The 230,686-nt window shown below is 64.0% G+C and carries 220 protein-coding genes, 1 tRNA gene and 8 pseudogenes (1 of these 229 cut by a window edge); 124 read left to right on the forward strand and 105 right to left on the reverse strand.

All coding sequences use genetic code 11. From position 1 onward, the window contains the following. A partial coding sequence (locus ASH04_RS26675) for a sugar phosphate nucleotidyltransferase (RefSeq protein ID WP_156394629.1) occupies positions 1–79 on the reverse strand: 79 nt, incomplete at its 3' end. A 116-nt stretch (positions 80–195) separates the two neighbouring features. On the opposite strand from ASH04_RS26675, the pseudogene ASH04_RS27295 reads away from it, so the two are divergent. From ASH04_RS27295 to ASH04_RS19675, 7 genes and pseudogenes are all read left to right on the forward strand, one after another. Further along, positions 196–494: pseudogene (locus ASH04_RS27295) on the forward strand (NAD-dependent epimerase/dehydratase family protein); the annotation flags it as partial. Position 495: 1 nt separating this feature from the next. After that, positions 496–746: pseudogene (locus ASH04_RS27300) on the forward strand (GDP-mannose 4,6-dehydratase); the annotation flags it as partial. 1 nt (position 747) lies between these two features. Then, positions 748–1,077: pseudogene (locus ASH04_RS27305) on the forward strand (dTDP-glucose 4,6-dehydratase); the annotation flags it as partial. A gap of 182 nt (positions 1,078–1,259) precedes the next feature. Then, positions 1,260–2,510 (forward strand): hypothetical protein, encoded by a 1,251-nt coding sequence (locus ASH04_RS19665; protein WP_156394609.1) that lies wholly within the window; start codon positions 1,260–1,262, stop codon positions 2,508–2,510. A gap of 21 nt (positions 2,511–2,531) precedes the next feature. Then, positions 2,532–2,660 (forward strand): annotated as a pseudogene (locus ASH04_RS27600) (GDP-mannose 4,6-dehydratase); the annotation flags it as partial. A 142-nt stretch (positions 2,661–2,802) separates the two neighbouring features. Continuing rightward, positions 2,803–3,303 (forward strand): annotated as a pseudogene (locus ASH04_RS19670) (dTDP-glucose 4,6-dehydratase); the annotation flags it as partial. Positions 3,304–3,638: 335 nt separating this feature from the next. After that, positions 3,639–4,643, forward strand: a complete 1,005-nt coding sequence (locus tag ASH04_RS19675) for a glycosyltransferase (RefSeq protein ID WP_162247550.1) — start codon at positions 3,639–3,641, stop codon at positions 4,641–4,643. Positions 4,644–4,650: 7 nt separating this feature from the next. Here the strand turns inward: ASH04_RS19675 and ASH04_RS19680 are convergent, their stop codons facing one another. From ASH04_RS19680 to ASH04_RS19710, 8 genes and pseudogenes are all read right to left on the reverse strand, one after another. Further along, positions 4,651–5,613, reverse strand: a complete 963-nt coding sequence (locus ASH04_RS19680) for a glycosyltransferase (protein WP_057474312.1) — start codon at positions 5,611–5,613, stop codon at positions 4,651–4,653. Next, entirely contained in the window at positions 5,610–6,881 is a 1,272-nt protein-coding gene (locus ASH04_RS19685; RefSeq protein ID WP_442971213.1) for a glycosyltransferase family 2 protein, read from the reverse strand. The genes ASH04_RS19680 and ASH04_RS19685 overlap by 4 nt, the downstream gene beginning before the upstream one ends. A gap of 138 nt (positions 6,882–7,019) precedes the next feature. After that, positions 7,020–7,454 (reverse strand): annotated as a pseudogene (locus tag ASH04_RS27605) (glycosyltransferase); the annotation flags it as partial. After that, entirely contained in the window at positions 7,454–8,182 is a 729-nt protein-coding gene (locus tag ASH04_RS26800) for a glycosyltransferase family 4 protein (protein WP_162247551.1), read from the reverse strand. The pseudogene ASH04_RS27605 and the gene ASH04_RS26800, both read right to left, overlap by 1 nt. Positions 8,183–8,607: 425 nt before the next feature. Further along, positions 8,608–9,753 carry a glycosyltransferase gene (locus ASH04_RS19695; protein ID WP_082519345.1) on the reverse strand — a complete coding sequence of 382 codons (1,146 nt, stop codon included), beginning with the start codon at positions 9,751–9,753 and terminating at the stop codon, positions 8,608–8,610. Positions 9,754–9,811: 58 nt separating this feature from the next. Continuing rightward, positions 9,812–11,320, reverse strand: a complete 1,509-nt coding sequence (locus tag ASH04_RS19700) for a sugar transferase (protein WP_057474602.1) — start codon at positions 11,318–11,320, stop codon at positions 9,812–9,814. Between the two features lie 491 nt (positions 11,321–11,811). After that, positions 11,812–13,131: a UDP-glucose dehydrogenase family protein gene (locus ASH04_RS19705; RefSeq protein WP_057474315.1), complete on the reverse strand. Its 1,320-nt coding sequence runs from the start codon at positions 13,129–13,131 to the stop codon at positions 11,812–11,814. 370 nt (positions 13,132–13,501) lie between these two features. Continuing rightward, entirely contained in the window at positions 13,502–14,605 is a 1,104-nt protein-coding gene (locus tag ASH04_RS19710) for a glycosyltransferase (RefSeq protein ID WP_057474316.1), read from the reverse strand. 221 nt (positions 14,606–14,826) lie between these two features. Here ASH04_RS19710 and ASH04_RS19715 point away from each other — a divergent pair, with 221 nt between their 5' ends. Next, the gene (locus tag ASH04_RS19715) at positions 14,827–15,396 is read left to right on the forward strand and encodes an acyltransferase (RefSeq protein WP_156394611.1); all 570 of its coding nucleotides are present in this window, start codon (positions 14,827–14,829) and stop codon (positions 15,394–15,396) included. 57 nt (positions 15,397–15,453) lie between these two features. Here the strand turns inward: ASH04_RS19715 and ASH04_RS19720 are convergent, their stop codons facing one another. After that, positions 15,454–16,797 carry a polysaccharide biosynthesis tyrosine autokinase gene (locus tag ASH04_RS19720; RefSeq protein WP_162247552.1) on the reverse strand — a complete coding sequence of 448 codons (1,344 nt, stop codon included), beginning with the start codon at positions 16,795–16,797 and terminating at the stop codon, positions 15,454–15,456. A gap of 219 nt (positions 16,798–17,016) precedes the next feature. Here ASH04_RS19720 and ASH04_RS19725 point away from each other — a divergent pair, with 219 nt between their 5' ends. The 9 genes from ASH04_RS19725 to ASH04_RS19765 are packed head-to-tail and all read left to right on the forward strand — an operon-like array spanning position 17,017 to position 27,101. Then, positions 17,017–18,018, forward strand: coding sequence for a GDP-mannose 4,6-dehydratase (locus tag ASH04_RS19725; protein WP_057474318.1), 1,002 nt, complete (start codon positions 17,017–17,019; stop codon positions 18,016–18,018). Then, entirely contained in the window at positions 18,015–18,989 is a 975-nt protein-coding gene (locus ASH04_RS19730; protein WP_057474319.1) for a GDP-mannose 4,6-dehydratase, read from the forward strand. The genes ASH04_RS19725 and ASH04_RS19730 overlap by 4 nt, the downstream gene beginning before the upstream one ends. Continuing rightward, a complete protein-coding gene (locus ASH04_RS19735) occupies positions 18,986–19,531 on the forward strand; it encodes an acyltransferase (RefSeq protein WP_057474320.1) in 546 nt (181 codons plus the stop codon). Before ASH04_RS19730 ends, ASH04_RS19735 begins: the two co-directional genes overlap by 4 nt. A 17-nt stretch (positions 19,532–19,548) precedes the next feature. After that, positions 19,549–20,631 (forward strand): glycosyltransferase, encoded by a 1,083-nt coding sequence (locus ASH04_RS19740; protein WP_057474321.1) that lies wholly within the window; start codon positions 19,549–19,551, stop codon positions 20,629–20,631. A 2-nt stretch (positions 20,632–20,633) separates the two neighbouring features. Further along, on the forward strand, positions 20,634–21,797 hold the full coding sequence (locus tag ASH04_RS19745) for a lipopolysaccharide biosynthesis protein (protein ID WP_057474322.1): 1,164 nt from the start codon (positions 20,634–20,636) through the stop codon (positions 21,795–21,797). Continuing rightward, complete coding sequence (locus ASH04_RS19750) at positions 21,794–22,897, forward strand: glycosyltransferase (RefSeq protein WP_057474323.1); 1,104 nt, start codon at positions 21,794–21,796, stop codon at positions 22,895–22,897. Before ASH04_RS19745 ends, ASH04_RS19750 begins: the two co-directional genes overlap by 4 nt. Further along, entirely contained in the window at positions 22,879–24,333 is a 1,455-nt protein-coding gene (locus tag ASH04_RS19755; RefSeq protein WP_057474324.1) for an O-antigen ligase family protein, read from the forward strand. Before ASH04_RS19750 ends, ASH04_RS19755 begins: the two co-directional genes overlap by 19 nt. Then, the gene (locus ASH04_RS19760) at positions 24,326–25,576 is read left to right on the forward strand and encodes an acyltransferase family protein (RefSeq protein ID WP_057474325.1); all 1,251 of its coding nucleotides are present in this window, start codon (positions 24,326–24,328) and stop codon (positions 25,574–25,576) included. The genes ASH04_RS19755 and ASH04_RS19760 overlap by 8 nt, the downstream gene beginning before the upstream one ends. Positions 25,577–25,580: 4 nt before the next feature. Further along, positions 25,581–27,101 carry a cellulase family glycosylhydrolase gene (locus ASH04_RS19765; protein WP_057474326.1) on the forward strand — a complete coding sequence of 507 codons (1,521 nt, stop codon included), beginning with the start codon at positions 25,581–25,583 and terminating at the stop codon, positions 27,099–27,101. 60 nt (positions 27,102–27,161) lie between these two features. On the opposite strand, the gene ASH04_RS19770 is transcribed toward ASH04_RS19765, so the two are convergent. Then, complete coding sequence (locus ASH04_RS19770; RefSeq protein WP_235580051.1) at positions 27,162–28,628, reverse strand: sugar transferase; 1,467 nt, start codon at positions 28,626–28,628, stop codon at positions 27,162–27,164. A gap of 347 nt (positions 28,629–28,975) precedes the next feature. Between ASH04_RS19770 and ASH04_RS27315 the strand changes: the two genes are divergently transcribed. The 4 genes from ASH04_RS27315 to ASH04_RS19790 all read left to right on the forward strand — a co-directional run bounded on the left by ASH04_RS27315 (position 28,976) and on the right by ASH04_RS19790 (position 31,691). Continuing rightward, on the forward strand, positions 28,976–29,755 hold the full coding sequence (locus ASH04_RS27315) for a hypothetical protein (RefSeq protein WP_235580052.1): 780 nt from the start codon (positions 28,976–28,978) through the stop codon (positions 29,753–29,755). Between the two features lie 8 nt (positions 29,756–29,763). After that, the gene (locus ASH04_RS19780; protein WP_057474327.1) at positions 29,764–30,978 is read left to right on the forward strand and encodes a hypothetical protein; all 1,215 of its coding nucleotides are present in this window, start codon (positions 29,764–29,766) and stop codon (positions 30,976–30,978) included. After that, positions 30,975–31,340: a hypothetical protein gene (locus ASH04_RS19785; protein ID WP_057474328.1), complete on the forward strand. Its 366-nt coding sequence runs from the start codon at positions 30,975–30,977 to the stop codon at positions 31,338–31,340. Before ASH04_RS19780 ends, ASH04_RS19785 begins: the two co-directional genes overlap by 4 nt. 183 nt (positions 31,341–31,523) lie before the next feature. Continuing rightward, positions 31,524–31,691: a hypothetical protein gene (locus ASH04_RS19790; protein WP_156394612.1), complete on the forward strand. Its 168-nt coding sequence runs from the start codon at positions 31,524–31,526 to the stop codon at positions 31,689–31,691. A 237-nt stretch (positions 31,692–31,928) separates the two neighbouring features. On the opposite strand, the gene ASH04_RS19795 is transcribed toward ASH04_RS19790, so the two are convergent. Beyond that, positions 31,929–33,473: an MFS transporter gene (locus tag ASH04_RS19795; RefSeq protein WP_082519348.1), complete on the reverse strand. Its 1,545-nt coding sequence runs from the start codon at positions 33,471–33,473 to the stop codon at positions 31,929–31,931. A gap of 440 nt (positions 33,474–33,913) precedes the next feature. Between ASH04_RS19795 and ASH04_RS19800 the strand changes: the two genes are divergently transcribed. Next, positions 33,914–34,285 (forward strand): VOC family protein, encoded by a 372-nt coding sequence (locus ASH04_RS19800; protein WP_057474330.1) that lies wholly within the window; start codon positions 33,914–33,916, stop codon positions 34,283–34,285. A 112-nt stretch (positions 34,286–34,397) separates the two neighbouring features. Here the strand turns inward: ASH04_RS19800 and trpS are convergent, their stop codons facing one another. Both trpS and ASH04_RS19810 read right to left on the reverse strand, forming a co-directional pair. Next, positions 34,398–35,444: a tryptophan--tRNA ligase gene (gene trpS / locus ASH04_RS19805; protein WP_057474607.1), complete on the reverse strand. Its 1,047-nt coding sequence runs from the start codon at positions 35,442–35,444 to the stop codon at positions 34,398–34,400. A gap of 748 nt (positions 35,445–36,192) precedes the next feature. Continuing rightward, positions 36,193–37,101 carry an AraC family transcriptional regulator gene (locus tag ASH04_RS19810; protein ID WP_032392177.1) on the reverse strand — a complete coding sequence of 303 codons (909 nt, stop codon included), beginning with the start codon at positions 37,099–37,101 and terminating at the stop codon, positions 36,193–36,195. Positions 37,102–37,274: 173 nt separating this feature from the next. On the opposite strand from ASH04_RS19810, the gene ASH04_RS19815 reads away from it, so the two are divergent. After that, positions 37,275–37,574, forward strand: a complete 300-nt coding sequence (locus ASH04_RS19815; protein ID WP_032406119.1) for a putative quinol monooxygenase — start codon at positions 37,275–37,277, stop codon at positions 37,572–37,574. Between the two features lie 99 nt (positions 37,575–37,673). After that, positions 37,674–38,339 (forward strand): epimerase, encoded by a 666-nt coding sequence (locus ASH04_RS19820; protein ID WP_032392175.1) that lies wholly within the window; start codon positions 37,674–37,676, stop codon positions 38,337–38,339. A 146-nt stretch (positions 38,340–38,485) separates the two neighbouring features. Here ASH04_RS19820 and ASH04_RS19825 read toward each other — a convergent pair whose 3' ends face one another. The 5 genes from ASH04_RS19825 to ASH04_RS19840 form a co-directional block, all read right to left on the reverse strand. Then, positions 38,486–39,709 (reverse strand): IS110 family transposase, encoded by a 1,224-nt coding sequence (locus tag ASH04_RS19825; RefSeq protein ID WP_048317696.1) that lies wholly within the window; start codon positions 39,707–39,709, stop codon positions 38,486–38,488. A gap of 733 nt (positions 39,710–40,442) precedes the next feature. Continuing rightward, positions 40,443–40,577, reverse strand: coding sequence for a hypothetical protein (locus tag ASH04_RS27455; RefSeq protein ID WP_268793684.1), 135 nt, complete (start codon positions 40,575–40,577; stop codon positions 40,443–40,445). Between the two features lie 44 nt (positions 40,578–40,621). Then, positions 40,622–41,209, reverse strand: coding sequence for a hypothetical protein (locus tag ASH04_RS19830; RefSeq protein ID WP_032392173.1), 588 nt, complete (start codon positions 41,207–41,209; stop codon positions 40,622–40,624). A gap of 122 nt (positions 41,210–41,331) precedes the next feature. Further along, the gene (locus ASH04_RS19835) at positions 41,332–42,672 is read right to left on the reverse strand and encodes an alpha/beta fold hydrolase (protein ID WP_057474331.1); all 1,341 of its coding nucleotides are present in this window, start codon (positions 42,670–42,672) and stop codon (positions 41,332–41,334) included. Further along, a complete protein-coding gene (locus ASH04_RS19840) occupies positions 42,669–42,974 on the reverse strand; it encodes a PLD nuclease N-terminal domain-containing protein (protein ID WP_080735694.1) in 306 nt (101 codons plus the stop codon). The genes ASH04_RS19835 and ASH04_RS19840 overlap by 4 nt, the downstream gene beginning before the upstream one ends. 230 nt (positions 42,975–43,204) lie before the next feature. On the opposite strand from ASH04_RS19840, the gene ASH04_RS19845 reads away from it, so the two are divergent. The 3 genes from ASH04_RS19845 to ASH04_RS19855 all read left to right on the forward strand — a co-directional run bounded on the left by ASH04_RS19845 (position 43,205) and on the right by ASH04_RS19855 (position 46,276). Further along, a complete protein-coding gene (locus tag ASH04_RS19845; RefSeq protein ID WP_057474332.1) occupies positions 43,205–44,422 on the forward strand; it encodes a sensor histidine kinase in 1,218 nt (405 codons plus the stop codon). Continuing rightward, positions 44,419–45,063: a response regulator gene (locus tag ASH04_RS19850; protein ID WP_057474333.1), complete on the forward strand. Its 645-nt coding sequence runs from the start codon at positions 44,419–44,421 to the stop codon at positions 45,061–45,063. The genes ASH04_RS19845 and ASH04_RS19850 overlap by 4 nt, the downstream gene beginning before the upstream one ends. A 106-nt stretch (positions 45,064–45,169) precedes the next feature. Beyond that, positions 45,170–46,276, forward strand: coding sequence for a YdcF family protein (locus ASH04_RS19855; RefSeq protein WP_052053515.1), 1,107 nt, complete (start codon positions 45,170–45,172; stop codon positions 46,274–46,276). A 112-nt stretch (positions 46,277–46,388) separates the two neighbouring features. On the opposite strand, the gene ASH04_RS19860 is transcribed toward ASH04_RS19855, so the two are convergent. Next, the gene (locus tag ASH04_RS19860) at positions 46,389–47,606 is read right to left on the reverse strand and encodes an IS110 family transposase (protein ID WP_057474334.1); all 1,218 of its coding nucleotides are present in this window, start codon (positions 47,604–47,606) and stop codon (positions 46,389–46,391) included. Between the two features lie 502 nt (positions 47,607–48,108). Between ASH04_RS19860 and ASH04_RS19865 the strand changes: the two genes are divergently transcribed. Together ASH04_RS19865 and ASH04_RS19875 are read left to right on the forward strand one after the other, a co-directional pair. Next, the gene (locus tag ASH04_RS19865; RefSeq protein WP_139278401.1) at positions 48,109–48,723 is read left to right on the forward strand and encodes a hypothetical protein; all 615 of its coding nucleotides are present in this window, start codon (positions 48,109–48,111) and stop codon (positions 48,721–48,723) included. A gap of 389 nt (positions 48,724–49,112) precedes the next feature. Beyond that, the gene (locus tag ASH04_RS19875) at positions 49,113–49,787 is read left to right on the forward strand and encodes a TetR/AcrR family transcriptional regulator (protein WP_057474336.1); all 675 of its coding nucleotides are present in this window, start codon (positions 49,113–49,115) and stop codon (positions 49,785–49,787) included. Here ASH04_RS19875 and ASH04_RS19880 read toward each other — a convergent pair. Both ASH04_RS19880 and ASH04_RS19885 read right to left on the reverse strand, forming a co-directional pair. Next, a complete protein-coding gene (locus ASH04_RS19880; protein WP_032392167.1) occupies positions 49,771–50,385 on the reverse strand; it encodes a LysE family translocator in 615 nt (204 codons plus the stop codon). The genes ASH04_RS19875 and ASH04_RS19880 overlap by 17 nt on opposite strands. Then, complete coding sequence (locus ASH04_RS19885) at positions 50,382–51,395, reverse strand: redoxin family protein (protein ID WP_200937346.1); 1,014 nt, start codon at positions 51,393–51,395, stop codon at positions 50,382–50,384. The genes ASH04_RS19880 and ASH04_RS19885 overlap by 4 nt, the downstream gene beginning before the upstream one ends. 136 nt (positions 51,396–51,531) lie before the next feature. On the opposite strand from ASH04_RS19885, the gene ASH04_RS19890 reads away from it, so the two are divergent. Then, on the forward strand, positions 51,532–52,686 hold the full coding sequence (locus ASH04_RS19890; RefSeq protein WP_057474337.1) for an FAD-dependent oxidoreductase: 1,155 nt from the start codon (positions 51,532–51,534) through the stop codon (positions 52,684–52,686). Here ASH04_RS19890 and ASH04_RS19895 read toward each other — a convergent pair. Beyond that, positions 52,649–53,512 (reverse strand): helix-turn-helix transcriptional regulator, encoded by an 864-nt coding sequence (locus ASH04_RS19895; protein ID WP_057474338.1) that lies wholly within the window; start codon positions 53,510–53,512, stop codon positions 52,649–52,651. The genes ASH04_RS19890 and ASH04_RS19895 overlap by 38 nt on opposite strands. Before the next feature lie 150 nt (positions 53,513–53,662). Here ASH04_RS19895 and ASH04_RS19900 point away from each other — a divergent pair, with 150 nt between their 5' ends. Next, positions 53,663–54,472, forward strand: coding sequence for an NAD(P)H-dependent oxidoreductase (locus ASH04_RS19900; RefSeq protein ID WP_057474339.1), 810 nt, complete (start codon positions 53,663–53,665; stop codon positions 54,470–54,472). Here ASH04_RS19900 and ASH04_RS19905 read toward each other — a convergent pair. Then, positions 54,444–54,920, reverse strand: coding sequence for a DinB family protein (locus ASH04_RS19905; RefSeq protein WP_057474608.1), 477 nt, complete (start codon positions 54,918–54,920; stop codon positions 54,444–54,446). The genes ASH04_RS19900 and ASH04_RS19905 overlap by 29 nt on opposite strands. 133 nt (positions 54,921–55,053) lie before the next feature. On the opposite strand from ASH04_RS19905, the gene ASH04_RS19910 reads away from it, so the two are divergent. Together ASH04_RS19910 and ASH04_RS19915 are read left to right on the forward strand one after the other, a co-directional pair. Further along, complete coding sequence (locus tag ASH04_RS19910) at positions 55,054–55,476, forward strand: hypothetical protein (protein WP_057474340.1); 423 nt, start codon at positions 55,054–55,056, stop codon at positions 55,474–55,476. Between the two features lie 96 nt (positions 55,477–55,572). Then, the gene (locus tag ASH04_RS19915; protein ID WP_057474341.1) at positions 55,573–56,595 is read left to right on the forward strand and encodes an ABC transporter substrate-binding protein; all 1,023 of its coding nucleotides are present in this window, start codon (positions 55,573–55,575) and stop codon (positions 56,593–56,595) included. On the opposite strand, the gene ASH04_RS19920 is transcribed toward ASH04_RS19915, so the two are convergent. Continuing rightward, positions 56,570–57,853, reverse strand: coding sequence for an MFS transporter (locus ASH04_RS19920; protein ID WP_057474609.1), 1,284 nt, complete (start codon positions 57,851–57,853; stop codon positions 56,570–56,572). The genes ASH04_RS19915 and ASH04_RS19920 overlap by 26 nt on opposite strands. A gap of 239 nt (positions 57,854–58,092) precedes the next feature. Between ASH04_RS19920 and ASH04_RS19925 the strand changes: the two genes are divergently transcribed. Together ASH04_RS19925 and ASH04_RS19930 are read left to right on the forward strand one after the other, a co-directional pair. After that, positions 58,093–58,503 (forward strand): cupin domain-containing protein, encoded by a 411-nt coding sequence (locus ASH04_RS19925; RefSeq protein WP_057474342.1) that lies wholly within the window; start codon positions 58,093–58,095, stop codon positions 58,501–58,503. A 58-nt stretch (positions 58,504–58,561) separates the two neighbouring features. Continuing rightward, positions 58,562–58,870, forward strand: coding sequence for a hypothetical protein (locus tag ASH04_RS19930; protein ID WP_082519350.1), 309 nt, complete (start codon positions 58,562–58,564; stop codon positions 58,868–58,870). On the opposite strand, the gene ASH04_RS19935 is transcribed toward ASH04_RS19930, so the two are convergent. The 5 genes from ASH04_RS19935 to ASH04_RS19950 all read right to left on the reverse strand — a co-directional run bounded on the left by ASH04_RS19935 (position 58,850) and on the right by ASH04_RS19950 (position 63,318). Next, on the reverse strand, positions 58,850–59,455 hold the full coding sequence (locus ASH04_RS19935; RefSeq protein ID WP_156394613.1) for a hypothetical protein: 606 nt from the start codon (positions 59,453–59,455) through the stop codon (positions 58,850–58,852). The two genes, ASH04_RS19930 and ASH04_RS19935, sit on opposite strands and share 21 nt — an antisense overlap. An 84-nt stretch (positions 59,456–59,539) precedes the next feature. Then, a complete protein-coding gene (locus ASH04_RS19940) occupies positions 59,540–60,856 on the reverse strand; it encodes a hypothetical protein (RefSeq protein WP_057474345.1) in 1,317 nt (438 codons plus the stop codon). Continuing rightward, positions 60,853–61,272, reverse strand: a complete 420-nt coding sequence (locus ASH04_RS19945) for a hypothetical protein (protein WP_032406109.1) — start codon at positions 61,270–61,272, stop codon at positions 60,853–60,855. Before ASH04_RS19945 ends, ASH04_RS19940 begins: the two co-directional genes overlap by 4 nt. A gap of 1 nt (position 61,273) precedes the next feature. Beyond that, a complete protein-coding gene (locus ASH04_RS27005; RefSeq protein ID WP_167326471.1) occupies positions 61,274–61,438 on the reverse strand; it encodes a hypothetical protein in 165 nt (54 codons plus the stop codon). Beyond that, a complete protein-coding gene (locus tag ASH04_RS19950; protein ID WP_057474346.1) occupies positions 61,435–63,318 on the reverse strand; it encodes a hypothetical protein in 1,884 nt (627 codons plus the stop codon). The genes ASH04_RS27005 and ASH04_RS19950 overlap by 4 nt, the downstream gene beginning before the upstream one ends. Before the next feature lie 135 nt (positions 63,319–63,453). On the opposite strand from ASH04_RS19950, the gene ASH04_RS19955 reads away from it, so the two are divergent. Further along, on the forward strand, positions 63,454–64,248 hold the full coding sequence (locus ASH04_RS19955) for a hypothetical protein (RefSeq protein WP_156394614.1): 795 nt from the start codon (positions 63,454–63,456) through the stop codon (positions 64,246–64,248). Here ASH04_RS19955 and ASH04_RS19960 read toward each other — a convergent pair whose 3' ends face one another. Next, positions 64,249–64,656, reverse strand: a complete 408-nt coding sequence (locus ASH04_RS19960) for a hypothetical protein (RefSeq protein WP_045841083.1) — start codon at positions 64,654–64,656, stop codon at positions 64,249–64,251. Positions 64,657–64,840: 184 nt separating this feature from the next. On the opposite strand from ASH04_RS19960, the gene ASH04_RS19965 reads away from it, so the two are divergent. Continuing rightward, the gene (locus tag ASH04_RS19965) at positions 64,841–65,980 is read left to right on the forward strand and encodes an alpha/beta fold hydrolase (protein WP_057474348.1); all 1,140 of its coding nucleotides are present in this window, start codon (positions 64,841–64,843) and stop codon (positions 65,978–65,980) included. On the opposite strand, the gene ASH04_RS19970 is transcribed toward ASH04_RS19965, so the two are convergent. Next, positions 65,981–66,523: a MarR family winged helix-turn-helix transcriptional regulator gene (locus tag ASH04_RS19970; RefSeq protein WP_057474349.1), complete on the reverse strand. Its 543-nt coding sequence runs from the start codon at positions 66,521–66,523 to the stop codon at positions 65,981–65,983. A 74-nt stretch (positions 66,524–66,597) separates the two neighbouring features. Here ASH04_RS19970 and ASH04_RS19975 point away from each other — a divergent pair, with 74 nt between their 5' ends. Next, on the forward strand, positions 66,598–67,320 hold the full coding sequence (locus tag ASH04_RS19975) for an SDR family NAD(P)-dependent oxidoreductase (RefSeq protein WP_057474350.1): 723 nt from the start codon (positions 66,598–66,600) through the stop codon (positions 67,318–67,320). Here ASH04_RS19975 and ASH04_RS19980 read toward each other — a convergent pair. Beyond that, positions 67,317–69,080: a 2-isopropylmalate synthase gene (locus ASH04_RS19980; protein ID WP_082519351.1), complete on the reverse strand. Its 1,764-nt coding sequence runs from the start codon at positions 69,078–69,080 to the stop codon at positions 67,317–67,319. The two genes, ASH04_RS19975 and ASH04_RS19980, sit on opposite strands and share 4 nt — an antisense overlap. 51 nt (positions 69,081–69,131) lie before the next feature. Here ASH04_RS19980 and ASH04_RS19985 point away from each other — a divergent pair, with 51 nt between their 5' ends. Both ASH04_RS19985 and ASH04_RS19990 read left to right on the forward strand, forming a co-directional pair. After that, positions 69,132–69,812, forward strand: coding sequence for a FadR/GntR family transcriptional regulator (locus ASH04_RS19985; RefSeq protein ID WP_057474352.1), 681 nt, complete (start codon positions 69,132–69,134; stop codon positions 69,810–69,812). Positions 69,813–69,927: 115 nt separating this feature from the next. Beyond that, a complete protein-coding gene (locus ASH04_RS19990) occupies positions 69,928–70,875 on the forward strand; it encodes a bile acid:sodium symporter family protein (RefSeq protein WP_235580053.1) in 948 nt (315 codons plus the stop codon). Here ASH04_RS19990 and ASH04_RS19995 read toward each other — a convergent pair. After that, positions 70,862–71,242 (reverse strand): VOC family protein, encoded by a 381-nt coding sequence (locus ASH04_RS19995; RefSeq protein WP_032367016.1) that lies wholly within the window; start codon positions 71,240–71,242, stop codon positions 70,862–70,864. The two genes, ASH04_RS19990 and ASH04_RS19995, sit on opposite strands and share 14 nt — an antisense overlap. Positions 71,243–71,284: 42 nt before the next feature. Further along, the gene (locus tag ASH04_RS20000) at positions 71,285–72,355 is read right to left on the reverse strand and encodes an NAD-dependent epimerase/dehydratase family protein (protein WP_057474353.1); all 1,071 of its coding nucleotides are present in this window, start codon (positions 72,353–72,355) and stop codon (positions 71,285–71,287) included. A gap of 105 nt (positions 72,356–72,460) precedes the next feature. On the opposite strand from ASH04_RS20000, the gene ASH04_RS27010 reads away from it, so the two are divergent. The 4 genes from ASH04_RS27010 (at position 72,461) to ASH04_RS20015 (ending at position 76,807) form a co-directional block, all read left to right on the forward strand. Further along, on the forward strand, positions 72,461–72,613 hold the full coding sequence (locus ASH04_RS27010; protein WP_196248994.1) for a hypothetical protein: 153 nt from the start codon (positions 72,461–72,463) through the stop codon (positions 72,611–72,613). A gap of 73 nt (positions 72,614–72,686) precedes the next feature. Further along, positions 72,687–73,739, forward strand: a complete 1,053-nt coding sequence (locus ASH04_RS20005; protein ID WP_032371767.1) for a YihY/virulence factor BrkB family protein — start codon at positions 72,687–72,689, stop codon at positions 73,737–73,739. Positions 73,740–73,953: 214 nt separating this feature from the next. Further along, positions 73,954–74,598: a GAF and ANTAR domain-containing protein gene (locus ASH04_RS20010; protein WP_162247554.1), complete on the forward strand. Its 645-nt coding sequence runs from the start codon at positions 73,954–73,956 to the stop codon at positions 74,596–74,598. A 70-nt stretch (positions 74,599–74,668) separates the two neighbouring features. Next, positions 74,669–76,807, forward strand: a complete 2,139-nt coding sequence (locus ASH04_RS20015; RefSeq protein ID WP_057474354.1) for a catalase — start codon at positions 74,669–74,671, stop codon at positions 76,805–76,807. 2 nt (positions 76,808–76,809) lie between these two features. Here the strand turns inward: ASH04_RS20015 and ASH04_RS27320 are convergent, their stop codons facing one another. From ASH04_RS27320 to ASH04_RS20035, 6 genes and pseudogenes are all read right to left on the reverse strand, one after another. Continuing rightward, positions 76,810–77,025: an ankyrin repeat domain-containing protein gene (locus ASH04_RS27320; protein ID WP_235580054.1), complete on the reverse strand. Its 216-nt coding sequence runs from the start codon at positions 77,023–77,025 to the stop codon at positions 76,810–76,812. 2 nt (positions 77,026–77,027) lie between these two features. After that, entirely contained in the window at positions 77,028–77,216 is a 189-nt protein-coding gene (locus ASH04_RS27325) for a hypothetical protein (RefSeq protein ID WP_235580055.1), read from the reverse strand. A gap of 80 nt (positions 77,217–77,296) precedes the next feature. After that, positions 77,297–77,800, reverse strand: coding sequence for a hypothetical protein (locus tag ASH04_RS20025; protein WP_032392152.1), 504 nt, complete (start codon positions 77,798–77,800; stop codon positions 77,297–77,299). 21 nt (positions 77,801–77,821) lie between these two features. Beyond that, complete coding sequence (locus ASH04_RS20030) at positions 77,822–79,033, reverse strand: GMC family oxidoreductase (protein ID WP_032406097.1); 1,212 nt, start codon at positions 79,031–79,033, stop codon at positions 77,822–77,824. Positions 79,034–79,126: 93 nt separating this feature from the next. Continuing rightward, positions 79,127–79,237, reverse strand: a pseudogene (locus ASH04_RS27610) (NAD(P)-binding protein); the annotation flags it as partial. Further along, positions 79,234–79,926 (reverse strand): carboxymuconolactone decarboxylase family protein, encoded by a 693-nt coding sequence (locus tag ASH04_RS20035; RefSeq protein ID WP_057474355.1) that lies wholly within the window; start codon positions 79,924–79,926, stop codon positions 79,234–79,236. The gene ASH04_RS20035 and the pseudogene ASH04_RS27610, both read right to left, overlap by 4 nt. Before the next feature lie 136 nt (positions 79,927–80,062). Here ASH04_RS20035 and ASH04_RS20040 point away from each other — a divergent pair, with 136 nt between their 5' ends. From ASH04_RS20040 to ASH04_RS20050, 3 genes are all read left to right on the forward strand, one after another. Next, positions 80,063–80,812: a TetR/AcrR family transcriptional regulator gene (locus ASH04_RS20040; RefSeq protein WP_052066810.1), complete on the forward strand. Its 750-nt coding sequence runs from the start codon at positions 80,063–80,065 to the stop codon at positions 80,810–80,812. A 139-nt stretch (positions 80,813–80,951) separates the two neighbouring features. Then, complete coding sequence (locus tag ASH04_RS20045; protein ID WP_235580056.1) at positions 80,952–81,341, forward strand: DUF4234 domain-containing protein; 390 nt, start codon at positions 80,952–80,954, stop codon at positions 81,339–81,341. A gap of 31 nt (positions 81,342–81,372) precedes the next feature. After that, positions 81,373–81,807 (forward strand): GNAT family N-acetyltransferase, encoded by a 435-nt coding sequence (locus ASH04_RS20050; protein WP_032389709.1) that lies wholly within the window; start codon positions 81,373–81,375, stop codon positions 81,805–81,807. Between the two features lie 97 nt (positions 81,808–81,904). On the opposite strand, the gene ASH04_RS20055 is transcribed toward ASH04_RS20050, so the two are convergent. Both ASH04_RS20055 and ASH04_RS20060 read right to left on the reverse strand, forming a co-directional pair. After that, complete coding sequence (locus ASH04_RS20055) at positions 81,905–83,074, reverse strand: MFS transporter (RefSeq protein WP_057474356.1); 1,170 nt, start codon at positions 83,072–83,074, stop codon at positions 81,905–81,907. Further along, positions 83,074–83,913, reverse strand: coding sequence for a MurR/RpiR family transcriptional regulator (locus tag ASH04_RS20060; RefSeq protein ID WP_080731151.1), 840 nt, complete (start codon positions 83,911–83,913; stop codon positions 83,074–83,076). The genes ASH04_RS20055 and ASH04_RS20060 overlap by 1 nt, the downstream gene beginning before the upstream one ends. A gap of 143 nt (positions 83,914–84,056) precedes the next feature. Here ASH04_RS20060 and ASH04_RS20065 point away from each other — a divergent pair, with 143 nt between their 5' ends. From ASH04_RS20065 to ASH04_RS20080, 4 genes are read left to right on the forward strand one after another with little or no spacing between them, the layout of a single operon-like run. Then, on the forward strand, positions 84,057–84,632 hold the full coding sequence (locus tag ASH04_RS20065; RefSeq protein WP_032392149.1) for a tripartite tricarboxylate transporter TctB family protein: 576 nt from the start codon (positions 84,057–84,059) through the stop codon (positions 84,630–84,632). 3 nt (positions 84,633–84,635) lie between these two features. Then, entirely contained in the window at positions 84,636–86,159 is a 1,524-nt protein-coding gene (locus ASH04_RS20070; protein WP_082519354.1) for a tripartite tricarboxylate transporter permease, read from the forward strand. Continuing rightward, complete coding sequence (locus tag ASH04_RS20075; protein ID WP_057474357.1) at positions 86,156–87,148, forward strand: Bug family tripartite tricarboxylate transporter substrate binding protein; 993 nt, start codon at positions 86,156–86,158, stop codon at positions 87,146–87,148. The genes ASH04_RS20070 and ASH04_RS20075 overlap by 4 nt, the downstream gene beginning before the upstream one ends. Positions 87,149–87,171: 23 nt before the next feature. Then, positions 87,172–87,774, forward strand: coding sequence for a methyltransferase (locus ASH04_RS20080; protein WP_032371760.1), 603 nt, complete (start codon positions 87,172–87,174; stop codon positions 87,772–87,774). Positions 87,775–87,891: 117 nt separating this feature from the next. On the opposite strand, the gene ASH04_RS20085 is transcribed toward ASH04_RS20080, so the two are convergent. From ASH04_RS20085 to ASH04_RS20130, 10 genes and pseudogenes are all read right to left on the reverse strand, one after another. Then, entirely contained in the window at positions 87,892–88,224 is a 333-nt protein-coding gene (locus ASH04_RS20085) for a DUF3140 domain-containing protein (protein WP_057474358.1), read from the reverse strand. 140 nt (positions 88,225–88,364) lie between these two features. Next, positions 88,365–89,108: an EAL domain-containing protein gene (locus ASH04_RS20090; RefSeq protein WP_162247555.1), complete on the reverse strand. Its 744-nt coding sequence runs from the start codon at positions 89,106–89,108 to the stop codon at positions 88,365–88,367. Between the two features lie 258 nt (positions 89,109–89,366). Continuing rightward, on the reverse strand, positions 89,367–90,659 hold the full coding sequence (locus ASH04_RS20095; protein ID WP_032406094.1) for a lipase family protein: 1,293 nt from the start codon (positions 90,657–90,659) through the stop codon (positions 89,367–89,369). Between the two features lie 20 nt (positions 90,660–90,679). Beyond that, positions 90,680–92,269: a GMC oxidoreductase gene (locus ASH04_RS20100; RefSeq protein ID WP_057474360.1), complete on the reverse strand. Its 1,590-nt coding sequence runs from the start codon at positions 92,267–92,269 to the stop codon at positions 90,680–90,682. Positions 92,270–92,778: 509 nt separating this feature from the next. Continuing rightward, positions 92,779–92,922 (reverse strand): annotated as a pseudogene (locus ASH04_RS27615) (TetR/AcrR family transcriptional regulator); the annotation flags it as partial. 34 nt (positions 92,923–92,956) lie between these two features. After that, a complete protein-coding gene (locus tag ASH04_RS20110) occupies positions 92,957–93,715 on the reverse strand; it encodes a 1-acyl-sn-glycerol-3-phosphate acyltransferase (RefSeq protein ID WP_057474362.1) in 759 nt (252 codons plus the stop codon). 6 nt (positions 93,716–93,721) lie between these two features. Continuing rightward, positions 93,722–94,114, reverse strand: coding sequence for a hypothetical protein (locus ASH04_RS20115; RefSeq protein ID WP_032392145.1), 393 nt, complete (start codon positions 94,112–94,114; stop codon positions 93,722–93,724). An 8-nt stretch (positions 94,115–94,122) separates the two neighbouring features. Next, on the reverse strand, positions 94,123–95,265 hold the full coding sequence (locus ASH04_RS20120; RefSeq protein WP_057474363.1) for an NAD(P)/FAD-dependent oxidoreductase: 1,143 nt from the start codon (positions 95,263–95,265) through the stop codon (positions 94,123–94,125). Next, positions 95,262–95,459 carry a ferredoxin gene (locus ASH04_RS20125; RefSeq protein WP_032367040.1) on the reverse strand — a complete coding sequence of 66 codons (198 nt, stop codon included), beginning with the start codon at positions 95,457–95,459 and terminating at the stop codon, positions 95,262–95,264. The genes ASH04_RS20120 and ASH04_RS20125 overlap by 4 nt, the downstream gene beginning before the upstream one ends. After that, positions 95,456–96,658 carry a cytochrome P450 gene (locus ASH04_RS20130; protein ID WP_032367041.1) on the reverse strand — a complete coding sequence of 401 codons (1,203 nt, stop codon included), beginning with the start codon at positions 96,656–96,658 and terminating at the stop codon, positions 95,456–95,458. The genes ASH04_RS20125 and ASH04_RS20130 overlap by 4 nt, the downstream gene beginning before the upstream one ends. 157 nt (positions 96,659–96,815) lie before the next feature. Here ASH04_RS20130 and ASH04_RS20135 point away from each other — a divergent pair, with 157 nt between their 5' ends. Then, positions 96,816–97,478: a TetR/AcrR family transcriptional regulator gene (locus ASH04_RS20135; protein WP_032374898.1), complete on the forward strand. Its 663-nt coding sequence runs from the start codon at positions 96,816–96,818 to the stop codon at positions 97,476–97,478. Positions 97,479–97,730: 252 nt separating this feature from the next. Here the strand turns inward: ASH04_RS20135 and ASH04_RS20140 are convergent, their stop codons facing one another. Continuing rightward, on the reverse strand, positions 97,731–98,579 hold the full coding sequence (locus ASH04_RS20140) for a GAF and ANTAR domain-containing protein (RefSeq protein WP_057474364.1): 849 nt from the start codon (positions 98,577–98,579) through the stop codon (positions 97,731–97,733). 174 nt (positions 98,580–98,753) lie between these two features. Between ASH04_RS20140 and ASH04_RS20145 the strand changes: the two genes are divergently transcribed. After that, positions 98,754–99,236, forward strand: coding sequence for a DUF2975 domain-containing protein (locus ASH04_RS20145; RefSeq protein WP_032367043.1), 483 nt, complete (start codon positions 98,754–98,756; stop codon positions 99,234–99,236). Continuing rightward, positions 99,236–99,442, forward strand: a complete 207-nt coding sequence (locus ASH04_RS20150; RefSeq protein WP_027495448.1) for a helix-turn-helix domain-containing protein — start codon at positions 99,236–99,238, stop codon at positions 99,440–99,442. The genes ASH04_RS20145 and ASH04_RS20150 overlap by 1 nt, the downstream gene beginning before the upstream one ends. Positions 99,443–99,454: 12 nt before the next feature. Here ASH04_RS20150 and ASH04_RS20155 read toward each other — a convergent pair whose 3' ends face one another. After that, positions 99,455–101,812 (reverse strand): transketolase-like TK C-terminal-containing protein, encoded by a 2,358-nt coding sequence (locus tag ASH04_RS20155; RefSeq protein WP_057474612.1) that lies wholly within the window; start codon positions 101,810–101,812, stop codon positions 99,455–99,457. A gap of 237 nt (positions 101,813–102,049) precedes the next feature. Beyond that, positions 102,050–102,679 (reverse strand): TetR/AcrR family transcriptional regulator, encoded by a 630-nt coding sequence (locus ASH04_RS20160; protein WP_027495446.1) that lies wholly within the window; start codon positions 102,677–102,679, stop codon positions 102,050–102,052. Positions 102,680–102,797: 118 nt separating this feature from the next. On the opposite strand from ASH04_RS20160, the gene ASH04_RS20165 reads away from it, so the two are divergent. The 3 genes from ASH04_RS20165 to ASH04_RS20175 are packed head-to-tail and all read left to right on the forward strand — an operon-like array spanning position 102,798 to position 105,343. Continuing rightward, positions 102,798–103,778: an SDR family oxidoreductase gene (locus tag ASH04_RS20165; protein ID WP_057474365.1), complete on the forward strand. Its 981-nt coding sequence runs from the start codon at positions 102,798–102,800 to the stop codon at positions 103,776–103,778. After that, positions 103,775–104,560, forward strand: a complete 786-nt coding sequence (locus ASH04_RS20170) for an SDR family NAD(P)-dependent oxidoreductase (protein ID WP_052063097.1) — start codon at positions 103,775–103,777, stop codon at positions 104,558–104,560. The genes ASH04_RS20165 and ASH04_RS20170 overlap by 4 nt, the downstream gene beginning before the upstream one ends. Positions 104,561–104,572: 12 nt before the next feature. Beyond that, entirely contained in the window at positions 104,573–105,343 is a 771-nt protein-coding gene (locus ASH04_RS20175) for a TetR family transcriptional regulator (RefSeq protein WP_057474366.1), read from the forward strand. Here the strand turns inward: ASH04_RS20175 and ASH04_RS20180 are convergent. Further along, positions 105,312–105,971, reverse strand: coding sequence for an enoyl-CoA hydratase/isomerase family protein (locus tag ASH04_RS20180; RefSeq protein WP_057474367.1), 660 nt, complete (start codon positions 105,969–105,971; stop codon positions 105,312–105,314). The two genes, ASH04_RS20175 and ASH04_RS20180, sit on opposite strands and share 32 nt — an antisense overlap. 28 nt (positions 105,972–105,999) lie before the next feature. Then, a complete protein-coding gene (locus ASH04_RS20185) occupies positions 106,000–106,623 on the reverse strand; it encodes a TetR/AcrR family transcriptional regulator (protein ID WP_072692027.1) in 624 nt (207 codons plus the stop codon). A gap of 154 nt (positions 106,624–106,777) precedes the next feature. Between ASH04_RS20185 and ASH04_RS20190 the strand changes: the two genes are divergently transcribed. The 3 genes from ASH04_RS20190 to ASH04_RS20200 are packed head-to-tail and all read left to right on the forward strand — an operon-like array spanning position 106,778 to position 110,138. Continuing rightward, complete coding sequence (locus ASH04_RS20190) at positions 106,778–107,413, forward strand: VOC family protein (protein ID WP_032367048.1); 636 nt, start codon at positions 106,778–106,780, stop codon at positions 107,411–107,413. A 26-nt stretch (positions 107,414–107,439) separates the two neighbouring features. Further along, positions 107,440–108,366 carry a fumarylacetoacetate hydrolase family protein gene (locus ASH04_RS20195; protein ID WP_057474368.1) on the forward strand — a complete coding sequence of 309 codons (927 nt, stop codon included), beginning with the start codon at positions 107,440–107,442 and terminating at the stop codon, positions 108,364–108,366. After that, entirely contained in the window at positions 108,363–110,138 is a 1,776-nt protein-coding gene (locus ASH04_RS20200) for an FAD-dependent monooxygenase (RefSeq protein WP_057474369.1), read from the forward strand. Before ASH04_RS20195 ends, ASH04_RS20200 begins: the two co-directional genes overlap by 4 nt. Before the next feature lie 14 nt (positions 110,139–110,152). Here ASH04_RS20200 and ASH04_RS20205 read toward each other — a convergent pair whose 3' ends face one another. Beyond that, positions 110,153–110,863: a TetR/AcrR family transcriptional regulator gene (locus ASH04_RS20205; RefSeq protein WP_156394616.1), complete on the reverse strand. Its 711-nt coding sequence runs from the start codon at positions 110,861–110,863 to the stop codon at positions 110,153–110,155. Positions 110,864–110,953: 90 nt separating this feature from the next. Next, a complete protein-coding gene (locus tag ASH04_RS20210; protein WP_057474371.1) occupies positions 110,954–112,174 on the reverse strand; it encodes an oxidoreductase in 1,221 nt (406 codons plus the stop codon). Positions 112,175–112,324: 150 nt separating this feature from the next. Here ASH04_RS20210 and ASH04_RS20215 point away from each other — a divergent pair, with 150 nt between their 5' ends. Next, complete coding sequence (locus ASH04_RS20215) at positions 112,325–112,765, forward strand: type II toxin-antitoxin system Rv0910 family toxin (protein ID WP_057474372.1); 441 nt, start codon at positions 112,325–112,327, stop codon at positions 112,763–112,765. Here ASH04_RS20215 and ASH04_RS20220 read toward each other — a convergent pair. Further along, positions 112,752–113,522: a TspO/MBR family protein gene (locus tag ASH04_RS20220; RefSeq protein WP_057474373.1), complete on the reverse strand. Its 771-nt coding sequence runs from the start codon at positions 113,520–113,522 to the stop codon at positions 112,752–112,754. The genes ASH04_RS20215 and ASH04_RS20220 overlap by 14 nt on opposite strands. A gap of 108 nt (positions 113,523–113,630) precedes the next feature. Between ASH04_RS20220 and ASH04_RS20225 the strand changes: the two genes are divergently transcribed. From ASH04_RS20225 to ASH04_RS20235, 3 genes are all read left to right on the forward strand, one after another. Then, positions 113,631–114,848 (forward strand): lipase family protein, encoded by a 1,218-nt coding sequence (locus tag ASH04_RS20225; protein WP_057474374.1) that lies wholly within the window; start codon positions 113,631–113,633, stop codon positions 114,846–114,848. Positions 114,849–114,867: 19 nt separating this feature from the next. Continuing rightward, positions 114,868–115,701 (forward strand): alpha/beta fold hydrolase, encoded by an 834-nt coding sequence (locus ASH04_RS20230; RefSeq protein ID WP_032392133.1) that lies wholly within the window; start codon positions 114,868–114,870, stop codon positions 115,699–115,701. A gap of 84 nt (positions 115,702–115,785) precedes the next feature. Then, a complete protein-coding gene (locus ASH04_RS20235) occupies positions 115,786–116,868 on the forward strand; it encodes a M20 family metallopeptidase (RefSeq protein ID WP_032392132.1) in 1,083 nt (360 codons plus the stop codon). Here the strand turns inward: ASH04_RS20235 and ASH04_RS20240 are convergent. Continuing rightward, entirely contained in the window at positions 116,829–117,854 is a 1,026-nt protein-coding gene (locus tag ASH04_RS20240; RefSeq protein ID WP_027495434.1) for a LacI family DNA-binding transcriptional regulator, read from the reverse strand. The two genes, ASH04_RS20235 and ASH04_RS20240, sit on opposite strands and share 40 nt — an antisense overlap. A 202-nt stretch (positions 117,855–118,056) precedes the next feature. Between ASH04_RS20240 and ASH04_RS20245 the strand changes: the two genes are divergently transcribed. The 8 genes from ASH04_RS20245 to ASH04_RS20280 are packed head-to-tail and all read left to right on the forward strand — an operon-like array spanning position 118,057 to position 125,055. Next, complete coding sequence (locus ASH04_RS20245) at positions 118,057–118,923, forward strand: BtpA/SgcQ family protein (protein ID WP_230073156.1); 867 nt, start codon at positions 118,057–118,059, stop codon at positions 118,921–118,923. A 3-nt stretch (positions 118,924–118,926) separates the two neighbouring features. Beyond that, positions 118,927–119,823, forward strand: coding sequence for a carbohydrate kinase family protein (locus tag ASH04_RS20250; RefSeq protein ID WP_057474375.1), 897 nt, complete (start codon positions 118,927–118,929; stop codon positions 119,821–119,823). Next, complete coding sequence (locus ASH04_RS20255; protein ID WP_032367057.1) at positions 119,820–120,833, forward strand: substrate-binding domain-containing protein; 1,014 nt, start codon at positions 119,820–119,822, stop codon at positions 120,831–120,833. The genes ASH04_RS20250 and ASH04_RS20255 overlap by 4 nt, the downstream gene beginning before the upstream one ends. A gap of 4 nt (positions 120,834–120,837) precedes the next feature. Next, positions 120,838–121,623 carry an ATP-binding cassette domain-containing protein gene (locus ASH04_RS20260; RefSeq protein WP_057474376.1) on the forward strand — a complete coding sequence of 262 codons (786 nt, stop codon included), beginning with the start codon at positions 120,838–120,840 and terminating at the stop codon, positions 121,621–121,623. Further along, entirely contained in the window at positions 121,620–122,654 is a 1,035-nt protein-coding gene (locus ASH04_RS20265; protein WP_032367059.1) for an ABC transporter permease, read from the forward strand. Before ASH04_RS20260 ends, ASH04_RS20265 begins: the two co-directional genes overlap by 4 nt. Further along, positions 122,651–123,676: a phosphotriesterase family protein gene (locus tag ASH04_RS20270; RefSeq protein WP_057474377.1), complete on the forward strand. Its 1,026-nt coding sequence runs from the start codon at positions 122,651–122,653 to the stop codon at positions 123,674–123,676. Before ASH04_RS20265 ends, ASH04_RS20270 begins: the two co-directional genes overlap by 4 nt. Positions 123,677–123,685: 9 nt before the next feature. After that, positions 123,686–124,438, forward strand: coding sequence for a glutamine amidotransferase (locus ASH04_RS20275; protein ID WP_057474378.1), 753 nt, complete (start codon positions 123,686–123,688; stop codon positions 124,436–124,438). Next, positions 124,435–125,055 (forward strand): TenA family protein, encoded by a 621-nt coding sequence (locus ASH04_RS20280; protein ID WP_057474379.1) that lies wholly within the window; start codon positions 124,435–124,437, stop codon positions 125,053–125,055. Before ASH04_RS20275 ends, ASH04_RS20280 begins: the two co-directional genes overlap by 4 nt. Positions 125,056–125,123: 68 nt before the next feature. Here ASH04_RS20280 and ASH04_RS20285 read toward each other — a convergent pair whose 3' ends face one another. The 7 genes from ASH04_RS20285 to ASH04_RS20315 all read right to left on the reverse strand — a co-directional run bounded on the left by ASH04_RS20285 (position 125,124) and on the right by ASH04_RS20315 (position 132,553). Beyond that, positions 125,124–125,564 (reverse strand): Hsp20/alpha crystallin family protein, encoded by a 441-nt coding sequence (locus ASH04_RS20285; RefSeq protein WP_027495425.1) that lies wholly within the window; start codon positions 125,562–125,564, stop codon positions 125,124–125,126. A 175-nt stretch (positions 125,565–125,739) separates the two neighbouring features. Next, positions 125,740–127,137: an MFS transporter gene (locus ASH04_RS20290; protein WP_027495424.1), complete on the reverse strand. Its 1,398-nt coding sequence runs from the start codon at positions 127,135–127,137 to the stop codon at positions 125,740–125,742. Between the two features lie 158 nt (positions 127,138–127,295). Continuing rightward, the gene (gene eda / locus ASH04_RS20295) at positions 127,296–127,955 is read right to left on the reverse strand and encodes a bifunctional 4-hydroxy-2-oxoglutarate aldolase/2-dehydro-3-deoxy-phosphogluconate aldolase (protein WP_057474380.1); all 660 of its coding nucleotides are present in this window, start codon (positions 127,953–127,955) and stop codon (positions 127,296–127,298) included. Further along, positions 127,952–129,364 (reverse strand): mannitol dehydrogenase family protein, encoded by a 1,413-nt coding sequence (locus tag ASH04_RS20300; RefSeq protein ID WP_057474381.1) that lies wholly within the window; start codon positions 129,362–129,364, stop codon positions 127,952–127,954. Before ASH04_RS20300 ends, eda begins: the two co-directional genes overlap by 4 nt. Further along, positions 129,361–130,296, reverse strand: coding sequence for a sugar kinase (locus ASH04_RS20305; RefSeq protein WP_057474613.1), 936 nt, complete (start codon positions 130,294–130,296; stop codon positions 129,361–129,363). The genes ASH04_RS20300 and ASH04_RS20305 overlap by 4 nt, the downstream gene beginning before the upstream one ends. An 8-nt stretch (positions 130,297–130,304) precedes the next feature. Beyond that, a complete protein-coding gene (gene manD, locus ASH04_RS20310) occupies positions 130,305–131,510 on the reverse strand; it encodes a D-mannonate dehydratase ManD (protein ID WP_057474382.1) in 1,206 nt (401 codons plus the stop codon). Further along, positions 131,507–132,553, reverse strand: coding sequence for an alcohol dehydrogenase catalytic domain-containing protein (locus ASH04_RS20315; RefSeq protein ID WP_057474383.1), 1,047 nt, complete (start codon positions 132,551–132,553; stop codon positions 131,507–131,509). Before ASH04_RS20315 ends, manD begins: the two co-directional genes overlap by 4 nt. Positions 132,554–132,672: 119 nt before the next feature. Here ASH04_RS20315 and ASH04_RS20320 point away from each other — a divergent pair, with 119 nt between their 5' ends. Continuing rightward, a complete protein-coding gene (locus tag ASH04_RS20320; RefSeq protein ID WP_032392123.1) occupies positions 132,673–133,386 on the forward strand; it encodes a GntR family transcriptional regulator in 714 nt (237 codons plus the stop codon). 69 nt (positions 133,387–133,455) lie between these two features. On the opposite strand, the gene ASH04_RS20325 is transcribed toward ASH04_RS20320, so the two are convergent. Next, positions 133,456–134,625: a thiolase family protein gene (locus tag ASH04_RS20325; RefSeq protein WP_057474384.1), complete on the reverse strand. Its 1,170-nt coding sequence runs from the start codon at positions 134,623–134,625 to the stop codon at positions 133,456–133,458. A 93-nt stretch (positions 134,626–134,718) separates the two neighbouring features. On the opposite strand from ASH04_RS20325, the gene ASH04_RS20330 reads away from it, so the two are divergent. Further along, on the forward strand, positions 134,719–135,189 hold the full coding sequence (locus tag ASH04_RS20330; protein WP_094621350.1) for a winged helix-turn-helix transcriptional regulator: 471 nt from the start codon (positions 134,719–134,721) through the stop codon (positions 135,187–135,189). 217 nt (positions 135,190–135,406) lie between these two features. Here ASH04_RS20330 and ASH04_RS20340 read toward each other — a convergent pair whose 3' ends face one another. Beyond that, complete coding sequence (locus tag ASH04_RS20340) at positions 135,407–135,997, reverse strand: LysE family translocator (RefSeq protein WP_057474385.1); 591 nt, start codon at positions 135,995–135,997, stop codon at positions 135,407–135,409. Positions 135,998–136,049: 52 nt separating this feature from the next. On the opposite strand from ASH04_RS20340, the gene ASH04_RS20345 reads away from it, so the two are divergent. Continuing rightward, entirely contained in the window at positions 136,050–136,604 is a 555-nt protein-coding gene (locus ASH04_RS20345; protein WP_057474386.1) for a CGNR zinc finger domain-containing protein, read from the forward strand. A gap of 411 nt (positions 136,605–137,015) precedes the next feature. On the opposite strand, the gene ASH04_RS20350 is transcribed toward ASH04_RS20345, so the two are convergent. From ASH04_RS20350 to dcd, 7 genes are all read right to left on the reverse strand, one after another. After that, the gene (locus tag ASH04_RS20350; protein ID WP_032374830.1) at positions 137,016–138,095 is read right to left on the reverse strand and encodes a fused (3R)-hydroxyacyl-ACP dehydratase subunits HadA/HadB; all 1,080 of its coding nucleotides are present in this window, start codon (positions 138,093–138,095) and stop codon (positions 137,016–137,018) included. Positions 138,096–138,178: 83 nt separating this feature from the next. Next, on the reverse strand, positions 138,179–139,147 hold the full coding sequence (locus ASH04_RS20355; RefSeq protein WP_032392118.1) for an Hsp70 family protein: 969 nt from the start codon (positions 139,145–139,147) through the stop codon (positions 138,179–138,181). Between the two features lie 136 nt (positions 139,148–139,283). Further along, the gene (locus ASH04_RS20360) at positions 139,284–139,571 is read right to left on the reverse strand and encodes an ANTAR domain-containing protein (protein WP_057474387.1); all 288 of its coding nucleotides are present in this window, start codon (positions 139,569–139,571) and stop codon (positions 139,284–139,286) included. Between the two features lie 150 nt (positions 139,572–139,721). Then, positions 139,722–140,780 (reverse strand): hypothetical protein, encoded by a 1,059-nt coding sequence (locus ASH04_RS27015; RefSeq protein ID WP_057474388.1) that lies wholly within the window; start codon positions 140,778–140,780, stop codon positions 139,722–139,724. Between the two features lie 84 nt (positions 140,781–140,864). Further along, positions 140,865–142,304, reverse strand: a complete 1,440-nt coding sequence (locus ASH04_RS20370; protein WP_057474614.1) for a CYTH and CHAD domain-containing protein — start codon at positions 142,302–142,304, stop codon at positions 140,865–140,867. 85 nt (positions 142,305–142,389) lie between these two features. Then, positions 142,390–143,928: an Hsp70 family protein gene (locus ASH04_RS20375; RefSeq protein WP_162247556.1), complete on the reverse strand. Its 1,539-nt coding sequence runs from the start codon at positions 143,926–143,928 to the stop codon at positions 142,390–142,392. 105 nt (positions 143,929–144,033) lie between these two features. Next, positions 144,034–144,612: a dCTP deaminase gene (gene dcd / locus ASH04_RS20380; protein WP_027495411.1), complete on the reverse strand. Its 579-nt coding sequence runs from the start codon at positions 144,610–144,612 to the stop codon at positions 144,034–144,036. 140 nt (positions 144,613–144,752) lie between these two features. Between dcd and ASH04_RS26810 the strand changes: the two genes are divergently transcribed. From ASH04_RS26810 to ASH04_RS20405, 5 genes are all read left to right on the forward strand, one after another. Continuing rightward, positions 144,753–145,481 carry a hypothetical protein gene (locus ASH04_RS26810; protein WP_051364987.1) on the forward strand — a complete coding sequence of 243 codons (729 nt, stop codon included), beginning with the start codon at positions 144,753–144,755 and terminating at the stop codon, positions 145,479–145,481. Then, positions 145,478–147,592 (forward strand): Rv1355c family protein, encoded by a 2,115-nt coding sequence (locus ASH04_RS20390; protein WP_162247557.1) that lies wholly within the window; start codon positions 145,478–145,480, stop codon positions 147,590–147,592. The genes ASH04_RS26810 and ASH04_RS20390 overlap by 4 nt, the downstream gene beginning before the upstream one ends. Before the next feature lie 143 nt (positions 147,593–147,735). Beyond that, positions 147,736–149,529: a putative bifunctional diguanylate cyclase/phosphodiesterase gene (locus tag ASH04_RS20395; protein ID WP_057474390.1), complete on the forward strand. Its 1,794-nt coding sequence runs from the start codon at positions 147,736–147,738 to the stop codon at positions 149,527–149,529. Positions 149,530–149,548: 19 nt separating this feature from the next. After that, positions 149,549–149,622: transfer RNA gene (locus ASH04_RS20400), tRNA-Gly, on the forward strand. Positions 149,623–149,810: 188 nt separating this feature from the next. Further along, on the forward strand, positions 149,811–150,785 hold the full coding sequence (locus ASH04_RS20405; RefSeq protein WP_057474616.1) for an esterase/lipase family protein: 975 nt from the start codon (positions 149,811–149,813) through the stop codon (positions 150,783–150,785). Positions 150,786–150,789: 4 nt separating this feature from the next. Here ASH04_RS20405 and ASH04_RS20410 read toward each other — a convergent pair whose 3' ends face one another. Beyond that, entirely contained in the window at positions 150,790–151,977 is a 1,188-nt protein-coding gene (locus tag ASH04_RS20410; protein WP_032367074.1) for a PucR family transcriptional regulator, read from the reverse strand. Positions 151,978–152,201: 224 nt separating this feature from the next. Here ASH04_RS20410 and ASH04_RS20415 point away from each other — a divergent pair, with 224 nt between their 5' ends. From ASH04_RS20415 to ASH04_RS20435, 5 genes are all read left to right on the forward strand, one after another. Continuing rightward, positions 152,202–153,890 (forward strand): aldehyde dehydrogenase family protein, encoded by a 1,689-nt coding sequence (locus ASH04_RS20415; protein WP_235580070.1) that lies wholly within the window; start codon positions 152,202–152,204, stop codon positions 153,888–153,890. A gap of 42 nt (positions 153,891–153,932) precedes the next feature. After that, on the forward strand, positions 153,933–155,519 hold the full coding sequence (locus ASH04_RS20420) for a GMC family oxidoreductase (protein ID WP_057474391.1): 1,587 nt from the start codon (positions 153,933–153,935) through the stop codon (positions 155,517–155,519). A gap of 155 nt (positions 155,520–155,674) precedes the next feature. Next, positions 155,675–156,373, forward strand: coding sequence for a hypothetical protein (locus ASH04_RS20425; RefSeq protein ID WP_032367076.1), 699 nt, complete (start codon positions 155,675–155,677; stop codon positions 156,371–156,373). Positions 156,374–156,474: 101 nt separating this feature from the next. Beyond that, a complete protein-coding gene (locus tag ASH04_RS20430) occupies positions 156,475–156,945 on the forward strand; it encodes a hypothetical protein (protein ID WP_057474392.1) in 471 nt (156 codons plus the stop codon). Further along, the gene (locus ASH04_RS20435) at positions 156,942–157,607 is read left to right on the forward strand and encodes a methyltransferase domain-containing protein (RefSeq protein ID WP_032367078.1); all 666 of its coding nucleotides are present in this window, start codon (positions 156,942–156,944) and stop codon (positions 157,605–157,607) included. The genes ASH04_RS20430 and ASH04_RS20435 overlap by 4 nt, the downstream gene beginning before the upstream one ends. Here the strand turns inward: ASH04_RS20435 and ASH04_RS20440 are convergent. Beyond that, positions 157,594–158,877, reverse strand: a complete 1,284-nt coding sequence (locus ASH04_RS20440; protein ID WP_205912728.1) for a hypothetical protein — start codon at positions 158,875–158,877, stop codon at positions 157,594–157,596. The two genes, ASH04_RS20435 and ASH04_RS20440, sit on opposite strands and share 14 nt — an antisense overlap. A gap of 112 nt (positions 158,878–158,989) precedes the next feature. Between ASH04_RS20440 and ASH04_RS20445 the strand changes: the two genes are divergently transcribed. From ASH04_RS20445 to ASH04_RS27020, 5 genes are all read left to right on the forward strand, one after another. After that, complete coding sequence (locus ASH04_RS20445) at positions 158,990–159,787, forward strand: S-methyl-5'-thioadenosine phosphorylase (protein WP_057474393.1); 798 nt, start codon at positions 158,990–158,992, stop codon at positions 159,785–159,787. Continuing rightward, on the forward strand, positions 159,784–160,842 hold the full coding sequence (locus ASH04_RS20450) for an NAD-dependent epimerase/dehydratase family protein (protein ID WP_032367080.1): 1,059 nt from the start codon (positions 159,784–159,786) through the stop codon (positions 160,840–160,842). The genes ASH04_RS20445 and ASH04_RS20450 overlap by 4 nt, the downstream gene beginning before the upstream one ends. After that, entirely contained in the window at positions 160,796–161,488 is a 693-nt protein-coding gene (locus ASH04_RS20455; protein ID WP_032383143.1) for a glycosyltransferase family 2 protein, read from the forward strand. The genes ASH04_RS20450 and ASH04_RS20455 overlap by 47 nt, the downstream gene beginning before the upstream one ends. Beyond that, positions 161,485–162,141, forward strand: a complete 657-nt coding sequence (locus tag ASH04_RS20460; protein ID WP_057474394.1) for a TIGR04282 family arsenosugar biosynthesis glycosyltransferase — start codon at positions 161,485–161,487, stop codon at positions 162,139–162,141. The genes ASH04_RS20455 and ASH04_RS20460 overlap by 4 nt, the downstream gene beginning before the upstream one ends. 173 nt (positions 162,142–162,314) lie before the next feature. After that, positions 162,315–162,476, forward strand: coding sequence for a hypothetical protein (locus ASH04_RS27020; protein ID WP_167328661.1), 162 nt, complete (start codon positions 162,315–162,317; stop codon positions 162,474–162,476). A 5-nt stretch (positions 162,477–162,481) separates the two neighbouring features. Here ASH04_RS27020 and ASH04_RS20470 read toward each other — a convergent pair whose 3' ends face one another. Next, positions 162,482–162,916, reverse strand: coding sequence for a MarR family winged helix-turn-helix transcriptional regulator (locus ASH04_RS20470; protein WP_057474396.1), 435 nt, complete (start codon positions 162,914–162,916; stop codon positions 162,482–162,484). Between the two features lie 191 nt (positions 162,917–163,107). On the opposite strand from ASH04_RS20470, the gene ASH04_RS20475 reads away from it, so the two are divergent. The 3 genes from ASH04_RS20475 (at position 163,108) to ASH04_RS20485 (ending at position 166,721) form a co-directional block, all read left to right on the forward strand. Continuing rightward, positions 163,108–164,160: a DUF4185 domain-containing protein gene (locus ASH04_RS20475; protein ID WP_057474619.1), complete on the forward strand. Its 1,053-nt coding sequence runs from the start codon at positions 163,108–163,110 to the stop codon at positions 164,158–164,160. A 22-nt stretch (positions 164,161–164,182) separates the two neighbouring features. Further along, complete coding sequence (locus tag ASH04_RS20480) at positions 164,183–164,806, forward strand: class I SAM-dependent methyltransferase (protein ID WP_057474397.1); 624 nt, start codon at positions 164,183–164,185, stop codon at positions 164,804–164,806. A 79-nt stretch (positions 164,807–164,885) separates the two neighbouring features. Further along, positions 164,886–166,721 carry an acyl-CoA dehydrogenase gene (locus ASH04_RS20485; RefSeq protein WP_027495393.1) on the forward strand — a complete coding sequence of 612 codons (1,836 nt, stop codon included), beginning with the start codon at positions 164,886–164,888 and terminating at the stop codon, positions 166,719–166,721. A gap of 347 nt (positions 166,722–167,068) precedes the next feature. On the opposite strand, the gene ASH04_RS26690 is transcribed toward ASH04_RS20485, so the two are convergent. The 4 genes from ASH04_RS26690 to ASH04_RS20505 form a co-directional block, all read right to left on the reverse strand. Continuing rightward, complete coding sequence (locus tag ASH04_RS26690) at positions 167,069–167,659, reverse strand: hypothetical protein (protein WP_156394618.1); 591 nt, start codon at positions 167,657–167,659, stop codon at positions 167,069–167,071. A 967-nt stretch (positions 167,660–168,626) separates the two neighbouring features. After that, positions 168,627–169,118, reverse strand: coding sequence for a flavin reductase family protein (locus ASH04_RS20495; protein ID WP_027495391.1), 492 nt, complete (start codon positions 169,116–169,118; stop codon positions 168,627–168,629). 170 nt (positions 169,119–169,288) lie between these two features. Further along, positions 169,289–171,508 carry a VanW family protein gene (locus ASH04_RS20500; protein ID WP_057474399.1) on the reverse strand — a complete coding sequence of 740 codons (2,220 nt, stop codon included), beginning with the start codon at positions 171,506–171,508 and terminating at the stop codon, positions 169,289–169,291. Between the two features lie 228 nt (positions 171,509–171,736). Next, positions 171,737–173,041, reverse strand: coding sequence for a PucR family transcriptional regulator (locus ASH04_RS20505; protein WP_057474400.1), 1,305 nt, complete (start codon positions 173,039–173,041; stop codon positions 171,737–171,739). Between the two features lie 184 nt (positions 173,042–173,225). Here ASH04_RS20505 and ASH04_RS20510 point away from each other — a divergent pair, with 184 nt between their 5' ends. The 5 genes from ASH04_RS20510 to ASH04_RS20530 are packed head-to-tail and all read left to right on the forward strand — an operon-like array spanning position 173,226 to position 177,989. After that, positions 173,226–174,011, forward strand: coding sequence for an ABC transporter ATP-binding protein (locus ASH04_RS20510; protein ID WP_053068714.1), 786 nt, complete (start codon positions 173,226–173,228; stop codon positions 174,009–174,011). Beyond that, positions 174,001–174,723 (forward strand): ABC transporter ATP-binding protein, encoded by a 723-nt coding sequence (locus ASH04_RS20515; RefSeq protein ID WP_027495389.1) that lies wholly within the window; start codon positions 174,001–174,003, stop codon positions 174,721–174,723. The genes ASH04_RS20510 and ASH04_RS20515 overlap by 11 nt, the downstream gene beginning before the upstream one ends. A 26-nt stretch (positions 174,724–174,749) precedes the next feature. Continuing rightward, entirely contained in the window at positions 174,750–175,628 is an 879-nt protein-coding gene (locus tag ASH04_RS20520) for a branched-chain amino acid ABC transporter permease (RefSeq protein ID WP_027495388.1), read from the forward strand. Position 175,629: 1 nt separating this feature from the next. Continuing rightward, the gene (locus ASH04_RS20525) at positions 175,630–176,673 is read left to right on the forward strand and encodes a branched-chain amino acid ABC transporter permease (RefSeq protein WP_057474401.1); all 1,044 of its coding nucleotides are present in this window, start codon (positions 175,630–175,632) and stop codon (positions 176,671–176,673) included. Continuing rightward, positions 176,670–177,989: an ABC transporter substrate-binding protein gene (locus tag ASH04_RS20530; RefSeq protein ID WP_057474402.1), complete on the forward strand. Its 1,320-nt coding sequence runs from the start codon at positions 176,670–176,672 to the stop codon at positions 177,987–177,989. The genes ASH04_RS20525 and ASH04_RS20530 overlap by 4 nt, the downstream gene beginning before the upstream one ends. 149 nt (positions 177,990–178,138) lie before the next feature. Here the strand turns inward: ASH04_RS20530 and ASH04_RS20535 are convergent, their stop codons facing one another. Further along, the gene (locus tag ASH04_RS20535) at positions 178,139–179,437 is read right to left on the reverse strand and encodes an acetyl-CoA C-acetyltransferase (RefSeq protein WP_032367091.1); all 1,299 of its coding nucleotides are present in this window, start codon (positions 179,435–179,437) and stop codon (positions 178,139–178,141) included. Positions 179,438–179,576: 139 nt separating this feature from the next. Between ASH04_RS20535 and ASH04_RS20540 the strand changes: the two genes are divergently transcribed. Continuing rightward, positions 179,577–180,923: a 3-oxoacyl-ACP reductase gene (locus ASH04_RS20540; protein WP_032367092.1), complete on the forward strand. Its 1,347-nt coding sequence runs from the start codon at positions 179,577–179,579 to the stop codon at positions 180,921–180,923. Beyond that, positions 180,920–181,777 (forward strand): MaoC/PaaZ C-terminal domain-containing protein, encoded by an 858-nt coding sequence (locus ASH04_RS20545; RefSeq protein ID WP_032367093.1) that lies wholly within the window; start codon positions 180,920–180,922, stop codon positions 181,775–181,777. Before ASH04_RS20540 ends, ASH04_RS20545 begins: the two co-directional genes overlap by 4 nt. Before the next feature lie 115 nt (positions 181,778–181,892). Here ASH04_RS20545 and ASH04_RS20550 read toward each other — a convergent pair whose 3' ends face one another. Beyond that, positions 181,893–182,495, reverse strand: a complete 603-nt coding sequence (locus ASH04_RS20550; protein WP_027495382.1) for a TetR/AcrR family transcriptional regulator — start codon at positions 182,493–182,495, stop codon at positions 181,893–181,895. 62 nt (positions 182,496–182,557) lie between these two features. Further along, on the reverse strand, positions 182,558–183,733 hold the full coding sequence (locus ASH04_RS20555; protein WP_057474403.1) for a glycoside hydrolase family 3 N-terminal domain-containing protein: 1,176 nt from the start codon (positions 183,731–183,733) through the stop codon (positions 182,558–182,560). A 154-nt stretch (positions 183,734–183,887) separates the two neighbouring features. On the opposite strand from ASH04_RS20555, the gene ASH04_RS20560 reads away from it, so the two are divergent. The 3 genes from ASH04_RS20560 to ASH04_RS20565 all read left to right on the forward strand — a co-directional run bounded on the left by ASH04_RS20560 (position 183,888) and on the right by ASH04_RS20565 (position 188,899). After that, the gene (locus ASH04_RS20560) at positions 183,888–184,355 is read left to right on the forward strand and encodes a universal stress protein (RefSeq protein ID WP_027495380.1); all 468 of its coding nucleotides are present in this window, start codon (positions 183,888–183,890) and stop codon (positions 184,353–184,355) included. Positions 184,356–184,458: 103 nt separating this feature from the next. Beyond that, the gene (locus ASH04_RS26280) at positions 184,459–184,629 is read left to right on the forward strand and encodes a DUF2613 domain-containing protein (RefSeq protein WP_072692026.1); all 171 of its coding nucleotides are present in this window, start codon (positions 184,459–184,461) and stop codon (positions 184,627–184,629) included. A 22-nt stretch (positions 184,630–184,651) separates the two neighbouring features. After that, the gene (locus ASH04_RS20565; RefSeq protein WP_156394619.1) at positions 184,652–188,899 is read left to right on the forward strand and encodes an alpha-(1->3)-arabinofuranosyltransferase; all 4,248 of its coding nucleotides are present in this window, start codon (positions 184,652–184,654) and stop codon (positions 188,897–188,899) included. Here ASH04_RS20565 and ASH04_RS26285 read toward each other — a convergent pair. After that, complete coding sequence (locus ASH04_RS26285) at positions 188,877–190,022, reverse strand: acyltransferase family protein (protein WP_080733364.1); 1,146 nt, start codon at positions 190,020–190,022, stop codon at positions 188,877–188,879. The genes ASH04_RS20565 and ASH04_RS26285 overlap by 23 nt on opposite strands. A gap of 167 nt (positions 190,023–190,189) precedes the next feature. Here ASH04_RS26285 and ASH04_RS20575 point away from each other — a divergent pair, with 167 nt between their 5' ends. Then, a complete protein-coding gene (locus ASH04_RS20575; RefSeq protein ID WP_027495378.1) occupies positions 190,190–191,314 on the forward strand; it encodes a DUF3068 domain-containing protein in 1,125 nt (374 codons plus the stop codon). 101 nt (positions 191,315–191,415) lie between these two features. On the opposite strand, the gene ASH04_RS20580 is transcribed toward ASH04_RS20575, so the two are convergent. The 3 genes from ASH04_RS20580 to ASH04_RS20590 form a co-directional block, all read right to left on the reverse strand. Then, on the reverse strand, positions 191,416–193,134 hold the full coding sequence (locus ASH04_RS20580; RefSeq protein WP_057474404.1) for a nitrilase-related carbon-nitrogen hydrolase: 1,719 nt from the start codon (positions 193,132–193,134) through the stop codon (positions 191,416–191,418). Then, positions 193,131–194,573 (reverse strand): purine-cytosine permease family protein, encoded by a 1,443-nt coding sequence (locus tag ASH04_RS20585; RefSeq protein WP_052073940.1) that lies wholly within the window; start codon positions 194,571–194,573, stop codon positions 193,131–193,133. Before ASH04_RS20585 ends, ASH04_RS20580 begins: the two co-directional genes overlap by 4 nt. A gap of 169 nt (positions 194,574–194,742) precedes the next feature. Next, complete coding sequence (locus tag ASH04_RS20590; RefSeq protein WP_032367431.1) at positions 194,743–195,180, reverse strand: MarR family winged helix-turn-helix transcriptional regulator; 438 nt, start codon at positions 195,178–195,180, stop codon at positions 194,743–194,745. Positions 195,181–195,284: 104 nt separating this feature from the next. Between ASH04_RS20590 and ASH04_RS20595 the strand changes: the two genes are divergently transcribed. Then, positions 195,285–196,361 (forward strand): substrate-binding domain-containing protein, encoded by a 1,077-nt coding sequence (locus ASH04_RS20595; RefSeq protein WP_032374809.1) that lies wholly within the window; start codon positions 195,285–195,287, stop codon positions 196,359–196,361. Here ASH04_RS20595 and ASH04_RS20600 read toward each other — a convergent pair. Further along, positions 196,342–197,556 (reverse strand): polysaccharide biosynthesis protein, encoded by a 1,215-nt coding sequence (locus tag ASH04_RS20600; RefSeq protein ID WP_200937347.1) that lies wholly within the window; start codon positions 197,554–197,556, stop codon positions 196,342–196,344. The genes ASH04_RS20595 and ASH04_RS20600 overlap by 20 nt on opposite strands. Positions 197,557–197,581: 25 nt before the next feature. On the opposite strand from ASH04_RS20600, the gene ASH04_RS20605 reads away from it, so the two are divergent. Further along, positions 197,582–199,309: a hypothetical protein gene (locus tag ASH04_RS20605; protein ID WP_156394620.1), complete on the forward strand. Its 1,728-nt coding sequence runs from the start codon at positions 197,582–197,584 to the stop codon at positions 199,307–199,309. Here ASH04_RS20605 and ASH04_RS20610 read toward each other — a convergent pair. Continuing rightward, positions 199,244–200,476: a glycosyltransferase family 4 protein gene (locus tag ASH04_RS20610; protein ID WP_032400525.1), complete on the reverse strand. Its 1,233-nt coding sequence runs from the start codon at positions 200,474–200,476 to the stop codon at positions 199,244–199,246. The genes ASH04_RS20605 and ASH04_RS20610 overlap by 66 nt on opposite strands. 95 nt (positions 200,477–200,571) lie before the next feature. On the opposite strand from ASH04_RS20610, the gene ASH04_RS20615 reads away from it, so the two are divergent. Both ASH04_RS20615 and ASH04_RS20620 read left to right on the forward strand, forming a co-directional pair. Next, positions 200,572–201,366, forward strand: a complete 795-nt coding sequence (locus ASH04_RS20615; protein WP_057474406.1) for a class I SAM-dependent methyltransferase — start codon at positions 200,572–200,574, stop codon at positions 201,364–201,366. A gap of 9 nt (positions 201,367–201,375) precedes the next feature. Continuing rightward, positions 201,376–202,254, forward strand: coding sequence for an ROK family protein (locus tag ASH04_RS20620; protein ID WP_032383203.1), 879 nt, complete (start codon positions 201,376–201,378; stop codon positions 202,252–202,254). 66 nt (positions 202,255–202,320) lie between these two features. Here ASH04_RS20620 and ASH04_RS20625 read toward each other — a convergent pair whose 3' ends face one another. The 4 genes from ASH04_RS20625 to ASH04_RS20640 form a co-directional block, all read right to left on the reverse strand. Next, positions 202,321–204,150: a phosphoenolpyruvate carboxykinase (GTP) gene (locus ASH04_RS20625; RefSeq protein ID WP_032392102.1), complete on the reverse strand. Its 1,830-nt coding sequence runs from the start codon at positions 204,148–204,150 to the stop codon at positions 202,321–202,323. Positions 204,151–204,458: 308 nt separating this feature from the next. Then, a complete protein-coding gene (locus tag ASH04_RS20630; protein ID WP_052067115.1) occupies positions 204,459–204,761 on the reverse strand; it encodes a DUF6802 family protein in 303 nt (100 codons plus the stop codon). Positions 204,762–204,819: 58 nt separating this feature from the next. Next, positions 204,820–206,370 carry a hypothetical protein gene (locus ASH04_RS20635; protein WP_057474407.1) on the reverse strand — a complete coding sequence of 517 codons (1,551 nt, stop codon included), beginning with the start codon at positions 206,368–206,370 and terminating at the stop codon, positions 204,820–204,822. Next, a complete protein-coding gene (locus ASH04_RS20640) occupies positions 206,367–207,452 on the reverse strand; it encodes a hypothetical protein (protein ID WP_156394621.1) in 1,086 nt (361 codons plus the stop codon). The genes ASH04_RS20635 and ASH04_RS20640 overlap by 4 nt, the downstream gene beginning before the upstream one ends. Positions 207,453–207,678: 226 nt before the next feature. On the opposite strand from ASH04_RS20640, the gene trmB reads away from it, so the two are divergent. The 3 genes from trmB to ASH04_RS20655 are packed head-to-tail and all read left to right on the forward strand — an operon-like array spanning position 207,679 to position 212,543. Continuing rightward, positions 207,679–208,455, forward strand: a complete 777-nt coding sequence (trmB, locus tag ASH04_RS20645; RefSeq protein WP_370878763.1) for a tRNA (guanosine(46)-N7)-methyltransferase TrmB — start codon at positions 207,679–207,681, stop codon at positions 208,453–208,455. Between the two features lie 14 nt (positions 208,456–208,469). After that, positions 208,470–209,156 (forward strand): NYN domain-containing protein, encoded by a 687-nt coding sequence (locus ASH04_RS20650; RefSeq protein WP_228139387.1) that lies wholly within the window; start codon positions 208,470–208,472, stop codon positions 209,154–209,156. Next, a complete protein-coding gene (locus ASH04_RS20655; protein WP_032392099.1) occupies positions 209,157–212,543 on the forward strand; it encodes an MMPL family transporter in 3,387 nt (1,128 codons plus the stop codon). Positions 212,544–212,662: 119 nt separating this feature from the next. Here the strand turns inward: ASH04_RS20655 and ASH04_RS20660 are convergent, their stop codons facing one another. The 3 genes from ASH04_RS20660 to ASH04_RS20670 all read right to left on the reverse strand — a co-directional run bounded on the left by ASH04_RS20660 (position 212,663) and on the right by ASH04_RS20670 (position 216,436). Next, on the reverse strand, positions 212,663–214,576 hold the full coding sequence (locus tag ASH04_RS20660; protein ID WP_082519360.1) for a DUF2339 domain-containing protein: 1,914 nt from the start codon (positions 214,574–214,576) through the stop codon (positions 212,663–212,665). Positions 214,577–214,651: 75 nt separating this feature from the next. Beyond that, positions 214,652–215,302: a DUF1707 SHOCT-like domain-containing protein gene (locus ASH04_RS20665; RefSeq protein WP_032367103.1), complete on the reverse strand. Its 651-nt coding sequence runs from the start codon at positions 215,300–215,302 to the stop codon at positions 214,652–214,654. Positions 215,303–215,323: 21 nt separating this feature from the next. Beyond that, positions 215,324–216,436 (reverse strand): glycosyltransferase, encoded by a 1,113-nt coding sequence (locus ASH04_RS20670; RefSeq protein ID WP_057474409.1) that lies wholly within the window; start codon positions 216,434–216,436, stop codon positions 215,324–215,326. Between the two features lie 110 nt (positions 216,437–216,546). On the opposite strand from ASH04_RS20670, the gene ASH04_RS20675 reads away from it, so the two are divergent. Then, positions 216,547–216,936, forward strand: coding sequence for a hypothetical protein (locus tag ASH04_RS20675; protein ID WP_027495362.1), 390 nt, complete (start codon positions 216,547–216,549; stop codon positions 216,934–216,936). A gap of 3 nt (positions 216,937–216,939) precedes the next feature. On the opposite strand, the gene ASH04_RS20680 is transcribed toward ASH04_RS20675, so the two are convergent. From ASH04_RS20680 to ASH04_RS20695, 4 genes are read right to left on the reverse strand one after another with little or no spacing between them, the layout of a single operon-like run. Continuing rightward, positions 216,940–217,158, reverse strand: coding sequence for a hypothetical protein (locus tag ASH04_RS20680; RefSeq protein ID WP_032367104.1), 219 nt, complete (start codon positions 217,156–217,158; stop codon positions 216,940–216,942). Between the two features lie 37 nt (positions 217,159–217,195). Beyond that, complete coding sequence (locus ASH04_RS20685) at positions 217,196–217,822, reverse strand: response regulator (protein ID WP_027495360.1); 627 nt, start codon at positions 217,820–217,822, stop codon at positions 217,196–217,198. 35 nt (positions 217,823–217,857) lie between these two features. Continuing rightward, positions 217,858–219,027 carry a MacS family sensor histidine kinase gene (gene macS, locus ASH04_RS20690; protein WP_057474410.1) on the reverse strand — a complete coding sequence of 390 codons (1,170 nt, stop codon included), beginning with the start codon at positions 219,025–219,027 and terminating at the stop codon, positions 217,858–217,860. Continuing rightward, positions 219,014–220,261, reverse strand: coding sequence for an AI-2E family transporter (locus ASH04_RS20695; RefSeq protein WP_371828769.1), 1,248 nt, complete (start codon positions 220,259–220,261; stop codon positions 219,014–219,016). The genes macS and ASH04_RS20695 overlap by 14 nt, the downstream gene beginning before the upstream one ends. 73 nt (positions 220,262–220,334) lie before the next feature. On the opposite strand from ASH04_RS20695, the gene ASH04_RS20700 reads away from it, so the two are divergent. From ASH04_RS20700 to ASH04_RS20755, 12 genes are all read left to right on the forward strand, one after another. After that, positions 220,335–221,810 carry an adenylate/guanylate cyclase domain-containing protein gene (locus ASH04_RS20700; RefSeq protein ID WP_032367437.1) on the forward strand — a complete coding sequence of 492 codons (1,476 nt, stop codon included), beginning with the start codon at positions 220,335–220,337 and terminating at the stop codon, positions 221,808–221,810. 9 nt (positions 221,811–221,819) lie between these two features. Further along, positions 221,820–222,953, forward strand: coding sequence for a TIGR00374 family protein (locus tag ASH04_RS20705; RefSeq protein WP_057474411.1), 1,134 nt, complete (start codon positions 221,820–221,822; stop codon positions 222,951–222,953). A 112-nt stretch (positions 222,954–223,065) separates the two neighbouring features. Beyond that, on the forward strand, positions 223,066–223,617 hold the full coding sequence (locus ASH04_RS20710; protein ID WP_032367108.1) for a YceI family protein: 552 nt from the start codon (positions 223,066–223,068) through the stop codon (positions 223,615–223,617). Positions 223,618–223,860: 243 nt separating this feature from the next. Further along, positions 223,861–224,235 (forward strand): DUF3054 domain-containing protein, encoded by a 375-nt coding sequence (locus ASH04_RS20715; protein WP_057474412.1) that lies wholly within the window; start codon positions 223,861–223,863, stop codon positions 224,233–224,235. A 134-nt stretch (positions 224,236–224,369) separates the two neighbouring features. Next, positions 224,370–225,686, forward strand: coding sequence for a Na+/H+ antiporter NhaA (nhaA, locus tag ASH04_RS20720; RefSeq protein ID WP_032400529.1), 1,317 nt, complete (start codon positions 224,370–224,372; stop codon positions 225,684–225,686). Positions 225,687–225,765: 79 nt separating this feature from the next. Next, a complete protein-coding gene (locus tag ASH04_RS20725; protein WP_057474413.1) occupies positions 225,766–227,019 on the forward strand; it encodes an APC family permease in 1,254 nt (417 codons plus the stop codon). Positions 227,020–227,050: 31 nt separating this feature from the next. After that, positions 227,051–227,416: an ArsR/SmtB family transcription factor gene (locus ASH04_RS20730; protein WP_032374799.1), complete on the forward strand. Its 366-nt coding sequence runs from the start codon at positions 227,051–227,053 to the stop codon at positions 227,414–227,416. Beyond that, positions 227,413–228,501, forward strand: a complete 1,089-nt coding sequence (gene arsB, locus ASH04_RS20735) for an ACR3 family arsenite efflux transporter (protein WP_032374798.1) — start codon at positions 227,413–227,415, stop codon at positions 228,499–228,501. The genes ASH04_RS20730 and arsB overlap by 4 nt, the downstream gene beginning before the upstream one ends. Continuing rightward, complete coding sequence (locus tag ASH04_RS20740; RefSeq protein ID WP_032383195.1) at positions 228,501–228,923, forward strand: arsenate reductase ArsC; 423 nt, start codon at positions 228,501–228,503, stop codon at positions 228,921–228,923. Before arsB ends, ASH04_RS20740 begins: the two co-directional genes overlap by 1 nt. After that, on the forward strand, positions 228,920–229,336 hold the full coding sequence (locus ASH04_RS20745) for an arsenate-mycothiol transferase ArsC (protein ID WP_057474414.1): 417 nt from the start codon (positions 228,920–228,922) through the stop codon (positions 229,334–229,336). Before ASH04_RS20740 ends, ASH04_RS20745 begins: the two co-directional genes overlap by 4 nt. Before the next feature lie 5 nt (positions 229,337–229,341). Next, a complete protein-coding gene (locus ASH04_RS20750; protein ID WP_057474415.1) occupies positions 229,342–230,397 on the forward strand; it encodes an ArsO family NAD(P)H-dependent flavin-containing monooxygenase in 1,056 nt (351 codons plus the stop codon). After that, positions 230,394–230,686, forward strand: partial view of an FAD-dependent oxidoreductase gene (locus ASH04_RS20755; protein ID WP_057474416.1) — the 5' end (the start) only. 1,024 nt of this gene lie beyond the right edge of the window; 293 of the gene's 1,317 nt are visible here — the first part of the coding sequence; the start codon lies at positions 230,394–230,396; its stop codon lies off the right edge, out of view. Before ASH04_RS20750 ends, ASH04_RS20755 begins: the two co-directional genes overlap by 4 nt.

Below are 230,686 nucleotides of genomic sequence, written 5' to 3' on the forward strand. Positions count from 1 at the left end.
GGACCAGCTGTTTGCTCACTCCCATCGTGATCGGATGAAGCCGTGAGCCCGTGCCGCCCGCCAGAATGATTCCCCGCATGAGCCCGAAGTCTTCCAGAGAACGTCGCGGAACGCGCGGTGCAGACGAGTGCACCTCTGTTAGCTCCGGCGCTACGTAGCGTGCTTGACAGGGGGTGCCCGGTACCGTCTTTGTTCATGAGAATTCTTGTCACGGGTGGGGCCGGGTTCATCGGCGCGAACTTCGTCCATCAGACCCTCGCGCAGCGCCCCGACTCCCAGGTCACCGTGCTCGACAAGCTCACCTACGCCGGCAACAAGGCCTCCCTGGACCCCGTCGCCGATCGCATCGACTTCGTGCACGGCGACATCGCCGACGCCGATCTCGTCGACCGACTCGTCCGCGAGACCGATCTCGTCGTCCACTTCGCCGCCGAATCCCACAACGACAACTCGTTGACCGACCCGTGGCCGTTCGTCCACACCAACGTCATCGGNTCTCCACCGACGAGGTCTACGGCGACCTCGAACTCGACGATCCGGCGAGATTCACCGAATCGACCCCGTACAACCCGTCGAGCCCGTACTCCTCGACCAAAGCCTCGAGCGACCTGCTGGTCCGCGCGTGGACCCGCTCGTTCGGGGTCCGCTCCACCATCTCGAACTGCTCCAACAACTACGGCCCGTACCAGCACGTGGAGAAGTTCATCCCGCGTCAGATCACCAACATCCTCAGCGGATCACGCCCCNATCATCGACGGCGGCCGCATCGGCGAGACCTACCTCATCGGAGCCGACGGCGAAGCCAACAACCGCACCGTCCTCGAAGCGATCCTCGAAGAAACCGGCAACGCACCCGATGCCTTCGATTTCGTCACCGACCGCCCCGGCCACGACCTGCGCTACGCCATCGACTCCACCAAACTCCGCACCGAATTGGGTTGGACGCCAACCTATGTCGACTTCCGCGCAGGATTGAAAGCGACCGTCGACTGGTACCGCGACAACGAGCAGTGGTGGCGACCGCAGAAGGACGCCACCGAAGCTGTCTACGCGACGAAAGAATCCGTACTGCCCTAACACCCGCCCACGCCCACCAGACCAAGAATCCACAGAGACTGCAGGGAGGTTCCAAGGCAGGCTGCGGTCTACTGCTTGATCGAGCACCCGACCAAGCCGTTCCGCCAGCAAGCCGTACACCGCTCTCATGTGTCGCACCCACTCGTGTTGTCCATCGGGCAACCGGCAGCCATAGTTAGCAAGTGACTTCCATGGTTCCCAGAAAGGCGCGGCTGCCGTTTGCAGCGCTCCGGGGGCCGGTCCTCTCCCTCGCATCACAGGGCACTGGCGTGGTCCAGCTCGCGCTCATGATTTGGCGAAACGGCGCGAACACTTCGACGGACGCATACTTCTACCTCTGGAACCTTGGTCTCCTGCCAACGCTCACCCTGCTCGTCGGTGTCATGTATCCAATGCTGCTGAGCGAACATCGAATATCCAGACGAGGGGTGGGAATTCTCCGCTGGTCAACTCCCCTTCTGAGCATCGTTTTCGTGGGGGTAGGAGCTGCATGGCTCGAATTGAACGGCAAGCTGGGCATGGACCTGGCACCCATAGTGGCAGCGAGTGCCGCAAACGCCGCAATACAGGCAGTGGTGTGGTTTCGAGCGGTATTTTCAGAAGCCGAAGGCGACCCGCGTTGGATGTCGGGTATCGCTCTGCCCGCCAACGCGCTCGCCGTGCTGACGCTACTGGTCCCCTGGGGCGATCCAGTTCGATCAGTCACAGCGATGCTCATAGCCCTGTTCGTTGGAAACATCTGTTTGTTGCTCACGATGGTCCGCAAAGGGGTCGGTAACACGGCGATGGCGGCAGTTCCAGTGGTGGGGATACGGTCTCGGTCTGGCGCTGGATGGTTCTTCGCACGCTCCGGTATTGGACAAAGTGCAGTCGTGCTGATTCAGTCCACTGCAGTTCTGCTTCCCGCGTCAAATCTGACGATTCTGAGCGTCGCAACCAAGATCGTAGGCGCAGCGTCAGCCACCCTGGTCAATGCCGTAGTACCTACCCTGATCCATCAATCAACCGACTCGCCGGACTCTGGTCGGAAGTTCCTTCAGGTCTTATGGATCGGACTGACGCCAATCGCGCTGCTAGCAAGCCTCATTGCCTGTGTCTGGTATCGCGAATTCCTGGTACCTGTCGTCATCGTAGGTGTATGGCTCGTCTGCGCCACTACCGCAGCCGTTGCGCAGCGGATGACCTTCCGGTTTCTTCCACCAAGCGCTTCCAGACTGACAATGGTGTCTGTCAGCGTGGTGGCGGGAGCTGCAATTGTCTCATCACGAGTGGGCAACTTCGACGTCAACGTATTGCTCGCTGCATACGCGTCCGTGGAGGCATTGAGCGGAGTGCTACTACTTTTCGCGCTCAAGATTCGACTACTGGGATTCTGCACCATGCTTTGTGCCACGTTTCTCGCGGGCGCGTGGATTGGCAGCCTAACCTCCTGAGACCCGTACCGGCCGTACGAAGGCGACCTCGAACTCGACGACCCGGCGAGATTCACCGAATCGACCCCGTACAACCCGTCGAGCCCGTACTCCTCGACCAAAGCCTCGAGCGACCTGCTGGTGCGCGCGTGGACCCGCTCGTTCGGGGTCCGTTCCACCATCTCGAACTGCTCCAACAACTACGGCCCGTACCAGCACGTGGAGAAGTTCATCCCGCGTCAGATCACCAACATCCTCAGCGGATCACGCCCCAAGCTGCGCGTTCAGCGAATGCGCGCGCGTTTGCGGTGANTCCACCATCTCGAACTGCTCCAACAACTACGGCCCGTACCAGCACGTGGAGAAGTTCATCCCGCGTCAGATCACCAACATCCTCAGCGGATCACGCCCCAAGCTCTACGGTGCCGGCCAGAACGTGCGCGACTGGATCCACGTCGACGACCACAACAGCGCCGTCTGGGCCATCATCGACGGTGGCCGCATCGGCGAGACCTACCTCATCGGAGCCGACGGCGAAGCCAACAACCGCACCGTCCTCGAAGCGATCCTCGAAGAGACCGGCCACGAGCCCGATGCCTTCGATTTCGTCACCGACCGCCCCGGCCACGATCTGCGCTACGCCATCGACTCGACCAAACTCCGCACCGAATTGGGTTGGACGCCAACCTATGTCGACTTCCGCGCGGGGTTGAAAGCGACCGTCGACTGGTACCGCGACAACGAGCAGTGGTGGCGACCGCAGAAGGACGCCACCGAGGCCGTCTATGCGACGAAAGAACCCGTTCTGTCCTAATCATCCCCGTAGGCCGTTTTTAGGATTCCCGCAACCTGGCGAGTTTCAGCAATACGTTCGGATGCATTACTGCTCCAAAGTCGAATTATCAACAAAGCCGAACTATCCTCTTGTTTTGGCCGCGACCACCGGAGTCGCGGTTTTGAAACTCGGGAGATGCCTTGTTTACTGACCGTTTAGTCAGGGTGGGGTGGACACAGAGCTACCCTGATGAGGTCCTAGAAACCGACAGAAGGTCAGGTTCTTCGGTTCTCAGAATTTACGAGTCTGTGCGAACCACTCATGTCCACGATCTTCGAACCATGCTCCCCGGGCACTTGCTATACCGCGAGCAGATGTACGACTTCGAGGAGCAACTCACCGAGCACGTCAGCATCGAGCGGGCAAGCAGACTCCAGACAGTCAGGCGAATACTGACCGCGAACGAGCAGTTCATCGAGATCAACGAGCCGTTCATGGTGAGGGCTTGGCCGTCGCTTCTTCTATACACGACTACCGCGAGGGTCTCTCGCAGTGTCCTTCGCAGACGGTTTCAACTGACTACATATGCAATCGAGAACAACTCACCGGTACTGCCCATTCAGGACCTGCTTCCGATTCCGCCAAGTTGGGTGAAATTCGTCGTTCGAGCGATCTGTTCCTACATCGTCAGACCGGTGGATCGAATCGCGTTCGGGACCCCCGGTGCCGCGAGCAACTACCGTCTGTTGGTACCGCAGCTACTGGCGAAAATCGATGTAGCAGAAGCTCTGGAGTTGCCTACGCCATGCACCTGCCATGGCCCTGCTAAGAGCTCGAACCTACTCTTTGTGGGTGAATTTTCGGATCGCAAGGGAATCAGGCAGGCGATGCGTCTGTGGGATCAAGTTTGGGATTGCCCCGACATCACGTTCACGATGATCGGTCAGGGCCCGCTTCTTGACCTCGTACTCGACTGGAGCAGGGCTCACTCCAGAGTCCAAGTAATCGTTGACCCGCCGCGTGAGGAAATCCACTCACATCTGCGTAGGGCGTCAGCCCTGGTTCTTCTTTCCCAGTCGACTCCGCGCTGGCGCGAACAGATCGGCCTTCCGATCATGGAGGGGCTGGCCCATGGCTGTGAAATAATCACCACCGACCAAACTGGCTACGCAGAATGGCTCGGCGCAAATGGTCACACGGTCGTTTCCCAGGACGTGGACTACAGACGACTCGCCGAGGTCATACTGAGCAAGATCCGCTATCCCCGCCCCCCAGCACAAATCATCGCCTCGCTTCCACTCACGAGCCCGCGACACGACTTCGATAGATGGATGAACTCAGCTCGCTCTGACAAGGATTCCGAAGCGACGGGTACTTGATCTTGGCCTAACGGCCGGTCAAGTGGTCCACGGCTGTCAGCACTCGTCCGATATACGCGTCCAGGCTGAAGTGTTCCGTCCAAAACTCCCTGACCTGATCGCTGTTCAGCTGCCCTTCAGCGCATGCGATCAACTGTTCGAGAACCGATGATGACAGATCCAAGTGTGCAACGAATGTTCCGTCCACGTACCCATCCATACCGGTGCATTCCGATGACACCACTGGGAGCCCACACTCCAACGCGCCGACACACACCATATGTCCAGAAGCTCTGGGCTTGTTCAAGATCGGCAAGAATACAACGTCACTCGTACTCATGATTCTGCCGAACTCTTCTGAACTCACCCGCCCAAAGTGTTCGATCTCGGCACGTTCTCCCCGCCACATTCTGCCGCCTGAGCCGTCGGCGATGATGAGCCGTACGCTTCGGTTGTCGGTACGGACTTCGTCGATGAGAGAGTTGATGAGTTCGGCGTCGCGATCCGAGGTACCGCCGATGAATATCGATGGAACTTTCGATGACCTTTTCGCCCTGGGGTACCCAAAAGTGTTGCCGTACAACACGGCGGTGGCCCTGCCACCCTCAGCCACCCATTGCTCCGCTTCGATCTCAGCCGTTGTCACTATTGGGATGTCTTTCAGGGACCGCCTGAGGAGCTTCCAGCTGTTGGTGCCTGGCACCGCATAGAGCCCGGTCACTGCGAAAGCTGACAGTCCTACAGCTCTCAGCGCCACCGCAATCCACGGATTCGCACACAAGAGGCTCTCACTACCGTGTCGCAGTCGCGCTTTGGCGGCGAGCGCAAGGGAGTCCACAGCGATTCCGAAGACCCGTTTCCCGAAGCGCACTCCCGAAGGTGCCGCATGCTCGAACCGAACTATCGAGGTCACGCGACCAGAACGCGCCCATGCCTCATCCACGCGCTCACTGCGTCGCCCCAGGGCGAGCATGGTCAACTCGCTGCTCATGACACCGACCCCAGCCAGCGGCTCCAGCCAGCCACGCTGGCTGCGCGGACCGCATCCGTCTCAGGCTCCTCGGCAGGTTCTTTGCGAGAGAGCGCGTGCTTCACAGCCTCGGACCAAGTTGACGAATACGACTGACCGACAAGAAGCTTGCGGTCAACGCCGGCTAATTCGTCGAGGCTGGTTCCGCCTAAGCCGACGACCGGTGTCCCCCGCTCGAAGCACCGTATGGCCACACCGCTTTGGAAGAATTTCCGATAGGGAATCACGACGACGCTTGCGGCGTCCACGGCATCGTCGAACTCCTGCTCTGACAGAAAACCATCAGTGACGGACCAACCCTTCACTTCAGGCCAGCCTCTGCCCAGTATCTCCAGGTCGACATCCAGGTCTCCGATCGAGACCGCAATCTCCTCGAGCGCCAACAAGTCCCGGTCTGGCTTGTACTGCCCGAGCACCCTTACAACTCGCCGGCCGGAGAACTCCCCACTGCGTCGAATCGGCGCGAGGACTGGATGAGGAAGCACGGTGCTGTCGATGCTCGAAGACTCCGTGACTCTTCTCGCCGCTTCACTGTGGATGATGAATCTATCGCCACCGAACACTCTCGCGAGCCGGATCGAGACTGCGTCGTAGCCGATGGCCCGCACGAGTGGGCTCGGGTCGTGTAGAACGACGAAAGCTCGAGGACCAGCGAGAAGGCGAATCAGCACTGCGTCGAGATAGCCCAAGGCCGGCCATACAACGACAGTGGCGCGGCGTTTCCTGGTCAATCGCGATCGGATCAGTAGACGGAAATAGGCCGAGAGCCACCCCAAACGGGAGCGGCCACCGTGCGAAGGCTCGAACGTCGACAACGTGGTGTTTCCGAGGCCGAGAGCGTTGATCACGTCTGTCAGTTCACGTTCGTAGTGAGCAAGCGCCCCACCGAGTGGGTTGACGATGACGACCCGGCCGCCCGCGGAGTCGCGCACTCGTCTGGCATCGTTCCAGCCCTTGATCATTGAGGAAACGCTGCTCAGGCCCTTCCTGTGCCGCAGGTCGGACAGCGCTCGATGCGCAATGGACCACGGTGTGGCAGCTACGCGACTCACCGGTGTTCCGTTCCATCTCTGAAACAGCTGCATGTTGCGACCGAGGTAGTAGGGCGGAATTCCGCCGGACGACTGCCATACACGCGCCGACGGTATCCACAGGATCTTCCATCCGCGATTTCTCAATGCGACGTGGTGATCGACTTCCTCCATGTACATAAAGAACCGCTCGTCCACCGCCCGGTCCCGCAATGCGGATCGCCTGGTGACCAGGAACGCGCCGTCGAGCCATTCCCTGTCCACCTCCGCATCTGCTTGAGGAGGAAGTTCTGCGGCTCGGTGGAAGTAGTGCCGAGGCAGCCTGAGCGTCGGGGTGAGTAACCCGCCAGCGGACCAGATGAATTCGTCCTCTTCACCGGAAGTCAGCGTCGGGCCAACAATTGCGGCGTCAGGGTTTCGATCCAGCGCTGCGACAAGCGTTGCCACCGAACCCTTTTCGACGCGACACTCGTGAGTGGACACCAGAACGTATTCGTACGGTGCGCCGAGCGAATCTGCATACTCGACGCCCCTGTTGACCGCAGCACCGTAGCCGCGATTCCCCTCGAACAGTAGGTGCACTCCTCCCGGCAGCATTGCCGCAAGTTCGGCACGTCGGTCCAGTTCTTCTCCGTTGTCCACTACGACCACGCGCTCGCTCGGGATTCCGTCATCGATCAACAACGCTACCGTCGACCCGATCGAGTCATAACTCTTGTGGTGCACCACAACCGCCACCACGCTATCGACGCAAGCGCTCGCCGAACTCATCAACAGTTCCCATTTCTACTCTGATTCTCGGTCGAGCAGTCGTTGTTCGTGTGCTGAGATCGATTCATCCATCTGTCCGCCACGACGCGGCCGGACACCTCCGGGAGCGAGGCGATGACCTTGTCGGGGGGTAGCGGCTCCCGCAAGCGGTCGACGATTTCGCCGGCCAGACCTTTGGACAATTCACATGCAGGTATCACCGAATGACCTCGAGCCGCCAGCCAAGTGGCCAGCGCTGTCTCATCGCTGGTCACCACCGTCGCGCCCACAGTCAATGCTTCGAGCATGGGCAGACCGATCTGCTCCCTCCACCGGCCGGCGCGAACCGACGGTGCAACGAGCAGTGCGCTTCCTCCAACGACGCTCGACACTTGGGAGTGCGGCAGCCGGCCGCGGAAATTGCGGCTGCGAGGCCTCTCGGCGCTCCACTGCTCGACCTCGCGGCGCATCGGCCCGTCTCCGACGATGGTGAGGACCGCGTCCGGACAGCGTTGCTCCACCGAGGGCCATGACCTCATCAACACATCGATACCCTTGCGGTGCTCCAAGACACCCACAAAAGAGACCCGGTTGCGGCGGGTCTTTTCCCCGTGTGTGGACTCAGACGTACAGTTCGGCCTTGCCGGTAGGTTCACCACGACCGAATGATCGATGCCGTTCACCAGCGGAATCGACTGATATGTCGCACGCGACCCTTCACTCCCAAAACACAAGCGATCGACGCTCATTCGTATGCAAATTCCTAGTATGAGAACGGACGGCCGCACGAAGCTCTTCGGTACGCTTCGGTCTCCGAACAAGAGATTGCCCGGTTCATTGTTCTCAATTGCATAGGCGACGGTCGACCCTGGCACCCACCTGACGAGTCTGGACGCCTTCCACGCCAGCGCCGCCAACATCGTCTTGGGAAGAAAACGGACCCACAGCGGCTCAGGTAGCTCCAAAGTTGTTGCACGCGTCAGGATTACGCTTCGGAGAAGGCCAAGCAGAGTGACGTGTCGAAATTCGTCAGGTACACCGGTCCCCTCTAAGTCCGCGTTCGTTTCAAGGTAGAGGGTTTCCGCCGACGTCAGGTTCTGGCTCCGTTTCACATGATCAGCTCGGAGCTCTGGAATTATCCGAAGTACTGGCCTCGAGGTACTCATATCGAAAGCTAGCTACCACCGGCGCGATTTACGATCTCGTCGCGATGCGCCACTCCGGGTGTGGTCAATTTGTCCAGCAACGACGCGTACCCGCTGCACACGCCTTCCCACGTGTAGAACTCCTGCGACCGTTGGGAAGACAACGACGCCGACGAGTCCTGCCATTTCCTGTCGGTCATCGCGCGACTGATGGCTGCCGTGATACTGGGAGGGTCCGGCTGTACGAAAGTCCCTGCTTCAGAAAGAACCTCCCTGTTGTAAACAGTGTCACGCGCAACCACTGGAGCGCCGCACGCCATTGCTTGAACAAGCGCTGGATTCGTCCCACCGACGCTGTGACCGTGGAAGTAAGCGCCGGCATGTTGCCATAGCGAAAACAGCTTCTTGTCGTCGCTGACATGACCGAGCCATTGCACGCGAGAAGACTCGTTCGCCAGTTTCGCGGCTGCAAGGTCCATCTCACCGCCGTATCCCGACGAGCCGACGATGACTACGTCCCACTTCTTTCCGAGCTCTCGGGCGGCCTCCAGGAATTCGGGCACTGTGTTCTCTGGTACGAATCGGGCCACGATCAGTACGTATTGCCTGGACCTCAGGCCTTCCACGACCGGAAGGCGGTCGGGTGCGTCCCCGCCGTACGGAATGAACACTCCGTCACGGCCGAAATCGCGACTCCAACGACGCCGGATTTCGTGTGAGTCGCACACCAACTCGGTTGCATACTTTGCTGTCAAGTGTGCTCCGCCGCGGAACACGCGCTTGGCGTTGGTGCCCCACTTTGCTCGCTCCCACTCGATTCCATCGACGTTGACCGCCGTCGGAATCCCGCGTGAGCGGAGCAGTGGAAGCCAATATCCGTTGGCCACATTCATGATCAACGCCACATCGGGCTTGCGACGGGCCGCACTGATTGACGACGACAACCCATAGCTCAGTGTGCTGAGGGACTTGGTTTCGAGCCCCTTGGTCATGACGGAATCAACACGTGGGTCCAGCAGCGGATCGTCGTTCTTCACTGCATCGGGACGACCGTAAACCGTTACGTCCCAGCCGGAGTCGACAAGGTACGGGCTCAGACGCCTGACCAGCGTCTCGAAACCACCATAATAACTCGGATACCCCCGCGTACCGATAATCGCAACTGACTTACTCATCGAACAACTGACCTTTCCGGCACTTGAGCTAGGCGACGAAACCCGAACCTGCGCAGGCTCAATACGCTCCGTCGCTTCCGGCAACCGCCTTCACGGTCTTTGCGATGATCAAAAGATCCCCCACCATCGACCAATTCTCGACATACGAAAGGTCCAGTCGGACAGTCTCTTCCCACGACAGATCGGATCGTCCACTGACCTGCCACAGCCCGGTGACCCCCGGCTTGACCAGCAAGCGGCGACGAACGTCACCGTTGTAGGTTTCCACCTCGCGGCGTAGTGGCGGCCTCGGACCAACGACGCTCATCTCGCGCCTGAGCACGTTGATGAACTGAGGAAGCTCATCGAGGCTGAAGCGACGCAACATCTTGCCGACCGGTGTGACCCGCGGATCGTTCCGCATCTTGAACAGCACCCCACCGGCACCCTCGTTCCGATCGAGCAGATGCGCCACCTGCTGGTCCGCATCCACGGTCATGCTGCGGAACTTGATCATCGAGAACGGCTTTCCGTCGATACCCATCCGCTCCGACTTGTAGAACACCGGTCCACGACTAGTGACCTTCACAGCAATCGCTACTGCAAGTAGCACCGGCGAGATCAACACCAGAACCAGCGCCGCAAACGTCAGATCGAAAGCGACCTTGCTGAATCGTGTCGCACCGTTGTACTGCGGCTTCTCGACGTGAATCAGAGGGAACCCTGCGACTGGCCGCATCACCAAACGAGGGCCGGCAACATCTACGACGCCAGGCGCGACCACCAGGTCGACATTTTTCTTCTCCAGGTCCCAGATCATCTTGCGAATGCCCTTATGGCCGAGGTGTTCGGTGGCCGTCACCGCGACCGTATCGGCACCGCACTCGTCGATTGCAGAGAGGACGTCTCTTTCACTACCTAGTACCGGAATATCTGCACCCTCGACGTGAACGATTCCATCGCTCGGCACCTCGTAGCCGGGCATGCACATCCCCACCACCGCGTAGCCCGAGGACGGCGAACGCTCGAACGACTCGGCCATCGAGACCGCAGCTGAGCGGCTTCCGACGATCAGCACCGACGTCTTGTACTTGTCTTCGCTGCGAAGTCGAGTGACCACCTTTCGCCACAGCCAGCGGCTGACAAGTAACGCCACCAACCCAACCGGTAGCGCGATGGCGAGGTAGAGGCGTGCAAAGTCGATACGGAACAGCAGAGAGATGATGGCGATTACACCGAAGAGCCGGAAGGTGGCTGACACGATGCGGCGATACTCCTCGGCACCGTTGCCGATGACCCGCGTCGAGCGGGTTCGGAAGATTGCGAGAAATGCGATCCAGACGCTCGCCACTGCAACGGAGACACCGGTGTAGATCGCCGAGTTCGCCAGGCCGGTTGTTTCGACCCCTCCGAAGCGAACGATCTGGGCGAGGGCGACGGACAGGACCACGGCCAGCACGTCGGTCACCCGAAGGCGGGCGATGTACTGGCGTTCCCACACATGCCTGGATGTGAGCTTGCGAGTTTTCAACTCCCCGGACCGTGAGGATCCCCAGAGTGAGCGTGGTGCAGCCCCGACAGATGCCACCTGCTCCCCTCCTTCTGCGCTACGGCGATCACCATGGTGGTCGCTGGTCTGTGAATCGAAATCAATCCGGAATGCGACTGGTCTCGAATTGAAATGTTCCCACGCCGCTATCCGAAGCACCATGCGAGCGTCGCAGATCACAGATGAATAACAGCTCCTGATCGGTTTACCACACCTACGCTGACTAGGCGAAACGGATGATAGGAGCTACCCAGTTGTTACCGCCCCGATGTCCAAAAACGTTACACACGAGCGTCATCTGCTCAATTTGGTGACTATTCACAGCGCTCCGTGCTGTTTATCGTGGGGCCCTACCCCTGATAGGCGAGCTTGAGCCACAGAACGAACCTCGACACTTGTTCACGCGGGCAACAACAGGCGAATCGACTTTTATTAAGTGTCAGTTAATTCGGATTACAGATACACGCCGATTAGGCAGCGACCAATTCATTCCATCGAATGAATTGTGCCCTTGACTTGTTTGTCAGTGCTCAGGGACGCCCTAGGCCTCGATAGTTCCACCCCGCCGCCCGCCACTGCTCCGGGTCCAAGCAGTTGCGGCCATCGATCAGCTTCTTACTGCGCACCACGCCGTCCAGGTCGCTGGGGACGAGAGCCTTGAACTCTTTCCACTCCGTCAGCACCAGCACCACGTCTGCACCCTCGCAGGCCTCGAGAGCGGTGTTGTTGTAGGTCAGCGTGGGGAACAGCGCCCGGGAGTTCTCCATGGCCTTCGGGTCGTACACGTTGACCGTTGCCCCCTGCAGCTGGATCTGACCTGCCACGTTCAGAGCCGGTGAATCACGAACGTCGTCGGAGTCGGGCTTGAAGGCCGCACCGAGCACAGCCACCCGGGCACCGAGTAGCGAGCCGCACGCCTCACGGGCCAACTCGACCATGCGGGTGCGTCGTCGCATGTTGATGTTGTCGACCTCGCGGAGGAACGTCAGCGCTTGGTCGGCACCGAGCTCGCCGGCCCTGGCCATGAACGCGCGGATGTCCTTGGGCAGGCAGCCACCGCCGAAGCCGATGCCCGCGTTGAGGAACTTGCGACCGATGCGCTCGTCGTGGCCGATGGCGTCGGCGAGGACGGTGACGTCGGCCCCGGCCGCCTCGCACACCTCTGCGATGGCGTTGATGAACGAAATCTTGGTGGCCAGGAACGCATTGGCCGAGGCTTTGACCAGCTCGGCCGTGGCCAAGTCGGTTACCAGGAACGGAATCTGCTCGTCGAGCAGCTGGGCGTAGACCTCGCGGGCCAACGCCTCCGCGCGACCCGGCCGATCTCGATCGACACCCAGCACGAGACGATCCGGGTGCAGCGTGTCTTTGACGGCGTAGCCCTCGCGAAGGAACTCGGGGTTCCACGCGACCTCGACGTCATCGCCGGCCGGGGCCAGTTCGCGGGCCATGCGGCCGAGCCGCTCGGCGGTACCGACGGGAACTGTGGACTTACCGAAGATCACGGCCGGCTTGGTGAGCAACGGCGCGAGCGTCTCGATGACCGAGTCGACGAATTTCATGTCGGCTGCGAACTCCCCCTTTTTCTGGGGGGTGCCGACACCGAGAAAGTGAACCTCCGCGAAGTCCGCGGCTTCCTGGTAGGACGCGGTGAAGCGCAAGCGACCGGCCGCGATGTTGCGCTGCAGCACCTCTTCGAGACCAGGCTCCCAGAACGGAACCTCGCCGGCTTCGAGCTTCGCGAGCTTGGCCGGGTCCACGTCGACGCCCAGAACCTCGTGGCCGAGTTCGGCCATGCAGGCGGCGTGCGTGGCACCGAGGTAGCCGGTACCGAAGACTGTGATTCGCATGCTGTCCGTTCCCCGTCGGTCTTACTGATGCTTTACAAGCGCATAGTAGACACGGATCGGGCGCGCCGATACTCGAGCCGCGGGCTACCTCACAGGGCCCATTGCACTTTGCAACTGCGCCAGTGGTCTTGGCGTTGATGAGCAAATCACCACTCATCTACCGAGTTTCGACGTGTGAGTAGTCGAGTCGAACGCCTTCGTTCGGTGCAGACAACGTTGACCTGGCTGTCGACACCGAGTAACCATGCTGCGGAACGTGACGCTGCGAAAAGAAGCGAGCGCTTCATAGATGGCCCACCACGTCGACTGCCACCAGATCCGCGTGTCTTCGCTTGCGAGTCCCGCATGGCAATGCTCGTCACGATTGGGGTCAGCTGATAGCCGCCGTGCGTTCGACGCGGTGGTGTTCACGCTCGGCCCGCACGGTGCGCGGCTTCAACTCGACCATCGCGCGTCCGTACAGGTGAGCGAGATTGCGGCCCAAGTTTTCGAGCGATGCGTTGCGGGCGATCTGGCGGCTCGTCATCGACACGTCCTCCCGATAAGCAGGGTCTGCGAAGAACCGCTCGACCGATGAGGCAACGTCCTCGGATTCGGTGCCTGCAAGCGGATACCCGAGCGACTCCATGCTCGGGATGGTGCGGGCGAGCAACGCACACCCGGCATCCGCTGCCTCCAGCGTGGACAGCGGGCCACCCTCCCACGCTGCCGTGTGAAGGTAGAGGTCGGTGATCTCCAGTGCATCCCAGACGTCGGGCGGAGGTAGCCATCCGGTGACTTCGACGCCGGCCGCTTCCAGTGCGAGCCGTCCATCGCCGTCGCCGTCGCCGATCCACATGAAACGAAAGCGTTCGGTGCCCAACCGCCGGGCCACGGCTGCGAAGAAGAATGGATCCTTCTGCGCCATGATTCGGCCGACCATCGTGATGATCGGCTTGGAACTGTTCCGATGCGCTTTGGTGAACGGAACAGGCAGCGCCACTGCGACGTTCTCGACGACCTCGGCATGCATCGACGGCCTCAGAGACAGCCCGATCATTGCCTCTCGCGGAGAAACAGCCATCAACAGCTGCGGGCGCTGTGCGAGCGCCTTCTCGACCATTCTGTACGTGACTGTGCGATAGGCAGACTTTTTCGCCTCCATCACGTAGCAGTGCGGCGTGTAGACAATGCGCACATTTTTGGGGAGAAACGCGCGAAGCACGCCGGCATAGCTCGAATGCAGGTGCACGATGTCGTAGCCACCCTGGTCGACAGCACGTAGTGCTGCTTTGAAGAAATCGATCATACCACCTGAAACATATTCCACGTCAACATCTTCGGGCACCTCGACGGTCTCGTGCCCCGCCCGAAGTCGCAGGACCATCGAGTGCTCGAACTCCGGGGTTCCAATGACGTAATTGACCATCGCGGTGCGCACACCGCCACCGAACGCCTCGGAGACATGAAGAACTCGGAGTAGTCGAGCGGGCATGTTGTCTCCTGCTGGCGGGAGTAGCTCTTTACTTGTTGAACGGTATCGTCGCATCATTACACCAATTGCGCGAGCGTAACGTAGAAATATATTGCAATCCTGATGTCTTTTACTCGCGACATTCGAGTACTCGTTGCTTGTTTTCGGATGCTGTTGTCGGGCAGGGACACTCCTGCCCCACTGTCCGTTAAGGTGCAGAAGATGCCCACGAAAGGACAGCCATGACGAGGTCCCGGGAAAAGATCGTGTTCGACACCGAAACGACATCGGCTCGCGAGCAGATCGGCGAGCGTCTGTTCAATCTTCTGGTTACGCAGATCCCGTCGCACTGGATTCGGCAAAACTGGTTGCGGGCGTTCGGAACTCGGATCGGCAGCAGCTCGTCGATCATGATGGGCACCCGGGTTCACGGCATCCGCAAACTCGTCATCGGAAACAACTGCTCCATCGGCTTCCGTTGCCTACTCGACGCCCGGGGCGGCCTCACCATCGACAATGACGTAGTACTCGCCAGCGACGTTCATGTCGTCGGTGGCCACCACGACGTGCACTCCGACGACTTCAAAGCCCTGTGGTCACCTATTCACATCGAACACCACGCGTGGATTGCCAGTCGCGCGACCGTTACCGACGGAATTCACATCGGCCACGGTGCCGTTGTCGCTGCCTGCGCACTGGTGCGAAACGACGTGGCGCCCATGGAGATAGTGGGCGGTGTACCCGCCTCACACCTGGGAGTCCGCAAGTCCGAACTTCGCTACCACCCTGATTATCGGCCCCTTCTGTATTGAGGCCCAAGGATAGGTGCGGCCAACCGCGCGACTGGCGTCCGCTGGCGAGCCATACAGTCAGCGGTCCGTGCTCTTCGCTCCGACCAGAACCGCACCCAGCACTGTTGCGTCGACCAGTCCCATCTTCTGCGATACCTTCGCCAGGTCGGTCGTTCTGGTTCGCCCACTACGTGCAAGCAGCACGGCCCCGTCGCACGCCGCAGCCAGCAACGCTGCGTCGGTGTAGCGGAGGGCGGCCGGTGAATCGATCAGCACGAAGTCGTACAGGCCGGAAAGGTCCCTAACCAGTGTGCGGAACGTAGGAGTGCTGAGCAGTTCACTGGGGTTGGGAGGAACCACCCCGGCAGGCATCACATGCACGTTCTCGTGCATCGACGTTGCTATCGCCTGTGTCGCGGCTACCTGATGCGCCAATACGCTCGACAGCCCCACATCGGACATCACCCCCAGATGCCGCGCGAGCCGAGCTCCGCGTAGATCGGCGTCCACCAGAATCACCGAATGCCCGGCCTCCCCCAATGCAACTCCGAGACCCACCGTGGTGACAGTCTTTCCAGCACCGTCCTCGGCACTGGTGATCACCATCGAATGTGGAGGATTGCCGGTACCGAGAAACTGCAGATTAGTTCTCAGTTCCCGTAGACCCTCCGACGCCTCGATGTACTTGTCGCCGAACAATACTGGGGTGGCATTCTTCTTCATCTTGACGAACGGGATCGCGCCGACCACAGGGCACAGAACTGCATCACCGAGTCGCGTCCGGTCCTTGACGGAAATGTCGAGGCGGTCGCGAAGCACCGACACGATCAGCCCCAGAAAAAGACCACCGACGAGGCCGATCAGGATATTTCGGCCCCACAGGGGCGAGACTGGGCTCGTCGGCACAAGAGCCGATTGAACGACCGTAGCCGCCGCCGGCGACCCTTCGCCCTCCGAACCCTCCAGCTCGGACACCAATCGACTGGTCTGATCCGCAACGGAATTCGCCAGGTCCGCTGCTCTGTCTGCGTCGGAATCCAGTACCGACAGGTCGAGCAGAACCGAGTCGGGGACCGGAGTAGCAGTCACCCGCTCGATCAGCTCGTCGGCACTCATATTCAAGTCGAGGGTGTCGATCGTTCGCTGCGCCACTTGTTTCCCAGCAGCGAGGCGCGCATAGGACGTGACGCGTTCCTTGGCGAAAAGATTGTTCTGATAGGCCTCGCTCGCCGATGCCCCACCCGCGGCACCGACGAACAATTGTGTCGACGCTTGGTACAGAGGCGTGCTGAGAGCGCTGGCAATGACAGCCCCGAGCACCGCGACGGCGACGGTGACGCCTATCGAAACCCAGCGCGACCGCCAAATCCTCAGGTACTCACGGATGTCCAACGCGTAGCTCTCCTGCCGAATCCTCCACACGTGACACCGGGCGGTACCACCACGGACGAATACTAGATCTTGTTTCACCCCACGCGCAGAACCGACAGCCATTCCGAGGATTGCCGACACCGTCTATGACATTCATTTCGTATGTACCGACTCCTTTTCACACCACGTCGTTCACTGCACGCGAACGACGTGTACGTGAAAAGATAAGCCAGCCGTCGGGGCGGATACATCAGGGCGCGAGAGGCGAGCATGAAGAGTGCGTTGATAACCGGCATCACCGGACAGGATGGGCTGTACCTATCAGAGCTCCTCCATTCCAAGGGATACAAGGTCTACGGTTTGGTACAGGGCCAAAACAATCCAAAGCGAACGTTACTGGAGAAATCGCACCCGTTCGTCGAAATTCTCTCCGGCAACCTGCTCGACCTGTCGTCACTGATGCGCGCCTTCAGCGACGCACAACCCGACGAGGTCTACAACCTCGGCGCCATCTCCTTCGTCGCGTATTCATGGGAGAACGCGCGCCTCACTACCGATGTGACCGCAGGCGGCGTACTCAACGTCCTCGAAGCACTGCGGTTCTACCAGGACAGCTCCAGCAAGCACGTACGGTTCTACCAGGCATCGAGCAGTGAAATGTTCGGCAAAGTCCAACAGGTACCGCAGAACGAACACACCCTGCTCTGGCCCCGCAGCCCCTACGGCGTAGCCAAGGTCTACGGGCACTACATGACCATCAACTACCGCGAATCCTACGGACTGCACGCCAGCTCGGGCATCCTGTTCAACCACGAATCACCCCGCCGCGGACCGGAATTCGTCACCCGCAAAGTCTCGATGGCCGTCGCCCGCATCTCGATGGGACTACAGGAGAACATCGCCCTGGGCAACCTCGACGCCAAACGCGACTGGGGCTTCGCAGGCGACTACGTCGAAGCCATGTGGCTGATGCTCCAACAAGACCACGCCGACGACTACGTCATCTCCACCGGCGAAACCCACTCCATCCGAGAGCTACTCGACCACGCATTCGCCGCAGTAGGCATCGACGACTGGACAGACAAAGTCCACGTCGACCCCGCCTTCATGCGCCCCGCCGAAGTCGACCTTCTGATCGGCGACGCCACCAAAGCACGCAGCGTCCTCGGTTGGAAGCCCACCCTGGATTTCCCGGACCTCGTGGGGCTCATGGTCCGTAGCGATCTGGAACTGCTGCGCGCCGAGCGCGCCGAGGGGCCGGCCCTCCGGTGAGCCCCCGCGCACTCATCACCGGCGTCGCCGGACAGGACGGCAACATTTTGGCCCGGCGACTTACGGAACTCGAATACAAAGTAGTCGGCACCGTGCAGCCGGAAACCGACCACTCGGATATAGACGATATTTGCGGACTTTCCGTCGTCGAAGTCGAACTACGCAACGAAAATGCATGCCGTCGGATTGTTTATGACACCGAACCAGACTTGGTGTTTCATTTTGCCGGAATATCCTCGGTTGCGTATTCATGGAGCCATCCGATCGAGACCACGGCTGTGAACGGACAGTCGATTGTTGCAATCATCGACTCACTACTGGATCTACAGAACACGACCGGCACAGACCGCGTTCTGGTCAATGCCTCGAGCGCAGAGATATTTGCCGGAACCCCGTCCTCTTTGCAGGACGAAAACACAGCTATCGCCCCACTTTCCCCCTATGGAGCAACCAAGGCGTTCAGCCACCACATCGTGCAGATGTATCGCGCCCGGGGCCTGCGGGCCAGCAACGCAATCTTCTACAACCACGAATCCACGCTTCGGCCACATCGTTTCGTGACACGCAAGATCACCGCAACAGCAGCGGCCATTGCGCACGGCCACCAGTCGACTCTGGAACTGGGAAATCTCGATGCTCGTCGCGACTGGGGGTGGGCCCCCGACTACGTGGATGCGGCGCTGCGTATGGCCGGACACGAGACCGGTGGTGACTTCGTCATCGCCACCGGCGAAGCCCATTCTGTACGAGAGTTCGTCGCGGCCGCATTCCATGCCGCGGGGATCGAAGACTGGCACTCCTTCGTCACCACCTCCGACGCGTTCGGCAGGCCCGCGGAGTCTGCGGAAATGGTGGGCGACGCAAGCAAAGCCAAGGCAGAGCTGGGGTGGGAGCCCACCAAACGATTTGCCGATGTCGTCGCCGCGATGGTCGAACACGACCTGGCGCTGATCGAGGGGCAGTTGCGATGACCGATGTCTATGAGAGCAGTCGCAGAACACAGTTCGGCGAGCGGATCTTCAACTGGGCTATCACCCGTATCCCCTCGCATTGGATCCGGCAGACATTTCTCCGGAGGTTCGGAGCCACGATCGGGACCAACACTTCGATCATGATGGGCACGACGGTGCTGGGTATCGATCGCCTCGTGATCGGAGACAACTGTTCCATCGGATTCGACTGCATGCTCGACGCCCGCGGCGGCCTCAGCCTCGAGAACAGTGTGGTGCTGGCGTCCGACGTGCATATCATCACCGGCCAACACCTCGTCCACAGTGACGACTTCGCGATAGAGCTCGGTCCTGTCCGGATCGGCCATCACGCCTGGATCGCCAGCAGGGCCACCATCCTTCAGGGGTTGACCATCGGCGACGGCGCCGTCGTCGGCGGATGTTCACTGGTGCGAAAGTCCGTCGCAGATATGGAGATCGTGGCCGGGATCCCCGCCAAAGTTGTCGGAACCCGCACATCGACTCTGGACTACCACCCTGTCTTTCGACCCCTGCTGTACTGACGAGAAGGCAGAAGATCATGGCTCCCCTCGCCGAGACCCGACTCGTCTACATCGCCCCGTCCGCAGGCCGAAGCGGTGTGGGCGACTATGCCGACGACTTCCTCGATTCGGTCCGCGATCACTTCCTCCAGGTGATCGAGTACCGCATCGCCACCGACGGTGCCGAGACCGTCCGCGACGTCCTCACCAACGTCCGTGCAGTGCGTGCCTCGGTGCTCGCGGCCGAGAAGCGCGGCCCCGTAATCGTGCACTTCGAGCAGAGCGCCGGATCGCTCTCGACGTTCTGGGCCTCGTGGCTCCCCCGCCGTATCCCGGTGACCTCGACGGTTCATGACGCCCCCAACCCGGCGTGGTGGCCGTTCAAGACCAAGCTGCTCTATCGATTTCGGCTACTGCATCACGCCGTGCATTACCCCACCCGCCCCCTGATCGCGGCGCTGCAGCGTCGAGCCACGAGGGGCCGCACCCTGTTCGCGCTCACGAGCGTCGGTGCCGACAACGTGGGCATGCAGATGACCGGTTCCACCGCGGTGGCCTCGCGTATTTTCGTACCGGCGCGCGACGAGCTGCCCCCGCTGGCCGAACGACCTGCCGCCGTGGGCATGTTCGGCCACGTGTACAAGGGCAAAGGATTCGAGCTCATCGGCCGGCTGCGCGAGCAACTCGACGATTCGATCGGAATCGTGGTGGCCGGACGCGGCACCGACACGCTGCCCGCCACCGAGGGCGTGCAGGTTCTGGGCGAGGTCAACGACGAGAAAGAAGATGCCTTTTTCGCCTCCTTCCGCTTCCTGATCGTGCCGTACTCCAAGGACAATCCGTACGGAAAGGTATGGGCCGCATCGAGTGCGGTGTCCCGCTCGTTCGCCTACAACACCCCAATCATCTGTATTCTCGACGGCTCGTTGGTGGAGACCGCGTCCGAAGGCGGGGCGATCGGAGTCGAGGGCGGCATCGACGCCATTGCGGCCAAGGCGAATTCGATAATCTGTGACGAGGACCAGCTTCGTACCAGTGAGGCCGAAGTTCGCACACTAAGGCAGGCCCGCACCATCGACCGGTGCGCGCAACCCTTCCTCCATGCCTGGGCGGACCTGTAGCCATGCCCAGAGTCGTTCCGAACAGCAACATCGTCCGCGCCGGGCTCGCCTCGTTCTGGAGCTACAGCGGACGAGTGTTCGGCCTGCTGTGGACAGCGGCGATGATTCACACTCTCGGTGTCGGCGAATACGGAATCTACGCAATGGGATTCGCCGGTGCAGCACTGCTCAACGCTCCGCTCGACAACGCCTTCTTCGTCCGGTCGCTGCGGGTATCCGAGGACGATTTCCAGCGTGAACGATGCCTGCGTGTGCTGTTCGGTACCGCCATCGCGGCCATCGGGATCGCCGTGTACACCCAGTGGTACGTGGCCGGATTCGCGATTGTCGTCGCCGCAGGCGAGCTGCTGTTCAACACCTTCAAGAGCAGCTACCTGCGGGAGAGCAGACCGGATGTCACCATGCGGTTCGACGCCGCACGACAACTCGTCGCCATCGGCCTCGGTGGCTCGTACCTGTACCTGGCACAGGATCCGCAGCTGTACGTTTCGAGCACGCTGTATCTGTTGCCGTACATCGTGATCTGGTGCGCCACCCTGAGGTTCGTACCGGGACGCGCACCCCAGATGCCGGGCAACCGACGCGAGATCACCCTGCTGTCCTCCGAAGCATTCGCCGCCGCGGCATACGCATCGGGAGACGTCCTCATCATCGGGTACGTTGCCGGATCCGATGCGGCAGGTTATTACTCGGTTGCGATCGTCACCGCCCTGGCCATCGCCTCGATCGGACAGAATTATGCGAACACCTTCGTAAATTCGCTGCGCGATGCGCACGGCCACGTCGATTCCGCTCCCCCGGTGAACAACATCGTGAAGGTCTCGCTGACGACGGCAGCGGCGATGGCAGCCGTGAGCGTCGGAGTGCTGCTGTGGGGAGGCCACGACGACGTCGGCTACGTGGCACTGCTCCTGTCGCTCTTCGTTTTCGGCCGATCGGTCAACTTCGTGTTCACGATGATCCTGTCGCTGCAACATCGAGATGCACTGAGAGTGCGCGCCACAGCCAGTGTGGCGACGCTGAAGGTGGTCTCGGTGTTCATTCTGGCGCATTGGCTCGGTGGGTACGGCGCAGCCATCGCGTGCGTGTATTGCGAGTTCGCCATGCTCGTCGTCTACCGTCGCGCGATCTACGTACACCGTCCCGCGGAGGTGAAACCGTCGTGAAAGCGACCTTCCTGCTGGCGAAGGATCCCAGCCACGAATCCACCGGCGATCTGACCATGGCGAGACTGGTGATGGGCATTGCCGCCGAGTCCTACGACGTCCGGGCCATCTGCCTGTCGACTCGGCCCGAGAGCACGGCCGACGGCTGGCGGCGAGTTCCCAAGGCCGACGCAGATATCAAGACCATCGCCCTGCGCAGCGCTCGCTACCGTAAGAGTCTGGTGCACAGCAGGTTCGACATCGACTCCGTCGTCGCCGCCATCGACGACACCGATTCCGACATCTTCGTCGCTGACCACACCTACATGGCCGAGCCGTTCCTCCGCTCCACCAAGGCCGGCACCATCCCCCTTGCCGTCAGCACAGTCGTCTCCGAGACTCTGGTGTGGAAGGCGACCCGGGGCCTGATCGGAAAGCTCGATTCCACGCGCATCCTGCGCGACGAACTGCGCGTCGCCCGCGGGGCGTACACCGTGGGCACCTACGACGAGGACGAGGCCGAGTTCTACCGACGCGCAGGTATCGCCCGTACACACTGGCTGGATCTGACACTCCCTCCCAAGAAGCAAGTGAACATCGCGAACTCCGGCAATCGATTGGTGTTCTTCGGAGATCGCACCTGGCCTCCGAATCAGGAGGCTTACAAAATTCTGCTGGGCTGGTGGCCGCAGATCTGTGCGGGCATCGACGATGCCGAGCTCTGCATCGTCGGCACGCCCCATCCCGACGCGGCCGATCTCGACCTGCCCGACGGGGTCCGTGATCTCGGATTCGTCGACGATCTGGCCGGCTTCCTCGACACCTGCCGCGCGCTCGTGGCACCGATCGCTACCGGGGGCGGCGTCCGCGTGAAGATTCTCGATGCAGCCAGCCGCGGTCTGCCCGTCGTCGGTACTCCCGCGGCGGTCGGCTCCCTGTCCTCCGCTCTGGGCATCGAGGGCATCGCCGATCCGGCGGTCGCCATCGAACGGTGTCGCGAATTCCTACTGGACCGCTCGGCCGCTGTCGCCGCAGGCCGCGGGCTCTACGAGCGAGGCGAGCAACGTTGGCAGAGCCGGGTGCCGCACGACTCGGTGCACGAATGGCTCAGACCGTGCTGAATCGTGCGGCACTCGGGGCCGTGTTCATGACAGTGGCGTTGCCCCTGGCGCTCGGCATCGGGCTGGGCAGCGGCCAAAAGCTCGGCCTGACTCTCGGGGCCGCGCTCATCGCCGGTCTGGCCGCCGTCACTGTCGCTGTGGTGCAACCACGCTGGTCCTACGTGGGCTTGGCGTTCAGCGCGGGATGTGCGCCCTTCGCTGTGCTCCCAGGCGCGGGTCTACCCATCGCGTTGCTGATGGTTGTAATGGTGTGGATCTCTGCGATGACACATCCGATCGAACTCGGCCCCATCGACCCCGTCGAGATCACCGTGCTGATTCTCATCGCGGCATCCTTCGTTTCGCTGATCGCCACGGCGGTAAGGATGCAGGACATCATCGAGTTCACTCGGTGGCTCGTCGCAATGTCGGTAATTTTCCCACTGCTGCGGTTGCCGAAGGATGATCTACGCCGCTTCGGCCGCGTCTTCGTCTATGGCGTCGGCACCGGATCCGTCTTCGCGCTGGCTATGTTCTTTCTCGACAAGTCCGGCTCGTGGATGAACCACCTCGCCCCGTTCGGATACGGAAACACCGGCATCATCGGTACGCACCTGCGCTTCTACCAGGATGGCATGACGCAGGTCGTGCGGTTGACGGGAACCTACATCGATCCCAACGTCGCCGGGATCTTCACCCTCGTGGGACTGACCCTCGCGTGTGCACTGCTACGCGGTCGGCAGCGAATTGTCTATGCCCTCATCATCGGCGGAGCCTTGGTGATCACTCTGAGCAGAAGTGCCATGTTCTCCGTAGTCGTCGCCGCAGTCGCGTTGCTGATGTTCCAGAAGATGCGGGCCGACAAGCGCATCACGATCATTGCCGGCTGCATCGCCGCGGCCGCTTCCACCCTCGCTGTACCCGCTGTTGCCGATCGAATCTTCGATTCCTTCTCAGCTTCCGATACCGGCACCCGCGCCCGCACCGCAGCCCTCTCGGATTTCCCTGCTGCCATGGAGGGAAACTGGCTTTTCGGCAAGGGCTGGGGAATAGACGAATTCACCAACGAGGTGGCGGGGTACAACGCCAACTACGTCGCGAACTCGCCGCTGGTATCGATCTATCGCGGGGGCATCTTCGTCGGCCTTGCCTTCGTCCTCGTCCTCGTCGCAGGAGCCGTCCTCGCGCACCGAAATGCGCGGAAGGAACCCTGGGAAAGCGGGGTGGCCGGGGCCGGCCTCGTGGGCTTCTCGCTGGTAGGGCTGCAGCTGGACTTTCCCGTCGTCACCAACCCCTCGGTGACGCTCGCATTCGTCGTGTTGCTGACCTTCGTCGCGGCAGATGCTGTGGAACCAACTGACGACTCGAACATCTCAGCGCCACAGCCACTTCCGTTCGTGGATAAACCCGTTGCACCGCCAGCGCCACCGCGAAAGGTGAACAAGCACCATGCCTAAGCACTCACTCGAGCACATGCGTAAGCAGACAGCACCCCATACGCCAGGCTCCGAACCGCCGAAGCAGACATGGCTCAGCGGACTCGAGGGACCTCGTGGGATCGCATGTCTGTCAGTCCTACTGGTGCACGTATCGGCCCATTACGCCCCCAACATCGTCGACACCATTCGCATCGACTTCCTGGGACAAGGGCTGACGTTCTTCTTCGTTCTGTCGGGTTTCTTGCTCTACCTGCCATATGTACGAAAGCTATTCGCGGGCAACACACAACCGTCGACTCGGCGCTACTTCATCGCACGCGTGCGGCGCATCTTTCCGGCATACCTGTTCATTTTCCTGGTCACCAACTTCATCCTGCAGGCCTCGTATGTGGTCAATCCCGTCAGTGTCGGATGGACCACTTCGGACGCCGGAACGGGCATGATCACCAACCCCTTTCATCTGCTGGCTCAACTCACCCTGACCCAGTCCTTCTTCCCGTCGACCTTGCAGACCGGACTGAATCCCTCGTGGTCGTTGACTGTGGAACTGACCTTCTATCTGCTGCTGCCGCTGATGGCAATGGGGACATTCTGGCTCAGCCGCAAGACATCGATATCGACTCTGAGACTGGCGCTGATCGCCCCAGCCGTTCTGATCGTCGTCGGTGCCGTCACCACCTCCGTCGTCATCGCGCTTCAGAATGCCAACCCACAGCTGACACCCCTGGAGCGTTTCTGGGGTCCGAACTGGATCGCCGTTCTATCCCGTAGCTTCCTGGCCCTGGCAGACAACTTCGCCATGGGCATGATCGCGGCCGTCGTGTACGTCGCAATCGGCGGCGGGGCACTCAAGGCGTGGTCGACGATTCGCATCCAATTCGCCCTTGGCATTACCGTGCTCGTCTTTCTGGCAACAGCGCTCTGCTGCTTCGTTGTTGCTCCCCGTGTGATGGCCACGCCGTTCGCGATCGCCTCCGCCGCCCTGGTCTTGCTGATCATCACCCCGCTCGCGCGCGGCGAGCACTCTTCGATTGCCGCAGTGACAGATTGGCGTCCGATCAAGTACGTCGGAACTATCTCGTTGTCGATCTATCTGTGGCACTATCCGGTCATGTTGCTCGCCGAGCGAGCAGATATTCCAGTACCCGCCACCTACTTCGGCGTGCTCTGGAGCTTCGCGGCTCTCTGCGGCGCCACGATCGCCATCGCGAGCCTCACCTACGTGGTGATCGAAAGACCAGCGATGCGATTGTGGGCGTAGCCATATGAGTAGGTCTGGCCGCCAGATCGTTTCACGTCGCCTCTTCATCGGAACGGTGGCCGCCGGGTCAGTGGTGGGTGCCCTGGCTATCGCTGGATTCGATTCACCAACACGGACGCTCAGTCCCGCGGAGAACCCACCCGAGACCGCACCCGTTCCAGTCGGGTATTCCACAGGCTCGAGTTTGCTGTTCGGTGCCACCACAGACGTAGATCGAACACTCGACGTCATAGCCGCCTCGCACGGCACTGTCGTACGCATCGACATCATGTGGCATGTCATACAGCCGAACCCGGCGACATACGACTGGAGCATGGTCGACTACGTGGTCGACGCCGCGCGGACACGCAACCTGAACATCCTCGGCGTCCTCTGGTCGTGTCCGACGTGGGCGGGTTACGGAACTGCTCCCACAGTGACGACCCGGCCCGCGTCCGCCGCCGCATTCGGTGCCTTCGCCGGTACCGTGGCCGGGCGGTACAACGGCCGAATTTCGGCGTACGAGATATGGAACGAGCCCAACGGGCGGCAGTTCTTCGCACCGACGCCCGATGCCGCCTTCTACACGTCGATGGTTCGCGCCGCCTATCCCAAGATCAAGGCAGCAAGTCCGACTGCCACGGTCGTTGCCGGCGCGATGGGGCCAGCCGACAACAGTGACGGCAAAGTGCATGCGATCGAATTTCTGAACCGGATGTACACCGCGGGACTACACGGGCACTTCGATGCACTCTCGTTTCACCCCTACGACTACGCAGCACCATTGGCGATCGGTGCACTCTACGACAATTCTCCGATGCGTCAAATGGTCGAGATGCACTCGATCATGAGACGCTACGGGGATGGAGACAAGAAGATATGGATTACCGAATATGGCGCTCCGACAACAATATTGACGCCACAGCAGCAGTCCGACCTGATCATGAACACGTTGCTGCAATGGACCGAAGTCTCGTATGCAGGTGCCTTCTACATCTATACCGTACGAGACGCGAACTCGAGCAGCAACGATGACGAGGACCGCTTCGGGGTAGTGAACACCGACTACTCCGGCAAGTCTGCCTTGGCCACGGTCGCCACGCTTCAGCTTGCCGGTCTTCCGGCCCGGCAGGAAGCGATACTGTTCGGGGCCAATCGGGACTCACCGCTCGGAGCGCCGATCACGCCGGTCTACGAGATGGGCGGAGGCTTCGCGCAGGAGCATGTCAACGGCACTCGCTTCCTGACCAACAACGGTTGGTTCAGCTCTCCCGTCCCCGTCGGCTCGATTGCGCGCCGTTGGCAGTTGGTGCCCATTGCACCTTTCGCCAACGGAACGCAGGACTTCGACAACCCCGCCGGCTTCCGCGTCTTCAGTCACGCCACTTACGGAACCCACGCCGTCCATGGCGCAATTCTCGCGGCCTGGACAACCGCACACGGTTTCCCCACCACGGACGAGTACCCCTATGCAGACGGCGTTGCCATCGACTTCGTGAACGGGCGAATCGCGTGGTCACCGACGACGGGGACTACTTCTTCCTAGGTCAGCAATAGATGACACGAATAAAACACACCAAGCGGAGGGCAAATGCACCCCGCGCGGTCAGTACGCGCCTTCGCTCTTGGCGACCGCAACCGCTGTCTTCGCGATGATGAGCAAATCGCCTGTCATGGACCAATTCTCGACGTATGAGAGATCCAGACGCACGCTCTCTTCCCACGACAGATCAGATCGGCCACTCACCTGCCACAGCCCGGTGATGCCCGGCTTCACGAGCAATCGTCGCCGCACTTCGCCGTCATAGGTTTCGACTTCACTGCGCAGTGGCGGCCGCGGACCCACCACGCTCATATCGCGCGTGAGGACGTTGACGAACTGCGGTAGCTCGTCGAGGCTGTATTTGCGCATCACCTTGCCGACGGATGTGACGCGGGGGTCGTCACGCATCTTGAACAGCACGCCCGCACCCTCGTTGAGGGCAGCGAGATCCTGCACCCGCTTGTCTGCGCCCTGCACCATGCTGCGGAACTTGATCATCTGGAACGGCCTGCCGTCCATACCCATTCGCTCGGACTTGTAGAAAATCGAGCCCTTGCTGGTGAGCTTGATGATCACGGCGAGGGTGAGCAGAATCGGCGAGATCAACAGCAACACCGACGCGGCGAAGACGAGATCGAAGGCCGTCTTCCCGAATTTTTTGGCCCCGTTGTACTGCGGCTTCTCGACGTGGATGAGCGGGAAGTCCGAGACCGGCCGCATCACCAGTCGCGGGCCGGCGACGTCCATGACGCCGGGAGAGACGACAAGATCGACTTTCTTCTTCTCGAGGTCCCACACCATCTTTCGCAGGCCGTGATGGCCGATGTGCTCGGTTGCCGTCACCGCGACGGTGTCTGCGCCGGAGACCTCGATAGCCTCGACGACGCTGTGTTCGTCCCCCAGCACCGGAATGTCGATGCCGTCGATCGTGAAGGACGCGGCGCTGCTGGGCTCGTAGTTGGGCAGGCAGATGCCGACCACGCTGTAACCCGCTCCGGGAGAACGCTCGAACGACCTCGCCATCGACAACGCCGAACTCTTACTTCCGACGATGAGCACCGCCGTCTGATACTCACCACGCGCACGCTTGCGAGCGACCACCTTGCGCCATCCCCATCGACTCAGCAGCAACCCGATCAGGCCGACGGGAAATGCGATGGCGAGATACAGACGCGCGATGTCGAAGCGAAACAGCAGAGACAGAATTGCCACGGTGCCGAAGAGACGGAACGTGGCCGAGATGATGCGTCGATACTCTTCCGAGCCATTGCCGATGACACGAGGGGAACGGGTGCGGAAGATGGCGAGGAACGTCGGCCACAGGACAGCGAGGGCACCCGATACGCCGATGTAGCCGGCAATCGACCACGGATTGCGAAAGTCGATCTCACCGAAACGGATGATCTGCGCAACCGTCACGGCGAGGAGCACCACGAGCGTGTCGGTGATGCGCAGTCCATCGATGTAGTGCGACTCCCACTCGCGACGCGAGGTCACCTTGCGCAACCGCCGAGCGTCGCGTCGAGACACGACCGATCCCAGCGCGCCCGAGCCGCTGATCGCCAACTGATTCCCCTATGCATCCGCTGTATCGCGCCCTGCGCGATCGACACGACTGCGTGTCACCCCACGGAGCAGACTAGCTGGTCCTACTTGCTTTGTCCTGATGAAGATCGGCAGGTAGACGCAGGTCGTTACATGTTTTTGCGGGATTGCCTCGACGTGTCCGCTACGTTGCAGACGGCTCTCGGAACTCCCACTCGGGAGGTTCCCGCCCATTCATTAGCTCCGAATCGTCAGATCGAAGTCAAGGGTTGTCGGTCGAACGTCGGACCGATACCGAGGTGCTAGCGTGTGGCGACTTCGGGGGGAGCGTTGTGAGTCTGAAAATGCGTCTACTGCGCGTCGCGGCGTTACTGGGACTGTTCTTGGCGGTCGGCTACCTGCTGCCCAAGCTCGGCCCACAAGCACCGAATTCGTACCAGGGCGTCACCGCGCCGACGTCGGAGGCAGCCACAACGCTGCCGCCGACGGGAACCACGACTGCCGCGAAGCCTCCGCCAGGGTTTCCATCCATGGAATTTGCTCCCCCGGAAAACGACGTTCCTGACGGCGACCCGATCCCCATCGACACCAAATACGGCATCCGCTACACAGTGCCGGGAGACTGGCAATTTCAGCGGGGTGGGGTCATGGGGTGGGAGAACGACGAGGAGTCACTGCGCTTCGGCGACTTCGCGGAGTTCGAATACGACTACTGTCCCGAGTTTCGGGACGGAGTCTCGAAGGCAAGCACCGGAATCACCGGCCGTAGCGGAGTGGACGTGCAGACTGCGGCGTTGGAAGTGAGTCGTCGAACTGACATCATTTTTCGGCAGGCCCCCGACGACGACGCCGTTATTCGATACTCGGAGCCCATCAATCTGCAGATCAATGGCGCACCGGCGGTTCGGTACACCGTCACTGCATCGAACCTCCTGCAAGAGTACGACTGCGATCCACCAGCGGCATCCATCGACATTGTTGCAATGCAGGGCTTTTCGAATGCGACCATCGCCGTGTTCATGGTCTTGGCCGAACAACAGACAGACCGGTCGATCTCGCGCGGCACGATCGACGACATCATTGCCAGCCTTTGTCGAACGCCAGGGGATTGAGGATTCGCATGGACGAGAAATTCAGGGCCTTCCCTGAGGAGATTTCCGGCCTCGGACGTCTGGTGTCCGAGATCAGCAGTCAGACGATGAAGTCGTACAAGTACTTCAACGAGAATGCCGTTCCCGATGCGGCCGAGGCGGGAGCACTCCTCGGGACGCTCGTTGCACCCCTGGAGGGCATGAAAGACATCTGGCTCGGCAGGCACGTTCACCTGGCGGTCAATTGCGGAGAACTCGGCAACAATCTCAACACCGCGGCATGGCTGTACTCGGATCAGGACCAAAGAAACTACGAAGCGCTCAATCGACACACCCACGGCCTTCCGGTCGGTATGCCCGGATACGACCCCGGCGACGCGAATCGCGCCGCGACCGGCAGCGTCGACGACTACTCCGACGTCGTCGACTACGGCCGGCCTGAAGGAATCGACTACCCGGCCCCCGCGACCTTCCCCGACGACTTGGCGGCCGTCATCGCCGATGCAGCCGGGTGGCTCGGTGATATCGACAACGCCATCGAGCACCTGATCGGACACAGCCCATTGCAAGAATTGGTCCGCCCGGTCGGCGGAAACTGGAATGACCTCAGGCGACTTGGGGGTGCCTACCGCATAGCCGGCGAGGCGATGGAACACGGCGGCGAAGCACTGGCTGGTGGGACCTCGCGGGTGGATCCGAAATGGAACGGATTGGCAGCCGTGGCCTACAAGGGCTACGCCGCCAAGCAAGTCGAGGCCATGAAGTGGGAGGGTGCGTGCGGGCGCGTAGTCGAAGCCGTCGCAGAACGCGCGTCCGAGGAGATCAGGGAGTCTGCCCACGCGTTGGTCAGGACAGTCCGTGAGATGGTCGAGAAAGAACTGGATCTGACCACCGGCGAGAAAGTCGCAGAATTCTTGGTCAAGAAAGCCGGGATTGCTGGAATCACTTATCAGCTCTATCGCGTCTACGACATTCTCCGCACCGGATACTACCTGGCGATGACGCTCTACGAGTCGATCCGGACGGGCATCGCGGCGCTGAAGGAGTTTCTCACAATCGTCGCCAGCCCCAGCGGCTACATGAACGAGCAGTTCGAGCAGAAGCTCGCACCGGTTACCAAGTGGCTCAACCGAGCAGATCTCGCCAAGGATATCTTCACCACCGCCGATGCGGGCCCGATGTACCACGTACCGCAGGACCCGTACTCGTTGGGCACCGATAAGCAACCCTGGGCAGATGCATGATGGAGTCCGACGATCCCGTTCTGCGCCAAGCACTTCGGAAGATGACCGACATCTTCGACACTATGGCCGAGACCCGCGCCCGCGTCCAGCGCACCCCGCTGCCCTCGTTCGACCAGCCACGCATGGTCGACAGTTCGATGATGTACGACATCGCTTCACTGCCAGGGGCGTCCGCGGAACTGAAGGCCTATGCGGAGCGGGTGGGTGCGGGCGAATGCCGTTGGAACGAAATCGAAACCCTGTCCGTCCCAGTGCCACCGGAAGTCGCCGAGTTGAAGCTCGACCCCATGCTCATCTGGTTCCCCGCATCTGCTCCGTCCACACCCGACGACGAACTGCCCTACAGAATTCCGTGGCAGTAGTTCCTCCTACTCGGCGCTCGGGGACACCCTCCGGTACTCCCACATCCGCTGTCCCAGTTCCCGTTACCCCTCGCCGTAGTAGCGGATCTCGGTCTCGCTGTTGTATACATTTCTCGACCCAGGGACGTAGACCACCGATGCCCGACGCCGCGGGGTATCGGCGTGCACCGCGTCGATCACGGGGTGACTGTGCTCAGCGCCGGGTTGCCCACCATCATGGATTTCGGGCCGGTCTTCGTGCACTCGCTGCGTGACTCCGGAACCGACCCCGCCGACCCCGAACAGAACTTCGGACTGCTGCGGGCAGACTTCACCCACAAATCGGCATTCGACGTGGTGCGCGGGTCGTAGCGCTGCAATTCCCGCTCCACTCTGGGGCCGGTGTCGCGGAATCCCCGCTGCTGAACCGTCGAGTGGAGCGTTCTGTGCGACTACTCTTTCGGCATGCGTCGCGTCGGATCGTCCCTACTTCTGATGGGCGTCGCAGTCGCAGGCGCGTGTATCAACCTGAACCCGTTGTTAGACAGCGATATTGCGAATTAACGGCTGCCTTACCGACCCACAGGGAGCGGGGACCATCCGCAGCCATTACAACTCGATCGACCCCTCGATCGGCCGGCGGGATCGGTGCAGCGGGTGTCGCACTCGAGCTTCGACGGCGGTGCCGCGATCTGACCGCGCCCGGATCATGCCGAGCAACACGAGCGCTGCGGCTACCGCGGTGATGGCGAACCCCGCTACGGTGACTCCGGTTTGGAACGAGGCCGCTTCGTCGGCACTCCACGTTGTGGACGAGATATTGCCCGTGAAGAGCGCCGCAAGGATGGTGCCGGTGACAGCGATCCCGATGCCGGTGGCGACCTGGCTCGACGTATCGACCATGGCGGCACCGATTGTCGTGCGATTCTCCGGAAGGCCGGTCATGACATTGGTACCTGCGACGACACCCACGATGCGCATCCCGACGGCGACGAGAACGAGGGCGAGCGCGATCCAGATATAGCCGAAACGGCTACCCCCGGCGAAGACGGCGAGGCCCAGAACGACCGCCGCCGCGCTGATCCAGGCTGCGTGGTTCATCCCCACCCTGCGCAGGAATGGTGCGACGAGTCGGCCGCTGAAGAGCAACACGATGACCTGAGGGAGCATCCCTATCGATGCGAGAGCCGGCGACCAGCCCCATGCGAACTGCAGCTGAAGGGTGACCATGTAGCCGAGGCCTGCGATTGCCAGACCGGAAGCGGCTTTGTAAGCGAGGCCGCTGGACACGAGCGGGAGGGCCACGAGTTCGAGGTCCAGGAGCGGGAACGTAGCGGTGCGTGCGCGGACGACGAAGAGGACTGCCGCTGCCACGGCACCGGCAGTTGACGCCCATGGCATCCACGAACCTGCGCTCTGTTCGACGAGCAGGGTCGGCGCTACGAGCGCCAGGACGATGGTGGCCGTGCCGAGGAGTGCCCCCACAACGTCGAGAGGGTCGCGGTGCAACTCCTCGGGGAGGTCTTCGGCTACGCCCATGCGGATTCCGATGAATGCAAGGATCGCGATGGGTACGTTCATCAAGAGTAAAACCTGCCAGGGTGCGAAGGCCAGAACGAATCCGCCGACGGTCGGCCCGACCGCCAGTCCCACCAGGCCGACCGTCGAGATGAGGATGAGCGCTCTCACGCGTAGCGGCTCCTCATCGAAGAGTCGGAAAGCCAGCGCCATGGAACCGGGGGTGGTCATCGCCGCAGCGACACCCATGACGGCACGGACTGCGACGAGTTGCTCGGGTGTTGTGACGAGGACGATGGCAGCGCTGGCGACGGCCAGCAGCGTCAGTCCGAGCAGCATCACACGGCGTCGGCCGAATTGGTCTGCGATGGCGCTGAACAGCAGCATCAGTCCGCCGAATACGACCGCGTAGGCACCGGTGACCCACTGGAGCGCGGTGGTCGACGCGTCGAGTTCACGCCCGATGGCGGGAAGAGCAACGTTGAGGATGGAGTTGTCGAGCATCTCGAACAGGAACACAGCCGAAAGGCCGGCTAGAGCTACCGCCGCGGCTTTCAAGGTGTGCGGACGGTGCCGCGGCGAGGGGACGTGCGCCTCGTCAGTATTGTTTGTAGCTCGCTCTTTTTTCGGGCTCATGGCACCTCTCCGGTCAAGGGAGAAGTGGCGGCTCGATGGAGCGGCGTGCGAACGCGGCTGACAGCCAGCGCTTTTACTTCCGGTGCAGTCAAATTAGCAGGCGATCGGGTCAGCAGCAACCGAACATGCCATCTTCACGGACCGCTCGCCTCGGCTCGGCTGACCACGGACTTACCGCCCGCGTTCGCCTTCGATTGCCGAACCGTCACTCAACCACCGCCGACGAGCGCCTGAAGCGGGCACCTCAGACCCCTACAACGTGAAGGGTCTCAATGCGAGAGCACAAGGTGGGCGGAGACGCCCGATGATCGAATACGTGGATGTCGGTGACGCGAATAGTGCTCCCGTTGAATACACTTCGAGCAGGGGCCACCGCGCCCAGAGACAGGGTTGATGCGAGCACCGCCTCGCCGCCCGAACTCTGTGCAAGGAGATCGATAATGAGCGCAACCACCGTGGGCTTCGGCCGCATCGCAGCCACGATTCCCGTCACCGACATACAGCACTCGATCGAGTTCTATCGCGACGTGCTCGGCATGACCGTGACCTTCGCCAACGGCAGCCCGCCCGGATTCGTCATCATGCGGCGAGATGCCGCCGAACTGCATCTGACCTTGGTGAGCGGACACCGAGCTGGAACCTACAACGTTGCGCACCTGATGGTCGAAGATGCAGTGGGCCTCTACGAGCACCTGGTCGAACACCAGGTGCGCATCGTCAAACGTCTGCGCGACGCCGACTACGGACTTCGTGGCTTCGTTTTCTGCGACCCGGACGGGAATCGAATCGACGTCGGGCAGCCCCTCCCGTAGAGGCGGATCGCGTGATTGCCGCTTCGGACCGCCGACGGGCACCTGAAAGTGATCACCTCTAGGTGGGCGACGATGTCAGGGATGATTGTGCGGGGAAAGCGGCGCGCCTCGCTCAGTAGTAGGTGCCCATGACGGTGCGTACTTCGTCCAGGGTCTGCTCTGCTATCTCGTTGGCGCGCTGGTTTCCCTGGCGCACTACCGACTGCACATAGCCGGGATCGGCAGCGAGCTTTGCCCGTCGACGGCGATGTTCCGCAAGGTACGAGTTGACTGCTTCCGTCACAAGGGTTTTCAATGTGCCAGCCCCTGCGGAGCCGATTTCAGCAGCTATCGCGGCCGGTTCTCTGCCCGTGCACAGGCCCGCGACGGTGAGCAGTGCTGACACTCCCGGTCGCGTCTTCGGATCATAGGAGATGTGTCGCTCAGAGTCCGTGGCCGTTCGACGTACTACCTGAGCTGTCTGGTCCGGTGTCATCGACAGCGTGATCGCGTTACCGAAACTCTTCGACATCTTGCGCCCATCGAGGCCTGGAACGTCAGGACTCGCGGTCAGCAGTGCTTGTGGTTCGTCGAACACCGCTCCGTATCGGTCGCTGAAGCGCCGTGCGATGACCCTCTCCATCTCGATGTGAGGGAGTTGGTCCTTACCGACGGGGACTACGTTGGCCTTGCAGAACAAGATATCCGCCGCCTGGTGCACCGGATACGTCAGCAACAGACCGCCCAGGGCGCGGCCACTGGCGGCCAGTTCGGCTTTCACTGTCGGGTTTCGGTGAAGCTCGGCCTCGGTCACCAAGCTCAGGAACGGCAACACCAGTTGATTGAGGGCGGGTACCGCCGAATGTGTGAAGATCGTCGACCTGTCGGGATCGATCCCCGCCGCCATGTTGTCCAAGGCCGCGTCGTGCACGTGCCGTCGCACGTGCCCGATTGCATCGCGGTCCGTAATCACCTGGTAGTCGGCCAAGACGATCATCGTCTCGACACCGAGATCTTGCAGTCGCACGCGTTCTCGGATCGTCCCGAACAGGTGCCCGAGATGCAGTGGCCCGGTGGGCCTTTCCCCGGTCAACGTGCGATACCGGCCCGGATCGGCCGCGACATTCGTGGCGAGCACGTTGCTGCGCTCGACACTGGAGATGTAGGTGTGGGTGCTCATTCGAAGACCTCTCTGCACGAACGGAGCGGGCTGCATCAGCCGCGCGTCTGGTCCGTACGAAAGATCAGCGGGCTGAGATACAGCCCGCAGGACATGGTCGACCGGGCTGCTAGCGCAGCCACCACCAAGCCTGATGAGTGTCGATCACCCCGACAGGCTAGCAAGCTGACCGAAGTAGATCGATCACAGCGTCGACGGCGTGGAGCGCCGCGGCGTTCCATTCGGGGTACGTCCGTAGGGAGGCCGGCACTGCCCGCAGGCGGGATGTAAGACCGTTGGCCGACGCCGGTGGGGTGGCCACCTCCCGGCCGTCAAGATGGTCGGATCTCAATGCGGGAAGCAAATGGATGATGGCACGCTGGAACTTGCAGCCACCGGGAAACTCTAATGCCGATGGATAGCTACTAGCGTCGCAGCAAATCTCGGAGTTTTGGCGCGAGTGTCAAAGCAGCCGCGATGATTTGGGCAGATCTCGGCGCACTCATTGGCTCTGCATCGAGCCGTATCCGCACAGAACGCGGCGCCGACGAACTGTGAGGAGCCGCGTGGCGCGCCTAGACATCGCATGTCTGCAGCCGAGTGCGATGACGGTGTAGGCGTGCCATGCATATTCCGGTGTCCTGCGCCGGTTGAACTCGCCTGAGTGAGCATCGCCCCGGGCGGCACTGATCGCGGCCATGACGACGACCTTCGCTGTCGCAGGTCGTGGCTTCGCCTATCAGCCAACGACATTTGAATCGAGACCGGCTCAGGACAGGTCCGATCGCGGGTCGCGTTGCCGGAATCGACTCGGCGCGAGCCCGGACCAACGTTTGAACGCGACACTGAAAGCACTCTCGGACCGGTAACCGAGCTGCGTTGCGAGTTCGGTTACCGATGACGATCCATCGTCCAGCGACCGTTCGGCCAAGCGCATTCGCCACCTGAACAGATAGGTGAGAGGAGGAACGCCGGCGGTCGTGGTGAACCGGTGGGCGAAGCTGCTCCGCGACATCGCGCACGCCGCAGCAAGTTCGGAGATATGCCAATCTCTGCCCACATCGGCGTGCATGAGCTGCAATGCCGGACGCAACCGGTCATCGGCGGCGGCACGGACCCACCCTGATGGCAGCTCATCCGCCGCTGCCACCCATGCCCGAAGAACCTGCACCAACAGCAACTGCGTCAGCTGAGCCGAGGCAGCCGTGCGACCAGCGCGTTCGTGGGCGAATTCGTCGAAGAGCTCCTCGAGGACCCAGGCCGCAGTCGTCGCCTCGCGCGCTCGACCGTGTAGATGCAGGACGGGTGGGATTGCGTCTCGAAGGAAGTCGTCGGCGGCGTCGAACAACTCGATGTGCGCGGTGACGCAAACGTGGTCGGCGTCGCGATCGATCGGATGAACCGGGTCGTTCTCCCGCAGCTGTACCGGCGATTCATGCAGATCGCTTCCCATGTCGAAAGACGTGCGGCCGTCCACCACCAGAACCTCGCCCGCGTCGACCCTCAGGTCTGCTGGTTCGGAGTCGAGCCGAAACCACAGGGACCCGCGGATGACCCCCAGAATTTTGATCCGTCCCGGGGCCGGGGACCGTACTGCCCACGCACCTGATCCGGAGATACCGCCGGACAGCACGCATCGCGCGTGGGAGATCCGGAGAAGATCGGACATGAGATCCATACACACAATCTAGGACTCTGGCGAAGGTATTGCGGCGTCTCGATGATTCACAATCCAAAGTCTTGACGTCAGACTGGACAGGACCCACTTCTCGCCGATTCGAGCTGCGGCGGGCAGGCACACAGCGCGCCTGACGGTCATCCATCCAGCTCACCGAACAATCGGAGTTCCCCATGGCCTTCACTGTCATCCTGCACGCCCAAGCCAAACCCGGCCGCAGTCACGATGTCGTCGACTTCTACCGCGAGACCTTGGCCGCCACCCGCTCACGGCCCGGCTGCATCGGCGTACGGGTGGTGCGCAGCGCCGACGACGACACCGCATTCGCACTGATCGAGCAATGGGACGACAAACGCGACCAAGAGGCCTATGCCGCATGGCGAGCCGAGACCGGCGGCGAGGTCATGGCGCAATTCGGCGAACTACTCGCCGCACCTCTCAGGATCGAGTTCTACGAAGAGATCAACGCCTGAGCTCGAATCCGCCGGCTCACCGGCATCGGGTTCCCATGCCCGAAACCATCCACAGCAACCGAGCCGACACCACCGCTGACCGTAGGAAAAGGATCCATTGTGCGCATTGTCATCTTCGGAGCCACCGGCATGATCGGGCAAGGAGTACTGGAAGCCTGCCTGCGTGACGAGCAGGTCACCGATGTTCTCGCCGTAGGCCGTACACCCACCGGTCGCGCCCACCTCAAGCTCCGCGAACTTCCCCACGATGACTTCGCCGACTTCACCACCGTTCAGAACGATCTGGTCGGGTTCGACGCCTGCTTCTACTGTCTGGGCACCTCTGCCTTCAAGATGAGTGAGACGCAGTACCGCCGGGTCTCCTACGACTTCCCCCTGGCCGCCGCCCGGGCACTGCTGACCACCGATCCCGATCTCGTCTTCACCTACGTCTCCGGCGTCGGCACCGACAGCACCGGCACGACCCGCATGATGTGGGCGCGCGTCAAGGGCGAGACGGAGAACGCTCTGCTGGCACTGTCACCACGCGCATACATGTTCCGCCCCGCGTTCGTCCTCCCTCTGCCCGGTACAACATCGAAGACTGCGTTGTACGTCGTGCTGTACAAGGTGCTCGGCCCGCTCTACCCCGTGCTGCGGCGAATCGCCCCACGCTACGTCACCACGAGCCTGCAACTGGGTCACGCGATGATTCGAACCGCAGGCGGCGGCATGCCCCGTCATGTGTTGGCCACGGCCCACATCAACCAACTCGCGGCCTCCTGACGCTTACTTAAAAGTCCGCATGGGCGGGCTGCGGCGCAGAATACGAGCAGCAAACCTATTCGGGTGGAGTCCGATCCATCGTCCCTTTCGGTTAGCGACGACTCGTCCTCACTCCTGCGAATGTGCCCACTCGCTCGCGGTTGCATCTATGCAGCCACAGATGCAACCCCGAGCGGGCCACTTGGCCGCCATTCACGTTGGTCACGCAGTAATGCCCAGAGAACGTCGACCAGTCTGCGAGCGAGTGCGATGGTGGCCTGGACGTGTCGTTGGTGTTCGGCGCGTTTACGTTGGTAGAACTCTCGTGACGGTCCTTCTCTTTGCGCACTGCTGAAGGCCGCCATGAAGAGGACGTGTCGTAGTCGTCGGTGGTAGCGCTTGGGACGGTGCAGGATTCCGGTGCGGGTTCCGGAATCGTTGGGAACGGGAGCAAGCCCTGCGTAGGCGGCCAGCTTGGCGGCGGTGCCGAATGCGGCGAGGTCACCCGCGGTGATGGCAAGGAACTCGGCTCCCAGGCGCGCGCCGATACCGGGGACGCTCTCGATGATGTGGGCCTGGTGGTGACTGCGGAAGCGTTCGACGATCTGTTTGTCGAGAGCTTTGATCTCGTGGTCTAGGTCGAGCAGCTGCTCGGCGAGACGAATGACGAGTTGTTCGGTGGTCGATTCTGCTTGTACTGCAACGGTTTGCGCCTCGGCGGCGGCGAGCGCTTTGGTGACCATACCGGGGATTGTCGGCCGTCGGACACCGAGTTCGCGGAGATGGGTACCGATCTCGTCGGTGCCAGCGGTGCGGATCGCGGCTGGAGTGCAGTAGCGAGTGAGCAGGGCCAGTCCGGTGCGGGTGGTGTAGTCGAAGGCACGCTCGAGTTCAGGGAAGATCCGCAGTAGAAGTGCACGGAGTCGGTTGATGCGGGAAACCCACTCCCCCATCAGATCCGCCCGGTAGGCGGTCAATAGTCCGAGTTCGGCGACAACGTCGTCCGGGGTCGTGATCGTGGTCAGGTCGCGGCGTAGGCGAGCCGTTTCGGCGATGACCACGGCGTCTTTGGCGTCGGTTTTGCCTTCACCGGGGAAGGCACCGGTCATGCGGTTGACGACTCGCCCAGGCACGTAGGTGACCGTCTGGTCGGCTGCGACGAGGACAGCGAGAAGCAGAGCTGATTCGGGTGATGTCAGATCCACCGCCCACCGGATCACGGGTGAGCCGTCAGTCGTGCGCGCCTTGTCGAGGAGACGTTCGATGCTGTGTTGGTCGTTGTGGACGCGGACCGACCACAGTTGCCGGCCGGTGTTGTCGATCGCCGCGGCCTGATGGTGAGTCTTACCGATGTCGATACCGATCCACACCGCTTGCGGTTGTGCTGTCACAGAGTCCCTTCCGTCGAAGTGCCCCGACTGGGTGGACGGCTCCGCCGGCATTCCTCTAAGTAGCGACTCTTTCGCAGATACGTGTCTCAATCAGCGGCCGGAGTGTCCGCGACGGACGAGGTGGCCATCCCACCAAAGCCACACCAACGGCGGGTGATTGTCAGCCTCGCCTCGAACGTCGTCGGGCACCTGAAGTGATCACCTCCAGGTGGGGACGATTTTAGAGAGGATCTCAATGCGGGAATGCAAGCAGCGGTGGATCGCTAGACGCGATTCCGTCGACACTGACGTGCGGCTCATCGCGTGGAGCTAGGAGTAGCCCCATGTGCGAAATCTGGTGTCCGAGCAGTCGGGGCAGTAGCGCTCGTCATCGCCGTGAGTCCAGCCGGGCTGGGGTGTTATCGACGTCAATGAAACGTGGCCGCACCCTGTGCACCAGAGACAGTGGACCGGGTCGCTGCCTTGGACACCCTCGACCCGATCGGCTCGTGCAATCGACTTTCCGATCAAGACGGACAGCGCCACCGAACTCAGCAGAAACATTGTCGTGCCCGCTACCGCGGCCGTGATCAACACCCGTTCACCCCTCGTAGCGTTGGACGTCGTTGAGCTCGGTACCGAATCCACTGAGTTCGCCATGGAAGTTCCTGCAAGACTTGGGGGTAACTGGCGGTGGTCGGGATTGCTACGCGGCCTGTGTTCGGATGCTTATGCGCGCTCGGAGTCGGCCGGCTCACGGCGGAGGATTCTCCACGGCGGATCGGCAAGTCGCGATGGCGTGGACGGTCTCCACGACAATGAGGGCGGGGATGGCGAGGGCGAGCACTGCGACGGAGACGACGAACGCGGGTACGAGCACGGTGTACACGGGATCTGCCCTTTCGGCGGCGCATGAGTATGGCGGTCGGTAGGTCAGCGCAGGACTTCGTCGATGAGGGCGGCGGTGGCAGCTCGGGCGCGTGGTTCGCTGATGGCGTCGCCTGCGGTGGCGATGCGGGCTGTGATCACCGCGATGAGCAGATCAGCGATGGTCGTGGGGTCGCGATACGGCGACCGGTGTGTGCGAGCAAGAGCATCGATCAGCTGGTGCCGCAACGGTTCTCGTGTGGCAGCGCGTGCGGCGCGCGCGAAGTCGCGGTCTGTCCACAGCGTGCATGTTGCGCGCAGGATCCGGTCCGCTGCGAGCCGGTCGAGAAAGTCCTTCATGATCGCTGCAGCGTCCCGGTGGCGTTCGACCGCCGCTTCGGGGGCGTAGGCGGCGCGCAGTTGTTCATCGGCAGCGTCGATGACGCCGAGTATCAGTTCGGTTTTGGAGTCGAAGTGAACGTAGACGGCTCCGCGGGTGAGGCCCGTTCCCGTGGTGAGGCCGGTGATGGTCACCGTGCCGTCGATGTTGATCAGATCTGCCGCTGCAGTGAGCAGAGCCCGGCGGGTGCGCGCCGAATCTGACTGTCCGACAGATGATGTGATGCCGATCTTCGACGGTTCTGTGTCGGTCATAGGTTGGATCTCCTATCGGGATCGGCCGGTAATGCCGGTGCGGTGATGATCCGCCACGCTCGGTCACCGAACGTGGCGGACCAGAGCTCCACCGTTGTGGCGGGGCTTGGAGGGGCGAGTCGTTACTGAGTCGGGCAGGTGGCAGCGGGGGTGCGGTCACTGTCGAGGAAGGCGACGATGGCGGCGGAGCATGGACCGAACAGTGCTGATCCGTGATTTCCGTCGTCGGCGGTCATGACGGTCGCGCCGGCGCGCTCGGCGGCGACTGTGGTCCAGCGGTAGGGGGTGACGGTTTCGTCTCGGTGGCCGACCAGCAGGAGCGGGGTGCCGGTATCGGAGACCTCGAACGGAGATCCGGGTGTCGGCCATCCCGAGCACAGACTGGCACCGGGTAGCTCGGAATTGGCCGGAGTGGGAAGCCTGCCGTCGATCGAGAGTCCGACGGCGCGCGTAGCGGAGACGTGGTCGGACCACTGCACGTCTGCGGGTGGGAGTGCATCGAGCGCGTTGCAGATGTACGCGGTGCGCGTCGAGAGCGTGAGCTGGTTCAACGGATCCGTCGGCACCGGCAGCGCCGAGGGTTCGGTGTCTGGTGCCGCATCACCATCGTCGCTCTCGACCTGTTCGGATGGGTCGCCGCCGACGGGTTCTGCATCACGCTCGACCGCGAGGGCTGCCGCGAGGTCGCGGTCCTGCTCTGCTGCAGATGCGCCGAGGTAGACGGTGCTGTCGAGGACCATGGTGGCGAGGTGTTCGGGGAACAGTGTCCGGTAGGCCAGTCCGAGTGCGGTGCCCCAGGACACGCCGAAGTAACTGATCCTCGGAACGCCGAGCGCTGATCTGACCTGCTCGAGATCGGCGGCAGCGGTGGCAACGGTGAAGGTGGACAGCATAGGCCCGTCGATATCGGCGCATGCCCGGTTGGCGGCGGCGATCACGTCGATGTACGCCCGGGCTCGGTCCGCGAGGACCTTCTCCGAAGCCTGTTCGGGTGCACTGTCCGGTGGAGTGAGGGCATCGAGGGCGGTGCATGAGGGCCGGGGACTTGCCCCGGTGCCGCGAACATCGACACCGATGATGTCCCACTCGCTCATTCCGGCGGTGTCGCCGATGAGGGCGGGCATGGATCGACCTTCTATTCCCGGACCTCCGGGGTTCACGAACAGCGTTCCGCGGCTGTGTTCCGACGCGGCAGGCAGACGGCTGATCGCGAGCTCGATCGAGGGGCCACCGAGATCGCTGTAATCGGCAGGCACACTCACCGAGGCGCACTCGAGGCGATCGACTGCGATGGCGTCGGGATACGTCGTCGCGAATGCGGACTCACAGTTGCCCCATGTCACCGCTTCCGAGGTAAAGGTCTCGATAGCGGTCGCAGTGTCGGAGTCGGTGACGCTGCAGGACGACGCTGTCATCACAGTGACGGCGAGGGCAGCGGACACCATGGCTCCTCGCTTCCTCATCGCTGGCCGTCCCGGTGCGCGGCATCGCTGTCGAGGACCGTCAACGCTGAGTTACGGCCCCAGAAGAACCAGCCCAGAGCTCCGAGGAGCGGTAGAGCGATGATGACGAGAATCCACAGAGCCTTCCCGGCTGTGGTGTAGCGCTGCGAACGCAGAATGCTCACCGCAGCGGCGATCCAGAGAATCGCGGCAGCGGCAGCGAGAACGAGCAGAACGATCACCACACCGACGGTGGCCGCCCTGTCGGTGTCGACGCTCTCGGTGGCGGCGACAACGGTGTTGTGCAGGTACGAACGAAGCATGGGCTCGATCCTCGAAGTAGGCAAATATCAACTGTCGAATCTCGATTTTATTGCGCAACAACAGAGTTGAAATCAACCCGTCGCGCGAGATTCGCCTCCTCCTCACGGCGTCGCAGACGCGACACACCCCATCCCCGGGATGTATATCAGGCCGATCGGCTCGTCCGTACGACCGATATTGCCCGGCGCAGCATCGACTGATGCACCTGCTGTGGTGTAACAGTGAAGACATGATCCGCGACCCGCTCCGCCTTCCGAGTGCTTCGCGGCGAACCGCCTACGCCGACTGTGCGGTCGCCGCCGTATGTGTGATCGCCTTACTGCTCGAGACCACCACGGTCGCGGCTCTGGTCGCCGGGTCCATCGCGGCGGGCGCGGCAGCCCTGCGCACTCACCTCCCAACTGTTGCGCTGCCTCTGATCGTGGCATCGGCTCTCACCCAGATCGTCTCCGGTGAGGTGCTGCTGTTGACCTGGATCGCCTTTGCTGCGTCGATCTATTACTGCGCATCTAATCCCAGAGGTGCGCTCAGGTGGGGGTCCGGTGTCGTCGTCGTGGCATTGTGCTGCGCCGCCGGATGGCGGCTGACCGACGCGGTGGCCCCAGGAACAGCGCTGGGACAAAGCTCCGAGGGCGAGATCCTCGTTGCGTGCGTGGTGTTGCTCGCGGCACCGGCGCTGGTGGTGTGGGCGTTCGGGTATGTCGGGTTCCAGCGTCGCACCGCAGTGGCGTCGGAGTTTCGTGCACGCCAACTCGACGCGGACCGCAAACGAGCCGTCGAACGCCTGGGTGTGGAGGAGGAACGCAACAGCATCGCCCGCGACATCCACGACGTCGTCGCCCATTCCCTGACCGTCGTCATCGCCCAGGCAGAAGGCGCGAAGTACTCATTCGACAGCTCACCGGACGCCGCCCGCCGCGCACTGGAGGTCATCGCCCAGACCGGCCGCGCGTCTCTGACCGACGTACGCACCTTTCTCGAGCGGCTGCGACACCGCAACATTCCCACCGACGGACGCAGTTACCGCGAGAGCCGTGACTTCCTCATCACCCAGATTCGAGCCGCCGGAATGAACGTGGAGCACACCTGCACCGGGGAACCCGGCGACATGCCCGCCCTCGTGTCGGTCACCATGTACCGGGTGTTGGCCGAGGCGCTGACCAATGCCCTCAAATACGGCGACCTCACCCAACCGGTGCACGTCGCTGAAAATTGGAGCGCCACAGCACGGTTGACGGTACGCAACGCCGTCGCCGCTTCGCCTCCCACCGTATCGGACACCGCAGCGGTCAGCGATGGAACGGGCATGGGTCTGGCCAACATCACCGAACGTATCGCCCTGGTGCGCGGCACGGTCACCGTCGGTGCCGTACCGGGCGGGTGGGAACTCGATGCCCGCTTCCCGATCGACCGTAGCTTTCATGACGACTCCGAGGGGGAACGATGATCCGGGTAGCGCTCGTCGACGATCAAACTCTCTTTCGCAACGGCATCGCCATGGTCGTCGACAGTCAACCCGACATGACCGTCGTCGCGGAGCTCTCCGACGGGTCAACGGTGACCGACATGGCGCGAGAACACTCCCCCGACGTGGTGGTGATGGATGTGCGGATGCCAGTCGTCGACGGCATCGCCGCGACCTCCGCCCTGCGACGTGAACTGGGACGGGACGGCCCTGCGGTACTGGTACTGACGACTTTCGACATCGAAGAGGCAGCCCTGTCGGCGATCGAAGCCGGTGCCGACGGGTTCATCCTGAAAGATGCCGAGACCGAATTTCTCCTCTCGGCAGTTCGTGCGGTCCATACCGGCTCACAGGTGGTCTCCGCGTCGGCGACTCGCCGCCTGTTCGCCCAACACCGAACCCGCGCCTTGACCCGGCCCGGACCGGAATACGACGCTCTCACCGAACGTGAGCGTGACGTTCTGATCGAGATCGCGCACGGTAAGTCGAACTCCGAGATCAGTCGCGATCTGTTCATCTCCGACGCCACCGTCAAGACACACGTATCGAAACTGCTCGCCAAACTCGACTTGCGGGACCGCATTCAACTCGCGATCTACGTCTACCGCACCAACCTTCTCTGATTCCCAGAATCGACAAAAACCCTCAGGGACGACTGACGTCAGGTCGAGAACAATATTCGCGACTGTCGTTGCTGTTCACTGAAACCCGATACCGAGGAACCGACGCATGCAGACGAACTGGCTCGTTTACCCGACAGCGATGGTGTTCGTGTTGTCGGTTCTGTGCGCTGTTGTCGGAGTGGCCAGAGTGTGGCGTGATGCCCGACGTCCGTCGAACGGCATCTGGATCACGGCAGCGGGTCTTCTGCTGTGGTTGACGGCGGTGATCGCATGCTTGAGCATCGAATCCGCTGATGTGCCGACGTGGTTGATTGCGGCGGTGCTCTACCCCGTGCTCGGAGTGGTCGTACTCTCCCTCGTGCTGGCGGCGTTCCTGATGGTGAACACCATCGTGGTCACCCGCCGGGAACGTCTACATCTCGCAACCCTGGTTCCTTTCGGAATCGGTGCCCTCATAGTCGCCATGCACATTTCGTGGGTTCTTCAGTTCGTCGCGTTGGTCGCAAGTGACACCCCCCAGGGGTGGTGGGTGGTCGTGCTCCTTCCGATCGTGGCGGCTCCGGGACTGGTTCTTCTCTTCGAGCTCGTGGCCTACACGGGATACGCGCTGTTCTACTCCCGGGTCAGAGGAGGGGGTACCGCCGACGTGATCGTGGTCCTGGGCTCCGGCTTGTCCGGGGACCAGGTGACGCCACTCTTGGCGTCCCGATTGGATGCTGGTATCGCTGCTTTCGAGCGCTGCCGTGAAGCTGGATCGGACGCCACCATCGTGGTCTCGGGAGGAAAAGGCTCAGACGAGAGCAGATCCGAGGCTGCGGCGATGGCGGAGTACCTCGAGGACAAGGGGCTGCCCTCCGACCGAATCATCGAAGAATCATCATCGACCACCACCAGAGAAAATCTGGAATACACGGTTGCCCTTCTCGCCGAAAACAACATCCCGTGGACGACGATGGCGATCGCAACCAGCAACTTCCATGTGCTCCGGGCTGTATCGCTCGCGCGAATGCTCGAGATCCCCTCGGTACCTGTCGGCGCTCCCACTGCTGCCTACTACCTACCCAGCGCGTTTCTTCGCGAGTTCGCCGCGACCGTCGTCCACTTCCGTCGAGGCACGACCCTGGCGTCGCTGGCAGTGATGGTCTGCTGGCTGGCACTGTCGTGGTACGCGCTGACGCTCATGAGCGGTGTCCTCGCCGACCAGTCCGTCTGAAGGCCCGATTGCCCACCAGCCCCCCGCCGTCCGATGCTCTGACGTGCCCGACCTCCATTGCTGGCGTAACGAAACAACGTGGCCAGCTGGCTGAATGCCTGACGACACCAGCTCATGCGGCTACCGGTGCAGAGCGGGTGTCCCCACGACTGGGAACGGTACGGGTCCACTCGCGATCATCGCGGATCAACGCCCACACGACGTCGACGAGGCGGCGAGCGAGCGCGATCAAGGCATGGACGGCTGATCGTTTCTCAGTCCGTTTGCGTTGGTAGAACTCTCGTGATGGGCCGTCGCGTTGGGAGCTGTTCAGCGCAGCCATGTAGAACACTTTCCGGAGGCCACGGTGGTAGCGCTGCGGTCTGCGCAATGTGCCGTGACGGTTCCCTGAGTCGTGCGGCACCGGCGCGAGACCGGCGTAGGCGGCGAGTTTGGCGGCTGAGCCGAACGAGGCGAGGTCACCGCCGGTGATCGCGATGAGTTCGGCACCGCTTCGGGTTCCTATGCCGGGTACGGATTCGAGAATGCGTGCGTACCGGTGTCGACTGAAGACCTCAGCGATCTGTTTGTCCAGATCGGTGATCTGCCGGGTGAGCAGGATCAGCGAACTGGCTGCCTGCTGGACCAACGCTGCGGTGGTTGCTTCACCGGCCAGTGCAATGCGCTGCGCCACCGCTGCAGTGCGGGCTGCACCGATCATCTTAGGAATGGTGGGTCGCCGGACCCCGTGGCCGCGCAAGTGATCGTAGATCTCTTTGTCGGAGGCCGCGGTGATCGACGACGGCGTGACGAATTTCGTGACGAACGCCAAACCGGTGAGGGTCGAGTAGTCGAAACACCGCTCCAGACCAGGGAAAATCCGGGTCAACAGGACACGCAGTCGATTGATGCCGCGGGTGCGTTCGGCTACGAGCTCGGTGCGGTGGCCGGCCAGGAGCTCGAGCTCGATCGCGACATCGTCGGGTATTGAAACCGGGGCGAGGTCGGTGCGCAGACGTGCGGTCTGTGCGATGACCACTGCATCGCGTGCGTCGGTCTTGCCTTCACCGGCAAAAGCGCCGGTCATACTGTGGACGACCCTGCCGGGGACGTAGCGCACCTGCTGATGGTGCGAGTGCAGCACTCCACGGAGCAAGGCCGACTCGGGCGCGGTCATGTCGATCGCCCAGACCACCGACTCGACGTCTGCGACTCGGTCGAGCAGTGTCTCGATTTCTGCTTGGTCGTTGCGAATGCGGCGTGACCACAGCACAGCGCCGCTGTCGTCGACTGCGGCGGCGTGATGTGCTTTGCGGCCGACATCGATTCCAACCCAGACCTTTTCGACCATATGCACTCCCTTTCGGACACGTGGGGCTCGTCAGGGCTGTTTCGCCGGCACACCTTTACACAGCGACATAGTTCGCGAACACATCTCAATCAGCGGCCGAAACGACCCGTCACGGTCCGGGGTGGCCTTCCACGCGAAGCCACCGGGGCAGCAGGTGATTGTCGAGCCACGCCCCGGACCGCCGACGAGCGCCTGAAGTGGTTTACCTCAGGTTCCTCCAACGTAAAGGTGATTGTGCGGGAGAGACTGAGATCGGCCAGGCTCGGTGTCGCGGTAGCGTCGAGCATCATCCTCGGCAGGAAACGGGGATCCGGCTTTTGGAAAATTGTGTTGCTCGTTTACTTGTGCCAGGGATTGCACCAGGGTTTACTTGCCATCCTGGAACAAACCGTTGGGTTTACGTCGGTGAGAAAAGCGTGACGGTCGATCCCTCATGAAGGAGTAACCGATGCGGTGTTTCCCGACCCACCGAAGGGTTTGCCGAGCGGTGTTGACTGTGCTGATGACAGTGTCGCTCGGTGTCCTGGTTGCACCCACAGCCTCTGCGGACTGTGTGGGATTCGGATCGGAAACAGAACGGGTGACCTTCGCCCGCGATCGAGCTGCGATAGCTGCGATAGCGACTCCGACTGCTGTGGAGACGACCCCTCGCCCTCCGTCGGGTGGACTTCCGGTGGCCGTGTACACGTTCGCCATCGACACTGGCATCAAGGGTGTAGAAGCTAACGAGATTGTGAAGGTTGCTGCACCTCAGGACAATTCGAATGCACGCACTTTCGATATCGGCAAACGATACTTCCTCGCTCCGTTCGCGTCGGGCGAGGACTCCGGGAGCGGCGATCTCACTCGTTTGGCTTCCTACGCGGACGGTGCGTGCAGCCCGACAGCAGCTCTCGACGAGCTGAGTCCAGCATTCGCCGACCAATGGCCGACGACGTCGACGAGTTCCACTGCCGCGCCTACCGGTAGTGAGACACCGTTGGCGATCGAAGGTGACATGGTCGACGACGGCAGCACGGGTGACGACGGGGCGGGGACGATTCTTCTGGGTGTGGTCGCAATGGTGATTGTCGTCGCCGGCGGTTCTGTTCTGCTCGTGCGTCGACTACTTCGGTAACGATCACCTGTCGTGGATGAGATCTGTTCTGTTCTGGTCGATTTCGAATGGATAGTCAGGTATACGGTTCGATGCAGGAGTTCGGCCAAGGCGATCGTCCGGGCATTGCCTGCGGTGCCTTCCATGGCAGTGGTCAGCGTTCATGAATTCGCACAGCACAGTGCCATGGAAGGCACCAACCCACGATTTGCTGTGGCGCTGCAACCGAGATCGCCACGGCACCAACTCGTAGTTCCCCCCGAACGCATCGTGATGGAGCTGCGATAGCTGGACATCATCCACGTCGAAGCGGACTCGGAAATCGATAGCCATGCCGAACAGCATAGAAATGCTGACGATAGCCCGCATTCAGGCATGGAACGACGTTCCAGTTGTGACAGGATCGGCCCATGCCAGAGAAGAAGCCGACACCCGCGCGACGTTCCGACGCCCTGTCCAAAGGGCGCATCGTGCAGGCAGCGATCGAGATGCTCGACGAGGGTGGCACCGATGCTTTGACGTTCCGCACTCTCGCCGCACACCTGTCCACGGGCGCCGGAGCGCTCTATCACCACGTCGGGAACAGGGAAGATCTGCTCGCGGCAGCGGCCAAAGCCGTCATGGCGTCAGTGTTGGAATCCTCGCCCGATATCGAGTCGACAGAGCAGGGCGTTCGCGGCGTGATGATGAGGGTGTTCGACATGATCACCACGCGGCCATGGGTGGCGACGCAACTCGCCGGCGCACCGTGGCAGCCGGCCGTCATGCATCTGTTCGACCGCATCGGAACCGAACTGGACGTCCGCGGAATTCCGGAGAATGAGCAGTTCGACGCCGCGTCCGTGCTCATGTACCACGCTCTCGGGGCTGCGAGCCAGCGCAATGCCGGGAGGCAACTAGCCGCCACGGTGACGGACCGCGCGACATTTCTCGACTCCACACGCTCGGCGGTGACGGATACCGGCGACTATCCGTTCCTGACCCGAATCGCGTCACAATTCGCCGAACATGATGATAGAGAACAGTTTCAGGCCGGTGTCGACATCATCCTGGCCGGCATCGACCGAACTAGCGCAAGACGATGAAGACAGCGCACAGGAGAAATACTCCGGCGGTGGTTCGGTCCACTATGCGTTGACCGCCGCGGTCGAAGAAGCGCCGAAGGCGCAATCCAGCGAGACCGTAGAGCCCGATGATCACCGCCATGACCGTGGTGAGGGTGAGTCCGAGCAACAGATAGTCGTCGAGGTGCACTTGTGTGAGGTCGATGACGCTGGGAAGTAGCGCAACGTAGAAGCCGATGGCCACGGGATTGGACATGGTGAGCACTATTCCGAGGCCGACACTGTGAGCTCGGCGGGGCGTGTCGAGTGTGGGCACTGATAGCGCCGGCGCTCCGGCTGTCCTCCACTTCTTCGCGGCGAGGTAACAGAGATACCCAGCGCCGGCCCAGGTGAGGACGCGAAGGATCGGCTCGTAGGCCGCCGTCGCCGCGGCGAGTCCTGCCATGGCCATGCCGAGGAGAGTCAACTTTCCGACGACGATGCCGGCCGCCAGTCCAGGAACGCCCCGGAACCCGGAGTCGAGGGATCGAGCCATCACCGCAACAACTTCGGGGCCGGGGGTGGCAGCCGATGCCGCGAACACTCCGGCGAACAGCGCGAGATCGGCGATGCCGATCACTGCCCGCCGCCGTCGACAGTGCGCGATGCGATCCGCGTCGGTGCCGTCTGCCGGGGGTGTTGATCGAGCCAGTCGAGGACGGTCTGCGCGTGGCGGTCCGGTGGGAACACAGGGTAGAACACGTGCTCGATGCTTCCCCCGGTGATGACGAGAGCAAGTCGTCGGTAGACCGTGAGATCGTCTGCGCTGAACGTCGGTAGTCCGATCACGTCGTGCAGAATCAGTTCGCTGTCGGTGAGCAGCGGATAGGGAAGTCGCAGTGCCCCAACCAGTTCCGATTGATATTCGACGGGTTGACTCGACAGTCCATAGACCGCGCTGATCCCGGCCTGCACCAGCTCTGCATAGTGATTACGCATGTCGCAGTTGTGCGGGCTGCATCCGCGGGCACCGGGGATGGCGTCCCAACCGTCGGGCATGTCGTGCCCTGGTGCACCGGTCATCGGAAATACATAGACCAGGACACGGCCCGTTCCGAGAGCGGCGAGGTCGACGTGACCACCGTCGGTGGACGGCAACCGGGTCGTCGGCATTGCCACCCCGCGCAGATGATCGGTCGCTCCGTCGTCGTGTGGAACGTCGAGGTCGGCCGGCAGCGGGGCGAGATTGGGATTGTGCGCATCGGCGGTGGCCCACTCGTCGGCCATCCGTGCGCTTGCCTCGGCGAGGTTGGCGACCAGCGCGACGCGTTGGCGATCGAGGTCGTCGATGGCCTGTTCGACCCGCTGGATCGCCCGGCGATACCCCGACAGCGAGGCGGGGCAGGTGTCCGCGTGCAGACTTCCGGCGTTCAGGCAGTCGACGAACGGGTGCATGTCCGCGAGCGGAATTCCGAGTGCATTCAGCCGGTGGATCTGCGCGACGACTCGAATCTGGTGGCGGTCGTACATGCGGTAGCCGTTGGTTGCCCGTTCGGGGACAACGAGATTCAGTGCCTCGTAGCCACGCAACGCCTTCGACGAGGCACCGGTCTCGCGGGTCACATCTCCAACGCTCAGCAGGTCGTCCATCTCCGTACCGTAAACCCGGCCCCCAGGGGACAGGTCAAACGCGAAAGGCGACCGAGGGCGTCCGCCTACTTGACAGCGTTGGAACAGTGTTCCATTCTTACTTGGAACAACGTTCCAACAATGAGCGGAGACATACATGAAGACATCCATCTCGATCATCGGTGCAGGACTCGGCGGCCTGGTGCTGGCACGAGTACTGCACGTTCACGGAATCGCCGCCACGGTGTACGAGGCCGACGCCACGGCCGATGTGCGCACTCAAGGCGGGCAGCTCGACATCCACGAGGAGGACGGGCAGGTCGCCCTCGCCGCAGCCGGGCTCACAGAACAGTTCCGCGCCATCATTCACGAGGGAGGCGAAGCGACTCGCGTCCTGCGTCCGAACGGCGAGGCTCTGCTCGACGAAGCCGACGACGGCACCGGCGGTCGACCGGAAGTGCTGCGCGGCGACCTGCGACGCATTCTGCTCGACTCACTGCCGGCCGACACCGTTCAGTGGGGGCACAAGCTCACCTCCGTCCGTCCCTTGGGCAATGGGCAACACGCACTCGAGTTCGCGAACGGAACCATCGCGGTCAGCGATCTGCTCGTCGGTGCCGACGGCGCGTGGTCACGAGTCCGATCCCTGCTCTCGGCTGCCCAACCCGACTACGTGGGCACCGTCTTCGTCGAGACCTATCTCCACGATGTCGACGCACGTCACCCCGCCACCGCCCGCGCAGTCGGCGGCGGTGCGATGTTCGCCCTCACCCCGGGTAAGGGAATCTCCGTGCACCGCGAGGCCGGCGACATCCTGCACACGTACGTTCAGCTCAATCGCAGCGTCGACTGGATCGACGCGATCGACTTCACCGACGCCGCCTCGGCCAAAGCGACGGTCGCAGCCGAATTCGATGGATGGGCACCGGAATTGACGGCGTTGATCACCGACGGCGAGACCGCGCTGGTTCCCCGAAAGATCTTCACGCTACCCAACGACCACCGCTGGGATCACACGCCGGGAGTGACCCTCGTGGGCGATGCCGCGCACCTGATGCCTCCCTCCGGAGACGGCGCCAATCTGGCGATGTTCGACGGCGCAGAACTCGATCGCGCCATCGCCGATCACCGCGGCAACATCGATGCAGCCGTGTCCGTCTACGAGAAGGCCATGTTCATCCGAAGTGAAGCGGTGGCCATCCAGTCACACGAAACGCTCGACCTCTGCCTCGGGGAACGCTCGCCGTTCGGAATGATCGATCTGATCACCGGCGTCACCCCTGTGAGCTCGGGTGATCGTCTCTCGCAGTAACAGATTCACTGTCCGACGCCGTATCGAGCGCAAGGGCTGCAAGCAGCCGCAGGCCGTCCTCGCTGGCACTGCCGGCCGCGGCGCTCAGGACGATCATCTCCATTCCCGGCTCACCCGGCAGAGCGAAGTTCTCCTGATGAAGCTCCAACAAACCCACCAGCGGGTGACGGTAGGCCTTGCGCCCGTGGGTTCGAGCGCACACATCAGCGCGGGCCCACAGTCGACGGAATCGGTCACTCCTCATGGACAATTCACCGATCAGTGACGCCAACTGCGCGTCGTCCGGGTACTGCCCCGCAGCGAGCCGAAGGTGTCCGACCACATCCATGGTGCAGGTGTTCCAGTCGTCGTACAGCCCCCGCTCGGCTTCCTCGAGAAAGATGTGGCGCGCAGTGTTCAACCCCGGGATCGGCTGGCCGTACAGCACCCGCGCAAGTCGGTTGCCCGCAAGCACATTCATACGGTGATCCATGATGAACGCAGGCGCTCCCTCGACCAGATCGAGGACGCGCAGAAGTTCGGGGCGCACGCGCCCCTTCGGGGTCTTCGCAGGTCGACGACGCCGACGGGCAAGCCGATCCAGGTGCGCCCGTTCGGTGTCGTCCAGAGCGAACACCCGCGCCAGCGCATCGAGAATCTGCTCGGACGGCTGTGTGGCACGGCCCTGTTCGAGACGAACGTAGTAGTCGATGCTGACACCCGACAGGTGAGCGACCTCCTCGCGCCGCAGCCCGTCGACGCGGCGATACCGGTCGACGGGAATTCCGACCGACGTCGGATCGACCCGGGACCGCCGAATTCTCAAGAAGTTCGCCAAATCGTCCACACCTGAAGTATCCCCCGGATTCGTCGATCGAGAGTGGTACCGCCGATACCAGGAACACCGACCACAGGACATCGCGCCCCTGCACGAGACGGGCAGAACGAGACAGAGTGAAGGCGTCACTCGAACACAACTCGACAACAGGGAGCACCCGTGAAGACGCTCATCGTCTACGCCCACCCAGAACCGCTGTCGCTCAACCACTCTCTCAAAGATCTGGCCGTTACCACGTTGGAAGCCGCAGGCCACGAAGTGCAGGTGACCGATCTGTACGGATCGAAGTGGAAAGCTGCACTCGACGCGTCGGACTACGGCCCTGCCGCGTCATCGCCACTGCGGGTGGCTGCCGATTCCGGACGGGCCTTCGACACCGGCACTCTCACCTCTGACGTCCGCACCGAGCAGGAAAAGCTGTTGTGGGCCGACACCATCATCTTCCAATTCCCGCTGTGGTGGTACTCGATGCCCGCGATCCTGAAGGGGTGGGTCGATCGAGTGTTCACCTACCACTTCGCTTATGGCGTCGGCGAACACAGCGACACCAAGTACGGCGAGCGCTACGGCGAAGGAACCCTCGCCGGCAAGAGAGCACTGCTGTCGGTCACCGTGGGCGGCCCGGAAGCCCACTACTCCGATCGGGGCATCAACGGCCCCATCGACGACCTGTTGTTCCCCATCCACCACGGCATCCTCTACTACCCGGGCGTCGACGTTCTGCCTCCGTTCGTCGTGCACGGATCCGATCGATTGACGGCCGAAGAGTACGCGGTTGCAGCGAAGAATTGGGAACGTCGACTACTCGAACTCGAGACAACCGAACCAATAGCGTTCAGGAAGCAGAACCTCGGCGATTACGAGATGCCGTCACTCCGCCTCAAAGAGGGCCTCGAAGAACACGGGCAGTCGAGCTTCGCCTTGCACGTGCGGCCACCAGTCACGCCCGACGAAGGACGTCGCGTGTGAGCTCGAGCTGGCCGAGGTGCTGGGACAGCTCGCGCACGAGGTGTGTCAACACCCATTCCGGGGTGGCGGTTGCGAGCTCCGGGCGTGTGGAACCCATGACGGTCCGATCACGAATCCCCTCGCGCAATGCCATATCCACCCACTCGGGCAGACGCGTACGAACGTCTTCGACGCGTGTGATCAGGTCGTCGACCCGGCCGGTGGCCGTGAATTCGGTGGCGCGGTCCCGCGGGATTTTCAGGCCGGCGATCACCGAGCCTCCCCAGTGCTCGATCACAGCGACACAGTGGAAGACGATGGCGTACGGACTGTTGGCACCCGGCAGATCCGGTGTGGTGTTGGCCAGCTCGTCACCCAGGCCCCTGAGGATTTCCGTCATCGACGACAGACTCTCGCCGATGATCACGAGAGTGGCGTCGGCTACACGTCTTTCGATGTCGTCCTGCATCACCGGACCGTACACCTGACCCTCTCCCGTACCCAGTGTCGATGGCGTCTCGATAGCTCGTTTGCCACCATCTCGCCTCGAATAGGAGAGAGGATGGGGCCATCGCCGGATTCCGAAACCAGTGGAGGTTGTCATGGCAAGACTTGTACAGCGGCTTGCAGTGTGCGGTGCGGTGGTGGTCGGTGCGGCGTTCGCGTCAACTGCAGTGGCGTCCGCGGAGGTGACGATCCCGTTTCAGTTCAACCCAGCGCCCTACGGAAACCCCCGGGGCAGTGTCGATTCACCCCCGAGCAATTGCGCCGTGGTGGTTGGCGAGCAACCCGGGATCGCCAAGGTCACCGACGTCCCGAACGCGAACACCGGCTGCTACCTCATTTCCGACGTGCGCTGGGTGAACCTGACTACGGGGGCCAGTGGCAACGCCCGGTTGTCCGACGCCCTTTTCGGATCCCCGCACGAGGCAATTGTGTACAGCGGGACAGGGCAAGTGGTACTCGTCGGACTACCGACTTCTGCGATCACCGTGCCGGGGTTCGCCACGTTCTACGTTCCGTAGCCATTCCAGAAGGTATCGACTGCAGAACGTAGGACAGCACAATCGGGCGAGGGTGGTTTAGATTAGGGCATCCAAACTACGCTCGAAGGAGACTCGATGAATCCCGTGGTGAATCGGCGGACTGCATTATCGATGACGTTCGTGTCGGTCGCCGGTCTCGTCGTTGCCGGCTGCGCCAACGGCTCGGCGGAGAGTTCGGATGGATCCAGTTCGACGGCGAACGTCGAAAGCGGCGCGTTCCCCGTGACGATCGAGCACAAGCTCGGTTCGACGACCATCGACTCCGCTCCCACCCGTATCGCCGCGGTGGGCATCGGCGACTCCGACGTGCTGCTCTCGTTGGGTTTGACGCCTGTGCTGGTGCCGGTATGGAAGGGCTCGACCGACGACGGCATCGGCATCTGGGCCGAGCCGACCGTGCAGGGCGACGAACCGGTAGCACTGGCGAACGCGACGACCGAGTTCGACGTCGAGACGATCGCCGCCGCTGCACCCGACCTGATCATCGCAGTCAACAATGCGATCGACGAGGACGTCTACGCGCAGCTCAGTGCGATTGCGCCGACGGTACTGCACGCTGCGGGTCAGACCGATTGGGTGCTGCCGTGGCAGGAAGTGACCACCAGAATTGGGCGTTCGGTGGGTTTGCCGAGTGCTGCACAGGCCGAGGTCGACCGCGTCGAAGCCCTTGTGGCGCAGGCTCGAACCGACAATCCGCAGTTCGTCGGCAAGACGGCTGCATTGGTCATCCGGTGGAGTGACGGCAAGCTACGGGCGTTCAGTCCCGACTCGGCGCGGGCCCAGCTGTTGACCGCACTCGGCTTCGAGGCACCCGCCGCATTGGCGTCCCAATTGGAAGGCAAACTGAACACCGAACTGTCGGCGGAAAGCTACAGCTTGCTCGACTGCGACTACCTCTTCTTCGACAACTACGAACTCCACCGCGAGTCCATGGAATCGCAGGAGACCTTCACCAGTCTGGGCGTCGTGCGCAACGGTGGATTGATCGCGCTGGATCCGATTGTCTCCGACGCAGTGTCGATGCCGAATCCGTTGACCATCCCCTTTGTGCTGTCTGCGTTCATCGACGACATCAAGGCTGTCGACGCGGCCAGATAGCGTCGGACATCGACGACCACACACCGAGCACGACGGCAGGCGCGGCGATGCAGCCGGCGACCACCAACCATGGGGTCGCCGCTGCAACGCTGCCGTCGTCGAGGCGATCGTAGAGATACCCGACGCCGATCGTGCCGATCAGCGACAGACATCCACCGATGGTGTTGAGCAGTCCGAAATGTGCTCCGAGATAACGTTCTCCGGCAATTCGGGCCAGTGTGTCTCGCATCGACGGCACCATCAACATCTGCCCCAGATGCAGTAGTGCAATCCACGCTGCAATCTGCACGTACGGCCACACCGAGTCGGTCATGGTACCTGGCCCTAGCGCCGGAATAACGAACGACGCCGACATGACGGCCAAGCCGATGGTTGTTGCGGCCCGCGATCCCATCCGTGCGGCGACCGCCACCATCGGCCGTTGACCGACGATCACCAATACCGCTGCCCCGACGTAGAACCAGCCGAGCAGATCCTGCGAGCCGATGCGTAGTGAGAGTTGCTCGGGCAGCATCAGATACAGCTGAGCGAGCGCGACGAACTGTGCGCTGCACAGCGCGGCCAGGACGACGTAGCGTCGATTGCCCAACACCACACGCCAGACCCGGGTGATTGAAGTGCCGACGACACTGCCCGTTTCGATTGTCTTGGGGAACAGGAAGTAGAACCCGATCCACATGCCGGCGAACAAGATTGCGGCCACGGCGGCGGAGGCCGAGAACGGGAACACCAGGAGCACCGCCCCCAACGCGGGCCCGAGCACGGTCCCGAGCCGACTACTCATCTGCTCGTAGCCGAACAGTTCGGTGCGTTTGATGACGCTCGAGTCTTCGAGTTGTCGACCGATGTCGGCGTTGGCGGACTCCACCGCAGGCGCGAACAGTGCTGCGGCGAAACCGATCAGCAGAATCCCGACGATCACTGCGGGGAGGCTGCTCGCAATTGCCAGCACAACGAAACCGACGATGCGTATTGCTATGCCCCACAGAATGACCGGTCGACGCCCGAAGCGATCGGCGATACTGCCGCCGAGAAAGAACATGCCCTGCTGACTGAACGTGCGCAGACCCAACACGAGACCCACGATCCAACTCGCGAATCCGAGCTCCTCGGACAGATGCACCGCGAGAAACGGAACCACCAAATAGAAGCCGACATTGAACAACACCATCGAAGCCAGCACCAGCTTGACCACCGACGGAAGGTCTCGTAGTCGACCTCGCGCCGACGCACCACCGACTCCAGGGTTGATCGTCACGAACGTCGACACTACTGGCGCGACGGTCGGTGCGGTCCCCTCCGTCTCGGACCGAGCCGGATCCTCCGCCGAATCGAGATTAACCACGTGGTTACGCGGTGCGATTTCCTATATTCCGCCTGAAACCAACCAGCAACAAGGTGGTCGTAGATTCCTTGCTAGCTGGACCGTGAGCACCACTTGTCTTTCGTGGCGACCGAATGCGGGAACCAGACTCAACTATCGACCATGGGGAACATATGACACAGCCGACGAACAAGGTATCTCTCGAAGTTGCCGACTCCAATCGAATGTCATGGGAGACACTGACGGTCTCGCAGATCGGTGCGGAAATTCCTTTCAAGTCACTGTTTGCGGATCCCGACACGGGCATGCAAGTGATGCTCCTACGCTATGCCGCCGGTTTCACCAATACCTGGCACACGCACCCGTGCGCACACGGAATGTACGTCCTGGACGGCATCCTGAAGACCCACGAAGGCGAATACGGGCCGGGCAATTGGGTGTGGTTTCCAGAGGGCGGTTGGATGGAACACGGTGCGACAGAGCACAACGACGTCACCTTCTTGTTCGTCACCAACAAGCCGTTCGCAATCTGCTACGAGTCCGACTCCGACCACCCATACCCGATGGCCGTGACCGCCGACTGACGTTTGTCGGCCCGGCGTAGATGCCAACCGAGCATCGGGAGTCTGCCACGATGTACCGGTGCCATCTATCGATCCGTTCCATGCCCTCGTTCTGATGAACGCCGTATTCGCCTCAGCAGCATGGTCTCTGGCCAGGCCGTCGTGGCCCGCGGCGATATCACTGGGCGTCGTCTCGGTGCTGTGGCTGTTCTTCAACGCCCCCATCGAAGGCAGAACGTTGTACGTGGTCGACGCAGAGAGAGGTCTCACCGAGTCCGACTTCATGACACTCGCCGGGTTGATGTTGGCCGCTGCGACGATTGTCAGAGTCCGGCGCGGACCGACCAGAACGCAGACCCCTCACAGGTCAGAAGTCGAAGGTAAGTGAAAACTCGTACCAGGGCCCGCCCAGGCTGGTGTAGTCGAGCTCTTCGCTCGATGATCGTGGTTGAGGCGGACCGTCCGGAGAGAAGATCCAGCCGGAAATGTAGCTGAAAAACGCAGTATCAAGGTCGATGAAATAGACCTCGGTCTGGTGCAGCCCGCGGCTGACACTGACGTCGAACGCGTCGACCGAGATGCTGTACTCGAACACTGGTCCGGTGGCCGGAAGGGTCGCGACCAACGCGTCGAACTTCGGCTTCGACCGCTCGAACGATGGCTCCGGAATGGTGAGCGCCAGAACCAGTCCGATCACGACGATGACCGGTGCCACGGCAATCATCCGCGACCACGGCTGCCCTGACCGTAGGTACTTCACAGTCTTGTACCACCAGACGACGCCCACGACGAGGAGGATCAGCGCAACTGCAACGAAGACAACGAAATTGAGCAGGTTGAAGACTCGCCCGGCAACAGGCCAGTAGTTCATCGACCCGAACAACGCCGCCGCGCACAACAGGAAAGTGATAGCGGCCAGGACTTTTCCGGGAGGGCGCACCCGCTTCTCTCGCTTGGGTATCGGGCGGTCCACAGTGCACATCGTGCAGGAAGAGTAGCGTTCCTGCCCCGTCATAATTACGAATTTCGGACAATCCTCGTTTCACGGGCGGCCCGATCACGCACCGAACAGCAGGAACAATCCACCGAACGTGTAGAGCACCATCACGACCATCATGGCGAGTTGTCCGGTAGCCGCGTGCTCTTTCGGCAGTGTTCGCAGCGAGGCGTCGTGGGCGAGGGTGATGCCCACCAGGTGCCCCACCACGACCGCCAGGACGGCGATGCCGGCGACGACCGACGGGTGATTCGACAGGACGTAGGAGACCGATGCATCCCGCAGCCCCAGTACATTCGCACCATTGCCCAGCGGATCCGACAGCGAAATGATTGTCTGCTGCCCCTTTTCGACGAAGTACGTGAGGTAGTGAGCCGTCATGTAACCCACCACGATCGGGATCAGGGAATGGGCGAGCAGGCCAGGTAGCGCGGCACGGCGAACACGCGACACTCCCCCGGTGGCACGGGCAGCACTCCAGAACGCCACTCCGACAACGCAGATCACGGCAATCAACCCGAGAGTTCTCGTCGGCACCGATCCGAGAGCGGAATCGTCGACCAACGAACGCCATGCCGGTATCTGCCCGATGCTGTCGAAGGCGGTGGACCCGAGCAGAACGGCGAGCACGGCCACCGTGCCCCGCTGCACCGGCAGGCTCACCGCACCGTCGAGCGGATACCGCAGCGCCAGCAGGCCGGACGCGGCATCTCGGGTGAGTGGAGACAACCGAGATACGGTGTCGCTGTACACCTCGAAAGGGTCTGCACGAGAGAACCATTCGTCGCCGAAGATCGCCGCACCGACTGCCATCACCACGACGTACACCCCGCACCACAGACGAACAGCCGATACCGAGCCCGAGTCGGGTGAAGCCAGTTCGAGCCAGACGAACGCGAAGAGTCCGACAACGGCTGGTACGCAGCCCCATTCACGACGGTAGGCGACTATCGCCGCCGACGTCGGACGACGCAACAGTCCGCACACGACGCGGTGTAGTGCCCGCATCGGAGACACGATTCGCCAGAACGGCCCGAACACCAGCGATGCTGGAACGATGCCCACCCACACCAGAACGTAGAAGGTGCCGAGCAACGCGTTGCTGGAATCCTGTGGCCCCCACACCGATGCTGCGGCGACAGTGCCCGCCAGCAGCACCGACAAGGTCCCGACGAGACCCCGGACGATCGCCGAATCGGCCACCACCGTCGTCCGCGGCAACGCCACGACGACGGTCGTGGGGTCGAGCCTGGGGCGACGCCACGCGAACAACAGCAGCACGAACGACGCCGCCAGCGCCCACGCCCCTCCGATCAGGGCGTAGGTGACAGGAATCGGCAGATCGGTCGACCCGCCGAGGCCGTGGGCGAGAATCACGGACGAACGACGAGCGTGGCGACAGTGCGATCGCTGTGGTGCAGTTCGATATCCACCTGTCCGGGTACATCGACGGTGAACGTGAACACCTGATCTTTGCCTGGCTCGATCTCGAAGGTGTGCTCGGGAACCGAATGCACGTGCAGTTCGTCGGTGATATCACTGCTGATCGACATCGAAATCAATTGCCCCACAGAGGCGTCGAGGCGTTGATTGGTCGGTTCGACCGTCCCGCCATTGATCGACAGATTCATCCGCAGGGTATCGGGCTGCGCGGACACAGACGCGGTGGAGTCGGTGCTGGGCACCGGTTCTGCCGCGGTGGGCGAGGTACCGCCGGACGACGATCCGCAGCCGGCCACCAGCGCCACCGTTGCACACCCGATGATCGCTGCCCGCAGTCGCGACGGTCCCATGTCAGTGCTCTCCTTCTTGTTCGAGTTTCTCTGCGCGCTCCGCCCGGCGGTCCTTCCTGACCACGTACAGCACCGCGGCCACGATGATCAACGCAGGCGCGACCGCCGGAATGGCCAGCACCACAGAATGATCGGCGAGATAGACGACGTCGGATGCTGCCGTCATACGGAGCTCGAATCCAGCGTCCTGCGTGACACCGACGCTCCCGGGGTCTCGGTACTGATGCGCACTGCGCCCCATGACAGAGCCCAGATCAATGCCAGAGTGCAGACGAGCACAACCAGTGATGCGGCACCGAACAGCCACGCCGGGTGATCGAAGCTCCGCTCCCGCTGCAGCAGCGCGGTCTCGCTCTGCAGCTGCCGTGTGAACTGGGCGTCGGCCGAGACCTCGGATGCGCCGATGCCGGGATCGGCCGCCATGAAGATCGGTGTTCCCGTCAACGTTCGACCGTCCTGGATACGCAGGAACGTCTTCCACGTTCCGTGCGCCGGTACCGGACGGGTCGACTGATACATGCCGGGCCCGGTCCGTTCGAGACGATCGACGACCAGACCACGAAGAGTGTCACCGGCTCCCTGCCATGCCAGGATCGCCACCCACTCGGGGTCGTCGGACACCAGATCGGCCGGATCGAGACGGACCGTCGCCGTCACCATGCGGCCACCGTCCTGCGGCGCGGCATCGGCGAGAGTGACCGTCGCCGTTGCGTTTTCCGGTACGTCGATCATCAATCCGTTGGCTGTCGCGCCGCCGAGGACGAGCACCAACGCGACGACGATCGTGCGCCGGACGGCAGGTGCCGGCAGCCCGTCCCCGCTGAGCAGTTGCGCGAACAGTCCCGCCGTCAGCCCACACATTACGCCGACGGGTACTGCCATCGCGAGTGCCTCGACCCACATCGACGTCGGCCACGGGTAGACGAATACCGCATCGATCCACAACGATTCGAGCCACAGGCCCACGGTTGCGGCAGCGAATCCAGCGAGCATTCCGAATCGAAGTCTGTGCACCACGATCGGAGTGAGACCGACGAGTTCGACCACCACCGCGATCCCGAGGAACAGCGCGAAGACGTTGTGCGGTTCACCCAGAACGGGACCGACGACGAATGCCGTCAGCTCACGAATGACGGCGGCGAATGCGACGACGAACAGAGTCGCGCCCCGTCCCACGACCAGTCGTGCGGCGACGAGTGCGAACGCGCCGGCACCGACGATGAGCATCGGTTGGAACACCAACCGGAACTGCTCGACTCCGAAGTCGAATTCGATCTGGAACACCGACAGTCCGATGAGGAGACCACCGAAGGCGCTGGCCTTGAGAATCCAGGACAACACCGAGCGTCTGGGCCCCTGCGCAGTCTCGTCCACCTCGTCGGGGGACGTCTGCTGTGCGGCGGCGAGCGCCAGTCTGCCTTCGTGCTCGAGCAGCAGGACTCCGATGAGAGACAGTCCGGCACCGCCGATGAGCATCAGGTGAGTCGGCCCCCACAGCGTGACGTCCTGGCCGAAGATGCGGTGCCAGATGTCGTCCAACGGAAAACCGATGAGCGCATACAGACCACTGCCCGCGATCAGCAGACCGCCGGTGGGCGCGTACCAGGTGCGGGTGATCTTGACGGCCGCACGACCGGGCTTCTCGTCGAGCGGCAGGATGATCGCAAGCGCGCCCGCGATGAAGAGGAAGAACAAGCCGACCAGGATGAAGTAGTGGGCCGGGTTGGCCAGTGGTCCCTCGTCGCGCCCTCGTCCGATGTGCAGGCTGACGTCCCAGATGAACCCGAAGAATGCCGTCAGGATCGTCGAAACGAACAGGACGAGCGGCAACGCCGCCCAGCCGGGCAAGTTCAGTTTCGATCCCGCGTAGTCCGCCAGCCTCGCCAACCACGTGATGCGGCGAGTGCGGTGCATGAATGCCAGGTACAGCAGAAACAACGACACGACGGCCGCGGCTGCCGTCATACCGAAGACCTGATCCAGCGCCGCGCCTCCGCTTTCCGACTGAGCAATGACGTTACTCGTCGTCACACTTACATTGACCATAGCGAGAGTATGGACCACAGGCCGCCGTTTCGGTGAACTTCGGGACAATCGGTGGCCCGCTGCGCCTCGATCTAGTCCTACAGAGTGATGTGCGCCCGGCCCCACGATGATTGACTCTCGTCCGTGAGTCACCCAATGAGTGAGCCCCTCCACCGCGGCCGCTGGTCGATCGTTCTGTTGGCATGTGCAGGGGCATTATTGGTAGCCGCGTTCGTTCTCGGACCGGCCGCTCTGCTGCGCGGAACTTATCCCCAGTTCCAGGATCAGTCCGCCATGGGCGAGCTGCTGGGCCGCGGATTGGTCGAGTACTGGGGCAGCGGCGTTCGCACCTTTCCGCCCGGGTTGGCGGAGATGGTGGATTACTGGTTCGCGTGGCACGCCATCAAGATCGTCATCTCGGTGCTGTTGACCGCCGTTCTGGGCCTGCTGGCAGCGACGCTGTGGAGGCGATCTCTGACTGCCGGCATGGGTTACGTAATCGCTGCGAGTACTTCGACCGTGCTGTCACTGTTTTCGGTGTTCGTGGCCGTGATCAACATCCAGTCGACGGTCGCTCCCGTCGTCGCGCTGCTTCCGATGCTCTCCGACGACAACGCGGACGGCAAGGCGGCGCAGTCACTGATCGACAACGGTGTGCAGAGCGGAGATACGAGGCCGCCTCTGCTCGAGCTGCTCACGCAGGTCGAGCACTACAACTGGGCGGTGATCGTCGCGACGGGTGTGGTGATCGCCGTTGTCGGTGCCGGAACCGTGATCGCGTTCCGTCGGTACGCGGCGACGGACACGACAGACGCTGCTCACCGTCGAATGTTCGTCACCCTCGGTTCACTCGGCGCGCTGATGACGATCGGGATGGCGCTGCTCTTCGTAGCTGCCGTCGTGGCGGTCGTCGATCCGGGAGACGCGCTCCTCGGATCAGTCGGCGTGTAACTACTGCCGGCTGCGGTCGCGGGCACGCGCGCGGAATTGGCCGATCGCGAGGATGGTCAACGCGACCCCCAACAGGGTGAGGGGGATTTGGGCGCGGGGCGCGTCGATATCGAGTACGAGGATCTGCCACACCACCCACCCGATGGTCACCAACCCCACGAACACGACACACGTCGGAGCGTCGTACGCATCGACGAGTACAGCAGCAACCGAGATCAACGATCCGAGTCCGAGAAAGATCAACACGAACAGCCCGGAGATGCGGTAGTCCCAGGTATGCCACGCAGGGAGCATGTCGACATCCAAGCCCAGCGACCGCCCGGTGGGGTCGGAGGTCAACGACATTCCATTGAACGTTCCGGCTGCACCCAACAGGATCAGCAGTGCCACCGTCGAGAGCTTGTTCACGGTGACGTCATGTTTTGGTCGTCCTTCGGTTGCGGCCGCACCCCGGCGTAGTTGTCGATTCTGCCAGAACAAGTCCGATTGGTCTCGTTCTATTCAGACCAGTTTCAGCTGCGCCCCTGTGTACTCTGCCTGCGGGGCGGGTTCGGGCAGAACGTCGCCATGGACGGTCGAACCGAAGGAAGCCATGAAGATTCGCACCATCTTGATTCTGCCTGCAGCGGTGGCAGTGTTCGGCGGCGCGGGACTTCTCACCCCCATCGCCGACGCGGCACCGGCAACGTCCATCGATGTGCTTCCGCGGCTGATCGACGGTGCCGCAGCGGGTTACGCACTGTCCTACGCAACCACCGACGAGCACGGGCGCGCCGCGATTGCCCGCGGACAGGTCTACCTCCCCTCCGGCACACCACCACCGGGAGGATGGCCGGTCGTGTCGTGGGCCAAAGGGACCGTCGGCGTGGGTGATTCATGCGCCATGAGCACAGCACTCGACGACGGGGCCGCCGAGGACCCCATGGCCGTCGCACTGTCCAAGCCCCTGCTCACCCAGCTGCTGCGAAGCGGCACAGCCGTTGTCTCGACGGACTACATCGGACTCGGAACCACCGACGCCCACCATTACCTGAACAGCATCTCGGAGGCGAACGCCGTCACCGACATCGTCAGCGCTGCCGCAGACGAACTTCCCGAGCTGTCGCGCACCTGGGTTGCCGCCGGACACTCTCAGGGCGGCGCAGCAGCACTCACCACCGGGGCTCGCGCCGACATCTACGGAGAACGGTCGGACTTTCGCGGGGTGATGTCGTTCGCACCGTCGTCGAACCTCGAAGCCGTCCTTCCGCTGCTCTCTCCCACCACTCCTCGCATCGCACCACTCGACAACATCACGGCCACTCTGATCTACGTCCTGTACGGGCTCAGGGATTCTCGGCCGGATCTCGACGTGAACAGCTATCTGAGCGAACTGGGGCGCGACTACCTGGCGCATGCAGAGGACAATTGCATCAGCGACCTACGACAGAAGGCCAGTGGCGTTGCACCACAACAGCTCCTCGCTCGATCGCTCTCCGACCCCACCATGACCTCGGCTATCCGCGACTACCTATCCGTGCCGACCACCGGTTACACACGGCCAGTGACCATCGAGCAGGGGCTTGCCGATACCGTCGTGCCGCCGGCTCTGACGACCGCCCTCGCGGCGGAACTGGTGGCACAGGGCATCGGCGACGTGACCTACCTGCCTGTACCCGGTGCCACTCATTACGACGTCATTGCCGCAACCGTCGACGACGCCCTGCCCCGAATACTCGACATGTTGCGCTGATCAGCCACCGACATGCGGTGGACGACGATCACTGCCGAGCACGTCATGCATTTCCCCGAGCAGTCGTCGCAGTAGCGATTCCAACTGCTCTTTCTCCCGAGCAGTGAGGTTCTCGAGCAGCTCCGCCTCCCGTCCCAGTACCTCGTCCACGAGGCGTTCGACTGTGCGATGGCCGGATTCGGTCAGTTCGACGTCGACCTGCCGTGTTCCATCGGAACGGGGATGACGGACGACCAGACCCTGCTGCTCCGCACGATCGACGCGTTGGGTGATCGCCCCAGCCGTGACGAGCGCCGCGCCGGCGAGATCCCTGGTGCTGAGACGGTACGGAGGCCCGGCTCGGCGAAGCGTCGACAACAGATCGAGGATGGCCGAGTCGGCTCCGGACTGCCTCAGCAGACGCGACCGATCGTCACCGAACAGCTTGGCTACGTGAGCAATACGAGTCACGATGGCAATCGAGTCGACCGGCGTATCCGGGCGCTCCTTCGTCCACGCCATCGCTATCGCGTCGATGGGATCATCCGGATCGAGATCGGTCACTGTTCGCTCCCCGCTGTCATGTGCTGTAGCTTCGTTTAGGTCTAAACGAAGTCTACAACGTCGAGGAGATCGAAGTGACACGAACAGTCGTGGTAACCGGAGGCGGCACCGGCATCGGACGCGCGATAGCAACCCGCTTCGCAGAAGACGGTGCGCGCGTGATCATTACAGGCCGACGGCAGACCGCTCTCGAACACGCCGCCCGAGACATTGCCGGAAACGTCGAAGCGACTTCGGTCGATGCAACCGATGCAGAGGCCGTGACGGAGTTCGCAGCAGCAGTCGGGCCGGTCGACGTACTGGTCAACAACGCCGGCGGCAACACCGACTTCGACCGCACACCGCCGAACGGCCTGAGCGACATTGCCGATTCGTGGCGAGCGAACTTCGAGTCCAATGTGCTCACGGCCGTCCTGATGACCACCGGCCTCCTTCCGCGAATGAACGACGGTGGTGCGATAGTCACCATCGGGTCGATCGCCGCAGACAAAGGATCGGGCTCGTACGGCGCGGCCAAGGCCGCCATTGCGTCGTGGAACATCGACCTCGCACGGCAACTCGGTTCGCGATCCATCACCGCGAATGTTGTTGCACCCGGCTACATTGCCGACACCGAATTCTTCCGCGACGTCCTGACCGACGACGCGAAGGACGGTATGGCCGCATCCGCCATGACCGGACGCGCCGGAGCACCACGGGACATAGCCGAGATGGTGGAGTTCTTGGCCTCCGATCGCGCCCGTCAGATCACCGCCCAGACATTCGCCGTCAACGGCGGTGAGTGGCCGTCCCGCTAGGTCGACGCGTTGGCCGCGCGAAGGACCGCGTCGAGGGTGGCGGACAGGACGGAGCGATCGATCCCTGCCGCCCATCGAGACCCAGTGGCAGTGCGATATTCGAGCATCGACACCGCATCACTGTCGTTGCCGGCTCGCACACTCGTCTGCGTCAGACCGAGGATGTCCACGTGCCTGCCATGAGCAGACAACGCGTCGACGAGTGCCTCGACGGGTCCGACTCCCGCGTGTGAAGACTCGAAGGACGTGCCGTCGATCTTCAACGTGATGCAGGTGTCGGCGGACCCGTCGTCGTCGTGAGAGTCGAAACCGATCAGGGTCACGCCGGGTTCGGCGACACCGATGTACACCTCCTGGAAGACGTCCCAGAGTTGCTCGGCCGACAGTTCGGTGCCGATCGAATCCGTGCGGGCCTGCACATGCCGGGCGAGGTCGATCTGCAGGCGACGCGGAAGTTCGATGCCGTAGTTGGTTTCGAGGAGATAGGCGATACCTCCCTTGCCCGATTGCGAATTCACCCGAATGACCGCGTCGTAGGAGCGACCGATGTCGCTGGGGTCGATCGGTAGGTACGGCACCCGCCATTCGATGTCGCGCTCGGAGCGGCCTTCGCTCAGCGCCCGAGTGCGATGCTCGACGAAACCCTTCTTGATGGCGTCCTGGTGCGTACCGCTGAAGGCGGTGTGCACGAGGTCGCCGACATACGGATGCCGCGGGTGAATCTCGAGCTGGTTGCAGTATTCGACGGTGCGTCGAATCTGATCGATGTCGGAGAAGTCGATCATCGGATCGACACCCTGAGCGTGCAAATTCAATGCGAGAGTGGCGATGTCGACGTTTCCGGTGCGCTCGCCGTTACCGAACACGCAGCCCTCCACCCGTTGCGCCCCGGCCAGGACAGCAAGCTCGGCGCAGGCAATGCCGGTCCCGCGGTCGTTGTGTGGATGCACCGACAGGATCACGCTGTCTCGTCGCGCAAGGTTGTCGTTCATGTACTCGATCTGGTCCGCATAGACATTCGGCGTCGCGACCTCCACTGTGGCAGGCAAATTCAGGATGACCGGCCGCTGCTGCGTCGCGTCCCACAGCGTCGTCACTGCATCGCAGACATCGAGGACGTAGTCGGGTTCGGTGAGATTGAAGACCTCGGGTGAGAACTCGAATCGCACGTTGGGCAGGTCGCCGGCAAGTTCGAGAACGTCGGCTGCGCCCGAAAGTATCAGTGAGCGAAGCTCGTTGGCCTCCCGGCCGAGCACGACCTCGCGCCACGTAGGAGCCGTGGCGGTGTACATGTGGATCACGACGTCGTTGGTGATTCCGCGGATCGACTCCACGGTTCGCTCGATCAGGTCGCGTCGAGCCGGGGTGAAGACGACCACGGTGACGTCGTCGGGTGCCAGATCGGTGTGTGCCAGCAGCCGCACGAAATCGAAATCGGTCTGCGATGCCGAGGGATACCCGACTTCGATTTCCTTGTAGCCCATCGCAACCATCAACTCGAAGAACTGTTTTTTGCGGGCAGGATCCATCGGCTCGGGCAACGCTTGGTTGCCGTCGCGCAGATCGACCGGCACCCACAGCGGCGCCTCGGTCAACCGTCGCTCCGGCCAGCGACGCCGGGTCAGCGGAATGTCGACCTTGGCGTAGACGTCACGGTAACGATGCGACGGCATCTGGGAGTGCCGCTGCTGATTCCAGGTGGGCGCGCCGGCGGGAACGGGTCCGGCGGGAGTGGACAGAGTGGGGAAATCTGTACGCATGCGAGCAATGTAGCATCACTCCTCAGACAAGCTGAGGAGTAGTCTTCGTTTGTGACCGCGATACGCCGAACCTCGTTGGCCGATCAGGCCGCCGAACTGTTGCATGCCAAAATTCAGTCCGGTGAGTGGCCGGTCGGCACCAAACTGCCAGGTGAAACCACCCTTGCCCCCATGTTCGACGTCGGCCGATCGACGATGCGCGAGGCCATCAGACAACTGGCGGGGCGCGGAATTCTCGTCACCCGGCAGGGATCCGGAGTCTTCGTCGAATCGCTCGACGAGGCGCGGACGGACTGGGACAGAGTTCTCCAGCGCTCACACATCACCGTCGTCCTCGAGGCCCGCCTCGCCATCGAAGGTGAGGCAGCAGCTCTCGCCGCAGCCCGACGCACTCCCACCGACCTCGACGCCATCCGTAGCTCACTCGAGCTACGCAACACCGCCCGCGCCGACGCGGTCGTTCTGGTGGAGGCGGACATGGCTTTTCACCGCGCCATCGTGGTCGCGTCGCACAACGACATCCTGCTCGAACTCTTCGACTCCATGGCCCCACGGCTACGGACCGCCATGATCGACATGCTGAAGATCAAGGGCGCGTTCGGAGAGGACGCAGACCACGACGCCCACACGCACGTCGTCGAGGCAATCGCCGCACGCGATGAGCAACGCGCACACACGCTCACCCGCACACATCTGCTGGAGTTGTCGACGACCATCGCGCCACCGACGTGAGCACCGGCCGGTCAAGGCTTTTCGGCTACTGGAACAGTCCGAGTACAGAATCGGGCTAGACTTCCGACGCCTCGACCACCACCTTTGGAGTCTCCACATACCCCAGCTGAAGACCGTGAGCGAATTCACCGGCAAATGGTTTGCCCTGATCGTCGTCGCGGCGGGGGCTCTGGCCTTGATCACCCCCGACACGTTCAGCGGCGGGACACCCGCGGTTCCGTGGTTGTTGTCGGTCATCATGCTCGGCATGGGAATGACGTTGCGGCTCTCCGACTTCGCCGTGGTGGCACGCCGCCCATGGGCACTGCTGCTCGGCGTCGCAGCGCAGTTCATCGCGATGCCGCTCCTCGGTCTCGGTATCGCGAATGTCCTGGGTCTGTCCGCTGCGCTCACTGCCGGGATGGTGCTGGTCGGCTCCGCCCCCGGAGGTACGGCGTCGAACGTGATGGTCTACCTCGCCAAGGGTGACACCGCACTGTCGGTGGCGATGACGTCGGTGTCCACACTCCTCGCGCCCATACTCACACCACTGCTGGTTCTATGGCTCGCCGGCGAATACCTGCCGGTCGATGCAGGCGGATTGTTCGTCTCGATCCTGCAGATCGTGCTGGTACCCGTCGTACTGGGAGTTGTACTGCGACTTCTGTTCCCGAAGATCATCGATCGTATGCTCGACGCCTTGCCGCTCGTCTCGGTCGCCGGAATCACCGCTGTGGTTGTCCTCGTGGTGTCCGCCAGCGCGCCGACCCTGCTGTCGATCGGTGCCCTCATCGTCGTTGCCGTCGTGCTGCACAACTCGCTGGGCCTCGCGGTGGGCTACGGAATCGGTAGGGCATGTGGACTCGATGTCGCCAGCCGTCGTGCGATCAGCATCGAAGTCGGTATGCAGAACTCGGGCTTGGCAGCGGCACTGGCCTCAGTACACTTCTCACCCGCTGCAGCACTCCCCGCGGCGATCTTCTCGGTGTGGCACAACGTATCCGGATCGCTGCTGGCCAGCTACTGGTCCAGACGGTCGACGGGTGCCGATCACCGCCAGGACAGTACCGTCATACAGGACTGAGTCTTGGACGCAGCAAACAGAATTCGTTGCCTTCCGGATCCGCCAGCACGTGCCACGATTCCTGGCCGGTTTGGCCGATATCCACTCGTCGGGCACCGAGAGTGAGCAGTCGTTCGAGCTCGGCGTCCTGATCTCGATCGGTTGCATTGACGTCGATGTGCAGTCGAGGTTTCGCCGGCTCGGGATTCTCACTGGGGATGAAGATGATGGTCGGCTGCGAGCCGCCGAAACCGTCGCGCGCACCGATCTCGACGGAACCGTCACCCTCCCTGTCCAATACGACGAAGTCCAACACCTCACACCAGAACGATGCCAAGGCCTCGGGATCGCGACCTTCGAGTACCAATTCACTGATTCGACATGCCATGGGCGGGAATTTACACCTGCCCCGGCGTCGAACATGTCCTGTTCACGGCCTTTTCGCGCGAGAAATGAATCCCCGTCGACCGAACGCTCGCAGGCGGTCCTTCGCAGTACGCGAGCGCAGGGACGTGGTGGACGCACCCGCGTTGTCGCACATACCCCGAATGACCTCTCGGGCCACGTCCGGACCATCGATTCGCGGAGTCCAGTCCAGGTCCCGTCGAGCGCGGTCGGTGTTCAACATCGGGGTGGCGAACGCGAGATCGACCCAACCGTGATGCACTGCGGACACGTGGGTCTCGAAGCCGAGGCGCGCAGCAGCGGACAACACCCGAGAGGGCACGGGCACGATGCGCGCACCGAACGCGTCGGCCACGTCGTGGGCTCGCACGGGCGTCGGGCCGCCGAGGTTGTAGGGCCCGGTTGCACGCCCATCCAGAACTCGCACAATGGCATCGGCGACATCGTCGCTGTGTGCGGCGGGAACGGCGAACGACCTGTCGATGGGCAGGATCGGCAGATGATCGACGATTGCCGACGGCACGAGATCGGGCAGGGCGTAACGCAACAGCGCACTCCCGAACTCGTACTGGCCGATCAGACCCGGCCTGATTCGAGCGACCGCGACGTCGGGATGTGCTGCCTCGAACTCGTCGAGCACATCCTCGGCGGCAGCCTTGTCCATGCTGTAGGTCGACGAAGACACCCCCGTTCTCGGCCACGACTCGTCGACCTTTTCGCCGTAGGACCCTGGTGCGTACACCCCGCCGGAAGACATGTGCACCAGATGGGGAACTCCTGCGTCCGCACAGGCCGTTGCCACCGTCCGCACTGCATCGACGTTGACTGCCCGCAGATAATCGCGATCACGCATCGGCTGGAAGGCGATGGCCAGATGAACCACTGCGTCTGCGCCGCGGCACAACGCGCGTAGCTCGTACGGTGCGTGTTCGCCGGTGAGATCCAGCGGAACCCAGTCGACCTGCTCGGCAAAAGGATTGAGGCTCGGCGGACGCCTCGCTACGGCGAGAATGGAATTGCCCGGATGCTCGTCGGTGAGCCTTCGTAGCAGGGCGGTGCCGACATTGCCGGTCGCGCCGATCACTACAGTTCGCATCTCTACCTCCGAAAATCGACCACAGTCGAAGTGCCCCCTGCACTTCGATCGAAACCACACTGGCTCAGGAGTTTGAGCCGCCATTCTCCCGGGCATCGAATAACCATGACTGAAAACAACGAACCGACCCTCGACGACGTCATGATCCCCACCGAGGAAGCTCACCCCGACCACAAAGAGCACGCCAAGACGCCGAAGCATCTCGACGACAACGACCTCGAGTCGCGTACCGAGCACGAGCGCAACGAAGTGAACTGACGACGCATCGAACGACCGTCATGGCGGTCCCATTTCCCGGTTTCCGGGGAAAAACCCCGGGTATGCGACCGCCATGGCCGATTCAGCAGCATCACCCGCACCCACCGAGGCAGATCCGGATGACCCGCGCAAAGCGGACTCTCCCGCCGATCTGACCAAGCCGTCGTGGATCTATGTTCTGAAGAAGACTGCCCGTGAGTTCTCCCGGGATCAGTGCACCGACCTTGCAGCCGCGTTGACCTATTACGCCGTGCTCTCGCTCTTCCCCGCCATCCTGGCCATCGTGTCGTTGCTGGGCGTGTTCGGCCAAGGACAGGCCACGGTCGACGGCGTCCTGCAGGTCGTCGGCGATCTCGGCCCGCAATCCGCTGTCGACACGTTGCGTCCGACCATCGAACAGCTCGTCCAAGCGCCCACTGCCGGGTTCGCGTTGATCATCGGTATCGCAGGCGCACTGTGGTCTGCGTCCGGCTACGTCGGCGCATTCGGCCGCGCGATGAACCGCATGTACGAGGTGGACGAGGGACGGCCCATCTGGAAGCTGCGCCCCGTGATGCTTCTGGTCACGCTCATCGCCTTGACCCTGATTGCGCTCGCCGCCGTCATGCTGGCCATCAGTGGCCCCGTGGCCAAAGCTGTGGGCGACGCCGTCGGACTGGGCGACACCGCACTGACGATCTGGAACATCGCACGGTGGCCGCTGGTTCTGATCGTGGTGGTACTCGCGGTCGCGATTCTGTACTACGCAACGCCGAATGTGCAGCAGCCCAAGTTCAAATGGATCAGTTCCGGTGCCGCGGTCGGCATCATCGTATGGATTCTCGCCACCGTCGCATTCGGTTTCTACGTCGCCAACTTCTCCAGCTACAACAAGACCTACGGCTCCCTCGCCGGAGCCATCGTGTTCCTGCTGTGGCTGTGGATCACCAACTTGGCCTTGCTGTTCGGTGCCGAACTGGACTCCGAACTCGAACGCGGCCGCCAACTCCAGGCCGGCATCGTCGCCGAAGAACGCCTGCAACTGCCGCCCCGAGACACCCGGGTCTCGGACAAGAACGACGAAAAGGATGCGCAGGCTGTCGAGGAGGGTCGCAAATTGCGGGAGGAACACAACCGGACTCCGTGAACATCCCGGACGCCACCGACCGATCGATGAAACAGATCCGCGGGGTGCGCTGATCCGGTGTGGCGGTTCGATTGACACAGAGAGGCAGGGCAACGTGGCCGAGGAAGAAAATACGGAAGAGTCCCGACGCGCCCACGCCCCGGACTCCGATAGCTTCAGCGCATCGATGTACGGACACCATCTGGAGGGGGTTGCACGAGTCAGCAAGAGGTGTGTGACCGACGCCGGCGTGGATGGAGCCGCGGTCGCCATCCTCACCGACGATGCCGATGCTCGGGATCTGCTGTACGCCACGAACTCCGAAGCTGCCCGCATCGACGAGCTCCAATTCACCACCGGTGAGGGCCCCTGCATCGATGCCTTCGTCACCGGGGTGCCGCAACTGCACCCGAACATCGGTCACCGGCCCGATACCACGGGATGGCCATCGTTCGCGTCGGAAGTTCTTCAGGAGCTCGGCGTGCACGGGGTATACGCGTTCCCATTGTTCAGTGGCGGCGCTCGACTCGGCGTCCTCGAGCTCTACACCCAGAAGTCCGGAACTATGACGGCACAACAGATCACTGCTGCCCAGGCCGCAGCCTCGACCCTCGGTGACATCGTCGTCAGTGAAGTCGCAGCCCGACCGGACTTCTTCGACGAGTCGACACTTCGCCCACCCGACGGCCCATTCCGCTTCGCTCGGTCCGACATCAACATCGCAGTCGGTGTGTTGGCCGAACGTCTGCATGTGTCGCTCGACGAGGCAACCGCGCGGCTGCGTGCCCGTGCCTACGCCGATGCCCGCTCGATCTCCTCCCTCGCGTTCGACATCGTCCGCGGAGACGGCTTGTTCTACGACGACCCGGGGAGCGCGTGACATCGAAGCCCACCGTCCATCGGCCACGAACGTCCGAGTTGACAGCTCCCACAACGAAAGAAGGCCGAACATGCCACCCATCCCTCGCCCGGATCAATCGTCGCCGGCACCCAACGGCCCGACCGGAGCTCGCGATACGAGAGCCCAAACCGGTGATTTCCTGACGACTGCGCAAGGCGTACGTCTCCCCGACACCGATCATTCGCTCAAGGCGGGCGATCGCGGCCCGACGTTGCTCGAGGACTTCCACCTCCGCGAGAAGATCACCCACTTCGATCACGAGCGAATTCCGGAGCGCGTCGTGCACGCACGCGGTGCCGCCGCACATGGAACGTTCGAGTCCTACGGGTCGGCGAAGACCGTGACCAAGGCAGGATTCCTGGCCCAGAAGGGCAAGCGGACACCGGTTTTCGTGCGATTTTCGACCGTTCTCGGATCGCGTGGTTCCGCCGACACCGTCCGCGACACCCGCGGTTTCGCGGTCAAGTTCTACACCGACGAAGGAACCTTCGACCTGGTCGGAAACAACATGCCCGTCTTCTTCATCCAGGACGGCATCAAGTTTCCCGACATCATTCACGCCGGCAAACCGCAGCCCGATATCGAACTGCCGCAAGCTCAGTCGGCACACGACTCGTTCTGGGACTTCGTCTCGCTGCACACCGAGGCAACTCATCACGTCATGTGGAACATGAGCGATCGCGGTATCCCGCGCTCGTATCGCACGATGGAAGGCTTCGGCGTCCACACGTTCCGCCTCGTCGCCGAGAACGGCGAGACCAGGCTCGTGAAATTTCATTGGAAGCCACTCGCCGGAGTGCATTCACTGGTGTGGGAGGAAGCCCAGATCGCAGCGGGCGTCGATCCGGACTTCCATCGACGCGACATGTCCGACGGCATCAAGGCCGGTGCCCCACTGGAATACGAATTCGGAATCCAGGTCATGCCCGACGACGGCACCGAGACCTACGAGGGCATCGATCTGCTCGATCCCACGAAAATCGTTCCCGAAGAACTGGTTCCGGTGCAACCCATCGGCAAGCTCACCCTCGACGCGAACCCCACGAACTACTTCGCCGAAACCGAGCAGGTCGCGTTCCACACGGGCCACCTGGTGCCGGGCATCGAAGTCACCAACGACCCGCTGATGCAGGCGCGTCTGTTCTCTTACCTGGACACCCAGATCACGCGTCTCGGCGGCCCCAATTTCTCGCAACTGCCGATCAACCGACCGCATGCACCTGTCAACGACATGCTGCGAGACGGCATGCACCAGAACGCCGTTCACACCGGCCTTGCCCCGTACCTCAGCAACTCCGTCGACGACGGAGAACCAGCGGTAGCAAGTGAGAAGGACCACGGTTACGTGCAGACCGAACGCCTCATCGAGGGACGCGCAGTACGAGCGAATCCCGCATCCTTCGACGACCACTTCACCCAGCCCACCATGTTCTATCGCAGCCTCAGTGCGGTCGAGCAGGATCACCTCGTCGAGGCATTCACGTTCGAGCTGGGCAAAGTGTTCGAGCAATCGATCAAGGAACGTGAACTCGAGGTTCTCTCGAACGTCGATGCCGACCTGTGCGAGCGCGTCGCCGCCGGCCTCGGCCTACCCGCACCCGTCGGCACACCCGCTGAGGACGTATTGCTCTCCCCCGCACTGTCTCAGATCGTCGAGGCTCCGGGACCGATTGCCGGACGAAAGATCGGCGTCATCGCCGACGCCGGATCGGACCTGTCCGGAATCGGCAAGCTACGGACGGCAGCCGCGCGCCGCGGTGCCACAGTGCACGTCATCGCTGCGGCCGGCAGCATCCTCGGCAAAGGCATGCGCACTCAGGTGGTCGAGCGAACATTCCTCACAGTTCGTTCGATCGAGTTCGACGCCTTCGTCGTCGCGGGCGGAACGACGCCGACGAACGACATCAAGCTGATCCTGCTGCTGCAGGAAGCATTCCGTCATTGCAAAGCGATGGGTGCCTGGGGCGACGGAGCGGCACTGCTCGAGCAGGCCGGAATCGGTGCCGACGACGCAGGCGTCGTCATCGGCGAGACAGCGGTGAAAGCGTTCAACGACGCGTTGCTCGCTGCGGTCGGATTGCACCGGGCCTGGGATCGTGCCCCCGCGGTGATGGCGTCGAACATCCCGCCTTCGGTCCCCGACAAGCCTGCTCGTAAGCGGGCAGCCAAGGCCAAGGCAAGGAAGTAGGGCTACCCCGACTGGGGCTCGGTCAGCATCGCTGCCATGTCGTCCAACTCGAAGTACTGGGCGATTGCGTGCGCCGATCGAGCCCCGGCTGCGGGGTCCGCGCCTGCCTTCAGCAACATCCTCACAATGGGCGTCGACCGACGAAACACCGCGGCCGCCAACGCTGTTTGACCGTTGTCGTTCACGCGATCCACCGCAGCCCCCAGCGTCAGAAGCATGCTCACCGCACCTGGTTGTACGTGATCGCCGCCAGAATCAACAGTGTGTCGCCCTTGTCGTTGGTCAGGTCGACGGACCCTCCGGCCTCGAAAAACGACTGCAACCACGAGGCGTCACCGCTGCGCGCGCAATCGAATGCATGCCGAAACACAGCCAGAACATCGTCGTCCAGAACATTGTCGTCGTCCACCAACACATGATTCCCCGAGCGACGAGATTCAACCGAGGCATCGTCCGATCCAAGTCGACGGTGAACGGCACGCGTCGTGGTCACCGGTCCAAAGTGAAGTACATCAGCGTGATGCGTCGCCGCATGACAGTGAGGTACATCGCGGCAATGAACACCCCGGGCCCCATCGCAGCTGCTTCGCCGGTGATGAGCCGAACCGGCCGAGGGTTCGTACGCTGGTCGTAGTCCAGTGCTGCGTGGTGCCCGTCCTGGGCGGTCGTGATCGCGAAGTCACCGAATGTGCGGGGTCGTCGGCGACCGATCCACAGGTTGGTTCCAGTGTTGCCGTCGAATCTCTTGCCGCGCCATATCGGGCGCGCGAGCATCGCGACGATGGAGGTGATCGGAGTGCGCAGCATGCCCGGAAGTCGTTGCAGAGCAATCAAAGACACTATTCTTCCGGTGTAGTCGCCGGCAAGGACGACGGGTGACGGCGAGGCGTTCATCAGCGACGCCAGATCGGCGAAGCCGAGACCGTCACGAGATGTCGGTATCGGAGCAGTGGCGTCGACGAGGCTGTGCAAGCGAATTGTGTTGTCTTTCATCGGATTCTCCTGACAGGTGTTCTAGAGCCCAGAGGTTTCTGGGCATCGGTGGATCTGGTGGCTGATGCGTTCGGCCATTGCGGCGATGGTCATGGCGGGCGGAATGCCCGGCGCGGACGGCAGTATCGACCCGTCGGCGACGAAAAGTCCGGGATAGTTGTGAACCTGCCCGGAGGTGTCGACCACGCCGTTCGTCGGCGACTCGGCCATCGGTACTCCACCGAGTGGGTGGACCGAAGCCAGACGCGTGCTGCCGCGACCGAAAGGCGCATTGACGATCGTGCGTTTCGCCCGGTAGCCCGACGCGATCGCCGTGGCGTGCTCGGCGAGTCTCTCGAACAATTCGGAATCGTCGTCGCGGTTGGTGCCGAGGTGAAGATTGCGCCCGTCGTAGGTGGCCTCCGACGCGATACGGTCCGCGCCCATACCGATCAGCAGGGCAGTTCGTGGCAGCAATCTCGCCACCGCGGCGGACGGGGCCATGTGGTGCAGGCGAAGCCCCACCTCGGCAGTGAGGAAATCACGTCGGCCCTCCGCGGTCAGATACGCAGTGATCGGCGGTCCTGCAACGGAATCGACTCGCTGCGCGGTCCGATGAACCACGGTCACCATGTCCCCGTTGGGGGTGAAGCCACGTCCCAGGGCGGAGCTGACAAGGGGCAGCGTTCCGAGCCGGTCGCGAGCGTCGAACAGGAGCCGCATCGTTCCCAGCGTTCCCGCCGACAGGATCAATCGAGGTGCAGATTCGACATAGCTGCGACCGCGTTCGTGGTCTCGGTACCGCACCTGCCATCCGCCGTCGGGTGTCTGCGACATGGCGACGACCTCACTCATGGCCCGCAACTCGGCTCCGTGACGCAGCGCCATCGGCAGGTAGGTCGTTCCCATCGTCGCCCTACTCGGTTTGCCATGGGGATGGCTCGTGAGAGCCAGATCGGGAAAATGCACCGGGCCCAGTCCCGCTGCGGTCACGGCGCGGTCGAATGCGCGCGCCTTCTGCGGAATCGGCGCAACCGGACGTGGGGCGAGCATTGTTCGGACCGCGTCGATATGTGGCCGCATCTCGGCTGCGTCGATGCAGTCGGGGAAAGCGTCGAGGTAGGCGTCCGGTGGTGGCACCTGCATGTCGGTGTAGACGAGAGATCCGCCGCCGACCCCGCTGGACACCACACAGGTCAACCGGTCGAACTGATGTAGCTCGTACAGTCCGTGACGGCGGACTCCGACAGACATACTGCGTGACCGAGTGGAATATCGGATCCCTCGCACCATATGCAATGGGCCCGTCCGACCCGATGCGGGAACCCGGTCGCCATCCCACCATGCCCCACGTTCGAGAATCAGAACCCGGTGGCCGCCTTCTGCCAGTCGTGCTGCAGTGACCGCACCGCCGAATCCAGACCCGACGACTATGGCGTCCCACGTGGGCTTCGTCATGAACCCACACGACCGTTCACGCTGCCCTGCGCGGTGAGAGCACGACCGTCGAATCGATCGAACTCGTGCCACACCTTCTTCGGGGACACCCGCCGTCGCAGTGCCAACGACAACGCCGAGACAACGGCCCCGACCAAGTAGGTTCCCCCGACAATCAGTTCGTCGACCACGCGACTTCCCGGTACCGAATGCCCGCGCATCCGGCGAATCAGCGCTTCTGCGGTATTGCCGGATACGTTCAGCAGCGTCATGACTCGAACGACGGTATCGAGGTCACGGATTCGCTGTGGGCTGTACCGGTTTTCCATCCGACGTTCGAGGGCCTCGTCAGCACGACCGAGACCGTTCGCCGCTCGGCTCTGCGCCCACACCACCGCGATCAAGACATCGTCGGTCGCGTCGGCCGGATCTAAGCCGACCAGCCGCGCCAATCCGTCGCGGTCCGCGCCGGAGGTGATCGCGGCATCGTCGTGCATGAAAGCGCAGAACTTGCAGTCGTTGACCATCGCAACGGCGAACATGACCTGCTCACGCAGCAGCGGGTCGACGCCAGTCGGTGTCCAGACGGTGACAAGGCTGCGTCCGCGCCTGAGAAGAGTGCCGACATCACGCGTCATGGCGGCCGCAGTGAACGTGCGTTTACGGAAAGGGGGCACTACGTCGGTGTGCCGACCGGGTTGAGCTGCCATGTTCGCCACTTCCTTCGATCGATGCGAAGCGCAATGTAATCACCGATAACATTTCGATCGGTGATCGCACAGTAGGCGCTGTCTGCCTAGACTGTCAACGGGGCACGGGAAGACAGGATCGGGAGGAGTGGTCACAGTGGGCGGAGCAGCTGCACCATCGCGTCGAGAAGCTCGACGTAAGGAGACCGTCGACGAGATCAAGACGCGGGCTCGTGCGCATCTGGCCGAACACGGGCCGGGCGGGTTGTCCTTGCGTGCTGTCGCACGGGAAATGGGAATGTCCTCGGCGGCGATCTACCGGTACTTCGACAACCAATCGGCCTTGATCGGAGCGCTCTGCATCGACGCATACACCGCGCTCGGCGACTCCATCGACGCTGCTCGAACCGACGCGGACCCACATGATCTGCAGGCCCAGTGGTGGGCCATGGGCCACGCAATCAGACAGTGGACGCTCGCCCACCCCCACGATTTCGCGCTGATCTTCGGAACCCCCATCGCCGGCTTTCACGCCGACGCCGCAGTGACCGGCCCGGCAGCAAGCCGCGCACTACTTTCACCGATGGTGGTCTATCTCGCTGCGGTCGAGAACGGATCGGCAGACCTGACTCGGTGCCAGATCCCCGAACTGCTCGAGCCCGGCGATCTCGGGACCTATTTGCTCGATCTGCAAGAGACTGCTCTCGCGAAAAGTATCGACCGCCAACACCTTCTGCGCATAGCGGCGGTAGGACTCAACGCCTGGGCGTCGATCTTGGGTTTTCTCGTCTCCGAACAGTTCGGCAATTTGCCACGCCTGGTCTCGAGTGTGGACGCGCTCTACGACTCACACCTCCGGACGGTGTTGTGCGGGATGGGGTTCGACGTGCTACCAGCGACTGCGTGAGTGCCGTGCACGGAGCGAGACCTCGCGTACGGACCCAACGACGTGGGAGAATCGTGTGGTCCACGGACATGCGGCGTCTGTCGCGTCCGACAAGGTTGGGGGGAGCATCATGACCGGTCCGGTTGCTCAAGGTAGTGCGATGAAGCGGCGAAACCCCGTTGTCGTGTGGATCCTGTTGCCGCTCATCACTCTCGGCATCTACCACTTCGTCTGGTACTACCTCATCCACCGTGAGATGGCGGACTTCGACCGACGCAAGGTCGACCCGCCGGTCGTCGGACCACTGCTGGTTCTGCTCCTCCTCGGCTGGACCATCATCGCGCCGTTGATCAGCTACTACAACACAGGAAACCGCATCGCCGACGCCCAACGCGCGGCCGGCCTTCAGCCGACGTGCAGCTCGGTCGTCGGACTTCTGCTCACGTTCGTCTTCGGCCTGCAGTCCATGTACTACCAGCTGGAACTGAACAAGATCACGGCCCGATACAACGACGTACCGCCGGGAACCGTTGTGCCGCTCGCGGTGTGAATCGCGAAACCGAAACCACGAAAAGGACCCGATGACCACCCTCCATCACGCACCGCTCTCACGCGTCGATCCGAGCACTCTGTACCGCATCTTGGCCCTTCGAGTCGCGGTATTCGTACACGAACAGAAGATCGTCGACGAGGCCGAACTCGATGGCGCGGACCTACTTCCGACGACCGAACTGTTCTGGATCCAGGACGAGAACAGCGAGGTGTTGGCCACTCTCCGAGTGCTCGTCGACGACACGGTCCACATCGGCCGCGTCGCGACCGCGACTGCCGGCCGTGGCCGCGGATATGCCGGACAGCTCGTCGAGGCCGCGCTGAAGGCGTACCCCGGGGTGGTCGAGATGTCCGCGCAAGCTCACCTCGAAAAATGGTACGGGCGATTCGGATTCACTCGAGTGGGAGAGCAATACCTGGAAGCGGGAATCCCGCACGTGAAGATGTCCACCCATCCCAGCTGAATCAGCCCAGTATCGGTGCGTGTGCAACTTGCGCTCCACTCTGTGCCCCGAGTCGGGGAATCCTCGCGACCGAGGCGTCGAGTGGAGCGTCAATTGCTCAGGGTCGGCTCCGTGGGTGCGAGGCCGCGACGATCGATCCCCCGAGCACCAGTGCATTGCCGAGCAGAATGCCCGTCACCCCGAACGGGCCGGCGAGTGCGCCGACCGTCAGTGGGATGAGGATCTGGGCCGATCTGTTGGCCGACATCCGCAATCCCAACGCCTCTCCCTGCGTGGATTTCGGCACGATCGACACCACCCACGACATGGTCAGTGGCTGCGGAATACCCAACGCGATGCCGAGTGCAATCATGACTCCGATGGCTCCGACGGCCTGTACGAACGGCAGCACGGCGAGAGCGGTCGCGCCCGCCGCCAGCGAAACATTCAGCAGCACAGTACGACCGAACTTGGCGTCGAGTCTGCCGAGCCCCACTCGGCTGACCACCGACACCCCGGCACGCAACGCCAGCAGCCACCCCACAGTCGTCACCGACACCCCACGCTCGACGGCCCACGCGGGCACGAAGGCGTAGAGCAGATCGACCGTCACGAGCACCGCGCCGCTGACCGTCAACGATTGCCACATACCCGGCAGCCTCAACAATTTCAGCCCCGACGCTTCCCCCTCGGCGGGCTTCTCCGCGCGAATGTGGTTGCGGCCGAGAATCAAGAACAGTGCGGTGGGGAGTGCTACCGCGGTGAAGGCCCCAGCAGTGAGGATGCCTGCCGTCGTGTTCGGACTCTCGACGCTCGCGCCGCCGTATCTCGACGCGACGGCCGTCACAGCGAGCGGCCCGACCAACTGACCCATCGACGCGGCGGCAGTTAGTGCACCGAAGGCACTTTCGTTCTTGCCGTCGACGTGGACGTGTGCGACGAACGCCTGTTGCCCGATCATGATGAGCAGATTGCCCAGTCCGAACGCGGCCGTACACAAGAGCAATGCCCACATTGCCGAAAACGCAACGAGTACACCGGTTGCAATCGAGCACAGAAGGATTCCCGATGCGATGACCACCGGCCCGCCGAACCTGTCGGCGATGCGGCCGATCGGCAGGGCCGCCAATACTGCGGGCGCAGCGAACAGTGCCGCGATCACTGCAAGCGTTCGAGTGTCGGCGCCCTCGGCAATCGCCCGATAGCCGATCATCAACCGGACCCCGACCCATCCTGCTTGCGCAGCCGTGGCCTGAACGGTCAGAGCAATGGAGTCACGAGAAGCCATCAGCGCAAGGGAATTTCGTCGGTTCCTCCGACCAACCTCGACACGTCGTTGATGTCGTCGCGCACCGCCCCGTACCGATCGGGATCGAGGTGGAAGATGGCCAACTGCAGCGCGTACGCAATGGCAATGGGAATGATGAGGGTGTTGTATTCCGAATCGTCACCACGTTGGGCGACGAGCAGATGCGTCGGCGCGGGGCGAAAGTGATATCCCGGCGCGTCGCTGATGAGGATCGACGTGCCGCCGCGTCGTTCCGCTTCCCGGACCAGCGCAGGCAGCTGCGACGGTGCCTCGCGCAGGGCAAAGGCGATCAGGACGGAGTCCTCGGTGAAGCTGACGAACCGCTCGGCAAGGTCCTTCCCTCCGAGCCCGAGCTCGACGACCACCAGGCCGAGCCTGCGGAGCCGTCGTGCCAGCATGTCCAACGCGGGCCGCTCGTCGGCCTTGGAGAACAGGTAGACCACCCGCGAACGGTGAATCGCCGTAGCCACCTCCACCAACTGCTCCTGTGGGATGAAACTCGACAATCGTTCGAGAGCACGCGCTTCGTCGCGAGCGAACACGGCAAGCTCATGCCCGGTGTCGCTCCTCATCAGTGCCGATGCCGCAACCGGTTCTGGGCTGTCACGCTCCAGGTCGGCACGAAGGTCGGGGAAGCCGCTGTAGCCGAGCTTCTGCGCAAGACGCACTACCGTCGACTCATGCGTCTGTGCACGGGCCGCGACCGGGGCCGCCCGCAGACTCGACGGTTCGGGCTCTCCGAGAAGTACTGCGATGACACGTTTTTCGGACGCGCTGAGCGATTTCCCGCTACTGGCAACCACTGTTCGGAAGCTCATACCCTCCACTTTCCACTGTGTCTGTTGACACACTCAACCACAATCCTGTAAACCTGTGCAAGATTGCAAGTGACGTGAAGCACAGCAATCCGGCCGACCCCTCCAGGCCACATCCGAACATATCGTCAGAAAGGCAGCCGGCCGTGAAGATACTGCTCGGCACACAACACACGATCGAATGGATCGTGCTCGGCGCGACGCTGGTCGTCGGCTTGGCGACCGTCACCATGGCAACCGGGTACGGCATCGCCGCCGAACCCGGCGTCGGCGCGGGCTTCCTGCCCCTGGTGGGCGGCCTCGGAATGATCCTCGGCGGCGCGATGTGGGCGATACAGCTCGTCCGAGCGCCGCGGGTGACGGCACCCGAACCGGAACTCGAACTCGAACCCGCCACCTCTGCGGCCGTCGCGTTCCTCTCCAGCGACAACGAGGAAGACGCCGACGAGACCGAACTCCCCGACCGCGCAGGCTGGATCAGAATCGGAGTGGTCGTCGCCGCGATTGCCGGCGCGGCACTGGTCCTCCCCACCCTCGGCTACACGCTCTCGATGGCGCTGATGCTCGCCGTCGTGTTGACGTTCGTCGGGAAGCGCACCCCAGTGGTTGCCATCGGCGTCGCAGTGGCCACCACACTCGCCACCCGACTGGTGTTCGACGTCTGGCTCGGCACCGCACTGCCGGCTTCCTCCATTCCGTTCCTCGCCGATTGGGGGTTGTGAGTCATGGGATTTCCCGATCTGATGGCAGGTTTCGTCAACGTCCTCACTCCGACGCATCTGCTCTTCGCACTCCTCGGCTGCGTACTGGGCATGCTCGTCGGCGTCCTCCCTGGGTTCGGCCCCGCCGCTGCGGTGTCGCTGCTGATCCCGATCACCTTCGGCCTCGACGCCACCACGGCGCTGATCATGCTCGCCGCCATCCTCTACGGCGCAGCATTCGGCGGCACTGTCACCGCGGTCCTACTGCGCATTCCCGGTGAGGCGTCTTCCATCGCAACGACACTCGACGGCTACGAGATGGCCAAGAGCGGACGCGGCGGTCCCGCCCTCGTCGTTGCCGCACTCGCGTCGTTCGTCGGCGGACTGGTCGGCGTCGTCGGATTCGTCGTCGTCGCCCCGTTCAGCCGATTCGCACTTGAATTCGGTGCTCCCGAACTGTTTCTCGTCGCACTCCTCGGCATGGCCCTGATCACCAGTTTCTCGGGCAACAACCCCGCGAAAGCGCTGATCAGTGTGGGGCTCGGCCTGGCCATCGCGTCGGTGGGCATCGACTCCGGCCAAGGCATCCAGCGGTTCACGTTCGGCATGCCGGAACTGTTCGACGGCGTCGCACTCGTGGCCGTTGTGATGGGCTGCTTCGGTCTCACCGAAATTCTCATCCAAGCCCGCTCGGCGGGCGGTGCCGGCCGACGACCACTCGCCGTCGGAAAGCTGCTGCCCACCAAGACGGACATCACCAGGTCTGCAGGCCCCACGATGCGCGGCTCCGTCATCGGCTTCTTCATGGGCCTGCTCCCCGGATCTCCGGGTGCTGCAACCTCATTGGCGTCCTATGCGATGGAGAAGAAGCTCACCAAGCGTCCCGGGCAATTCGGTAAGGGTGCCGTCGAGGGTGTCGCCGGACCGGAATCGGCCAACAACGCACTCGCACTGTCGTCGATGATTCCGCTCTTCACCCTCGGCATCCCCACCTCCGCGACCGTAGCCATCATGGCCAGCGCCTTCACCATCAACGGTCTGATCCCCGGCCCACTGTTGTTCCGCGACAACCCTGAAGTGGCCTGGACCATCATCGCCAGCTTCCTCGTCGGCAACATCATTCTGCTGATTCTCAACGTGCCACTGGTTCGCCTGTGGATTGCCGTACTGAAGATCCCGTTCCACTACCTGATGGCGATGATCCTGGCCTTCATGTTCCTGGGCGTCTACAGCATCAACGGCAGCGTCTTCGACATCTTCATCATGCTCGGCGCAGGCGTCATCGGATACCTGTTCCACCTCACCAAGATTCCTCTGACTCCACTGGTGCTGGCCCTGATCCTCGGGCCTCTGCTCGAGGAGAACTTTCAGCGTTCACTTTCGCTCTCTCGCGGGGACTACGGCGTCTTCGTCGAAGGTCCCATCAACAAGGTTCTCCTGCTCGTCTTCATCGCAGCCGTTCTGTTCGGAATGCTGCGCCCCGTCCTCGCTCGCATCCTCTCCCGCCGCGCCACCCAAACCCAGCCCATCGAGGAGCCCGTCTCATGAGAACACTGCCCACCCTGGTCGCGGCCATCTCCGCCGCCGCCCTGATTGCCGGATGCGGCTCGAGCACAGCCGATTCCGGAGCATCGTTCCCACGGAACGGTGCCACCGTCGAATGGGTCGTCCCGTCTGCCGCAGGCGCAGGCAACGACATCCTGGCCCGAATCATGGCCCCCGCCATGGAGACCGAACTGGGTGTACCGGTCAAGGTCGTCAACAAGGAGGGCGGCAGCCAGGTCGTCGGACTGAACTACCTGGCCAACGCCAAGCCGGACGGTGAGACCATCGGCTTCACCAACATCCCGTCGATCCTCGGGCGATACCTCGACCCGAGCAAGAAAGCCGGGTTCGATCGCGAAAGCTTCTCGCCCATCGGTTCGTTCGCTTCCAACGACATCGTGATCGGGGTCAACAAGTCCAGCCCGTACAAAAACATTGCCGAGCTCTTCGACGCCGTCAAGGCCAACCCGGGGTCCATCACCGTGGGCACCGATTCCAGGGCCGGCGACGACCACGTCAACCTCCGCACCCTCGAAGACACCCTCGGCCTGGACTTCAACATCGTCCACTACAACAGTGGTGCCGACAAGATCTCGGCCCTGGTCTCGGGTGAGACCGACTTCGCCCTCGGCGGAGTCTCGAGCTTCTACGGCCAGTTCGCATCGGGGGAGGTGAACATCCTCTCGGTACTCACCGAGGAGCAGAACAAGCTCATCCCCGAGGTACCGACGCTGGCGAGCGAGGGATACGACGCCCCGTTCATGACCAACAACTTCGCCATCAGCGCTCCCGCGGGCACCCCGGACGCGACGATGACCACGCTGCAGAATGCCCTCGAGACTGCACTGGCCGATCCGGCGGTCGCCGAGAAGCTGACCGGCGCAGCGACGCAGCCCGATTGGGTCTCCGGTGCAGACGTCGCGACCTTGTGGGAACAGCGTGAAACCGAGATCGAACCGATCATCGCCGAACTGCTCGCCGACCAGCAATAAGTCACCCGAAAGGCATTGATCTCATGAGTACCGAAACCTATTCCGCCACTGCCGTATCCGACGACATGATCGAACGCTTCTCTCGAGTGCCCGCAGCCAACGTAGGCGATGCCCAGGAGCGCTTCGGCATAATCGCCGGACTGCGGCCCATCTGGGCCGGAGCAGCAGTCACCGGCCGGGCGTACACCGTCTGGACTCGATCGGGCGACAACCTCTACATTCACAAGGCTCTCGACGACGCCCGCCCCGGCGACGTCATCGTGGTCAACGGCTCAGGTGACGACACACGCGCCCTCATCGGCGATCTCATCGGTATTCGCGCCAAATCGCTCGGCATCGCCGGCTTCGTCATCGACGGTGCCGTGCGCGATGCCGACGCCTTGGCCGAGTTGGGTCTGCCCGTATTCGCACGCGGTGTCACACCGGCGGGTCCCTACAAGAACGGGCCGGGCCGACTGAACGAGCCGGTCGCGCTCGGAGGAGTCGTCGTCTCACCCGGTGACCTCATCGTCGCCGACGCCGACGGAGTGGTCGTCGTCAAGAGTGCCGATGTGGACGACGTCATCGTCGCGGCCGAGGAAGTGGTGGCGCGCGAGGCCTCGAAGCGAGCGAGCTTCTCGTCGTAGATGCGCTAGTCGGGTCCTCCACGGTGTGAGCAATGTCTGCTCCACTCCTGGGCCCCGGTGGCGGAATTCCCGCAGCCGGGGCCCGAGTGGAGCAAACCTCCCGTCAGCGAACCGAGATCACTTCTTCTTCGGGTCGTGGCCCCAGTTCATCAGTGAGTAGCGCCATTTGGTGTCGGTGATGTCCCCGTCGGGCCGCTGAGCAAGGTGTCGTTTGCAGTAACCGACGACCTTTCGCATGTGCTCGTAGTCGTCGTCGGACAGGTCCGCCTTCTTCGTCTTCAGGATTTCGACGATGCGGCGGCCGCTCTCGTGGCCCGTCGACTCGCCGCCCTCCTTCTTTTGCCCGACGTCCTTCGAGTCGTTGGTGCCGAGAAACTCGTCGAGTTCCTTCGCCGTCATGTTGACGAGGTCATCGAACTCCGTCTTGATGTCACTGTCGTCATCGGCCATCAGTCCGTCTCCTTCGATTCACCCTCGGTGGTGGTGCCGCGTGTCTCCCGTTCGACCGCATCGGCCTTCGGAACTCGTCTCGTTCCTAGTCCGCCGCATACCCACAGTTGGGCCGTACTCAACCTGCTGGTCAGATCTGATTACACCGCCGCAGGGCGGCCCACTCGAAAGCCCTGCAGCAGGTCGGCCCCGATCGACGTGGCCGCTTCGAGGTCGTCGTCGGTCTCGATGCCCTCGAACACGCACCTGGCCTCGGTTTTTCGCGCGAACTCGAGCACCAGTTCGGCCAAGGCCGACTTCACGCGATTGCCTTTCATGCCGTGAACGACGAACGCGTCGAGTTTGACGATCTGCGGCTCGAGCACGACGAGCTGCCGCATACCTGCGTACCCGGATCCCACATCGTCCACTGCGACAGCGACGCCGCCGCGTCGAAGTTCGGCCAACACTGCGATCACCGCATCCTCGTCGTCCTGGGCGGCATGTTCGGTGAGCTCGATTACCAGTGACCGTCGTCGGCCGAAGTCGAGCAGCACATCCACGAGGGCGGCATCGACCAGTAGCGTTGCAGCACTGAGGTTCACCGCAACGAAGCAACCATCCGGCAGACGCGCTGATTCGCCCAATGCCTTGACGGCCGCAGATCTGTCCAGAGCAGGACCGAGGCCGCACTGCGCTGCATCCGCGAACCACGCCTCGGTGTCACCGCCGCCCGCCGGGAAACGCGACAGGGCCTCGTATCCCTCGATCACGCCATCGCGTGCACGGACGATCGGCTGAAAGACAATGTCCGGACCACCGCCGGCAATGACAACCTCCACCCGACGCCGCGACCGCAGCAGTGTCGAGCGCAGCGGTGTCGACGCGGCCCTAGCCAACGGCACGATTCCACACCCGAACCACCGGGTGGAGCCGAACAGGAGCCGCAACCGGGCGCATCGTGGCAAGGACGGCATCCGGATCCCGGTCGCCGAAACTGGTCAGCAGTGCCCTGGCACGCTGTCCATCCGGCGGCCAGCACAGCCCGAACGCGTCTGCTATCGCCACATAGTCATGGGCACGCTGCTCGACGGTCGAGGCTGCGGGACAACGATTTCGCAGTACAAATTCTCGCACCAGCCGCCAGCGCCTGCGGCCGCCGATCAACCCATGGAGCATGGTGCCATGGGGACGTCGGCGAACCGATCCATCAGGAACGCTGCAGCGGCGCCGCCGTACCCGTCGATCAGCTGTGGCCCGAAGTGGTTGGGCAACACCGCACCCTGCAGGATCGGCGGCAACGGGTTGGTTCGGAACTCGACCGTGGCACCTCGCCCACACCAATCCTGAGCCAACTGCCGGGCCTGACCGTACGGCACGGTGTCGTCGTTGAGTCCGCTGGTGATCATCACCGGTGCGTTCGGAGTACTGCGACCGATCCGCTGAGCCTCGAGGATGCGACCCGCCTGCGGAATGGTGCCCAAGTTCTCGAGCATCGACTTGCCGTCCGCGGTCAACGATTCGGTTCGCAGGAACGGGTACTTCAGAATGGTGTCGCCGATGCACTGCGTCGACAGATCGTTCAGCACTGCCTTGCCGTGATCGGTGAGTCGCTCTTCGACGAGCGGCAGCAAGCTCGGATCCCGCTCTACGAACCCGTTGAGGGCATAGCCGATCACCCCTCCGATCAGCGTCCCGTCGACGGTCTTCAACACCTCGAGCAAGTCCGCTGTGGGAGCACCGGCCCACGTACCCTTCACATTCAGACCTGGTGCGTACTCCGAGGCGAGTTCGGCCGCCGCGGCTGCCGCCCCACCGCCCTGGGAGTACCCCCAGATACCAACGGGTGCATCGGTATCACCGAGAAGCTCGTTCGCGGCACGAGCACCGTCGAGCACCGCATGAGCCTGCTCGACACGATTGACATAGGTGTGCACACCGGGCGTTCCCAACCCGATGTAGTCGGTCACGAACACGTTGGCACCCATCGATCCCCACAGAGTGGAAGACAACAACTCCTGATTGAACGAGATCGACAATGGTTGTGTCACAGCGTTGACAGTCGTCGGAAACGCACGAGAAGGAGCGCACTGATCGGCTTGACCCACCGTGCCGGGCGCGACGACGATGGTCGGCCGCGGGCCTGCACCACGCCAGGGCACCTCGGTCTCGATGAACGTGCCCGACACGCCCACCGGCGTATCGTCCTGCGTCCGTGACGTGTACAGCACCCGCTGCGCCTGAACGGGGTAGGCACCGTCCGCACCGGGCAGAGCCGCGAACAGTGACATCGGCTGCGTCCGCAACACGGCCCCCGGGTCGTCGACGACCTGAGCCGGAGGGACGTAGAAGTCGTCGACGGGGTCGGCATTCGCTGCCGAGCCTCCAAGCACGGTCAGGGAAGACGCGAGCACGGCGGTGACTGCGACGCCGATCATGTTGCGGTACAGATGCATCGGTCTCTTTCTGGTGGGGGTCAGATAACGGTGCCGATGTCGTCGGCAACGATGTTGTCCAGCGCACGTTCGGCCAGTGCGGCGATGGTCATGGATGGGTTGCACGCTGCGGTGGTGCCGGGCATGAGTGCCCCGTCGAGGACATACAGTCCTCGCTGGCCGTGGACACGACCGTCAAGATCACATACTGCGCCCATGTTGGCCCCACCCAACGGATGCCAGGTGGACGGGAACAGTGCATTGGTATCGGTGAGAACACTGCCCGATCCGGCGATACGACGCACCGTCGGATCGATCGAACCGTCCTGAATCAGGCTGTCGCCGTTGGCCGGCCAGTGTAGTCGCACCTGGTCCATGGAGGAGTCGTAGCCGAAATTGCCGCGGCCGCTGCTGACTCCGTACCCGACGAGCATCGTGCTGTGGGCATCGAACGACAACGGCGGTATCGAGGCCTGGATGACGGTGTGTGCAGTGTTCGGGTCGTCCCAGTTCAGGCTGCCGAACACCACCGGTCCGCCTTGGGGTGCACCGAATTGCTGCTCGATGCTCGACCACACGTAGATGCGATCGGCATTGGTGCCCCAGCCCTGCCCCAACTCGTTCGGGAGATCGGGAATGCCTCCGGTCGCTCCGGCGCGTACGAGCAGTTTGGTGGTGTTCAGGCTTCCGGCTGCCATGATCAGCGTGCCGGCGGTCAGAACCTTGTTCTCCAGAACCGTTCCGTCGGAATCGATTCGATCGACATAGACCGTCCAACGGCCGTCGGCACGCCGCTCGACACTCGTGACATCGTGCTGCGTCGCGACCGTGGCCAGTCCCGTCGCCTCGGCGGCCGCGATGTAGGTGACGTCCACGGAGTGCTTACCGCCGTTGTTGACTCCGAATGCACCGGACCCATCGGTGTACGACGGTGCCATCACCCCGCGCGTCTCGTCGAGGGCGAAGTTCCAGTCGATCGGCATCGGGATCTTGGACACCGGCAGACCCGCTCGACGAGCACTGGCCGCAAACACCCGCGCCGCCTGATAATTGGGCGTACCGATCAACTCGTCGGGAGCCTGCTGGAGCTGCAACATCCGCGCCACGCGTGGGTAGTGCACCCGATTCAGAGTCGGCCAATCCAGACCGGCCGGAAAGTGTTCCTCGAACACCGGCTGCGATGGCTGCAGTGTCATTCCCTGGTAGATCAGGGATCCGCCTCCGACACCGGCCGCGCACAGCGCAGTCATATTGTCTCCGGGCACCGCCTCGAGGAGGCCGACGTACGGATCGAACGGAACTGGCCTGCCGAACAGGTTGGGACTCGAACCGTGCCACAGCATCCGCTTGTCCGGTGACGTTGCATCGGGAAACGTGTCCGCATTCGGGCCTGTGTTCCAACGCCTTCCGCGCTCGAGCACCAGAACCGGCACCCCGGCTTCGGCCAGGCGCAACGCGGCGACGCCACCGCCGAACCCCGATCCGATGATCACCACACGATGATCCTCGCGGGTCAGCGGGATCTGGACGCGTCGCCCGCCCGCTGCTCGCGCCACCCCCGCGCCCGATAGTGCGGCCAATCCCGCAACCGCAGTCGCGCCGAGAAACGACCGGCGATTCAAATTCGACACGAACCCCCCAATGGTGTGCAGCAGCGCGCACCGAGACCTGTGTCACGTGCACGTGCGAAGCAAAACTAGACAGATGCGGCTTATGGTGTCAAGTTTTTGGGGGTCCGTCAGAACAGGAGCGGAATCAGCCAGCGCCGCAGGTATGACCGCAAACCGTCGTCGTCGTGGATCTGCGCGTCGTCGAACAAGATGACGGACAGCGCCACTCGAACCAGCACTCGCTCGATACCTTCGAACCGAGTCGAATCGAATTGTGGGTTCCGTTCGATGTAGCCATCGAGGAATTGACGCGCCACCGGCTCGGCCCGATCCATCATGTCCGGATCGAACAACGGGTTGGCGTTGCCTGAACGCATCAGAGAATTGAGCACCGGTTCTCGTCGAATGAGGTTGCGTGCAGCCACAATAGTCTCTACGACGAACTCGGACGGCGTCTCGGCCTGATCGGCCTTTGCCCGGATGCCACCGATCACGTCGACGACAAGACCGACCATCGCCTCCGAGATCATGTCCTCGCGCGTGCTGAAGATCGAATACACCGTCTGGCGCGTCACGCCTGCCGCCCGCGCAGCCGCCGCAATGGTGACATCCTCGAACCCACCCTCGGCAATGAGCCCGAGGGTGGCGTCGAGAATCTTCTGCTTCGAACGCATGGTTCGAGTATGACGGCAATCCCGGCTCGGCGAGTCATCCGATGACGGGTCGCCGATCCTTCGTCAGTTCGTCGAGTTCGGCTTGCATAGCCGAGTGCACCCGCCCCGCGAACTCCTCCGCCGATTCGTCGGCCTCGGGGCGCATGGGTGCGAGCACCGTCGTTTCGAGTTTGGTGGGCAGCGGCAGGTACGGAAGAAGCCCAACCAGACCGAGATTGACGCCCCACGGAATGGACACCGACAACGGAAGCGTTTTGAGCCGCAGTACCTTGTCCAACCTCAGTGCCTTCGCCAACCGCTTACCACTGCTGAGTACCAGCAGGGACTCCCCCGCTCCTGCTGTGACGACGGGGACGACCGGCACCCCCGCCTCGATTGCCAACCGGGCGAACCCGGTCCGACCCGAGAACACTATGTCGTTGCGATGCCGCCACGATTTCAATGCATCGACGTCACCGCCCGGGAAGACCAGGACATTGCTACCCTCCGCAAAAGCGTCCAGGGCCGTATGTCGCCCGGCGGGCCTGGCACCGAAGGGTTCGATCAGCTTCTCGGCATGCAGAGTCCACGCGATCTGGTGGGTCAGCGTGATCAGCTCGCGGTCGATACCGAGCTCGTCGTATGCGGCCGCGAATGCGAACACGTTGAGATCGATGACTCCGCCGAACCCGTGGTTGGCGACGAACAGCACAGGGGTGTCCGGAACCGTCTGCGCTACCGTCACTTCCAGTCGGTTGTAGAGGCGAACAGCACTGATGCTCGCCGCGCGAACGACTCGAGCGATGTTGTCCACCGCCGACTACCGGTCCAGTTGCAGGTCTGCCAGCGCGCCGGCGATCACGAAGCCTCCGGCAATTGCACAGCCGGCTGTTCTCGTTCGTTGCGGCAGGTGAGCGGTGAGCGCGAACGCCGCGGTGTCCCAGACGTCGACGGCTACACCTGCTCGCAGCAGAGTGCGCACGGCCTTCGGCGCGTACCGAGTTGCCGCGTAGAGCCCGCCGCCGATGTAGATTTCCCGAATTCCGAAGGTGCGAGCCGCAGCTCGCGTCGTTGCTACCGCAGCATCGGGCCCGGCGAGGAGTTCGTTGGCGCGAGTGGGCGCAACCATGTGGGCGATACCGATCGCTGCCCGGGCGAGCCCGACCGCCTCGGGAAGACGACGAACCAGACCGGACGCAGAGCCGAAAGCCATGAAATTCCTTACGTAGTGGGAACAGCGGAGTCGCGAGCAAGCCGTCGGAGCAGTCCGACGGCCTTCTTCATGCCGTAGGCAACGATGGTCGTGCGGCCGTCCTCGTGGTTCCACTGCAGCAGCGCCGATCCGTCGTCGACGGAACCCTCGAGCACGGTCGGATTACCCAGCAGCGGAAGAGGACCGACGACCTTGATGGACAGTCCCAGAATCTCGGTCCAGAAGTAGTCGTCGGCGGGCGCACAGGTGGGTTCGAGACCGAGCGCGGAGGCCGCTGCGACCTTGCCCTGCGCGACGGCATTGGACCAGAACGGCGCTCGACCGGAACCGGCACGTGAATACGCGACGTCGCCTGCGGCGAACACGTCGGGAACTGCTGTGGCGCAGCGCTCGTCGATGGCAACACCTCGATCGTCGGCAATTCCGGTGCCGTTCAACCACTCGGTCTCGGGCACATCACCGGCACAGGTGACCACCACATTGGCGTCGAGGATGCGGCCCGCGAACTCGATCCCGGTAACGGGGTTGCCCGTCAACGTAACCGGGCTGTCCGCGCGGAGAAACTCGACCGACGCGGCCTCGGCACGCGCGGTAATCGCGTCGGACAGATAGGTACCCAGTAGCCGTGTCAACGGAGGGTCGACGTCCACGACGGTGACTGCGATTCCGCGAGAAACGCACGCACTGGCGACCTCCATGCCGAGGAATCCGGCACCGACGACGATCGCCGTCTGCGCCGCATCGAGTTTCGGGCGTAGTGCCCGAACATCGTCGAAGGTCCGCAGCACCGTCTCGCCCCTTTGCCCGGGAGCCGCAATGCGACGTGCAGCCGCTCCGGTGGCGACGATCAACCGATCGTACGGAACATCGGTACCGGCGGCGGTCGTGACTGTGTGGGCCTCGGGATTCACCGACACGGCCCGATCACCGATCGCCTCGATCCCGAGGTCCGACAGATCCCACGTTTCCGCCTCGGCTGCTTCGCCTTTGAGCACGTGCTTGGACAACGGCGGCCGCGCGTAGCAACCGTCGGCATCGGCCCCGATCATCGTCAGTGGACCTTCGAGTCCGCGGGCCCTCAGTTCGCGGACAGCGGTGCACGCGGCTATGGAGTCTCCGACGACGACGATCCTGCTCTCGAGAGAGCTCACACCTGTTCTCGCAGTGCCGCCACCGGACACACGCCGACCGCAGACCGGGCCGAGGCCGCGAGGTCGTCGGGAATGTCGTTGCCATCGAAGGCGTAGTGCAGTTCGCCCTCGTCATCGAGGCTGAACACCTTGGGTGCCTGTTCGGCACAGATGCCGTGGCCCTCGCAGCGATCCCAATCGACGTCGATCCTCATGGCTGTGTCCCTTCTGCTGCCACCAATTTCAGCGGCAACCGTTCGTATCGATGAATGACGTTGTTGACAGCTCGTACGGGTGTTCCTGCGGGAACGAACTTCTCGACCCGCTGCGCCAGCACCCGGAGCATGGTCTGGGCTTCCAGACGGGCAAGCCCCTGGCCGGCACACCCGTGCACTCCGGAGCCGAAGCCGAGTTGCCGCGCGGCGTCACGGGTGATGTCGAAGGCGTCGGGGTTGTCCCATTCACGCTCATCGCGGTTCGCCGACGCGTAGACCACCAGTACGCGAGCACCTTTCGGGATTCGTGATCCGTCGATCTCGACGTCACGGATCGCTCGACGCGAGAACGCTCTGATCGGCGACTCGTATCGAACGACCTCGTTGATCGCATTGGGGATCAGGTCCGGGTCCTGTCTGATCGCCTGCCACTGCTCGGGGTGCCGCGCGAACAGGTCGAGGGCACCGGAAATCGCTCCGATGGTGGTATCGAGCGAGGGACCGAGGTAGTCGATCATCAACGCGGGACATGCCGACTTCTGAATCTTGTTGTCGTCGGCGGCCTTCAGAACGTCGTCGCCCATGCTTCCCGGAATCACCGATCGATCTCGCACCACGCGCCGCGAGAAGGCAAGCATCTCTGCGGCACCCTTGACGGCGGTGATCGAGTGTCGATTCACGGGGCCGAGGGAATCGAATGTCGCACCGGCCCAGCGGAGTAGATCCTCGCGGCCGTCCTCCGGCCACCCGACGAGATCGGGCACGATCGACATCGGCAGCGCTGTCGCGAGATCGTCCACGCCGTCGACGAATTGTTTCTTCAGTGCCGCGTCGACGATGCTCTCGGCCTTCTCCTGCACCGCCGCTTTCATCTTGCGGACGGCCTTCGGAGTGAGTCGATGCGCCAGCACCGATCGCTTGGTTGCATGCTCGTCGCCGTCACTGTTCAGTGTCGTTCCGCGGCCGAGCCGATTGGCGACGGAATTGAGTGCGACCCCGTCCCCCGAGATGAAGGTCTCGTCGTCGAGCAGCACCGCCTTGCAGTCCGCGTAGCGCGAGACGGCGAACACCTGCTGGCGCGGCAGCCACACCACCGGGCCGAGGGCGCGTAGCCGAACGTAGTGGGGGTACGGATCGAGAATCGCATCGGTGGAGTACAGATCGGTGCGGTACTGCGGGATCGTCGCGTTCGTCGTCATGAGGTCCTTCGGTGCCGCCGGAAGTCGATACCCCTGCCTTCGCAAGGTGTTGACGATATCGTCACTCACGGCACGGCCGTACGTCAAGGGTTTTTGACGAATTCGTCATCATTGATTCGCGATAGGCTGCATCGACACCGCAGAGCAGGAGCAGATCGTGACCGAAGGCAACCGCGTCGAGCGCCGCAAGGCACGCACCAGAGCCGCGCTGATCCAGGCCGCGCAAGGGTTACTCGCCAACGGGAACACCAACGCACCCGTGCTCGAAATAACGCAGGCCGCCGACGTCAGCAACGGATCGTTCTACAACTACTTCGAGAGCAAAGAAGAACTGTGGCAGGCCGCCATCGACGCCGCTCTCGAGTCCGTCGGCGACTACCTCGATTCGCTCACCGTCGGTTTCGAGGATCCGGTCGAGAAGTTCACCCAATCGTTCAGACTGTCCGGACGCCTGTTCCGCCTCGAACCGCAACTAAGCCGTGTCCTGCTCAACTCCGAGGCCGCCGCGTTCGCCGCGGCCGGCGGCCTGGCACCACGGTCGCGTCGCGATATCGAATCGGCCGCAGCGCAGGGGAGATTCGACGTCGACGACCCGGATCTCGCCCTCGCGATCGTCGCCGGTTCGCTGCTCTCCATGGGCCGTCTGCTCCTCGCACAGCCCGACCGCGACGAAGCGGCGACGGTCGACGGCACCACCGAGCGAGTGCTCCGCGCACTCGGAATTTCGACCGACGAGGCACGCACACTGTGCAGCAGTCCACTACCGGCGTCCTACAGCGGCGACGTCCACGCGGCCGTCGTCCCCACTGCGTCGCACTGAGCCCCCCCTGGGTTTGCCGTCAACCCCTCTGATGTCGGGGTGGGCCGTGCACGGCTACCGGGGCCGGAACGGCCCGAGCTACCGGCTCGATCTTCCGACTCCCCCCGCCGGTGTCGATGTCGAGAAAATGCTGAAGTTCGTCGTGAATCGGTGTGTCCGTCATAGGCCTTGACCTTCTCGACCTTCGGTGATGCAGATCGTTCGGCTTCGCTGAACCATTGGTGATGCTCGGTGGACCGTGCTACCCCGACACTACGGCCATTCGGCATCCTGCCGTCCGACGACCGAATCGACCACCCGGGCCGCCAACACTGCAACTCGCGTGTTCTCTCGCTGCGATTGCTGCACCAACTCGGCGAACGCGGCCTCGGGAGTCATCGATTGCGTTGCCATCAGGATGCCCTTGGCCTGCTCGATGGTGGCCCTGGTCGCCATCGCCGCACGAAGACCGACGACTTCCTGCTTCGCCTCAGCCGTGTGCCGGGAATTCCATACTGCCGCTTCGACCGACGTGACGAACATCTTCACCACCACTTCGTCGATATCGTTGAAGCCACCGGCATCGAAGCCGTAGATGTTGAGCGAGCCTGCATGCTCGGAGTCGACTGCCAGCGGTGCCGACAGGTAGCTCTGCACTCCGATGTCTGCTGCTGCGGCTGCGAATGCGGGCCAGCGAGTAGTGATTTCGTCGACTCGGACGCACACCATCCGATCGTGGCGCGCCGCTTCGAGGCACGGACCCTCGTCCGCTCGGTACTGGTCGGCATCGATATCGACCACGCGAGCGTCCGAGAAAGCAGCGGTGGCAGGATTCTCCGAATCATGATGCAGCAGGGTCACTCCCGCCATATCCGCCCCGGGAATTGCCACGACGGCCTGCTCGCACAGGCCCTGCAGCACAGTCTCGAATCGGCTGTGCTCGAGCAATATTCCGCGGAACACGTCGAGCGCCTCGAAGGTGTCTTCCACGAAATACGTCGTCGCACCCGGCACGTGTGATCGCCTCGGGAGTGCCGCCGCGATCTGCTCGTCGAACGCGGCTGCGGCCGCTCTCTCGGCAGCCGAATCGTCCGGCGTTTCCTCGGATGTCCGATCGGTCACGTGGTCCCGCCCCCATACGATGCGGCCATCACACCCTTCGCCGTGAACGAGCAACCTACGGCGTTGGCCCTCGCCGAATGTTACAACCGTACGCCCGCTGTCAACCGGAACTGGATGATTTCGACACCCCGTGGATCTATTGACTTTCGATAGATTCCTGTCGATACTCGCTACATGCTGAGTGGATATCGAGCGGTAGTCCTGTTACTTCGCCTGTTTCTCGCCGCGTTGTTCGCGGTGCTGGTTCTGATGCAAGTCATGTCGTTGCCCGGCCAGTTCGCCCACATGGCCCAGGAATCTCCCGAATCCGCGTACCTGCGATGGCCGCTGACCATCGTGTCGATCTTCTGGGTGCTGTGCATTCAGGTGGTCGTGGTCGCGACATGGAAGCTAATGACGATGGTGAACCGCAATGCCATCTTCACCCGCGCCTCGTTGGTGTGGGTCGACACGATCACGTGGTCGATCGTCGCGGCCTGGGTGGTGCTGGTCGGCGTCTTTCTCTACGTCGGATTCGGAGCCGACGACCCAGGCCTGCCGCTACTGCTCTTCCTGCTCGTCGTCATCGTCGCCGTCGCCGCATTGTTGATGGTCGTCATGAGGACCCTGCTCAGTCAGGCCACGGAACTGCGCAGCGACATGGACGCGGTCATCTGATGGCCATCGTGGTGCGCATCGATGTTCAGTTGGCCAAGCAAAAGATGAGCGTCGGCGAGTTTGCCGAACGCGTAGGGCTGACGCCCGCCAACATCGCAGTCCTCAAGAACGGACGGGCCAAAGCCGTGCGCCTGAGCACCCTCGACGCCATGTGCCGGGTGCTGCACTGCCAACCCGGAGACCTCTTGGAATGGGTGGACGAATGAGCACCCGCGGCACTACTGGCCGGTGACATCCAGAGCGGCACCGACGATCGAATCGGTGTCGATGTGATGATGCTTGTACACCTCGTCCAGAGAGCCCACCTGACCGAAGTTGCTGACGCCCAACGACGTCGACGCCACACGGTTCACCGTGGCCAGGAACGCCAGCGTGTGCGGATGGCCGTCGAGGACGGTCACCATCGGTGTCGCCCGATCGGCCGGCAACAGCTGATCGAGAATCCACGACTCCGCGTCGCCGTGTCCCTGTCGAGCCTGGACGGCTCGGTAGAGCTGGCCCGGGCTCGTGATGCACAGGACGTCCGCGAGAATGCCGATGCGCTCCAAACGTGCTGCGGCGTCCAGAGCTTCGGGCATGAGCGCACCCATCGCCGCGATCGTGACGGTGGCACCGTCTCGTCGGACGAGCGGGTAGCCGCCGGCCACCACCTGCTTGCGCCTGCGTTCGCGGGCCGCCGGATCGCTGGGCACGTCGGCCAACGTCTGATCGACCGGCCGGGTCGACAGGCGCAGGTACGCCGAGGTGCCGTCGGGGCGACCCAACTTGGCGATACTGGCGAGCAACGTCCACTCCACGTCGATGGCGAACGCCGGCTCGTACGAGATGCACCCGGGCTGCTCCAGACCGATCGATGGAGTCTTGATCGACTGGTGCGCACCACCTTCCGCAGCCAACGTGACACCCGACGGCGTACCGACCAGAATCGACTGACCGCCCGCGTAGATGCCGTACGACCACGGTTCGAGAGCGCGTTCGACGAACGGGTCGTACATCACCCCGATGGGGAACAATGGCTCTCCCCACCGACTCCACGTTGCACCCAGCTCGCCCATCAATCCGACCAGATTGGTCTCTGCGATACCGAGTTCCATGTGTTGACCGGTGGGACCCTCACGCCAGTGCATGATGGTTTCGGCATCGTCACCGAACCAGTCGTGCCGCTCCGACGACGACCAGACACCGACCTTGTTGACCCAACCGCCGAGATTGGTGGTGGAGCTGACGTCGGGACTGACCGTCACGACGCGTCGAGCCGCATCCGGGGCCTCACGCGTCAGGTCGATGAGGGTGCGGCCGAGCGCGGCCTGCGTCGTGGCCGTGCCCTTGGGAGTACGGCCGATGTCGGTGGGAACTGCAGGCGGTGCCGAGACGGGCACCGGCTCGCGGCGCAGCCGTTCGGCGACATCGGCGCACAACTGCCCGGCAGCTGTGGCGTCGTCGAAGCGGCCCCAGGGCGAGTCTGCATCCGTGCCGAGAGTCTCTGCGAGTGAGGCATATTCCTCGATCGTCAACAGGGAGGAATGGTTCTGCGGGTGCCCTTGTGTAGGGAGCCCGAAGCCTTTGACCGTGTAGGCGATGATGACCGTGGGCCGGGTGTCGTCGATCTGCGCATAGGCCTCGCGCAGCGCGTCGAGATCATGGCCGCCGAGATTGCGAATCGACTCGGTGAGAATCAGATCGTCGAGGTCACCGATGAGCGCGGTGATCGCCGCGGCATCGGAACCGTTGCCGGGCAGTCGATCACGCAATTCGGACGCCGAGCACCGCAACAGCCGCTGATACTCGGGATTGGGCATGTCGAGGATGCGGCGCCGCAAGGCGTCGCCCCCGGTACGCGCGAACAGGTTCTCGAGCAGCCGACCGAACCGCACGGTGATGACCTGCCAGCCTGCCGCGTCGAACATCTTCTCGAGGCGACGCGCCGCGATGTTCGGCACCACTCGGTCGAGGGACTGCCGGTTGAGGTCGACGATCCAGACGATCTCGCCCAACTCACCGATGCCCGGATCGATGACGGCTTCCCACACGGCACCCTCGTCGAGCTCGGCGTCTCCGACGAGCGAATACTGCCGTCCGCGAAACCCACTCGGGGTGTCTGCGGAAAATGCGGAGTCGACGAAGCGGCGCGACATTGCGCCCCAAATAGGTGCCGTCGCACCGATACCCACCGACCCCGTCGAGTAGTCGACGGTATCGGGATCCTTGGCGCGCGACGGGTAGGACTGCAGCCCACCGTACGAGCGCAGCGTCGTCAAATACTTCTCGTCCAGCTCACCGAGAAGGTAGTTGATGGCGTGCAGCACCGGCGACGCGTGCGGCTTGACCGACACTCTGTCGCCTGCTTCGAGCTGCTCGAACCACAGCGAGGTCATGATGGTGACCATCGACGCACACGACGCCTGATGACCGCCCACCTTGAGACCCGTCGGATTGGGCCGGATTCGGTTGGCGTGGTGGATCATCGATGTCGACAACCACAGCACCCGCTCGGAAATGTCGTGCAGGGTTTCGCGCCCTCCGGTGACCGAATCACCGTCGGTCGAATTGCCGGAGGTCGAGCTGAGGCTGGTCATGGCGAGCACTCCTGAAATAGGCGACGAAAGATTGCATCGAGTGGACGTGGCGGGACCGGATGGGTCCCGTCACTCCATGAGGCAAGCGTTCGGATTGCGAAGCGCCGAGTCAGTCGCGTCTGTGATGCAACCGGCGTCAGTCGACCAGAACCCGGCGGGCTGCGCAATAGAAGTCATCGACATTGAGCAATCTGCGCAATTTTCGGAATCGGCCTTTGCGGTTTCTGGTCGACCTGATCACCGCGGCCCGGCACCTCGGCGAGTCGCGGAATCGATGACAGCTTCGAATGCGTCGACGATCAGCGCGACCGACTCGTCCAGATCGAGATCCGCCGTCTCGAAGAAGGCATCGGCGGTTCGATCGAGAAAGCCTGTCCACCCTGAAATCGCAACAGCGACCAGCGGCGGCAACGGATCCGGGAGTTCGGCCAGGGCTGCGACCTGACGCTCGCCCTCGGCCCGAGCTTGCCGGAGGGCGCTCTCGACGCCTGCCTCACCGAATTCCTCCTCGCGCACCACCCGCAGGTAGAGCGCGCGGTGATCCCGCAGAAACTCGATGTGCCGTCGGACAAATCCTTCCAGCCGAGCTCGGACGGTCCGCTCCTCGGACTGAGGCCCCTGCGCGTCGGACAATTTGCCCAGAACGTCGGCCAGTGCGGCCTGCACCAGGCCCTGCTTGTCGGTGAAGTAGTAGAAGAGCAACCCGTGCGCCACACCCGCTCTGCGCGAGATCGCCGCCGCACTGATGTCTGCGCTGGCACCTTCGGAGATCATCTCGATCGCGGCGTCGATCAACGCCTGACGGCGATCGCGACGTGGGCGGGCGCGCCGCGACTGCTCTGCATCGTCGACGTCGTTCGAGGGCACCGTCCGAGACTAATGCAGATCGAGTCGGCATTTGCGTCGACCTCTTGCGTTATTTGCGGCGCATCTGCAATATATGCAACAGAGCCGGAGTTGCCGCGCTCACCATCGAGGAGGTCCGATGATCACAGTGACCAGTGCCGCAGGCGGGATCGGACGGTTGCTCGTCCGGCAGCTGACCGCGCAGAAGATGCCCGTCCGCGCTGTCGTGAAGAACGACAGCCAGGCTGCGACCACCCGTCGAGACGGGGCAGCCGAGGTCGTCGTGGGCGATCTGCGGTCGCCCGACACGCTCGACAGAGCCCTGGCCGGAGCCGACGTGCTCTATCACGCGGCACCGACCCAGGTCATCGACGAAAGACCGATCATCGAGCACCTGATCGCGACGACTCCGGCAAGTGGGTTGCAGCACATCGTGTTTCACTCCGTGATCCATCCGGACCTGCATCAGCTGACACACCACCACCAGAAGGACATCGCCGAGGGCCTGCTCCGCGACAGCGAAATCCCCACCACGATTCTCAGGCCCTCGCACTACATGCAGAACTACTTGGAAGTGTGGGAGTTCCTGCAGGCGGGCGTCATGCCGTACCCGGTGTCGCCGGACAGTGTGATGGGTGTCGTCGATCTCGCCGACGTCGCCGAGGCCGCGGCGAACGTACTGATCGACCCGTCGCCGCACACCGGCCGCACCTACGACCTGTCCACGGTCGAACTCACCCGACACCAGATGGCCGAGATCTGGTCACGCGTGCTGGGGCATGCGGTGACCGCCATCCGAATCCCGCCCTCGTCGTTGACCAACTCGCTCGACGTGCTGCCTGCACTCCCCACCGTCATCGGTCACGCCGTGCGATCGACGAAAGTCAATTCGCTCGGGCACCTCGTTCGCGGCGCGCAGGCCGCCTCGAACCCCCGCGACATGAAGAATTGGCCGGAAGACGCACGTCAGGCGTATCGCACGATGATGACCCATTACGACGGCCACGGTCTGCCCGCGGGAGACCTGACGGTTCTTCCGACCCTGCTCGGACGAGCACCCACCTCGTACGAGGAGTTCGCCCGGCGCTCGGCCGCTGAGCTCGGGCGCTCGGACCGATGAGCCGCAGGGCTTTTCGCTACAGTCCGGGCCGCTCGCTGGTCACCGGCGCGAGTTCCGGAATAGGCGCCGAGTTCGCGCGCGTGCTGGCCGCCCGCGGCTCCGATCTGGTGCTCGTCGCCCGACGGGAGGATCGTCTGACAGCGCTGGCGGACGAGGTCGAATCGACCTACGGTGTGCGCTGCCGAACAGTGCCCTGGGACCTGTCGGAGGAGGCCAGTGGTCGGCGGCTCCGCGCCATCGTTCCCGAGCGCATCGACCTCATCGTCAACAACGCAGGATTTGCGGTCCAGGGACCGTTCGTCGACGGCGACGCCGACGATTTCGAGCGGCTCGTCGCCGTCGACATCCGCGCGGTCGTGGACATCTGCTCGGCGTTCCTGCCGGGCATGATCGCCCGCACAGCAGGCACCATCGTCAATGTAGCCAGCACGACGGCATTCCAACCTGTCCCGACTCTTGCCGTGTATGCGGCCGCGAAAGCCTTCGTGCTGAGCTTCAGCCAGTCGCTGTGGTACGAAGCAGCGCAACACGGAGTCAGAGTGTTCGCACTCAACCCCGGCCCCACCCACACCGAATTCTTCGACGTCATAGGCGATTCGGCCACAGCCACCGGCACCTACCAGACACCGGCCGACGTCGTCGCCACCGCCATGAAGGAACTCGACGCCAAACGGTCACGGCCGCACGTTATTTCGGGTCGCCGCAATGCTCTGCAGGCGGCGATGGCGGGTATCGTCCCCGCACGAGTTCTACTCCCGGCCCTCGCACGAATGCTGCACTAGACTGTCACGATCATGGCCAGGGTCTCGAGATTCACACTCGCCGATCGCCGAGAGGCGGTGGCACGGGCATTCGGGGGTTCCGAAAGCCCGGCAGCCGTGGCTACGGACTTGGGCATCCACACCACCACGCTGTACCGCTGGGCCGGGTCGTCGGCCACGGACGAACCCGGGCCCGCACCGACACGCCTCATCGAGGCCACCCAGGAACTGCTTCGGCACGCCGACTATGCAGACATCACGATCGAAAGTGTCGCTGCGCAATGCGGTCTGGCCCCCCGAACGGCCTTCCACCACTTCCCCAACAAACGCCAACTCTTTCAGGCCGCCGTCGACGACGCCGCCACCGTTCTGATCGAACGCATCCGTGAACGGTCTGCGGACGCCGGCTGGCCGAGCACCCCACTCGAGCAGCTGCAGACATTTCTGCGAATAGCTGCCGAGAGCATCTACGAGACACCGCGCACGCACGTGCTGTTCCGCAATCTCGGGGTCCCGAAATCCGAAGGCACAGCGGAGCGTTGGCACGACAGCTTCGTCGATGCCATCACCGAACTACTCCGCGCCGCTGCCGAAGCAGGGCAGATCGACAGTGCCACAGACCTCCCTGCCTCAGCCCGACTGCTCACGGGTGCCATGCGCGGCATCCACACAGCGGTGTTCGACGGTGCCGACGCCGACACGGCTCTGACCCTCGTCGGCCGTATTCACCTTCTGATCCCGCCTGCGCGGCGCGACGCGACCGACTACGACGTCACTGTCGGCCCTGACGCAGCGCAGCGGTGACCGACGCGAACATGGTCGTCTTGATGGCTCCGATGGTGGCTTTGTCCTTACCGGCAATTGCCGAGAGCCGCTCCAGCGCAGCATCGATCACCGAGTCCTCGGCCGCTACGCCGTCGACGAGACCTGCAGTGAGGGCCTCCGCGCTCCCGTACCGATGTCCCGTGGTCATTGCGACCATGGCCGTCTGCGGAGAGAGCTTCGCCTGAATCAGAGCGGACATGCCGGGAGTGAAAGGGATGTTGATATCCGCTTCTGGAAAGCAGTAGTAGCCGCGATCCTCGCGCATGAAGCGGTAGTCATGGGCAATGGCGAACATTGCTCCGGCACCGAAACTGTGCCCGTTGACCGCCGCGGCGGTGGGTATCGAAAACGTGAGTATTCGGGCGAACAGCGTCTGCACTCGATCGACGTACCAATCGGCGCGATCACCATGGGCCATCAGCCAGTCGAGGTCCAGTCCGTTGGAGTAGAACTTGCCCGCTCCTACCGTGATCAGCCCGCGCGCCGACCGCTCTATCTGGTCCAAGTGGGCGTCGACCGCATCGAGCCAGTCCGGTGAGAATCGATTCTCGTCCGAGCCGAGCGTCAAAATCGCTATGTCACTGCGAACTTCTAGCGTAGGAGTCATCGTGAGCTACCTTTCGAGGGTGCCGAGGCTATGAAGACTTCGGCGGTGGAGGGGGCGGAGGAAGAGTGAGGACGCCGCGCACGGCGGCAGCGAGTCGTTCGCGCACCGATGCGTCTGGCGCACGGCGACCCCGCAGGAGCAACGCGGCAGGGAGCTCGACGGTGCAATCCTTGATCACGGCTACGGCCGTGCGATCCGCTCGGTTCCACATCTCGGTCGACAACCGCACGAACAACTCGACGAGCGTCGAATCGAGCATACGAAGGTCGTCGGCAAGCGCGTCCGGAATATCGTTCGAGCCCAACAACTCTCGACGCGACACAATCATGAGAAACTGTCCGGCCGTCGGATGATCGAGTAGAAAGCGCGCCGGCGCATCCGCAGCAGCCACTATTGCGTCCACCGCGGTGCCCGTCGCCAATGCGTCGTCCACGGACCCTCGCTGCACGGTGAGCATGCGCTGCGCGCCGCGCAACCACACTCGGCCGAGGAGTCCGGCCCGCGACCCGAACGCGTGGTAGATCGCCCCGTTGGACACCGAGGTCAGCTCAGACAACGCGCGAATGGTGACCGCGGCCGGGCCCGACTCGACGGCCAACGCCTCGGCCACATCCAGTAGGTGGTCGAGATCGTGCACGCGTGGGCGGGGCATGACGTGACCGTAACAGAGCAACTGCTCTGTTACAACGACACGCTCGACACCGCACCCATTCCGGATTTTCGACTGACCATCAGTCAATTTATTGACTGACAGTCAAACTGCACTTAATCTGGATCACACTCCGATCGCGACGAAAGGTCGATTCATGAGCGCAACGCACGATGCACCGACGATCGAGACGCAACGGGTCGCACCCGACTACATCGCGCATTGGGTCGTCAAATCTGCGCGAACCGAGGAGATGGTGCGCTGGTACGGCACAGTGTTCGGGGCCGAGATCGCCTACCAGGACGACGAGATCACGTTCTTGACCTGGGACGACGAGTCGCATCGACTCGCGATCATCGCCGTGCCCAAGCCGGTGAAGTTCCTGTTCCCCTTCGCCAAGCTGCGGCGCAAGGCCTACGGCATCGATCACATCGCCCTGACGTTCCGATCGCTGGAACGACTGCTGGAAAACTACGTGCGGCTCAAGCGCCAGGGCATCCTTCCCGTGTGGTCCATCAACCACGGGCCGACGATCTCGCTGTACTACGAGGACCCGGACGGTATTCGGCTCGAGTTCCAGGTGGAGAACTTCGACCCCGATCACACCGCGGCCTTCTTCTTCACCGAGGAATTCGCGCGCAATCCCATCGGCGTCAACATCGACCCCGACTACCTCCTCAGCCGACTCCGCAACGGAGCGACCCACGAGGAACTGCGGCAGCGTGAGGCCGGAACCAGGCCCGGCCGGCCGGTGATCGCCAACAAGAAGACCATCACACCGAAAACTTTGTGACCGATTGCTAGGGGGGATCGAAAGTTATGCCCATCAACATCATTCGAACCACGGACGGCTGGTGGCGTCTCGACGACGACCAGGCAGTCAGGATCGACACCACCGCGCAGACCACCCGTCAGCTACTGGCCGACCGCACTGCTATCGACGCCGCGTCGGGGGCAGGCACGAACGTCGCCGAGCTCCGGCTCGTCTCGCCCATCACCGCACCCTGCCGAGTGGTGGCGCAGTTGCTGAACTACCGATCCCATGCGATCGACGCCGGCTCGGACCCGAAAACCCTGCAGCCGACGTTCTTTCGTAAGTCGTCCGCGTCGATCAGTGGCCCGAACGATCCCATTCGGCAGCCACCGGAGGTAGCTCTGCTCGACTACGAAATCGAGCTGGGCGTGGTGGTCGGTGCCGATATCCCCATCGGGACAACCGTCACCGACGACAACCTCGCGTGCTACGTGGCGGGCTTCGTCGTGGCCAACGACGTGTCGGCTCGGGAGATCCAGTTGACGAAAGTGCAGGTGTACGAGAGCAAGTCGTATCCCACCTTCACCCCACTCGGCCCTCGGCTGGTGCTGCTCGACAAAGACGAGCTGCGACGACTGCCCGAGCTACGGATGACGTTGGCGGTCAACGGGGAGATCCGTCAGGACCAGACCATCGGCGACGACCTCATCACTCCTCCCGCCGAGGCCTTCACCAGACTGGCCCGTTTTCAGAACATGACCGCAGGCGACGTCCTGCTGACCGGAACTCCGATCGGCACGGCAATCTCCGCGCCGCCCAAGGTGATCCAGAAGATCGGTGAACTCATCCCGCCTGCGCTGAAGTGGAAGTTCTTCTTCGCACGCCAAGCCAAGAACCCGAAATACCTTTCCGTCGACGACGTCGTCACTGCCACCATCCGCACTCCGGACGGGTCGATCGACCTGGGGACCCAGGAAACCGTCGTCCGATGAGCACTCCCGTCGTCATCATCGGTGCCGGTCCGGCGGGTACCACTGCAGCGCTTCTGCTGGCGCGCAGGGGTATTGGAACGGTACTGCTGGAGCGTCGGACCAGTCCGTTGTTCCATCCGGCGGCTCACGTGATCAATGCTCGGACGCTGGAGATATGGAACGAGTACAGCCCCGAACTGGCCAAGTCGATAGCGGCGATGTCGCCTCCGCACGAACAGGTCAATCTGATCAGCTGGTACGGTGACCTGGCCGGAGACGCGATCGGGTCGATCGATCTGCTGTCCGATCCCGAACGCAAAGCCATCGTGGAAAGCCAGAGCCCGTACATGGTGTCGCACATCGGCCAGCACATTCTGATGCCCGTGCTGTGGGACGCCGTGGACGCCGAACCGCTGATCGAATTTCGCCGCGGAGTCTCCGTCGAATCGGTCGAATCGAACTCCGGTGACGCGCGCATCGCCTTCCGCACCCTCACGGGTGACGCCGCCGAAGTACGTGCGCCGTATGTGCTCGCCTGCGACGGTGCCAACAGCGCGACCCGCGACGCAGCCGGGATATCGCTGACCGGACCGGTACTCGCCAACATGGGCAGTGCGTTCTTCACGTCGAACACACTGTTTCCTGACGACGCGCGTCCGCTGTTGAGTTGGATCTACACCCCGGACCTGTGCGGAGTGCTCATCTCGCACGCCGACCACCGCTACATCCTGATGACGGCCTATCTGCACCCCGCGCAGGAGATCGCCAGGAACGGCCGCCGATTCTGGGAGAAGACGCTACCGAAGGCGTTGGGTACGAACGACTTCACGCTCGAATCGACGGGCACGTGGGTGATGACGTCTCAGACGGCCGACACCTTCCGCCACGATCGGCTCCTGTTGCTGGGCGATGCCGCTCACCGCTTTCCGCATACCGGCGGCTTCGGGCTCAATTCCGGAGTGCAGGATGCCCACAACCTCGCGTGGAAGCTCGATGCCGTGCTCTCCGGTGCGGCAGGCCCGGAGCTGCTGGACACCTACGACACCGAGCGCCGCCCGGTGGTGGAGAAGTTCGCCGAACAGAGCGTGGCCAACCACTTCCGCATGGACGACATCGGCAAGCGGGTCGGGATCACCAACGCCATGCTGGCCAAGGCAACTCAAGCCATGGGCCGGGCACCACTGAACAAGATTCCGGGCCGACTGATCGCGCCCATCGCGGCTGCAGCAACCCGCAAGCAGATGAGTCGGTCACGAAGCCTGCGCCCGGACGTCCCCGGGTCGGCGGAACTGCGTGCCCAAATTGCCGCGGCGATTCCACTGCAGTTGGAGCATTTCGTCTCCACCGGCCTGCAATTCGGCTACCTCTACGACAGTCCACTGATCGCCCAGGACGCGTCGACGAAGCCCGTGGAAGATGTTGTCGATTACGTGCCCACCACGTACCCCGGTGCGCGAATGCCGCATGCGCTCGTCTCGGTCGACGGGCAACTCGTCTCGCCGCACGACGTGTTGGACCCGAACATGTTGACCCTGTTCACCTTCGATGGTTCTGCGTGGGAGCCGGTGGTGGAGAGTATGCATGATGCACGCCCGGGTATGTCGCTCGTCGTGCTGGACACACCCGTCGGCGTCGATCGCAACGAACTGATATCGCTGTACGAGGTAGGTGAGACCGGAGCGGTACTCGTCCGACCCGACGGTCACGTTGCCTGGCGTACCGACGATTCAGGGAGTTCGCTGTCCGACTTCCTCGAAACGCACTGGAGGAAGTACTACGCCGAGACCGTGTGACAGGCAAGGAGTTGTCAGGGCCGGGAATCGATGCCAGATCGATTCCCGTTACCGAGGATCGTGGCCACTGCGGCGTCCACCGAGACACTGGAGTCCAGTATCGACACCGATTCGAGGCACCCCGCGACAAGGTGGATCAGCATCTCGACGACCGTGTCGATCTCGAAAGCGCTCTCGTCTTCCAGCCACCTGACCGTGGTCTCGTCGATGGCAGCGACGGCGGCCCGCCCGGCCATAGCGATCGCAGTATTGTGCGGATCGAGACCGAGCAGCATCGCCCCGGCTGTGAGAACGCCGGCCCGAGCTTCCTCGAATACCTGCCACGCCTCCGGATCGGCCCCTCGTCCGCCCAGCACCATGCGGAGCGCCAGGCCCCGATGAGTGCGGAGATACGTGAGATGAGCTTTTAGCGCCGCACGCAACTGCACGTCGGGTTCCGCATCCGGGAGATCGACGAACGACTGGGACAACCCGTCGGCCGTCGCACGCATGGCCTCGAGATAGATGCCCCGCTTGTTACCGAAGTAGTGAAACAAGAGGCCGTGCGCGACATCGGCGGCCTCGACTATCTCGGTGACACCGACCTTGTCGTAAGGGTTCTCGGCGAAGAGGGCAACCGCGGTGTCGATCAACCGTCGACGAGTCTCCGCCGCCTGCGCAGAGCGCGCCTGCTTTCTCGACGAGGCCTCCGGCACTGTAGATCCCATCTCATCGCGTCGGCTCACGGCACCTCCGTGAAACACTGACGAGCTTAGGCCATCGGCCCGGGCACGACGCGCGTCGACGTATAGGGCTTCATCATGGGCGGTCTCGATTCAGATGATCGGGGTGATGTGGTCGTGCAGTTCGACCCCCAGCAGCGCCTTGCCGTAGGTCTCGATCGACACTCGCGGCAGCATCACCGCATGTCGTGCTCCGACATTCGAGTCACGCCAGATACGTTGCAGCGCATTGACATCTGCGAATGCTCCCGCTCCGGTGGCGTCCAACAGAACGTTCAACGCCTCGTTGATGCTGCGCAGTGCTGTTGCCGCGTCCCCGCGCACCCGTGCGCGTGAGAGCAAATCCGGATATTCAGCTGCGTCGGCCCACCGCATCACGTCGTCGGCGGCGCGATAGGCGTGCAGATGGGCGGTGTCTATCTTCAGCGCGGCCTCGGCAACCATCATCTGAAAGGCGACCGAATCGGCTTGGCGGTCGAACACCGTGTAGGCCAAGGACTTCTCTGCCGCTTTGGTTCGTACCAATTCCAAAGCAGCTCGGCCCATTCCGAGCTGTGGACCCACCAGAACCATCACCAGCATCGGCCCGAACGCGGACCGCGCGAAGGCCGAATCCGTGCGTTCGGCGACATACGATCCGCTGAAAGCCCCCATCATCGACAGCATCCGATGCTCGGGCACGAACACATCTTCGGCCACGACGGTGTTGCTGCCGGAGGCTCGCATGCCCGCCACGTACCAGGTGTCGTCGACGCGATAGTCGCTACGAGGGATCAGCGCCATGCCCTGATCCATCACCGATCCGTCTTCGTCCTCGATCACCACACCGCCCGTGCACCACGTCGAGTGCAGGCTCGCCGACGCGTACGGCCACTGACCACTGACCCGATACCCACCCTCCACCGGCTTCGCGACGGCCGTGGGCGACACGACGCCCGAAATGATGACGTCGGGCCCATCGGCATACACCTCCGCCTGCGCCCGCTCGGAGAACAAACCCAGCGCCCAATGGTTGACGTTGGACAACGTGGTGACCCAGGACGCGCCACCATCACCTTCGGCAACAGCGGCAGAGACGTCGAGCATCGTGCGTAGGCCGGATTCGAGTCCACCGAACCGGGTCGGTGCCGCGACCCGAAAGGCGCCCGCTCGCCGGAGGGCGTCGACGGTGTCGTCGGAGAGCCGACGGGCCCGCTCGTTCTCGGAGGCACCCTTCTTCAGCTCGGGCAGCAACGCGCGCACATTGACCAACACGGCTGCGCCGCTGTCGATGGGGTGGTTCTCGAGAACGGGCGGATTTGTGGCGGCAGTCATGGTGTTCCCTTAGATTCGGCCCCGAGTCACTGAGGCGGCAGGAGATCTGAGTCACCCGACGGTACGAGTTGGTTGACTCGAAGTCAACGTTGACATCAAGTCAACAATGGTGCGTAATCGTCAGGAACATCCGCCATCGAAAGGACCGTGATGACTACGACGACCACCATGAGCCGAGACATCGCCGCCTCGCCCGAGAAGGTCTGGGACACCGTCTCGGACGTCACCACGTTCGAGCACTGGCATGCCTTGCACGTCGGGTGGGAGGAACTACCACCGCAGACCATCGCGGTCGGAGCGGTGATGGTCGAAAAGATCAAGGTTGCGGCATTGGTCGACACCATCACCTTCGAGGTGAAAGCATTCGACCCGCCGCACGAAATCATCTTCGACGGCAAAGGATCGACCGGCTCGAAAATTCACATGCGCGTGGAATGCCAAGCGTCAGGCGAGAATACGACCGTCACCATCGACCTCGTCGTGTCCAGCCCGTTGCTGGTCGGGCCCATCGGCAAAGCGCTACAGGGGACATTCAAGAAGCGGCTCGGAGAAACCCTCGACGGACTCTCGACCTATGTCACACAGCCCTGACGCGGCGATGGACCGTCGACCGCCGTGATCGGAGCCTGATTCCCACCGTCACGACGGCGACGATCGCTGCGGCACATACAGCCGTCCATCCGACCGTGGCGTTCGTCAGCTCGCCGCCGAGACGCCCCTGCGCCAGCCATCCCAGTCCCCACACGATGGCGAGCATCGGAGCGGTCGCTCCGTTCGAGTAACGCGCCAGAGTCACCCCGACCATTGCTGCGACGGCCAGTACAACGACCGCCCAGACCGTCGCGCCACCGGTGACTCCGAGATCGACCAGCCACGCCGAGATGTTGGCGACGGTGGCCACGCACACCCACCCGAGATAGAGACCCATCGTGCCATCGGTGATCACCGCGTCGACCACGGATGCCGGGCGCTGCTGTTGCAGGAGTACGAAGACGCGCACGAGAGCGGCCAACAGCGCGACGATGACCACCACGCTGAGCCACACCTGCCCGAACTGAATCGCAAGAATCCACGCAGGATTGAGCAACATCGACGCGATGACCGGCGCCCGCAAGCCGTCGTGACGTGCAGTTCGACCGGGTAAGAACTGCCAGACGGCATAGACGATGAGACCGGTGTAGATCACCGACCAGATCGAGAACGCGGGACCAGCGGGAGCCACCAGCGTCGACGTGGCACTGAGCGCCCCGCCGGCCGCCTCGGCAATGGGCGTCCCTACCCACGCGCCGGAGCCGAGAAACGACACCACAACCGCTACGACCGCACTGACAACGACGCCAATCCTCATGGCTGCGTTAGTCCCCGAAAATCAGAAGCGACAAACCCTGAACTGCGATGCCGGTGATTCGATGTTGGCATTGTCCTAATGTCGACCGACGTCTGGTAGACACGCGGCATGCCCGCATCCATTGCCCTGCCGTCTCGCCGAGTCTTCGCAGCTGCGTGTGGGCTCACGCTGGTGACGGCCGTCGGATGCAGTTCGTCGCCCGCTGCGCCCGAGTCACCCGCGCCCGCAACGACGTCCGCAGCACAGTCGCAGTACGAGCTCACGGGCACTGCGGGGACGCTGCTCGAATCGGAGGATTTCGGGTCCCGCTCGGCCAGGCTCACTGCGACGGGTGCGACCGTCTATCGCTTCGTGTACGAGTCGACATCCGGTGTCGATGATTCTGCGACTGCGGTCTCCGGTGTCGCCGCTGTTCCACCCGGTACACCTCCAGCAGGTGGATGGCCCATCGTCGTCTACGGCCACGGCACCACCGGCGTACAGGCCGACTGCGGGCCCTCCCTCTACCCCGACCTACTCGGATTGGATTCCACGGTCGAGGCTTTCACCGAACTCGGCTACGTCACGGTGCTACCCGACTATCAAGGACTCGGCAGCGGAGACGGCACCCACCCGTACCTGGAGCCGCGCACTGCGGGCCACAACATGATCGACGCGGCTCGCGCCGTCCACAACGCCCTGCCCGAGACCTCTGCTCGGTGGGCGGCCGTTGGACTGTCACAGGGCGGGCAAGCTGCTTGGGCTGCAAACGAATTGAACTCCAGCTATGGGGAGGGGCTGGAACTGATCGCCTCGGTCTCACTGTCCCCGCCCACGGATCTGACACCGCTTGCGCGTGCCGCCAAGGACGGCACCCTGACCACACCGCAGAAAGGGCTGCTGCCGTACCTGCTCTACGGGGCGCAACAGGTCGATCCCACCCTCGACCCTCGGGACTACAGCGGCACGGTGGCCCAGACCAACGCAGAACTGCTACTCGCGTGCCAGGGCACGAACACCGCAACCAAGGAGCGCGCGGTCAGCGAGATGGCACCGACGGAGTTCGCACCGAGATCCCCCGACGCAGAACAGAAGCTGTTCGATCTGATCGGCCGCTACACCCTCCCTCAGGTACGAACCACCGTGCCGATGTTCGTCGCCTACGGTGCGCGCGACGACATCGTGCTACCGCAGTGGACGGCCGACGCCGTCCGCGCAGCGTGTGCGCTCGGCGATCGGGTTGTCGCTCAGGAACAAACAGAGCAGGGACACAATGTGAGCGACGACGCGGCCATGCAATTCCTCGCTGCCGAATTCGCCGGTGCATCGGTTCCCAGCACGTGCTGACCAACGAAAGGATTCTTCGGTGAGCGAGAGGATCGCACGCTACACCCATGACGGACTCGAGTTCGACGTCCTCGACCAGGGACCTCTGGACGGACCGATTATGTTGCTGCTGCACGGCTTTCCCGAACGTGCCGCGTCGTGGTCCGCCGTGATGAACGAGCTGAACGAGGCGGGGTTCCGAACAATCGCGCCCGATCAGCGCGGGTACTCGCCGGGTGCCCGACCCAAACGCCGACGCGACTATCGCGTCGGTGCGCTCGTCGACGACATCGTGGCCCTCATCGACACGATCGGATCCCCGGTGCATCTGGTCGGCCACGACTGGGGAGCGATGATCGCGTGGGTCACCGCAGGCCGACGCCCGGATCTGGTGTCGTCGCTGACGGCATTCTCCGTCCCGCATCCGGGGTCGTTCATGACGGCTCTGCTCACCTCGCGACAGATACTCCACTCCTGGTATTTCGCGTTCTTCCAACTGCCGGTGCTCCCCGAGAAATGGATGACACGGCCTGGCCAGAGGGCCGAAAAGTGGTATGAGAAAAGCGGTATGAATGCGGACGACCTGGAGCGCACGCGCACGGACGTCGTCGACTACGGCGCACTTCCCTACGCTGTCACCTGGTATCGCGGACTGCCGTTCTCCAACCCTGGTATCGGCCGTCTGCGCATCACAGTGCCGACATCGATGGTGTGGAGTGACGGCGACACCTTCATCAGCCGCTCGGCCATCGAACGCGCACAACAGTACGTCGATGCCCGCTACACCCTGACAGTGCTTGCCGGAGTGACACATTGGATCCCGACTCAGGCACCGACCGAGGCCGCGCAGGCAATCATCGCCAACGCCTCATAGATGCCTGCGGCAGTGGTGCGGTTATGTGCCCTCTGCGGCGCTCTGCCGCACCACTGCCGCAGGCACCACGGGCATACTGGAGTCATGGATTCCGTCGGACTTCTCACCGAACTGGTCACCCAGCCCACTGTGTCGGGTGATCCCCGTCCCCAGCGCTCGTCGATGGACGAAATCGTGTCCGTGCTCAGGGCCCGCGTCGGTGACCTTGCCATCGACGGCGATCCGGATGGTCCCCACCCATGGCTGTTGATCACCAATCCCTCCCCGCCGACGTCGACGCGGTTGATGTTCGCGTGCCACGTGGACACCGTGCCGGCGGGTGATCTGTCGAATTGGCAGTTCGATCCCTTCGCTGCAGATATCGAACACGGTGTTCTCCGTGGCCGCGGCACCTCGGACATGAAGGCCGGGCTTGTTGCCGCCACCGCTGCGGTGATGGACGCCTTCGACAACGGGGTTCCTGCCGCCCTGTTGCTCACCAGCGACGAAGAGATCGGGTCACTCGGTGCGCGTGCCGCTCGCCACGCCGTCGCCGAGTGCGCCGTAGGAGCGGTCGTGGTTCCCGAGGCAACGGGAAATCGCGTCCATCTGGGGCATCGAGGTGCGTTGTGGGTCGATGTGACCACCAAAGGCATTGCAGCACATGGAAGTACTCCGCATCGGGGTGAGAGTGCAATCATGAAACTGGTCGACGTGTTGGCACGAGCCCGCACCGAGCTCCCGCTGTCTACGGATCAGTTCCTGGGCGCCGAAACGTTCAACGTGGGATTGATCGACGGCGGCTCGGCACCCAACATCGTTCCTGACACCGCACACGTCGTCGTCGACCATCGCACCGTCGGGGACGGTTCGGCACTGCTGTCCTGGTGGCGCGATCAACCCGAGGTCGATCACGCCGACGCTCGCATCGATCTGCCCGGAGTTCGCACACCCCAAGGCGACCGATGGGTGGATGGCCTTCCGCATACCGTTGCTACAGAACCGGTCACGTACTTCACCGACGCGTCCATCATCGGATCCGCTGCCCCCGGTGCCCCTATTGTCGTGTGGGGGCCGGGGACGCCGGCACTGATGCACGCCGCCGACGAAACCGTCACGCTCGACGAACTCGATGCGGCGATCGTGGCCTACACCGCGGCGACGCGTGCGTGGCCGACCGTCGACTGACGGACCACCAACTCCGGCTGCAACGCGATGTGCGCAGTGCCGGTGTGATCGCTGTTCATGGCCTGATCCAGTAGGCGAGTGGCCTCCGCAGCGATTCGTTCCTGCGGTTGCCGGATAGTGGTCAGCGGCGGATTGCTCAGTGCAGAGAACGGAATGTCGTCGAACCCGGTGACCATCACATCGCCCGGGACCGACAATCCCAGAGCCTGGCAGCTCTGCAGCACCCCGAGGGCGATCAGGTCGTCCGCACCCACCACCGCATCGGGCCGCGTGGGAGAAGCGAGGATCGAGCGCGACGACTCACGCCCCCAGTCGATCGAATAATCACCCAACAACGTCCACTCGTCCCGCGTCCGAATCCCCACGCGCTCGGCATGGCGGAAGAAGCCCGCGCGCCGCAACTCCGTCGACGAATTGGTCAGCTCGGAACTGATGAATGCGGCACTCCGAACACCCTGTGCAGCAAGGTGATCCATGATCAGGCCCTGAGCGGCATCATCATCGACGCCGACCCAATCGGTATGAGTATCGAGAGCGAAGCGGTCGAGCTGAACCACAGGGATCGCACGGGCCGACGCACGAACGGCCTCGGCGGAACGTTCTCCATGGCACGGGCTGATGATGATGCCGTCGACCTGACGCGAGACCAGACTACGTAGCCGTTGCGCCTCTACTTCAGGATCCGATCGCGAATCGCACAGGAACAGCTGCAGTCCACGCTGCGAGAGAACGTGTTCGACGTTGACGACGAGCGAGGTGAAGAACGGGTTGGCAATACTGGGCACCACCATCCCGACCGTGTCCGTGCGGTTGCGGCGCAGAGAGCTGGCGATGATGTTGCCCGAATAGCCGAGTTCGGCCGCCGCCTGCCGAATACTCGCGGCAACGTCGTCCGACACCGGACGTGACCCCGAGAGCGCCCGAGACACCGTGGCTGTCGAGACGCCCGCGCGCTCCGCGACGTCACGAATGGTTGCTTTGCGCATCCAACTCCTACTCTCGCGTGTGAACCGAGGCTAGCGAACCGCACGGTCGCTTGCGATGCTGTTTACACAGTATAGGTAATCGTTTACATAAACGACTCAAGAATTCCTTGACACGCCCCGGTGTCGATCCCCTACGGTGCATACATACGAGGCAATCGATTACATCGCCTTGGTCGACGCCCACACCAGAGGAGCTCCTTACGTGAGTACGTCCCCGTCGGATCCGAACCCCTCAGCCGCGCTGGGGGTATTTCCGACCAAGCCGTCGGCGCTGGCCGAGATGTTCACCTCCGCACCCGCACTCATCGGCGCAATCCACCTGCCCGCATTACCGGGCAGCCCGCACTACAAGGGCCAGCCCGTCTCCGAGATCGCAGCCTTCGCCGTGGAGGAGGCGCACGCGTACATCGACAACGGATTCGATGGCGTCATCGTCGAAAATCATTGGGACATACCCTTCCTCAAGCCCGGAGAGCACGGATACGAAACAGCGGCCAGCATGGGTGTCGTCACCGCCTCCGTCGTCGGTGAGTTCGGCAGCAGAGTCGGAGTATCCATCCTGTCCAACGCGGGCGAATGCGGCGTGGCCGCGGCGTGGGCCGCCGGAGCGAGCTTCGTGCGGGTCAACCAGTGGGCAAACGCCTACATCGCCAACGAGGGATTCATCGAAGGCCAGGCAGCCAAGACCACCCGCTTTCGCCACCGCATCGGTGCCGACCCGGTCAAGATCTTCGCCGACGTGCACGTCAAGCACGGTGCCCACGCCATCGTTGCCGATCGCACCATCGCCGAACAGACCGAGGACGCGGAATTCTTCGACGCAGACGTCCTCATCGCCACCGGCTCGAGAACCGGTGACGCCGCCTCGGTCGACGAGGTGTCGGTCATCAAGAACAACACGGTGCTCCCCGTCATCATCGGATCGGGAATCACGGCGGCCAACGTCGCCGACCTGATGAACGAGTGCGACGGTGCCATCATCGCTTCTTCGGTGAAAGAGAACGCACGCTGGTGGGGCCGTGTCTCCGGCGAGAAGGTTCGCGACGTGTCCCGCGCAGCCGGGAAGTAGACGATGATCGTATTTTTCGGCTACGCCAACAACGATGTGACGGTTCATGTTCCGCATGTTCCAACCCTCGGAGAGAGGGTGCAGGCCACGACGATCGAGTCGATCGACGGCGGCATGAATGCCAACGCCGCAGTGTCGGCAGCCCGCATGGGAGCCCGCGTCGCGTTCGCCGGAGCGGTGGGCCCGGACATCCGATCCTCCGAATTCCTCGCGGCCCTCGAACGAGACGGAGTCGACACCAGCTGGGCACCGCGCGACGCATTCCTTTCCACCGCAGTGGTTCTCATCGCCGACGGCGGGGACCGATCGATCATCAGCCAGGACGACGCCAACGACGCAGGCAGACTACGCACGGTCCTCGACAAGCTCTCGATCGACGGTGGACGCGTGTTCCTCGACGGCTACCGCGCATCGATGCTCCCACCCACACTCCCCGACAACGTCGGCCTCGCCATCGACCTCGACGGCTGTGACGACCTCGACGCCGCACTGCACGCATTCGCCCTTGCCGACCACGTCATCGTCGGACGCAGTCTGTGGCAGAACAGCTTCGGCATTCCAGCCGAACGGTGGCCGATACTGACCGCCGAGCACGACACCCACCTCGTCGTCACCGACGGCGAACGCGGGTGGACCCTGGTCACACCCTCGGGTGAGACCATCACCGAACCGGCAGTACCGGTCGACGTCATAGATGCCGTCGGAGCCGGAGACTGCTTCTGCGGCACCTACATCGCCTTCATCGACGCGGGCGAACCCCCGATCCACGCAGCCCGAATGGCGGGAATCTCGGCAGCACTCGCCTGCGCCACAGCCGGACCACGCGGATGCCCCACGCCGACCGAACTCACCGACTTCACGACCACGCTCGCCACTGTCGACCTTCAGGAGACCCGATGATCAAACGCGCACTCCCCCTCGTTCTCGGTGCCGCACTCGCGCTCACCCTCACCTCGTGCGACTCCGCATCCAGCAGCGACACCGCGGGCGGAACCGACGCAGCCGCGTCGAGCATCCCGGATCCGAGCCGCGTCGCCGATTCGTGCGACGGCAAGAACGGCACCCTCAAGGTCGGCCTCGTCACCATCAACCTGCAGGCCCTGTTCTTCAACCAGATCAACAACGCAGCCCAGAAGATCGCCGACCAGACCGGCGTCGAACTGCAGATCATCAGCGGCAACGACGACTCGGTCAGCCAGGCCAACGCTTTCGACAACCTCATCGCCTCGGGCGTCGACGCGATCATCGTCGATGCCATCGACACGGACGGCATCAAGCCCTCGATCGTCAAGGCCGATGCTGCGGGCATCCCGGTCGTCGCAGTCGACGCCACCGTCGACGATCCTGCCGTGGACACGCAGGTCGGCACCGCCAACGCCGAAGGCGGCGTTCAGATCGGCGACACCCTCACTGCGTTGGCGAACAACACCGGCACCGTGGGAATCGTCGGCGCACTCAACAGCACCATCCAACTCGAACGTCAGAAGGGCTTCACCGATACCGTCTCGGCGGCCGGGATGACCGTCGGCACCGTGGTCGACGGCCGCAACATCCAGGAGAACGCGCAGACCGCAGCCGAGAACCTGCTCACCGGCAACCCGGACATGCAGTACGTGTACGCCACCGGGGAGCCTGCTCTGATCGGATTGGTCGCCGCGGTGAACAGCCAGAACGCCCAGGACCGAATTCAGGCCGTCGGCTGGGATCTGTCCGATCAGGCCGTCTCCGCTCTCAACGCAGGGTGGCTGAAAGGCGTCGTGCAGCAGAACACCTTCGAGTTCGGCTACGAGGCCATGAATGCCGCCATCGACCTCGGCTGCGGACGGACCGCACCCGCTGACATCCCGGTACCGACCCAGATCGTCACTCCGGAGAACGTCGGCGACTACATGTACTACCTGGAGAAGTAGCCCTATGGCACAACAAGACCTGACGGTCGCGCCACTGATCGAACTCTCGGGAATCACCAAATCGTACGGCCCGGTGAAATCGCTTCGCGGAGTCGACCTTCGACTCGCCCGCGGCGAAGTACTCGGCGTCGTCGGAGACAACGGCGCCGGCAAGTCGACGCTCATGAAAATCCTTGCCGGTGCCGTCCAACACGACGGTGGCGAGATGCGCGTCAAAGGAGAACCCGTGCGCTTCTCGACACCGCTGGACGCACAACAGAAGAAAATCGGCATCGTCTACCAAGACCTCGCCCTCTGCGACACCTTGGACGTCGCAAGCAATCTGTTCCTCGGCCGCGAGCCACGCAAGGGGCCGTTCCTCGATCGCCACGGGATGCACGAACGTTCCGCCAAGATTCTGGCGGACCTGCACGTGAAGGTGAAGTCGACCTACCAGGAGATCGGGCAACTCTCCGGTGGGCAACGCCAGACGGTAGCCATCGCACGCGCGGTCTCGTTTCGACCGGACGTGTTGATTCTGGACGAACCCACCGCCGCTCTTGCTGTGGCAGAGGTGGAATCGGTTCTGAAGCTCATCACCGACGTCGCAGCCCAAGGCGTCGGAGTCATCCTGGTGACGCACCGCCTACAGGACCTGTTCCGGGTCTGCGACCGCATCACCGTCATGTACGAGGGGCAGAGCGTCGACGATGTTCCGATCGGCGATCTGAACATCGAGTCGCTCGTCGGATTGATCACGCGCACGCCGGTTCCCCAGCGTTCACCCTCCTCGCCGGAAGGCCGCCCATGATCACCGTGGACAAGAAAGCCCAGCCGACCGTGGAGAAACTCGCGGCTCGCCCGACTCTGTGGCAGCAGACCAACAAGCCGACCCTGGCCATGCTCGCGGTCACCATCGCAGTGGCCCTGGTGTTCTCGGTGACGACGTCCTCGTTCTTGACCTTCACCAACATCTCGAATCTCGCGACGCAGATTGCTCCGGTTCTCATCATCGCCGTCGCCATGACGTTCGTGATCACCACCGGTCAGATCGATCTGTCGGTCGGAGCGACCGTTGCCTTCGTCGCCGCGATGAGCGCCGAACTCATCCAAGCCGGAGTCGACTCGTCGGTGGTATTCGTCGCGGCACCTCTGATGGGTGCCGCATGGGGCTTGGTCAACGGTTGGCTCGCCGCGTATCAGGGCATTCCGCCGTTCATCGTCACCCTGGCGACCCTGTCGATCATTCGCGGCATCGCGTTGTACAGGACCGAGGGCTTCTCGGTACCGATCACTCCCGGTACCGCCTTCGCGAAACTGGGTACGGCGTCGTGGCTTGGCTTTTCGGCAAGCGCATGGATTGCTCTGGCCGTAGTGATCGTCGGCGCTGTTGCGCTCAACCGCACACGATTCGGCCGCTACGTCACCGGAATCGGCTCGAACGTCGAATCCGTCCGACGCTCCGGCGTCAACACCCGTCGCGTGCTGATGATGACCCTGGTGTTCACCGGGCTCGCCGCGGGCATCGCGGGCCTATTGATCGCTGCACGACTCGGATCGGGATCGGCCAACTCCGCCAATGGTTTCGAGCTCACCGTCATCACCGCAGTGGTGTTGGGAGGCACCAACCTGTTCGGCGGCCGGGGAACGGTCATCGGCACCGTCATCGGTGCAGTGTTGACCGGCATCATCGCCAACGGCCTGACGCTACTCGGTGTGAGCCCGTTCCTGACACCGATCATCACCGGTGTCGTTCTGCTCGTTGCCATCTGGATCAACATGCGCGGGCACTCTCTGGCTTCGCTGTTCAAGCACCTGCAGAGCGCACCGGGTAAGCAATGATCGTCCAGACCGTCACCGGGCCGATCGACTCCAGCGAACTGGGACTGGTGCTACCGCACGAGCATCTGCACAACGACGCCTCGGCCGCGTATTCCGAAGCTGCCGACCCGGCTCTGGCGCAGTTGCTGTCCGGTCCGGTATCGGCGGACCGCGCCTGGCTGCTGCACGACAACCCGTACCACAGCGCAGACAACTGCCGAGTGGACGACGCGGCGGCCGTACTCGACGACCTGAAAGTGTTCGCGGACAACGGCGGTACCACGGTCGTCGACCTCACGCCGCCGGGCATCGGGCGGCGACCCGAGATCCTCGAGCACTACTCACGCGAGTCTGGAGTACGCGTCGTCATGGGTTCGGGCTGGTATCTCGAACCCACGCACCCGCCCGAGGTCACCGCGCTCGGTATCGACAACCTCGCGGCCCGGCTCATCGCCGAATTCACCGGCGACGGGCCGCGGCCGGGGGTGATCGGTGAGATCGGAGTTTCGCCGTCCTTCACCGACGCCGAGGCCAAAGCGCTGAGAGCCGCCTGCATCGCCCAAAGAGAAACCTACGTCCCTTTGTTCGTCCATCTCCCGGGCTGGCAACGCAGAGGACATCAAGTCCTCGACATCGTCGTGGACGAGATGGGTGTCGACCCGGCAGCTGTGGTGCTCTGCCACATGGACCCCTCGGGCGACGACCCCGACTATCAGTGCGCCCTCGCCGATCGCGGAGTCTTCCTCGAGTTCGACATGATCGGCATGCCCTTCGAGTTCGCAGGCGAGGGCCAGTCGCCGTCGCCCGCCGATACGGCGTTCGCGATCTGCGGCCTCGTCGGTGGCGGCTATCGATCCCAGTTGCTGCTCAGTCACGATCTCTTTCTCAAGTCGATGCTCCGCAAGTTCGGTGGCAACGGATTGGCCTACGTTCCAGTCTCTTTCGCAGCGCGGCTGGTCCGCAGCGGAATGGACGCACACCACGTCTCCTCGCTCATGCAGGACAACCCCAGGTCGCTCTTCGAGAGCGCCGGAAAAGGATAGAGAACCACCATGGGTAAGAAAGTTCTGATCGCCGGCGAAAGCTGGATGACCTCGTCCACCCACGTCAAAGGCGTCGACGAATTCACCGTCCATTCCTACGTCGAAGGGGTCGGACCCCTGCGTGACGCACTCACCTCGCGCGGGCACGAAGTGGTTCACATGCCCGCGCACCTCGTTCCCACACAATTCCCCGGCACGGCCGAGGCCCTGTCCGGGTTCGACGTCATTGTGCTGTCGGATATCGGAGCCAATTCGATTCAGCTCGCGCCCAACGTGTTCGACCGCTTCCAGGCCGGCGACGACAGGCTTGCCTCACTGCGTGAGTGGGTGAGCAGCGGAGGAGGATTGATCATGATCGGCGGGTACCTGTCGTTCTCCGGTTTCCAAGCGCGCGCCGCGTATCGGCAGACTGTGCTCGCCGACGTATTGCCGGTGACACTGCTGGCCGAAGACGACCGAGTCGAGGCTCCCGGCGGAATGGTTCCCGATGTCGTCGACAGCACGCACGCCGCACTGGGTGCCAGCGGAACACAATGGCCCGCCTTGCTCGGTTACAACCGAGTGGTGCCGAAGGAGGGCGTTACCGTGCCCGCCACCATCAATGGAGATCCGCTCGTCGCGGTCGGCGAATACGGCTCGGGCCGATCTGCGGTCTTCACCTCCGATTGCTCGCCGCACTGGGCCCCGCCCGAGTTCTGCGAACAATGGCCCGGTTACACCGACCTGTTCGACGGCTTGATCACGTGGGTTGCCGGCGCGTGACCCGCTCGCAGCAACTCGTCGAGCGTCAACAGCCCAACCTCGCTGCTGCTCAGCAAGTTCGGTTCATCGTGCAATCGACGGACGGATCACTCTCCGATGAGGACTTTCGAAGGTACCTGGTGATCGAGGAGGCGTTCGTACTCACTGCGGTCCGCATTCTGGGGCTGGTCGTCGCGGAGTCGACGTCGTTGGACGACGCGTCGGATCATGTGATGTCGATGTCGAACCTCGTCGGAGAACAGCGAGCGTACTTCGCCGGTCTCCGCGAGAAGTTTCCGTTCGACGGCAATACCGAAGAGTTGATCGCGAGTTCCTCGGCGCTGTCGGACTATGCCCTCGGACTCGCGCAGCGAGAAGGTAGAAGTGCCGCTCTGGTAGCGATGTTCGCCGCCGAGACTCTGTACTTGTCGTGGTGCCGAACTGCGATGAGGTTCTCCACCGAACGCGAACCGGCACTTCAGGAATGGATTGCGATGCACACTCGATCAGCGTTTGCCGCTCAGGTCGACGCTCTGGCCCGAGAAGTCGACCGGATGGCCGCCGTGGACGACGAGACACTCGACAGGTGGTTCGAGGGGATGCTGGCCGCCGAGAACAAATTTCACAACGCAGTGTGAGTGCCTGCGGCAGTGGTGCGACTATATGCCCTCTGCGGCGCATTGCCGCACCACTGCGCGAAGCGCACTCAGCTCTTCTGCGGCTCGATGGTCTTCTGCGTGTTGTCGTGGGCGATCTCGATCTTGCGCGGCTTCGCGCGCTCCGCCAGCGGGATGGTGACCGTCAGGACCCCGTTGTCGTAGGAGGCCGAGATCTTCTCCGCGTCGACGCCGTCTCCCAAGGAGAGTTGCCGACGGTACGTTCCGGCGAACCGCTCCGACGAAAGCCACTGCACACCATCACTACTCGGAGCGGTGCGATGTGCCGTCAGAGTGAGGGTGCCGCGGTCGATGTCGACGTCGATGGAGCCGGGATCGACGCCGGGTAGGTCGGCGTTGAGTACGTAATGGTCGTCGAGCTTGTACAGATCCATCGGCATGAATCTGGGCGCACGGTCCGAACCACTGGTCGCGCCGAGCATGCCGGCAGCAATGGAGTCGAGGTCACGGAACGGATCGAAGCGAAGCACAGCAACCACCTCCTGTACGACGAAGCGTCCGCCCCTGTGGCGGGCCGCCCTTCACTGTGCAGAACCCAAATTAGCACTCTCCACCAGAGAGTGCCAATAGGGTAGTCCGATTTTTTTCAATCCAATTGTGTTGCAGTGGTGCAGCTGTGGGCTCAACTGCACCACTGCGGACATCTCAGGCTGCGTCGGCCAGTCTGACGAGATCGCGCCCCTTGGTTTCCGGGGCCAGGTAGGCCGACACCAGGGTGATCGCGGAGTAGATCACGAGCATCGCCGCGATGGGCCACCAGCTACCCGTCCATGCGGTGAGACTGGCCGCGAGCAGCGGTCCGATGGCGGTGGCGAGAATGCCGCCGATCTCCTTGGACAGCGCGAGCTGCGTGAATCGGGTACGTGCGCCGAACAGCTCCGCCATCGTCACGCTTTCGAGCGAGAACAGGCCCAGCACACCGAGGTTCAGAGCAAGAACCATTGCGACGACGAGGGCTACGGTGTTGCCGCTGGTGACCATCAGCATCAGCGGGAACGCCAGGATCATGGTGAGCGCACTGAGCACCATGTACATCGGACGGCGGCCGAACTTGTCGCCCAGGATTCCGATGATCGGAATGGTGGCGAACCCGATGAGCGAGCCGTAGACGATCGCGCTGGTGGCGATGGAACGATCGATCAGCAGCGTCGACGCGATGTAACCGACCAGGAACGTCTGAATCAGTCCGGAGTTGCCCGCCTGACCGAAACGCAGACCCAGCGCGATGAAGAACGCGCGCCCCTTCTTCTGCTTGAGACCGGACTCGAGAACGCTGACCTTCACGTCCTCGTCGGTCTTCTCGATCTCGTCGCGCGAGAGAGCCACACCGTCGACCACATCGGCACGCTCCTCGAAGACCGGGCTCTCCTTCAGGTTCGAGCGCAACCACACCGCGAAGATCATCAGGAAGAAGCTCGCGAGGAACGGCACTCGCCAGCCCCAGCTGAGCAACTGATCCTCGGACAGGACAGCGAGCAGCAGGGCCCAGATGGCCGAGGCCGCAAGGGTTCCGGAGTTGGTTCCCAGGGAGACCAGCGATGCGATGAGACCTCGACGCTTGTCCGGTGCGTATTCGACCAACATGACCGTCGCCCCGGCGATTTCGGCTCCGGCACCGAAGCCCTGGATCAGGCGGAGGGCAACGAGCAGGATCGGCGCCATGATGCCGATCGCGTCGTACGTCGGCAGTGCGCCGATGAGGGTGGTGGATGCGCCCATCATCGCAATGGTGATGAACAGGACCTTCTTTCGACCGATCCGATCGCCCATCCGGCCGAAGTAGATGGCACCGACCAGGCGGGCCACGTAGCCGACTCCGTAAGTGGCCATGGCGGCGATCAAGCCGATCGCCGGGCTCACGTCGGGGAAGAAGATGCGATTGAAAACGATCGCGGCGGCGAGCGAATACAGCTGGAAGTCCATGAACTCCATTGCCGTACCCAGCCAACCGGACATCGCCGCCTTGGTGAGGTCTTTAGTGCTGCGAGTCGGGACGGCGGTGTTACCGCGATCGTCCGTCGACTCGTTGGTGTCCTGTGACATCCGAAGCTCCATTGCTGGTGATGATCGATGAGTTCATGATGCGAGTTCGCCGCGGCCTCCGCGAGACCTGTGCCTCATCGAGGAGGGTTGGTGGCGCTCGCCACAGTGATATACAAGCACTGTTATACCAATAGGTCAATGACCCTTCGCGAACCGAACTACGCGGTGCCGAGCGCACTCGCAGAACGGGCCAGTTCCTCTATCGCGGCCCAGTCTCCCGCCTGCACCAATGAGCGCGGGGTGAGCCAGCTACCGCCGACACACACCACATTCGGCAACGCCAGGTAGTCGACGGCGTTCTGCGGGGTGATCCCACCGGTGGGGCAGAACGTCAAGTGCGGCAACGGGCCTGCCAGCGCGCCCAGTGCCGCTGCGCCACCGGAGAACTCGGCGGGAAAGAACTTCATCTCGGTCGATCCGGCCTCGGCAACGGTCATCGCCTCGGTCGCAGTCGACACGCCCGACAGAACAGGCACCGGTAGCGTGCGTACCGCGTCGAGAAGACCCTTCGACGATCCGGGTGAGACCAGGAACCTCGAGCCGGCATCCACCGATCTCATGGCATCGTCGCGGTTCAACACCGTTCCCGCGCCGATGACCACTTCCGGCACGTCCGCAGCGATCGCCGCAATGGCACCGAGCCCGGCCTCGGACCGCAACGTCATCTCGATGATGCCGATACCGCCCGCATAGAGTGCACGCGCCAGCGGCACTGCGTCCTCGACCCGATCGATGACCACCACAGGAATCACCGGGCTCACGCGCAATACATCTCGGGCAGTGAGGTTTTCGAGCAATGCTTCGTGTTCGGAGGTCATACCAGCACTCGTTTCCACTCGCTCAGCGAGTTGGTCCGTAGGAAGTCGGTCCACGCAACGACCTGCGTGCCGAACGGTGACGTGGGCCCGAGATCGGACCCGAAGATGGACTCGACAGCGAGCAGGTCCGACGCCGACCCGGCCCGGGCCAAGTGCGCCGACAACGGATCGTCCAGTGCACGTCCGGCTTCCGTCTCGGCCAGAACGAAGGCGCACCAGGCTGCGACGGCGAGTGCGAGCATGTCCGTCGAGCCACCCGCCGACGCCGCGTCCCGCACGGTTCCGAGTAGGCGCGGTCCGAGCTTCTGCGATCCGTCCATCGCCACCTGCCGGGTGGTGTGTTTCAGCGCCGGGTTGGCGAATCTCGTGCGTACCTCGTTGCCGTACCCGACAGCGTCCATTCCGCCGGCCGTCGTCGGCGCAACATCTCGGAGAACCATGGCCCGGCATATCTCGTCGAGCTCCGGATCCTGGACCGCCTCCGCGATAGTGTTGTGTCCACGCAGAATTCCGAGGTAGGCCAACACCGAGTGGGTGGCATTGAGGACGCGCAACTTCATGGTCTCCCACGGCTCCACGTCGTCGACGAACTGCACGCCCACTCGATCCCAGGCCGGACGCGGACCAGCGAAATTGTCCTCGATCACCCATTGCCGGAAGGGCTCGCACACCACCAGGGCATCGTCGCGCAGTCCCGTTCTTCGTTCGTTGTCCGCCCTGTCCTCATCAGTGGTAGCCGGCACGATTCGATCGACCATGCTGCTGGGGAATGTGACTCGACGCGAGATCCATTCGGCCAGGCCATCGTTCATGCCGCGGGCCTCGACGAAAGCACTGACGAGTTCGGACAGAATCCGCCCGTTCGACGGTAGGTTGTCGCAACACAACACCGTGAGAGGCGCATCGCCCGCCATGCGTCGAGCCAAGCCCGCCACCAACTGTCCGGCAACGGTGCGCGGCGGCCTGCCGGCCAGATCCGCCGCGATCTCCGGATCGTCCAGGCGCAATCGACCCGACGCGGGGTCGAGTCGATAGCCCTTCTCGGTCACCGTCAGCGTGACGATGTGCGTTGCGGGATCGGCGATGGCCTCGACCACCGCGTCGGGGTTCGCGGCTGCGTTCCGTACGGCGAGCATCGAACCGACGACGGTCGCCGTCGTCTCCTCGGTTCCCTTCTGCACCAGGGTGAACAACCCGTCCTGTGGGGCAAGCTGTTCCACCACGGTGTTACTGCGCTGGGTGAAACCGGTGATGCCCCAATTGGTCTCACCGGTCAGCAGCGCCGCCTCGGAGGTGAACGCGGCCTGATGCGCCCGATGGAATGCCCCGACGCCGAGATGCACGATTCCGCTGGCGGTGGGACGAACGACCTCGGCGGTCGCATCGGACAATCGCGTGGCCACCGTCATGTCGTCACTCGTTCTCTGTGACGTCGGATTTCGGACAGCGGTGCGATGAGACCAGTGCCGCCCCGCCCGCCGACGCTCAGCGATGCCGCAGCAGCTGCCATGGCCGCCGCCTCGCGAAGATCGTCGCCGAGAGCGAGACGCGCCGTCAGGGTGCCGGCGAACACATCACCGGCACCGGTCTGATCGATGACCTCGAGCGCGGGGATCACCGGCTGGTGCGACGTCCCCGCAGCGGTGAAGATGCTGGACCCTTCGGACCCTCGCGTGACCACCACGGAACGTGCACCCCAGCCCATCAGGAAAGCTGCAGCAGCCTCCGGTTCGGTTGTGCCCAGGAGCAATTCGATCTCGCTCGGTGCCGATGGCACCATCACCTCGGTACAGGGAGCAACGCTCTGCAGGAATGCGCGGGCCTCGTCGGCCGTGGTCAACCTGGGGCGAAAGTTGGGGTCGTAGACGAATCTGCTCGACCGCTGCGCCGCGTGCAGCATCGTGCGGGCGAGCGTCGGCGACAGTGCCGCAGCGATTCCGCCGCCCAGCACGGCACCCGCGTTCTCGATCACACCCTCGGGCAGGTCCGCCACATCGAGCTGACTGCCCACCGATCCGGCTCGGGCATAGGAGAATTGGCGATTCCCCTCGGGATCGATGTGCAGGAAGTAGACACCCTGCTGTCCGGGAACTCGCCGAATGCAGGTGTCGTCGATGCCGAGTTCACGAATTCGCCGACAGACGGCGTCGCCGAGCTCGTCGTCGGATACCCGCGCGATCAGCGCGACCGAGGCACCCGCGGCCGCGGCCGCGGCACCTGCGTTGACGACGTCTCCCGACACCCCGAGCACCCCGTGCGCTCCGTGCCGGAAGGCCTCGGTGGTCGAAACCTCCACGAGGGGCTCGCCGAGCAGGACGACATCGAATTGCGTTGTGGTCATGTGGCGCTTCACCAATCGTGCATGCTGCCGTCGAGACGGCGATTGACGGGCAGATACTTGGGGTTGTACGGGTACTTCGCGGCGGCCTCTTCGTTCACCTCGACGCCGATGCCCGGCTTGTTTCCCGGGTGCATGAAACCGTCGGTGAAGGTGTAGCTGGTCTGGAACACATCGCCGGTCGGGTCGACGTGACCCATGTACTCCTGCACGCCGAAGTTCGGGATCGACAGATCGACATGCAATGCGGCTGCGAGGGAGACGGGCGAAAGATCGCCCGCACCATGAGATCCGGACCGAACGCCGTAGAGATCCGCCAACGAGAAGATTCTGCGCAGATGGGTGATGCCGCCGGCGTGTGAGACCGACGCTCGGATGTAGTCGATCCACCGGTTGGTGATCAGATCCTGGCAGTCCCAGATCGAGTTGAAGATCTCGCCGACGGCGATGGGGGTGGTCGTGTGTTGGCGAATGGTGGCGAAGGCACTCTGATCCTCGGCTGGAGTGGGATCCTCGATCCAGAACATGCGCATCTCTTCGAGGTCGCGCCCGAGTCGTCCAGCCTCGATCGGGCTCAGACGGTGGTGCACGTCGTGGAGCAGGTGAAAGTCGAACCCGTGACGTTCACGCACGGCACCGAGCATCTGCGGTGCGAACCGCATGTACGGGGTGGTATCCCACGAATCTTCCTGCGGCGCAGCGCCGGAGGCTGGTTCGTAGAAGCCGTCGACCGGAATTCCGTAGGTCTTCTTCAGGCCCGGAATGGCCGACTGCGCGCGAATTGCTTTGTAACCCTTGTCGAGATGAACCTGGACGTCATCGAGCATCTCTTCGATGCTGCCGCCGCTGGCGTGGCCGTAGACCATGATCCCGTCTCGTGCAGCACCGCCGAGGAGCTGGTAGACCGGCATATCGGCGGCCTTGCCCTTGATGTCCCAGAGTGCGACGTCGACCGCGGCGATGGCCGTCATCGTCACCGGCCCACGTCGCCAGTAGGCACCCTTGTACAGGTACTGCCAGATGTCTTCGATCCGATGGGGATCGCGTCCGATCAGAAGTGGCGCAATGTGGTCCTTCAAGTACGACTCGACTGCGAGCTCGCGTCCGTTCAGCGTCGCATCACCCCACCCGACGATGCCCTCGTCGGTGGTGATCTTGAGCGTGACGTAGTTGCGGCCCGGAGCCGTCACGATGACGGTGGCGTCGATGATTTTCATTGCGGTCCTTGCGAAGTGGTGTCGATGACGATCTTGAGCTGGGTGGGGTCGGTGAGCGCGGCCTCGAGCGCTGCGGCAGATTCGGCCAACGGGTACGTCGATGTGACGAGTGCCGCGAGGTCCACTCGAGCCGATCCGGCGAGTGCGATCGCGTCGGCGAATGCCGAAGGGCCGTAACGGAAGCACCCGCGGATGTCGAGCTCCCAGCGTTGCACTGCTCCGATGGGGAATTCGGCAGACGCGCGTCCGGGCACGCCGACGAGCGCCAGAATGCCTGCCGGGCCGAGTGAGCGTGCCGCGTCGGCAATGGCTCCGGGATGTCCCGAGCAGTCGAAGGCGATGTCGAAAGCGCCTTCCGGCAGTGCGTCTTCGCCGGAACGCATTGTCGTGGTGGCACCCAGCGCTGCCGCGACCTCGAGTCGAGCTGGTGCGACGTCGGTGATGGTTGTCTCCGACGCGCCCAGGGCGATGACCGTCTGCAGAACCAACAGACCGATGGGCCCGGCACCGGTGATCGCGATGCGCTTGCCCAGCACCGACCCGACCCGTGCGGCAGCCCACGCTGCGACGGCCAGGGGCTCTATCAGCGCAGCGACGTCGTCGCCGATCGAATCCGGGAGTGGGTGCGCGAATTCGGCTGCGAGAACGACGGATTGCCGCAGCAGTCCGTGGTTCGGTGGGGATCCGAAACAGACAACGCTGGGGCAGACGTTGTAGTGACCGCTCAGGCTCAGCGGTGAGGTGCCGTTCGGAATCGCGGGTTCGATGGCCACTCGCTGGCCGATCCGGTCCTGGGACACGCCCGCGCCGACCTCGGTGACGACCCCGAATCCCTCGTGGCCCAAGACGGTGGGCTGCGTCAGCGAGTTGGAGCCGTTGCGGCCGTCGGCGTAGTAGTGCAGGTCCGAGCCACACAGGCTCACGCCGTGTACCTCCACCCTCACCTGGCCGTCGCCGACCTGCATACGGTCGATCTTCTCGATCCGCAGGTCACGTGGACCGTGTAGGACGGCTGCCTCGTCGTTGCCGCTGATCACTGCCATCGCTGTAGAGCCTCCGCCGTAGTGCCTTGAATATCAGTACTACCATACTAGTGACGGGCAGCACTTCGTCAAGGCTTCGGCCCTGTGGGTCACCGACGAGGTCACGTTAGTCTTGACCGGTGAGCACACAGAGCAGCAGGAAAGTCACCGCACGGGAGCGGGCGTACCGAGAATTGCGCCTACGCATCGTGTCGCTGACGCTCCCCCCGGGTAGCCCGCTGTCGGAGAACGACCTCGCCGAGCAGATGTCCGTGAGCCGCACACCCGTTCGCGAAAGCTTGATCCTGTTGGCCGAAGAGGGTCTGGTTCAGGTCTTCCCACAACTCGGCACCTTCGTCTCGCGGGTCGACACCGACCGTGTTGCCGATGCCCAATTCGTCCGGGAGGCAATCGAAACCGCGTCATTGAAAGACGCAGTCGCGTCTCGCTCGGACCAGGACCTCTCTGCGTTGCGCGCCAATCTGGCAGCGCAGGCCGAGCCTGGAATCGACATGGACCAATTCTTCGAGTTGGACGAGCAATTCCACCAGCTACTCCTCGCAGCCGGAGGACATTCCGCCGCATGGCGATCCGTCGAATCCGCGAAAGCTCATCTGGATCGGGCCCGACGACTCGGTCTGCGCGACACCCGTCCCATCCCCGACCTCATCGAACAGCACACCGCAATAGTCGACGGCCTCGAAGCCCGAGACTTCGAGGCCGCGGCCCAGTCGATGCGCGAGCACCTGCGCGCCGTGTTCGCCGACGTCGAATACATCAAGAGCAAAAGCCCACACCTGTTCTCCAATAGCAACGAACGCCCGACGCGCAAGGTTGTCTCCAGCTGGGAATGAGTGCGGCTGCGCCGCAGTGGTGCGATTATGTGCCCTCTAGAGCACATAATCGCGCCACTGCCGCAGGCATTACAGGCGTTCGATGATGGTGGCGTTCGAGAGCCCGCCGGCCTCGCACATCACCTGTAGGCCGTAACGCTGCTCGCGCTCGGCGAGCGCGTGGACCATGGTCGTCATGATTCGGGCACCGCTGCCGCCGAGCGGATGGCCGATGGCGATGGCCCCGCCGTTGACGTTGACCTTGTTCATGTCTGCGCCGGTTTCCTTCGCCCAGGCGAGCACAACCGACGCAAAGGCCTCGTTCACCTCGAACAGGTCGATATCGTTCATCGTCAGCCCGGCTTTGGCGAGCACCTTCTGCGTCGCCGGAATGACGGCGGTGAGCATCATCAACGGATCGTCACCGACCACCGCGAAGCTGTGCAGCCTCGCCATTGAAGTCAGGCCGAGTTCCTTCGCTTTCTCACTGGTCGTGATCATGACGGCCGCACTACCGTCGTTGACCTGACTTGCGTTGCCTGCAGTGATGTTCCAACCGATTTCCGGGAACCGCTGCGCCATGGCGTCGCTGTAGTAGGCCGGTCGCAGTCCCGCCAGCGCATCGAGTGTGGATCCGGTGCGGATTCCCTCGTCGCGGTCGAGTCCGCGGATTGCGGTGATCTCCCGCTTGAAACGCCCCTCTTCGGTGGCTGCGGCAGCCTTCGCATGACTCGATAGAGCGAACTCGTCCATCTCGGTACGGCTGATACCCCATCTCGCCGCGATCAATTCGGCACTGATGCCCTGCGGCACCAACCCTTCCGGATACCTCTCGATGAAACCGACACCTGCCGGATCCTCGGTTCCCACCAGGTTCGACCCCATCGGAATGCGGCTCATCGACTCCGAACCGGTAGCCACGGCCAGATCGTAAGCACCGGAGATCACGCCCTGTGCGGCGAAATGTATTGCCTGCTGGCTACTTCCGCATTGCCGATCGACGGTAGTTGCGGGTACGGATTCCGGATAGCCCGCCGCCAGCGCCGCGCGCCGAGTCATGTTCGACGCCTGATCCCCTACCGCGGTGACAACTCCGCCGATGACGTCGTCGATCTGGGTCGGGTCTATCCCACTGCGCTGCACTACTTCCCGCAGGCTGTGGGCCATCAGGTCGACTGGATGCTCGGGATGCAACGTGCCGTTCGCTTTGCCCCGCCCGACCGGGGTTCTGACTGCCTCGACGATGACTGCGTCTCTCATGACGGCTCCTTGTCCGATCGATCCGGTCCTATCGGATCGCTGACACCACGGTAAGAGCTGGCTATAGTTTTGTAAAGTCAGTAGGATCGTGGCATGCCCCTCCACATGGACGGCCCACTGTCCGATCTCGACAGCTGGACAGCAGGTGACCGTTGCTCCATCGCACGCGCGCTGTCGGTGGTCGGCACCCGATCGACGATGCTGATCCTGCGCGAGGCGTTCTACGGAACCACCCGCTTCGATGACTTCAGCCGACGCGTCGGCATCACCGACGCCAGCAGTGCGGCCCGACTCAAAGAACTGGTCGACGTCGGAATCTTCGTCAAGAAGCCCTACCGCCCCGAAAAGGGCAGAACGCGCTACGAATACGTTCTGACGAGAATGGGCGAGGATCTGCTGCCCGTCGTACTCGGATTGATGCAGTGGGGCGACCAGTACCTGCAACAAGACGACGGACCGCTCGACGTCGTCGATTCCCGAGGCGAGCCCGTGCGCGTACGGGTCACCGACCGCGTCGGTTCCGAAGTGCCGATGAACGAGCTGCGAGTACGCGTTGCCGGATGATTGCCGGGCCGACGCGTAGCGTCTCCGCCATGGACGATGAATCGTGCATCGAACCCGAGAATGACCCGCGAGCACAGTGGCGACAGCTACCAGACCCCGTGCAGCCCAGCCACGAGGGCCAGGCCCTGGAATCCGACACTTCCATTTGGGACCACAAACCCAAGAACGACCCGAGCATGGACATCGTTCGCTGATTTGCGCAAGTGCCTTCTTCGGGTCACACCGCTTCGACGGCGAGTGCGACTCCGATACCGATGAACAGGACTCCGATCACTCGGTTCCAGGATGCCGACTTCGACGAACCACCGGTCAGACGGCCCACAGCCGCAGTGACTACCGCCCAGACCACCAAACCGATTGCCACATCCACGATTCCGAGTATCCCGATCTGCAGGGGAAGCGGTCCGTCGGCATCGACGAACTGCGGCAGCAGCGCGACGAAGAACAGAATGGCTTTCGGATTGAGCACGTTCGTCACCAGGCCCATGCGAAACCAGCGCACATCGGAGGTCGCACGCCTCTCCGACGACGACTGTCGCAGCGCGGAAATACCGAGCCACACCAGGTACAGACCCCCGAGAATCTGAATGATGCTCAGCGCCATCGGTGATCGGGAGATGAGCAGTGACAGCCCCACCACCGCAGCGATCATGTGCACGCACAGTCCGGTCTGCGCGCCGAGGCCCGCTCGCCACCCGGCACTACGGCTGCTCGCTGCCGCCCGGGCCACCACCGCGAAGTCCGGACCGGGTATCGCGTAGGCCAACAGCACGACGCCGAGGAACGGTAACCATTGGATGTCCGTCATCGTCTCGACGGTATCTGATGCTTTTTGATACGTAAACCGTTAGAATCAGCGAATGGACTGGAACTGGCTCGGCGACCACTTCGCACTCGACGTGGTCAACACCGTGCAGTTGCAACGCGGCACCTACGTCGAATTGATCGCCTCCGCCGCCGATCTCTGGGAATGGGCCGAGCTACAGGGTGCCCGGGTGCCCGAAACAATCCCCGACGATGCCGACATCGACACGTTCCGGCTGACGCGAGATCACATGCTGGCGCTACTGCGGGCGGTGGCGTCGGACATGGAAGTTCCGGGAGACAGCGTCGATCACATCGACGACATTGCCCGACGCCATCCGGTGACCCGTCGGCTCGATCTTGGGGGCGGCGGTGGCGTCGGACATGTTGTGGGGACGTCGGATCCGGTCGACGTGATACGCGCCCGTGCAGCGTCAGCGGTCATCGATCTACTGAACGGACCGGATCGCGCACGATTGTCACTCTGCGACGCTCCGCGATGCGGTCAACTGTTTCTGCAGGATCGACCCAATCAGCAATGGTGTTGCAGCGCATGCGGAAATCGAGCACGTGCGGCACGACACCACGCAAAGGAGAAGCGCGGATCATGAACAGTTCAGTACGCCAGGTGGCGCAGCCGACACATCTACGCTCCCAGCAGCAATCCACACCCCCCACACGGGGCGTAAATTCCGAACCGGGGCGTAGATTGCGACCCCACCCACACATCCACGCCCCCACCGACACATCAGCTCCCCACCTTCGGAAACCCGACGCCGATCGGAGTCAGAAATCCGAAACCGAGGAGCCGATACGCGGCAACAAGCGCAGCCGACACATTTACGCCCCTATCAGCAATCCACACCCCCTACACGGGGCGTAAATTCCGAACAGGGGCGTAGATTGCAACCCCCACCCACACATCCGCGCCCCCACCGACACATCAGGTCCCCACCTTCGGAAACCCGACGTCGATCGGAGTCAGAAATCCGAAACTGGGGAGCCGATACGCGGCAACAGGCTCAGCCCAATTGCACTGTCGCAGTAGCGCGGTGGCCGAAGATTCGCTTGCCCTCGAAGGTCGCGCCGATCGAGATGACGGCCGTACGGGACTCCTCGTCCTTCGACTTGATCTTGCCGCCGAAGACGATTTCGGCCGGCTTGTGTGTGTCCACCGGGATCGGAGTGGTGAATCGAACGGTGTAGTCCTTCACCGCGCCTGGATCGCCGAGCCACTCGCTGATGAATCCGCCGCCGACACCCATGGTGAGCATCCCGTGTGCCAGGACGTTCTCGAGATCGATCATCTTGGCGAACTTCTCGTCCCAGTGAATCGGGTTCGCGTCACCGGCGACGCCGGCGTAGTTCACCAGATCTCCGCGAGTCAAACGCACAGTGCGCGAGGGCAACTCGTCGCCGACATTCACCTCGTCGAACTTCCGAGTGGGCTGACCCCGGTACTCCTCGACGATGAGCGGCTCGTGTTCCTGCGGAGTGGACAGGGTGTCGTGCTCACTCGCCTCGGCACTGCTGGTGTCGGTCGTCGCACCGAACATCACGATGTTGCGAGCCGCCTCGGAGATGGCCGGATCGATCTCGCCGGATCGCCCCACGAGCAGCGTGGTGTACGTGGTCTGCACCAGTTCGTTCTTCTGGTTGGACACGACGTTCTTGGTGATCATCATGTCTCGACCCATGACCGTCTTGAACGCGTCGAGGGAGACATCGCAGGTCAACTGGTCACCGGCCAGAATCGGCTTCTGGAACACCAGTACCTGATCGGTCTGCAGAATCTGGCTGAGGTCGTATCCCTCGGCGATGGACTGCAACAGCTTCTTCTGCGCCAGAGTGCCGACCAACGACATGAACGTCAGCGGGGCCACCAGAGCGCTGTGGCCCAGCGCTGCTGCGGCATCGCCGTCCCAGTGGGCGGGGTGGAAATCCTGAACGGCACGGGCGTACTCGCGAACCTTCTCGCGGCCCACCTCGTAGTAGTCCTCGGTGCGGTAGTGATACCCGACCATGCTGCGCGCGTGCTCCGCCGGATCGAATGCTCCCGCATCGGATGCTGCTGCGCCGGACTCCGCTACCTGCTCTGCCACTGTTGCCCCACCGTCTCGTCCCTACTGTTCATCATTACCCGAGCAACCTACCCAACGACGACGCACGTTGGCCAGGAAGAGGCTCAGGCAGAACGGTGCCGCGGGGCGTCCCGGTACCCCACCATGCCCACCATCGCGGCCGGCTGAGTCAGCACCGACGCACTGCTCATCGCGCCGCGCGGACGGTGTTGGCGCGACGCGACCGCATCGATCGCCATCAGGGCAGCCCCGTGCGCAGTGAGGGACTCGGGATTGGCAGGCGCGACGACGGGCAACATCAGATCGCGTCGAAACATCCGACGAAGCGACGGCAGGTTGGCGCATCCGCCCACCATCACCAACGCGTTCACGGCGCAGGGTGCGTCGACGATGATGCTGGCCACCCAATCTTCCAGTGATCGGATACTGCGCTCGAGAACATCGTCGAACGTGTTGCGCCACAACCGGACCGGTCCGCCGACGAACGGCCCGGCGACCTCGGCCACCCGCAGGCGTGACAGCTGTTCGCGTGCCGTGCGAACCGACACCAGCAACTCCGCGCGGGCCCGTTCCGAGGCCAATTCGTCTGCCCCGTAGACGGACAGAAGGTAACGCGAGATCTGGGCGTCACACCCGATCCCGCCGAACAACGTGGTGCGGACCGAACTGTGCACCGCTCCCGTGGCGGGGTCGGCAATGGACACGGTGGTTCCCGACGCCCCGATGTCGCACACGGCCACGGTGCGCGCACCCTCGAGCATCCCCGTGCCGCGTAGATACCGAAGTTGTGCCCCGAGCTCCGACGCCACCAGCAGACGATCGGCCTCGTACGTCGAATATGCCGACGTGCGTCCGCGCGCACCGGGATCGTCCGGAACGGCGAGAACGATGTCCGGTCGATCCACCATCTGATCCCGCGACATCGAATCCAACAGATCGAGCGCGACCTGCAGATGGTCGTCCGGATCGAACGATCGCACGACGTGCGCAGAACGTACCGACTCGTCCGACGCATCCAGGGCTACACCCCGGGCAATGGCTGAACCCACCGAGACACCAAGGACAGATCTCATGTTCCCTCGACTCGTCTGCTACTCCGACCTGGCGATCGTAGCGCCTCGAACCGTCTGGAAGTCGGTAAACGCCCTGTTCTATTCAACTTTCGGTTTGTTTTGGGATTCGTTACAACCACTCGGGCGACGAATTGGGTCAGGCGACGTGCCCGAACCCGTCCCGACGGTCGGCGAGCAACGAGCCCCACTCCTCCTGCGCCGACGACATCGCGACACAGCCCACGCCGTTGTCGGAGTCCATTCCTCGTGCCGCAGTGACGATGGACCGAGCCGACTGCACGAGAGAAACATCGAAACGGAAACTGTGCGCTGCCAATTCGGCGAACGCCTCATCCGGACTGCAGCCGCGCAAAGCAATGAGAACACCCACCGCCCTGTCGATGGTCGTGCGCGTCACCGGTTCTACTGCGGATTTGTCGGTCATCGAGAACTCACCGTCTACTGGTCGATCACCCGATGGTAGCCAGGCTCGAGCAGAAGTTCAGGTGTCCGAGTCGAATTCACACACCTGTCACACCACGGACTTCTCGAAGTAGCGAACCCGCTCGCTCACAACGGATTATCGATGAAATCGTCACTCGGCCGGATCGGTGACAGGTGGTTCCTCCGTCCGAGGCGCGGGCTCGGGATCCGTCGGCCCCGAAGGCTCCGTGGGCTCCACGGGCTCGGTCGGCCCCGTGGGCTCCGTCGGCTCCGTGGGCTCGGTCGGACCCGGTTCCGTGGGATCGGGGACGTCCGTATCGGTGGGAGCTGTGGTTTCGTCGTCGGTCGGCGGAGTCTCGGTCTCGGGCTTCGAGTTCTCTGTTTTCGTATCCCGACCACCGGGGGCGGAATTGCCGCCACCCGAGTTCTCCCGTCCCGTCGACGACGAGCTCGGTGCGTTCGACGTCGCACTCGGGGCCGCCGCCGGGAACGCGTCGATCCAGATGCCTCCCGACCCGGAGCCGGCGGTCGATACATCCAGAACACCCGCGCCGATCGGTGGAACCGCGGACGGCCCAGCCACAGGAACAACCGGCCCGGCGCTCGACGCCGGCCGACCGGGCACCGATGGGGCGATGCTGGAATCTGCGGTATCGAGTACTGCGTCCTGAGTCGGCGCGGGTGAGGAGAACGCCCACACGGTTGCGCCACTCAGAGCAGCCAGCACGGCCACACCCAATCCGACCATGGTCCATCGAGATCCCCGCGACGCAGCATCGAATTCTCCGGCCCGATCGTCCAAGCCGGGTTGCCCCGCAGCGATCTCGTCACCCGGCGGACGGCCCGTCCTGGACGCGGCACCGACGACGGCGGCGGCCACGTCCAACGGGTACTCGTCGGGCAACCGCGGATCGTCCATCGCCAAGACCTCGACGTCGACGACGCGGTGGTCGGCCAGCGCGGCCCGAACGATCTCGCCGTGCAGAAGGTTGTCGCAGACCACGGCGGCACCGTCGACGATCAGGTCTCGTTGAGCTGCCTGTACACGCATGATTCCGAGAACCGTCGCAACGGCGTCACCGATTCCGCCGGGGGCAGCGGCGATCGACACGGGTCGCGAGGTGACCGGGCCCAGACCGGGGAGATCGGTTTCGACCAAGACGGCCGAGATCTCGTCGGTTCCGACGTGAACGCCCAACGCAACGGACATACCCGTCGACCCCCCCAACTCGATTCGGCCTCACAGTACACTTCGAGGGCCTAAACGGGGAAAACGACGGTTTGTGTGCCGGGGTCAGAACTCCAGCTTGCTCGCCTCGTCACGAGCCAGTTCGGCTGCACGGCGCTCACGCTCGAAGAGCAGTCCGAACGTGAACCCGTTCTCGCCGGAGGCGGTTCCCGCTCGAGCCCCGAGGGTGCGCAGAATCTCCGCCGCGATGACGGCATCCTGATGCTCGCCCAGAACTTCTTGAATCTGCTTGTATCTCTTGATATTCGACTTGGACACCTTCTTGTCCACGACGGGTGCCACCAACTCGGCCGCATACCGAGCCCGCTTCGAGGCCTTCCTCGCGCGGTGCAGTTGCTCGTCGTCGGTGCCTCGCACAGCCTTCTCGGTGCGGTCTACGGCCTTCTTACCGGCCTTGCGCGCCAGCTTGATCAGCAACCGCTCGCTCACCTCGCCGTCGATCGGCAATCCCCTCGACCAGGCAGCCACGGTCGTGAGCAACTCTCGATACCGTTCGCCGTCGAGCTCCGCCATCGCAGCTCCGCGGTGGCGGATCTGCTCGGCCAGCAGGTCGTTCTCGATGCGCGACGCCACCGGGCCCAGAACCAGTTCCGACGGAAGGTCTCGCAGCGCCGCTGCAAACCGCGCCCGCTGCACCTGCCGATCTCGCACCTCGCCGAGCAGGCTTGCATACCAGGACAATTCGGCTTCGAGTGCGGCCGCGGGCTCGTCCTCGAACACGCTGCCGAAGACGCGAAGCGTACTGCGATAGCGCCTGATGGCCACCCGCGTGGAGTGAATCGGATCCAGTCCGCGGCGCAGATACACGTCGCCGGCCACGATGGCCTGCGCTTGCTCGTCGAGATAATCGACGAGCAACCGAAGCCCGTCGTGCGCCGGCTCCTCCCGAACCACCGACAGCGCACGGTTCAACTTGGATGGATGTGCCGACGGCGTCGCACCCGACGCGCGAAGCACCTTGCTCGCCTTCTTCAGGAACGATTCCGAGCCGGCGGGCCCGAGCTCGACTTCCACCTCACGCCACTGCGGCCCGGTCGCGCCGCCGATCAGGACGACCGACACCGCGTCGTCGGCGAATTCGGCCACGACGGCTCCGGATGCATCGGTGACGGTACGAATCTTCCGACGCGTCGTCAGGGTGGCGACAGCCGACAACTGCTTGCCCATGACCGCCCCGCGCAGTACGTCGGCCAGCTCGTCGGGCACGACCTGCGGGTCGCCGTGGCCGAGCGGAAGCCTGATCTCGGTTCGCGCCTTCTCCGCAGGAACCTTTGCGTGCCAACCGTTGTCGGAGTCTCCGGTGCGTCGCCGAAGGGTGATTCCCCGACGCAGCAGATCGTGACCGGTGGTGTCGAAGTACTCGCTGACCAGTTCGGTGTCGGTCTCCACCGCCGCGCCGTCGGCAGGAACGAGCGAGGTGAGGGAGGGGAACTCGAAGTCTGCATCGACATCGAACTTGTCTTCGCGCTCGGTCTGTGACTCCATACCGACCATCCTGCCTCGAGGACGCGGCCCCGTGGCGGTCGAAACCGTAGATCTATCGCCACCACGGCGAAACGAACGGCGGTGTCTACGGTCGCCGAGGCGTGGTGATCGTGGGTTTCGTCGGGGTCGAGGCGCGAGTGGTGGTGTGCGGCAACGTCGTTGTGGTCGGCGCAATGGTGGTCGGCGCGGAGGTGGTCGGCGCAGTGGTGGTCGTGGGGTGAGCCGGAGCCGTCGTGGTGGTCGGAGCCGTGGTCGTCGTCGGGACTCGCGTGCCCTCACGCGCGGGCCGAAGGACAGTGACGTCAGGAATCGTGCGGGTCGGAGGCGGTGACTCGGCACTGCTCGGCGAGGTGGGTGCAGGAGAGGACGTCGAGACTCCAGATGTCGGAGACGTCGAGGACGACGCGGCCACGTCCGTGGCCGACACCGAGGGCGGCGTCGACACGGACGGTGAGCCGTCCACCGCAGGCATCACAGCCTGCGATCGGGCGGAGGGCGACGCATTCTGCGAGGTCGCGATCGACGGTTCGGGGGTGTCGTCGGTGGTTCGGGCCGCTGCCGCGACCACGGTTCCGGCCACGCACACCGCAACGAGCGCGGCAAGTGCGCCCCCGACGCGGCGGGACTTCGCTGCCCTGGCCATTCGCCTCGACGGGCTGCCGCTGTGCCGCGGACGACGGGAGGGCACGGCGGTCACGGCGGTCACGGCGGTCACGGCAGGGGCCGGTGCAGGCCTGGCTCCCACGGTCCGCGCGATCCCGGCCGCCCCACGGGCGGCCAACAATTCCGGTCGTTCCGGAACGTAGACGGGCACCGACACGGCGTCGAACAGTGTCTGCCGAACGATCTGCATGTTGGCACCGCCGCCGACTGCGACAATCGCCTCCACGTGAACGCCGCTCGCGGCGACGGACTCGAGCACGTCGACGGCAGTGAAGACTGCTGCACGAACGGCGTCGCCGATGAGCTCGTCGAGGTCGTGTCGCCACAACGAGGCGCGACCGCCGACGAACGGCCCGACGACGGAGACGCTGCGCAGGATCGACAGCTGGTGTTTGCCGTCTCGCACGTCGTGCACGAGCTGTCGACGAGCTGCCACCGTCAACGCCTCCGCCGCGCCGAACGTCTCGATCAGGTGGTCGCTGAGCACACGGTCGCAGTCGTCGCCGCGGAGTTCTTCGGTGCGATGCGAGGCCAGGACGCGACCGGACTCGACGTCGACCACCGACACGCTGGTGCCGGATGCGCCGACGTCGAACAGCGCGACGCAACGCTCACCGGCGAGCACTCCGGTTTCTCGTAACGCGCCCAGCTGCGCACCCAGTTCGGATACGAGCACGATGCCGTCGGAGAAGTCCTCGCGGAAGGCCGTGTCGGGATCGCTCTCACGAAGGGCGAGCACCGGGTAGTGGCGAGTGGACGCGTATTCGTCTGCCGTGCTGTGCACCGATGCGACGACGGCATCCCAGGGATCCGGGGCGAGACCGTTGGGCGCAGGCCCGGTGGCAACCGGTTCGAGGACGTGGAGCACCGTGTCGACACCCGAGCTGTCGCTGATCACACTGCGGACGCCACTCGACCCCAGGGAAGCGCCGAGTACGGACGGATCGGGTACCGCGGACACGAGAAACCTCATTCTGGTAGGCCCCAACCCACGTTCGAGCACCAGAATACCGCTACAACCGGGAACTCACCAGGTTTCGTCCAAGAAAACAGACCGAACGTTGGTCTATGTCACGTCCGACTGGATGAAGTTCAGATACGCCTTCGACGGAGTGGGACCACGCTGCCCCTGGTACTTGGAGCCCACCGCGGCGCTGCCGTACGGATTCTCCGAGGGCGACGACAGCCGGAACAGACACAGCTGCCCGATCTTCATTCCCGGCCACAGCGTGATCGGGAGGTTGGCGACGTTGGACAACTCCAACGTGATGTGACCGCTGAATCCGGGGTCGATGAATCCTGCCGTCGAGTGCGTGAGCAGTCCCAGCCGGCCCAGAGAGCTCTTCCCCTCGAGTCGACCCGCCAGATAATCCGGCAACGTCGTCAGTTCGAGAGTGGAACCGAGGACGAATTCCCCCGGATGAAGAACGAACGGCTCACCCGCTCGTGGCTCCACCAACGTCGTCAGCTCGTCCTGCTGCTGGGACGGATCGATGTGGGTGTACCGGGTGTTGTTGAACACCCGGAACAGCTTGTCGAGTCGCACATCGACGCTCGACGGCTGCACCATCGACGGATCGAAGGGATCGATCGCCAGGTTGCCCAGGGTCACTTCGGCACGAATGTCACGGTCGGAGAGCAGCACCACTGCAGGCTACTGGTCCTCACGGGCCTTACGCGAAGCACCCGAGTGACCACTTCCACAGGTACGTGCGGACCGAACAGTCGGACAATCGATCGGTCACACCTCTCACATTCGGTGACACTCCCTCAGGAAGAGCCCCTATGTACATTCGACCCAAGCGCATTCGAATCGACGTTCCTTCGTACTTCGATCATCCCTCCCAGTGCCACATTCTGGCCACGACTCCCACCCGAAGTCCCGCTTTGTGGACGCAATTTCTCGACGGTGCCGAAGAAAGCTACCGACGCCACGACGTGACACCAGCGCTCGAGATATCGGCAATTCGCGACGGCGGGACCACCGCATTGTTCTTCGCCGCTCTCGACCGAACCGGAACGATCCTCGGCGGCGTTCGCGTTCAAGGGCCGTATTCTTCGGCCGATCAATCACACGCACTCGTCGAATTCGCCGCGCATCCCGAGGGCCGTCATCGCGTTCGCGCGATGCTCGACAGCCGTATCGAGGACGGGGTCGTCGAGATCAAATCGGCGTGGGTTGCCCCGGGAGCACCCCGCGGTCGCGCCGTCACCACCATGATCGCGCAGTCACCGGCGTACAGCACAGCACTGCTGGGCGCTCGTTACGCGCTGGCCACTGCCGCCTCCCACGTCCGCGCCGCGTGGCTGCGCACCGGAGCAGCGATCGCAACGCACATCGAACCGGTGCCGTACCCCGACGACCGATACCGAACCGAGGTGTTCTGGTGGGACCGAACGACTCTCGCGTTCGATGCCGAACTCGAGACGTGGCGGCGCATGAAACGCAACACGGTCTCGCTGCTCGCGCAGCACGGCACGTCGAAGAACCTGCACTCGGCGGTGGCGTCGTGACGATTCCGAACACTGTCGAATACAGCTGGCAGCCTGTGATATTCGACGAGACGGTCGCCACACAGCGGGCCGCCCTGGACGAGCTACGGGGTGACACCTCGATCACCGTTCTCGACGAACGCGCCACCCAGCGAGCCGGACTGCATGCATTGTTGCCGAGCCCTGAGCAGAGCCTTCTCGACGAAAGCGACAGGTGGGTCTATTTCCCGTGGCGCAATACCGTCGTCGCCGTTCTCGGTCCGAATTCGTATCGGCACCTCCGACTGGACCGAAACAGAAACAAGATAACCCTCGAGGAACAGCAGAAATTGGGAGATCTCACGATCGGCGTCATCGGATTGAGCGTCGGACACGCCATTGCGCACACTCTCGCACTCGAGGGAATCTGCGGAACTCTTCGCCTCGCGGATTTCGACGAGATAGAACTGTCTAACCTCAACAGGATTCCGGCGTCGATCATCGATCTGGGCGTCAACAAAGCCATCGTCGCCGCCCGGCGAATCGCCGAAATAGATCCGTACCTGACGGTGGAGGTCTTTCGGAACGGGATCGACGAGACCACGATCGACGAGTTCTTCGACGGACTCGACCTGCTCGTCGAGGAATGCGACTCCCTCGACATCAAGGTCCGCGCACGAGAGGCGGCCAGGTCGCGTCGAATCCCCGTACTGATGGAGACCTCCGATCGAGGTCTGCTGGACGTCGAGCGATTCGACCTCGAACCACAGCGGCCGGTGTTTCACGGCGTACTCGGCGACATCGAGTCCGCCGGCCTGCACGGACTCGGAACCCGCGACAAGATTCCCATCGTGCTCGATCAACTCGACGCCTCCCTGCTCTCGGCTCGGATGGCGGCCTCGATGGTGGAGGTGGGCGAAACGATCGAGACGTGGCCCCAGCTGGGCGGCGACGTCCAACTGGGGGGTGCCACCATCGCCGCGGCGGTCCGACGCTTCGGGACCGGAGCGCACCTACCGTCCGGACGTATCCGCATCGATCTCGAGGTGCACCTCGACGGGCTGAACACGCCGGCCCCCACCCGCAGACAGGTCTCGGGTGATGCGGCCGGTCCGCAGAGTGTGGATTCCCACGACTCGATACTCGAAGCGGCACGACGAGCGCCTTCCGGCGGAAACAGTCAGCCGTGGACCTTCTCCTCGAACGGGCCGACCTTCCGGGTCGACGTCGATCGATCCCGAACGTCCACCCTCGATATCGCGTACCGCGGCAGCTTCGTCGCTGTGGGCGCAGCCGGATTCAACGCGCGCGTGGCCGCCGCCGCCCAGGGCACGCTCGCCGGCATCGAGATCACCGACGAGGCGGTCGAGCTGTCGTTGCGCGACGGTACCGCCGAGCCGATCACCGATCGACGCCTCCTCGACGCCGTGCTCACCCGATCCACGGACCGAGAGCTCGGGTCACCGTCGACGCTGGACGATGCGGTGGTCGCCGATCTCGTTGCGGCCGCAGCCGCCGAAGGCGGACGTGCCGTGCTGTTGACGACGCGCGAGTCCATCACCGCGGCAGCAGACATTCTCGCGGCCGCCGATCGGATTCGGTATCTCACGCCGCATCTGCACCGAGAGATGTTCTCCGAACTGCGCTGGGCAGGCGATCCGGACCCGGATCGGGGCATCGACGTCGCCAGCCTCGGCATCGACGCCGCAGACCTGTCCACGCTGGACATCATCGGGCGGCCCGACGTCATGGCCCTCGTGGCTGCCTGGAACGCAGGCGCTGCCCTGGCCACCGACATGCGCGATCGGGTATCGGCGAGCTCTGCGCTCGCAGTGATCGTGGTGCCCGGATCGACTCCGGCGCATTACATCCGGGGTGGATTTGCCACGGAGAACGTTTGGGTGACTTCACATCTGCACGCACTGGCAGTTCAACCCGTCTCGCCACCGTTCCTCTACGCACGCACGATGGACGAGCACCGAGAATTGTCTCCGACCCACGCAGAGACGTTGCAGCAGTTGAACTTCGAGCTGCGGACGTTGGCGGAACTGGACGAGGCCGAGTCGATCGCTCTGGTGTTGCGGCTCGGTACCGCGCCACGAGGCGCGATATACAGTCGCAGAGTCGCGGTTTCGGCGTCCTTACCGGGGTAGAGTCCGGCATAGACCAGGGGGAACAGTCCTGCACTGCGTCTACAGGAGCGGTTCACGAGACCGCGTCGACGAGAGGCGGGAGTAGGGCCCTGGAGAACAGTCGGACACTCGAGGTCCTCGTCACCGGCGTCGCCACCGAACTCATGGGAGTCGACGCGGCGACGGTGCGAGAAGCATACCTGTCGGTACTGCGTCAGCTCGTGGACTACCTCGGCATCGATTTCAGCTTTCTCCGGCACCACGATTTCGATGCCCGGGCAACCAGACTCACCGCGGAATGGCCACCGCGCCTGAGCGTGCCCGATCCCGACCCCCTGGCCGTCGTCTACTTCGACGAGGCCGACTCGGTCTTCGCGATGGCCGAAACACTGTCCGAACCGGCAGTGTTTCGGCCCGACCCGGAGCAGGAGGACTATCGCCGACGCGTCGAGACCGCCTCGGGATTGAGCGCCACCTCGATGGCCGTCGTGCCGCTGCTGCACTCCGAACGCACCACCGGAATTCTGGGCTTCATCAAAGTGGGAGACCGGAGTTGGTCCGAAGCAGAACTGAACGCCCTCAAAGCAATTGCTGCTCTCCTGTCGCAATTGCAGGCGCGAGTCAGTGCCGAGGAACAGATCAGGTTCTCGGCCTTGCACGACGGTCTCACCTCACTCCCGAACCGCACCGCACTCACGCAGCACCTCCATGACCGACTCGATCCGTCGATGCCCGGTCCGGTGGCGGTGTTGCACATCGACCTGGACCGCACCAAGGCGCTGAACGACTTTCTCGGACACCTCGCCGGCGACCAGTATCTCCAGGCTGTCGCCGGGCGCCTGCAGACGTTCGTCGACGAATCGGCGAGTCTCGCGGCCCGCCTGAGCGGCGACGAGTTCGTCGTGGTCCTGGCGGGCCCGTGTTCCCACCGCGTCGCCACCGACCGTGCCCGCACGATCGCCGGGTCGATACAGGCACCGGTCACTCTCGGTGTCGAGAGAATCGGTCGCAGCGCCAGCATCGGAATCGCCTTCGGCGTGCCCGGCACCCACACCGCCGACTCTCTGCTCCGACAAGCAGGGCAAGCCGCTCTGGTGGCCAAGCGTGCTGGTGGACATCACATCTCGCTGTTCACCGACGAGATGCACGCGCAATCCGAACTCCGCAACGACGTCGAGATCCATCTGCGTGACGCCATTGCAGGCGACTCGCTGACGTTGCACTTCCAGCCCGAGGTCGACCTCGTCACCGGGCGCATCACTGCGGTGGAGGCACTGGTTCGGTGGCTTCACCCCACCCGCGGGCTGCTACCACCGTCCGCCTTCATTCCGGTGGCGGAGGAGACGAACCTCGCCGGCGAGCTCGGTCGGTGGGTTCTCGACCACGCGTGCCGGACCTTGGCCGCGTGGCAACGGGACATCCCCGGCCTCGACATCGTGATGCGCGTGAACATCTCGCCCGTACAGCTGGTCACCACCGGCTTTGCGGCCACCGTGGCGAGCGCCCTCGACGAATTCTCGATCGCGGGCTGCAACCTGTGCCTGGAGATCACCGAAGTAGCCGTCGTACAGGATCTTTCGCGTACTCGAGTGACGCTCCGAGAACTGCGGGACCTCGGCGTGCAGGTGGCGATCGACGACTTCGGTACCGGATACAGCTCGCTGTCACACCTCAAGGAACTGCCCGTCGACGCGCTCAAGATCGACCGCGCGTTCGTCACCGACCTCGGATCGGGAGCGACCGACGACCTCGCGATCGTCCAGTCGATCATCGGGCTCGCGCACGCGTTCGGCCTGAGCATCATCGCCGAGGGCGTCGAAACCGAGAGTGCCAGGAGCACATTGGTGGCCTTGGGCTGCACCCGCGCTCAGGGCTACCTCTTCTCCGAACCGGTGCCGGCCGAGGACGCCCAGGCCCTGCTGCACGGTGTACGCATCGACGTCGGGCCACCCTGCTAATCTGGACGCCGCACCACACGCCGGTGTAGTTCATTGGTAGAACGCGACCTTCCCAAGGTTGAGAGGCGGGTTCGATTCCCGTCACCGGCTCCACGTTCCTCTTGTCGGCGGTAAACCCGTCTTTCGATCGATCCCTGCGTCTGCACCCTCGCCGTCACCGGTAGCTCGGTCGGCAATCGGCATGCGACACAATAATCGCTACAGAACTATTGTTGTGACTTTTATGCGTTCATGTCCGAATTCGTAGGGACATTTCACAACTGCAGGAATACCGTGTGGTCATGCGCGGACCACGCCGAAGTCTGATTCTTCTCGTCGTCGCACTCACCGCTGCACTGTCGGCCTTGTCGACCCAAGCGGCACCACTCGCACATGCCGGCCCGCTCATGCCCATCGCAGCTGCACCGCCGCAACCCGACCACGCCGATGCCATTCGGTACGCGTCGACCAACCGCGACGCCGCCCCGCCCGGGGCCAACGACATGAGCTGCGTGCCCTCTGCCGAGCACCCCAATCCTGTCGTTCTCGTCCACGGCACCGACGCCACCGCCTACTCCGATTGGGCCGGCTTCTCACCCATCCTGCGCGCCGCAGGCTTCTGTGTCTTCGCGATCAACTACGGCGCGTCGCCGGACGGTAAGTCCAACGGCTACGGAGTCATCGAAGACAGTGCAGCACAACTGAAATCGATGACAGCGACCATCCTCGACGCGACCGGCGCCGCGGCGGTGGACGTGGTGGGCTACTCGCAGGGTGCTGCCGTCGCCCGATACTTCGTCAACAGGCTCGGCGGGGCCGATGTCGTCGACCGATGGGTGGGAATCGCGTCACCGACCTACGGCGGCACCATGTACGGAGTCGCCCCCGTCGTCCAGGCCGTGCCCGGCGCGACCGGTCTGGTAGCCGACGAATTCGGCCCTGGCCTCGCCCAGTTGATGGCCGGATCGGACTTTCTCGAAAACCTCAACGCCGGCGGCGACACCGTCCCCGGCGTCGACTACACCTCGATCGCCACCAAGGTCGACGAGGTCATTCAGCCGTATACCAATGCGCTGCTGCGAGATCCGGGAGCGCACAACATCGTGATCCAGGACGTGTGCCCCGACACCGAGGTCGCCCACTTCACCTTCACCTACGACCCGACCGCGCTGCGTCTGGCGCTCAACGCACTCGACCCCGCGAATGCACGTCAGCTGTCCTGCGTTCCGGTACCGCTGGGAACGGGAATCCTCGACGTCGTGCTGGCCAGCCACTGACCCGTCAGGTCAGTAGTTGATGGGCTCGAAGCCCGACATAGAGTTCGGCGGCCTGCACGGGATCACGGAAGTCGCGACCGGTGAGTTCGGCGATACGCCGCAATCGGTACAGCACCGTGTTGCGGTGGTAGTGCAGCTGTTCCGCGGCATCCTTGGTGGAGCCACCGCACGAGAACCACGCATCGAGAGTGGCGAGCAGACTCGTCCGCTCGGCGCGGGGCAACGCCAACAGATCGCCGAGGATCTGACGGGCCGCGATACGGCCGGATTTCGGGTCGCGCGCGAGCAGTAGCGGCACCGGTACCGAGTCGTAGCGCACCGGCGTCGACGGCACAGAATCGGGAAAGCTGCACGACCGGGCCAGACGGGCCTGCCCCACGGCGTCACCGATTCCCGACGGCGACCGGAACACCGAACTGACACCGATCCGCCCCGGGCACAGTTCTCCGAAAGTGGCCAGTGCTGTATCGATGTCGGATTCCCTAGCGGCACAGAACAATCCGATGCTGCCGTCCACCTCGGCATCCCACACCGACTCGGTTCCCGCGGCCCGCAACCGAGCGACGACGCCTTCGATACCGAGTCCCGTCGACGAGGGTTCCTGGGAAACCACCGCAAAAAAGCCGCGATCCGGAATTCGGAACGCACGCAGGGCATCCGCCGCCGCGGCCGGATTCGCGGCGTGATCGGCGAACAGCACCCGAATCAGCCGGCCGCGGGCTTCGGCGCTCTCGCGGGCTCGCATGTCGGCGCTCTCTCGATACGCCTCGGCCGCCTCGTCGGAATACACGTCGACCAATGCCCACACCTGCGCCGCCATGTCCAGCAGCGCGTGGCTGGCCCTACCGTGCGAACGCACCATCAACTCGTCCCAGACCAGCCGACCACCGAGCCGGAACGCGTGCAGCAATGCCGCCAGCGGTACACCTTGCTCGGCCTTCAGCCTGCCCGCCTGCTGCGCCGACTCGAGCCGAACCGGTGCACGCCCGGACAGCTTGCCCAACATCGACGCCAGATTGCTGCGAGACGCTTCGTGGAGTTGATCCGCGGTGAGCAGCGTCGCCTCCAGATACGCGTGCTCGGCTCCCAGGATGCGCCGGACCAGTTCGCTCGCCAGCTCGTCGACGTCGTCGAGCATCGCCGCCGCCAGCTCGGTCGGTGACGGATGCAGAGCGGACTCGGTGGTGGTCATGACTGAACCATAGCCCGGCCGATGTAAGCCACACCACACCCAAACTGTGCGACGGCACAATCCGCTGCGCTCGATTGACAGCGGCGGCCCATAGCCTGCCGCCCCGAATGCGACCAGAATCACACTCGAAGCCGTGTATCCGAACGACGAGTGGAGACGAAAAGTTGACCAGCGAAGTCACCCCGCATCTGCAGCCTGTACCGACGAACGGACCGGACGCCACCCTGGCGGTCGATACCGCTCTTGCCGACCTCGACGCAGGCGAGCAGACCTGGGGCAGGCTCGGCCTGGCCGACCGCCGGGCACTGCTCGAGCGCATGCACGCCCTCACCACGACGCACGCGCAGGAATGGGTCACCGCCGCCGCGTCGGTCAAAGGCCTCGACCCCTCGTCCAACCTGCTCGGTGAGGAATGGCTCTCCGGCCCGTACTCGCTTCTCGGCGGTCTCGGCACGCTCGCGCACACCCTCTCGGCGCTCGAGGCAGGCGGTAGCCCGCTGGCCGGAGCGAAGTTCGGAACAGCTCCGGGCGGACGAACGACCGTATCGGTGTTGCCGCTCAACAACTTCGAGAAACTACTGCTCAACGGATTCAGTGCCGAGGTGTGGCTCCGGCCGGGAATCGACCGTGCCACGGCACAGCGCACCGCAGGCCTCGCCCAACTCGACCCGACGCGCACCGCGGGCGTCGGCGTCGTCCTGGGCGCGGGCAACATCACCTCGATCGCCCCACTCGACGCCCTGTACGAACTGATCGCCTTCAACCGCGTCGTCGCGCTCAAGCTCAACCCCATCATGGACCCACTGCTGCCGGTCTTCGAGAAGATCCTCGCCCCACTGGTGGACATCGGCGCGCTGCGTCTGCTCACCGGTGGATCCGACGTCGGCACCTACCTGGTCAACCACGATCGCGTCGACCACGTCCATATGACGGGCAGCGCAATCACCCACGACGCCATCGTCTTCGGCCCGGGACCCGACGGTGCCGCCCGTAAGGCGGCGAACCGGCCGATCCTGACCAAGGAGATCTCCAGTGAACTCGGTGGCGTCTCACCCACCATCGTGTTGCCGGGCGAGTGGAGTCGCGCGGACATCGAGTTCCAAGCCGAACACGTAGCCACCCAGCGACTGCACAACAGCGGATACAACTGTGTCGCTTCGCAGGTCGTCGTGCTGTCCTCGGAATGGAAGCAGCGCGACGAGTTCATCGCAGCCCTGCGCGCCGCACTCGACCGGGCACCGGCCCGCGCCCCGTACTACCCGGGCAGCGACAGACGCGTGTCCGACGCCACCGCCACGTACCCGTCGGCCGAACGGCTCGGCGACGGCGGTGGCCGGGTGCTCATCACCGACCTCGATCCGGGCGAGTACGCACCGCTCCTGCAGACCGAGTACTTCGCACCCGTCATGGGCGTCATCGAGCTGCCTTACAGCGGAGCAGCATTCGCCGCCAAGGCCGTCCAGACGGCCAACGAGGAGTTCACCGGCACCCTCGGCATCAACATCATCGGCACGCCGAGCACCATCAAGGAACTCGGTGAGAAGTTCGACTCCATGCTTGCAGACCTGCGGTACGGCACCATCGCCGTCAATGCCTGGACCGCCCTCGGATTCCTCACCGCATCGGCCACCTGGGGCGCGTTCCCCGGCCACACCGTCGACGATGTGCAGAGCGGAATCGGCATCGTGCACAACGCATTACTGATCGACGGTGCCGAACGGACCGTGGTACGCGGACCCTTCCGCCCACTGTCGAGGTCGCTGATCAGCGGAGAGATGTCCATCTCCCCCAAGCCGCCGTGGTTCGTCACCAACAAAACCGCAGCATCGACCGGGAAACTGCTCACCGCGTTCGCCGGAGCACCGTCCTGGACCAAACTCCCGGCAATATTCGCCTCCGCCCTGCGCGGCTGAGCAGCGTCCAACGACAGCTGCCGACGAACCCGAAGGACAATCATGAGCACACAGAACACAACCGCCGACTACATCGTCGTGGGCGCGGGCTCGGCCGGCGCAGTGGTGGCCAACCGGCTCAGCGCCGATCCCCGCAACAGCGTGATCCTGCTCGAGGCAGGCCCGGAAGACAAGAACAAGTTCGCCCACATCCCCGCCGCGTTCTCCAAACTCTTTCGTACCGAGGTCGATTGGGACTACCTCACCGAACCGCAGCCGGGGCTACGCGACCGCAGCATCTACTGGCCGCGCGGCAAGATGCTCGGCGGCTCCTCGTCGATGAACGCCATGATGTGGGTACGCGGATTCGCCGCCGACTACGACGAGTGGGCGGCCAACTCCGACGACTCGTGGTCGTTCCGCAACCTCGTCGGATACTTCCGCAAGATCGAGAACATCGAGGGCACAACAGAACTGGACGCCGGAACCGGCGGGCCGCTGATCGTCTCCCACCAGCGCAGCTCACGCCCGCTCACCTCGTCCTTCCTCTCCGCCGTCGAGGAAGCCGGCTACTCGGTCGAAACCCCCAACCTGCCCGAACCCACGGGCTTCAGCCGCACCATGGTCAACCAGAAACGCGGTGCCCGCTGGAGCACCGCCGACGCCTACCTTCGCCCGGCGAAGAAGCGCACCAACCTCACCGTCCTCACCGAGGCACAGGCCACCCGGGTTCTTTTCGAGGGCAGCGCCGCCGTCGGCGTCGAATACACCTCCGACGGCGTCACCCATACGGTGCGCGCACACAAGGAAGTCATTCTGTCCGGCGGAGCCATCAACACACCGCAGCTGCTGATGCTCTCCGGCATCGGAGACAAGGAGCAGCTCGCAGCCCACGGCATCACCGTCCGGCACCACTCGCCGGACGTCGGGCAGAACCTCCTCGACCACCTGGCCGCCCTCATCGGATGGAAGACCGAGAAGGACTCCCTGTTCCATGCCGAGAAGATTCCGGAGCTCATCAACTATCTCGCGCGCCGACGCGGCATGCTCACCTCCAACGTCGCGGAGGCATACGGCTTCATCCGGAGCCTCGAAGATCTGCCGCTGCCGGACCTCGAGCTCATCTTCGGACCGGCCCCGTTCTTCGACGAAGGCCTGATCGCCGCCGACGCACACGCCGCGGTCATCGGCACAGTCCTGCTGCAACCCAAGAGCCGAGGCGAGATCACGCTCCGGTCCGCCGACCCTCTGGCCAAGCCCATCGTCGAGCCGCGTTACCTCAGCGACCCCGACGGAATGGACCGCAAGGCCATGATCGAGGGACTGCGCGTATGCGTCGCGCTGTCGGAGACCCCGTCCCTGAAGGGCCAGCTCGGGGACGTCGTACGCCCCAGGGTGGCGTCGAACATCTCCCCGGCGGATCTGCTCACCGAGGCCCTCGAGCAGAACGCGCACACTCTGTACCACCCGGTGGGCACCGCGCGGATGGGCAGCGATGCCGGCAGCGTCGTCGACGCCGCGCTGCGGGTTCGGGGCGTCGACCGACTCCGGGTCGCCGACGCATCGATCATGCCCAGCATCATCCGCGGCCACACTCATGCACCGTCGGTGATCATCGGCGAACGAGCCGCGGATCTGATCCTGGGCTGAGCCGAACGTGAACATGTCTGGTTTGACCGTTCACACCGTGGGGTAACAGGTCGGCACCGCTTCAATGCAGGCATCGCGATGAAGACCCATCCGATCGGCAAGCAGCGCCGAATAACCCACAACGCTCGAGAGACGAGCACGGAAGGTTGACCGACATGTTCACTGTTCGTAAAGCTTTGGCCGCCACCGCAATCGGTGCACTCACCATCGTTCCGCTCGCCGCGTGCTCCAGCGACGACGCATCCAGCACCACCGACGCAGCCACCTCCTCGGAGTCGTCGGCCATGGAGACCACCGAGAGCACTCCCGAGCCCGCAGCCGAGGTCGCCGACCTCAGCAACGGCGTCGACACCGCAGTTGCTCTCGACCCCGGCTTCCTGGGCGCACTGACCACCCTCGGCCTCACGCCGGGCGTAGTCGGAACCGCAACTCTCGCAGACGGTTCCATTCGCTTCCCGATCACCGGTGGCGACGTGAAGTACTGGGAGCCCGGCACGGTCGACCCCTACGTGCAGGGCGAGATCAACCACGACGGCAGCGGATTGTCGCTGACCGCAGGCGAGACCGTGGTCGAGCTGACCAACTTCGACATCGATCCGGGCACGTCGCTGCTCACCGGTGACGTCACGGTCAACGGCGAAGAGGCTGCTGCCGACGCCGTGCTGTTCGACCTCGACGGCCGCACCCTGCAGCCGTTGGCAACCGGCCCCGAGAACACCGCCATCCTGCAGGGCACGCAGGTGAAGATCTCGGAGACCGCAGCCGGACTGCTCAACGACACGTTCAAGACCGACGCTGTCACCCCGGGACTGCTCGTCGGCGTTGCGACCATCACGGTCAAGACTGCCGCATAATCAGCTCCTGAACCCGTGCGCGGGCAGTCACCGACGACGTCGGTGCTGCTCGCGCTCTGGTGCTTTCACAGACGTTTCGTAAAACGCGACAGGGGACCGACATGAGAGCCTTCCGACGGGTATACGGTGGGCACCCTCTGCATGCCGTCGGCCTGGTGCTCTCTTTCGCTCTGGTCGGCTACGTCGTTCACATCGCCGGGCCGAAAACGTTGTGGAACAGCGACATCTGGTGGCATTCCATCGCCGTCTGGTTCTTCGGATCGGTACTGCTGCACGACGCGGTCCTGTTCCCGCTGTACTCGGCGGCCGATCGCCTTCTCACCGGGCTCGGACGACTACAGCTGACCGTCTCGCCCATCAACTACATTCGCGTCCCGGCCCTCGGCACAGCGCTGACGTTCTTGATGTTCTTCCCCGGAATACTGTCCCAGGGCGCGGAGACCTATCGTGCGGCAACAGGTTTGACCCAAGACCCCTTCTTGGAACGATGGCTGGTTCTGACAACGGTGTTGTTCGCCGCCAGCGCCGTCGTCTACTTCATTCGCTTCACCGTGGTACGGAGCCGAACATGAGCGTCACCGCAGACACCCTTTTCCACCGCGCCGCCGCTGGATTGCCTTGCTGGATCGGCGATTCCGACGGCTCGAGAGAACGTCTGCCCACGGCCCGCTGGATGGGCGGAAGCGCATCCTCGGAAGAGGATCGCCGAGCCGACCACGCCATGATCAGCCGATGTACCGGGTCCACCATCGATCTCGGATGCGGACCCGGCCGGCTGACCGAAGCTCTTGCCCGACGAGGACTCTCGGCGCTCGGCGTCGACACGTCGAAGGCTGCCGTCGACCTGACCATCGGCCGCGGCGGAAACGCCGTTCTCCGTGACCTCTTCGAGCCTCTGCCCGGCACCGGCACGTGGTCGTGTGTGCTGCTCGCCGACGGCAACATCGGCATCGGCGGGGATCCGGTGCGCCTGCTACGCCGAGCCGCCGATCTGCTGGCACCACACGGAGCCATCATCGCCGAGGTGGACGAACCGAGTGACTCCGGGATTCGGCACCGCACCGTCCGCTGGGAAACCGACACCATGGTCGGCGACTGGTTCGCCTGGTCGAGTGTCAGCGCCGACGCCACCGCCGACCTCGCCCGCGCCGCCGGCTTGCAGATGGTGGACGTGGCTCCGATCGACGGCCGCTGGTTCGCGCAGATGACTCCGGCTCCGCTCACCAATTCGTGAACAGCAGATGATTGACGGCCAAGGCCCCGATCACCTGCAGCGCCAACCAGAATCGATGTGTTCGACGCGGCAGCACCGCCGGGGCGATCAACATCCACATCGCGAACGGCAGCCAGATTCGCTCCGTCTCCGCTTTGCTCAGCTGACTCAGATCGGCCATCACCACCGCCGCGAGGCCGCCGAGCACCAACAGGTTGATCGGCTGCACCCGCGCGGCGATGCGTGGGAACGCCGCGGGCACAGCGATGCCGAGCGCGCAGAACAGTGCAGCGAAGTTCGCCCAGCCCCAGTACTCGAACGGACGATCCTTGGCGATGCCCTGGTAGTACCGCTCCTGCACCAGCTCGTACCCGTCGTACCACCAGAATCCGTACGCCGTGAAGATCCCCGCAACGAGCAGGGCACCGATCACCGCGCCGAGGAACGGCAGAACCTTTCGGCCCGCTATCAGCACCGCGACCGCCGGCAGACCCATCAACACCAGGCCGTAGTTCAAATAGATTCCGAACCCGAGAAGCACTCCCGCACCGATGGACGCGGGCCACAGCCAGCGCTTCGTCGAGACCGCCAGCAGCGCGATACCCCACGCCGCGACCCCGGCATAGAACGCGTCGGCGGAGACGGCGATCCAGATCGCTGCCGGTGCGATCGCCACGAACGGTGCTGCGCGCCTGGCCATGTCCTCGTCGCCCAGAACACCCAGCGTGAGAACCACAGCAACTGCGGCACTGGTTCCCACCAACACGCACAGCGTTGCCGCCCAAGCCCCACCGCTCAAACCGAGACGGTCGAGCCAGACGAACGTCAGCAGCGCACCGGGCGGATGGCCCGAGACGTGAGTGGTCCACGAATCCGCCTGGTAATCCAGAATGCGCTCGGAGAATCCGCGCAGTGTCGCGGGGATGTCGGTGATGCCGGGCACCTCGTGCAGGTACTCGTCCGTCGAGGCCAACCGGTCGACGAACCCACGCTTCCAACCGTCGACCATCGCCAGCGCCATCGTCCACGCCGCCGACGCACCCCAGACGACGAACAACAGCCGCGTCCAGGACAGGCGTCGAGCCACGGTCGGTCCCCACAGCACGGTCGCCACCGCGATGAGGACGGCGAACGGCGTTCCCCATCCGACATGAACCTCACGAAAACCGAACAGCGGTGCGGCGTCGGCGAAATCGCGCACCTGCTGCGGTGTTCTGTTGATGATCGGGGTGACGATCTCGTTGCCCAGATACGGAACGACGAACGCGACGGCAACGAGCACGACGGCCAGCGCACCGGCGACGGCTTCTTTCCAGTAACGGATAGTGTTTTCTCCCTGCGGACTTGAAGACGAACACGGTTTCGGACCAGCATATCGACCGACGGTGATGGAGGATGGGTAGATGAACACGCAAGCGGGGTTACAGGCCGAGATCGCGGTGATCGGCGGCAGTGGCTTCTACTCGTTCTTCGCCGACGACGCCGAAGAGATCGAGCTGGACACGCCCTACGGATCACCGAGCGCACCGATCACCGTCGGCGAGGCGGAAGGACGACGAGTTGCCTTTCTTCCTCGACACGGCCGCGCTCACGAATACTCGCCGCACACCCTGCCGTATCGGGCCAACATGTGGGCGCTGCGCATGCTCGGTGTCAGCCGCGTGTTCGCCCCGTGTGCCGTGGGATCGTTGGTGGCCGAATACGGTCCGGGAACCGTCGTGATTCCGGATCAACTCGTCGATCGGACGTCCGGCCGCACCCAGACCTACTTCGACAACGGCGGCATCCACGTCGAATTCGCCGATCCCTACTGCGCGGAGTTGCGCAGCGCGGCCGTCCAGGGGTCCGCGGTCGACGGCGGTGTCATGGTGGTCGTCGAAGGCCCCCGGTTCTCCACTCGCGCCGAAAGCCAATGGTTCGCGCGCCAAGGTTGGACACTGGTGAACATGACCGGTCACCCCGAAGCCGTCTTGGCCCGCGAGCTCGAACTCTGTTACGCGCCGATAGCGTTGGTGACCGACCTCGACGCCGGGATCGAATCCGGTCAGGGAGTCAAGGCAGTGGACGTGTTCGCCGAATTCCAGAAGAACATCGAACCGCTCAAGGCGCTCGTCCGATCCGCAGTGCGCGACGCACCGACGGGCGAGTGCCCCCACTGCCGGGTGCACGCCGGAGTCACACTGCCGGTCGAGCTGCCATGACTCGCGTACTGCTCACCGGCGCAGCCGGATTCATCGGGGGCCACATTCTCGACGCAGCGCGCGACACCGATCTCGAGATGGTCGCCGTCGACGCCATGTTGGGTTCGGCCCACGGACCCGGCGCGACAGCCGAGGGCATCACCGATCTGGATGTGCGAGACAAGGATTCACTCGTCGAAGCGCTACGCGGTGTGGATGTCGTGTGCCATCAGGCTGCTGTCGTCGGCGCAGGCGTCGACGCCGCGGACGCGCCGGCATACGCCAGTCACAACGACTTCGGAACTGCAGTCCTGCTCGCGGCAATGTACGAGGCAGGGTGTTCCCGCCTGGTGCTGGCATCGTCGATGGTGGTCTACGGCGAAGGGCGCTACCTCAATTCCTCCGGCGAGACCGTCGTGCCGCGACCGCGTACCCGAGCCGATCTGGACGCCGGGCTGTTCGACAACCGCGACCCTGCGTCCGGCGAGCCACTCGATTGGCTACTGGTCGAGGAGGATTCACCGCTGCAACCGCGCAGCACCTACGCAGCGAGCAAACTGGCGCAGGAGAACTACGCCTCCGCGTGGGCACTGTCGACCGGTGGTTCCGTCGTCGCGCTGCGCTACCACAACGTGTACGGCCCGCACATGCCGCGCAACACCCCGTATTCCGGTGTGGCGGCAATGTTCCGGTCCTCGCTCGAACTCGGGAAGCCGCCCACGGTCTACGAGGACGGCAAGCAGGCCCGCGATTTCGTCCACGTACACGACGTGGCAGCAGCGAACATCGCGTCCATCTCCGCCGAACTGGACGGCTTCACCGCGCTCAACGTGTGCTCGGGTCATCCGATCACCATCGGGGAGGTGGCGTCCGTTCTCGCCGACGCGAGGGGTGGACCGGCCCCCGAGGTCACCGGCCAGTACCGAGCCGGGGACGTACGGCACATCGTGGCCAGTCCACAGCGGGCAGAACAGGTTCTGGGATTTCGCGCGCAGATCCTGCCGCAGGACGGTCTCACCGCGTTCGCCGATGCTCCGTTGCGCGACGCCGAGGGAACGGGCCCACCCCGTGTCTGAGCCCGGATCGGTCACCGTCGTCATTCCCTGCATGAACGAAGCCGAATCGCTTCCGGCCGTGCTGGATTCGATCCCGCCGGGATATCGAACGATCGTCGTGGACAACAATTCGACCGACGCCACCGCCGCGGTGGCAGCCGCCCACGGCGCGGCAGTGGTAGCGGAAACCGTGCCTGGATACGGAGCCGCCGTGCACGCGGGCGTCCTCGCCGCCGACACCGATATCGTCTGCGTGCTCGACGGAGACGGCTCGATGGACCCACGCGACCTACCCACCCTGGTGGCTGCACTGGACAGCGCAGACCTGGCCGTCGGCCGTCGCCGGCCCGCCAAGGGAAGCTCCCCGCTGCACGCAAAAATAGGCAATGCCGTTCTGTCTCTTCGACTTCGGACCAAGTACAAGTTGCCCGTACACGACCTCGGTGCCATCCGAGCGGTCCGCCGACAAGCGCTACTCGACCTCGATGTCACCGACCGACGCTCCGGCTACCCGCTGCAGCTACTCGTGCTCGCGGCCGAGGCCGGCTGGACCGTCGTCGAACACGACGTGGACTACCGACCACGAACCGCAGGCACGTCCAAGGTCTCGGGCTCGGTCCGCGGCACCATCGTGGCCGTGCGCGACTTCTGGAAGGTGCTCTCGTGACCGTCACCGCCCTCGTCGTGGCCAAAGCGCCCGTTCCAGGACTTGCCAAGACCCGTCTCGCCGCCACGATCGGCGACGCGGCCGCCGCCGAGGTGGCAGCCGCCGCACTGCTGGACACCCTCGACGCCGTCGCGGCAGCGAACGTCGACCACCGCGTCGTGGCCCTCACCGGCCATCTTCACGACGCGGCCCGCGCCGAGGAACTCACCCGAGCCCTCGCGTCGTTCACCGTGATCCCGCAGCGCGGCGACGGACTGGGCGAACGGCTGGCGAATGCGCACGCCGATGCCGCGCCCGCGGGTGCGGTACTTCAGATCGGAATGGACACCCCTCAGGTCACCGGGCGACTGCTCAGCGACGCAGCCGCGCTGCTGGCCGACACCGATCTACTCGGTACCGCCGAGGACGGCGGTTGGTGGATCCTGGGTCTACGGAATCCTGCTCAGGCCCAAGCATTGCTGGACGTACCGATGTCTGCACCGTCGACGGGCGACGACACCCGGGTGGCACTGACCGCTGCGGGTGCCGAGGTGACCATGGTGTCGCAATTGCGAGATGTGGATTTCGAGTCCGATCTCGATGTGGTGTCGAATATGTGCACACCGAGCAGTCGCTTTCGCCGAGTCGTCGAACAATTACGCAACACTCATTGATTTCTGTTCTCGAAAAGGCCGCGAAACAATCCATCGGGTCTCTACATCTGTTGGGGAACAAGAAGCTTCACTTTGTCGCATTTGCCGGACCGCACGCGATGTATATCGAACAGCAACACTTCATAACCACCGTTTCACGGCGATTTCTCAGACATCAGTGCTACAAAGTGTCCATGACCGGGTTGCTGATAGGCGTAGTCGTCTGGATGGTGTGCGCTGCAATAGTCGCCACCGTCCTCGGCCGCGTCGCGCACCGAGGAGATTCCGAGGAACTCGGATCCACCATCGAGTGGAATATCGACGGTCTCGATCGCGAAGTTCAACACGAGAACTGACGGTCTCAATCGACTCGATCGACCAATTCGATCAGGATTGCCGACGCTGCGGCCAACGTTTCCCGCTGCCGAGCCGACAACTCGTCCAGCTGTTCGGCAAGAGCGATTTCGCGAGACGCCACTTCGTCGCGAGCAGTCGCGACGCCCGCCTCGGTCAACTGCAGCACCACCTGCCGGCCGTCGGTCGGGTGCGGCTCATGGACAATCAGGCCGGCCTCGACCAACTGATGCGACGACCGCGACACCGACGGCGGCTTGATTCGTTCCCGAGAAGCCAGTTCACCGGTCGTCATCGGGCCCTCACGAAGCAACGTCGTCAGAATCGACAACTGAGCCACCGGCAACCGGTCGCTCGAATGCCGCAGACGCAGTCTCCGATTCAGCCGCATCGCACTGACGGACAGATCCCGCGCCAGCTGGGAATCGGGTAGATCACTCACGTGTCCAGATTACGACACCGAGGGGCATTCGCCCGATTCGCGAAACAGGCTACGAGTTGATTGAACTTGCCCATAACAAACCGCTGCCATGGTTCCGAGGTGTTATCGGGGAAACACCATGAAACGGGGCAGTTTTGACACGCGTGGGATCCAGACTCTTGACAGTCGCAGCACTGACGGTGACGGCATCGATGCTGGTCACAGGCCCAACGGCCCTAGCCGACCCCAACGCAATCAACCCAATCGCCGGTCTGAACGGAACATTCGGATTACCGCAACTGCACGGCCGCGCACAGGCCGTCGCCCAGGTGACCGGAATGTCGAGCCCGAACATGACCCAGAACGTCAACATGATCGGCACCGACCTCGGCATCATGTGGGACAACGGCCGAGGCGAGGTCCTGACCGCCTTCGGCGACACCGCAGGCGTCGGCGTCCCCAACCTCCTGCAAGGCAGCCTCTGGTCCTGGCGCAGCAACGCCATCGTCCGCAGCAACGACCGAAACCTCGCCGACGGCATGAACTTCGACAGCGTCGTCAAGGACGCCGTCGGACAAACCAAAGAAGTCGTCCCCAGCCCCGAGATCCCCTTCGTCGAAATCAGCCGAATCCCCACCGCCGGAGTCGCCGTGGGCGACACCCAGTACCTCAACCTCATGTCGGTCAAGAACTGGGGACCCGCAGGTACCTGGGACACCAACTTCTCCGGCCTCGCCGCCTCGACCGACAACGGAGAGAACTGGGCCGCACTACCCGAGACCCACAGGCCGAGCGCCGGCGGAGATCGAAACTTCCAGCAAAGCGCCTACCTGAAGGACAACGGATACATCTACCAGTACGGCACACCGCCGGGTCGCTCCACACTCGGCCACGTCGCTCGCGTCAGAGAGGCGGACATCACGAGGCTCGGCGAATACGAATATTGGACGGGTAAGGAGTGGAAGAAGGGCGACCCTGCTGCGGCCGCCCCCATCGTCGATGGCGTCGGCGAACTGTCGGTTGCATACAACGCCGCTGTGGGCCAGTACCTGATGATGACCACCGACAACGCCAATTCCATTGTGCTGCGGCGCTCTTCATCGCCCGTCGGCCCGTGGGGCCCGCCCGAGGTACTGGTCGACACTCGCGAGATCAGCTCGATCTACGCCCCGTACATCCACCCGTTCTCGACGGGCCGCGACCTCTACTTCTTGGCGACGGTGTTCCAGAACTACAACGTGCTGTTGCTGCGGGCCACGCTGTAGCAGTTCCCATTAGGCTTCCGGCGTGGACGCTGCCGAATGGGATCGCAAGTACGAACGCCGAGAACTCGTCTACGGCGAGGCTCCGAATGCCACTTTGGTCGAAGTCGCGACGACGCTCCCGCGCGGTCGAGCCCTCGATCTGGCGGCCGGCCAAGGTCGCAACGCCATCTGGCTCGCGACGCGCGGCTGGACCGTGGACGCCGTCGACTTCTCGTCGGTGGCATTGACGCGGGCGAGTCGGGTGGCCGAGTCGGCCCCGCGTTCGGTGCGCGAGCGCCTGACCTGGATACACGCCGATGTGACGAAGCTGGCAACCGAGCCCAACTATGACCTGGTGCTCATGTTCTACCTCCATTTGCCTCCGGACGAGCGCCGCCGAGCCGTATCGGCTGCGGTGTCGGCGTTGAAACCTGATGGAATCCTCATGATTCTCGGCCATCACTCGTCGAACATCACCGACGGCGTCGGCGGTCCACAGGAGCCCGAGATCCTGTACACGCCAGAGGATCTGGCGGCGGACGTCGGGGACCGACTCACGGTCACCACGGCCGAGAACCGGTATCGAGACGTGACCGGCGGCACAGCGATCGACGCTCTATTACTGGCGAGTAGGTCCGCCCTTGGCAGCGGAACCGATCGGGGGTAATATCCGTTAAGTTACCGACGAGTAGCTAACTTGGGCGGTACTCACGAGACCGCACCACCGACTGGAGAGCGAACGAGCAATGGGCCATTACAAGAGCAACCTCCGGGACCTCGAATTCAATCTCTTCGAGCTGTTCGGACTCGACGAGACCCTCGAGGGCGACAACTTCGGCGACATGGACGGTGAAGTAGCCCGTGACATGCTGCGCGAGGTAGTACGCCTGGCCGAGGGCCCCCTGGCGGAATCCTTCGCGGACGCCGACCGCAACCCCCCGGTCTTCGATCCCGAGACCCACAGCCTGAAGCTGCCCGAATCCTTCAAGAAGTCCTACAAGGCCCTCGCCGACGGTGAGTGGTGGCGTGTCGGCCTCGACGAAGAGGTCGGCGGCATGGCAGCGCCTCGCAACCTCTTGTGGGGCATCAACGAGATGCTCCTCGGCTCGCAGCCCGCCGCCTTCATGTACTCCGCAGGCCCCGGCTTCGCAAACATCCTGTACCACAACGGAACCGACGAGCAGAAGGAATGGGCCAAGGTCGCCGTCGAGCGCCAGTGGGGTGCCACCATGGTCCTCACCGAGCCCGACGCCGGATCCGACGTCGGCGCAGGACGCACCAAGGCGATCAAGCAGGACGACGGCTCCTGGCACATCGAGGGCGTCAAGCGCTTCATCACCTCGGCCGTCTCCGACGACCTCTTCGAGAACATCTTCCACCTCGTGCTCGCACGCCCCGAAGGTGCCGGACCGGGCACCAAGGGTCTGAGCCTGTTCTTCGTTCCGTCCATCCTCTTCGACTTCGAGAAGGGTGAACTGGGAGAGCGCAACGGCGCCTTCGTCACCGGCGTCGAGCACAAGATGGGCCTCAAGGCCTCCGCCACCTGTGAGCTCACCTTCGGTGGCCACGGCGTCCCCGCCAAGGGCTGGCTCGTCGGCGAGGTCCACAAGGGCATCGCGCAGATGTTCGACGTCATCGAGCACGCTCGAATGATGGTGGGCACCAAGGCAATCGGTACCCTCTCCACCGGCTACCTCAACGCACTCGAGTACGCCAAGGAACGCGTCCAGGGCGCCGACCTGACGCAGATGACCGACAAGACCGCACCGCGCGTCACCATCACGCACCACCCCGACGTGCGCCGCAGCCTCATGATGCAGAAGGCGTACTCCGAGGGCCTGCGCGCGGTGTACCTCTACACCGCCGCACACCAGGACCCGATCACCGCCAAGCAGGTCTCGGACGCCGACGAAGACATCGCCTACCGCGTCAACGACCTGCTGCTGCCCATCGTCAAGGGCGTCGGCTCGGAGATCGCCTATCAGGTGCTCGCCGAATCGCTGCAGACCTTCGGTGGCTCCGGCTTCCTGCAGGACTACCCCGTCGAGCAGTACATCCGCGACGCCAAGATCGACTCGCTGTACGAGGGCACCACCGCCATCCAGGCGCAGGACTTCTTCTTCCGAAAGATCGCCCGCGACCGCGGCGTAGCCCTGGCTCACGTTGCCGGACAGATCAAGTCGTTCATCGACAGCGAAGCAGGCAACGGACGCCTCAAGGCCGAGCGCGCACTGCTCGCCACCGCCCTCGAAGACGTCCAGGCCATCGTCACTTCGATGACCCAGCACCTCATGGGCGCACAGGACCAGCCCACCGAGCTGTACAAGGTCGGCCTGGCATCGGTGCGTTTCCTGATGGGCTTCGGCGACCTGCTCATCGGCTGGCTGCTGCTGCGTCAGTCCGAAATCGCCATCGCCGCACTGGACAACGGCGCAGAGGGCAAGGACAAGGCGTTCTACGAGGGCAAGATCGCAGTGGCCTCGTTCTTCGCCAAGAACATCCTGCCGCAGCTCACCGCCACGCGCGCCATCCTCACCAACATCGACAACGACATCATGGAACTGGACGAAGCAGCATTCTGATTCCCTGAAACCTTCGACGGCCGCACCTGTTCACGGGTGCGGCCGTTGTTGTTTGTGGGCCGTCGGTCTCGCCTCGGTTGCCGGCCTGCGTAGCGGCGCAAACGCGCGCGCGTTTGTCAGATGCGCGCGGATTCTGCGGGATACTCAGGCGATTTCGCGCGCGTTCGGCAAATGCGTGCGCGTTTGCGACCTAGCCGGGGCCGATGGACTTCACGCGCCACGGTCACCGAACCCGACCCACGTAAACGCTCCCCCTTAGACGCTTCCCCCTAGCCCTGGCGACGCTTCCCCCACCCTGGCGCAAACGCGCGCGCGTTTGTCAGATGCGCGCGAATTCTACGAAATACTTAGGCGATTTCGCGCGCGTTCGGCAAATGCGTGCGCGTTTGCTCCCGACTCGATGTAATTCGCACGCTGCCTCGCGGTGGCGGCAGGGCAGCGGCCCGTTCTACAGCTCGGGCAACGCGAGCCACCAATTCTGCTGGATTCGCCAGGTCCGCCCAGGTCCAGCGCACCACCGGATAGCCGAGATCGCGCACCGCGTCCTCCCGTATCTTCTCCCTGAACACCACGTCGCCGGGGTTCTCATCCTGTCGTAAGTACTTGGTGTACTTGGCTTTACCGTCGAACTCGCACACGACGAGGCCATTGACCATCCAATCGATCCGTGCCACCGATCGCCCACTTGGATCCAGGATCTCCACCTGAGACTCGACGTCGAATCCAGCCTCGCGCAATATGATTCGACTCTGCGATTCCCCGGGGTTTTCACTGCGCCCGTCCATGAGGTTCACGGCTCGTCGCGCCTGCGCCACACCTTTCCAGCCCCGAGCCCGCTGCAACTCCGCGTCGAGCTCACTCTCGTCACAGCACTTCAACGCCACGTCACCTGCGATTACCGCAGACAGCAGCGTCTCGGTTCGAGCAAGGTCGACCACTGTCCGAGCCAGCGAGGTCACCGAGACACCGTCGACCGTCACGCTCGATAAGGACGGTGCACAGTGCACGGTCAAAGCCGTATTCGTACGACCGCCGCCGCGGCGGTGTCGGGTGACGTGAACCTTGTCCAATCCGCCAGTGGGTAAGGGTAATCCGTGCAGTAGTGCAGCCGAACGGTGACTGACGACGTAACCACCGGACAAGATCGGCAAAATCGCATCGATCAACAGTCTGTGCCGCTCCTGTTCTGTCAGCCCGGCCAATCTCGACGACGGAACGTAGACGCCATTCACAAAGCGCTCCCAGCCACCCCGCTCATACATTGCGCGCAACTCGTGATCGGCGCTCCCGTCTGCCAGCGCCTCGGAGCGTCGAATCATTCGGTCGTCCTTCATGCTCCGAGTCTCGGCCATGCGTCGACGGAGTCGAGCTCGAAAGCTGACGACTGTGCACAACTCCAGGCTTGTGGATGAATACAGGTACCGGCGTACCAGTTCGCCTAGCTGTCAGTCCCGCAAACGCGCGCGCATTTGTCAGGTGCGCGCAGAATTGTCGACTATTCGGCCACTATTTCGCGCGCGTTCAGCACGTGCGCGCGCGTTTGCGAAGCAGACGGAGCCGAAACAGGTGGACGAGCAAACGAGGCCGCACCGAGCGAAGCGCAGCTGCACCACCAGGAGAACCGGCTCGGCAAAGCGTCGCTGGCCGACTTCACGAGACCGACCTAACAAACGCGCGCGCATTTGTCAGGTGCGCGCAGGATTGCCCACGATTGGGCCACTATTTCGCGCGCGTTCAGCAAGTGCGCGCGCGTTTGCGAAAACCGGAGGGCGAACCGAACAGGCCGAAGGTGGGCGGACAGGGCCGAACCGGTGGGCGAACCGAACAGGCCGAAGGTGGGCGGACAGGGCCGAACCCGTGGGCGGGCCGAACAGCTGAAGGGGGCCGAACCAAGTCGAAGCGAGACTACTGCTGCAGTTTGCGGAACTTGCTGCCGTGGAACACGATTGGATTGACTTCACTCTGCACTTCGAGGGAATGGATGCGTAGCAACACTATTGCGTGATCGCCCGCTGGAATTTGTTGCTCGACGGTGGTGTCGAGCCAGGCGGTGGCACCGACGATGAAGGCCGCGCCTCCGTCGGTGACGGTGAGGTCGAGACCGGCGAAGCGGTCACCGGTCTTCGCAGCCAGAGTGCGGACGGCATCGTTGTGCGCTTCCCCGAGCACGCTGACGCCGATGTTCGGCGCAACTTCCAGCTTCGGCCACGTGGTCGACGTGTTCTGGATGCACACCGCTACCAACGGCGGATCGATCGACACCGACACGAAGCTACTGGCCGCCAAGCCCACCAGGACACCGTCGATTTTCGCAGCGATTGCCACGACGCCACTGGGGAACTGCGCGTACGCCTCACGAAGTGTCTGTTGATCGAGGACGGTGCGTGTGAGCGTCATGGAGGATGCTCCCTTTCGATCGTGCGGTGCCGAGCGCACCTCTACTGTTGCAACCTCGTCGCGGCGGCATTCGTTCCGGGCATACGTCTACATCCAGCAAACACCCGATCGAGCGTCGACGCCACAGTCCGAATCCGCGTGATTCGAAGTGACACGTCGAGCACAGGACGTCACTCGTCGTCGTTCGGGCGCGGGGGATCGTCGGGTTCGGGGGCCGGACGATCGGGCTGGACGCACTTGACGATCGGGATGGGGTCGTATTTCACGGTTCTGGTGTTGCGCGAGATCTCCCTGCCCGACGCGGCGTCGCTGATCACCCGGGTGTCACTGGCGGTGAATCCCGGTCCCCCGCCGGATGCGACGCAGCCGGCACCGGCCGGCAATGTCACGGTGTTCGGCGAGGTGGGCCGCGTCCGGGGCCCGGTGATCGATTCGACGTCGACGGTTTTGGTGCCCCACAGCCGGACGGTGACGCTGGACGAATCCGCGAACGACTCGATCACCACGCCGGTGTCGTTGGGGTTGGTGAACTTCAGGTCGATGGCACCTTCGAAGACCGTCGCCTCCCGGGCCTCGGGGTATCGACTGATGTAGTAGCTGTGCTCGGTGTGGTCGGTGTCTTCCATGCCCGCGAAGTACGACGCGTTGTACAGAGTCGTCGCGAATTGGCTGATGCCGCCGCCGACGGCACGATCGGGTCGACCGTTGTCGATGATTCCCGATTCGACGAAGCCCTGAGCGGTCCCGCGCGGACCGGTGTACCCGTTGAGCGAGAACGTCTCCTTCGGCTTGACCAGCGCGCCGTTGACGATCTGCGCGGTGAGCCCGATGTTCACGCCCGACGCGTACTCGAAACCTCCGGTCGTGTACTCCGCGACCACCTCTCGCACGCCGAGATTCTCAGCCGCTTCGGTGGTCAGGGCAGGCGGTGCCGGTTCGTAGACGGCCTCGGTCGAGCGCGGACCGTCCGCAGCCAGCAGGGCGGGAAGCTGCTCGAGGGTCTTGTTCCACTCGACCAGCTCACCCATCACTCCGGGAACGACGGTGGGAGCTCCGCCGGAGAACGTGAACGACGCGTCCTTGGGAGGAACTTCGGTGCGGACCAGTTGCGGAGCAAGAATGCCGGTGGCGATAGCGGTGTCGTAGATCGGCGTGAGGCCGCCCTGCCCGTCCGGGTCGAAGCGCAGCACCTCACCCACACGGTCCACCGGCAACGTCGCATCGACGTTCTGTCGGCCTTCGATGACCACCGGCTCCGAGACCGCGGGCGCCGCGACGTTGGACAGTGCCTGATCGACCGCATCCTGCGTCACGGTGACAGGGGTGGATTCGTAAACGACCTCGGTCGCACCCGTCGACCACTCGGTCTGCAGATTTCGACGCGTCCCGTCGGCGTCCAGAACTCGCCCGGCCAGCGGTTCGACGGCTACCGGGGTGGCACCTTCGAAGACGACGTCGCCTTCGACGGGCGCACGGTCCGTCTCCGCTCGCAGGCCGTCGATGGCGACCGAGAGTGCCTGCTCGTCGGTGGTCGAGACGACGCCGATCTCGCGGCTTCCGAACAGCGACGTCAGACGCGTGATCGGGTTGATGGGCTGCGTCCCCGCGCGATCGAGCGTCGCGTTCCAATCGACTCCCAGCCCGGCCGCGGCAGGCAACACCTCGACCTGCCGGTCGTCGATGCCCACCTGAATCGGCTCCTCCGCCCGAGGTCCCAATTCGGCACGCAGTACGGCCTCGGCGTCGGAATGACTCTTGCCGCCCACCTCGATGCCGGCGACGGTCACACCGCGCGGGACCCGATCGCTGGAGGCAATCCAGTCCGCCGCGTACAGCAGCCCGAGGACGGCAACCACCGCGCCGGTACCGATGGCAATCTTCTTCCACGGAGGCGTGGACCCGGATCCGTCGTGCTCCGCCGAACCGTTCTCAGGAGTAGTAGAGGGAGGTTCGGCCGGTGGCTGAGGTTGCCCGGCGTCAGAAGCGGACGGCAGAACAACGGGCTGCGCCACCGTCGGCGATTCGTCCGCCACCGGTGCGGGCTGCGCGTCCGCGCCGGGTGCAGCAGACTCGGCCTCGTCGATCTGGTCGACGTCCGAATTACCGGCGGTATCGAGGTCGGCAACCGGCTCGGATCGGTCGACCTCGGCGGTGCCATCGGCTTCGGTTCCCTCGGCCTGCGTCAGCTCGGAATCGTTCGAGTCGGCATCGTTCGCCTCGGATTCCGTGGCGTCCTGGCCCTCGGAGACCGGCTGCTCTGCGTGCTTCGGCGCCTCGGCGTCGTCGCGGATGGCCCCGAACACCTCGGTCGGTGTGTCGTACGGCGGTACGTCGGGGCGGGGCTCGGCACCCTTCGGCGCGTCACCCGACCTACTGTTGCCCTCGCTCACATTCGACCCTTCCAGGACCGTCGATTCATATTCCGGCCTGCTGCGCGGCGTACCCCGCGGACGAGCTTACGCAAACCGCACAGCACCGCTCGTTCCGAGACCCTCGCGTGCGCCGTACGCAAAAGGCCCCGCACTGCTGCCGGGTCGGGGGTCAGGCAGCAGTACGGAGCCACACGGAATATATGCAGACTTCAACCACTCGTTACAGCGAGTTCGGAATTGCCATCGTCATTTCATTCGATTGAATGAACCGTAGGCCGTCGAACCGTCGTCCTGCTCCACGGCCCGCGCCCAATGTCCCGTCCTGACCAGCGCAAGAGTGAGCAGGAGCCGGTCGCGTGCATCCGTCAAGTCACGCTCGGTCAATTCCTCGATTCGACGCACCCTGTAGATGACGGTGTTGCGATGGCAGTAGAGCGCCTTCGCAGCGTTGGTGGGTGAACCGTCCGAAGCGAGCATGTGCGCCAACGTGTCGAGCAACGTTTCTCGGTGGGGCTCCGGATGCGTGAACAGAGCGCCGAGCGCATGGCGAACCAACAGTTCCGACGACTGATCGTCGGCGGCCATGATCACCCTCGGCAGTCGGTCCGTCGCCAACGCGACGCCACTGTCTTCGGTGATGGTCTCGGCCGTCAGTGCCGCCAGGCGATACGCTGCCGCGAACGACGCCACGCCCTCGGGCGAATGCGCGACACCGACGGGACCGACCGCCCGTGCGGCAAGGGCGTCGATGACCGATCTCCACGATCCGGTCCCGAGTGCCACGAGCGCGAATTGGTGCCCGTCCCGAGTGTTCCAGTGGGACACTGCGCCGATCTGGTCCATCGCGTCCTCGGGCGCGGGGAGCGGAGGCGACCCCTGATCGTCGAGCGGGCCGACCACGCAGGCAATCTGCTGTGAAGCCGAAAGGCCGAGGGTCGCGCGGGCCTCGATCACGAAAGCCGGATCACCGCCTCGGCCCGACCGGAGACCGTCCAAGATCACCAGCACATTGGCGAGATCACGCTGCTGCATACGCGCGCTCTCCTGGCGGTACGCCTCGACGAGAGTTTCGTACTGACTGTCCAGCGCTCTCCACAACTGCTGGCCGGCGACGAGCAGGAGATGCTCGTCGATCACGGACCGGCATTGTTCACGCTCGAGCATCAACTCTTCCCACAGCGTCCGACTCCCGAGCGTGTACGCCTTCAGCACCAACTCCATCGGAATGCCTTGGCGCGCACGCTCTCTCCCGGTGCGACGCCATACCTCTCGGGCGTTGTCGCCCGCGGCCGCAAGACCGGACAGCGTGCGTAGGCCCTGGCTGATATGCGCGCGAGTACTGCGACGAATTTCGCCGGCGATGTCAGGAGTGGTGCTTGCCAGGTACGCGGGTTCCTGCTCTATCAGCGCCAGCGTGATCGAGTCGGCAATCGCATCCGCCCGCGGCAACAGCGCGGCCCACGCACCGCGAATCTTCTCCTGTTCGGAGGGCTTCACAGCGCCGCGCGCAGCGGATCGCGACGTCGCGCGACGCACCCCGGGAGAAGCCATCCGCCCATTTTTGCGCACAGAGCCCACATCACAGGGTGATTTGACCGTTACTGGTGCCCAGACACCCAAACATTCTGTGCGGAGCGCCCATACCGCGCGTTGTGCTGGACGCCCCATAGTGGACCCAACAGATTGTGAGGTGCATCACTTGAACTCTCTCGACACGATGGATCCGGTCCTCACCATGACGGACGTCGACGTGTCCTTCGGCGGCATCGTCGCGCTCTCCGGAGTGACCATCGAGGTACGCCCCGGCGAAGTCCTCGGCGTCATCGGACCCAATGGGGCAGGCAAAACCACACTGTTCAACGTTGCGTGCGGTCTCGTTCGACCCCAATCGGGAACCCTGGGCCGACACGGCGAAACCTTGAGCCGCCTGCGCCCACACGACCTGCCCCGGCTCGGCATGAGCCGAACGCTGCAGGGACTGGGACTGTTCGATCGAATGACCGTGCTGGACAACGTCATGGTCGGGGCCGACCGAACGGCACGCACCGGAATCCTCAGCGGCCTCCTCGGCCTTCCCTCGAGCGCGGCCGACGACGCGGCGGTCCGCTCGACCGCGATGAACACCCTGGAACGACTGCGCATCGACGGCTACGCGCACCGGCTGCCACCGAGCCTGCCCTACGCGGTGCGCAAACGCGTGGCCCTCGCGCGCGCACTGGTAAGCGAACCGTCGTTGATCCTGCTCGACGAACCCGCCTCGGGCCTGTCCAACGACGAAATGAGCGAACTCGGTGACGAGATCCGCTCTCTCACATCAGTAAACAAGGATTCCCAGCCGGACCGACCGGCAACATCGGTCATGCTCGTCGAACACCACATGGACCTCGTCATGACCGTCTGTGACCGGATCTACGTCCTCGACTTCGGCAAGGTCATCGCCCAGGGCACGCCGGATCAGATTCGCGAGGATCCGGCCGTACTGGCCGCATATCTCGGAAACGAGGTGGCACATGACAACTGACGCGACACACCTGAAAATCACCGACCTCACTGTGCACTACGGGCCGGTCACCGCCCTCGATTCGGTGTCGATGACCGTCACCGCGGGCACGATCACCGCCGTACTCGGAGCGAACGGTGCCGGAAAGACCACGCTGCTGCGCACTGTCTCCGGCCTCCTGAAGCCGACGTCGGGACGTATCGAGCTCGCCGGCGTCGACATCGTCGGCATACCTCCGGATCGCATGTCCCGTAAAGGGCTTGCACACGTGCCCGAAGGCCGGGGCGTGATAGCCGAATTGACCGTCGACGAGAACCTTCGCCTCGGTGCGTTGGGACGCAACAGAAGTCACGACGCCGTGACCCTCGATCGAATCTACGACATGTTCCCGCCGCTGACCGGACGCCGAACCTCGTCGGCGCACACGCTGTCGGGCGGAGAACGGCAGATGCTGGTGATCGGTCGAGCACTGATGGCAACACCGTCGGTTCTCCTCCTCGACGAACCGTCGCTCGGGTTGGCACCGAAAGTCGCCGCACAGATCTTCGAAACGCTGCGCGCACTCGTCGATTCCGAATCGATGACCGTCGTGCTCGTCGAACAGAACGCGCGCAGTGCACTGTCCATCGCCGAACATGCCGTCGTCCTCGATCTGGGCAAGGTCGCGGTGGAAGGCCCGGCCGACACCTTGGCCGGGGACGACGCCCTCCGACACGCCTATCTCGGGTTCTAGAGCAAGCCGAAAGGACGCCAGCCACAGTGCAACAACTGCTCACCATCCTCATCAACGGCGTGACGACAGGCATGGTCTATGCCGCGTTCGCCCTCGCTCTCGTCCTCATCTGGCGATCGACCCGCATCGTCAATTTCGCCCAGGCACCGATGGCTATGATCACCACGTACGTCGCACTGGTCGTCATCGACGCCGGTTACTCGTACTGGTTGGGCTTCGGAGTCGCGCTGCTCAGCGGACTGTTGTTGGGAGCGTTGATCGAACGACTCGTCATTCGGTTCGTCGACAGCTCCTCGCACATCAACCCGGTGATTCTGACGCTCGGGTTGTTCATCATCATCCACGCGGTTGCGGCCATCATCTTCGGGAACCAATTTCGTTCTTTCCCAGCACCGTTCGGTCTCACCGGCCAGAAGGTCGGGGACATCAACGTGGCCCTCACCGGATACGACGTGTTCAAGATCGTCGCCGTTCTCGTGGTCCTGGGCTTGCTGATTCTGCTGTTCCGGTTCACCGATCTGGGTCTGAAAATGCGCGCCAGCGCATTCGAGCAGGAGGTGGCCAAGCTGCTCGGAGTCCGGGTGAGTCGAATGCTCACGCTCGGTTGGGCTTTGGCCGCAGTCGTCGGATCGCTGGCCGGGCTGCTCATCGCCGGCGGCTCGCTGGTGCACCCCGGGTACATGGACTCGATCGTCGTCTTCGGTTTCGTCGCAGCCGTTCTCGGCGGTCTCGACAGCCCGGCAGGCGCAGTGGTCGGAGGCCTGCTGATGGGCGTCGGGCTCAGTTTCGTCAGCGGCTACCTCGGCCAGGACCTCGTGTCGAGCGCGGCGTTGATCATTCTGATCGTCGTTCTCCTCGTCCGCCCGAGCGGGTTGTTCGCCAGCGCAGCAGCCAGGAGGGTATGACGTGAACGCAACTCTCACTCGAATCACGGCCACCCCGGTACGACGCCACTTCCTCTGCGCTGTTATCGGACTCGTCGTCATCGTGCTGGCGCTCGAATCACTGAGCACTTTCCGTCAGAGTCAGCTGACGGCGGTCGCGTACCTGGCGATCGCAGCCGGCGGATTGACCGTGCTGACCGGTCTGAGCGGGCAGCTCTCGCTCGGGCACGGTGCGTTCATGGCCGTCGGTGCGTACACCGCGGCATTGATGCTGCGGGCCAACGATTCCGGATGGTCGGTGCCCCTCGTACTGCTGGCCGCCACCGTGATCTCTGCCCTGGTGGGCGTGGTCGTGGGAGTGGCCGCCGCCCGACTGCACGGCCCGTACCTGGCCGGCGCGACGCTGGCGCTGGCCGTCGCCGTACCGGGACTGGCCCTGTACTTCTCGGACTACCTCGGCGGTGAACAGGGTCTCGTCGTCCCGGCTCCGAAAGTGCCGGACCTGATCGACGACATGATGTTCTTCGTCACCGGAAACGAGCTCAGCGGAACCAAATTCGTCGCCTACGTCAGCTGGGTGCTGCTCGTCGTCGTGTTCTTCCTGCTGGCGAACGTCTCGTCGAGCCGGATCGGCCGTCGCTGGCGGGCCGTTCGGGACGACGAAGTAGCCGCCGAGCTGTCCGGGATCGACCTCGGGCGGGCACGCATCCTGGCGTTCGTCGTCAGCGCCGCATGTGCGGGTGCCGGAGGTGCCGTCCTCGCGATGTCGGCGCGGATCGCGGCCCCGAGCGGGTTCACGCTGACGCTCTCCCTGACATTGCTCTCCGCCGTCGTCATCGGCGGGCTCGGCACTCTGTCCGGGGCACTGATCGGGGCGCTGCTGCTCACCTACATCCCACCGGTGGTCACCAACCTCGGACTCGATCTGGGGCTGAGCAGTCTGCAATCCGCCGAACTCGCACCACTGGTGACCGGCATCTTCACCGTCCTGGTCATCCTGTTCGCCCCACTGGGTCTGGTGGGCACGTTTCGAAGGTTGCGTTCAACCAGAAAAGAGATGAAATGAAGAAGTTCGGATCGGTGGCGGTCAGAACGACCGCACTCGTCGCCGTCGTCTCGTTGGCCGCAGCGTGCGGTGCAGGCGGTAGAGACGAGGCAACAGAATCCTCGGAAGGCTCGACAATCGGCATCACCGACACCTCGGTGAAGATCGGAGCCCACTTCCCCCTGACCGGGGTCGCCGCACCCGGGTACAGCGAAATACCCACGGGCGCAAAGGCTTACTTCGACTACGTCAATGCCGCGGGCGGCGTCAACGGCAGGCAGATCGAGTACGTCGTTCGTGACGACTCCTACGATCCGACGACCACCACCCAGGTCGTCAACGAACTCGTCCTCCAGGACGAAGTGTTCGCCGTCGTCGGTGGACTCGGCACGGCGACGCACAGCGCAGTCATCGACTTCCTGAACGAGGAGGGTGTGCCGGATCTTTTCGTCTCCTCCGGCGCGATCATGTGGGGCAACGACCCGGAGAAGTACCCGAATACCTTCGGCTGGCAGCCCGACTACCAGGTCGAGGGCAAGATCATCGGCGACTGGGTGACGAAGAACCGGCCCGACGCCAAGGTCGGGCTGTTCCTCCAGGACGACGATCTCGGCAGGGACAGCGAAGCCGCGGTACGCCAATACCTGGACGACCAGATCGTCGAGGTCGTGCGCTATACCTCCGGTAACACCGATGTCGCACCACAGATCGCCGCCCTGCAGGGTGCCGGAGCCGACCTCGTGCTCGGCTTCAACGTCCCGTCGTACACCGCACTGAGCCAACTGACCGCGACGCGGCTCAACTACGATCCCGAGTGGTTCTACAGTTCGATCGGCTCCGACGTCGACCTGGTCGGTTCTCTGCTCGGACGCTTCTCCCAGGGCGCGGTCACCAACGGTGCCCAGTCCCTCGAAGGCATGATTTCGCTCGAATACATCCCCGGCGTCGACTCCCCCGAGAATCCATGGACGCAACTGTGGCAGAAGGTCTGGGCTCAGAACGGAACAGGTGACCCACTGACCAACTACCGCATCTACGGACTCAGCCAGGCCTACGCGTTCGTGCAGGCTCTTCAGGCGGCAGGCGAGAATCCCACCCGTGAGGGCATCGTCTCCGCAATCCAGGACGGCGGAATGGACTTCCAGGGCCCGCAGTTGGCCCCGTTCCGATACTCCGACGAAAGCCACCTCGGAATCTCCGGAGCCAGTGTCTTCCAGATCCGCGGAGGTGTACCCGAGTACCTGACTCCGGTGTTGCAGACCGACATCGGAGACTCGGCAGTGGAGGAATACACCGGGGACGAATCGACTCCGCCGGAAAGCGGTATACCCGGCTGATCGGACACGAAAAGGCACGCAGAGCGAGCTCTGCGTGCCTTTTCGACGTTGTGATCAGCAGATCCGAAAACCCCTCGTTTGCCGGATCCGCCGACCCTGTGACCCCCAGATCGTGTCCCCGTATCGGGGAGCAGCCGAAGCTGCGGTGATCAGCGCTCGATGATGGCGGTGACGCCCTGGCCACCGGCCGCGCAGATCGAGATCAGGCCGCGACCCGAACCCTTTTCGGCCAGCATCTTCGCCAGCGATGCGACGATGCGTCCACCGGTCGCGGCGAACGGATGGCCCGCGGCGAGCGAGGATCCGTTGACGTTGAGCTTGCTGCGGTCGATGGAACCGAGCGCACCGTCGAGTCCCAGACGCTCCTTGCAGTACGCGTCGCTCTCGAACGCCTGCAGCGTCGCGAGCACCACCGAGGCGAACGCTTCGTGGATCTCGTAGTAGTCGAAGTCCTGCAACGTCAGACCGTTGCGGGCGAGCAGACGCGGAATCGCGTACGTCGGGGCCATCAGCAGGCCGTCCTTGAACGATCCGTTGCCGTGGATGTAATCGACCGCGGCGGTCTCGGAATCCACGAGGTGCGCCAACACCGGCAGGTTGCGCTCGGCAGCCCATTCGTCGCTCGACAGCAGCGCAGCCGACGCGCCGTCGGTCAGCGGAGTCGAGTTGCCGGCCGTCATGGTGGCGTCGCCCAGCTTGGTTCCGAAGACCGGCTTGAGGGTGGACAGCTTCTCGACGGTCGATCCCGGACGCAGGTTGTCGTCGCGGGTCAGGCCGAGGAACGGCGTCACCAGGTCGTCGAAGAATCCACGGTCGTATGCGGCCGCCATGTTGTGGTGGCTCGCTGCGGCCAGTTCGTCCTGGTCCTCGCGGCGGATGCCGAATTCCTTCGCGGTGATGGCGGCGTGATCACCCATCGACAGGCCGGTACGCGGCTCACCGTTGCGGGGGATCTCGATGCCGAGCATGCCGGGACGAACGTTGCCGAGCAGCTTGAGGCGAGCGGTGGTGCTCTTCGCCCGGTTGAGCGAGAGCAGGAACTCGCGCAGTTCGTCGTTGACGCCGATCGGAGCGTCGGACGTCGTGTCCACGCCGCCGCCGATACCGGCGTCGATCCGGCCCGAGGCGATGGCGTCGCCGACGGCGATGATCGACTGCAGACCGGTTCCGCAGGCCTGCTGGATGTCGAAGGCCGGGGTGTACGGGCTCAGCGCGCTGCCGAGCACGACCTCACGGGTGAGGTTGAAGTCCCGGGAGTGCTTGAGCACGGCACCGGCTGCGACGAGGCCGAGACGCTCGCCCTGCAGACCGAAACGGGCGACGAGACCGTCGATGGTGGCGGTGAGCATGTCCTGGTTGGACGCCAGCGCGTACTTCTTGTCCGAACGCGCGAACGGAATGCGGTTGCCACCGACGATTGCGACCGGTCGTAGCTGCTTGCTTGTCACTGACGTCTCCAAACATCGTCCCCAGCATGTGGGGAATGGCCCTGGTGGAGTTTCATCTTACTGGCGAGTAAGTTGGTTGTCGACACCCGGTCGTGCGCCTCGCCCTCAGAGCGAGCAGCGCTGAATGAAAGGTACGACAGTGGCAGCCTCCAAGGGAGCCCCAGATCTCTACTCAACGTTCCTCGCGTCCGCGCCGGGAGCCTTCATCGCCAAGCAGGCCGGCCTGCCGCAGCCCGAGAAGCTGCGCCGCTACAAGGCAGGCGAGCCGCCACTGGCCGGACCGGTCCTGATCGGCGGCAACGGCCGCCTCGTCGAGCCGCTGCGTGAGCTGCTCTCGGACTACCCGCAGTCGCAGCCGCACGACGACAAGCACGGCGGACTGGTGTTCGACGCCACCGGCATCGGTAACGTCGCCGAGCTCGAGCAGCTCTTCAAGTTCTTCCAGCCGGTCATCCGCAACCTGGCACCGTCCGCTCGCGTCGTCGTCATCGGCACCACCCCCGAAGAAACGTCGAGCGTCGACGAGCACATCGCGCAGCGCGCCCTCGAAGGCTTCACCCGCAGCGTGGGCAAAGAGGTCAAGCGCGGCGCGACGGCTCAGCTCGTCTACATCTCCCCCAACGCGTCGACCGGACTCTCCGGCCTCGAATCCACCCTGCGCTTCCTGCTGTCGGCCAAGTCCGCCTTCGTCGACGGCCAGGTCATCGTCGTCGGCGACGCCGACTCGCAGGCGCCGGCCTCGTGGGACAAGCCGCTCGCCGGCAAGGTCGCCGTCGTCACCGGCGCTGCCCGCGGCATCGGTGCCACCATCGCCGAGGTTCTCGCCCGTGACGGAGCCACCGTCATCGCCGCGGACATTCCCGCAGCGGGAGAAGCACTCTCGCAGACGGCCAACAAGGTCGGCGGTACCTCGCTGGCCCTCGACGTCACCTCGCCCGACGCCGGCCAGGTCCTCTCGAAGCACCTGCTCGAGCGCCACGGCGGTGCCGACATCATCGTGCACAACGCCGGCATCACCCGCGACAAGACCCTCGCGAACATGGACGACGCCCGCTGGAACTCCGTCATCGGCGTCAATCTCGCTGCGCCGCAGCGTATCACCGACGAGCTGGTGGCATCCGGCGCGCTCAAGGACGGCGGCCGCGTCGTCGACGTCTCCTCCATCGCCGGTATCGCGGGCAACCGCGGCCAGACCAACTACGGCACCTCCAAGGCCGGCGTCATCGGCCTGGTGCACGCCTCCGCACCGGTGCTCGCGAAGAAGAACATCACCATCAACGCGGTTGCTCCCGGCTTCATCGAGACCGCGATGACGGCGGCCATCCCGTTCGCCACCCGCGAGGCCGGACGGCGCATGAGCTCGCTGCTGCAGGGCGGCGAGACCGTCGACGTCGCGGAGTTGGTCTCCTACTTCGCTTCTCCCGCATCCAACGCCGTCACCGGGCAGGTCGTGCGCGTGTGCGGCCAGAGCCTCCTCGGCGCATGAGCACCGTCACGCTCACCGAGCAGCCGAAGACGTCCCAGATCTACACCTCGGCTGCACTGGGTGCCTTGCCCTTCCTCGGGTCCAAGTCGAAGACGGTGCCCAGCACCGTGTTCGAGCTCAAGGGCCTGCGAGTGGACCAGGACAACCTGGCCGGCTACTGCCGCGCGACGGGGCTGCGATTCGGCGATCAGCTCCCGATCACCTACCCGTTCACGCTCGTGTTCCCGACCGTGATGAAACTGATGGTGTCCAAGGGCTTTCCGTTCGCCGCCATCGGTTCGGTGCACGCCGAGAACGTCATCGAGCAGTTCCGCGGCATCTCGGCATCGGAGCCGCTGGACATCCGAGTGCACGCGGAGAATCTGCGCGAGCACCGCAAGGGCTTGCTGGTCGACCTGATCAGCGAGGTCAAGGTGGGACGCGAACTGGTCTGGAAGCAGACCTCGAGCTTCCTGAGCCTGCAGAAGACCTCGCTCTCGGGTGGACCCCGTGAAACACCGCCTGCAGACGAGGTGCCGCCGCCCCCGACCCGCACCCTGCGCGTCGATCAGCGGATCATCAGCCGGTACGCGGCCATCTCGGGAGACCGCAACCCGATCCACGTATCCTCGCTCGGTGCAAAGGCTTTCGGCTTCCCGAAGACCATCGCTCACGGAATGTGGAGTGCTGCAGCGGTACTGCAGACGGTCGAAGGTCGTATCCCGGAGGCCGTGAAGTACAGCATCCGATTCGGCAAGCCGATCCTCCTGCCCGCGACGATCAACGCTTACGCCGATGCCGTCGGCACCGGCTGGGACCTGTCACTGAAGAACCCGAAGAAGGGCTACCCGCATCTGACGGGAACCCTGCGCTGAGTTGGCTCGAACTCGAAGTTATGGACGGATTTCCCCGGATTTCCGTCCATAACTTCGAGTTCGGCTGTGTAGGTGGCGGCAGGAGTGGAGCCTGCGGAACGACCCGGGCGGCCAGCTAGGTAGTGGCAGTTTTCTTGCCGGCGAGTCCGCGCCACGCCAGGTTTTCCAGGAGGTCCGCTGCGGCGTCGACCTCGATTTCTCCGCCTGCCACGCGGTCGGCCACGGCCTCACCGGCCCCGACCAGCGCCACGGCCATCAGCCCGAAGTTCTGTGACTGTTCCGGGTCTCGGGTACTCATCGCCAGCAGACCTGCGGTCAGCTCGATCAACCGGTCTCGGCTGCTCTGCACCTGCGAGGCAAAAGCCTGCTGACCGATCGCCTGGCGGTAGAGCACCATCCACGACTTTCGGTTCTCGCCGACGAAGCCGAGAAAACCGACCAGCGCGCGGCGCAGTTGTTCGCGCGGCGTCAGGGTCGGGTCTGCAGCGGGCGTCAGGGCCTCGACGAACTTGAGGCCCTCACGATGGATGCACGCAGCGAACAGCTCGTCCTTCGAGCCGTAGTACAGATAGAGCATCGGCTTGGAGATGGCCGCCTTCTTGGCGATCGAATCCATCGATGTCTCGTGAAACCCGTTGTCGGAGAACACATCCACTGCCGCATCGAGCATCTGCTGCTCGCGGACGGCGCGGGGCAGTCTCTTGGTGCCGCCAGCCATGGATCCTCCAATACGTACGAAGCACTAGACGTTACTCCACAGTAAGGTCGAGCGACGACCGATCAGGCTCCGCACGCCCCTTTGAACCGGGCAACCGTCGCCGCCGCCTCGTCCACCTGGGCTGCGGGAAGGCGCCCCGTCGCCACTGCGTCCTCCAGATTGTCCAACACCGCCGGCACCTGATCGGTGGTCAGCCACAACGCCACGTCGGCTCCGGCAACCAACGCCGACTCGACCGCGTCGACGATCCCGAGCCGCGCCGTGATCGCTGCCATGCCACTGAGGTCGTCGGTGAAGATCGGCCCGTCGAAGGGCTTCGCTCCGTATCCGGCGCCGTCACGAAGCAACGCCATGGCCGCAGGGCTGATGCTGGCGGGAACACCGGGGTCGGTCAGTCCTGGCACGTCGAGGTGGCCGACCATGACGCCCACTCCGGTGGTGTCGAGCGCGGCGAACGGCAGCAGATCCTTGGCTTTCAGCTCGTCGAGCGGCGGCGTGGTGACGGCCCCGGTGTGCGAGTCACCCGAACCCGAGCCGTGCCCGGGAAAGTGCTTGATGACCGGCTCGACACCCGCATCCTTCAACCCCTTCGCGTACGCCCCCGCGTACTCGATGACGACCTGCGGATCGTCGGAGAACGAGCGGTCGCCGATGACGGAATCATCGGGCTGAGCACTGACGTCGACAACCGGCGCGAAGTCGACGGTGACGCCGAGATCCTTCAGTCCCCGGCCTCGCGTCAAGGCCTCCTGATACGCCTCGTCCACCGACATCGTCTGCGCCAGTTCCCGCGCCGACGGTGCCGCACCCAACAGATCGGCAACCCGCGACACGCGTCCGCCTTCTTCGTCGATCGTCACCATCGGTGCCACCGCGGACGCGTCGAGCACCTGCGGAACCTCACGGTTACCGAGCATCGACTCGTCGGTCCAGCTGCCGACGAAGATCCCGCCCACCTGCTCGGTGGACATGATCCGAATCGCGTCCTGCGTTCCGGTGACGCCCACGGTGAGCAATTGAGCGAGACGTTGCCGCTCGGTCAGACCGTCGACGAAGGTGACACACGCGTCGGCCGGCGGAGGCGTCGACTGCGGGACCGTCGTCTGCGGAGCGGTCGTCGTCGAGGACGGAGCCGACTGCGTCGAGGCCACCTGCGACGATTCACTGGAACACGAGACGAGCAACCCCACCCCGACCGTCACTGCTGCAGCGGACCGAACCGAAAACCGAAGTCGCATGGAATACGACGGTAGCCGAGAAGTTGCGTGTTGCTGACCGCCCTCCGGTTGGGATCATTGCGACTTTGTTGCACTCCGAGCGACCGAAACCCACATCGATCCGGGGCGGGGGCGGGGTAATCTGGACGAAAGCGACATGAGGAGAATCACCACCATGACTGCTGACCTCATACTCATTGCCTACGACGGTTCCGACAACGCCAAACGAGCCATCGACTATGCGGGACGGTTTCTCACCACCTCTCGCGCGATCGTCGTCACGGCCTGGGAACCGATGGTGCGTCAAGCAGCGCGGATGTCGGGTCTGTCGGGTGTCATGCAGCCCGAGTGGGTGCCGGACGACGAGGCCGAGGACGTCGCTCTCACCGATGCGAAGGTCACCAACAGCGAGGGCGTCGCCCTGGCCGAGGCCGCAGGCCTGAAGGTGGAAGGCCAGTGCACCGAATGCACCACCGCCATCTGGAGCGCGATCGTGGAGAAGGCCGACGAGATGAACGTCGACATCATCGTCACCGGCACCAGGGGCACCACGGGGCTGCGTGCCCTACTGCAGAGCTCGGTGGCCGAGCACGTGCTGCGGCACAGTCATCGACCCGTGCTGATCGTTCCTCCCGGAAAGTAACGCGTCCACCGGCCGGTTCACAGGGTGCAGGTGATACCGTGATGCCCGCGTGGGGGACAACCTCGCCCACTGCTTCACTGAGCCGACTGACTGGAGAACCGAGATGAAGTTCGCTGTCCCGGGTGTCATTGCCGCCGTCGTCGGAGCCGTACTGGGTGCCGGCGTCGTATTCGGAGTCACCGCCGGTGCAGCAGACAACTCTCGGCCGGACATCGATCGCACCGGAAACGCCGACTCGTCCTTGCTGAACCAGGTTGAGTACGGCAGCCGCTGACGCTGGTCGCTCACGTGGATCGTTGATCTCGGCCGAGCCGCTCGGTCGGATTTGGCTCTTCGGAGTCTCCGCTCTCGCATTCCTGCTCACGTTTCTGCAGGTCCCGGGCTTCACCGTCGCCGATACCAAGTACGACCTGGCGCAGAACCCTCTCGGATTTCTCGAACGCGCCTCGCATCAATGGAACAGCGCCGCACCGCTGGGCCAGGTGCAGAATCAGGCCTACGGCTACTTCTTCCCGCACGGAGCGTTCTTCGCCGGCGGTGATCTGCTGTCGATCCCACCGTGGATCACCCAACGCATCTGGTGGGCGCTGCTACTCGTCGCCGGCTTCTGGGGAATCGTCCGGCTCGCCGAGGCACTCGGTGTCGGCAGTCGCACTTCCCGTCTGATCGCAGCGACAGCATTCGTGCTGTCCCCCAGGGTGATCACCACTCTGGCGTCTATCTCCTCGGAGACGATGCCGATGATGCTCGCGCCGTGGGTGCTCGTTCCCATCGTTCGTTACCTGAACACTCGGTCCGCAAGAAACACGGTTCGGCGTGCGGCGGCACAATCGGCGCTGGCCGTGGCGTTGATGGGCGCGGTCAATGCCGTCGCGACGGCCGCCGCCGTTCTGGTGGCCGTCATCTGGCTGCTGTGCCATCGGCCGAACCGCCGCTGGCTGGTGTTCGCGGCCTGGTGGACCGGCTTTCTGGTGCTGGCGACACTGTGGTGGATCGTCCCACTGCTGTTGCTGGGCAAGGTCTCTCCGCCGTTTCTCGACTACATCGAATCATCCGGTACGACGACCCAGTGGACGTCGCTGACCGAGGTGCTGCGCGGTACCGGCAGCTGGACCCCGTTCGTCTCTCCCGAGCGGGTGGCGGGCGCCGTGCTGGTGACTCAGCCTGCTGCCGTGATCGCGACCGGCTTGATCGCGGCCGCTGGCATTGCGGGGCTGGCGATGCGCTCGATGCCGGCCCGCGGCCGGTTGACGATCATGTTGTTCGTCGGCCTCGTTGGCCTGGGCGCAGGGTTCGTCGGCGATCTCGACGGTCCGTTCGCGGCAACCGTGCGAGTGTTCCTCGATTCCGCGGGCGCACCTCTGCGCAACATTCACAAACTCGAGCCGGTCATCCGAATCCCGTTGGTACTCGGCCTCGCTCATCTGCTGGCCCGGGTTCCACTGCCGGGTTCGGTTCCACGGCCGACGTGGCGAGCGGCCGTCGCGCATCCCGAAAAGCACCCGATGATGGCGGTGACCGCGCTGGTCCTGGTGGCGCTGACGCTCTCGACGGCGCTGGCATGGACGGGCAAGCTCGCGCCGCGCGGTGCGTACGAGGCCGTGCCGCAGTACTGGCACGACGCCGCCGACTGGCTCACCGACCATGCCTCCGGCTCGAGTCCCGACGGCTCCGACGCGCAGCGTGCACTGATCGTGCCCGGCGCACCGTTCGCTCTGCAGACTTGGGGCCTGACGCGCGACGAGCCGTTGCAGGCTCTCGCGACCACGCCCTGGGCCGTCCGAGATGCGGTGCCGCTCACGCCGCCCGGTGCCATTCGCGCCCTCGACTCGGTGCAACGACTCTTCGCCGACGGCAGGCCGTCGACCGGCTTAGCCGATACCCTTGTGGGACAGGGCATCAGCTACGTCGTCGTGCGCAACGACCTGGACCCGGAGGATTCGCGGTCCACCCGACCGGCGTCCGTCCACCGCATGCTCGACGGTTCGCCGGGGCTCGAGAAGGTGGCAGAGTTCGGCGAGGACGTGGCACCTGGTCAGGTGGACGGGGTGGTTCTGGACGGCGATCTACGGCCTCCGTATCCGGCCGTCGAGATCTACGCGGTCGATGCCGCAGCGGACGTACCTGCCTCCGGTCCGTACACGGTCGATGTGGATCGGGTGCCGGTGGTGCAGGGCGGGCCCGAGTCGATTCTTCGATCGAACGAGTTGCGCAACAACGGTGTTCGCCTGCCCGTTCCGGCCGGGCCGACGCTGTTGGCGTCGGATGCAGCTGCTGCGGGCCTGCCCGTCGATTCGGTGACGGTGACCGACACACCGATGAATCGCGAGACCGACTTCGGTCAGGTGGACAATCACAACTCCGCGTTGCGGGCCGCCGACGAGCCCCGCCGTTCGCTCAACGAGGTGCCCGATTATCCGGTGTACGGGGCGCAGACCGTGGACGCGGAGTGGGAAGGCGCGACGTTGACCGCGTCGAGTTCGGCGTCGGACGCGACTCAGATCGGGGGCAGTGTGCCCGGCAGCGGGGTCGCGGCCGCAGTGGACGGTGACCTGGCCACCGGTTGGATCAGCAACGGCATCGAACGCGCTGTGGGGCAATGGCTTCAACTCGATTTCGATACTCCGGTGCGCGGCGGGCTGCTGCACATGCGGACCAGCCCGGGAACGATCGGAGACCCGGTCAAGTGGGTCGAGGTCACCACTCCGAACGGCTCGACGGCGGCCCGGGTGGACAAGCCGGGAGACCCGATGACGGTGTCGCTGCCCGGTGGGGAAACTCCGTGGCTGCGCATCACCGCGAAGTCGACGGTCGACGGCACCCGGGGCAGTCAGTTCGGCATCAGCGAAGTGTCGGTGGACGACTACTCCGATCGAGACAACCCCACGCCGGTCTCCATCGTGCATCGCGCGGTACTGCCACCCACTCCCGCGGGCGCGAGCGTCGACGCGTGGGAGCTGGGCCAAGAATTTCCGGGCCGCTCCGGTTGCCTGGACACCGACGATCGAATCCGCTGCAGCAGTGGACTGTCCAAGTCGCCGGAGGAACTGGGCCGCTTCTCGCGCACGATCGGCGTCCCGATGGGCACCGCGGTGATCCCCGAGCTGACGGTACGCACGCGGCAGTCCCCCGAGCTCGAGGCCCTGCTGGCCCAGCCCGGCCGGCCGTTGGCGAGTGGGGCGTCCGACGTCGCGGACCTCGACGGTTCGGCCTTCGCCGCCACCGACGGCGACCCGCGTACGTCGTGGACGGCACCGGAGAAGTCGATCACCGATCGAGCCGGCACCGACCCCACTCTCACCATCCAATTGCCCGCTCCGACACTGGTGGACGGACTCGAGCTGAGCCCCAGCCTCGGCGCGCTACCTGCCCACCCCACGCGGGTGGCAGTGAATCTGGGCAACGGTCCGATGGTGCGCGATGTGGATACCGACGGTTCGACGACACTCGCGTTGGCACCGTACGTGACCGACAGGATCGTGCTGTCCATCGTGGACTGGGACGGCGTACTCGACCGAAACTCGTTGGGCTTCATCCAATCTCAACCGCCCGGATTTGCCGAGGTCACACCGCTGTCCGCCGGCGAGCCGATCGGGCCGCCGTACGACGGTGACCGGCAGATCACGGTCGACTGCTTCGACGGGCCCCTGGTGTCCATCGCGGGGCAGACGGTGCGCACCTCGGTGACGGCCACCGCAGACCAATTCCGTTCCGGCGCAGCTCTACCCGCATCGGTCTGCGACGCGGACATCCCGGTGAACGAAAATTTCGTCAATCCCGTGTCGCTCCCCGAGGGACGCCAGGACATCGTCGTCGAACCCGGAGCGTCGTTCTTCGTCGACGGGCTTCGACTGCGCGCCATGCCCATTCCGGCGTTGTGGCCGGACACGTCTGCACCGCAGGCGGCGCGCACCACAGCATGGAGCCCCGATCACCGCGAAGTGACCCTCACCTCGAGCACCTCGGATCGCCTGCTCGTCATCCCCGAAAGCAACAACAGTGGCTGGCGGGCAACGACACCTGGAGGGACCGAACTGACCCCGGTGGTCGTCGACGGCTGGCAGCAGGCCTGGATCGTCCCGGCCGGGGCGTCGGGCACGGTGTCGTTGGATTTCACCACCGACCGCTGGTATCGACTCGGGATCTTCGGCGGACTACTGCTGTTGATTCCGTTGCTGATCGCGGCGCTGCGACGGCCTCGCGGCGTCGTCGATCGAGGCCCCGCGCCCAGGCCCTGGCGTAGCACTCCGGTGGCGTTCGCGGCGCTGCTCGGCGCGGCGATCGTGCTGGCAGGCGTCGTCGGAGCGATCTCGGTGCTGGTTCTCGGTGTCGGCTCGGCGCTGCTGAACCGCCGTTACGGGTCGGAGCTCACGTCTCGCGTATTGGTCAGCGCAGCAGGTGGATTCGCTCTGCTGGGGGCAGCGCTGCTCTCACTCGGGCCGTGGCGGTCGGCCGACGGATATGTGGGCGGGTCCTACGCGGTGCAGCTGGCATCGTTGATCGGCATCGTCGCGTTGGCCGTCAGCGCGATGCGGAAGCCGTGACCGCCTTCTTCGGCGCGAACCTGCGCCGGGCCGGCTCTTCCACCAGCGCATAGCTCGCGGCAGCGACCGGAATCGACAGTGCCAGGGTCACCGTCAGCACGAACCACATGTCGCCCGAGAAGGGGACGATGCCGAACACCGGAAACACAACGGCGAGCACGGCCAGGTGCCAGATGAAGATCCCGTACGACCAGCGTCCGAGGGTCAGCATCACCGGATGCTCGAACACCCGATGCCTGCGGCCGGAATCGGCCAGCACCAACGGCGAGAGCATCGCGAACGCCAGCACGGCACCGAAGACGATCTTGAGCTCGAACTGCCACGGCTCGGGCCGCACCAATCCTTGTGGGCCCGCCAGCGGCGTCGCCGACAGAACGAATGCCGTCACCGCGATCGCGGGCATCACCCATGTGCGACGCGCCCAACGATGCACCCACATCTGCGGACCGACCGATACTTCGGCGAGCACCATGCCGGCGGCGAACCACGGGAAGTAGCCGGGCAACCAGTTGTCGTGATGGATGGCTTCCGGTGTCGCGATCGGAATGAACGCCCAGGAGAGCGTCACCGCGGACGCAGCGAGCAGAACCCACACTCGGTACCTCGCCGACGATCCCCGAAGCCGGATCATCAGCCAGGCGAACAGCGGCAGCAACAGATAGAACGCCACTTCGACCGACAACGACCACATCTGCGTCATGCCCTCGGTCAGTGTCAACGGTACGAACACCTGGGTCAGCGACAGGTTGGCCAGCCACACCCGATAGTCCCCGCCTGCGTGCGGCAGAAACAGCAGGACGAGCACCGTGACCACCCAGTAGGCGGGCAGGATGCGCACTGCGCGTGACCAGAAGTAGCGGCGAGTGGGCTGCGCCTGCGTGAGTCCGCGGGCCTGCGCGGCATGCGGGCGCCACAGCAGAAATCCCGACAGCGCGAAGAAGATCGCCACCGTGAGATCGAACCGGCCCCAGACTCGGCCCATCAGCGGGGAATTGGCGGCCCCGGTCTGGAATGCGACGTGGGTGACGACGATGCCGAGCGCGGCAACTGCCCGCATCCCCTCCAGAGCGGGCACGAAGGCACGCAACGGTACGACGGACGCCGAGTGGACTCGAGTGCTCATGGTGGCTCAAGTGTGCCGTGTCGAACCGGCATGGACGAGACCGGTGCCACTGTCGACTGTTACTGTCACCTGCGACGTGTCGTAAGAAATCGGGCAGCGCATCGGGGAATTCGTACGATCCCGCCTGCGGTGTCTTCCAGTGAAGCGGTCGACTAAGGAGATTCAGCATGGCGGAGCGCTCAGGGCCGAGCCGGATATTGGCCCTTTTCCTCATCGGCTTGGGCGCATTTCTGGTGGTTGCCGCCATCCTCATCCCCACCTACACCGTCTCGGCGCTCGAGAAGACTCCACTCGACCTCGAGGTCACCACAGTCTCCACCGGCACCGGAAGCGTCCTCGACGCGCGGTCGCTGGCAGCCGGTCGCGCCGTGGTCGATCAGAACGTTCCGCTGACCTCACAGCGATTCGTCACCGTCGAGGATCCCTCCGACGCCGACATCATGACTCTTCAGGCCGGACAGACGTTGCGCCGCACCGACAAGCAGGCCGACACCGGCCTGCTGACCGCCACGGTCGACCGCGTGAGCATCGACCGCAAGACCTCGATGCCCGTCGAAAGCCCGATCGGCACCATTCAGGTGGCAGGCGACAAGCCGGCCGAGGAAGTGGCCCACACCGGTCTGCAGTACAAGTTCCCGTTCAACGCCGAGCAGAAGAGCTACCCGTACTTCGACGTCAACGCGCGCGCCTCGAAGGACATCGACTTCGTCGAGGAAACCGAAATCAACGGCACGCCGGTGTACCAGTACCAGCAGACCGTCGGACCGGTCGACCTGTCGACCGTGGTGAACCTGCCGACCAACAAGGTCACGCTGCCCGCCGACACCTGGGGCGTCGAAGGTGGAACCGCACCGGTGACGATGACCCGCTGGTACGAGAACACCCGCACCCTGTGGGTCGAGCCCGAGACCGGCGTCGTCGTCAAGGGCGAAGAGCAGATCCACCAGTACTACGGCCGTGAGGCAGGCCGTCCCGAGGTCGACGTGCTGAAGGCCCCGATCACGTTCGACGAGAACACCGTCGAGTACCAGATCCAGCAGGCGAAGGACGGCCAGGACAAGCTGTCGCTCTTCGGCCGCACCGTTCCGATCGTCGCCGGCATCCTCGGTGTCATCTCGCTGATCGCCGGAGTCGTTCTGCTGCTGCGCGGCGGCGGCAACGGTGGACACCGTCAGCCGGCCCGCACCGACACCGGTCCTCGCCCGACCCCCAGTGGCGGCACCGCACCGAACCGCGACTGGACGACCGATCGCACGGAAGAGATTCCGAGGACGAACCTCTCCAAGGAGTAAGTGCCTATGCAGGAGTAGAGCCTGCGGAACGACCAGATAGCCAGTGGCGTGGTTGTGTGCCCCAGCGGGGACATGACCACGCCACTGGCGTTTTCGGCCACTCAGGCCGTCGAGAGGATTCCGTACTGGTGTGGTTGGCGCATCAGCACGAGGTCTTTGCGGCGCACGACGTTGGTGGGGTACGCCCCACCCAGGCTCGAGGTGTCCACGACGCAGGTCGCGTGGCCCGGTGCGTCGCCGTCCACGAGGGCTTCGGTTCGGGGGAAGGCGAAGGTATCCGGCCCGAATACTCCGCTGTGTCCGGCAATTCCGCGGTCGGTGTCGATCGTGTTGGCGAACGCGAAGTACACGTTGTTCTCGCCTGCCCGGACGCGCATGTGATGCCAGTGCGTGGGATCGGCTCCGGTGGGAATCTCTGCTGCATGAGGGATGTCGGTTCCGGGGTGGGAGCCGACGAAGGTGCCTGCGAGTGCGGCCGGGCAAACGATCAGATCACAGCCACGCAGCGCCAGAATTCGGCCGGCCTCCGGCAACAGTGCATCGTGACCGACGAGCATTCCCACTCTCCCGACGGGAAGGTCGACGACGATCCAGCGGTCGCCCGCATCGAACAGCGAGGTGTGTTCGACGGACAGATGGATCTGGCGGTACGCCGTGCAGGTTCCGTCCGGCTGAACCAGCACTGCGGAGTTGTACACCCGATCGGAACCGATGTCGTGCTCGGCCACACCGACGACCATCGAAACACCATGCCGGGCAGCGATATCGACGACGCGTGAGAGCGACGTCCCGTCGATCGACTCCCCTACCTCGCGCGGCGGGCGATCCGCGGAGACCGGCCCGGTGACGGACAGTTCGGGAAACACGATGAGATCGCTCGCGCCCGCGAGGCCGGCGGCCCACTGCTCGATGTCGTCGAGATTGCCGTCGATCGACGTCCCCGGAGTGCATTGCACGACGCTCACCGACGAAGTCCGCCCGGCCGGTAAGGGCGAGTGGCCGTAGAGGGTGAAGAAATCGAGCGGGTTCCACGCGTACGTGTTGGTCTGCAGTTCACGGTACAGATTCGGCCTGCGCACGGGCCCGGCCTCACGTGTGCGACGAATGTCGATGTCGCCGAGAACAATACCGTCACCGACGTCGAGTCGACCGGCCACGTTGCCGTCGGGTTCGATGATGCAGGTGCCGCCGCTGAACTGAACGGTTCGTTCGAGACCCCAGCGGTTGCTCTCGATGACGTAGCAGTTGTTCTCGAAGGCCCGACTGATCCAGTAGGGGGCAGGAGTGCGTTCGGCGAGCCAGTTGCTGATGTGGCAGATCACGTCGGCACCCTGAAGCGCAACCACTCGCGCCGTCTCCAGGAAGTGCAGATCCATGCAGATGAGCAGTGCGATGCGACCGAGCGGGGTCTCGAACACCTGGTGCCCGAGATCGCCCGGGGCCGCCCATTTGGGCTCGGCGATGTACGGATGCGTCTTGCGGTGTGTGCCGATGATTCCCTCGGGACCGATGAGAACTGCACTGTTGTAGAACAATCCGCTCGTCGCATCGACTTCGGGCATGCCCACGACGATGTAGCAGTTACGACGGGACGCGATCTCGGCGAACGTCTCGGTGGTGGGGCCTGGGATCTGTTCGACGACGGTTGCCGCTTCCTCGGTGTCGTGGAAGCAGTAGCCGGTAGTTGCCATCTCGGGTGTCGTGATCAGGCGCGCTCCGTCCGAGGCCGCCTTCTCCACGAGGTCAGTCAGAGCGGCGACGTTCGATTCCTTGGCGAACAGCGTGGGCTCGAATTGGACGGCCGCTGCAGTGAATGTCATGACGCCACAATCCTTTCGGCGATGAGGGGGTCGTTCGATTTCGGTGGTTCGTAGAACTGTCCGCGGGTTGCCATCGTGAGCGGAACGTAGAGAAGAGGACCGAGAAGCATGGCGATGAACGACGCGTAATACGACGGGTAGAGGCCGAACACGCCGAGTCCGCCCACCGCGACGCCCGCTGCCATGGCGATGATGCCGCAGGGGTTCCAATTGCGCACTCGCCCTTCGCGGAACTCGATGTTGTCGCGGGGAGCCAGGCCGAGCAGTCTTCTGCACACGAAGTAGTCCGCGAGCAGAATGAAGATCCAAGTGTTGGTCATGATGCCGGTGACGGCCAGGAACTTGTCGGTGTACTGCAGAATGTTGACGGGGTAGCACAGCACGCCCACCACCAGTAGCGCCACCATCCACCATTGACGCCCGACCTTCCTGGGCGAGAGCACATCCCACGCGTTGGACAGGGCCAGGGATCCGGAGTACAGGTTCATGACGTTGATGCGGACCTGGGTGACCACCGCGAAGATCACGCCGAGCAGACCCATGACGATGGCGAAGTACAGTCCCGGGTCGGTGGCCGAGAGTTCCGGTGTTGCAGTGGTTCCGGTGAAATGACGCAGCATCGTGAAACCGAGGAACACACCGAGAATCATCACGACTACGATCATCAGCAGTTCTGCCAGCATCAGTCCGGCCGTTCCGACATAGCTGACGCTCTTCTTGACGAACCGTCCGTAGTCGGTGGCGATGAGTGCTTGGAACACGACCTGCCCGTTCGCGAGGCTGAAGGCCTGCCACAGTGCGGTGGCGGTGAATCCTCCGGTCGCTTCCCATTCGCCGGGCCCGACGAGTACGTAACCGCTGGCGAGCATGTACATACCGACGGCGAACAGGATCAGGAAGATCGGCATCCCGAAGCGCTGCAGAATGTTCATCGAGTGCATACCGCGCCAGGAGAAGAACAGCGCCACGAGTGCGACCAGCGCGAATACCACTGTGGCCCAGGCGGAGTCGATATCGATCCCCGCGAGCTCACTGAGCCCGTGTGAGACGATGCTGCCCTCGAAGATGAAGTAGAACACGTAGTTGACCGCGTAGACGAGCGAGGCGACGGCAGAACCCTTGGTTCCGAACCCGAGCCCGCGGGTGAGCAGTGGCAGCGACAGACCCTCTTGGCTGGCGATACGCATGATGAGGCTGCCGACGAGCGTCGCACCGATCACCATGTACGCCACGGGGATCAGGAACATCGGCCATCCCACCAGAAACCCGATCTGGCCGCCGAGGGCGAACCAGAACATCGCGGTCACGTTGCCGGTGAGGACCAGCAGGATCGCCGGCCGCCGCCAGCGTTGGTCGTCGGGCACTCGGGAGGTTGCGTAGCTTTCGATCTGATCGTCGAGGCTGGTCGCTGGCCCCTCGAAGTATTTCTTCATGTTCATGAACGGGTGTCCACTTTGGTTCGCGGCGAGAGCGCTGGCTGCGCTGCATCGGAACAATACTTTCCGTGGACACTATTGCAATATGAAACATGTTAAAAAGAGATCACGAAAGCGGCCGACCTGGCAGGTTACGGCGGAGACCGCGTCCGAGACCGGACGCCGAGAAAGGTCAGTGGGTGATCGAGGCCGTCTTCGCGTTGGTCTCGAGGGCCCGGAGCAGAGACTGCAACAGCTCACGATCCGACTCCGACGGGAAGACCATCGCCGCGGCGTCGTTCATCATCGGGGCGGCCGCGTCGTGCTTTGCTTTCCCACGGGCCGTCAAGCGGATCAGCACCTGCCGACGATCGACGGTGCCGGTACGGCGGTGCACCAGATTGTTGGACACCAGCCGGTTGACCGCCTTGGTCAAGGTCGGCGGCGAGAGCAATGCGAACTCCGCTGTCTCGGCCATCGTGTGTCCCTCACCGTCGGACAACAGCGACAGCACTCGCCATTCTTCGAGGTCCAATTCCCACGGCACGAGGGTGGCGCGCAATCGATCCGACACGGCCCGCTCGACCACGGTGAGCAAACGCGCTGCCGACGCAGCATCCTGGTGATCCACGTGATCGTCCCCCCTGCTCGGTTCCTGCGTCGGCGCTACAGTCTCTCTCAGCGATTCTATGGTGAAGCGAACCGCGAAGAGACACCGAGCGGACGGACGGCACGATGAACAGCGATCGGTTCGACACGTTTCGCGTCGGCCTGATCTTTCCGATGTCCGGACCGTTCGGCATCATCGGACCGTCCAGCGAGCTGTCGGCCCAGCTGGCCAGGGACGAACTCAACGCCTCGGCCGGTGTGTTGGGCCGCCGCGTCGAGTTGATGTCCATCGACGGCGGCCGCGATCCGGTGACGGTGGCCCACGAGGTCGCGACGCTGCTCGATGCCGGTGCCCTCGATGCGGTGGCGGGGATGCACACCTCGGCAGTACGGCGAGCCGTCATTCCGGTGACCCTCGGACGGATTCCGTACGTGTACACCTCCATGTACGAGGGCGGCGACCGCTACCCGGGACTGTTCATCACCGGTGAGACCCCTGCCAACCAACTGGTCCCGGCGCTGGAGTTCCTCGTTCGCGAATTCGGACGACGCCGCTGGGCAATCGTCGGAAACGACTACGTCTGGCCCCGAAAGAGCGCTTCCATCACGGCAACTCGGCTCCGTGGGCTGGGCGCATCGGTGGTGCACGCGGAGTTCGCACCGGTCGGCACGAGCGACTTCGCAAGGACCGTCACCGCGATCGAGCGGTCGGGTGCCGACGCGACCGTGGTCCTCCTCATCGGCGACGACGCAGTCCATTTCCATCAGCAATTCGCCGGTGCCGGGCTGGACGCGCACTGCATCCGCCTCAGTCCACTGATGGACGAGAACATGTTGCTGGCGGCCGGCGGCGAGAACACCCACGGGCTGTACGTCGCGTCCGGCTATTTCGAAACCCTCGCCACCGAAGCAAGTTTGGGATTCTCGGCTCGTTTCGCTCGTTCCTTCGGGGTCGATGCGCCGATCGTCGGCGCACTGGGACAGTCGTGCTACGAGGGCATCAAACTGCTGGGCGCGCTGGTGAACAGGGCAGGCACAGCAGATGTTCGCATCATCGAATCCGTATCCGATTCGGTGTCGTTCACCGGCGCCCGCGGGCACCTGTTTCTGTCCGACGGCCATGTCTCGCAACCGATCTACTTGGCATTGGCCGGTGCCGTCGATTTCGAGATCATCGGCGAGATCAGACCTGCCGGCGACTGATCCTGTCTCCGAGCAGAACGACTGCGCACACGACGACCATCGTGACTGCGGCGGTAACGGCTGCGACGGTGACGAACTGGGCCAGCGTGGAGGCCACGAACAGCAACAGCAGCACCTCGACCGCGAGGGCGAACCAGGCGACGAGGGCCAGGTGGGTGCGCTCCCCCGCGATTGCCCACAGCAGTGCGCTCTGCAGTACCGCCAGACACGCCCCCTGCAGCACGAAGAGCCACACGTATTGCTGCACACCGGAATACGTGTCACCGACAACCAAAGGAAGTAGCGGCGACGCCAGCGCGCCCCCGAGTACCAGTACCGTGCCGAGTCCGGCGACGACGGTCAGCGCCGATCGCACTGCGGCAGCCGAGTGCAGCGGGTTCGCCATGCGCGGATACAACACCACTCCGACCGCCTGCGGCAGCCAGAACGCCGCTTTGGACGCGACGGCACCGACCGCATACAGCCCGGCTTCGGTACTGCTGAGCAACGACCGAGCCAGCACCAGATCCAATGCGGACATCGCGATCAGCACCAACTGCACCTGCGAGGCCTGCAGCACCGTCAGAACGGTCACCCTGGTTTCCGACACCGCGTTCACCGGCGCTCCGGCGGCCGACCGCGCGCCGACGGCCACCACGCCGATACCGGCCGCCGTGGCCAGCAGCACCGAACCCGGGCCGCCGCCGAGCAGCAACACGACCACCGCCGGCGCCACCTTGCCGAAACCGGCCGCCGCCAACACCACGCTCAGTGCGCCGAACCGGCCGCGTCCTTGCAGCAGCCCCTGCTCCGCGGCCAACAACACCAGCACCGGCGCAGCGATCACGGCCGACACCGTCGCCGCTGCCGAGACGTCCATGGCCGCCGACAAAGCCGGGGACACAGCGAGAGCCAGCACACCCACGACCGCCGCACAGCGGTAGCCGACGCCACGCAGCTCGCGCGAACTGCGGCCGCGCACCACCTCGCGCGCGACGACGGACTGCAACGCCAACGCCGGGACCGCCAGAACCAATTGCACCGCAAGAAGACTCGCGAACTCGCCGTAACCCTCGACGCCGAGCATGCGACTCGCGAGCACCTGTAGCAGATACGCCACGACATTGGCGAACATCGAGCCGGCCGTCACCATCCCCATCCCGGCGACGGACGCACCCGCCGGGTGGTCTGCCTCGGACGAGGCGCGAAACGACATGCGTCCACGGTATAGGGTGCCGATCATGGCGTGGTCGAGGTCGAGGTGGACGCCGCCGCTCTACAGCCTGCTGCTCTCGCTCGTCGTTCTCGGACCACTGCTCGGCCCTGGATATCTCCTGCTTCGCGACGCCGTCAGCACCCCCCGTTCCTACTTCACCGACTCCGCCTGGGGAATCGCCGACGCGGCCGCGCGGGCAGTGCCGCAGGATGCCGCGATCGCGGCCCTGACCACGGTGTTCGACGGCGGCCTTGTGGTCAAGGCCGTTCTGCTGCTGGCGTTGTGGACGGCCGGCTGGGGCGCGGCGGTGATGGCGCAGAAGATGCTGCCCACCGCACCACTGCCTGCCCTGCTCGTCGCGTCGACGGTGGCCGTGTGGAACCCCTATGTCGCCGAACGCCTGCTGCAGGGACATTGGAGTCTGCTCGTCGGCTACGCCGCCCTCCCGTGGACGGTGGTCGCCGCACTCGCAGTCAGGTCCGGTCGCTCCTGGTGGGCCCTCGCCGTCTGCCTGGCCGCGGCCGGGCTCACCCCTACCGGTGCGTTGCTGGCGGCAACCGTCGCGCTACTGGTCGTCGCCCTCCCCGGGGGTGCCCGACGCGGCCTGCGCGTGGTCGCCACCCTCGCGATCGCCGCCGTCGCGTCGGTGCCGTGGCTGGCGGCGACGATGGTGTCGGGCGGTGGCGTCGAACCGGCGGATCCGGCGGGTTGGGCCGCGTTCGCAGCACGCGCCGAACCGGGTCTGGGCACGGTGGGTAGTCTGGCCGGTCTCGGCGGCATCTGGAACTCAGACGCCGTACCCGGTTCTCGGACAGGACTTTTCGCTGTCATGGGGACGGTCCTGTTGCTGACCGTCGTCGCTCTCGGGATACGGCCGCTGTATCGCCGTCGACGCAATCCGGTGATCGTGGGCCTGGGTGTCGTTGCACTCGCTGCCATCGTGCTTCCTGCGCTGGCAGCAACCGGACCGGGGTTGGCGGCGGCTCGCGTACTGGGCGACACCGTCCCCGGGGCCGGTCTGCTCCGCGATTCGCAGAAGTGGGTCGCGCTGGCCATGCCGATGTACGCCCTCGCCGCTGCGGCCGGTATCAGCTGGTTGGCGTCCCGACGCACCCGATTGGGCAATGCATGGCTGCCGGGGGGCATTGCCGTGCTGGCGTTGCTCGTTGCGCTCCCCGACCTCGGCTGGGGCGTCGGCAACGCACTGAAGCCGGTGACGTACCCGCAGTCGTGGCAAGCGGTGTCGGCGGAACTCGCCGACCAGGACGGCGACGTGGCCGTCCTTCCCGCCGGAATGTTCCGACGCTTTCCCTACAGCGGCTCAGCACCCGTTCTGGATCCCGCACCCCGTATGCTGCCGCTCGACGTACTGCAGACCGGTGAGCTCCTCGTCGCAGGCGGCACGGTCCGCGGGGAAGGGAAACGGGCGACGGACGTGCAGAACGCTCTGCTCGCAGGCGACTCCGCGGACACTCTCGCGGCCCTGGGTGTCGGCTGGGTACTGGTGGAGAACACGACTCCCGGCGAGCTCGGCAATGCACAGCAGACGTTGGACCGACTCGACGCCGTGTACTCCGACGAGGAACTGACCCTCTATCGGGTGCCGGATCCGGCGATGCTCGAAAGTCGTTCGGCGACAGCCGTTGTGCTCGCACATCTGGCGTGGGCACTGCTGATGCTCGGCGGACTAGCGGTAGGACTCCTGAGCCGATTCGGCAGGCGTGTGCGCGTCGGCCGCCCCCACCAGGCCTGACGACCAGGTGCCGCGCGTCGTCCCGTCGAGCACCGAGAACACGCCGTCGGCGCACTGGCCCCAGGAGAACTCACCCGCGCGGACTCGTGCCTTCTCACCGAGGCGAGTGCGGGCCTCGGCATCCTGCAGCAGTTCGGCGACGGCACCGGTCAGCGCGGACACATCGCGGTCCTCCGCTCCGGATGTCGAACCACCCACGAGAACACCGGTGACGCCGTCGATGATCGAATCGGTCAGCCCCTTGGAGCTGCGATAGCCCACCGTGGGAACACCGTGCTGGGCAGCTTCGACGACGGCGAGGCCCCAGCCCTCCTTTCGGGAGGGCATCACATGCACCCACGACCGACCGAGCAGTGCATGCTTGCGCTCCTCGTCGACGTGACCGTGGAAGGTGACGTATCGATCGACGCCCAGGCTCGTGACGTACTCGCGAAGATTCCGTTCCCACCACCCGCCGCCGATGACGTCGAGATGGATGTCGGGAATGCTGCCGCGCAGTGCAGCCACGACGTCGATCGCGTCCTCGATCTGCTTGTGTGGAACCAGCCTCGACAGCACGGACAAGGACGGGTGGGGCGTGCGGGTGTCCTCGCCGCCTTCCGGTACAGACAGTGGGATGTCGTCGGCACCGTTGCGGACCACGGCGATGCGCTCCCGGTCGACACCGAGAGCGATCAGCTCGTCTGCAGAAGGCAACGACACCGTCAGGTACTGATTGCGGCGGTGCACCTTCGGTGAGATCGTCGACTCGAGCCACCAGCCGAGCTTTGCCATCATCGGGCCCGCCACCGGCCACTGCTCGCGGTGACAGTGATGCACCAGCAGCGTCACCGGCACACCGAGTACTGCGCGGGAGAAGAACGGAATGCCGTTCTGGGTGTCGATCACGGCATCCGGGGAGATCCCTTTGAGCGGCCCGAAACCGAGCCGACCGGCGGCGATGGCGGCCAGAGCGCGGGGATACACCGACAGGCGACCACCACCGCGACTGATCCGGATGCCGTCGACGATCTCCTCGGCCGGAGCACCGGGATAGGACGCCGTCCGCAGCGTGACGCGGACACCGCGTCGAGCCAGGCCCGCGCCTACTTGCTCGAGGTAGCGCTCGCTGCCACCGCCCTGCGGATGCCCGGTATCGCGCCAGCACAGCAACAGAACCTCGCGCACCGCTCGCTTCACCCCATCCACCGTGCTCGCTTCTCGACCGTCGTCGAATACCGCTGCCACACTAACCGCTAGGGTTCGTTTTCGTGACTTCCGCCGTGACACGACTGTTCGCCTCTCGCGCGACACTGCGTCGCTCGGTGAAACTCCTGAAGGACTTCGGGCACGAGCAGAGTTCTCCGGACATCTTCTACGGTGCCCTGGCCCGTGATTCGGTCGAACTGATCGGAGACCTGTACCGCGGCCTGACCGGCACCGACATGTCGGCAGCGACCGTGCTCGACGTCGGCGGCGGACCGGGATACTTCGCCGAGGTCTTCGGCGCGAGTTGCGCGCGCTATCTGCCCGTCGAACCCGACGCCTCGGAAATGCACGCCGCCGGACTGCAGATCCCCGGTTCGGTTCGCGGCTCCGGCATGGCGTTGCCCTTCCTCGACGACAGCGTCGACATCTGCTTCTCGTCGAACGTCGCCGAACACGTCCGCGAGCCGTGGACCATGGCCGAGGAAATGTTGCGCGTCACCAAACCCGGCGGCCTCACGGTGCTCTCGTACACCATCTGGTTCGGCCCGTTCGGCGGCCACGAGACCCGGCCGTGGCACTATCTCGGCGGCGAATACGCGGCCCGACGCTACGCCCGCACCACCGGGCACGAACCCAAGAACCGATTCGGCGAATCCCTGTTCGACATCAGCGCGGCAGACGGATTACGTTGGGCGCGAAGCACTCCCAACGCAACGCTACTGGCCGCGTTTCCGCGCTATCACCCGCGCTGGGCATGGTGGATGATGCGTATACCGATACTCCGTGAGTTCCTCGGCAGCAACCTCGTCCTGGTCCTGAAACCGAACGCATACCCAATGGGTCATTCCGCAGGCTCCACTCCCGCATAACCTGGATCGATGACGGCACTCGCGCTCGACATCGGCGGCACCAAGATGACAGCGGCACTCGTCGGCGACGACGGACGTCCGCAGCACCCGGAGACAGTTCCGACACCGGCCACCGGCGTGTGGGAGGCCTGTGCCGAACTGCTGCACGGGGTCGTCGGAAGCGTCGACGTGACGCGGGTCGGGGTCGCGTGTTCCGGTCCGGTCGACCTCGTCACCGGGTCGGTCGCGCCGATCAATGTCGACGAGTGGAAGAACGGATTCGGCCTGCGCGAACACATTTCCGCCGCACTGCCCGACGCCGAGGTACTTCTGGCCATGGACGGCAGCGCAGCGGCATTGGGTGAGCATCGATTCGGTGCCGCTGTCGGGATACCGGACGTGCTCAGCCTCGTGGTGTCCACCGGCATCGGCGGGGGCCTGGTGCTGGGCGGGAAAATCGTTGCCGGGGCCAGTGGCAATGCCGGGCACATCGGCCACATCGTCGTCCCCGGTTCGACGACGCCCTGCGCGTGCGGCGGAATCGGGTGCGTCGAGACCGTCTCCAGCGGCCCCTCGGCGGTGCGGTGGGCTCGGGAGCAGGGCTGGCCGGGGAACACCGGTGTCGAACTGGCTACGGATGCCGCCGCGGGCGAACCGCTCGCCGTCACCGCATTGCAACGTGCCGGAGTGGCGCTCGGTCAGGCCATCGCCTCGGCGGTCGCACTGGTGGACGTCCGGATGGTGGTGATCGGCGGCGGCTTCGCTCAGGCCGGCCCGCCGCTGTGGGATCCGATCCGGGAGTCGATCGCCTTGCACGCGCGCCTGAAGTTCCTCGACGGCCTGCAGGTGGTGCCGGCTGCGTTGGGCGGCCTCGGCACCCTGCACGGCGCGGCCGCTCTCACCGCCTGATCTCGCATACTTCGAAAGCCAGAACGGGGCCCACCCCTCGGTGAGCCCCGTTCTGTCTCGTGAATACTACGCGCCCAGGCGTTGCTTGAGGGCGTCGAATTCGTCCTGAATTCCGGTGGGCAGTTTCTCGCCGACGAAGTCGAACCACTCCTGGATCAGCGGGATCTCGGCCTTCCACTCGTCGGTGTTCACCGCGAGTGCCTCGGCGACGTCGTCGACGGTGGTGTCGAGGCCGTCGATGTCGAGTGCCTCGGCCGTGGGGACGACACCGATCGGGGTCTCGACGCCCGCGGCCTTGTGCTCGATGCGCTCGACGATCCACTTGAGCACGCGCGAGTTCTCACCGAATCCGGGCCACAGGAAGCGCTTGTCGTCGCCGCGACGGAACCAGTTGACGTAGAACACCTTCGGCAGCTTCGACTCGTCGGCGTTCTTGCCGAGGTCGATCCAGTGCTGGAAGTAGTCGCCCACGTTGTAGCCGAGGAACGGCAGCATGGCCATCGGGTCGCGTCGGACGGTACCGACGGTGCCCTCGGCGGCAGCGGTCTGCTCGGAGCCGACGGTGGCTCCCATGAACACTCCGTGCTGCCAGTCGCGAGCCTCGGTCACCAACGGAACGGTGGTCTTGCGTCGTCCACCGAACAGGATCGCCGAGATCGGCACACCCTGCGGGTCGTCCCACTCGGGAGCCATCGACGGGCACTGAGCCATCGGCACGCAGTACCGCGAGTTCGGATGTGCGGCATCGGTTCCGGACTCGGGCGTCCAGTCGTTGCCCTTCCAGTCGATCAGATGATCGGGCTTGCCTTCGAGGCCTTCCCACCACACGTCGCCGTCGTCGGTCAGGCCGACGTTGGTGAACACCGAGTTGCCCTGATCGATGGTCTTCATCGCGTTCGGGTTCGAGTCCCAGTTGGTGCCCGGAGCGACACCGAAGAAACCGAACTCCGGGTTGACGGCGTAGAGACGACCGTCCTCACCGAAGCGCATCCACGCGATGTCGTCGCCGATGGTCTCGGCACGCCAGCCCGGAATGGTCGGCTGAATCATCGCGAGGTTGGTCTTACCGCACGCGGACGGGAACGCCGCGGCGATGTAGTACGCCTTGTCCTCGGGGGAGATCAGCTTGAGGATCAGCATGTGCTCGGCGAGCCAGCCCTCGTCGTGGGCCATGGCCGACGCGATACGCAGCGAGTAGCACTTCTTGCCCAGCAGCGCGTTGCCGCCGTAACCGGAACCGTAGCTCCAGATCTCGCGATCCTCGGGGAAGTGCGTGATGTATTTGGTGTCGTTGCACGGCCACGGCACATCGGCCTGGCCCTCGGCCAGCGGAGCACCGAGCGAGTGCAGCGCCTTCACGTAGAACCCGTCGTCGCCGATCTTGTCCAGAGCGGCCTGACCCATGCGGGTCATCACACGCATGGAGATGACGACGTACTCCGAATCGGTGAGCTCGACGCCCAACTTGGGATCGGCAGCGTCCAACGGTCCCATGCAGAACGGAACGACGTACATGGTCCGTCCGCGCATGCAACCGCGGTACAGCTCGGTCATCAACGACCGCATCTCCGACGGGTCCATCCAGTTGTTGGTGGGACCGGCGTCGATCTCTTCCTTGGAACAGATGTACGTGCGCGACTCGACGCGGGCCACGTCCGACGGATCGGAATTGCCGAGGAACGAGTTCGGCTTCTTCTCGTCGTTGAGACGGGTGAAGGTTCCTGCCTCGACCAGCTTGTCGGTCAGGCGCTCCCATTCGGCGTCGGATCCGTCAGCGAACACCACGGAGTCCGGTTCGGTCAGTTCGGCTACCTGAGCAACCCAGGCAAGCAGTTCTTTGTGTCGAGTCGGCACGCTGTCGGTGCCGCTCAAACCGGGAATGGTCGCTGAGGTCATCTAACTCTCCTGGGGTTAGCCGGAACCGGGAAGAATTCGCACGATCGCTGTGGGCAAGCACGCACGAGTAGATCTCGGTTTTCCCCTCTCGGCGGGGCGCTGCTCGGCCGTTCGAGCTGCAGTACACCATGTTACTGGATACAGCAAGCCGAGGACCGAGCGCCGGATGTCCTGTTCATCAGGTTAACGCCGAGCGACGTGATTCCAGAAACAGGGTGTTGTCCGATTGGTCACAAGACCGATTCAGATAGGGAAAGACCGACGCAAGAAGCCATCCACCAGCGCCGATGCAAATCAGACCGAATGGCCTACAGTCGGCCGGATTCGGACGATCTGCCCTGCCCGAAACCGTTCGCTTCCCGAAAAATCTCCCAGGATTCGTAGTGCCCGTCACGGTCGAAGGCGGTGAACTTGTCTGTCACACCGTCTCCATCGACATCCGTTCCCACCGTCGTTCCGGCCTCCGTCGTCCGAACGGAAGTCTCGTGACGACCGTCGCCGTCGAGATCGAACCAGTCCGTCGAGACATAACCGCCACCATCGCCCGACGCGTCCTCGGCCGGCTCGTTCGTCTCGAAACCGCCCCCTGCGAAGCCATCCACCGCGATCATCGACGCTCCTCACTGTCGGGTCCCTGTTCGCCGCCTGCGAACCTGTTCGGACGTGCACCTACCCGCTTCGACGCATCGGCGCGCCGATCGGTTCCGGATCGCCGGGAGAGAATTCGACGGGCTTCGACGGCACGACCGAGTCGCGCCCGGACCCGCGAAATCGCTCCAGCCCGCGCTCGAGTGCAGCCAGATCCCGATCGCAGGCCGAGAGCAGCGCCGATCTGTGATCGGCGAGCGTGCGAAGCTCGGCATCGATTTCGGCCAGCGACAGATCGATACGTGCCGCCGCCTCCCGGTCCGCCGAGGTCAACGCCGACGCGAGTGCGGACTCGGCATCGAGAATGCGAGAGAGCAGCCGCTGTTCCACGTCCGATTTCACGCGAGCCAGACTTTCCTGGGTCCAGCCGCGAAGGTGCGCACGGTCGGCGACGAGTGCGCGTGAGCGGGTCAACCACCACGCGATCGCGGCACCGATGGCCAGTGAGACGATCGTGTTGGCGACGGCCAAGGTAGGAATCAGAGCCAGGGGCGAAACGACGAGCCGACCCAGTCCCACCCCCGCCGAGGCCCCCAGTGCAACCATCAGGACGTCCTCGATCCCGCGGCGCCTGGTCGGTTCGCCGATGTCGATCTCACCGCCTGCAGTACCGGATTCGGGCACCGTGTCGGCGAGCCCGAGTTCGACTTCCACGACGCGGAGACCGGTGGACAATGCAGCGTCGGCGCGTGCTCGAACTGCCTGTACGGATTCGGCGAGGTGCCCGGGCAGATGGCCGAGTTCGGCCCGCCGCGATCCCTCTATCGTCTGCCGTACCTGCGCGCCGAGCATCCGAACGTCCTCGGCCGCAGCGTGAACACAGTCGACCCGAAGCCGTTGAATACGGTTGTGCAGCAATGCTCGTCGGTCACCACCGAGATGTTCGCGTGCACCGAGCAACCGCGCCCGCCTGGCACGCAGAGGGGCGGTGTCACCACCTCCGGTCACTGCGCGAGCTTCGGCCACGATGGCGGCCTTCGCCTCTGCGGCAGATTCCTGCACTGCAGCAACGTATTTGCGCTGTGCCCCTACCGCCGCGGCCTGCATCAGCAATGCGTCGATTCTGTCGGCGACCGCCCCGAAACCCGACTCCGCGAACACGGCAGCATCGCCAATCTCCCTACCGGCTCGTGCCAACCGTGCCGAGACCGGATGAACGGAGTGTTCCACCGCACGCGGCACACGCTCGGCGACGATCTCGATATCGGCGTCGACCACCTCGCGCCACCGGCGATGCACATCGACCTTGTTGACCACCAACACAACCGGTGTCGACTCGAAGGCAGGACGCCAGCGCTCGACGTCGGCACGGCCGACCGGAGCCGACGCGTCGACGACGATCACGACCACCGCGGCCTCCTCGATCGAGTCGGCGAACCCGATCTCCGCGCCGTCGCGCCGGGTGAGCAGATGGCACATCTCGGTCTTTCCGGATGCTGCGGTGCCGGTGACGTGAATGCCTGCAGGTCGGCTGCTGCGTGCACGATCGATGCGTACAAGGGATTCCGAGTTCCGTCGACGCAGAACGCCTTTCAGATCGTCCGGCAGCGGGAACCGGTTCGGATCGGTCACGGTCGGAGCATCCGCACATAACCGCGGCACAGGGCCAGGGCGGAGCGCCGGACGGCGTCGTCCTCCGAGGTGGCGGCACACCGCTTCCACACCAATGCCTGCTCCAGCAGGGCCCGCTCCGAGCCCGTCTCGATCGGTACCCCCAATCGCGCTGCAGCACAGCGCATATCGGCAGCCACCGCCTCGTCCGAAGCCAGATACGATTCGACGGCACCTCGAACGTCTCGGTGACGGGCGGATATCTGCAGCAGTTGTTCGTGCAGGTCGTCGTCGCGGGCCGTCGCAGCAGCCGAGACAGCATCGGACACGACCGTCGTCACGGCGTCGACCCCGGTGGCCTCCCACAGCTCACGCAATACATCCGCGTCGGACACTTCGCTACGCCGCCGGAGCGCATCGACGAGTAGGGCGAGACCGCGTAATTCCACCCGGTCCAGCAGTGCCTCTCGGCGCGGCGTCGAGAGCGGAATATCAGCACTCCCAAACCGATCGACCGTCATCAGATCCCCAGTACGCAGCGCACCGGCCGCGACGGCCCGCACATCGGCCATGTCCACAGCGGAGCCTCGGTCCGCGCCGCCCAGGCCCGCTGCAACAGATCCCATCACCGGCAGCACTTTTCGCCCCAGTTGCTCGGATGCCGCTGCGGCTGTCGCCGCGGGTTCGTCGAGAGTGTCGGCCTTGTTCAGCAGGATCACGGTGTGTGCCGGCGGTCCGCCGGGTCGAGCGGACAGGAAGGTGATGTCGTCCGGGGACACGGCACCGGCCAGCACGTGGACGAGAACGTCGATATCGGATGCGGTGCGGCTCTGCCGCACCTCCGCGGCACGCGGGACATCGGCCCATCCGCTCTCGTGCAACCGGACCTCGAACCCGTCGGTATGCAGTCGCGAGGCAGCGAGCACCGAGACAATCACCGACTTCCCGACTCCGACGCGGCCGGAAACGTGCACCTTCAGCGGCCGCAGACGCCGCTCGACAGCATTCTCGACAGCCTTCCGGCCTGCGCCGGCCCCGGCCGCGTCCACCTCTTCCGAGCGCACACGCAATCGACCCAGACCTGCCTCGGCACCGTCCATCATCGATCCCCCCGGAAACGACCCACCGAACGGCCACATCGAGATGTGCGATCGGCTCGTCGAGCACGATCGGCCACGTGGCCCGCAGCCCCCTGCTGCGGCACCGATTCTGGCACACGACGGCCGTTCCGGACGGGCCGTCGAGAATTACACCGTTGTAGTTATAGGACGTGGCCCTACCGCTGATCAGCGATGGAACAGCAAGTCTCAACTTCAACTCGAGACCCACCTGTCACACACTCCGCCGATGCGCGACAATGGACCGGTGAACGAGCCACAGGACACCTCTGCCGACACCGGAGACAACTCGGTGCAGACCCAGGAACGGGGCTCGCGGCTGTACCCCAGAGTGACCAGTTTCCGCTCCCGCCGCGGAGCGCTGACCGACGCTCAGCAGAGCACCTGGGACAACCTGTGGCCACGCATCGGCCGCGATGTCGCCGACGAGCAGATCGACATCGACGCCTGGTTCGGGCGCAGCGGTCCGGCGATTCTCGAGATCGGGTCGGGCACGGGCACGGCCACCACGGCAATGGCGATGGCCGAGCCGCACGTCAACCTCATGGCCGTCGAGGTCTACCGACCCGGGCTCGCGCAGACTCTGCAGCAGATCGAGCGCGAGAACATCGAGAACGTCAGGTTGTTCCGCGGCGACGCGATGGACGTCCTCGAGAACATGCTGACCTCGGAGTCCTTGACCGGCGTCCGCGTCTTCTTCCCCGACCCGTGGCCCAAGGTGCGCCACCACAAGCGTCGTCTCCTGCAGGGCCCCACGTTCGCGATGATCGCGGATCGCCTGAAGCCGGGCGGCGTTCTGCACGTGGCCACCGATCACGCCGAATACGCTGAGTGGATTGCCGAGGCCGGGAACGCCGAGCCCGGTCTGACCGTTCTCGATTGGGAGTCGCCCATGACGCACGAGCGGCCGGTGACCAAGTTCGAGGGCAAGGCCCAGCAGGTGGGCAGCTCGGTGACGGAATTGATCTGGGGAAAGAAGACAGCATGAGCGTCAGTACGGACATGCCCGACACCGTGATCGATCCCGCCGAGCTCGGGGCGATCGGTGAGTCCCGCCACAGCAAGCGAGTCCTGCTCGTGTGGGATGCACCCAACCTGGACATGGGTCTCGGCGCGATCCTGGGTGGCCGGCCCACCGCCGCCTACCGCCCACGATTCGATGCGCTGGGCCGATGGCTGCTCAGCCGCACCGCCGAACTGTCCACCTCGGGCACCGCGACGCTCGAGCCCGAGGCAACGGTGTTCACCAATATTGCACCCGGCAGCGCCGACGTCGTCCGCCCCTGGGTCGAAGCATTGCGTAACGTGGGCTTCGCGGTGTTCGCCAAGCCCAAGGTCGACGAAGACAGTGATGTCGACGCCGACATGCTCGACCACATCGACTTCCGCAACCGTGACGGCGGCCTCGCCGGTGTCATGGTCGCGTCCGCCGACGGTCAGGCGTTCAAGGGGCCGTTGGAGGCCATCGCAGCAACCGGAGTACCCGTTCAGGTACTGGGATTCCGGGAGCACGCAAGCTGGGCTGTCACGTCGGACATCCTGGAATTCCTCGACCTCGAGGACATTCCCGGCGTCTTCCGTGAGCCACTGCCTCGGGTGAGTCTCGATTCGCTCCCCGACGAGGGCGCGTGGCTGCAGCCCTTCCGACCGCTGTCCGCCCTGCTCGTCGGGCGCCAAGGAGTTTCTTAAGTGTTCGCCAGATGGGGAGACATCGTCTACCGCCTGCGGTACACCGTTATCGGTGTCATGGTGGCCGGGCTGTTGGGCTTCGCTGCCTACGGTCTCGATCTCAACAGCCATCTCAGTCAGAGCGGTTGGGACGATCCGACCTCGGAATCGGCCCAGGCTGCCCGTCTGGCGGACACGACGTTCGGACGCGACAAGCAGGGTGACGTCATCGTCCTCTACACCGCGCCCGAGGGGTCGTCGATCGACGATCCGGAATTCCAGTCGAAGGTCGTCTCGAGCCTCGAATCGCTCCCCGTCGACCATCCCGACCAGATCGAGAAGGTCAACGGCACCTACTTCAAGGTGCCCGGCGCACCCAACCTCGCAGCTCTCGGTACCAACGACAAGCAACATGCCATCGCCAGCATCGCGATGAAGGGTGCCGACGACACCGAACTGACCAACAACTTCCAGGCCGTCAAGGACGCCTTCTACATCGACGGCGTCGACGTGCAGGTGACCGGTCTTCAGGCCGTGGCCGGCGCACTGCAGTCGACGATGGCAGGCGACATCCACCGCATGGAACTGCTGGCGATCCCCGCCGTCGCGGTCCTGCTGTTCTTCATCTTCGGCGGCGTCGTCGCCGCGGCGCTCCCGCTGATCATCGGCGGTCTGACGGTGGTCGGAGCCAACGGCATCGTCAAGGTGTTCACCAACTTCACCGAGGTCAACTCGTTCGTCGCGCCCGTGGTCTCGCTCGTCGGACTCGGGTTGGCCATCGACTACGGACTGTTCATCGTCTCGAGATTCCGCGAGGAACTCGGTGACGGACATACGACGCCGCAGGCCGTGCGCCGTACCGTCATGACGGCGGGTCGCACCGTCGTGTTCTCCGCGACGATGATCGTCGCCTCCCTCGGTGGCCTGCTGCTGTTTCCGCAGGGCTTCCTGAAATCCGTCGCATACGGATCCATCGCCACCGTCGCGCTCGCAGCGCTGACGGCCATCACGATCCTGCCCGCGATGCTCGCCATCCTCGGCCCACGCGTCGACGCCCTCGGTCTGAAGTTCATGCGCAAGACCAAGTCGAGCGAAGAGATCGAGAACGGCATGTGGGGCAAGCTCACCCGCTGGGTGATGCGCAACCCCGTCAAGGTCACCGTGCCCATCGTGCTCGGATTGGTCCTTCTGACGCTGCCCGTCGGCAACATCAAATTCGGTGGCATCAACGAGACGTACCTACCGCCGGACAACGTCACCCGCGTCGCGCAGGGAGAGTTCGACAGCCTGTTCCCCGGCCAGCGCACCGAACCCATCAAGATGGTCATCGAGGGCGCGCAGGGTCCGACGCTCGGCGCGATCACCACGCAGGCGAACAACGCTCCCGGATTGATCGAGAAGTTCACTCCCGTCGGTGCCAGCAAGGACGGCGTCATCGTCTTCAAGGCCGGGTTGACCGATCGCAACGACTCGAAACCGGCCATCGACTTCCTCCGCAGCATCGACGTGCCCGACGGCGCGACGGTCATGATCGGAGGTACCCCGGCAATCGAGCAGGACTCGATCAGCGCACTCATCGACAAGCTGCCACTGATGGCCGTGCTGGTGGTGTTCATCGTGACGATGCTGATGTTCCTGACGTTCGGATCGCTGGTGCTGCCGATCAAGGCGGTGCTGATGACCGTCCTCGGCCTCGGTGCCACCATGGGCATCCTGACGTGGATCTTCATCGAGGGTCACGGGGCGGGGCTGATGAACTTCACCCCGGGGCCGATCATGGCTCCGGTGCTGGTGCTGATCATCTCGATTGTGTTCGGCCTGTCCACGGACTACGAGGTGTTCCTACTCTCCAGAATGGTCGAGGCACGCGAAAAGGGTGCCAGCACAAGCGAAGCCATCCGCATCGGAACCTCGCATACCGGACGCATCATCACCGCGGCGGCACTGATCCTCATCGTCGTCACCGGCGCGTTCGCGTTCTCCGATCTGGTGATGATGAAGTACATCGCCTACGGCATGATCGCCGCTCTCATCATCGACGCGACGCTGATTCGCATGTTCCTCGTGCCCGCCACGATGAAGCTGCTCGGCGACGACTGCTGGTGGGCTCCGCAGTGGATGAAGCGCATTCAGCGCAAGCTCGGCCTCGGCGAGACCATCCTCGAAGACGAGCTGCTGCCCACCGGAGACGTGCCCGAACTCGCCCTCGCGGGCGGCGCACCCTCGTCGACCGTCGCACCCCCGATGCGTCCGACACCGCGCCGCGGTGAGCCCCTCACCGAACCCATCCCGGTGGTGGCACCGCACGGAGGCGGACCGATCCGTGCCACGCACGCCGCGAAGGAAGAGTCGCGTCGAAGTGTGACCGGCCGGCCGGCGACGCCACCCGAGCCGACCCGCGCGGCACCGACCACTCCCCCGAAGCAGGCTGAGCCCCAGCCCGATTCGGTGCAGCCGTACTCGTCGCAGGCCTACTCGCCCCAGGCTCGCCCGTCGCAGGCTTACTCGCCGCAGGCACCCGCGGCGCGTCCCACTCCGCCGCGTCCTGCCGAACCGCGCCCACCCGTATCCGGGCCGACTCGGGCGCAGCAGGTTCCGCCGCGTCCGCACGTCGAACCCGAACCGACTCAGGCAGCGGACGTCGTTCGACCCGCTCCCCCGAGTGCCGCACCCGCACCGGCACCAGCACAGTCGCCTCAACCGCCGAGTGCACCCCCGAGCCGCACCCGTAGCACGCGAGCGGGACGGGCCGAGGAGCCGGATTCGCGATCCATCGAAAGCTGGCTGGCCGATCTGCGAGCCCCGAGCGCATCGCAGGCACCACGGCCGAGCACTCCGCGAAGCGAGTCGCTCACCAACGGCTCCCACGGTTCTGACAGCCACACCTCGAATGGTCACGGCTCGAACGGTCACGGCACCGGTGCCAACGGGTCGTCGTCCAACGGCTCGACCGCCAACGGGGCTGCTACCAACGGAGCAGCTTCGAACGGAGCAGCTTCGAACGGAGCCGACGAGCACGGCACCAACGGCTCGCATACCGGTGCCCACGGCGGCACAGCTTCCGGACGCAACGGTTCCGGGCGAAACGGCAACGCCGACAACGGGTCCGAACGCCGTGGCTCGAACGGAAACGGCATCGACCGCAACGGTTCGTACAGCAGCGGTTCCAACAGCAGTGGTTCCAACAGCAGCGGTTCCGACCCCCGCACCTCGGAACGACATGACACCGAAAACAACGGCAACAGTGTCGGGGCCAGTTCGGAATCGGATCGCGAGGAGAAGCCGTCAGGTCGTCGTGCCGCTCCATCCACCGAAGGCGGGGACAGTGGCCGCCACCGCGGCGGCGACAACGGCCAGGTGCTCAGTGTCAGCGAACTGTTGGCGCGGGAGCGCAACCGCTCACGCTGACGCCAGTCGTCACAGCCGGGCGGCGCCCCTCCCCCCGCAACGCGTGAATGAACCACTGCACCGTCGAGACGTGTGCGCAGTGGTCCATTCACGCAGTGGGGATCAGGAGGCAGCGGGGGTCAGGAGGTGACCGCTCCCTCTCGGTCCGCGAATACCTTGGCGTATCGGGTCCCCGCGATCAGCAGCAACAAGCCGACTGCGATGAAGGCGATGACGCGGAACAGGCCGTCCAGGGCGACGAGGTCGAACAGGAACAGTTTGGCGATGGAGGCGGCGGTCAGAGACAGTCCGGCCAGCAGTGCCAGGTGAGCGTGGGCAATACTCCGTAACCCGAAGGCCAGCAGGGCGAATGCTGCGATCATCCACTCGATCGTGGCGGCGGTGTGCCCGGCGGTGAATCCGGTGGTGTTGCCGCCGATCGAGGTTCCCAGGCTCACGGTGGCCGAGGTGAGGCCGTACAGGGCGAGCACTCCGGAGACGATGGCCAGGGTCTGCATTCCGTCGTCGATGAGTTTCAGTTCGGTCAGGACATAGGCGAACGCGAATGCTGTTGCAGCGAGCAGTATTCCGCCGATAATGATGCCCGCATTCCCGGCAGCGTGATCGGAATCCAGGAGAGCCTCCGGCGGGGAGATCGAGACGAAGGTCAACGCACCGATCACACCGAACGCGCTTCCGATCAGGTACGCCAACGACGAGCGGGTGCGGTGGGCCGCGGCGAACAGCGCCAGGGCAACCGCGAACAGCACTACCGGACGCACGTCGACCGTCGTCGATTCGACTGCGGCCTGCAGCATTGCCACGGCACCGATGATCGAGACCGTGATGCGGGCATGCGCCGGTAGCCAGTGCACCAGCAACACGATCACCAGTGCCGCGGCCACCAGAACCAACTGCACGGTCACGGTGGTCCACCGATCGAACACGCTCGCCGAGATCAACAGCGGCAGCGCAGCCAGAGCCGTCATGACGGTGGCCACCACGTCGGAGACGTTGCGGCGCAGCAGTTCCAGAGACATGCTCATCCCGGACGCAGCCACCAGCAGGACGACGAGAAGCAGTCGATAGTCGGTCGGTTCGGACAGGTCGGTGCCGACCAGCGCTATCAGGACCGTGCCGACGAGGGGAAGGGTTCGGACGATCTGCAGCAGCGGCCAATCACGGCCGATCTGGGCCGGGAAGCTCGCAATGTACGTGGCGATGAAGAACGCGATCAGGGCCAGGGTCGGACCGTCGGTCAGGATGGGGCCACACGCCGCGACTCCGGCGAGAATCAATACCGCCATCGGCTGCGACTTCCACTGCACTGCGAGAGCTGTTCCCGCAGCGGCGATTCCGAATGCAGCGATCAGGCCGATCACCGGATCGAGCCAGCCGTACAGGACGGACGTTGCCAGAACGTCGAGGTACAGACCCGCAATACCCGTAGCGGCCAGCGAAATTCCGCCGACGCGTCCTCCGGACCGGCCGAACACCCGCACACCGGCACCGATCAGGGCGAGGGAGAACACCCCGCCTGCGGCGACGCGCAGGGGCGGCCCGAACCAGCCGGCCTGTGCGGCCAGAACCAGCAGCATCACGACGCCGACGAGCGTGACACCCGCGCCTGCGACGGCGAGCAGGCGACTGATGACGCCGTCTCGTTGCCACCACGGCTCACGGGGCGGAGCGGGTGGCCGCGGCGCGACCACCGGCCCTCGCAACGGCGGGGCTGCCATGGACCGGCCGACCGCAGGAGGCGGCGTGACCGGAGGTGCCGACACCGGGCCGCGCGCGGCATAGGGCTGCTGCGGTGCAGGCATCTGGGGCGCCGAGAACGTCTGCGGAGGGACGGTCGGCACATACGACCGCGGCACCGGCTGTGGCCTGGCGGGAGCCGAAACGGTCACGGAAGTGGGTGCAGTACCGAGCTGCGACTGCAATGTTTGCAGGTCGACGGCCACCTGACGCATGTGGTCGCCCAGGGAATCGAAGCGGCTGGACAGGCGCGCGACGAGTTGCGGGTCCAGCCCGGAGTTCTGGGAAGAAGTCATGGGATAGATCCTGCGGGCCGCGCGGCTCGATAGCCTGAGTAGTGCTACTCGGATCCCTCGAGTAGTCCAGCCCGACTATCCGAAAATTTTACGGAACGAGCTACCGAAGGGGTGCTTGACGGTGAGGGAACCGAAGCGGACCTTCCCGGTGAGCACCACGTGCAGCGGTCCGTACGGCGGGCCGGTGCGCACCTTGTTGGTGACGGTACCTGCGACGGCCTCGGCACCGTTGACGTCGGCGGTGGCTTCGGTCGGGAGGATCACGGTGACCGAGCTGCAGTAGTCGTCGACGTGGATGTCGACGACCTGGCTGACCATGACGGCCTGCGTGAAGTCGAGTGTCACCGACGACAGCCGCGTCACCACGTTCAATCGGCGCGGCACGTTCCACGGGCCTTTGCGGGTGATGGTGGACATGCTGCCGCGCACCGTGTCCGGGGTACCGCCACCGTGTCCCCAGTGCTCCTGCACGACGCGGCGCGGCGTCGGTTGTGGGGTGGGATCGGCGAAGGGTTTCGGCGACGGGAGGTGCTCGCCGGCGATCTGCATGCCCGGTAGATCGGCGAGTACCGAGTTCAGTTCGCCCCGGGTCTTCGACGCCAGAGCGGTGTCCATTCTTTCGGTGAACTCACCGAGCGACAACATGCCTTGGCCGACTGCTCGTTGCAGCAGCTGCCCGACGTGCTCGCGTTCGGCATCGGACACTCGCAGATCCCTTGCCTCCATGGGCCCAGGGTAGCGAAGTTCTCAGGCGGCGTGCCCGCGGAGAACCGACAACATTCCGTGTACCGATGCGGGCCAGCCGAACTCTTCGGCGCGTATTCTCGCCGCGATCCGGCGTCCGTCGGCCGGAAGTCGAAGCAGCCGTTGGATTTCCGCTGCGAAGCCGTCGGCGGTGTTGATCGAGGATCCACCGCATTGCGGGGTGACGATCTGGGCCAGTGCCGAGGTTTCGGAGACGACGACGGGTGTGCCCGCGGCGAGCGATTCCAATGCCGCGAGGCCGAATGTCTCGTGCGGTCCCGGCGCGAGAGCGATGTCGGCCGAGGCGAGCAGCTCGGCGACGGCCGACCTGCCGTCGACGAAGCCGAGGAAGTCGACGGGCAGCCCGCGGGCACGTCGTTCGAGGCCCGCTCGTCGGGGGCCGTCGCCGGCAATGACCAACCGAGCCCGCATACCCGAATCGCAGAGCGCGGCAAGCGAATCGATACTGGTCTCGACATGCTTTTCCACCGACAGTCGGCCGCAATGGACCAGCAGCCGGTCGGCGCTACCCAGCCATGCCGAGCGCGCGCCGGCTCGGCGTCGTCGGGGATGGAACAGCTCGAGATCGACGCCGAGCGGTACCCGATGGACGTTGGGTGTTCCGATTCGATCGAATTCCTGCTGCGCGAACTCGGTGGTGCAGACGACGGCGTCGTACGACTCGGCACTGCGTCGGTTGGCCGCGTCGGCGAGGGGCCGGGCGTATCGCATCGGCATCGTCTGAGCCAACAGACGGTCGAGGCGCTCGTGAGAGATCATCACGCTGCGGATGTCGCGCCGCGACGCCCACCTGCCCATTCCGCGCAGGGTCAGCCGGTCCGACACTTCGATCACGTCCGGACGTAGACCCGACGCGATCGAGGCCACTCGCCGCGGGTCGGCCACACGGTAGCCGCCGGTGAACGGAACTTTCGGTGCCGGCACCTCGACGCGCGTCACTCCCGACTGCAGCGTCGTCTCACTCCACCGGGCACCCGGCACGATCAGCGTGACGTCGTGACCAGCGGCCACGTAGCCCGATCCCAGCTGATCGACGGCCGTCCGCAGACCGCCGGACCGCGGCCCGTAGAAGTTCGCCAGTTGAACGATGCGCACCTGCTCAGTCTCTCCAGCCGGACGTCCACCCGATGCCCCGGCGGTGGATGGTGACCGAACGTTCGGCGAATATCCGTGTGGAGACGGCTACCAGCGGGTAGGTGAGGGCTATGCGAGTGACACTGCAATCCACCGGAGACGCCCCGGCACCCGAGGTCTGGGAGCGTTACATGGACCCGACGGTCTGGAAGACCTGGGCTCCGCAGATCATGGGCGTCGAATACCGCGGTGAACGCCTCGACTCCGATACCTCCGGCCGAGTGCTGGGGCCGTTGGGGGTGCCGATCGACTTCGAGGTGCACTCGGTGGACGAACACTCGTGGACGTGGGCGTGGTCGGCATGGTTCCAGAACAGGGCCATCGGCGTGGATCTGACACACGGAGTCGTCTCACGACCCAGTGGAACGAGGGCGTGGATCACCATCGACGGCCCGTTGCCGCTGGTTCTGCCCTACCTGCCGATCGCCAAATTCGCGCTCGGCAGGCTGTGTGCCCAGTAGGGGCTACTCGGACCGGGTGACGGTCTTCTCGTCGCTCTTGTCGGCCACTTCGGTCGGCTCGGGCGTCGGAAGCTCGGACTCCTCGCCCGACCCGTCCAGATGGCCGTCGAATTCATCGATGGCCTCGGCGCGCTCGTCGCCGGTCTGATCCTGGTCGGCGTCGACGCCCTTCGTGTGCTCGGCCGGATCGACTGTCGTGTCCACTGCTTCGTTGTCGGTCATGGGGTCAAGAGTGCCCGTCGGGCCGGGTCGCAAACCCCTACAGACCCTTTTCGATGGCGTACCGGGTCAATTCGACGCGGTTGGCCAGCTGCAGTTTTCGCAGTGTCGCCTGCACGTGGTTCTCGACCGTCCGGTGGCTGAGCGTCAAACGGGTCGCAATCTGCTTGGCGCTGAGCCCTTTTGCGACCAGTCTGAGCACCTCGGTCTCGCGCTCGGTCAACGTGGGGCGGGTATCGGACTCCGGCTCCGGTGACGACGACATCCGCCGGAATTCGCCGAGAACCAAACCAGCCAGACCCGGGGTGAACACCGCTTGTCCGGCTGCGGTGGCGCGGACGGCGTCGAACAGCTCCTCCGCCGATGCGCTCTTGACCAGGTAACCCGTCGCACCAGCTTTGATCGCGTCGAGCACGTCGCTGCGTTCCGCCGATGCCGAGAGCACCAGAATCGTGGATTTCGGGGACGCGTCCAGCACTGCGACGGTGGCATCGGCACCGTTCCCGTCGGGCAGATGCATGTCCATGAGGACGACGTCGGGAGTGGTCGCTCGGGCGCGGCGTCCGGCCGCGGCTACTCCGTCCGCGGTGGCGACCACCCGAAATCCGGCGGCCTCGAGATCCCGGGCGACGCCGTCACGCCACATGGGGTGATCGTCGACGACCATCACCGCGATCTCGGCGTTCGGATTCTCGTCGCCGGTCATCTCGCTCCTCTCGTTCGCGGAACCCGAATTTCCCATTCGGTGCCCTCGCCCTCTCCGGTGTCGAGTATCGCAGTACCGCCGAGAGATTCGACCCGGCCGAGGATGGACTTCGAGACGCCCATCCGGCCCTCGGCCTCGGCGGCGGCGAGCCGTCCGGCGGGTATTCCGCGGCCGTCGTCACGAATGCTCAGGATCAGCTCTCCGTCGACGTCTTCGAGCAGTACGTAGGCCTTCGCATCGGCACCTGCGTGAAGTTCGACGTTGGACAGGGCAGTGGTCACGACGGCAGCGAGCTCGTCGGCGACGTCGGATTCGACGAGCACCGGGTCGGCGGGAGTCGACACCGAGATCGACGTGCCGGCCTGGGTGCGCAGCAGGGCGCGCACGTCGACGATCGATCCGGTGTGATCGTCGCGCGGAGCCGACTGTTCGGAGATCAGCACGCGCAGAGCGACTTCCTGCTCACCGGCGAGCTCGGCGAGTTCGGCTGCCGGCCCGCCTATTTCGAGACCTCGACGGCGAACGAGGGCCAGCACCTGCAGAACCCCGTCGTGCACCTGTCGGGCCAGCCGCTCACGCTCCTCGGTGATCGCGGCCAACCGTGCCGCACTGCGCAATTCCTCGTGGGCGCGCCGGGCTGTGTTCGACGCCAATCCCAACGCGAGCCCGGCCGACAGCAGCACCGGGGCGGTGGCGTCGGACCACAGGTCGGTGTCGAACCGGTCCCGTACCAGGGCACTGACCAACGACATCACCACACCCGAGGCGATACCACCCTTGGGCCCCAACAGAATTGCGGCGGAGATGACGGCGTTGGTGGCCCACAGGGTGGTGGGCAGGGTCTGGCGGGTGCTGTACCAGTCGTAGTCGGCCACCAACCGCGTCGACGCCATCAGGGCGATCACGATGATCTGATCTGCGAGCACCACCTGCCAGCGCGGCAGGGTGGCCCGCGAGAGCAGGAGTGCCGAAGCTCCGGACCATACGGCCATCAGGGCGACCAACGCCCAACTCAGCCGCGGGTTGGTGTAGTTGTCGACGGTCGCAGCCTGATAGCTGACGGCGTACACGAGAGTGACCAGGCGGAAGGCCTGCGAGGCCCGCCACAGCGGGCTGTCGGGATCGGCCGAGTTCAGCGTCGGCCGCACTCGGTCAGTCGTCCGCATCGGTTTTCGGGTCTGCAGTGTTCAGCTCCCCCTTGGCAAGTCGATCGGGCTCGGACGAACCGGGAGGGGTGTCCGGGTCGCTGGGTTCGGCCGAGTACAGCGTGTCGCTGACATCGAGTTCCTCGTACACCTCGTCGGGGTCGTCGGCGAGCAGCGACCGGACGGCGGTGTTGAGCACCGCAACGATCGGGACCGCCAGCAGGCCGCCGACGATGCCCGCGAGCAGAATGCCGACGGTGATGGACAGCACGACGGCCAGTGGGTGCAGCCGAACGGCGCGGCCGAGCAGAAGTGGCTGCAGCACATGGCCTTCGAGCTGCATGACCGCGATCACGATGCCCAGGGTGATGACGGCGGTGATGAGCCCCTTCGTCACCAGGGCGATGAACACTGCGACGAATCCGGTCAGCACGGCACCGATGATCGGAATGAAGGCGCCGATGAACACCAGTGATGCCAACGGAAGTGCCAGCGGTACACCGAGAATGGCGAGTCCGGCTCCGATGCCCACCGCGTCGGCTGCGGCGACGGCCACCGTCGCGCGAACGTATCCCACGAGCGATCCGAAACCTTGGATGCCGGCTGTGCGAATCTTTCTGCGCGCCTTCGTCGGTGCGAGCCGGGTGACGAACTGCCAGATCTGATCACCGCCGTACAGGAAGAAGATCAGCGTGAACAGCGTCAGCAGCGCCCCGGTCAGAATTTCGCCGATCACCGTCGCCGTGGTCAACGCCCCGCTGGTGACGGCCTCCTGGTTGTCCTGGATGACCTTGACCAAATTGTCGGTCGCCTGCCGAATCTGGTCTTCGCTGATGTGCAGCGGCCCGTTGCTGAGCCACTCCTCGACACTGTTGATCGATTGGGTGAACTGATCGCCCACCTGCGGCAGCCCCTCGATGAACTGCTCGACGATGAACGTCATGATTCCGGCGACGACGCCGATGCTGGCGATGATCACGATGATCACCGCGGCGACACGCGGCACTCCTCGGCGCTGCATCCAATCGACGATCGGCACCAGCAGAGCGGCCGCCAGCAGCGCCAGACCCAGCGGGATGACCACCGTGCTCAGTTTGGCGATCACATAGGCAAAAGTGATGAATCCGGCAAACAGGACCAGCAGTCGCCACGTCCATTCCGCCCCAACCCGTACCAGCGGATGCACCGAATCTGCGGCCGAAGTGAGGCGCGGGGACGCCCCCGTACCTTGCGCCCGCAACTCGTCGGTGCTCACCCGCTAAATTTAACCTGTGCTGGCATCTTTCCGAGCGGTCTCGCTCACCCTGAAGAGTCGCTGGCCGCTCTATATGCTCTCGATGCTCATCGCCAATGTGTTCGGTGCAGTGCTCGTATTCGCCTTCGTTCGCTACGGTCTGCCCATTCCGGAGTCGCAATCGATCGTCGCCGATCGCGTCCGCAACGTGTACATCTTCGGTGCGTATCTGGGTGTTGCCCTGGTGGTCAGCCTGATCTACGCGTACACACTGCTGCGCTCGGTCATCAGGTGGCAGCTCCGCGGCGGCCCGCCCACCCGCAAGGAACAGATGACGACGCTGCACGCGCCGCTGCGTCAGGCCATCGTGCACCTGATTCTGTGGATCATCGGCGGCATCATCTTCGTGCTGCTGACCATCGCGGAGATGCCGTCGCTGTCCATCGCCGTCATCGTCACCGTCGGCATGGCCGCCACCGTCACCTTCGGTTTCACCTACATGCTCGGCGAACGCATTCTGCGCCCGGTCGCAGCACTCGCACTGAGCGAAGGCCGTTTCGACCGCACGATGACGCCCGGCGTCGGTACCCGCATGGCCATGACGTGGGGACTGGGCACGTTGATGCCCGTCATCGGCATCATCTTGCTGTGTGCCACCCAGCTGACGACCGACCTGGTGTTCTCGCCGAACGCGCTGGCCGTGGCCATCATCCTGCTCAGCGTGCTGGCCATCGTGCAGGCCTTCGTCCTGTCGATGCTCACGGCGAGCCAGATCTCCGACCCGATCAGCCAACTGCACAACGCCATCGAACGCGTGCAACGCGGCGAGACCGACGTCGAGGTCGACGTGTTCGACGGCAGCGAGATCGGTCGCCTCCAGGTCGGCTTCAACCGCATGATGGAGGAATCCGCCGAGCGACGCGTCCTGCGTCAGCTGTTCGGCCAGCACGTCGGCGAGGACGTGGCGCGTCGAGCACTGCAGTTCGGTACCGAGCTGGGCGGCGAGACACGATTCGTCGCCGTGCTGTTCGTCGACATGGTCGGATCCACCGCCACCGCGTCGGAACGCCCGCCGAGTGAGGTCGTGGTGTTGCTCAACGAGTTCTTCCGGGTGGTCGTCGACGTCGTCGGACGCCACCACGGCTTCGTCAACAAATTCATGGGCGACGCGGCGCTGGCGATCTTCGGGGCACCGCTCGACCGTCCCGACGCTCCCACCGCGGCCCTGGCCGCGGCGCGTGAACTGCGTTTCGCTCTGGACGAGATCACCGGACTCGACATCGGCATCGGGGTGTCGGCGGGACTGGCCGTCGCCGGCAACATCGGCGCGTCCGAGCGCTTCGAGTACACGGTCATCGGAGACCCGGTCAACGAGGCGTCGCGGCTCACCGAACTGGCGAAACTGCGGCCCGGACGCGTTCTGGCATCCACCTCGGCCCTGTACTTCGCCGACGACGAGGAGCAGGAACAGTGGGAGTTGGGCGACCAGGTGCAACTGCGTGGCCGACGACGGGCAACCCACCTGGCCTGGCCGGTGGAGTATCCCGACTCCTCCTCGAGTGACGGTTAGTCTGACAGGATGCCCGACCCCAGCTCGACCAGCGGACCCGCAGTGCGGCGCCCGCGAAACCGGCTGAGATGGGTCAAGTGGATCGCCGCAATTGCCCTGGTCGCTCTGCTGGTGGGCGAGGCGATCTACCTGTGGCCACGGCTGCACGAATCCTGGACAGCAGTACGAGAAATCCATTGGGGCTGGCTGGCTGCGTGCGTATTTGCCCAAGCCGTGTCGCTCAGCGCGTTCGGCCGAGTCCAGAAGCAGCTGCTCGACGCGGGCGGCGTGCAGGTGCGGCAACGCAAGTCCGTGGCCGTCATCTACGGCAGCACCGCAATGTCGCTCACTCTGCCCGCCGGCCAGGTGTTCTCGACGGCCTTCACCTACCGCGAGACCCGACGCTGGGGTGCGAGTCCGGTTGTCGCCTCCTGGCAGCTCGCCATCTCCGGCGTCATCGCCGCAGCCGGGTTGGCAGTGCTCGGCGTTGCCGGCGGACTGGTGGTCGGTAGTTCGTTCAATACCTTCACCGTGGTGCTCCCGATCATCGGCGTCATCGCGATCGTGGCCGCTGTCCGATACATCTCGAACCACCCGGAGTCCATCAAACAGTTCGCCCGCTGGGGTCTGCGCAAGTACAACGCGTTCCGCAACCACGATCTCGACGCCGGAGCCGAGGCCATCGACAAGGTCATCGGCCAGATCCAATCCGTACAGCTCGGCAAGCGGGACGGCGCGCTCACACTGTCCTGGTCGGCCGTGCACCGGCTCGCGGACGTCGCGTGCCTGGCGTTCGCGTGCTTCGCCGTCGGCGCAGATCCACGACTGTCCGGGCTGTTCATCGCATTCGCGGCGGGCAAGGCCGTCGGATCCGTCCCTCTCGCACCCGGTGGCCTGGTGGTCGTCGACGCCACCCTCATCGCGTTCCTGACCAGCGCCGCGTCCATCACCGCATCTCAGGCAGTGGCGTCGGCCCTGGTCTATCGCGGGGTCAGCTTCATCTTGGTCGCCATCGTGGGGTGGATCGTGTTCCTCGTCCTGTTCCGTAAGCACCAGCACGCCGATCTGGAATTCGACATCGCCCTCGAGCGGCAGGAGACCTCCGATCTCGGCCGAGCCGCCGAGCACGATCGCGACTCCAAAGGCGATCCGGAGACCGCCTAGCCCCGTGCTGTTCGGTATGGCATCCGTCACTGGTCGTTCACCCGGAATATATACGGACCCCGGTCCGCTTGTGTACTATGAGTTTGAAACTTCAACCCAACAAGGAGTCCTCATGACCACCGCCATCGCGCTTCCCGAGCTGACCGCAGGCACCTGGGCCATCGATCCCACCCACTCCACCGTCGGATTCACCGTCCGCCACCTGGTGGTCAGCAAGGTCCGCGGCCGCTTCCAGAACTTCAGCGGCACCGTCACCGTCGCCGCCGACGGCACCCCGTCCGTCGACGCCGAGATCGACGTCACCTCGATCACCACCGACAACGAGCAGCGCGACGGCCACCTCAAGACCGCCGACTTCTTCGAGGTCGAGAAGTTCCCGACCGCGACGTTCAAGTCCACCTCGGTCAAGGCCGACGGCGGAGACTTCGTCGTCACCGGAGACTTCACCCTCCACGGCGTCACCAAGTCCATCGACCTCAAGCTCGAGTTCAACGGCGTCAACGCCGGCATGGGCAACGGACCGGTCGCAGGCTTCGAAGCCAGCACCACCATCAACCGCAAGGACTTCGGCATCAGCATCGACATGCCCCTCGAAGGCGGCGGCGCAGTGGTCGGCGACAAGATTGTCCTGAACCTCGACATCGAGGCCGGCCTCCAGGCGTAAGTTTCACCCCCTCTACTCCTTCCGGATTGACCCCTCGCCTTCCGGATTCACCCCTCCCCTTCCGGATTCACCCCTCCCCTTCCGGATCACCCCTCCCCTTCCGGATCAATGCGCCTTTGTTGCAGTCCAACCGACTGAAACCCACATTGATCCGGACCTGGGGGCGAGATCCAGTGGCATCGAACGGCCCGCACCTGCACTCGTAGGCGCGGGCCGTTCGCGTCGGTGTCCTACAGTGGGTCCGTGAAGTTTCGTTCCCCGGCCGTCGCTGCCGTCCTCGATCTCGTCATGATCGTGCTGTTCGCCGCGATCGGCCGTCGCAGTCACGACGAAGCCACCGCGCTGTCCGGCCTCTTCCACACCGCGTGGCCGTTCGTCGTCGGTGCCGCTGTCGGCTGGATCGCTACGTTCGCTCTGTACCGCAACAAGTTCGACGCGTTCCTCATTGTTCCGACGGGCATTCTGGTGTGGGTCACCACGGTCGTCGGAGGCATGATCCTGCGCACGGCGACAGGTCAGGGAACCGCTACCGCGTTCATCATCGTTGCGACGATTTCCACCGCGGTTCTGCTGCTCGGTTGGCGCGCGATCGCCAGATTCATTCCCTCGGCTCGGTGACAGGGACCTTTTCGCGATAGGATCATTCACGGTGCGCCGGGAAGTCTGGTCGGCAATAGTTCTGTGCTGCGCACATGTCCGTCGACTCGGCGGACGCGCTCAGCACGACGTTGCTACCGAAAGGCGTTGTTCCCGTGTCTGATTCACCGATTCCCAAAGAGAGATTGCCGCTGTTCTCTCGCGGTTCCTGGTCCGAGGCCGACCGCATCGCACAGGTCTTGCGCAAAGAGACCGTCGGCGGCGCATTGCTTCTCGTTGCCACCGTGGTCGCGCTCGTGTGGGCCAACTCGCCGTGGTCCGCCGCCTACGACACATTGATGAGCACTCGCGTCGGGCCGTCGGCCCTGCATCTCGATCTGACTCTGTCGACGTGGGCCGCCGACGGGCTGTTGGCCATCTTCTTCTTCGTCGTCGGACTCGAACTCAAACGCGAGTTCGTTGCCGGTGATCTGCGCGATCCGGCACGCGCCGCATTGCCGGTGGCCGCTGCTGTCGGCGGAATGGTCGTTCCCGCAGTCATTTTCGTGCTGTTCAACCTCGGCACCGGGGATGGCGCTCTGCTCGGCTGGGCCATTCCCACCGCGACCGATATCGCGTTCGCGGTGGCCGTTCTCGCCGTGATCAGCACGCATCTGCCGACAGCGCTGCGAACCTTCCTGCTGACTCTGGCCGTGGTCGACGACCTTTTGGCCGTCAGCGTCATCGCGATCTTCTACACCGACGACATCAACTTCATCGCCCTCGGCCTGACGCTGATCCCGCTCGCGCTGTTTGCGGTCGCCGTGCAGATGCGCGTCCGCTCGTGGTGGGTGCTCATCCCCCTGGCCGTGGTGACGTGGGTGCTCATGCACGAGTCGGGTGTCCACGCCACCGTCGCAGGCGTTTTGCTCGGCTTCGCCGTCCCGGTGATCCGGAGCAAGGCGAACGGCGGCCCCGATGCGGGCCCCGGTCTCGCCGAGCATTTCGAGCACAAGATCCGACCCATCTCCGCGGGTATCGCGGTGCCGCTGTTCGCCTTCTGTGCAGCCGGTGTGACCGTCGGCGGCTTCTCCGGCCTGGCCAGCGCACTCACCGACCCGATTGCCATCGGCATCATTGCCGGCCTCGTCATCGGCAAGGCCATCGGCATCTTCGGCACCACCTACCTGGTCTCGCGCTTCACCCGGGCGACGTTGGACGCCGGCTTGAAATGGCTCGACGTCTTCGGCGTCGCGATGCTCGCCGGTATCGGTTTCACGGTGTCGCTGCTGATCGGCGATCTGGCATTCGGTGAAGGAACAGAGCGCGACGATCACGTGAAGGTCGGTGTGCTGACCGGTTCGATCGTTGCCGCAACCATCGCGTCGATCATTCTGCGTACCCGCAACAAGGCGTACCGCGACTTCTACATCGAAGAGACGCGGGACGACGACCACGACGGAATTCCGGACGTGTATCAGCAGAAGAAGTAGACCGCGGCCGACATCTAATCTGTTGCCACTGGTGTAGGGCCTCTACAGTTGTCGCCGTGATCGACATCCGGGTCCAGGCATGACCGACCCACAGCCGCTGGCCCGTCGACTGGGCCTTGTCGATGCAGTCGTCATCGGTGTCGGCTCGATGGTCGGGGCGGGAGTGTTCGCATCGTTCGCTCCCGCGTCGGCCGCAGCGGGTGCCGGCTTGCTGATCGGCCTCGCCATCGCGGCTGTCGTCGCGTTCTGCAACGCGACGTCGTCCGCGCAACTCGCCGCCCAGTATCCGACGTCGGGCGGGACGTACATCTACGGTCGCGAACAACTCGGTGAGTGGCCCGGCTTCCTCGCCGGCTGGACCTTCGTCATCGGCAAGACCGCAAGCTCGGCGGCCATGGCGATGGTGTTCGCGGCCTACGTCGCCCCTTCCGGCTATGCGAAAGCCGTTGCGATCCTTGCCATTGTCGCGTTGACGGTGGTGAACTACTTCGGCATCACCCGTACGGCGCTGCTGACGAAGATCCTCGTCACCGCGGTGCTCGCCATCCTCGTCATCGGGGTGGTTCTGGGCTTCGCCGGCTCGCCGGGCAACGGCATGGGCACGTCGGGATCCCTCACCGGGGACGGCTGGTACGGAATTCTGCAGTCCGCGGGATTGCTGTTCTTCGCCTTCGCCGGCTACGCGCGCATCGCCACCCTCGGCGAGGAAGTGGTGCGGCCCGAGCGCACCATTCCACGGGCCATCGTCTCTGCACTCGGCATCGCGTTGCTGATCTATGCAGCGGTTGCCGTGACATTGTTGACGGTATTGGGCCCGGACCTGCTGGCCTCGTCGTCGGCTCCGCTGGTCGATCTCGTTGTGACGTCGGGGTATTCGTGGGCATCACCCGTCATGCGCATCGGTGCCGGACTGGCCGCGCTCGGAGCGTTACTGGCCTTGATCGCCGGTATCGGGCGCACGTCGTTGGCGATGGCCCGCCACCATGATCTGCCGTCGTATCTCACTGCGGTCCACCCTCGCTACTCGGTGCCGCACCGGGCCGAGATCACTCTGGCGGCGATCGTCTGTGCCGCAATTCTCGTCGTGGATCTTCGTGACGCCATCGGCTTCTCGTCCTTCGGGGTGCTGCTGTACTACCTCGTCGCCAACGTCAGCGCGTACACCCAGGGCACCGAACACCGACGCTATCCGCGCCCCCTTCAGGCGCTCGGAGCGCTCGGGTGCCTGGTTCTCATTGCCACGCTGCCCTTGTCGTCGATCGCGATCGGCACCGTTGTCGTACTGCTCGGCGTCCTCTACCGTCTGGTCCGGGTTCGGCGACTGTTCACTTGACGGCTGATTCGACAGGGGTCAATATAGACCAATGTCGAATCAAGACCGGACTTCCTCGGCCGGCGCATGCTGTTCGCCGCTCGTCCACGAACCGCTGACAGTGGACTGGGCCGGGGATCTGGCCCGCATGTTCAAGGCTCTGGGCGATCCTGTGCGCCTGCGGTTGCTCAGCCTCGTCGCCAGCCATGCCGGCGGCGAAGCGTGCGTGTGTGACATATCCCCTGCTTTCGACCTGTCGCAACCGACGATCTCCCACCACCTCAAGGTGCTCCGCGAAGCCGGGCTGCTCGACTGTGAGCGACGCGGAACCTGGGTGTACTACTGGGTCGTTCCAGCTGCCTTGCAACAACTATCGTCGGTACTCACCGCAGCGGACCCCACGGTGGTCACGGTATGAGCACCACCACGGACACCGCCGTCGTCGGCAAACTCTCCACGCTCGATCGGTTCCTCCCGGTGTGGATCGGTGTCGCCATGGTCGTCGGCCTGATCCTGGGACGCATGATCCCCGAGCTGAACGACGCGCTGTCCTCCATCTCCGTCGACGGGGTGTCGCTCCCGATCGCCGTCGGCCTGCTCGTCATGATGTATCCGGTACTGGCCAAGGTCCGTTACGACCGCCTCGACACCGTCACCGGAGACAGGCGGCTGCTGATCGGATCGCTCGTTCTCAACTGGATCCTCGGACCGGCGCTGATGTTCGCTCTCGCATGGCTTTTCCTGCCGGACCTGCCCGAGTACCGGACCGGCCTGATCATCGTCGGCCTCGCTCGATGCATCGCGATGGTCATCATCTGGAACGACCTCGCCTGCGGAGACCGTGAGGCCGCGGCCGTGCTCGTGGCGATCAACTCCGTGTTCCAGGTCTTCATGTTCGCCGTCCTCGGATGGTTCTACCTCTCGGTACTGCCCGGCTGGCTCGGCCTCGAGCAGACCACGATCGAAGCGTCGCCGTGGCAGATCGCGAAATCGGTGCTGATCTTCCTCGGAATCCCGCTGATAGCCGGATTTGCATCGCGCTTCTTCGGTGAACGCGCCAAGGGCCGCACATGGTACGAGGAGAAGTTCATCCCGAGGATCGCCCCGTGGGCTCTCTACGGGCTGTTGTTCACCATCGTCGTTCTCTTTGCGCTACAGGGTGATCGGATCACGTCACAGCCCTGGGACGTGGTGCGCATCGCGCTGCCCCTGCTGGTCTACTTCGCGGTGATGTGGGGCGGCGGTTACGCACTCGGGGCCGCCATGGGCCTGGGCTACGAACGCACTACCACCCTCGCATTCACCGCTGCGGGCAACAACTTCGAGCTCGCCATCGCCGTCGCCATCGCCACCTACGGCGCAACGTCCGGGCAGGCGCTCGCCGGAGTCGTCGGTCCGCTCATCGAGGTGCCGGTCCTGGTCGGCCTCGTCTATGTCTCCCTCGCCTTGCGGAAGCGGTTCTCCCCCAGCCTTTCCACGACCACGTCATCGAAGGATTCCTGATGTCCGAGACACCCAGCGTGCTGTTCGTCTGCGTCCACAACGCCGGCCGCTCTCAGATGGCCGCCGGATTTCTGACTCATCTTGCCGGCGATACCGTCGAGGTACGTTCTGCCGGTAGCGCTCCCGCGGACACCATCAACTCGGCAGCGGTGGAGGCCATGGCCGAGGTCGGTATCGACATCTCGTCGCAGTCGCCGAAGATCCTGACCACCGAGGCCGTCGAGACGTCCGACGTCGTCATCACCATGGGCTGTGGCGACGCGTGCCCGGTGTTCCCCGGCGTGAGCTACCGCGACTGGGCACTGGCCGATCCGGCAGGAAAAGGCGTCGAGGCAGTGCGCCCGATTCGCGACGAGATCAAGCGTCGGATCGAAGACCTGATCGCCGAACTGGTTCCAGCGAAGCAGAGTTCGGCATCATGACGACACCCAGCGTGCTGTTCGTCTGCGTCAAGAACGGCGGCAAATCACAGATGGCGGCCGGCCTGATGCGCAAGACGGTCGGCAATTCGGTCGAAGTGCACTCTGCCGGAACCGAACCCGGTAGCGCAGTCAACGCACTGTCCGCCGAGGCACTCCTCGAAGTCGGCGTCGATCTGTCGGGTGAAGTACCGAAACCGATCGACCCCGCTCTGCTCGCCCGGATGGACTACGTCGTCACCCTCGGCGGTGAGGCCAAGGTAGACGTGGTCGACGGCCCCGGATTCGAGAACTGGGACACCGACGAACCGTCCGAACGCGGTATCGACGGCATCGAGCGGATGCGTCTGGTGCGTGACGACATCGCAGGCCGCGTCGGAGAACTGACATCCCGATTGCGCAGCGCGGAAACCTGATTCGAATGAACACCGAGGTGGTGGTGATCGGCGGCGGTCAGGCAGGACTGGCCGCCGGCTACTACCTGCGACGAGCCGGTCTGGACTTCGTCATCCTCGACAACCAGACGCACGCCGGCGGGTCCTGGCAGGACTACTGGCCGTCCCTGCATCTGTTCTCGCCGGCCGAGTACTCGCGACTACCCGGTTGGCCGATGCCGGCGTGGCACAGTGGTTTTCCGCCGGCATCGCATGTGGTGGACTACCTGCGGGCGTACGAGAAGAAGTACGACTTGCCGGTGCAGAGGCCCGTCGACGTGAAGTCCGTGCATCGTACGACCGAGGGCTATCGAGTCGACACCGACGGCGAGTCGTACGGTGCCGCAGCAGTCGTCAGTGCGACGGGAACGTGGTCTCGGCCGTTCTGGCCGAGCTACCCGGGCATGCGTGAGTTCGGTGGGACCCAGCTGCATGCCGCTGACTACCGAACGCCGGATCAGTTCGTGGGCAAGCGAGTAGGAATCGTCGGCGGCGGAAACTCGGCGGCGCAGATACTCGCCGAGATATCCACGGTTGCGCAGACCCTGTGGTTCACCAACCGCGAGCCGAGGTTTCTGCCCGACGACGTCGACGGTCGGGTGCTGTTCGATGTCGCCAGCGATCGGTCCCGCACTCTGGCGGCAGGCGGTCCCGATACCGGCGGGGTCGCCGGTCTGGGCGACATCGTCATGGTCCCGCCGGTGCGGGAGGCCAGGGATCGCGGAGTGCTGCACGCCCGGCCGATGTTCACCGCGATCACCACCGACGGCGTCACCGACGGACATACGACGGAAATGCTGGATGTAATCCTCTGGTGCACCGGATTCCGACCCGCACTGCGGCATCTGCAGCCGCTGCATTTGCACACCGAAGGATCACGAATCGTGCTGGACGGCAATCACGTCCGCGGCGAAGCGACGCTGGTGTTCCTGGGCTACGGCGACTGGACCGGCCCCGCCTCGGCGACGCTCATCGGCGTCGGCCGGACGGCACGCGCAGCAGTGGACACTCTAGTTCGACGAGGAAAGGTAGATCCGACATGAACGAATACCCCGTAGTGGTGGTCGGCGCAGGCCCCATCGGTCTCGCTGCCGCGGCGCACCTGGCCGAAACCGGTTCTGCCGTCATCGTTCTCGAACGTGGACCGTCGGCCGGATCGGCGGTGTCCGAATGGAATCACGTGCGGCTGTTCTCTCCGTGGTCCGAGGTCGTCGACCCGGCTGCCGCCCGAATGCTCGAACCCACCGGTTGGACTCCACCGGACGGCGACACCTACGCCACCGGACGCGAATGGGTGGAGCACTATCTCGCGCCCCTCGCTGCTGTGCTCGG

The organism is Rhodococcus sp. Leaf233 (assembly GCF_001426165.1).
In the GTDB taxonomy this organism is placed as follows: Bacteria; Actinomycetota; Actinomycetes; order Mycobacteriales; family Mycobacteriaceae; genus Rhodococcoides; species Rhodococcoides fascians.

Coding starts and splice junctions, on each gene's coding strand:
- ASH04_RS19675 (WP_162247550.1), top strand. CDS start 3,639: ATGTACGACTTCGAGGAGCAACTCACCGAGCACGTCAGCATCGAGCGG.
- ASH04_RS19680 (WP_057474312.1), bottom strand. CDS start 5,613: ATGAGCAGCGAGTTGACCATGCTCGCCCTGGGGCGACGCAGTGAGCGC.
- ASH04_RS26800 (WP_162247551.1), bottom strand. CDS start 8,182: ATGAGCGTCGATCGCTTGTGTTTTGGGAGTGAAGGGTCGCGTGCGACA.
- ASH04_RS19695 (WP_082519345.1), bottom strand. CDS start 9,753: ATGAGTAAGTCAGTTGCGATTATCGGTACGCGGGGGTATCCGAGTTAT.
- ASH04_RS19705 (WP_057474315.1), bottom strand. CDS start 13,131: ATGCGAATCACAGTCTTCGGTACCGGCTACCTCGGTGCCACGCACGCC.
- ASH04_RS19710 (WP_057474316.1), bottom strand. CDS start 14,605: ATGCCCGCTCGACTACTCCGAGTTCTTCATGTCTCCGAGGCGTTCGGT.
- ASH04_RS19715 (WP_156394611.1), top strand. CDS start 14,827: ATGACGAGGTCCCGGGAAAAGATCGTGTTCGACACCGAAACGACATCG.
- ASH04_RS19725 (WP_057474318.1), top strand. CDS start 17,017: ATGAAGAGTGCGTTGATAACCGGCATCACCGGACAGGATGGGCTGTAC.
- ASH04_RS19735 (WP_057474320.1), top strand. CDS start 18,986: ATGACCGATGTCTATGAGAGCAGTCGCAGAACACAGTTCGGCGAGCGG.
- ASH04_RS19740 (WP_057474321.1), top strand. CDS start 19,549: ATGGCTCCCCTCGCCGAGACCCGACTCGTCTACATCGCCCCGTCCGCA.
- ASH04_RS19745 (WP_057474322.1), top strand. CDS start 20,634: ATGCCCAGAGTCGTTCCGAACAGCAACATCGTCCGCGCCGGGCTCGCC.
- ASH04_RS19755 (WP_057474324.1), top strand. CDS start 22,879: ATGGCTCAGACCGTGCTGAATCGTGCGGCACTCGGGGCCGTGTTCATG.
- ASH04_RS19760 (WP_057474325.1), top strand. CDS start 24,326: ATGCCTAAGCACTCACTCGAGCACATGCGTAAGCAGACAGCACCCCAT.
- ASH04_RS19765 (WP_057474326.1), top strand. CDS start 25,581: ATGAGTAGGTCTGGCCGCCAGATCGTTTCACGTCGCCTCTTCATCGGA.
- ASH04_RS19780 (WP_057474327.1), top strand. CDS start 29,764: ATGGACGAGAAATTCAGGGCCTTCCCTGAGGAGATTTCCGGCCTCGGA.
- ASH04_RS19785 (WP_057474328.1), top strand. CDS start 30,975: ATGATGGAGTCCGACGATCCCGTTCTGCGCCAAGCACTTCGGAAGATG.
- ASH04_RS19795 (WP_082519348.1), bottom strand. CDS start 33,473: ATGAGCCCGAAAAAAGAGCGAGCTACAAACAATACTGACGAGGCGCAC.
- ASH04_RS19800 (WP_057474330.1), top strand. CDS start 33,914: ATGAGCGCAACCACCGTGGGCTTCGGCCGCATCGCAGCCACGATTCCC.
- trpS (WP_057474607.1), bottom strand. CDS start 35,444: ATGAGCACCCACACCTACATCTCCAGTGTCGAGCGCAGCAACGTGCTC.
- ASH04_RS19810 (WP_032392177.1), bottom strand. CDS start 37,101: ATGGATCTCATGTCCGATCTTCTCCGGATCTCCCACGCGCGATGCGTG.
- ASH04_RS19815 (WP_032406119.1), top strand. CDS start 37,275: ATGGCCTTCACTGTCATCCTGCACGCCCAAGCCAAACCCGGCCGCAGT.
- ASH04_RS19830 (WP_032392173.1), bottom strand. CDS start 41,209: ATGACCGACACAGAACCGTCGAAGATCGGCATCACATCATCTGTCGGA.
- ASH04_RS19835 (WP_057474331.1), bottom strand. CDS start 42,672: ATGAGGAAGCGAGGAGCCATGGTGTCCGCTGCCCTCGCCGTCACTGTG.
- ASH04_RS19840 (WP_080735694.1), bottom strand. CDS start 42,974: ATGCTTCGTTCGTACCTGCACAACACCGTTGTCGCCGCCACCGAGAGC.
- ASH04_RS19845 (WP_057474332.1), top strand. CDS start 43,205: ATGATCCGCGACCCGCTCCGCCTTCCGAGTGCTTCGCGGCGAACCGCC.
- ASH04_RS19850 (WP_057474333.1), top strand. CDS start 44,419: ATGATCCGGGTAGCGCTCGTCGACGATCAAACTCTCTTTCGCAACGGC.
- ASH04_RS19855 (WP_052053515.1), top strand. CDS start 45,170: ATGCAGACGAACTGGCTCGTTTACCCGACAGCGATGGTGTTCGTGTTG.
- ASH04_RS19860 (WP_057474334.1), bottom strand. CDS start 47,606: ATGGTCGAAAAGGTCTGGGTTGGAATCGATGTCGGCCGCAAAGCACAT.
- ASH04_RS19865 (WP_139278401.1), top strand. CDS start 48,109: ATGACAGTGTCGCTCGGTGTCCTGGTTGCACCCACAGCCTCTGCGGAC.
- ASH04_RS19875 (WP_057474336.1), top strand. CDS start 49,113: ATGCCAGAGAAGAAGCCGACACCCGCGCGACGTTCCGACGCCCTGTCC.
- ASH04_RS19885 (WP_200937346.1), bottom strand. CDS start 51,395: ATGGACGACCTGCTGAGCGTTGGAGATGTGACCCGCGAGACCGGTGCC.
- ASH04_RS19890 (WP_057474337.1), top strand. CDS start 51,532: ATGAAGACATCCATCTCGATCATCGGTGCAGGACTCGGCGGCCTGGTG.
- ASH04_RS19905 (WP_057474608.1), bottom strand. CDS start 54,920: ATGCAGGACGACATCGAAAGACGTGTAGCCGACGCCACTCTCGTGATC.
- ASH04_RS19910 (WP_057474340.1), top strand. CDS start 55,054: ATGGCAAGACTTGTACAGCGGCTTGCAGTGTGCGGTGCGGTGGTGGTC.
- ASH04_RS19915 (WP_057474341.1), top strand. CDS start 55,573: ATGAATCCCGTGGTGAATCGGCGGACTGCATTATCGATGACGTTCGTG.
- ASH04_RS19925 (WP_057474342.1), top strand. CDS start 58,093: ATGACACAGCCGACGAACAAGGTATCTCTCGAAGTTGCCGACTCCAAT.
- ASH04_RS19945 (WP_032406109.1), bottom strand. CDS start 61,272: ATGGGACCGTCGCGACTGCGGGCAGCGATCATCGGGTGTGCAACGGTG.
- ASH04_RS27005 (WP_167326471.1), bottom strand. CDS start 61,438: ATGACGGCAGCATCCGACGTCGTCTATCTCGCCGATCATTCTGTGGTG.
- ASH04_RS19950 (WP_057474346.1), bottom strand. CDS start 63,318: ATGGTCAATGTAAGTGTGACGACGAGTAACGTCATTGCTCAGTCGGAA.
- ASH04_RS19955 (WP_156394614.1), top strand. CDS start 63,454: ATGAGTGAGCCCCTCCACCGCGGCCGCTGGTCGATCGTTCTGTTGGCA.
- ASH04_RS19965 (WP_057474348.1), top strand. CDS start 64,841: ATGAAGATTCGCACCATCTTGATTCTGCCTGCAGCGGTGGCAGTGTTC.
- ASH04_RS19980 (WP_082519351.1), bottom strand. CDS start 69,080: ATGCGTACAGATTTCCCCACTCTGTCCACTCCCGCCGGACCCGTTCCC.
- ASH04_RS19995 (WP_032367016.1), bottom strand. CDS start 71,242: ATGGCATGTCGAATCAGTGAATTGGTACTCGAAGGTCGCGATCCCGAG.
- ASH04_RS20000 (WP_057474353.1), bottom strand. CDS start 72,355: ATGCGAACTGTAGTGATCGGCGCGACCGGCAATGTCGGCACCGCCCTG.
- ASH04_RS27010 (WP_196248994.1), top strand. CDS start 72,461: ATGACTGAAAACAACGAACCGACCCTCGACGACGTCATGATCCCCACC.
- ASH04_RS20005 (WP_032371767.1), top strand. CDS start 72,687: ATGGCCGATTCAGCAGCATCACCCGCACCCACCGAGGCAGATCCGGAT.
- ASH04_RS20015 (WP_057474354.1), top strand. CDS start 74,669: ATGCCACCCATCCCTCGCCCGGATCAATCGTCGCCGGCACCCAACGGC.
- ASH04_RS27320 (WP_235580054.1), bottom strand. CDS start 77,025: ATGCTTCTGACGCTGGGGGCTGCGGTGGATCGCGTGAACGACAACGGT.
- ASH04_RS20025 (WP_032392152.1), bottom strand. CDS start 77,800: ATGAAAGACAACACAATTCGCTTGCACAGCCTCGTCGACGCCACTGCT.
- ASH04_RS20030 (WP_032406097.1), bottom strand. CDS start 79,033: ATGTCTGTCGGAGTCCGCCGTCACGGACTGTACGAGCTACATCAGTTC.
- ASH04_RS20035 (WP_057474355.1), bottom strand. CDS start 79,926: ATGGCAGCTCAACCCGGTCGGCACACCGACGTAGTGCCCCCTTTCCGT.
- ASH04_RS20045 (WP_235580056.1), top strand. CDS start 80,952: ATGAAGCGGCGAAACCCCGTTGTCGTGTGGATCCTGTTGCCGCTCATC.
- ASH04_RS20050 (WP_032389709.1), top strand. CDS start 81,373: ATGACCACCCTCCATCACGCACCGCTCTCACGCGTCGATCCGAGCACT.
- ASH04_RS20055 (WP_057474356.1), bottom strand. CDS start 83,074: ATGGCTTCTCGTGACTCCATTGCTCTGACCGTTCAGGCCACGGCTGCG.
- ASH04_RS20060 (WP_080731151.1), bottom strand. CDS start 83,913: ATGAGCTTCCGAACAGTGGTTGCCAGTAGCGGGAAATCGCTCAGCGCG.
- ASH04_RS20070 (WP_082519354.1), top strand. CDS start 84,636: ATGGGATTTCCCGATCTGATGGCAGGTTTCGTCAACGTCCTCACTCCG.
- ASH04_RS20075 (WP_057474357.1), top strand. CDS start 86,156: ATGAGAACACTGCCCACCCTGGTCGCGGCCATCTCCGCCGCCGCCCTG.
- ASH04_RS20080 (WP_032371760.1), top strand. CDS start 87,172: ATGAGTACCGAAACCTATTCCGCCACTGCCGTATCCGACGACATGATC.
- ASH04_RS20085 (WP_057474358.1), bottom strand. CDS start 88,224: ATGGCCGATGACGACAGTGACATCAAGACGGAGTTCGATGACCTCGTC.
- ASH04_RS20095 (WP_032406094.1), bottom strand. CDS start 90,659: ATGCATCTGTACCGCAACATGATCGGCGTCGCAGTCACCGCCGTGCTC.
- ASH04_RS20115 (WP_032392145.1), bottom strand. CDS start 94,114: ATGGCTTTCGGCTCTGCGTCCGGTCTGGTTCGTCGTCTTCCCGAGGCG.
- ASH04_RS20125 (WP_032367040.1), bottom strand. CDS start 95,459: ATGAGGATCGACGTCGATTGGGATCGCTGCGAGGGCCACGGCATCTGT.
- ASH04_RS20130 (WP_032367041.1), bottom strand. CDS start 96,658: ATGACGACGAACGCGACGATCCCGCAGTACCGCACCGATCTGTACTCC.
- ASH04_RS20145 (WP_032367043.1), top strand. CDS start 98,754: ATGCTGAGTGGATATCGAGCGGTAGTCCTGTTACTTCGCCTGTTTCTC.
- ASH04_RS20150 (WP_027495448.1), top strand. CDS start 99,236: ATGGCCATCGTGGTGCGCATCGATGTTCAGTTGGCCAAGCAAAAGATG.
- ASH04_RS20155 (WP_057474612.1), bottom strand. CDS start 101,812: ATGACCAGCCTCAGCTCGACCTCCGGCAATTCGACCGACGGTGATTCG.
- ASH04_RS20165 (WP_057474365.1), top strand. CDS start 102,798: ATGATCACAGTGACCAGTGCCGCAGGCGGGATCGGACGGTTGCTCGTC.
- ASH04_RS20170 (WP_052063097.1), top strand. CDS start 103,775: ATGAGCCGCAGGGCTTTTCGCTACAGTCCGGGCCGCTCGCTGGTCACC.
- ASH04_RS20175 (WP_057474366.1), top strand. CDS start 104,573: ATGGCCAGGGTCTCGAGATTCACACTCGCCGATCGCCGAGAGGCGGTG.
- ASH04_RS20180 (WP_057474367.1), bottom strand. CDS start 105,971: ATGACTCCTACGCTAGAAGTTCGCAGTGACATAGCGATTTTGACGCTC.
- ASH04_RS20185 (WP_072692027.1), bottom strand. CDS start 106,623: ATGCCCCGCCCACGCGTGCACGATCTCGACCACCTACTGGATGTGGCC.
- ASH04_RS20190 (WP_032367048.1), top strand. CDS start 106,778: ATGAGCGCAACGCACGATGCACCGACGATCGAGACGCAACGGGTCGCA.
- ASH04_RS20195 (WP_057474368.1), top strand. CDS start 107,440: ATGCCCATCAACATCATTCGAACCACGGACGGCTGGTGGCGTCTCGAC.
- ASH04_RS20200 (WP_057474369.1), top strand. CDS start 108,363: ATGAGCACTCCCGTCGTCATCATCGGTGCCGGTCCGGCGGGTACCACT.
- ASH04_RS20210 (WP_057474371.1), bottom strand. CDS start 112,174: ATGACTGCCGCCACAAATCCGCCCGTTCTCGAGAACCACCCCATCGAC.
- ASH04_RS20215 (WP_057474372.1), top strand. CDS start 112,325: ATGACTACGACGACCACCATGAGCCGAGACATCGCCGCCTCGCCCGAG.
- ASH04_RS20220 (WP_057474373.1), bottom strand. CDS start 113,522: ATGAGGATTGGCGTCGTTGTCAGTGCGGTCGTAGCGGTTGTGGTGTCG.
- ASH04_RS20225 (WP_057474374.1), top strand. CDS start 113,631: ATGCCCGCATCCATTGCCCTGCCGTCTCGCCGAGTCTTCGCAGCTGCG.
- ASH04_RS20235 (WP_032392132.1), top strand. CDS start 115,786: ATGGATTCCGTCGGACTTCTCACCGAACTGGTCACCCAGCCCACTGTG.
- ASH04_RS20240 (WP_027495434.1), bottom strand. CDS start 117,854: ATGCGCAAAGCAACCATTCGTGACGTCGCGGAGCGCGCGGGCGTCTCG.
- ASH04_RS20250 (WP_057474375.1), top strand. CDS start 118,927: ATGATCGTATTTTTCGGCTACGCCAACAACGATGTGACGGTTCATGTT.
- ASH04_RS20255 (WP_032367057.1), top strand. CDS start 119,820: ATGATCAAACGCGCACTCCCCCTCGTTCTCGGTGCCGCACTCGCGCTC.
- ASH04_RS20260 (WP_057474376.1), top strand. CDS start 120,838: ATGGCACAACAAGACCTGACGGTCGCGCCACTGATCGAACTCTCGGGA.
- ASH04_RS20265 (WP_032367059.1), top strand. CDS start 121,620: ATGATCACCGTGGACAAGAAAGCCCAGCCGACCGTGGAGAAACTCGCG.
- ASH04_RS20270 (WP_057474377.1), top strand. CDS start 122,651: ATGATCGTCCAGACCGTCACCGGGCCGATCGACTCCAGCGAACTGGGA.
- ASH04_RS20275 (WP_057474378.1), top strand. CDS start 123,686: ATGGGTAAGAAAGTTCTGATCGCCGGCGAAAGCTGGATGACCTCGTCC.
- ASH04_RS20290 (WP_027495424.1), bottom strand. CDS start 127,137: ATGTCACAGGACACCAACGAGTCGACGGACGATCGCGGTAACACCGCC.
- eda (WP_057474380.1), bottom strand. CDS start 127,955: ATGACCTCCGAACACGAAGCATTGCTCGAAAACCTCACTGCCCGAGAT.
- ASH04_RS20300 (WP_057474381.1), bottom strand. CDS start 129,364: ATGACGGTGGCCACGCGATTGTCCGATGCGACCGCCGAGGTCGTTCGT.
- ASH04_RS20305 (WP_057474613.1), bottom strand. CDS start 130,296: ATGACCACAACGCAATTCGATGTCGTCCTGCTCGGCGAGCCCCTCGTG.
- manD (WP_057474382.1), bottom strand. CDS start 131,510: ATGAAAATCATCGACGCCACCGTCATCGTGACGGCTCCGGGCCGCAAC.
- ASH04_RS20315 (WP_057474383.1), bottom strand. CDS start 132,553: ATGGCAGTGATCAGCGGCAACGACGAGGCAGCCGTCCTACACGGTCCA.
- ASH04_RS20325 (WP_057474384.1), bottom strand. CDS start 134,625: ATGAGAGACGCAGTCATCGTCGAGGCAGTCAGAACCCCGGTCGGGCGG.
- ASH04_RS20330 (WP_094621350.1), top strand. CDS start 134,719: ATGCCCCTCCACATGGACGGCCCACTGTCCGATCTCGACAGCTGGACA.
- ASH04_RS20340 (WP_057474385.1), bottom strand. CDS start 135,997: ATGACGGACATCCAATGGTTACCGTTCCTCGGCGTCGTGCTGTTGGCC.
- ASH04_RS20345 (WP_057474386.1), top strand. CDS start 136,050: ATGGACTGGAACTGGCTCGGCGACCACTTCGCACTCGACGTGGTCAAC.
- ASH04_RS20355 (WP_032392118.1), bottom strand. CDS start 139,147: ATGAGATCTGTCCTTGGTGTCTCGGTGGGTTCAGCCATTGCCCGGGGT.
- ASH04_RS20360 (WP_057474387.1), bottom strand. CDS start 139,571: ATGACCGACAAATCCGCAGTAGAACCGGTGACGCGCACGACCATCGAC.
- ASH04_RS27015 (WP_057474388.1), bottom strand. CDS start 140,780: ATGTCCGTTGCGTTGGGCGTTCACGTCGGAACCGACGAGATCTCGGCC.
- ASH04_RS20370 (WP_057474614.1), bottom strand. CDS start 142,304: ATGGAGTCACAGACCGAGCGCGAAGACAAGTTCGATGTCGATGCAGAC.
- ASH04_RS26810 (WP_051364987.1), top strand. CDS start 144,753: ATGTACATTCGACCCAAGCGCATTCGAATCGACGTTCCTTCGTACTTC.
- ASH04_RS20395 (WP_057474390.1), top strand. CDS start 147,736: ATGGGAGTCGACGCGGCGACGGTGCGAGAAGCATACCTGTCGGTACTG.
- ASH04_RS20405 (WP_057474616.1), top strand. CDS start 149,811: ATGCGCGGACCACGCCGAAGTCTGATTCTTCTCGTCGTCGCACTCACC.
- ASH04_RS20410 (WP_032367074.1), bottom strand. CDS start 151,977: ATGACCACCACCGAGTCCGCTCTGCATCCGTCACCGACCGAGCTGGCG.
- ASH04_RS20420 (WP_057474391.1), top strand. CDS start 153,933: ATGAGCACACAGAACACAACCGCCGACTACATCGTCGTGGGCGCGGGC.
- ASH04_RS20425 (WP_032367076.1), top strand. CDS start 155,675: ATGTTCACTGTTCGTAAAGCTTTGGCCGCCACCGCAATCGGTGCACTC.
- ASH04_RS20430 (WP_057474392.1), top strand. CDS start 156,475: ATGAGAGCCTTCCGACGGGTATACGGTGGGCACCCTCTGCATGCCGTC.
- ASH04_RS20435 (WP_032367078.1), top strand. CDS start 156,942: ATGAGCGTCACCGCAGACACCCTTTTCCACCGCGCCGCCGCTGGATTG.
- ASH04_RS20445 (WP_057474393.1), top strand. CDS start 158,990: ATGAACACGCAAGCGGGGTTACAGGCCGAGATCGCGGTGATCGGCGGC.
- ASH04_RS20450 (WP_032367080.1), top strand. CDS start 159,784: ATGACTCGCGTACTGCTCACCGGCGCAGCCGGATTCATCGGGGGCCAC.
- ASH04_RS20455 (WP_032383143.1), top strand. CDS start 160,796: ATGCTCCGTTGCGCGACGCCGAGGGAACGGGCCCACCCCGTGTCTGAG.
- ASH04_RS27020 (WP_167328661.1), top strand. CDS start 162,315: ATGACCGGGTTGCTGATAGGCGTAGTCGTCTGGATGGTGTGCGCTGCA.
- ASH04_RS20475 (WP_057474619.1), top strand. CDS start 163,108: ATGCTGGTCACAGGCCCAACGGCCCTAGCCGACCCCAACGCAATCAAC.
- ASH04_RS20485 (WP_027495393.1), top strand. CDS start 164,886: ATGGGCCATTACAAGAGCAACCTCCGGGACCTCGAATTCAATCTCTTC.
- ASH04_RS20495 (WP_027495391.1), bottom strand. CDS start 169,118: ATGACGCTCACACGCACCGTCCTCGATCAACAGACACTTCGTGAGGCG.
- ASH04_RS20505 (WP_057474400.1), bottom strand. CDS start 173,041: ATGGCTTCTCCCGGGGTGCGTCGCGCGACGTCGCGATCCGCTGCGCGC.
- ASH04_RS20510 (WP_053068714.1), top strand. CDS start 173,226: ATGACGGACGTCGACGTGTCCTTCGGCGGCATCGTCGCGCTCTCCGGA.
- ASH04_RS20515 (WP_027495389.1), top strand. CDS start 174,001: ATGACAACTGACGCGACACACCTGAAAATCACCGACCTCACTGTGCAC.
- ASH04_RS20530 (WP_057474402.1), top strand. CDS start 176,670: ATGAAGAAGTTCGGATCGGTGGCGGTCAGAACGACCGCACTCGTCGCC.
- ASH04_RS20545 (WP_032367093.1), top strand. CDS start 180,920: ATGAGCACCGTCACGCTCACCGAGCAGCCGAAGACGTCCCAGATCTAC.
- ASH04_RS20550 (WP_027495382.1), bottom strand. CDS start 182,495: ATGGCTGGCGGCACCAAGAGACTGCCCCGCGCCGTCCGCGAGCAGCAG.
- ASH04_RS20555 (WP_057474403.1), bottom strand. CDS start 183,733: ATGCGACTTCGGTTTTCGGTTCGGTCCGCTGCAGCAGTGACGGTCGGG.
- ASH04_RS20560 (WP_027495380.1), top strand. CDS start 183,888: ATGACTGCTGACCTCATACTCATTGCCTACGACGGTTCCGACAACGCC.
- ASH04_RS26280 (WP_072692026.1), top strand. CDS start 184,459: ATGAAGTTCGCTGTCCCGGGTGTCATTGCCGCCGTCGTCGGAGCCGTA.
- ASH04_RS26285 (WP_080733364.1), bottom strand. CDS start 190,022: ATGAGCACTCGAGTCCACTCGGCGTCCGTCGTACCGTTGCGTGCCTTC.
- ASH04_RS20575 (WP_027495378.1), top strand. CDS start 190,190: ATGGCGGAGCGCTCAGGGCCGAGCCGGATATTGGCCCTTTTCCTCATC.
- ASH04_RS20580 (WP_057474404.1), bottom strand. CDS start 193,134: ATGACATTCACTGCAGCGGCCGTCCAATTCGAGCCCACGCTGTTCGCC.
- ASH04_RS20585 (WP_052073940.1), bottom strand. CDS start 194,573: ATGAACATGAAGAAATACTTCGAGGGGCCAGCGACCAGCCTCGACGAT.
- ASH04_RS20595 (WP_032374809.1), top strand. CDS start 195,285: ATGAACAGCGATCGGTTCGACACGTTTCGCGTCGGCCTGATCTTTCCG.
- ASH04_RS20600 (WP_200937347.1), bottom strand. CDS start 197,556: ATGTCGTTTCGCGCCTCGTCCGAGGCAGACCACCCGGCGGGTGCGTCC.
- ASH04_RS20605 (WP_156394620.1), top strand. CDS start 197,582: ATGGCGTGGTCGAGGTCGAGGTGGACGCCGCCGCTCTACAGCCTGCTG.
- ASH04_RS20620 (WP_032383203.1), top strand. CDS start 201,376: ATGACGGCACTCGCGCTCGACATCGGCGGCACCAAGATGACAGCGGCA.
- ASH04_RS20625 (WP_032392102.1), bottom strand. CDS start 204,150: ATGACCTCAGCGACCATTCCCGGTTTGAGCGGCACCGACAGCGTGCCG.
- ASH04_RS20630 (WP_052067115.1), bottom strand. CDS start 204,761: ATGATCGCGGTGGATGGCTTCGCAGGGGGCGGTTTCGAGACGAACGAG.
- ASH04_RS20640 (WP_156394621.1), bottom strand. CDS start 207,452: ATGATGGACGGTGCCGAGGCAGGTCTGGGTCGATTGCGTGTGCGCTCG.
- ASH04_RS20650 (WP_228139387.1), top strand. CDS start 208,470: ATGCCCGACACCGTGATCGATCCCGCCGAGCTCGGGGCGATCGGTGAG.
- ASH04_RS20660 (WP_082519360.1), bottom strand. CDS start 214,576: ATGACTTCTTCCCAGAACTCCGGGCTGGACCCGCAACTCGTCGCGCGC.
- ASH04_RS20665 (WP_032367103.1), bottom strand. CDS start 215,302: ATGGAGGCAAGGGATCTGCGAGTGTCCGATGCCGAACGCGAGCACGTC.
- ASH04_RS20675 (WP_027495362.1), top strand. CDS start 216,547: ATGCGAGTGACACTGCAATCCACCGGAGACGCCCCGGCACCCGAGGTC.
- ASH04_RS20680 (WP_032367104.1), bottom strand. CDS start 217,158: ATGACCGACAACGAAGCAGTGGACACGACAGTCGATCCGGCCGAGCAC.
- ASH04_RS20685 (WP_027495360.1), bottom strand. CDS start 217,822: ATGGTCGTCGACGATCACCCCATGTGGCGTGACGGCGTCGCCCGGGAT.
- macS (WP_057474410.1), bottom strand. CDS start 219,027: ATGCGGACGACTGACCGAGTGCGGCCGACGCTGAACTCGGCCGATCCC.
- ASH04_RS20700 (WP_032367437.1), top strand. CDS start 220,335: ATGCTCTCGATGCTCATCGCCAATGTGTTCGGTGCAGTGCTCGTATTC.
- ASH04_RS20705 (WP_057474411.1), top strand. CDS start 221,820: ATGCCCGACCCCAGCTCGACCAGCGGACCCGCAGTGCGGCGCCCGCGA.
- ASH04_RS20710 (WP_032367108.1), top strand. CDS start 223,066: ATGACCACCGCCATCGCGCTTCCCGAGCTGACCGCAGGCACCTGGGCC.
- ASH04_RS20725 (WP_057474413.1), top strand. CDS start 225,766: ATGACCGACCCACAGCCGCTGGCCCGTCGACTGGGCCTTGTCGATGCA.
- ASH04_RS20730 (WP_032374799.1), top strand. CDS start 227,051: ATGTCGAATCAAGACCGGACTTCCTCGGCCGGCGCATGCTGTTCGCCG.
- arsB (WP_032374798.1), top strand. CDS start 227,413: ATGAGCACCACCACGGACACCGCCGTCGTCGGCAAACTCTCCACGCTC.
- ASH04_RS20740 (WP_032383195.1), top strand. CDS start 228,501: ATGTCCGAGACACCCAGCGTGCTGTTCGTCTGCGTCCACAACGCCGGC.
- ASH04_RS20745 (WP_057474414.1), top strand. CDS start 228,920: ATGACGACACCCAGCGTGCTGTTCGTCTGCGTCAAGAACGGCGGCAAA.
- ASH04_RS20750 (WP_057474415.1), top strand. CDS start 229,342: ATGAACACCGAGGTGGTGGTGATCGGCGGCGGTCAGGCAGGACTGGCC.